Source organism: Streptomyces sp. MST-110588, assembly GCF_022695595.1.
GTDB lineage: Bacteria > Actinomycetota > Actinomycetes > Streptomycetales > Streptomycetaceae > Streptomyces.
Map to the genome: position 1 here is coordinate 7,008,529 of NZ_CP074380.1, position 230,686 is coordinate 7,239,214.

General features: G+C 72.5%; 176 protein-coding genes, 2 tRNA genes, 17 pseudogenes and 1 CRISPR repeat array (2 of these 196 running past the window's edge). Of the genes and pseudogenes, 119 read left to right on the plus strand and 76 right to left on the minus strand.

What is annotated here, in order from left to right; translation table 11 throughout:
• Together KGS77_RS30640 and KGS77_RS30645 are read left to right on the plus strand one after the other, a co-directional pair.
• Positions 1-695, plus strand: the final stretch of a protein-coding gene (locus KGS77_RS30640) for a sensor histidine kinase (protein WP_242586360.1). Its footprint begins 745 nt before the window's first position; 695 of the gene's 1,440 nt are visible here — the last part of the coding sequence; its start codon lies off the left edge, out of view; the stop codon is at positions 693-695.
• Complete coding sequence (locus tag KGS77_RS30645) at positions 683-1,354, plus strand: response regulator transcription factor (protein ID WP_242586361.1); 672 nt, start codon at positions 683-685, stop codon at positions 1,352-1,354. Before KGS77_RS30640 ends, KGS77_RS30645 begins: the two co-directional genes overlap by 13 nt.
• A 70-nt stretch (positions 1,355-1,424) precedes the next feature.
• Here KGS77_RS30645 and KGS77_RS30650 read toward each other — a convergent pair whose 3' ends face one another.
• From KGS77_RS30650 to KGS77_RS30670, 5 genes are all read right to left on the minus strand, one after another.
• Positions 1,425-2,594, minus strand: a complete 1,170-nt coding sequence (locus KGS77_RS30650) for a glycosyltransferase family 4 protein (RefSeq protein WP_242586362.1) — start codon at positions 2,592-2,594, stop codon at positions 1,425-1,427.
• A complete protein-coding gene (locus KGS77_RS30655; protein ID WP_242586363.1) occupies positions 2,591-3,928 on the minus strand; it encodes a glycosyltransferase 87 family protein in 1,338 nt (445 codons plus the stop codon). Before KGS77_RS30655 ends, KGS77_RS30650 begins: the two co-directional genes overlap by 4 nt.
• Positions 3,929-4,138: 210 nt before the next feature.
• Entirely contained in the window at positions 4,139-5,134 is a 996-nt protein-coding gene (meaB, locus tag KGS77_RS30660; protein ID WP_242586364.1) for a methylmalonyl Co-A mutase-associated GTPase MeaB, read from the minus strand.
• 82 nt (positions 5,135-5,216) lie between these two features.
• On the minus strand, positions 5,217-7,442 hold the full coding sequence (gene scpA, locus KGS77_RS30665) for a methylmalonyl-CoA mutase (protein ID WP_242586365.1): 2,226 nt from the start codon (positions 7,440-7,442) through the stop codon (positions 5,217-5,219).
• Positions 7,442-9,349 carry a methylmalonyl-CoA mutase family protein gene (locus tag KGS77_RS30670; protein ID WP_242586366.1) on the minus strand — a complete coding sequence of 636 codons (1,908 nt, stop codon included), beginning with the start codon at positions 9,347-9,349 and terminating at the stop codon, positions 7,442-7,444. Before KGS77_RS30670 ends, scpA begins: the two co-directional genes overlap by 1 nt.
• Before the next feature lie 287 nt (positions 9,350-9,636).
• Here KGS77_RS30670 and KGS77_RS30675 point away from each other — a divergent pair, with 287 nt between their 5' ends.
• Positions 9,637-10,083 (plus strand): nitroreductase family deazaflavin-dependent oxidoreductase, encoded by a 447-nt coding sequence (locus tag KGS77_RS30675; RefSeq protein WP_242587787.1) that lies wholly within the window; start codon positions 9,637-9,639, stop codon positions 10,081-10,083.
• A 274-nt stretch (positions 10,084-10,357) separates the two neighbouring features.
• Positions 10,358-11,616, plus strand: a pseudogene (locus KGS77_RS30680) (DUF4185 domain-containing protein); the annotation flags it as partial.
• 247 nt (positions 11,617-11,863) lie between these two features.
• Here KGS77_RS30680 and KGS77_RS30685 read toward each other — a convergent pair.
• From KGS77_RS30685 to KGS77_RS30705, 5 genes are all read right to left on the minus strand, one after another.
• Complete coding sequence (locus KGS77_RS30685; protein ID WP_242586367.1) at positions 11,864-12,265, minus strand: VOC family protein; 402 nt, start codon at positions 12,263-12,265, stop codon at positions 11,864-11,866.
• 79 nt (positions 12,266-12,344) lie between these two features.
• Positions 12,345-14,060: a CocE/NonD family hydrolase gene (locus tag KGS77_RS30690; protein WP_242586368.1), complete on the minus strand. Its 1,716-nt coding sequence runs from the start codon at positions 14,058-14,060 to the stop codon at positions 12,345-12,347.
• 101 nt (positions 14,061-14,161) lie between these two features.
• Complete coding sequence (locus KGS77_RS30695) at positions 14,162-14,830, minus strand: hypothetical protein (RefSeq protein WP_242586369.1); 669 nt, start codon at positions 14,828-14,830, stop codon at positions 14,162-14,164.
• A gap of 11 nt (positions 14,831-14,841) precedes the next feature.
• Positions 14,842-16,494 carry a sensor histidine kinase gene (locus KGS77_RS30700; protein WP_242587788.1) on the minus strand — a complete coding sequence of 551 codons (1,653 nt, stop codon included), beginning with the start codon at positions 16,492-16,494 and terminating at the stop codon, positions 14,842-14,844.
• Between the two features lie 191 nt (positions 16,495-16,685).
• Positions 16,686-17,390: a response regulator transcription factor gene (locus KGS77_RS30705; RefSeq protein WP_242586370.1), complete on the minus strand. Its 705-nt coding sequence runs from the start codon at positions 17,388-17,390 to the stop codon at positions 16,686-16,688.
• Positions 17,391-17,557: 167 nt separating this feature from the next.
• On the opposite strand from KGS77_RS30705, the gene KGS77_RS30710 reads away from it, so the two are divergent.
• The gene (locus KGS77_RS30710; protein ID WP_242586371.1) at positions 17,558-18,334 is read left to right on the plus strand and encodes a polysaccharide deacetylase family protein; all 777 of its coding nucleotides are present in this window, start codon (positions 17,558-17,560) and stop codon (positions 18,332-18,334) included.
• A gap of 119 nt (positions 18,335-18,453) precedes the next feature.
• On the opposite strand, the gene KGS77_RS30715 is transcribed toward KGS77_RS30710, so the two are convergent.
• From KGS77_RS30715 to KGS77_RS30725, 3 genes are all read right to left on the minus strand, one after another.
• Positions 18,454-18,867, minus strand: coding sequence for an SsgA family sporulation/cell division regulator (locus tag KGS77_RS30715; RefSeq protein WP_242586372.1), 414 nt, complete (start codon positions 18,865-18,867; stop codon positions 18,454-18,456).
• Positions 18,868-19,068: 201 nt separating this feature from the next.
• A complete protein-coding gene (locus KGS77_RS30720) occupies positions 19,069-20,577 on the minus strand; it encodes a PH domain-containing protein (protein WP_242586373.1) in 1,509 nt (502 codons plus the stop codon).
• Positions 20,578-20,618: 41 nt separating this feature from the next.
• Positions 20,619-21,140, minus strand: a complete 522-nt coding sequence (locus tag KGS77_RS30725; RefSeq protein ID WP_242586374.1) for a PH domain-containing protein — start codon at positions 21,138-21,140, stop codon at positions 20,619-20,621.
• A 92-nt stretch (positions 21,141-21,232) separates the two neighbouring features.
• Here KGS77_RS30725 and KGS77_RS30730 point away from each other — a divergent pair, with 92 nt between their 5' ends.
• Entirely contained in the window at positions 21,233-21,886 is a 654-nt protein-coding gene (locus KGS77_RS30730; RefSeq protein WP_242586375.1) for a TetR/AcrR family transcriptional regulator, read from the plus strand.
• Positions 21,887-21,985: 99 nt separating this feature from the next.
• Here the strand turns inward: KGS77_RS30730 and KGS77_RS30735 are convergent.
• The 3 genes and pseudogenes from KGS77_RS30735 to KGS77_RS30745 all read right to left on the minus strand — a co-directional run.
• Positions 21,986-22,207: pseudogene (locus KGS77_RS30735) on the minus strand (helix-turn-helix transcriptional regulator); the annotation flags it as partial.
• Between the two features lie 7 nt (positions 22,208-22,214).
• Positions 22,215-22,727: an SsgA family sporulation/cell division regulator gene (locus KGS77_RS30740; RefSeq protein WP_347404550.1), complete on the minus strand. Its 513-nt coding sequence runs from the start codon at positions 22,725-22,727 to the stop codon at positions 22,215-22,217.
• A gap of 13 nt (positions 22,728-22,740) precedes the next feature.
• A complete protein-coding gene (locus KGS77_RS30745) occupies positions 22,741-22,986 on the minus strand; it encodes a DUF2630 family protein (RefSeq protein ID WP_242586376.1) in 246 nt (81 codons plus the stop codon).
• Positions 22,987-23,185: 199 nt separating this feature from the next.
• On the opposite strand from KGS77_RS30745, the gene KGS77_RS30750 reads away from it, so the two are divergent.
• Positions 23,186-24,259 carry an oxidoreductase gene (locus tag KGS77_RS30750; protein ID WP_242586377.1) on the plus strand — a complete coding sequence of 358 codons (1,074 nt, stop codon included), beginning with the start codon at positions 23,186-23,188 and terminating at the stop codon, positions 24,257-24,259.
• Positions 24,260-24,313: 54 nt separating this feature from the next.
• Here the strand turns inward: KGS77_RS30750 and KGS77_RS30755 are convergent, their stop codons facing one another.
• The 4 genes from KGS77_RS30755 to KGS77_RS30770 form a co-directional block, all read right to left on the minus strand.
• Positions 24,314-24,820: a MarR family transcriptional regulator gene (locus KGS77_RS30755; RefSeq protein WP_242586378.1), complete on the minus strand. Its 507-nt coding sequence runs from the start codon at positions 24,818-24,820 to the stop codon at positions 24,314-24,316.
• Between the two features lie 46 nt (positions 24,821-24,866).
• On the minus strand, positions 24,867-26,861 hold the full coding sequence (locus KGS77_RS34750) for an FUSC family protein (protein WP_277994288.1): 1,995 nt from the start codon (positions 26,859-26,861) through the stop codon (positions 24,867-24,869).
• 102 nt (positions 26,862-26,963) lie between these two features.
• A complete protein-coding gene (locus KGS77_RS30765; RefSeq protein WP_242586379.1) occupies positions 26,964-28,073 on the minus strand; it encodes an acyl-CoA dehydrogenase family protein in 1,110 nt (369 codons plus the stop codon).
• Positions 28,070-29,272, minus strand: coding sequence for an acyl-CoA dehydrogenase family protein (locus KGS77_RS30770; protein WP_242586380.1), 1,203 nt, complete (start codon positions 29,270-29,272; stop codon positions 28,070-28,072). Before KGS77_RS30770 ends, KGS77_RS30765 begins: the two co-directional genes overlap by 4 nt.
• Before the next feature lie 103 nt (positions 29,273-29,375).
• On the opposite strand from KGS77_RS30770, the gene KGS77_RS30775 reads away from it, so the two are divergent.
• From KGS77_RS30775 to KGS77_RS30785, 3 genes are all read left to right on the plus strand, one after another.
• Positions 29,376-30,212 (plus strand): SDR family oxidoreductase, encoded by an 837-nt coding sequence (locus KGS77_RS30775; protein WP_242586381.1) that lies wholly within the window; start codon positions 29,376-29,378, stop codon positions 30,210-30,212.
• 262 nt (positions 30,213-30,474) lie between these two features.
• Positions 30,475-31,029 (plus strand): TetR/AcrR family transcriptional regulator, encoded by a 555-nt coding sequence (locus KGS77_RS30780; RefSeq protein WP_242587790.1) that lies wholly within the window; start codon positions 30,475-30,477, stop codon positions 31,027-31,029.
• A gap of 144 nt (positions 31,030-31,173) precedes the next feature.
• Entirely contained in the window at positions 31,174-32,349 is a 1,176-nt protein-coding gene (locus KGS77_RS30785; RefSeq protein ID WP_242586382.1) for an acetyl-CoA C-acetyltransferase, read from the plus strand.
• Between the two features lie 90 nt (positions 32,350-32,439).
• Here KGS77_RS30785 and KGS77_RS30790 read toward each other — a convergent pair whose 3' ends face one another.
• From KGS77_RS30790 to KGS77_RS30810, 5 genes are all read right to left on the minus strand, one after another.
• Complete coding sequence (locus KGS77_RS30790) at positions 32,440-32,757, minus strand: hypothetical protein (protein WP_242586383.1); 318 nt, start codon at positions 32,755-32,757, stop codon at positions 32,440-32,442.
• A gap of 107 nt (positions 32,758-32,864) precedes the next feature.
• Positions 32,865-34,040, minus strand: a complete 1,176-nt coding sequence (locus KGS77_RS30795; RefSeq protein ID WP_242586384.1) for a nitronate monooxygenase family protein — start codon at positions 34,038-34,040, stop codon at positions 32,865-32,867.
• Entirely contained in the window at positions 34,037-34,801 is a 765-nt protein-coding gene (locus tag KGS77_RS30800) for a CoA-transferase (RefSeq protein WP_242586385.1), read from the minus strand. The genes KGS77_RS30795 and KGS77_RS30800 overlap by 4 nt, the downstream gene beginning before the upstream one ends.
• Positions 34,798-35,676 carry a CoA-transferase gene (locus tag KGS77_RS30805; protein WP_242587791.1) on the minus strand — a complete coding sequence of 293 codons (879 nt, stop codon included), beginning with the start codon at positions 35,674-35,676 and terminating at the stop codon, positions 34,798-34,800. The genes KGS77_RS30800 and KGS77_RS30805 overlap by 4 nt, the downstream gene beginning before the upstream one ends.
• 74 nt (positions 35,677-35,750) lie before the next feature.
• The gene (locus KGS77_RS30810) at positions 35,751-36,527 is read right to left on the minus strand and encodes an enoyl-CoA hydratase family protein (protein ID WP_242586386.1); all 777 of its coding nucleotides are present in this window, start codon (positions 36,525-36,527) and stop codon (positions 35,751-35,753) included.
• Positions 36,528-36,620: 93 nt separating this feature from the next.
• Here KGS77_RS30810 and KGS77_RS30815 point away from each other — a divergent pair, with 93 nt between their 5' ends.
• From KGS77_RS30815 to KGS77_RS30825, 3 genes are all read left to right on the plus strand, one after another.
• A complete protein-coding gene (locus KGS77_RS30815) occupies positions 36,621-37,637 on the plus strand; it encodes an SDR family oxidoreductase (protein WP_242586387.1) in 1,017 nt (338 codons plus the stop codon).
• On the plus strand, positions 37,561-38,649 hold the full coding sequence (locus KGS77_RS30820) for an SDR family oxidoreductase (RefSeq protein ID WP_242586388.1): 1,089 nt from the start codon (positions 37,561-37,563) through the stop codon (positions 38,647-38,649). Before KGS77_RS30815 ends, KGS77_RS30820 begins: the two co-directional genes overlap by 77 nt.
• Positions 38,650-39,326: 677 nt before the next feature.
• On the plus strand, positions 39,327-39,959 hold the full coding sequence (locus tag KGS77_RS30825) for an AAA family ATPase (RefSeq protein ID WP_242586389.1): 633 nt from the start codon (positions 39,327-39,329) through the stop codon (positions 39,957-39,959).
• A 26-nt stretch (positions 39,960-39,985) separates the two neighbouring features.
• Here KGS77_RS30825 and KGS77_RS30830 read toward each other — a convergent pair whose 3' ends face one another.
• The 4 genes from KGS77_RS30830 to KGS77_RS30845 form a co-directional block, all read right to left on the minus strand.
• Complete coding sequence (locus KGS77_RS30830; RefSeq protein WP_242586390.1) at positions 39,986-42,391, minus strand: excinuclease ABC subunit UvrA; 2,406 nt, start codon at positions 42,389-42,391, stop codon at positions 39,986-39,988.
• A 508-nt stretch (positions 42,392-42,899) separates the two neighbouring features.
• The gene (locus tag KGS77_RS30835) at positions 42,900-43,703 is read right to left on the minus strand and encodes a DeoR/GlpR family DNA-binding transcription regulator (protein WP_242586391.1); all 804 of its coding nucleotides are present in this window, start codon (positions 43,701-43,703) and stop codon (positions 42,900-42,902) included.
• Between the two features lie 58 nt (positions 43,704-43,761).
• Positions 43,762-44,643: a class II fructose-bisphosphate aldolase gene (locus KGS77_RS30840; RefSeq protein ID WP_242586392.1), complete on the minus strand. Its 882-nt coding sequence runs from the start codon at positions 44,641-44,643 to the stop codon at positions 43,762-43,764.
• A gap of 82 nt (positions 44,644-44,725) precedes the next feature.
• Entirely contained in the window at positions 44,726-45,631 is a 906-nt protein-coding gene (locus KGS77_RS30845; protein WP_242586393.1) for a sugar isomerase, read from the minus strand.
• Positions 45,632-45,927: 296 nt separating this feature from the next.
• Here KGS77_RS30845 and KGS77_RS30850 point away from each other — a divergent pair, with 296 nt between their 5' ends.
• Positions 45,928-47,370: a sugar porter family MFS transporter gene (locus KGS77_RS30850; RefSeq protein ID WP_242586394.1), complete on the plus strand. Its 1,443-nt coding sequence runs from the start codon at positions 45,928-45,930 to the stop codon at positions 47,368-47,370.
• Positions 47,371-47,432: 62 nt separating this feature from the next.
• Here the strand turns inward: KGS77_RS30850 and KGS77_RS30855 are convergent, their stop codons facing one another.
• Positions 47,433-47,732 carry a YciI family protein gene (locus KGS77_RS30855; RefSeq protein WP_242586395.1) on the minus strand — a complete coding sequence of 100 codons (300 nt, stop codon included), beginning with the start codon at positions 47,730-47,732 and terminating at the stop codon, positions 47,433-47,435.
• A 229-nt stretch (positions 47,733-47,961) separates the two neighbouring features.
• Between KGS77_RS30855 and KGS77_RS30860 the strand changes: the two genes are divergently transcribed.
• Together KGS77_RS30860 and KGS77_RS30865 are read left to right on the plus strand one after the other, a co-directional pair.
• Entirely contained in the window at positions 47,962-48,735 is a 774-nt protein-coding gene (locus KGS77_RS30860; RefSeq protein WP_242586396.1) for a polysaccharide deacetylase family protein, read from the plus strand.
• Between the two features lie 91 nt (positions 48,736-48,826).
• On the plus strand, positions 48,827-49,657 hold the full coding sequence (locus KGS77_RS30865; protein ID WP_242586397.1) for an endonuclease V: 831 nt from the start codon (positions 48,827-48,829) through the stop codon (positions 49,655-49,657).
• A 39-nt stretch (positions 49,658-49,696) separates the two neighbouring features.
• On the opposite strand, the gene KGS77_RS30870 is transcribed toward KGS77_RS30865, so the two are convergent.
• Positions 49,697-50,872, minus strand: coding sequence for a saccharopine dehydrogenase NADP-binding domain-containing protein (locus KGS77_RS30870; protein ID WP_242587792.1), 1,176 nt, complete (start codon positions 50,870-50,872; stop codon positions 49,697-49,699).
• A 362-nt stretch (positions 50,873-51,234) separates the two neighbouring features.
• Here KGS77_RS30870 and KGS77_RS30875 point away from each other — a divergent pair, with 362 nt between their 5' ends.
• Both KGS77_RS30875 and KGS77_RS30880 read left to right on the plus strand, forming a co-directional pair.
• Positions 51,235-52,164 (plus strand): dihydrodipicolinate synthase family protein, encoded by a 930-nt coding sequence (locus KGS77_RS30875; protein ID WP_242586398.1) that lies wholly within the window; start codon positions 51,235-51,237, stop codon positions 52,162-52,164.
• Entirely contained in the window at positions 52,161-53,660 is a 1,500-nt protein-coding gene (locus tag KGS77_RS30880; RefSeq protein WP_277994289.1) for a sialate:H+ symport family MFS transporter, read from the plus strand. Before KGS77_RS30875 ends, KGS77_RS30880 begins: the two co-directional genes overlap by 4 nt.
• A gap of 66 nt (positions 53,661-53,726) precedes the next feature.
• Here KGS77_RS30880 and KGS77_RS30885 read toward each other — a convergent pair whose 3' ends face one another.
• Positions 53,727-54,494 carry an MgtC/SapB family protein gene (locus KGS77_RS30885; RefSeq protein ID WP_242586399.1) on the minus strand — a complete coding sequence of 256 codons (768 nt, stop codon included), beginning with the start codon at positions 54,492-54,494 and terminating at the stop codon, positions 53,727-53,729.
• 384 nt (positions 54,495-54,878) lie between these two features.
• Between KGS77_RS30885 and KGS77_RS30890 the strand changes: the two genes are divergently transcribed.
• The 4 genes from KGS77_RS30890 (at position 54,879) to KGS77_RS30905 (ending at position 61,141) form a co-directional block, all read left to right on the plus strand.
• Positions 54,879-56,177, plus strand: coding sequence for a CaiB/BaiF CoA-transferase family protein (locus KGS77_RS30890; RefSeq protein ID WP_242586400.1), 1,299 nt, complete (start codon positions 54,879-54,881; stop codon positions 56,175-56,177).
• Between the two features lie 20 nt (positions 56,178-56,197).
• Positions 56,198-57,340: an acyl-CoA dehydrogenase family protein gene (locus tag KGS77_RS30895; RefSeq protein ID WP_242587794.1), complete on the plus strand. Its 1,143-nt coding sequence runs from the start codon at positions 56,198-56,200 to the stop codon at positions 57,338-57,340.
• A gap of 96 nt (positions 57,341-57,436) precedes the next feature.
• Positions 57,437-58,651: an acetyl-CoA C-acetyltransferase gene (locus KGS77_RS30900; protein ID WP_242586401.1), complete on the plus strand. Its 1,215-nt coding sequence runs from the start codon at positions 57,437-57,439 to the stop codon at positions 58,649-58,651.
• Between the two features lie 33 nt (positions 58,652-58,684).
• Positions 58,685-61,141, plus strand: a complete 2,457-nt coding sequence (locus KGS77_RS30905) for a 3-hydroxyacyl-CoA dehydrogenase NAD-binding domain-containing protein (protein ID WP_347404551.1) — start codon at positions 58,685-58,687, stop codon at positions 61,139-61,141.
• Between the two features lie 359 nt (positions 61,142-61,500).
• On the opposite strand, the pseudogene KGS77_RS35115 reads toward KGS77_RS30905, so the two are convergent.
• Positions 61,501-61,914 (minus strand): annotated as a pseudogene (locus tag KGS77_RS35115) (MerR family transcriptional regulator); the annotation flags it as partial.
• 137 nt (positions 61,915-62,051) lie between these two features.
• Between KGS77_RS35115 and KGS77_RS30915 the strand changes: the two are divergent.
• Together KGS77_RS30915 and KGS77_RS30920 are read left to right on the plus strand one after the other, a co-directional pair.
• Positions 62,052-63,538, plus strand: a pseudogene (locus KGS77_RS30915) (amino acid permease).
• Between the two features lie 177 nt (positions 63,539-63,715).
• Positions 63,716-64,189 (plus strand): macro domain-containing protein, encoded by a 474-nt coding sequence (locus KGS77_RS30920; RefSeq protein ID WP_242586403.1) that lies wholly within the window; start codon positions 63,716-63,718, stop codon positions 64,187-64,189.
• A 39-nt stretch (positions 64,190-64,228) separates the two neighbouring features.
• Here KGS77_RS30920 and KGS77_RS30925 read toward each other — a convergent pair whose 3' ends face one another.
• The 3 genes and pseudogenes from KGS77_RS30925 to KGS77_RS30935 all read right to left on the minus strand — a co-directional run bounded on the left by KGS77_RS30925 (position 64,229) and on the right by KGS77_RS30935 (position 68,698).
• A complete protein-coding gene (locus KGS77_RS30925) occupies positions 64,229-65,839 on the minus strand; it encodes an MFS transporter (protein WP_242586404.1) in 1,611 nt (536 codons plus the stop codon).
• Between the two features lie 74 nt (positions 65,840-65,913).
• Positions 65,914-66,920, minus strand: a pseudogene (sph, locus tag KGS77_RS30930) (sphingomyelin phosphodiesterase).
• Between the two features lie 278 nt (positions 66,921-67,198).
• Positions 67,199-68,698: a M1 family metallopeptidase gene (locus tag KGS77_RS30935; protein ID WP_242586405.1), complete on the minus strand. Its 1,500-nt coding sequence runs from the start codon at positions 68,696-68,698 to the stop codon at positions 67,199-67,201.
• Positions 68,699-69,020: 322 nt separating this feature from the next.
• Between KGS77_RS30935 and KGS77_RS30940 the strand changes: the two genes are divergently transcribed.
• Complete coding sequence (locus KGS77_RS30940) at positions 69,021-70,421, plus strand: M14 family metallocarboxypeptidase (RefSeq protein ID WP_242586406.1); 1,401 nt, start codon at positions 69,021-69,023, stop codon at positions 70,419-70,421.
• 196 nt (positions 70,422-70,617) lie between these two features.
• Here KGS77_RS30940 and KGS77_RS30945 read toward each other — a convergent pair whose 3' ends face one another.
• Positions 70,618-71,586: an FAD-dependent oxidoreductase gene (locus KGS77_RS30945; protein WP_242586407.1), complete on the minus strand. Its 969-nt coding sequence runs from the start codon at positions 71,584-71,586 to the stop codon at positions 70,618-70,620.
• A 274-nt stretch (positions 71,587-71,860) separates the two neighbouring features.
• Here KGS77_RS30945 and KGS77_RS30950 point away from each other — a divergent pair.
• The 5 genes and pseudogenes from KGS77_RS30950 (at position 71,861) to KGS77_RS30970 (ending at position 78,948) form a co-directional block, all read left to right on the plus strand.
• A pseudogene (locus KGS77_RS30950) lies at positions 71,861-72,957 on the plus strand (oxidoreductase).
• Between the two features lie 333 nt (positions 72,958-73,290).
• The gene (locus KGS77_RS30955) at positions 73,291-75,441 is read left to right on the plus strand and encodes an FUSC family protein (RefSeq protein ID WP_242586408.1); all 2,151 of its coding nucleotides are present in this window, start codon (positions 73,291-73,293) and stop codon (positions 75,439-75,441) included.
• A 481-nt stretch (positions 75,442-75,922) separates the two neighbouring features.
• Complete coding sequence (locus tag KGS77_RS30960) at positions 75,923-76,969, plus strand: histidine kinase (RefSeq protein WP_242586409.1); 1,047 nt, start codon at positions 75,923-75,925, stop codon at positions 76,967-76,969.
• On the plus strand, positions 76,966-77,625 hold the full coding sequence (locus KGS77_RS30965) for a response regulator transcription factor (RefSeq protein ID WP_242586410.1): 660 nt from the start codon (positions 76,966-76,968) through the stop codon (positions 77,623-77,625). The genes KGS77_RS30960 and KGS77_RS30965 overlap by 4 nt, the downstream gene beginning before the upstream one ends.
• 234 nt (positions 77,626-77,859) lie before the next feature.
• Positions 77,860-78,948 carry an MFS transporter gene (locus KGS77_RS30970; RefSeq protein WP_277994336.1) on the plus strand — a complete coding sequence of 363 codons (1,089 nt, stop codon included), beginning with the start codon at positions 77,860-77,862 and terminating at the stop codon, positions 78,946-78,948.
• 29 nt (positions 78,949-78,977) lie between these two features.
• Here KGS77_RS30970 and KGS77_RS30975 read toward each other — a convergent pair whose 3' ends face one another.
• Positions 78,978-79,685 carry a response regulator transcription factor gene (locus KGS77_RS30975; protein WP_242586412.1) on the minus strand — a complete coding sequence of 236 codons (708 nt, stop codon included), beginning with the start codon at positions 79,683-79,685 and terminating at the stop codon, positions 78,978-78,980.
• The gene (locus KGS77_RS30980) at positions 79,682-81,004 is read right to left on the minus strand and encodes a sensor histidine kinase (RefSeq protein ID WP_242586413.1); all 1,323 of its coding nucleotides are present in this window, start codon (positions 81,002-81,004) and stop codon (positions 79,682-79,684) included. The genes KGS77_RS30975 and KGS77_RS30980 overlap by 4 nt, the downstream gene beginning before the upstream one ends.
• Before the next feature lie 167 nt (positions 81,005-81,171).
• Here KGS77_RS30980 and KGS77_RS30985 point away from each other — a divergent pair.
• The 8 genes and pseudogenes from KGS77_RS30985 to KGS77_RS31020 form a co-directional block, all read left to right on the plus strand.
• Positions 81,172-82,068 (plus strand): annotated as a pseudogene (locus tag KGS77_RS30985) (ATP-binding cassette domain-containing protein); the annotation flags it as partial.
• 25 nt (positions 82,069-82,093) lie between these two features.
• The gene (locus KGS77_RS30990) at positions 82,094-82,876 is read left to right on the plus strand and encodes an ABC transporter permease subunit (protein ID WP_242586414.1); all 783 of its coding nucleotides are present in this window, start codon (positions 82,094-82,096) and stop codon (positions 82,874-82,876) included.
• A 212-nt stretch (positions 82,877-83,088) separates the two neighbouring features.
• Positions 83,089-83,217, plus strand: a complete 129-nt coding sequence (locus tag KGS77_RS30995) for a lasso RiPP family leader peptide-containing protein (protein WP_242586415.1) — start codon at positions 83,089-83,091, stop codon at positions 83,215-83,217.
• Between the two features lie 246 nt (positions 83,218-83,463).
• Positions 83,464-85,359: an asparagine synthase-related protein gene (locus tag KGS77_RS31000; RefSeq protein ID WP_242586416.1), complete on the plus strand. Its 1,896-nt coding sequence runs from the start codon at positions 83,464-83,466 to the stop codon at positions 85,357-85,359.
• Positions 85,356-85,616 (plus strand): lasso peptide biosynthesis PqqD family chaperone, encoded by a 261-nt coding sequence (locus KGS77_RS31005; protein ID WP_242586417.1) that lies wholly within the window; start codon positions 85,356-85,358, stop codon positions 85,614-85,616. Before KGS77_RS31000 ends, KGS77_RS31005 begins: the two co-directional genes overlap by 4 nt.
• Positions 85,613-86,107 carry a lasso peptide biosynthesis B2 protein gene (locus KGS77_RS31010; protein WP_242586418.1) on the plus strand — a complete coding sequence of 165 codons (495 nt, stop codon included), beginning with the start codon at positions 85,613-85,615 and terminating at the stop codon, positions 86,105-86,107. The genes KGS77_RS31005 and KGS77_RS31010 overlap by 4 nt, the downstream gene beginning before the upstream one ends.
• Positions 86,104-87,090 carry an ATP-binding cassette domain-containing protein gene (locus tag KGS77_RS31015; protein WP_242586419.1) on the plus strand — a complete coding sequence of 329 codons (987 nt, stop codon included), beginning with the start codon at positions 86,104-86,106 and terminating at the stop codon, positions 87,088-87,090. The genes KGS77_RS31010 and KGS77_RS31015 overlap by 4 nt, the downstream gene beginning before the upstream one ends.
• Before the next feature lie 3 nt (positions 87,091-87,093).
• A complete protein-coding gene (locus KGS77_RS31020) occupies positions 87,094-88,116 on the plus strand; it encodes an ABC transporter permease (protein ID WP_242586420.1) in 1,023 nt (340 codons plus the stop codon).
• A 146-nt stretch (positions 88,117-88,262) separates the two neighbouring features.
• Here KGS77_RS31020 and KGS77_RS31025 read toward each other — a convergent pair whose 3' ends face one another.
• From KGS77_RS31025 to KGS77_RS31035, 3 genes are all read right to left on the minus strand, one after another.
• Positions 88,263-89,114: a hypothetical protein gene (locus tag KGS77_RS31025; RefSeq protein ID WP_242586421.1), complete on the minus strand. Its 852-nt coding sequence runs from the start codon at positions 89,112-89,114 to the stop codon at positions 88,263-88,265.
• Positions 89,115-89,331: 217 nt separating this feature from the next.
• Positions 89,332-91,788, minus strand: coding sequence for a Tex family protein (locus KGS77_RS31030; protein ID WP_242586422.1), 2,457 nt, complete (start codon positions 91,786-91,788; stop codon positions 89,332-89,334).
• Positions 91,789-92,025: 237 nt separating this feature from the next.
• Entirely contained in the window at positions 92,026-92,898 is an 873-nt protein-coding gene (locus KGS77_RS31035) for a hypothetical protein (protein WP_242586423.1), read from the minus strand.
• A gap of 178 nt (positions 92,899-93,076) precedes the next feature.
• Here KGS77_RS31035 and KGS77_RS31040 point away from each other — a divergent pair, with 178 nt between their 5' ends.
• On the plus strand, positions 93,077-94,072 hold the full coding sequence (locus KGS77_RS31040; RefSeq protein ID WP_242586424.1) for a GlxA family transcriptional regulator: 996 nt from the start codon (positions 93,077-93,079) through the stop codon (positions 94,070-94,072).
• A gap of 75 nt (positions 94,073-94,147) precedes the next feature.
• Entirely contained in the window at positions 94,148-94,786 is a 639-nt protein-coding gene (locus KGS77_RS31045; RefSeq protein WP_242586427.1) for a DJ-1/PfpI family protein, read from the plus strand.
• A 4-nt stretch (positions 94,787-94,790) separates the two neighbouring features.
• Here KGS77_RS31045 and KGS77_RS31050 read toward each other — a convergent pair whose 3' ends face one another.
• On the minus strand, positions 94,791-96,980 hold the full coding sequence (locus KGS77_RS31050) for an ATP-binding protein (RefSeq protein ID WP_242586429.1): 2,190 nt from the start codon (positions 96,978-96,980) through the stop codon (positions 94,791-94,793).
• Between the two features lie 240 nt (positions 96,981-97,220).
• On the opposite strand from KGS77_RS31050, the gene KGS77_RS31055 reads away from it, so the two are divergent.
• Entirely contained in the window at positions 97,221-97,619 is a 399-nt protein-coding gene (locus KGS77_RS31055; protein ID WP_242586431.1) for a hypothetical protein, read from the plus strand.
• 86 nt (positions 97,620-97,705) lie between these two features.
• Here KGS77_RS31055 and KGS77_RS31060 read toward each other — a convergent pair whose 3' ends face one another.
• Positions 97,706-98,545 (minus strand): enoyl-CoA hydratase/isomerase family protein, encoded by an 840-nt coding sequence (locus tag KGS77_RS31060; protein ID WP_242586433.1) that lies wholly within the window; start codon positions 98,543-98,545, stop codon positions 97,706-97,708.
• A gap of 209 nt (positions 98,546-98,754) precedes the next feature.
• Here KGS77_RS31060 and KGS77_RS31065 point away from each other — a divergent pair, with 209 nt between their 5' ends.
• From KGS77_RS31065 to KGS77_RS31080, 4 genes are all read left to right on the plus strand, one after another.
• On the plus strand, positions 98,755-100,398 hold the full coding sequence (locus tag KGS77_RS31065; protein WP_242586435.1) for an ABC-F family ATP-binding cassette domain-containing protein: 1,644 nt from the start codon (positions 98,755-98,757) through the stop codon (positions 100,396-100,398).
• 92 nt (positions 100,399-100,490) lie between these two features.
• Positions 100,491-100,564: transfer RNA gene (locus KGS77_RS31070), tRNA-Met, on the plus strand.
• A gap of 163 nt (positions 100,565-100,727) precedes the next feature.
• A complete protein-coding gene (locus KGS77_RS31075; RefSeq protein ID WP_242586437.1) occupies positions 100,728-101,459 on the plus strand; it encodes a DUF308 domain-containing protein in 732 nt (243 codons plus the stop codon).
• Between the two features lie 100 nt (positions 101,460-101,559).
• On the plus strand, positions 101,560-102,051 hold the full coding sequence (locus tag KGS77_RS31080; protein WP_242587795.1) for an ATP-binding protein: 492 nt from the start codon (positions 101,560-101,562) through the stop codon (positions 102,049-102,051).
• Here KGS77_RS31080 and idi read toward each other — a convergent pair.
• Positions 102,026-102,637: an isopentenyl-diphosphate Delta-isomerase gene (idi, locus tag KGS77_RS31085; RefSeq protein ID WP_242586439.1), complete on the minus strand. Its 612-nt coding sequence runs from the start codon at positions 102,635-102,637 to the stop codon at positions 102,026-102,028. The two genes, KGS77_RS31080 and idi, sit on opposite strands and share 26 nt — an antisense overlap.
• 76 nt (positions 102,638-102,713) lie before the next feature.
• Positions 102,714-103,658, minus strand: coding sequence for a cation diffusion facilitator family transporter (locus tag KGS77_RS31090; protein WP_242586441.1), 945 nt, complete (start codon positions 103,656-103,658; stop codon positions 102,714-102,716).
• Positions 103,659-104,243: 585 nt separating this feature from the next.
• Here KGS77_RS31090 and KGS77_RS31095 point away from each other — a divergent pair.
• The 18 genes and pseudogenes from KGS77_RS31095 (at position 104,244) to KGS77_RS31180 (ending at position 125,942) form a co-directional block, all read left to right on the plus strand.
• Positions 104,244-106,040 (plus strand): DUF5941 domain-containing protein, encoded by a 1,797-nt coding sequence (locus tag KGS77_RS31095; RefSeq protein WP_242587796.1) that lies wholly within the window; start codon positions 104,244-104,246, stop codon positions 106,038-106,040.
• Positions 106,037-106,774, plus strand: a complete 738-nt coding sequence (locus KGS77_RS31100) for a phosphocholine cytidylyltransferase family protein (RefSeq protein ID WP_242586442.1) — start codon at positions 106,037-106,039, stop codon at positions 106,772-106,774. Before KGS77_RS31095 ends, KGS77_RS31100 begins: the two co-directional genes overlap by 4 nt.
• Positions 106,762-107,826 (plus strand): iron-containing alcohol dehydrogenase family protein, encoded by a 1,065-nt coding sequence (locus KGS77_RS31105; protein ID WP_242586444.1) that lies wholly within the window; start codon positions 106,762-106,764, stop codon positions 107,824-107,826. Before KGS77_RS31100 ends, KGS77_RS31105 begins: the two co-directional genes overlap by 13 nt.
• Positions 107,804-108,583 (plus strand): CDP-alcohol phosphatidyltransferase family protein, encoded by a 780-nt coding sequence (locus KGS77_RS31110; RefSeq protein ID WP_242586446.1) that lies wholly within the window; start codon positions 107,804-107,806, stop codon positions 108,581-108,583. Before KGS77_RS31105 ends, KGS77_RS31110 begins: the two co-directional genes overlap by 23 nt.
• An 11-nt stretch (positions 108,584-108,594) precedes the next feature.
• Positions 108,595-109,467: a glycosyltransferase gene (locus KGS77_RS31115; RefSeq protein WP_242586448.1), complete on the plus strand. Its 873-nt coding sequence runs from the start codon at positions 108,595-108,597 to the stop codon at positions 109,465-109,467.
• A gap of 78 nt (positions 109,468-109,545) precedes the next feature.
• Positions 109,546-110,475, plus strand: a complete 930-nt coding sequence (locus tag KGS77_RS31120; RefSeq protein WP_242586450.1) for an ABC transporter permease — start codon at positions 109,546-109,548, stop codon at positions 110,473-110,475.
• The gene (locus KGS77_RS31125; protein WP_242586452.1) at positions 110,468-111,277 is read left to right on the plus strand and encodes an ABC transporter ATP-binding protein; all 810 of its coding nucleotides are present in this window, start codon (positions 110,468-110,470) and stop codon (positions 111,275-111,277) included. Before KGS77_RS31120 ends, KGS77_RS31125 begins: the two co-directional genes overlap by 8 nt.
• A gap of 458 nt (positions 111,278-111,735) precedes the next feature.
• Complete coding sequence (gene hpnC / locus KGS77_RS31130) at positions 111,736-112,602, plus strand: squalene synthase HpnC (RefSeq protein ID WP_242587797.1); 867 nt, start codon at positions 111,736-111,738, stop codon at positions 112,600-112,602.
• A gap of 8 nt (positions 112,603-112,610) precedes the next feature.
• A complete protein-coding gene (gene hpnD / locus KGS77_RS31135) occupies positions 112,611-113,564 on the plus strand; it encodes a presqualene diphosphate synthase HpnD (protein ID WP_242586454.1) in 954 nt (317 codons plus the stop codon).
• A gap of 115 nt (positions 113,565-113,679) precedes the next feature.
• A complete protein-coding gene (hpnE, locus tag KGS77_RS31140; RefSeq protein ID WP_242587798.1) occupies positions 113,680-115,125 on the plus strand; it encodes a hydroxysqualene dehydroxylase HpnE in 1,446 nt (481 codons plus the stop codon).
• Between the two features lie 65 nt (positions 115,126-115,190).
• A complete protein-coding gene (locus KGS77_RS31145) occupies positions 115,191-116,255 on the plus strand; it encodes a polyprenyl synthetase family protein (RefSeq protein ID WP_242586456.1) in 1,065 nt (354 codons plus the stop codon).
• A gap of 130 nt (positions 116,256-116,385) precedes the next feature.
• Positions 116,386-118,560, plus strand: a complete 2,175-nt coding sequence (shc, locus tag KGS77_RS31150) for a squalene--hopene cyclase (RefSeq protein WP_242586458.1) — start codon at positions 116,386-116,388, stop codon at positions 118,558-118,560.
• Positions 118,560-119,240 (plus strand): 1-hydroxy-2-methyl-2-butenyl 4-diphosphate reductase, encoded by a 681-nt coding sequence (locus KGS77_RS31155; protein WP_242586460.1) that lies wholly within the window; start codon positions 118,560-118,562, stop codon positions 119,238-119,240. The genes shc and KGS77_RS31155 overlap by 1 nt, the downstream gene beginning before the upstream one ends.
• A gap of 5 nt (positions 119,241-119,245) precedes the next feature.
• Positions 119,246-120,271: an adenosyl-hopene transferase HpnH gene (gene hpnH / locus KGS77_RS31160; RefSeq protein WP_242586462.1), complete on the plus strand. Its 1,026-nt coding sequence runs from the start codon at positions 119,246-119,248 to the stop codon at positions 120,269-120,271.
• A 4-nt stretch (positions 120,272-120,275) separates the two neighbouring features.
• Positions 120,276-120,548, plus strand: a pseudogene (locus KGS77_RS31165) (hypothetical protein); the annotation flags it as partial.
• A 57-nt stretch (positions 120,549-120,605) separates the two neighbouring features.
• Positions 120,606-122,477, plus strand: coding sequence for a 1-deoxy-D-xylulose-5-phosphate synthase (dxs, locus tag KGS77_RS31170; protein ID WP_242586464.1), 1,872 nt, complete (start codon positions 120,606-120,608; stop codon positions 122,475-122,477).
• Between the two features lie 47 nt (positions 122,478-122,524).
• The gene (locus KGS77_RS31175) at positions 122,525-123,907 is read left to right on the plus strand and encodes an aspartate aminotransferase family protein (RefSeq protein WP_242586466.1); all 1,383 of its coding nucleotides are present in this window, start codon (positions 122,525-122,527) and stop codon (positions 123,905-123,907) included.
• Positions 123,908-123,947: 40 nt separating this feature from the next.
• Positions 123,948-124,529: direct repeats of the CRISPR family, unit length 29 nt; unit sequence GGGACCACCCCCGCACGCGCGGGGACCAC.
• A gap of 258 nt (positions 124,530-124,787) precedes the next feature.
• On the plus strand, positions 124,788-125,942 hold the full coding sequence (locus tag KGS77_RS31180) for a serpin family protein (RefSeq protein ID WP_242586468.1): 1,155 nt from the start codon (positions 124,788-124,790) through the stop codon (positions 125,940-125,942).
• A 55-nt stretch (positions 125,943-125,997) separates the two neighbouring features.
• Here KGS77_RS31180 and KGS77_RS31185 read toward each other — a convergent pair whose 3' ends face one another.
• The gene (locus KGS77_RS31185; RefSeq protein WP_242586470.1) at positions 125,998-126,810 is read right to left on the minus strand and encodes a tyrosine-protein phosphatase; all 813 of its coding nucleotides are present in this window, start codon (positions 126,808-126,810) and stop codon (positions 125,998-126,000) included.
• A 294-nt stretch (positions 126,811-127,104) separates the two neighbouring features.
• Here KGS77_RS31185 and KGS77_RS31190 point away from each other — a divergent pair, with 294 nt between their 5' ends.
• Complete coding sequence (locus tag KGS77_RS31190; protein ID WP_242586472.1) at positions 127,105-127,905, plus strand: SGNH/GDSL hydrolase family protein; 801 nt, start codon at positions 127,105-127,107, stop codon at positions 127,903-127,905.
• Between the two features lie 134 nt (positions 127,906-128,039).
• On the opposite strand, the gene KGS77_RS31195 is transcribed toward KGS77_RS31190, so the two are convergent.
• Positions 128,040-128,519 carry an ATP-binding protein gene (locus KGS77_RS31195; protein WP_242586474.1) on the minus strand — a complete coding sequence of 160 codons (480 nt, stop codon included), beginning with the start codon at positions 128,517-128,519 and terminating at the stop codon, positions 128,040-128,042.
• Between the two features lie 139 nt (positions 128,520-128,658).
• On the opposite strand from KGS77_RS31195, the gene KGS77_RS31200 reads away from it, so the two are divergent.
• The 6 genes from KGS77_RS31200 to KGS77_RS31225 all read left to right on the plus strand — a co-directional run bounded on the left by KGS77_RS31200 (position 128,659) and on the right by KGS77_RS31225 (position 134,965).
• Complete coding sequence (locus KGS77_RS31200; RefSeq protein ID WP_242586476.1) at positions 128,659-129,525, plus strand: helix-turn-helix transcriptional regulator; 867 nt, start codon at positions 128,659-128,661, stop codon at positions 129,523-129,525.
• Positions 129,526-129,528: 3 nt separating this feature from the next.
• Positions 129,529-129,807, plus strand: coding sequence for a DUF397 domain-containing protein (locus KGS77_RS31205; RefSeq protein WP_242586477.1), 279 nt, complete (start codon positions 129,529-129,531; stop codon positions 129,805-129,807).
• Between the two features lie 137 nt (positions 129,808-129,944).
• Positions 129,945-130,844, plus strand: coding sequence for an SAM-dependent methyltransferase (locus KGS77_RS31210; RefSeq protein ID WP_277994337.1), 900 nt, complete (start codon positions 129,945-129,947; stop codon positions 130,842-130,844).
• Between the two features lie 84 nt (positions 130,845-130,928).
• Positions 130,929-132,368 carry an FAD-dependent monooxygenase gene (locus KGS77_RS31215; protein ID WP_242586478.1) on the plus strand — a complete coding sequence of 480 codons (1,440 nt, stop codon included), beginning with the start codon at positions 130,929-130,931 and terminating at the stop codon, positions 132,366-132,368.
• 9 nt (positions 132,369-132,377) lie between these two features.
• Positions 132,378-132,896 carry a DUF6196 family protein gene (locus KGS77_RS31220; protein WP_242586479.1) on the plus strand — a complete coding sequence of 173 codons (519 nt, stop codon included), beginning with the start codon at positions 132,378-132,380 and terminating at the stop codon, positions 132,894-132,896.
• An 878-nt stretch (positions 132,897-133,774) separates the two neighbouring features.
• The gene (locus KGS77_RS31225) at positions 133,775-134,965 is read left to right on the plus strand and encodes a Cmx/CmrA family chloramphenicol efflux MFS transporter (RefSeq protein ID WP_242586481.1); all 1,191 of its coding nucleotides are present in this window, start codon (positions 133,775-133,777) and stop codon (positions 134,963-134,965) included.
• A 57-nt stretch (positions 134,966-135,022) separates the two neighbouring features.
• On the opposite strand, the gene KGS77_RS31230 is transcribed toward KGS77_RS31225, so the two are convergent.
• Positions 135,023-136,288 (minus strand): PT domain-containing protein, encoded by a 1,266-nt coding sequence (locus KGS77_RS31230; protein ID WP_242586483.1) that lies wholly within the window; start codon positions 136,286-136,288, stop codon positions 135,023-135,025.
• A 747-nt stretch (positions 136,289-137,035) separates the two neighbouring features.
• Here KGS77_RS31230 and KGS77_RS31235 point away from each other — a divergent pair.
• The 6 genes and pseudogenes from KGS77_RS31235 to KGS77_RS31260 all read left to right on the plus strand — a co-directional run bounded on the left by KGS77_RS31235 (position 137,036) and on the right by KGS77_RS31260 (position 143,243).
• Positions 137,036-138,145 (plus strand): MBL fold metallo-hydrolase, encoded by a 1,110-nt coding sequence (locus KGS77_RS31235; RefSeq protein ID WP_242587800.1) that lies wholly within the window; start codon positions 137,036-137,038, stop codon positions 138,143-138,145.
• A gap of 487 nt (positions 138,146-138,632) precedes the next feature.
• Entirely contained in the window at positions 138,633-141,131 is a 2,499-nt protein-coding gene (locus KGS77_RS31240; protein WP_277994290.1) for an ATP-binding protein, read from the plus strand.
• Between the two features lie 15 nt (positions 141,132-141,146).
• A complete protein-coding gene (locus KGS77_RS31245; protein ID WP_242586485.1) occupies positions 141,147-141,596 on the plus strand; it encodes a roadblock/LC7 domain-containing protein in 450 nt (149 codons plus the stop codon).
• 2 nt (positions 141,597-141,598) lie between these two features.
• Positions 141,599-142,000, plus strand: coding sequence for a DUF742 domain-containing protein (locus tag KGS77_RS31250; RefSeq protein WP_242586486.1), 402 nt, complete (start codon positions 141,599-141,601; stop codon positions 141,998-142,000).
• Positions 141,978-142,636: pseudogene (locus KGS77_RS31255) on the plus strand (ATP/GTP-binding protein). Before KGS77_RS31250 ends, KGS77_RS31255 begins: the two are co-directional and overlap by 23 nt.
• A pseudogene (locus tag KGS77_RS31260) lies at positions 142,633-143,243 on the plus strand (GAF domain-containing protein). Before KGS77_RS31255 ends, KGS77_RS31260 begins: the two co-directional pseudogenes overlap by 4 nt.
• A 102-nt stretch (positions 143,244-143,345) precedes the next feature.
• On the opposite strand, the pseudogene KGS77_RS31265 reads toward KGS77_RS31260, so the two are convergent.
• Positions 143,346-143,797 (minus strand): annotated as a pseudogene (locus KGS77_RS31265) (helix-turn-helix domain-containing protein).
• Between the two features lie 94 nt (positions 143,798-143,891).
• Here KGS77_RS31265 and KGS77_RS31270 point away from each other — a divergent pair.
• Entirely contained in the window at positions 143,892-145,181 is a 1,290-nt protein-coding gene (locus KGS77_RS31270; protein WP_242586490.1) for an MFS transporter, read from the plus strand.
• An 81-nt stretch (positions 145,182-145,262) separates the two neighbouring features.
• Here the strand turns inward: KGS77_RS31270 and KGS77_RS31275 are convergent, their stop codons facing one another.
• Positions 145,263-146,576 carry an acyl-CoA dehydrogenase family protein gene (locus tag KGS77_RS31275; RefSeq protein WP_242586491.1) on the minus strand — a complete coding sequence of 438 codons (1,314 nt, stop codon included), beginning with the start codon at positions 146,574-146,576 and terminating at the stop codon, positions 145,263-145,265.
• 415 nt (positions 146,577-146,991) lie between these two features.
• Between KGS77_RS31275 and KGS77_RS31280 the strand changes: the two genes are divergently transcribed.
• Positions 146,992-148,302, plus strand: a complete 1,311-nt coding sequence (locus tag KGS77_RS31280) for a Gfo/Idh/MocA family oxidoreductase (RefSeq protein ID WP_242586494.1) — start codon at positions 146,992-146,994, stop codon at positions 148,300-148,302.
• Positions 148,303-148,341: 39 nt separating this feature from the next.
• On the opposite strand, the gene KGS77_RS31285 is transcribed toward KGS77_RS31280, so the two are convergent.
• Entirely contained in the window at positions 148,342-151,584 is a 3,243-nt protein-coding gene (locus tag KGS77_RS31285) for an amidohydrolase family protein (RefSeq protein ID WP_242586496.1), read from the minus strand.
• A gap of 215 nt (positions 151,585-151,799) precedes the next feature.
• On the opposite strand from KGS77_RS31285, the gene KGS77_RS31290 reads away from it, so the two are divergent.
• Positions 151,800-152,723, plus strand: a complete 924-nt coding sequence (locus tag KGS77_RS31290) for an alpha/beta hydrolase (protein WP_242586498.1) — start codon at positions 151,800-151,802, stop codon at positions 152,721-152,723.
• A gap of 79 nt (positions 152,724-152,802) precedes the next feature.
• Here KGS77_RS31290 and KGS77_RS31295 read toward each other — a convergent pair whose 3' ends face one another.
• Positions 152,803-153,702 carry a transketolase C-terminal domain-containing protein gene (locus KGS77_RS31295; RefSeq protein WP_242586500.1) on the minus strand — a complete coding sequence of 300 codons (900 nt, stop codon included), beginning with the start codon at positions 153,700-153,702 and terminating at the stop codon, positions 152,803-152,805.
• Positions 153,703-153,870: 168 nt separating this feature from the next.
• Complete coding sequence (locus KGS77_RS31300) at positions 153,871-154,521, minus strand: transketolase (protein WP_242587802.1); 651 nt, start codon at positions 154,519-154,521, stop codon at positions 153,871-153,873.
• A gap of 178 nt (positions 154,522-154,699) precedes the next feature.
• On the opposite strand from KGS77_RS31300, the gene soxR reads away from it, so the two are divergent.
• Complete coding sequence (gene soxR, locus KGS77_RS31305) at positions 154,700-155,239, plus strand: redox-sensitive transcriptional activator SoxR (RefSeq protein ID WP_242586502.1); 540 nt, start codon at positions 154,700-154,702, stop codon at positions 155,237-155,239.
• Between the two features lie 4 nt (positions 155,240-155,243).
• Here the strand turns inward: soxR and KGS77_RS31310 are convergent, their stop codons facing one another.
• Positions 155,244-155,537, minus strand: a complete 294-nt coding sequence (locus KGS77_RS31310; protein ID WP_242586504.1) for a YiaA/YiaB family inner membrane protein — start codon at positions 155,535-155,537, stop codon at positions 155,244-155,246.
• 224 nt (positions 155,538-155,761) lie between these two features.
• Here KGS77_RS31310 and KGS77_RS31315 point away from each other — a divergent pair.
• Positions 155,762-155,835 (plus strand) — tRNA-Pro (locus KGS77_RS31315).
• A 162-nt stretch (positions 155,836-155,997) separates the two neighbouring features.
• Here KGS77_RS31315 and ctaD read toward each other — a convergent pair.
• Positions 155,998-157,725, minus strand: coding sequence for a cytochrome c oxidase subunit I (gene ctaD, locus KGS77_RS31320; RefSeq protein ID WP_242586505.1), 1,728 nt, complete (start codon positions 157,723-157,725; stop codon positions 155,998-156,000).
• A gap of 410 nt (positions 157,726-158,135) precedes the next feature.
• Between ctaD and KGS77_RS31325 the strand changes: the two genes are divergently transcribed.
• From KGS77_RS31325 to KGS77_RS31350, 6 genes and pseudogenes are all read left to right on the plus strand, one after another.
• Positions 158,136-158,564 (plus strand): helix-turn-helix transcriptional regulator, encoded by a 429-nt coding sequence (locus tag KGS77_RS31325; RefSeq protein ID WP_242587803.1) that lies wholly within the window; start codon positions 158,136-158,138, stop codon positions 158,562-158,564.
• A gap of 55 nt (positions 158,565-158,619) precedes the next feature.
• Positions 158,620-159,213, plus strand: coding sequence for a hypothetical protein (locus tag KGS77_RS31330; RefSeq protein ID WP_242587804.1), 594 nt, complete (start codon positions 158,620-158,622; stop codon positions 159,211-159,213).
• Positions 159,206-160,425 (plus strand): annotated as a pseudogene (locus KGS77_RS31335) (MAB_1171c family putative transporter). Before KGS77_RS31330 ends, KGS77_RS31335 begins: the two are co-directional and overlap by 8 nt.
• A gap of 268 nt (positions 160,426-160,693) precedes the next feature.
• A complete protein-coding gene (locus KGS77_RS31340; RefSeq protein WP_242586506.1) occupies positions 160,694-161,974 on the plus strand; it encodes a cytochrome P450 in 1,281 nt (426 codons plus the stop codon).
• Between the two features lie 210 nt (positions 161,975-162,184).
• The gene (locus KGS77_RS31345; protein ID WP_242586508.1) at positions 162,185-163,396 is read left to right on the plus strand and encodes a D-alanyl-D-alanine carboxypeptidase; all 1,212 of its coding nucleotides are present in this window, start codon (positions 162,185-162,187) and stop codon (positions 163,394-163,396) included.
• 105 nt (positions 163,397-163,501) lie between these two features.
• Positions 163,502-165,868, plus strand: coding sequence for a tetratricopeptide repeat protein (locus KGS77_RS31350; protein WP_242586509.1), 2,367 nt, complete (start codon positions 163,502-163,504; stop codon positions 165,866-165,868).
• Here KGS77_RS31350 and KGS77_RS31355 read toward each other — a convergent pair.
• The 3 genes and pseudogenes from KGS77_RS31355 to KGS77_RS31365 form a co-directional block, all read right to left on the minus strand.
• Positions 165,857-166,261, minus strand: coding sequence for a hypothetical protein (locus KGS77_RS31355; protein ID WP_242586511.1), 405 nt, complete (start codon positions 166,259-166,261; stop codon positions 165,857-165,859). The genes KGS77_RS31350 and KGS77_RS31355 overlap by 12 nt on opposite strands.
• Complete coding sequence (locus KGS77_RS31360; protein WP_242586514.1) at positions 166,252-167,736, minus strand: translation initiation factor 2; 1,485 nt, start codon at positions 167,734-167,736, stop codon at positions 166,252-166,254. The genes KGS77_RS31355 and KGS77_RS31360 overlap by 10 nt, the downstream gene beginning before the upstream one ends.
• Positions 167,737-167,985: 249 nt before the next feature.
• Positions 167,986-168,524 (minus strand): annotated as a pseudogene (locus tag KGS77_RS31365) (DUF309 domain-containing protein).
• A 481-nt stretch (positions 168,525-169,005) separates the two neighbouring features.
• On the opposite strand from KGS77_RS31365, the gene KGS77_RS31370 reads away from it, so the two are divergent.
• The 4 genes from KGS77_RS31370 to KGS77_RS31385 all read left to right on the plus strand — a co-directional run bounded on the left by KGS77_RS31370 (position 169,006) and on the right by KGS77_RS31385 (position 174,430).
• Positions 169,006-170,094, plus strand: coding sequence for a class I SAM-dependent methyltransferase (locus KGS77_RS31370; RefSeq protein WP_242586515.1), 1,089 nt, complete (start codon positions 169,006-169,008; stop codon positions 170,092-170,094).
• A gap of 109 nt (positions 170,095-170,203) precedes the next feature.
• A complete protein-coding gene (locus tag KGS77_RS31375; RefSeq protein ID WP_242586517.1) occupies positions 170,204-171,697 on the plus strand; it encodes an asparagine synthase-related protein in 1,494 nt (497 codons plus the stop codon).
• Positions 171,698-171,786: 89 nt separating this feature from the next.
• Positions 171,787-173,166 carry an ATP-grasp domain-containing protein gene (locus tag KGS77_RS31380; protein WP_242586519.1) on the plus strand — a complete coding sequence of 460 codons (1,380 nt, stop codon included), beginning with the start codon at positions 171,787-171,789 and terminating at the stop codon, positions 173,164-173,166.
• Positions 173,159-174,430 (plus strand): MFS transporter, encoded by a 1,272-nt coding sequence (locus KGS77_RS31385; protein WP_242586521.1) that lies wholly within the window; start codon positions 173,159-173,161, stop codon positions 174,428-174,430. Before KGS77_RS31380 ends, KGS77_RS31385 begins: the two co-directional genes overlap by 8 nt.
• An 88-nt stretch (positions 174,431-174,518) precedes the next feature.
• Here the strand turns inward: KGS77_RS31385 and KGS77_RS31390 are convergent, their stop codons facing one another.
• A complete protein-coding gene (locus tag KGS77_RS31390) occupies positions 174,519-174,857 on the minus strand; it encodes a DUF427 domain-containing protein (protein WP_242586523.1) in 339 nt (112 codons plus the stop codon).
• Between the two features lie 146 nt (positions 174,858-175,003).
• Between KGS77_RS31390 and KGS77_RS31395 the strand changes: the two genes are divergently transcribed.
• The 4 genes from KGS77_RS31395 to KGS77_RS31410 all read left to right on the plus strand — a co-directional run bounded on the left by KGS77_RS31395 (position 175,004) and on the right by KGS77_RS31410 (position 181,517).
• Positions 175,004-177,127, plus strand: a complete 2,124-nt coding sequence (locus KGS77_RS31395; protein ID WP_242586525.1) for a SpoIIE family protein phosphatase — start codon at positions 175,004-175,006, stop codon at positions 177,125-177,127.
• Positions 177,128-177,411: 284 nt separating this feature from the next.
• The gene (locus KGS77_RS31400) at positions 177,412-178,875 is read left to right on the plus strand and encodes a glutamine synthetase family protein (RefSeq protein WP_242586527.1); all 1,464 of its coding nucleotides are present in this window, start codon (positions 177,412-177,414) and stop codon (positions 178,873-178,875) included.
• Complete coding sequence (locus KGS77_RS31405) at positions 178,875-180,131, plus strand: amidohydrolase family protein (protein WP_242586529.1); 1,257 nt, start codon at positions 178,875-178,877, stop codon at positions 180,129-180,131. Before KGS77_RS31400 ends, KGS77_RS31405 begins: the two co-directional genes overlap by 1 nt.
• Positions 180,132-180,230: 99 nt before the next feature.
• Complete coding sequence (locus KGS77_RS31410; protein ID WP_242586531.1) at positions 180,231-181,517, plus strand: MFS transporter; 1,287 nt, start codon at positions 180,231-180,233, stop codon at positions 181,515-181,517.
• A 43-nt stretch (positions 181,518-181,560) separates the two neighbouring features.
• Here the strand turns inward: KGS77_RS31410 and KGS77_RS31415 are convergent, their stop codons facing one another.
• A complete protein-coding gene (locus KGS77_RS31415) occupies positions 181,561-182,628 on the minus strand; it encodes an alpha/beta fold hydrolase (protein WP_242586533.1) in 1,068 nt (355 codons plus the stop codon).
• Positions 182,629-183,427: 799 nt separating this feature from the next.
• A complete protein-coding gene (locus KGS77_RS31420) occupies positions 183,428-185,896 on the minus strand; it encodes a phosphoketolase family protein (protein WP_242586535.1) in 2,469 nt (822 codons plus the stop codon).
• A gap of 206 nt (positions 185,897-186,102) precedes the next feature.
• Here KGS77_RS31420 and KGS77_RS31425 point away from each other — a divergent pair, with 206 nt between their 5' ends.
• Both KGS77_RS31425 and KGS77_RS31430 read left to right on the plus strand, forming a co-directional pair.
• The gene (locus KGS77_RS31425) at positions 186,103-186,576 is read left to right on the plus strand and encodes a hypothetical protein (protein WP_242586537.1); all 474 of its coding nucleotides are present in this window, start codon (positions 186,103-186,105) and stop codon (positions 186,574-186,576) included.
• Positions 186,577-187,348: 772 nt separating this feature from the next.
• Complete coding sequence (locus KGS77_RS31430; protein WP_242586539.1) at positions 187,349-188,746, plus strand: NADP-dependent succinic semialdehyde dehydrogenase; 1,398 nt, start codon at positions 187,349-187,351, stop codon at positions 188,744-188,746.
• Between the two features lie 79 nt (positions 188,747-188,825).
• Here the strand turns inward: KGS77_RS31430 and KGS77_RS31435 are convergent, their stop codons facing one another.
• From KGS77_RS31435 to KGS77_RS31460, 6 genes and pseudogenes are all read right to left on the minus strand, one after another.
• Entirely contained in the window at positions 188,826-190,955 is a 2,130-nt protein-coding gene (locus KGS77_RS31435; RefSeq protein WP_242586540.1) for a SpoIIE family protein phosphatase, read from the minus strand.
• Positions 190,956-191,313: 358 nt separating this feature from the next.
• Complete coding sequence (locus KGS77_RS31440; RefSeq protein WP_242586542.1) at positions 191,314-192,591, minus strand: metallophosphoesterase; 1,278 nt, start codon at positions 192,589-192,591, stop codon at positions 191,314-191,316.
• Between the two features lie 140 nt (positions 192,592-192,731).
• Complete coding sequence (locus KGS77_RS31445; RefSeq protein WP_242586544.1) at positions 192,732-193,256, minus strand: DUF1990 domain-containing protein; 525 nt, start codon at positions 193,254-193,256, stop codon at positions 192,732-192,734.
• A complete protein-coding gene (locus tag KGS77_RS31450; protein WP_242586545.1) occupies positions 193,253-194,182 on the minus strand; it encodes a YndJ family protein in 930 nt (309 codons plus the stop codon). The genes KGS77_RS31445 and KGS77_RS31450 overlap by 4 nt, the downstream gene beginning before the upstream one ends.
• Before the next feature lie 274 nt (positions 194,183-194,456).
• Positions 194,457-195,218: a crotonase/enoyl-CoA hydratase family protein gene (locus tag KGS77_RS31455; protein WP_242586547.1), complete on the minus strand. Its 762-nt coding sequence runs from the start codon at positions 195,216-195,218 to the stop codon at positions 194,457-194,459.
• 251 nt (positions 195,219-195,469) lie between these two features.
• Positions 195,470-197,121, minus strand: a pseudogene (locus KGS77_RS31460) (acyl-CoA dehydrogenase family protein).
• Positions 197,122-197,283: 162 nt separating this feature from the next.
• On the opposite strand from KGS77_RS31460, the gene KGS77_RS31465 reads away from it, so the two are divergent.
• From KGS77_RS31465 to KGS77_RS31485, 5 genes and pseudogenes are all read left to right on the plus strand, one after another.
• On the plus strand, positions 197,284-198,048 hold the full coding sequence (locus KGS77_RS31465) for a PaaX family transcriptional regulator C-terminal domain-containing protein (protein ID WP_242586556.1): 765 nt from the start codon (positions 197,284-197,286) through the stop codon (positions 198,046-198,048).
• A gap of 210 nt (positions 198,049-198,258) precedes the next feature.
• On the plus strand, positions 198,259-198,654 hold the full coding sequence (locus KGS77_RS31470) for a helix-turn-helix transcriptional regulator (RefSeq protein ID WP_242586558.1): 396 nt from the start codon (positions 198,259-198,261) through the stop codon (positions 198,652-198,654).
• A 136-nt stretch (positions 198,655-198,790) separates the two neighbouring features.
• A complete protein-coding gene (gene modA / locus KGS77_RS31475; RefSeq protein ID WP_242586559.1) occupies positions 198,791-199,633 on the plus strand; it encodes a molybdate ABC transporter substrate-binding protein in 843 nt (280 codons plus the stop codon).
• Positions 199,634-199,866: 233 nt separating this feature from the next.
• Positions 199,867-202,025, plus strand: a pseudogene (locus KGS77_RS31480) (ABC transporter permease).
• Positions 202,026-202,532: 507 nt separating this feature from the next.
• Positions 202,533-203,282, plus strand: coding sequence for a transglycosylase family protein (locus tag KGS77_RS31485; protein ID WP_242586560.1), 750 nt, complete (start codon positions 202,533-202,535; stop codon positions 203,280-203,282).
• Between the two features lie 317 nt (positions 203,283-203,599).
• On the opposite strand, the gene KGS77_RS31490 is transcribed toward KGS77_RS31485, so the two are convergent.
• Complete coding sequence (locus tag KGS77_RS31490) at positions 203,600-204,841, minus strand: lactonase family protein (RefSeq protein ID WP_242586561.1); 1,242 nt, start codon at positions 204,839-204,841, stop codon at positions 203,600-203,602.
• Between the two features lie 387 nt (positions 204,842-205,228).
• On the opposite strand from KGS77_RS31490, the gene KGS77_RS31495 reads away from it, so the two are divergent.
• Entirely contained in the window at positions 205,229-206,314 is a 1,086-nt protein-coding gene (locus tag KGS77_RS31495; protein ID WP_242587805.1) for a tetratricopeptide repeat protein, read from the plus strand.
• Here the strand turns inward: KGS77_RS31495 and KGS77_RS31500 are convergent.
• Complete coding sequence (locus KGS77_RS31500; RefSeq protein WP_242586562.1) at positions 206,211-207,650, minus strand: lipase maturation factor family protein; 1,440 nt, start codon at positions 207,648-207,650, stop codon at positions 206,211-206,213. The two genes, KGS77_RS31495 and KGS77_RS31500, sit on opposite strands and share 104 nt — an antisense overlap.
• A gap of 189 nt (positions 207,651-207,839) precedes the next feature.
• Here KGS77_RS31500 and KGS77_RS31505 point away from each other — a divergent pair.
• Positions 207,840-208,771, plus strand: a pseudogene (locus KGS77_RS31505) (DNA-formamidopyrimidine glycosylase family protein).
• Between the two features lie 339 nt (positions 208,772-209,110).
• A complete protein-coding gene (locus KGS77_RS31510; RefSeq protein WP_242587853.1) occupies positions 209,111-209,281 on the plus strand; it encodes a hypothetical protein in 171 nt (56 codons plus the stop codon).
• Positions 209,282-209,464: 183 nt separating this feature from the next.
• On the opposite strand, the gene KGS77_RS31515 is transcribed toward KGS77_RS31510, so the two are convergent.
• Positions 209,465-210,109: a TIGR03086 family metal-binding protein gene (locus tag KGS77_RS31515; protein WP_242586563.1), complete on the minus strand. Its 645-nt coding sequence runs from the start codon at positions 210,107-210,109 to the stop codon at positions 209,465-209,467.
• A gap of 304 nt (positions 210,110-210,413) precedes the next feature.
• On the opposite strand from KGS77_RS31515, the gene KGS77_RS31520 reads away from it, so the two are divergent.
• The 3 genes from KGS77_RS31520 to KGS77_RS31530 all read left to right on the plus strand — a co-directional run bounded on the left by KGS77_RS31520 (position 210,414) and on the right by KGS77_RS31530 (position 214,713).
• On the plus strand, positions 210,414-211,085 hold the full coding sequence (locus tag KGS77_RS31520; protein ID WP_242586564.1) for an ABC transporter ATP-binding protein: 672 nt from the start codon (positions 210,414-210,416) through the stop codon (positions 211,083-211,085).
• A 330-nt stretch (positions 211,086-211,415) separates the two neighbouring features.
• Positions 211,416-212,801, plus strand: coding sequence for a hypothetical protein (locus tag KGS77_RS31525; RefSeq protein ID WP_242586565.1), 1,386 nt, complete (start codon positions 211,416-211,418; stop codon positions 212,799-212,801).
• Between the two features lie 361 nt (positions 212,802-213,162).
• Positions 213,163-214,713, plus strand: coding sequence for an AMP-binding protein (locus KGS77_RS31530; protein ID WP_242586566.1), 1,551 nt, complete (start codon positions 213,163-213,165; stop codon positions 214,711-214,713).
• 201 nt (positions 214,714-214,914) lie between these two features.
• On the opposite strand, the gene KGS77_RS31535 is transcribed toward KGS77_RS31530, so the two are convergent.
• From KGS77_RS31535 to KGS77_RS31550, 4 genes are all read right to left on the minus strand, one after another.
• Positions 214,915-215,364 carry an SRPBCC family protein gene (locus KGS77_RS31535; RefSeq protein ID WP_242586568.1) on the minus strand — a complete coding sequence of 150 codons (450 nt, stop codon included), beginning with the start codon at positions 215,362-215,364 and terminating at the stop codon, positions 214,915-214,917.
• A gap of 289 nt (positions 215,365-215,653) precedes the next feature.
• Entirely contained in the window at positions 215,654-216,760 is a 1,107-nt protein-coding gene (locus KGS77_RS31540; RefSeq protein WP_242586570.1) for a hypothetical protein, read from the minus strand.
• A 303-nt stretch (positions 216,761-217,063) separates the two neighbouring features.
• Positions 217,064-217,870, minus strand: coding sequence for an alpha/beta hydrolase (locus KGS77_RS31545; RefSeq protein ID WP_242586572.1), 807 nt, complete (start codon positions 217,868-217,870; stop codon positions 217,064-217,066).
• A gap of 252 nt (positions 217,871-218,122) precedes the next feature.
• Positions 218,123-219,106 carry an aminoglycoside phosphotransferase family protein gene (locus KGS77_RS31550; RefSeq protein ID WP_242586574.1) on the minus strand — a complete coding sequence of 328 codons (984 nt, stop codon included), beginning with the start codon at positions 219,104-219,106 and terminating at the stop codon, positions 218,123-218,125.
• 113 nt (positions 219,107-219,219) lie between these two features.
• Here KGS77_RS31550 and KGS77_RS31555 point away from each other — a divergent pair, with 113 nt between their 5' ends.
• The 6 genes and pseudogenes from KGS77_RS31555 (at position 219,220) to KGS77_RS31580 (ending at position 226,097) form a co-directional block, all read left to right on the plus strand.
• On the plus strand, positions 219,220-220,461 hold the full coding sequence (locus KGS77_RS31555) for a CapA family protein (RefSeq protein ID WP_242586576.1): 1,242 nt from the start codon (positions 219,220-219,222) through the stop codon (positions 220,459-220,461).
• A gap of 224 nt (positions 220,462-220,685) precedes the next feature.
• Positions 220,686-220,952, plus strand: a pseudogene (locus KGS77_RS31560) (helix-turn-helix domain-containing protein); the annotation flags it as partial.
• A gap of 172 nt (positions 220,953-221,124) precedes the next feature.
• Positions 221,125-221,463, plus strand: a complete 339-nt coding sequence (locus KGS77_RS31565) for a TetR-like C-terminal domain-containing protein (protein ID WP_242586577.1) — start codon at positions 221,125-221,127, stop codon at positions 221,461-221,463.
• A 238-nt stretch (positions 221,464-221,701) separates the two neighbouring features.
• Complete coding sequence (locus KGS77_RS31570) at positions 221,702-223,771, plus strand: TetM/TetW/TetO/TetS family tetracycline resistance ribosomal protection protein (RefSeq protein ID WP_242586578.1); 2,070 nt, start codon at positions 221,702-221,704, stop codon at positions 223,769-223,771.
• 119 nt (positions 223,772-223,890) lie between these two features.
• Positions 223,891-224,811: a virginiamycin B lyase gene (locus KGS77_RS31575; protein ID WP_242586580.1), complete on the plus strand. Its 921-nt coding sequence runs from the start codon at positions 223,891-223,893 to the stop codon at positions 224,809-224,811.
• Positions 224,812-225,683: 872 nt separating this feature from the next.
• A complete protein-coding gene (locus KGS77_RS31580) occupies positions 225,684-226,097 on the plus strand; it encodes a hypothetical protein (protein WP_242586581.1) in 414 nt (137 codons plus the stop codon).
• 9 nt (positions 226,098-226,106) lie between these two features.
• On the opposite strand, the gene KGS77_RS31585 is transcribed toward KGS77_RS31580, so the two are convergent.
• Positions 226,107-226,727 (minus strand): class I SAM-dependent methyltransferase, encoded by a 621-nt coding sequence (locus KGS77_RS31585; RefSeq protein ID WP_242586583.1) that lies wholly within the window; start codon positions 226,725-226,727, stop codon positions 226,107-226,109.
• A 384-nt stretch (positions 226,728-227,111) separates the two neighbouring features.
• Between KGS77_RS31585 and KGS77_RS31590 the strand changes: the two genes are divergently transcribed.
• The 5 genes from KGS77_RS31590 to KGS77_RS31610 all read left to right on the plus strand — a co-directional run.
• Positions 227,112-227,282: an ATP-binding protein gene (locus KGS77_RS31590; protein ID WP_242586584.1), complete on the plus strand. Its 171-nt coding sequence runs from the start codon at positions 227,112-227,114 to the stop codon at positions 227,280-227,282.
• A gap of 382 nt (positions 227,283-227,664) precedes the next feature.
• Positions 227,665-228,945: a cytochrome P450 gene (locus tag KGS77_RS31595; RefSeq protein ID WP_242586585.1), complete on the plus strand. Its 1,281-nt coding sequence runs from the start codon at positions 227,665-227,667 to the stop codon at positions 228,943-228,945.
• An 81-nt stretch (positions 228,946-229,026) separates the two neighbouring features.
• Positions 229,027-229,221, plus strand: a complete 195-nt coding sequence (locus KGS77_RS31600; RefSeq protein WP_242586586.1) for a ferredoxin — start codon at positions 229,027-229,029, stop codon at positions 229,219-229,221.
• Positions 229,218-230,420 (plus strand): FAD/NAD(P)-binding oxidoreductase, encoded by a 1,203-nt coding sequence (locus tag KGS77_RS31605; protein ID WP_242586587.1) that lies wholly within the window; start codon positions 229,218-229,220, stop codon positions 230,418-230,420. Before KGS77_RS31600 ends, KGS77_RS31605 begins: the two co-directional genes overlap by 4 nt.
• Before the next feature lie 184 nt (positions 230,421-230,604).
• Positions 230,605-230,686: the start of an excinuclease ABC subunit UvrA gene (locus tag KGS77_RS31610; protein ID WP_242586588.1), read on the plus strand. It continues 2,582 nt past the right edge of the window; the window shows 82 of its 2,664 coding nt (coding positions 1-82); its start codon is at positions 230,605-230,607; its stop codon lies beyond the right edge, outside the window.

Here is a 230,686-nt window from a genome sequence, read left to right on the forward strand (position 1 = left end):
TCACCGGCACGCAGGTGTGGACGGCGCGGCTGCTGCTGGCGGCCCGGGACCAGGACCTGGACCGCCGGGTCATCGAGCTCACGCGTTCCCGGGCCCGGCTGGCGGACGCCTTCGAGGCCGAGCGCCGCCGCATCGAACGCGATCTGCACGACGGCGCGCAACAGCAACTGGTCGCCCTGACCATGACGCTGGGGCTCGCCGAGATGGAACTGCGCGGCCAGGACTCGCCGGCCGTGGAACTGATCTCCAGGGCCCGCGGTGAGGCCCGCCGCGCCCTGGACCAGTTGCGTGATCTCGTACGCGGCATCCACCCCCAAGTGCTGACCGATCACGGGCTGGCCGCGGCGGTGACGGAGGTGGCGCTGCGCAACCCGGTCCCGGTGAAGGTGGACATCGACCTGCCGCACCGGCTGCCCGGCCCCGTGGAGACCATGGCGTATTTCGTGGTCACCGAGGCGCTGACCAATGCCTCCAAGCACAGCGGGTGTTCCCGGGTGAGCGTCGTGGGCCGGTACGCGGCCGGCCTGCTCACCGTGGTGATCACGGACGACGGGCGGGGCGGCGCGGACCCCGCGGCCGGGGCGGGCCTGCAAGGGCTGGCGGACCGGGTGGCGATAGTGAAAGGCAGGCTGACCGTGAAGAGTCCCGTGGGCGGACCGACCGAGCTGCGGCTGGAGGTGCCGTGCTCCGCGTAGTCCTGGCCGAGGACGCCGTACTGCTGCGTGCCGGACTCGTCGAACTCCTCACCCGGGGCGGGCACGAGGTCATCGCCGCGGTCGGCGACGCCGAGGCGCTGGCCCGCGCGGTGGACGAGGACCGCCCCGACGTCGTGATCACCGATGTCCGGATGCCGCCCGGCTTCCGCGACGAGGGACTGCGGGCCGCGCTGGCGCTGCGCGCCCGCCACGACCGGCTCCCGGTCCTGGTGCTGTCCCAGTACGTGGCCACCGCGTACGCGACCCAACTGCTCAGCGGTGGCGGCCCGGGCGGCCCGGGAACGGGCGGCCTCGGCTACCTCCTGAAGGACCGGGTCGGTGAGGTCGGAGAGTTCCTGGACGCGCTGAGCCGGGTCGCGGACGGGCAGACCGTCATCGATCCGGAGGTCGTACGGGTCCTGCTGCACCAGCAGTCGGCCGAACAGCCGCTGCGCCGGCTCACGCCCAGGGAGCGCGAGGTGCTGGCGCTGATGGCCGAGGGGCTGAACAACCAGTCGCTCGCCCAGCGGCTGGGCATCACCGAGGCGTCGGTGGTCAAGCACTGCGGCAACATCTTCATGAAACTGGACCTGGACCCCACCGAGGGCAACCGGCGGGTGCTCGCCGTCCTGGCGCATCTGCGCAACGGGAGCACGTGATCCGCGCGACGGGAGCACGTGATCCGGGCGGTGGGGGCGGCGCGCCGCGCGACCATGCAGCCGCCTACGGTCAGCTCCGGCTGCCGGATTCGGTGAGCCGGTCGGCCCCGGGAGTCAGGAGCGAGGCCAGGCGGTGGGCGGAGGCGTCCCACGACCACTCCTTCTCGACCCATCGCCGCCCGGCCGCCCCCATGGCGGCGCGGTCCGGCGACAGCAGTGTCCGCGTGATCGCCGCCGCCACGGCCCGGGTGTCCTGACCGTCGACGACGCTGCCGGTCACCCCGTCCAGTACGGCGTCGGGCGCGCCGCCGGAATTCCCGGCCACCACGGGCAGTCCACTGGCCGCGGCCTCCAGGAACACGATGCCCAGCCCCTCGGCCTCCAGTCCCGCTTTGCGTGTACGGCACGGCATGGCGAAGACGTCCGCCGCCGCGTAGTAGTCGGCCGTCGCGGCATGGTCCCGGCCACCGGCGAAGACGACCGAGCCGTCGGCGTACCTGCGGGCGAGGGCCCGCAGCCTGGGCTCGTCGGGGCCCTGGCCCACCAGCAGCAGCACCGCGTCCGGTACGGCCTGCCGGATCACCGGCAGGGCGCGGATCAAGGTGTCCTGCCCCTTCCTGGCGATCAGGCGTGACACGCACAGGACGGTCTGCTTGCCGCGGATCCCGAGGCGTTCTTGAAGAGCGCGTATCCGGGCGGCATCGCCGGAGCCGTCGTCACGGGGCCGGAACACCCGGGTGTCCACGCCCGGGACCAGACGGCTCAGGTGCGCCCGCGGCCCCAGCGCGGGGGCGATCCGGGAACGGGTGTACGCGCCGAGGTAGGTGACGGTGTCCACGCTCTCGCCCACCCGCCGCAGGAGCCGGCGGGCCCCGGGCGTACGCGCCCACCAGATCTCGTGGCCGTGCGTGGTGGCCACGATCCGTCGTACGCCGGCGCCGCGCAGGGCGGGCGCCATGGCCGCCAGGGGAGCCGCCGCACCGAACCAGACGCGGTCGCATCCGTACTCCCGCGCGAGCCCGGCCGCCCGCCGGGCGACCCGGCGGGTCGGCAGCAGGGTCCGTGAGGGATCGCGGATCACGGGGAAGGGCAGGGTGGCGTCGAACGCCTCCCCGCCGGGCTCGCTCGATGTGTACAGGACGACGTCCCCCGGCATACGGGTCGCCATGGCGTGCACGAAGGTCTCGATGCCGCCCTGCCGGGGCGGGAAGTCGTTGGTGATGACGAGGGTCGCGCTCATGAGGTCGTCGCTGCTTTCGGTTGCGAAACGGAACGGGACAGGGGAAGGGGACGGGGAAGGCGGCCGTGGCCGGTGGTGCGGGGCAGGTCCACGGGTCCGCTCCCCGGCGTACGGCGGCCGGCGGTGGCCAGGCGGGCCCACAGCGCCAGTACGACCGGCAGTGCGAGATAGCCGAAGCGTCCGGCGGGCGCCAGCGCGAAGCCCGCGCTCAGGCCGAGAGCGAGCCGGTCGGCCGCGGCCACGAGACCGGCCGGCGGCCGAAGGACGAGCCAGGCGGCGACCGCCAGCGCCGCCAGGGCCAGTGCGCCGACCGCCACGTACCAGCCCAAGGCGCCCTGCCCGGCCAGGAGCCGGCCCGGCAGCAGGCTGTCCGCCGGGGTCGGCACGGCGCCCCGGCCCGTGGGGAAGGCCAGTACCTGCTGGACCATCGCGCCGGGCGAGAGCAGCACGCCGGGCAGGACGAGTACGAGCGTTCCCGCCACCGTGACGCCCGCGCAGCGCAGCGCCGCCCGTACGCCGTGGGCGTGGCCGAGCAGGGCCACCGCCACCGCGAGCGCCGGCCAGGCGGTCCATTTCAGGGAGCAGGCCGCGGCGAGGACGAACCCGGCCGGCCCGGGGCGCCCGCACGCCGCGAGGGCGAGCGCGAGCACGCACAGCCCGGTCAGCGGAAGGTCCACCCCGCTGACGCACAGGGGCAGCGCCACCACGGGAGAGGCGACCAGGGCGGCCACGGCCGTTCCGTACGGCAGCCGCCCCCGGCCCGCATGCCCCGTGGGGTCCGGGCGGCGCAGCACCCTTCGGCCGTGGTGCAGGCAGAGGAGAAACACCGACGCGCACCAGATACGGGCGTCACCGACGAGCCGCGCCACCCAGCCGTCCTCGCCGAGCAGCGCCCGCGGTATGCCCAGCAGCGCCATGCCCGGCAGGTACGGCGTGTAGTCGTCCACCGTGCGGGGATCGGCCAGGTACGGGGTGACCTGATGCAGCGTCAGCAGTCCGGAGCGTTCGATCACCGTGACCTCGCTCTGCGCCCGGCCGGTCAGGACCAGGAACAGCAGCGGCAGGACGACGGCGCCGGCCAGGGCCAGGACCACCGAGGCAGTACGGGACCGCGCTGACGGCCGGCAGCGGGCGGCGATCGCGGCGCACCCGTATCCGGCCATGGCGCACAGTCCCCACACACGGTGCGTCTCCAGGGCGGAGAAGAAGAACATCCCCGCCGCCCACACCGCGGCCAGCAGCCAGCCGGCGGCCTGGAGCGGGCCTGGGCCCCACCGGCGGACGGCGGTGGCCATCAGGGAGGTGAGGGGCTTTTCGGCTCGTCGAATCAGCACCCTGCCATTGCAGCCGGGGCGGCCGGCAAGGTCATCACGGTCAGGTCGAGACCTGCCGTACCGGTTTTCCCTACCGGGCCGGCGCGCGCGGGCCCGCCGCGGGGCGACCGAAGACGTACATCAGGCCGCCCGCCTCACGTCACATCAGGCAACTGCCTCACGCCACATCAGGCGCCCGCCTCACGTCACATCAGGACATCAGGCGCCGTGTCACGCCGGGTCGGATCCGCCGAAAGCCGCCAGGAGCTGTTCGGCGGCCAGGGTGGCGGTGAGGGTGCCGGCGCGCAGACGGCGTTCCACCTCAGGGGTCAGGCGGCGGACCTCCTCGTGGTTCCGCAGGCGCGTCAGGAGCTGTTCGCGGACCATGGACCAGGTCCAGTCGACCTGCTGGTCGCGGCGTTTGCCGGCCAGGGCGCCGGTGGACTCCAGGAGCTTGCGGTGCTGTTCGATCCGTTCCCAGAGCGTTTCCAGGCCGGTGCCCTCGCGGGCGCTGCACGTCAGGACGGGCGGGGTCCAGACGGCGTCCGGGGGCTGGAGGAGGCGCAGGGCGCCGGAGAGTTCGCGGGCGGCGGAGCGGGCGTCCCGTTCGTGGGGGCCGTCCGCCTTGTTGACGGCGACCAGGTCGGCCAGTTCCAGTACGCCCTTCTTGATGCCCTGGAGCTGGTCGCCGGTGCGGGCCAGGGTGAGCAGCAGGAAGGTGTCGACCATGTTGGCCACGGCGGTCTCGGACTGGCCGACGCCCACGGTCTCGACGAGCACGACGTCGTACCCGGCGGCCTCCATGACGATGACGGACTCGCGGGTGGCCCGTGCCACCCCGCCCAGCGTCCCGGAGGTGGGGGAGGGGCGCACGAAGGCGGCCGGGTCGGTGGCCAGGCGTTCCATACGGGTCTTGTCGCCCAGGATGCTGCCGCCCGTACGGCTGGAGGACGGGTCCACGGCGAGTACCGCGACCCGGTGTCCGGCGCCGGTCAGCAGCGAGCCGAGCGCGTCGATGAAAGTCGACTTGCCGACTCCCGGCACGCCGCTGATGCCCACCCGGCGGGCCGTCCCGGAGTGCGGCAGCAGCTCGACCAGCAGCCGCTGGGCCGCCGCCCGGTGGTCGGCCCGGGTGGACTCCACCAGCGTGATGGCGCGCGCGATCCAGGAGCGGGAGCCCTCGCGCACGCCCGCGGCGTACCGGTCGATGTCGATCGTAGGAGGCATCAGGAGATCTCGGCTCTCGGTTCTCGCTCTCGGTGTCCCGGTTCCCGGCGTTCCGGTGCCCGGCGTTCCGGTCCTCCCCGGCTCACAGTTCGTGGCCGAGGGCCCGGGCGAGGTCCCTGACCAGGTCGTGGGCGGCGTCCGGGATGACCGTGCCGGGCGGGAAGACCGCGGCGGCCCCGGCGTCGCGCAGCGCCTGGACGTCCTGCGGCGGGATCACCCCGCCCACCACGATCGTGATGTCCTCCCGGCCCTCCTTGGCCAGTTCCTCACGCAGCGCCGGGACCAGCGTCAGATGGCCGGCCGCCAGCGAGGACACCCCGACGATGTGCACATCGGCCTCCACCGCCTGCCGGGCCACCTCCGCCGGGGTCTGGAACAGCGGGCCGACGTCCACGTCGAAGCCCAGGTCGGCGAAGGCGGTCGCGATGACCTTCTGCCCGCGGTCGTGGCCGTCCTGCCCCATCTTGGCCACCAGGATGCGCGGCCGGCGCCCCTCGGCGCGCTCGAACTCCTCCACCAGCGCGCGGGTGCGTTCGACCCCGGAGGAGGGGCCCGCTTCGTCTCGGTACACACCGGAGATCGTACGGATCTGCCCGGAGTGCCGCCCGTACACCGACTCCAGGGCGTCGGAGATCTCGCCCACGGTCGCCTTGGCGCGCGCCGCGTCCACGGCCAGCGCGAGCAGGTTGCCCGCCATGCCCCGGCCGGGGCCCGCCTCGGCCGCGGCGGTGAGCGCCCGCAGCGCGTCCCGGCAGGCCGCCTCGTCGCGCTCCGCGCGCAGCCGCCGCAGCTTGTCGATCTGCTGGGCGCGCACCGCGGAGTTGTCGACCTTCAGGACGTCGATCTCCTCGTCGCTGTCCACCCGGTACTTGTTCACGCCGATCAGCGCCTGCCGCCCGGAGTCGATCCGCGCCTGCGTACGGGCCGCGGCCTCCTCCACCCGCAGCTTGGGGATGCCCGCGTCGATGGCCTTGGCCATGCCGCCGGCCGCCTCGACCTCCTCGATGTGCTGCCAGGCCCGCCGCGCCAGGTCGTGGGTGAGCCGCTCGACGTACGCGCTGCCGCCCCACGGGTCGATGACCCGGCAGGTGCCCGACTCCTGCTGGAGGAAGAGCTGGGTGTTGCGGGCGATCCGGGCGGAGAAGTCGGTGGGCAGCGCCAGCGCCTCGTCCAGGGCGTTGGTGTGCAGCGACTGGGTGTGCCCCTGGGTCGCGGCCATCGCCTCCACACACGTACGCGTGACGTTGTTGAAGACGTCCTGCGCGGTCAGCGACCAGCCGGAGGTCTGCGAATGGGTGCGCAGGGACAGCGACTTGGGGTTCTTGGGGTCGAAGCGCTGCACCAGCCGGGCCCACAGCAGCCGGGCCGCCCGCAGCTTGGCGATCTCCATGAAGAAGTTCATGCCGATCGCCCAGAAGAAGGACAGCCGGGGCGCGAAGGCGTCCACGTCCATGCCCGCCGCCAGGCCCGCGCGCAGATACTCCACACCGTCCGCCAGCGTGTACGCCAGCTCCAGGTCGGCCGTCGCGCCGGCCTCCTGGATGTGGTAGCCGGAGATCGAGATGGAGTTGTAGCGGGGCATCTTCTTCGAGGTGTACTCGAAGATGTCGGAGATGATCCGCATGGAGGGCTGCGGCGGGTAGATGTAGGTGTTGCGGACCATGAACTCCTTGAGGATGTCGTTCTGGATGGTCCCGGCCAGCTTCTCGGGCGGTACGCCCTGCTCCTCCGCGGCGACGATGTACAGGGCGAGGACGGGCAGCACGGCGCCGTTCATCGTCATCGACACGGTCATCTTGTCCAGCGGGATGCCCTCGAAGAGCTGCCGCATGTCGTAGATGGAGTCGATGGCCACGCCCGCCATGCCCACATCACCCGTCACCCGCGGATGGTCGCTGTCGTAGCCGCGGTGGGTGGGCAGGTCGAAGGCGACCGACAGGCCCTTCTGCCCGGCCGCCAGGTTGCGCCGGTAGAAGGCGTTGGACTCCTCGGCGGTGGAGAAGCCCGCGTACTGCCGGATCGTCCAGGGCTGGTTGACGTACATCGTCGGGTACGGGCCGCGCAGGTACGGCGCGATACCCGGGTACGTCCCCAGGAAGTCCAGCCCCGCCAGGTCCTCCTGGGTGTAGAGCGGCTTGACGGCGATGCCCTCCGGCGTCTCCCAGGTCAGGTCCGCGACGCCCTTGCCGGTGGCCTGCTCGACGGCGGCCGTCCACTGCTCGGCGGACGCCTTGTTCCCCGGCGCCGGGCCCAGCTCGACGGTGCCGAAGTCGGGGATGGCGCCCGCTCCTCGCGTCGTGTCTCCCATCACGCCACCTCCATGACGTCCAGGGCCGAGGTGAGGACCTCGACCGCGTCGCACCCCGCGAAGACGAAACCGTCCACGCCGGCTCGTAGGTATTCCTCTTCGCGATCGCCCGGCCGGCCCGCGAGGTGGACCCGGAGCGCGCCGGCCTCCTTCAGCGCCGCCGCCACGGCCGCGGCCTGCTCGCCGTACACCGCGTCGGACGAGCACAGGCAGGCGATCCGCGCACCGCTGCGCGCGAACGCCCCGGCCACCGACTCCGCGTCCACCGGGGCGCCTTCGTGGACCGTCTCGATACCGCCCGCCTGGAAGAGGTTGGCGGCGAAGGCCAGACGCGCGGTGTGCGCGGACACCGGTCCCAGCGCGGCCAGGAACGCCTTGGGCCGGGCGCCGGTGTTCGCCAGGTACGCGTCCGAGCGGGCCCGCAGCGCCTCGAACGCCTCGTCCCGGCGCACCCGCGGCAGCCCGCCGCGCGGCCCGGCGGGCGCCGGGTCACGGTGTACGGGCGCCTCGGCCAGGTTCGGGAACTCGCTGACGCCGGTGACCGGCTCCCGGCGGTGCGCCAGGTCCCGGGAGCGCTTCTCCCAGGTGGCGGCCAGCCGTCCGGCGATCATTCCGGAGCGCAGTGCCGCGAGGTGCCCACCCGCCCGCTCGATCTCCTGGAACCACGCCCAGCCCGCGCGGGCCAGCTCGTCGGTGAGCCGCTCCACGTACCAGGAGCCGCCCGCCGGGTCGATCACCTTGGACAGGTGCGACTCCTCCAGCAGGACGGACTGGGTGTTGCGGGCGATCCGGCGGGCGAAGGCGTCCGGCAGGCCCAGCGCCGCGTCGAAGGGCAGGACCGTTACGGCGTCCGCGCCGCCCACGCCCGCCGACAGCCCGGCCACGGTCGTGCGCAGCATGTTCACCCACGGGTCGCGGCGGCTCATCATCACCGGGGACGTCACCGCGTGCTGGCGCTGCGCCGCGGCGGCGGCCGAGGCCCCGCACACCTCGGCGACCCGCGCCCACAGCCGCCGGGCCGCGCGCAGCTTGGCGATGGTCAGGAACTGGTCGGCGGTGGCCGCGTAACGGAACTCCAGTTGTCCGCAGGCCGCGTCGATGTCAAGGCCGGCCGTCGTCAGTTCCCGCAGATAGGTGACGCCGGTGGCCAGCGAGCACCCCAGCTCCTCGGCGGCCGAACCGCCCGCCTCGTGGTAGGGCAGCGCGTCCACGGCCAGCGCCCGCAGCCGGGGCGCGCCGGCGGCACAGCGCGCGGCCAGGCCGGCCGCCGTGGCGAGCTGCCCGCGCAGCTTGCTGTCGTCTCCCGTACGGGCCAGCAGGCCGACGGGGTCCGCGCCCAGACCGCCGGCGGCGTCGGACAGCACCACCCCCTGCTCGGCGAACAGCCGCAGCAGCTCCTCCGCGGCCTCGGCGAACCGGTCCCCGGCGTCCAGGACCACGCCCGCCAGGTCCAGGTACACCCCATCGAGTGCCTTGGCCAGCCCCTCGACGGGCACCCCGCCGTCACCGACGGCCAGCCACAAGGACGTGACGCCGTTCTCCAGGTCCGCCAGCACCGCCTCGTTGACGCGCCGGGGATCGGGGTCGGCGTGGCGCTGGCGTACGTCCCATCCGGAGACGGCGGTGCCCTCGGCGCGGCCGGCCCGTACGAACGGCGGGAAGCCGGGGAAACCGCCGTCGGCGGGCTGCTCCCCGGGCCGGTCCTGGGCCAGGTCCTCGGCCGTATAGAGCGGGCGGACGCGGATGCCGTCCTGGAGCGTGGTGGCGAGCGCGTCCTCGGCGGCGGCACCCGTGACGTCCGTTGCGCCCGACTTGCGCAGTACGCCTTCGACGAGGCGCTGCCACTGTTCGCGGTCCGCGGCCGGGAACGCGGCGGCCAGGGGAAGTTCGGAGGGCTGGGCGGTCATGGCAGCAGGCTAGGCGAACGGTCGTTAGCAGCAGCAGGGGCTACGGCTGTGACCTTGCCCTCTTTGACGCCCCCGGCGCGGCGACGGCTCCGCGCGGCGGGCCTCGGTACGTCCCGGGAGGTCTCGGTACGTCTCGGAGGTCTCGGGAAATCCGGGCGGTCGGCGGAACCCGCCGTCCGGATCGGCCGGACGAGTCGCCGATGGGGCGGGAACGGAGGTCTCGCCTCCGTGCAGGACTTGTGCTGGACTGCGCAGCACCATCCGTGAGCGACGACGAGGGGACCGCGATGCCTCTTGAGGGCGTGTACGAGCCGAGTCCGGCGCAGTGGGTGCGGGAACAGGTCGAGCTGTATGAGAGTTCGGGCGGCACGCGGGGGACGACGCTCTGGGACACGGGCCTGCCCGTCGTCATCCTCACGACGCGCGGTGCCAAGAGCGGCAGGCTCCGCAAGATCCCGCTGATGCGCGTGGAGCACGGGGGGCGGTACGCGGCCGTGGCCTCGAAGGGCGGCTTCCCGCGGCACCCGGTCTGGTACTTCAACCTCAAGTCCGACCCGCACGTGGAGCTCCAGGACGGCCCGGTGCGCCAGGACATGACGGCCCGTGAGGTGACCGGGGAGGAGAAGGCCGAGTGGTGGGAGCGTGCGGTCGCCGCGTTTCCGCCGTACGCCGAGTACCAGGGGAAGACCGATCGCGTGATCCCCGTCTTCGTGCTGGAACCGGGCACGTCGTAGGGACGGACCGGTCTCACGGGACCGTGTCCCCGCAAAGCGTGCTGAAGAAGGCCGGGTGAGACGGAGCGGCGCCCTCCGCACGGCCGTCGCCGGCCGCTTGCCCGGCCGCACCGCCACCGCGTCCGCACCCCGGCGTGTCACGGCTCCCGCGCTCCGGCGTGTCACGGCTCCCGCGCCCGGCGTGTCACGGCCCCCACGCCCGGCGTGCTGCGGGCGCGCCCCGCAGGTCCGGTTCTGTACGGTGGGCGCGCCGCCACCGTTGTCGAGGAGGGCCATGACCCAGCCCCGTACGAGGCGCATCGCCCTCGGGGCGGCGCTGCTGGCCCTGCTCGCCGGTGCGGTCGTGCTCCTGGTGCGCCCGGAGCCGGAGCCGGCGCGGTGCGCTGCCCGTACGGTCGCCTCCTGGTCCCCGGACACCCGCTTGACCGGCGAGTTCACCCGGTACGGCAACGACAACTCCCGCGTGGACGACTGGACCGGCGGGGACGGCACGCACTCGGTGCGGCTGCCGGACGGCCGTACGCTGTGGCTCTTCTCCGACACCTTCCTGGACCGCATCCAGCCGCCACCCAACCCGCAGGGCCGCCCCACCCCCTGGCGCACCGCGGACGCCGGCCACACCCCCGCCCTGATCCACAACTCGGCGGTCGTCATGAGCCCTTCGGGCACACTGGAACGCACCCTGACCGGTCCGGGCGCGGCCGGCCGCCCCGGGCCGCTCTTCCCCGACACGGCGGCCGGCTGGCGCTGGCCCGTACGCGCGAGCGTCGAACCGCGCCGCCCCGGCTCCCCGGAGCAGGTGGTGCGGGTCCTGCTGTGGAACCGCGCCCCCGGTCAGGGCCCCTGGGTCTTCGGCGTGCCGAGGATGACCGAGGTCGCCACGCTCTCCCTGCCGGACCTGCGGCTGGAGGGCATCGCGCCGGTGGTGGACCAGACAGCGGTGACGGACGCCGGCAAACGGGTCCTGTACGGCACCGCGGCCGTACAGGACGGCGGCTGGACGTACGTCTTCGGTGGCGACGACGGACCCGAGCGGGACGCCTCCAACGCCTTCGTGGCACGCGTACCCGCCGGAGAACTGGACGATCCGGGGGCGTGGCGGTTCTGGGGCGACGGCGCCTGGCACGAGGAACCGGCCCGGGCCACGCCCGTGCTGCGCGACGGCCAGGGACGCGGCGTCGGCAGCTCCTTCACCGTCGTACGCGACCACGGCACCTGGGTGCTGCTGACCATGGACGCCGCCGAGCCGGGCGGCGGGCTGTCCACCGTCACCGCCTACTGGGGTGCTCCGCGCGCGGTCCCTGGCACGGGCCGTCCGGCCGCATCACCCCGCCCCGGCCGGCCGGTCCCCCCGGGCAGCAGCGCGTCGCCCTGTACAACCCGCAGGCCCACCCGGAGTTCACCGACGACCGGGGCCTGCTGCTCAGCTACGACGTCAACTGGCTCGGCCCGCCGGGCACCCCGGCGGGCAACGAGGTCAACACCGACGTCGAGCTCTACCGTCCGCGCTTCCTGCGGCTGCGGCTGGGCCCCGCGGAACCGGCGCGCGAGGGCGCGTCGGCACCGGGCGCCCTGGGTATGCCGGGACACGGTGCCGTGGGCGCGCCGGTCCACGCCGCCGCGGGCGTGCCGGCCCGGCCGCGGGTCGTGCGCCGGTCCTCGCCCCGGGCGCCGCGGACCCGGATGCCCCGTACGCCGCGGACCCGGTCGCCCGGCCGGTCCCCGGCCCTGCCGCGCCCCCTCGCCGTGCCGCGCACCCTCGCCGTACCGCCGGCCGCCCTCAGCCCGTCTTCGGCCCGGACGCCAGCGAGCAGCGCAGCGAGAAGGTGTGCCCGGCCGGGTCGGCGTACAGCCGGACCTCACGCGGGCCGGTGTCGTCCTTGGTGTCCATCGGACGCGCCCCCAGGCCGACCACCTTCCGCTCCAGGGCGTCCATGTCCTCCTCGGTGACCAGCAGGTCCAGGTGGATCTGCTGCGAGCTGTCGGGGCGCGGCCAGCTCGGCGGGGTGGCGTTCAGATCGCGCCGGAAGGCCATGTGGATACCCGTACGGCCCACGACCTCCACCCGGTCGGCGCCCGCGCCGGGCCGCTCCTCGCCGTCGAGCAGCTCCCGGTAGAAGTCCGCCAGCTTCTCCGGTGCGGAGCAATCCAGCACGACCACCGCCGCTTTGACCAGTCCCATGACCTCTCCCCAGAGTCGCAGAGCCCCGCCGCCGCCCCCGTGGGGGCGGCACCGGAGCGCCTACCCGGACGGCCCGGGATCAGTCTCCTTCCGGGTTCCACAGCGGGAGTGTGAGGGCGGACGCGCGCCCCGGCTCATGGAAGACCTCGAAGCGCACACGGCGGCCGGCCACGGCCTCCCCGGCGGGTGCGCCGGTGCCGTGGTGACGCGCGAAGCGCGGGAAGGCGCCGCCCGCCACCTGGACCCGCAGGCGGTGCCCGGGCGCGAAACGGTAGCCGGTGGGATGCAGTTCCACCCGGGCCGCGGCCACGTTGTCGCCATCCGCCGCCGGGTGGCCGGGGCGCAGCCGCAGGATGCCGTCGGTGACGTTGCGGGACACCCCGGCACGGTCCACGTCACACAGCCGTACGAAGACATCGCCGTGCCCGGTGTCCGTACGGAGGTGGATCCGCGCCGACACCGGGCCGATCAGATCCAGGTGCCGGGGCAGCGGCCGGCTGGTGAAGACCAGCACGTCCGGGCGCCGTTCGACCGCCGTGTTGTCCTGCTGACCGCGTTCGGCGCATGCCGAGGCCAGCAGCGGGCCACCGGGCGAGGGCGTGGGGGAGGCGGGGTCGTAGCAGAAGGTGCCGGGCGAACAGGCGGGCGGCCGGGACCGGTCCAGCGCCCCGCCCGGGTGCAGATACAGCGCCGTGGGGACGGACCGGGCCGGCGGCCACCGGTCGAAGTCCAGCCAGCGGCCCGCCCGTTGCAGGTACAGGCGTACGGGCGGGCGCTGGAGCTGCGCCCGGTCGCCGTGCAACTGGGCGCTCAGCCAGGACACCTGGTCGGTGATCAGCGTGCGCAGGGCGCCGGCGTCGTGACCCCACGGGCCGATGGTGATCCGGGGACCGTGCCCGGCGTCCGCGAGCGCCGAGAAATCACGCAACTGCCCCGGGAGGAGCAGGTCCCACCAGCCGGTCACCATGCTGACCGGGGCGGTCAGCGACGCGGCGGCGGCACTGTGCCGGATCGGCGCCCAGAAACCGTCACCGGCTCCGGCGTGCGCGGTGACCGCACGCCAGAAGGGCTCGGGCCGCCCGATCGCGGTCAGGTCGGCGTCCCTCAGGGGCAGTCGGCGCAGTGCGCGCCGCAGCGTCCGGTCGTGCAGCGGCCGGGGCAGCAGCCCGCCGAGCGGGGCGCCGGCCTGCGTACCGATCAGCGCCGACCACACCAGCATGTCGTGCAGGGCCGGCGCGCCGCCCGGGTAGAAGGCGGCGGTGAAGTCGGAGGTGGTGGCGCCCAGGCACATCGCCGCCGGCGGCGGGTCGAGGTAGGGGCCGGCCGACCACTGGGTGTGCCCGAGGTAGCTGGCGCCCGCCATCGCCAGTCCGCCGTCGCACCACGGCTGGGCGCGCAGCCACGCCGCGCTCGCCAGACCGTCGTCCTTCTCCTGCCGGAAGGCGTGGAAGCCGCCGCCGGAGCCGAAGACACCGCGTACGTTCTGCACCACGACCTGGAAGCCGCGCCGGGCCAGGACGCCGGCGAACAGCCGTACGTCGGGCCGGTGCTTCCCGTACGGCGTGCGCATCAGGACCACCGGCAGCGGGCCGGCGCCGCGCGGACGGTGCCGGTCGGCGAGCTGCACCGTACCGTCCGGCATGGGAATGCGCAGGTCAAGGGTGTGCTCAAGGGTACGGAACAGGGGCTCGGGAAGGTCGAGCCAGCGGTCGATGAGGCGGCCGGGTACGCGGCCGGCCGCCATCCGGCCGATGGCCGCAGGTATGGTGCCGACCGGTGGGACCGTGCTGGACATGCCCTCCGCCATCGAGCCGTCCCTTCCTCGGCGGACGCGCGCGGACCTCAAGTCTGCGGTGGGAGCGCCCGCGCCGCATCACCGGCGGGGCGCCGCTCGCGCTATTCCTGCGAAGAGCCCGAACCCGGGTCCTCACCGGAAGCCGAGCCCGTGCCCGAACCCGACTCCGACCCCGGGTCCGGGGCCGCGGACGGGGAGTGGGTGGGTTTGAGCTGGATGACCGGGAAGGCGTTGTTGCCGCCGCACACCATGGGACCGGTGCTCGACCCCCCGCCCGTCACGGTCACGCTGACCTCCGCGGCCGGCTTGCCGCCCGGTACGTGCGCGTTGGCCGCCGTGCACACCAACTGGCTCAGCGCGGGGGTGCTGAGCATCTTCGCGTTCATGGGGACCCGGATCACGATCCGGCCGGCGTCGGCCTCCACGGTGACCTCCCCGGGGAACCTGGGCAGGACGTTGGAGAGCCCGCGCTGCCGCTCGGCGTCGTTGGGGCCGTCCATGAGCAACTGGACCGCCTCCTCCGCGTCGACCGGTGCCTTCGCGGGCCGGCTGGCGGGCCGCAGACCCGCCGGGCCCAGGAAGTACAACTGGACGTCGGGCGCGGGCTTGCCCGGCGCCTTGATCCCCTTGGCGGGCTCACCGGCGTCGATGACACCGGTCGGGGCGACGCCGCAGCCGGTGAGCGTGCCGACGAGCAGCCCGCCCGTCGCGAGCAGCCCCGCGGTGACCAGGCCGCCGCTCGCCGGCCGCCGCACCCGTGCGGAATTCACGCCGGCCTTTCTCATACCGTGCCCACTTCCTGTGCCGCCGCCCGCGACGGCTCGTCCGTGGACGGCACCCCGTCCGCCGCCGTACCGTCCCCCGCCGTACCGTCCGCCGCCCTGCCCCGGGCGCCGGCCGCGGTCCCGGCCCGCTTCGCGCTCCGCGCCGCCGTTGCCTCCCGTGCCGTCCGCGGTGCCCCCTCCGCGTCCCGCCCCGGGGCCTCGTACGCGTACGTGTCCTCCTCCATCGGCAGTTCCACCGTGAACCTCGCTCCGCCCTGCGGGCAGTTGGCCGCGCGTATCGTCCCGCCGTGCAGCCGTACGTTCTCCATGGCGATCGCCAGCCCCAGGCCGCTGCCCTCGGAACGGGCCCGCGCGGAGTCCGCCTTGTAGAAGCGGTCGAAGACGTGCGGGAGGACCTCGGGGTCGATGCCCGGCCCGTGGTCGGTGATCTCGATCAGCAGCCGTCCAGCGCCCGGCGCGGGGGTGTGCAGCACCACCCGTACCGGCTCGCCGCCGTGGTGCAGGGCGTTGCCCACGAGGTTGGCCACCACCACGTCCAGGCGGCGCGGATCGAGCCGGGCCCGTACACCCGGGGGCAGATCCGTCTCCACCCGGCCCTGCCACGCCCTGGCCTGAAGCGTCTTGCGGATGGTCTCGGCGACGTCCACCTCGTCCAGGTGGAGCGCCGCGGCGCCCGCGTCGAAGCGCGAGACCTCCATCAGGTCCTCGACCATGCGGGCCAGCTTGCCCGTCTCCTGACTGATCAGGCGTACGGCCGAGGCGGTGTCGGGGTCCAGGGAGTCGGCGTCCTCGTCCAGCACGTCCGTGACGGCGGTCATCGCGGCGAGCGGGGTCCGCAGTTCGTGCGAGACGTCGGCGGCGAAGCGCCGGGCGTTGGCCTCCATGCGGCGCAGGTCCGCCACGCTCTCCTCCAGCTTCGCCGCCATGTCGTTGAAGGTGCACGAGAGGTCGGCCAGCTCGTCGGAGCCCTTGACCTCCAGGCGGGTGTCCAGCTTGCCCTCGGCGATCCGCCCCGCGGCCTGCCGCAGACCCCGTACGGGCCGCAGCACCCCGCGGGCCGCGAGCAGTGCCGGGATCACCGACAGCGCCAGCACCGGGAGGGCGCCGCCCTGCGCGGCCCTGACCAGCGCCTCGACGTTGGCCTCCTCGGCGCGCAGCGGAAGCTGGGCGTAGACCGACAGGTCGGACGCCTTGCCGTCCTGCCCCTGGAGGACCGGCATACCGATCAGCAGCCAGGGGTCGCCGTGGCGGTCCACCCGCTGGAAGGCCGGTACGTGCCGCTTCTCGACCGACTCCTTCAGGGCCGCGGGCACCACGACCTCCCCGCGCAGCCAGCTCTCGCCGCTCTCCGGAATGCCCTTGTACTGCACGCGTACGTCCCAGTCCTGCGCCTTGCCTGACCGGTCGAGCTGGCGGGTGAACTCGTCCAGGTCCGCACGGGTGGGCGGCACGGCGAGATCGGGCGCGAGCGAGTTCACCTGCCCGCGCAGATCCTTGATCGCCGCGTCCTGGGACCGCTGGAGGATGGCGTTGCGGGCCTCGCGGTAGGTGAGGGCGGCGGTGGTCAGCGCGCTGACGGCGGAGACCAGCAGAAAGGCGACGACGAGCCGGGCCCGCAGGCCGCGCGGGAACCAGCGGGACAGGGCCAGGCGCCGGCCGCCCTTGGTGGAGTGCCGGGAGTCCTTTGTGGAGCCCCGGTCGGCCCGCTCCGCAGGACTGTCCTGATCCGCAGGACTGTCCTGATGCGTGGCATCGGCATGGTCCCCACGGTCGGTCCGGTCCGTAGGACTGGTCCGGTCCGCAGGGCCGGTGTGATCCGCCAGGGCGGTCCGGTGGCGCTTCACAGAGGTCCGAAGCGGTAGCCGAAACCGCGCACCGTCTGCACGTACCGGGGTGCGCGCGGGGTGTCCTCGATCTTCGTACGCAGCCGCATCACGCACGCGTCGACCAGCCGCGCGTCACCGTGATAGCTGTGCTCCCATACGTGTTCCAGCAACTGCTGGCGGCTGAACACCTGCCCGGGGGTGGCGGACAGGAACAGCAGCAGTTTCATCTCCGAGGGGGCCAGCGGCAGGTCCTCGCCCTTCTTGGTGACGACGAGTCCGGCGCGGTCTATGGCCAGTTGTCCGTACGTCTCCACCGGGGCCGGCCCGTGTTCGGCGGCGGGCTGGCCGTCGGCGGGCAGCGCCGTACGCCGCAGCACGGCCCGTATCCGCGCCTCCAGTACCTCGCCGCGGGCGGGTTTGACGATGTAGTCGTCCGCCCCGGCCTCCAGGCCGAGCACCACGTCGAGGTCGTCACCGCGGGCGGTGAGCATGATGATCGGGAGCTGGCGGTCGGCGCGGATGCGCCGGCAGACCTCGAAGCCGTCCTTGCCCGGGAGCATCAGGTCCAGCAGGACGATGTCGGGGCGGAAGACCGGCAGGGTCTCCAGGCCCTCCTCGCCGCTGGCGGCAGCCGCCACTTCGTGGCCGCGCCGCCGGAGCGCAAGACTGACTCCGTCCCGTACGGCGGCGTCGTCCTCGATGAGAAGTACTCGTGGCATGGGTTCAGTATCAATAAGTTTCATGATGGATCGGTAACAGGCGCATCCCGACCGGAATTCTTCGCATCTGTCGTAGTGCAAGACACTAAGCGTGTGAGCGTGAGCAGTGAAGCTCGCACGGCAGGGGCGGGCGCATGTGCTCGCACAGTAGTAGGGACGGGATGCAGATGGCACGGCGTGGCGGTATCGAGGGCGGCATCATCGGGGTGACCGCGGTGGCGGTGGTGTCGATGGCGGTGGCCGGGATACTGGCCTTCACCCAGTCCGACACCCCGGCCGACGCCGATGCCGGGAACGGGCACAAGCCCGAGCACGCACAGCGCCGGGCGCCGCAGGTCAAGGTCGACCCGGAGATCGAGCACGCCTCCGACCGGCCCGGCAAGAGCCTCAACATCACGATAGACGACGGCCCGGACCCGATCTGGACGCCGAAGGTCCTCCACGTGCTGGAGAAGAACGGCGTCAAGGCCACGTTCTGCATGATCGGTCCGCAGGCCCAGGCCAACCCCGACATGGTCAAGAAGGTCGTGGCCGCCGGCCACAAGCTCTGTGACCACACCATGGACCACAACACCGGCATGGACCACCGGCCGGAGAGCTACCAGGCCAAGCAGATCATCGACGCCCAGAAGATGATCGAGGCCGCGGCGGGCGGCGCGAAGGTCGAGTACTACCGGGCGCCCGGCGGCGCCTTCACGCCGTACAGCCGGCGGATCGCCGCGGACCGCGGCATGCGGCCCCTGGGCTGGAACGTGGACAGCAAGGACTTCGAGCGCGGCGGCGTCGAGTCGATCGTCAACACCGTGCAGCGTGAGATAACTCTCGGGCCGACCGTCCTCTTCCACGACGGCGGCGGCAACCGCGTGCAGACGGTCGAGGCGATGGAGCGGCTCCTGCCGTGGATGAAGCAGCAGGGGTACGGCTTCGGCTTCCCCCGGCGCTGAACCGGGCCGGGCCGACCCGGGGAGCCTGACGGGGGAAAGGCGGGGAGGGGCGCAGCGCCGGAGCGGGTGACCGGCCGCGCGTCCGCTCGGGCCGGAAGTCCGAGCGGACGCGCGGCCGGTCACGCCGCGCCGAAGAGCTGCGCCAGACCGCCGTCGACGTCCAGGTGCTGCTGCTCCCGGCCCTCGGGCACCGCGTCGTAGGACCGCTCCAGGAAGCGCTCGATGTCCGAGGTGCGCATCTGGACCATCGCCACGCCGTCCTCGACGTGGAACTCCAGGACCGTACGCCCCGATCCGAACGGCCGCACCCGTACATCGCCGCTCCCGCACGGCGCCCGCAGCCCCTCGGAGAGCAGCTCGCGGGCGAAGGCCCAGTCCACCGCGACGCCGTCCAGCGATATCTCCGGGGGGAAGGTGATACGGACGGCGAGCGGGTCGGCGGGGGCATAGCGCAGCACCGCGGGAACGGCATGCGGGCCGGGTGCGGTCGCGATCAGTCGGACCTGGACGGCTTGGTCGATGACACCCTGCATCGCGGCTGCTCCCTTGCGCTGTGGGTTGTGGGCACGCTCGTTCTGTAAGACGGTGTGCCCGCGCCGACCGTGCACGCGACAAGGGTGTGATCTATGTCATGCCGATGACCCATGAGGTTTCAGTGGCCGAAGAGGCCCATGAGCCGGTAAGAGATGCCGCCTCCGCCGCTCCTCCGCAGTGAAGTCCCTTGCGTCGAACCCCTACGCGAGGAACTCCTCCAGCATCCCGGGCGTCGCCGCGCAGGCCAGGGACGCCGCGTCGCCCACGGCCACATCCGGGACGCGGTAGCCCTCCTCGCCCGCCGCCACCGCCGCGGTGAGCGTGACCAGACCCGCCCGCCGGCCGAACGGCGAGCTGGAGAACGTCCAGGCCGCGATCGCCTCCCGCCGCAGCACGAGGGTGTCCCGGCTGAACGTGCCCGAGCGCACGAGCAGATACGGCCCCTCGATCGTGTGTCCCAGATTGCGGTACGCGTCCCGGGCCAGCCACAGGACGGCGAGCGTGGACAGCACGCCGTAGATCCAGGCGGCGTGCAGCAGTACGGGAGTCACGGCGGAACCGGGGCCCAGGGCGGCACCGAGAACAAGACCGAGCGCGAGGAGCGGTACACAGATCGGCACAACGGCGAAGAGCAGCCCGCGCATCCGGCGCCGGCGCAGCGCTACCCGGGGGTGTTTCCGTAGCCGCGGCGTGGGGAAGGGGGAGCGCAGCACCCCGGAGGCGACCCGCAGTGCCTCCGTACGCGGCGCGGGCGGCAGCAGCGCGCTGCGGCTGCGGTTCTCCTCGCGATCGCCCAGTCCGCCCGCCACGGCCTGTACGGTCGCTCCGCCGCCGGCCCGCAGCAGCAGCGGCTCGCGCAGCACCACCCCGCGCAGCCGGGCCCGTTCGACGGTGACGGAGCGGGTGGTGAACAGTCCGCGGCGCACCCGCAGCGTACGGTGATCGGTCCACTCCAGGCGGAAGTTCCACCAGTTCTCGACGTACAGGACGAGCGCCCCGGCCGAGCCGAGGGCGAGGACGGCCAGCAGCGCCGCCGGGACCGTCAGCCACAGCATGCTGTTGCCGAACTCGGTGAACGCGCGCTGCACGAAAGGCAGTTTCCACACCTCTACGCCCATGCCGTCCAGCACCCGGTAGAGCGACCCGGCCGCGACCAGGACGCCGCCCATGACCCAGAAGGTCAGCGGCGCGTACCGCAGCCAGCGCCAGTTGACGCGGGCCAGCACCGGGTCCTGGTCCGTGGCCCGGGCGCCGGCCCGGGCCAGCAGTTCGGCGCGCAGCCGCTCGGCGTCGGCGGCGGCCAGCGCCTCCAGGGACAGCTCGCCGCCACCGCCGCCCGCCGAGCCCGCGGTGCCGGCCCGCAGGACGGCGACGCCCAGCAGCCGGTGCAGCGGGGAGGCCGTCAGGTCGACCGTACGGATGCGGTGCAGGGGTACGCTGCGCACCCGCCGGGTCAGCAGCCCGGACCGTACGTCGAAGGAGTCGTGGGTGAGCCGGTAGGACGTACGGGACCAGCGCACCCACCCGATCCCGGTGACCACGGCGAAGGCGCCCGCCAGGCACGCCAGGGTGATCCAGGCCCCGGTGCCGATCCGGCCGCCGGTGGCCAGTGCGGTCAGGGCCAGCGACCCCAGCGGCGCCCCCATCCACCCGCAGTGCACCAGCAGCGTCCGCGCGTCCAGTCGCCGCCACTCCGCCCGACCGGGCACGTCCCCACTCCTCACGTCTGCGCCCCTCGCTTCCCCGCCGATCACGCGGCATCCCCCGGCACGGCCTGCGCGGCCTGTCCGACCCGCCGCGCCAGCTCCTCGGCGTCGGCGTCGGACAGCCCGGCGATCTTGATGTCACCGGCGGTGGACGCGGTGGTGACGGTGACCGTCGCCAGCCCGTACCGCCGCTGCAAAGGACCGCGCACGGTGTCCACCGTCTGCACCCGGGACAGCGGCGCGATCCGCCGCTTGTGCCAGAACCAGCCGCTCGCCGCGTACACTGCGCCGCTGCCCAGTTCCCAGGCGTGTACGGAGTACCGCCGGCGCGGCATGACGAAGAGGTACCCGAGCCCCGGCAGTACCAGCGTGACCATCAGCAACGGCCCGAGCCACGGCAGCGCGCCGGGGAAGAACAGCACGCTGAGCAGCGCCAGGACGACGGCGGTCAGCAGCATCGGCCCGCTGAGGGTCCAGAACGCCTGGGCGGTCCACCAGCGGCGGGCGCGGGGATCGACCCGGTGGCGGGGCGGTCGCAGGAGCGGCGGCGCGGCGTGCGCGGGCATGGTCGTCACCCGTTTTCAAGTCAAATGTATTGGGACGGCTGTAAGCTATAACAGTACGAGCGACTTGTAAAAACTGAGAGGCAGGAACGCCGGTGCCCAAGAAGGTGGACCACGAAGCCAGACGGCAGGAGATCGTCGACGCGCTGTGGCGCATCGCCGGCGCCCGTGGCCTGGACGGAGTGAGCCTGCGCGACGTCGCGGCCGAGGCGGACATCTCGCTCGGCCGGCTCCAGCACTACTTCCGCACCAAGGACGACATGCTGACCTTCGCCTGCCGGCGGGTCAGCCACCTCGCCGAAGAGCGCATCCGCCGGCACCTGGAGGGCCTGGCCGAAGCCCCCACCCCGTACACCATCCTGCGCACCTGCCTGACCGGGATGCTCCCCCTGGACGACAACAGCCGCACCGGCGCGCTCATCGGCGTCGCCCACTTCTCCCGCGCCGTCCACGACGAACGCCTCAGCGCCGAGGCCCGCGAGGGCATCCCCAATCTGGCCGCCTTCTTCGCCGACCAGCTCCGCATGGCCGCGACCCACGGCGACCTCACCCCCGGCCGCGACCCCGCCACCGAAGCCGAACTCCTGATCAGCCTGGTCGACGGCCTGGGCACCTACACCCTCCTGGGCGTCCACAGCCCCGAACGGGCCGTGGACCTTCTCGACGCGTATCTGGAGGGACTTTTCGAAAAGACGGAGAGCGACGGCGGGAAGGCCACGGAGGAGGCCAGGGAGCCCGTCGCCGGGTGAGCCGGACCACGAACCGCCCGGTCGGCCGGACGCGCCGGGGCCTCCCGGCGTTCGGGCGCCCCGGCCTCCGGGTGCTCCGGCCTCCCCGTCCCCGGGCTCTCAGCCCCGGAGGAAGGCGAGCACCGCCAGCACCCGGCGGTGGTCGTCCGGCGCCGGCGGCAGATCGAGCTTGTGCAGGATGTTCGCGATGTGCTTGGCCACCGCGGCCTCCGTGACGACCAGCGCGCGGGCCACGGCCACGTTCGAGCGGCCTTCCGCCATCAGCGCCGGCACCTCGCGCTCCCGCGGGGTCAGCCGGCCCAGCGGGTCACGGCGTTGCCGGGTGGGGTCAGGCCTGGCGGAGGAGGGCGGCGAGGTCGGCGTCGACGTCGAGGTGGTGGGGTTCGTGGCCGCGGGCGACCAGGGTGTAGGAGCGGGTCAGGAAGCGGTGCAGGTCGCGGCGGGTGAACTGGACCATGGCCAGTCCGCCTTCGGTGTGGAGTTCCATGACCGTGCGGTTCGGGCCGCACGGCCAGATTCGTACGTCACCGGCGCCCGACGGTGCGAGCAGCCCGTCCGCCAGCAGTTCGCGGCCGAAGGTCCAGGTCACTTCGGCGCCGTCCAGTGAGGCGACGGCCGGGAAGAGGATCTGTACGGCGAAGGGGTCGGTGCGTTCGTAGCGCAGGCGGGCCGGGATCGCCCGCGACCGGGGACGGTCGCGATCAGGCGTGCCTGGACGGCATGGTCGATGGCGTGGGGCATCGCCGGCTCCTTGCGTTCGGTGCGGATCCTGGCCTCTTCGTCCACTAGGACGGGGGACCCCGGGCGGCCGTGCACAGGAATGATGTGTGACGTGCGTCACTCGGGAAGTGGTTTCAGTTGCGGTAGTTCTCGACCTGGGTGGCGGGGCGCGGGGTGGCCTCGTCGGGGTTCTCGCCGAACTCCGCCTTCGCCCGGCGCTGGCGCAACAGGTCCCAGCAGCGGTCCAGTTCGCGTTCCAGCGCGGTGAGCCGCTCGCGTTCGGCCGTGCCGTCGGTCGCGCCGTCCGTGATCCGGGCGCGCAGTGCCTTCTCGTCCTCGACCATCGCCGTGATGCGGGAGAGGATCTCTTGCTGGTCCATGGGTGCCTCGGTGCTTTCGGTGCCCCGTACGGGCTCTCATCAGCACTGTAGGGAGGGCGGCGGGTCGCTGCCAGGCGGCGGGTGGCCTACCCGTCCCTGGACGGGGCCGGGCGGCTGGACTAGCTTCCAGCGGCATGAGGGGTGTGAGGAGCGCGAGGGGTGCGAGGGGTATGGGGAGTTTGACGAAGGTGGTGCGGGGGTGTCGGCGGCCTTGTGTGTGATGGCGGTCGGGGTCGGGACCGTGTCGCCGGCGGCGGCGGCGCGGCCGGGGGCGGTGGACGGGAGGGCGCCGGGCGCCGTCAAGGGCGGGTGGCGGCTCACCGACAGCGGGAGCGACGCGCGGCTGCGTGGACTGGCCGCCGTCAGCCGTTCGACCGCCTGGGTGGCGGGGACCAAGGGGACCGTGCTGCGTACGCGTGATGGCGGCCGGAGCTGGCGCGATGTCTCTCCGCCTGGTGCGCAGGGGCTGGAATTCCGTGACGTCGAGGCGTTCGACGCCCGGCACGCCGTCGTCCTGGCCATCGGGGAGGGTGAGGCGTCCCGTGTCTTCCGTACGCAGGACGCGGGCGCGACCTGGAGCGAGAGCTTCCGCAACACCGACCCGCGGGCGTTCTACGACTGCATGACCTTCTTCGACCGGCGGCACGGCATCGCGCTGAGCGATCCCGTCGAGGGGAGGTATCGCATCGTGTCCACCGCCGACGGCGGCCGTACCTGGCGCCTCCTGCCCGGCCGCGGCATGCCGGCCGCCCAGCCGGGTGAGGCGTCCTTCGCCGCCAGTGGTCAGTGCCTGGTCAGCTCCGGGCCGCGGGACGCCTGGATCGCCACCGGCGGCGCAGCCGCCTCCCGCGTCCTGCACTCCTCCGACCGCGGCCGTACGTGGACCGTCGCCGCCACCCCGGTCCCGGCGGGCGACCCGGCGCGCGGCGTCTTCGGCCTCGCCTTCCGCGACACCGCGCACGGCATCGCCGTCGGCGGCGACTACCGCCCCGGGCAGCCCTCGCCCCGGGCGGCGGCGGTCAGCGGGGACGGCGGCACTTCCTGGGCCGCGGCCACGGCGCCGCCGAAGGAATACCGCTCCGGGGTGGCCTGGCTGCCGCACTCGCGCCGGCTCGCCCTCGCCGTGGGACCCACCGGCAGCGACCTGACCTTCGACGGCGGGCGTACCTGGCACACCTTCGACACCGGCTCGTACGACACCGTCGACTGTGCCCCGGACCTCGGATGCTGGGCCGCGGGGGAGAAGGGGCGCATCGCCCGGCTGGGAGGATGAGGGAAGGCGAGGGATGCTGTGGCAGGCCGGGAGGCAGGTCGGTCCGGGGGCCGGTCAGTCCAGGAGGCTGCCGAGGCGGCCCTCCAGGACGACCAGCAACTCGCCCAGGTCTTCGGAGAGTTGGTCCCGCCGCTGGGTGTCGATGCCGCTCAGCAGCGTGGCCTCGTAACGCAACTGCTCGGGCAGCAGCCGGTCGATGATCTCGCGGCCCTCCTCGGTGAGGGAGAGGTGGGAGACGCGGCGGTCCCGCTCGTCGGGCCGCCGCGCCACCAGTCCGCGGGTCTCCAACTGCCGTACGCGCTTGGTGACCGCCGCTCCGGACGCGAAGGTCTCGCGGGCGATCCGGCCGGGCGTCAGCTCGCGGTCCATCCTCCGCAGCGTCCCGAGGATGTCGAATTCGGGGCGGGTCAGCCCCACGCGCCGCAGCGGGGCGTCGGCGGCCTGCTGCAGCAGCGCGGAGCAGCGGTTGAGCCGCCCGATCACCGCCATCGGGCCGGTGTCCAGCCCGGGATGGACCTGCTGCCACTGGCGCAGCACCCCGGCGACGATGTCCTCGGCCACGCGCACCTTCTTCCTTGGAATTCCTCGCGAAAACCGCCGTACGGGGCTAATTCTGCCCCGTGCCCGATACGGCGACCGGACGGGGCGGACCGGAATGCGGACCGGAGTCCGGTGACGGCGGGAGCGGCGGGCCGGCGGGGACGGCGGACAGGTGGCGGACGAGGCGGGCCAGGGTGCGGTGCCCCTCCTGCTCGGCGAGGGCGACGCGCTCCTCGGGGAGGGCGCGCTGCCACCACTCGCCGGCGGCCACCTCGACGGCTTCACGGAGTTCGAGGAGGCGGGCACAGAGGCGGTCGCGGGCCCAGTCCGTCTCCAGGGCGTCCGGGCGCGGGCCGCCGGGGGCGTGGCCCGCCTCCAGCAGCCGCAGCGCCGCGGCCTGTGCGACGGCGAGCCGCGTGAGCGCCGCTTCGACGCGGTCGCCGGCCCGGCGGTTGGTGACCAGAACGCAGCAGGCCAGGCCCACGGCCGCGCCCAGAACCGTATCCGTCCAGCGGTCGGTGATCAGGGTGCGGGCCGGCAGGTGACTGCCGAACTCGGTCAGCAGCAGCGCCATCGGAGTGACCCACACCGTGCCGAGCCAGTAGTTGCGGGTGATGCACGCCTCCGCGCCGAGCTGGCAGACCAGCGCCAGCAGGATCATCGCGAGCGGACCGGTGTGGATCAGCGGCAGCAGCGCGGTGAAGACCAGCAGGCCCAGGAAGTTGCCGAGGGTGCGCTGGAGCGCCCGCTGCCAGGAGAGGGTGGTGTTGGCCTGGTGGACCGAGGCGGCGGTGACCACGGCCCAGTACGGATGGCCGACACCGGCCGCCATCGAGCACCAGCCCGCCAGTACGCAGCTCACGGCGACACGTGCGCCGATGGGCAGCAGGGGGGATCCGGGGGCGAGCCGGGTGAGAACGGCGCGCAGGCCGCGGGGGTGGTCGGGAGCGGGGCGGCGAGGGGCTGCGTGCGCCGGGTCCGCGCCGGGTGCCGTGCTCGCGCCGTACGCAGCGTCCGCGCCGTACGTCTCGTCCATGCCGTACGCCGTGTCCGTGCCGTACGCGTCGGAGTGCCGAGCGGCGTGCTCGGCCGCGATGCCGGTGAGCTCGTCGGCCTGTGCCGCGGTCAGGGGCGCGGCCGGCATGCCGGGCAGCGGCCGGTTCCGTCGCAGGTCCCGGGCCCATGCCGCACAGCGGTCGGCGCGGCCCGCGTCCTCGGGGCCGGGGGCGTGCCGGACCGCGAGGGCCGATTCGGCGTGCAGGAGGAGACGGTCGAGGGCCGGGCGGACGGCGGGCCGGGCCGGCGCGGACGAGATGGCCGAGGCCGGGGACACGGCTCGGGCCGGGGTCAGGAAGAGCGTGTGCCAGGCGGCGTTGACGGCGGCGGCGGTCGCGTGCCGGGCGGGTGCCGCCTCGGAGGGATCCGTACGCAGCAGGGTGGCGGCGGCCTCCAGCGCGCGGGCGACCGCGATCCGCTGCGGACCGTGGGGCCTGATGAGCGCCGGGGCCATGCACACCAGCCAGGCGAACGCCCCGGCGGCGAGGGCGAGGGACAGATGGCAGGGGACCTGCCCGATCCGCTGCGGCACGAAGAAGGCCGAGGCGGCGATGAAGGTGAGGATCAGATTCCCCGGCGGCCCGATGCGGGTCGCGTCGCACATGACCTTGTGTACGGCGGCGGTCAAGGAGGCGAGGGCGACCAGGAACGCGGTGGAGGCCACGAGGGAGGCGGCGGTCAGCGCGACGCCCAGGCTCGCGACCATGCCGAGGATCACCCAGAGCAGGACGCGGGCCCGCGCGGCGTACGGGAGGCCGTGCGCGTACAGGGCACACATCGCCCCGGCGGACGTGTAGAGGATCAGGTCGAGGCGGCCGAGGGCGAGCAGGGTGAAGTCGGGGACGGCGAGGGCGGCCACCGCGCTGAGGGCAGGCTTGTGCCAGATGTCGACGGGTCGGCGCAGGCGGACGGTGCTTTTGACGGGCAGCGGCCGGACGCGCACACCGCGCGTGCGGGCGGTGGCCGGTGTGGCGTCCTTGGCGGCGGGTGTGGCGTGCTTCCCCATGGGCAAGATGTTAACAGGTGTTTTACTTGTGAAATGAATGTGAAGGGCTGGGCGCAGGTGCTCGGCTCGTCGCGGGGCCGGGTGGTGATCAGGGGACGGTGATCACAGGGCGGCGGGCGTGCCGAGTACGCGGGCCCGGCACTCGGACGGTGTGCCCCAGGCGGTGCGCAGGGCCCGCGCCTTCAGCAGCCACAGCGAGAGGTCCAGTTCCTGCGTGTAGCCGATCGCGCCGTGCAACTGGAGGGCGGCCCGCGCCGCCCCGTACGCCGCCTCGCCCGCCGCCACCTTCGCCGCCGCGATCTCACGGCCCGCCCCCGCCTCGTCGCCGGCCAGCGCCACGGCGGCGCCGTACACCAGCGGGCGGGCGAACTCCAGGGCCAGCAGGACGTCGGCGAGCCGGTGCCGCACCGCCTGGAACGAGCCGATGGGGACGCCGAACTGCGTGCGCCGCTTGACGTACGTCACCGTCTCGGCGAGCAGCCGGCGGCCGGCGCCGAGCGCCTGGGCGGCGGTCAGGAACGCCGCCGTGTCCGCGGCGTGCGCGGCGGCGCGCACGACGGCCGGGCCGCTCGCCACGTATGCGCCGGCCGTGACCGCTTCCCTTGCCGCTGCCGCTGCCGCTGCCGCTGCGCCCGCGCCGTCCGTGTGCGGGCGGGCGAGCCGCCGGGCCGGGTCGAGCGAGGGCTGTACGGGGCCGCTCGCGGTCGACGTCCACAGCGTGTCCCCGTCGCGGACGAAGGTCACGTCGGCCGTGTCCGCGTCCAGTGCGTACGGTCCGCGTGCCCGGTCCGCGTACGAGACGATCGCCTCGGCCGTCGCGATTCGCGGCAGCCACCGCGCGCCCGGACCCGACCCCGCCTCCGGGCGCGGTACCGGCCCCGTACCCGAATCCTGACCCCTTGCCGCGTCACCGAGCCGTGCCAGCAGCACGGCCGAGGCGGCGCACTCCACCACCGGCCCGGGAACCGCGTGCCACCCCAACTCCTCGTACGCGACGGCGAGTTCGACGGGCCGCAGGCCCACCCCTTGATACTCCTCCGGCACCGCGAGGGCGAACACCCCGGCCTCCGCGAGCCGCCGCCACACCCTCCGCCCCGGCTCGGAATCTCCCGCCGCCCACGCCCGTACGGCACCCGGCGTGTCCGCCGCGGCCAGCATCCGGCCGAGCACCCGCCCGAACTCCGCCTGCTCGGCCTCCAGGACGAACTTCACCGGCGACGCTCCTTGGGCAGGCCGAGCAGGCGTTCGGCGATGATGTCGCGCTGGATCTCGTTGGTGCCGGCGTAGAGCGTGCCGGCCAGCGCGAAGGTCCACCCCTCGGCCCAGCGGCCGTGGTCCGGCACCTCCCCGGCGGCATCGGCGAGTTCGCCCGCGGGGCCCAGCAGATCAAGGGCGGTCTCGTGGAGCCTGATGTCCAGTTCGGACCAGAAGACCTTGCCGAGGCTGGCGGCGGCAGCGCCGTCACCCCCGTGGCCGGTGCCGGGACGGTCCGGGCCGGCCGCCGCGGGGCGCGAGACCTGTGCGTAGGTGAAGAGCTGATAGGCGCGGGCGGCGATGACCGCGTCGGCGACCCGATCGCGTACGGCGCTGTCGCGGGGATCTGCCGCGGCGCGCCACAGGGCGGCGAGCCGGTCCGCGGCGGCCAGGAAGCGGCCGGGGGCGCGCAGGGTGGTCCCGCGCTCGTCCGCAGCCGTACTCATCGCGATCCGCCAGCCCTGACCCGGCTCCCCGATCACGTCCCGGTCCGGCACGAAGACGCCGTCGAGGAAGATCTCGGCGAAGGCCGGCCTGCCGTCGAGCCGGCCGATGGGACGTACGGTCACGCCCGGCGCGCGCAGATCGAACATCAGGTAGGTCAGGCCGTGGTGCGGCCGGTCCGCGGCCGGACCGCCGCGGAAGAGGCCGAAGGCCCGGTCGGCGAACGCGGCCCGCGAGGACCACGTCTTGTGCCCGTGCAGCAGCCAGCCGCCCCCGGTCCGTACGGCGGTGGAGCGCAGCGAGGCGAGGTCGGAGCCGGACTCGGGCTCCGACCAGGCCTGCGCCCAGACCGTCTCCCCGCTCGCCATCGGCGGCAGCAGCCGGGCGAGTTGCTCCTCGGTGCCGTGTGCGAAGAGGGTGGGGGCGAGCAGGCTGATGCCGTTCTGGCCGACCCGGCCGGGGGCACTCGCGGCGTGGTACTCCTCCTCGAAGATCAGCCGGCGGACAGGGGAGGCGCCCCGGCCCCCGTACTCCTCGGGCCAGGAGACGACCGACCAGCGGTCGGCGTACATCTCGCGCTCCCACTCCCGGTGGGCCGCGAAGCCCTCCTCGGTCTCCAGGGAGGGGAGGGGGACGGCGGGGACGTGGGCGGCGAGCCAGGCGCGGACCTGCGACCTGAAGTCCTCGTCCTGCGGGGTGTGTTCGAGGTCCATCGGTGCGCGTCCCCTTCCCGGGGCCCGGGTCGCGGGTCCCGTACTCCGGGCAGGTGAGTCCTCCAGGTTCCCTAACAAGTGTTTGGTAGGTTAGCGTACGGCCATGACGAGCGAGAAGCCCGCGCACGTCCCCGCGTCCGCCTCCGGGCGCGACCCCGGCCGCGTCCCCTCGTACGTCCCGGGGCACGGCCTCCTCAGCGGCCGGACCGCCGTCGTCACCGCCGCCGCGGGCGCCGGCATCGGCGCGGCGACCGCCCGCAGGCTGCTGGAAGAGGGCGCCCGTGTCGTCCTTTCCGACGCCCACACCCGCCGTCTGAAGGAGTACCAGGAGCGGCTGGCCGCGGAGTTCGGCGCCCGTGCCGTTGCCGCGCTGCCCTGCGACGTCACGGACGAGACGCAGATCGGCGCCCTCTTCGACCTCGCCGAGCGGCGGTACGGCCGGCTGGACGTCGTCGTGAACAACGCGGGACTGGGCGGTACCGCCGACCTGGTGGAGATGACCGACGAGCAGTGGACGAAGGTCCTGGACGTCACGCTGAACGGAACCTTCCGCTGCACCCGTGCCGCCCTGCGCCGCATGCGCGCCTCGGGCGGGGGCGGGGCCGTCGTCAACAACGCCTCCGTCGTGGGCTGGCGGGCCCAGCGCGGCCAGGCGCACTACGCCGCCGCCAAGGCCGGGGTGATGGCCCTGACCCGCTGCGCCGCCGTGGAGGCCGCCGCGTACGGGATCCGGGTCAACGCCGTGGCGCCGAGCCTGGCCGCGCACCTGCACCTGGCGAAGGTGACGAGCCGGGAACTGCTGACGGAGCTGACGGCGCGGGAGGCGTTCGGCCGGGCCGCCGAGCCGTGGGAGGTCGCCAACGTCATCGTCTTCCTGGCCAGCGACTACGCGTCGTACATGACCGGCGAGGTCGTCGCGGTCAGCAGTCAGCATGCGTAAGGACGCGGCGTGCCGCACGCCCGGGGACGCGCCCGGAGGGCGGGCGGGTGCGGGCGGCGACAATGGGCGGGTGCCAACCGAAAAGCCAGCCAAGAACCACCGGACCGGCGCCGACCGGACTTCCCGGACCCCCCGGACTTCCCAGTCCTCCCCGGCTCCTCAGACTTCCCGGGCTTCTCAAACTTCCCGGACCTCCCGGACGTCCAAGGCCGGCGGCGGGAAGAGCGCCGTCAATTCCTCACCGGAACGCCGGCGCGAACTCCTGGACACCGCGGCCGAGGTCTTCGCCGCCCAGGGCTACAACGCCACCACCGTCCGCCGGATCGCCGACGAGGCGGGCATGCTCGCGGGCAGCCTCTACTACCACTTCGACTCCAAGGAGTCGATCCTCGATGAAATCCTGAGCACTTTCCTGGACGAGCTGTGGGCCGGTTACGACGCGGTGCTCGCCGCCGGTCTCGGCCCCCGGCGCACCATCGAGGCCCTGGTCACCGAGTCCTTCCGGGAGATCGACCGGCACCGTGCCGCCGTCGCGATCTACCAGAAGGAGTCCCGGCACCTGTCCGCCCGGCCCCGCTTCGGCTATCTCGCCGACTCGCAGCGCAAGTTCGAGGCGGCGTGGCTGGGGACGCTGGAGCGGGGGGTGGCCGAGGGCGCCTTCCGCGCGGACCTGGACGTCCGGCTCACCTACCGCTTCGTACGCGACACCGTCTGGGTCGCCGCGAGCTGGTACCGGCCGGGCGGGCAGCACAGCCCGGAGGAGATCGCCCGCCAGTACCTGTCGATGGTGCTGGACGGGATCGCCGTACGGGAATGAGCCGGACGGGCTGAGCCGTACGGCAGCGAACCGTACGGGCCCGGGATATGCGGGCCCAGGACGTGCGGGCCCACCCAGGACGTGCGGGCCCGCGCGAGCGACAACAGAACAGCCCGGGGCAAGCCAGACAGGGAGGAGCGATCCATGTCCGTCGTGCCGGTCTCACCCGAGGCGTACATCGTCGAGGCGGTGCGTACGCCCGTCGGCAAGCGCAACGGCGGTCTGGCCGCCGTGCACCCGGCGGACCTCGGCGCGCATGTCCTCAAGGCGCTGATGGACCGTACGGGAGTGGACCCGGCGGCCGTCGAGGACGTGGTGATGGGCTGCGTGGACACGGTCGGGCCGCAGGCCGGGGACATCGCCCGGACCTGCTGGCTGGCGGCCGGGCTCCCCGAAGAGGTGCCGGGCGTCACCGTCGACCGGCAGTGCGGCTCCTCGCAGCAGGCGCTCCACTTCGCGGCGCAGGCGGTGCTGTCCGGGACGCAGGATCTGGTCGTCGCGGGCGGCACCCAGAACATGTCGATGGTCCCGATCGGCTTCGCCGCCCGCCGGGCCGCCGAACCGCTCGGCCTGACCGAAGGGCCCTTCGCGGGCAGCGCGGGCTGGCGGGCCCGCTACGGCGACCAGCCCGTCGACCAGTTCCGCGGTGCCGAACTGATCGCCGACAAATGGGGTATATCGCGCGAAGACATGGAAGCCTACGCGCTGACCTCGCACCGGCGGGCCGTGCGCGCCGTCGACGAGGGGCGTTTCACGCGGGAAGTGGTGCCCTACGGGGCGGTGACGGTGGACGAGGGCCCGCGGCGGGACACCTCCGCACGGAAAATGGCGGCCCTGGACCCGGTCCTGCCGGGCGGAGCGCTGACGGCCGCCGTCTCCTCCCAGGTCTCCGACGGCGCCTGCGCCCTGCTGCTGGCGAGCGCGCGCGCCGTACGGGACCACGGGCTGACACCGCGCGCCCGGGTCCACCACCTGTCCGTGCGCGGCGAGGACCCGATCCGGATGCTGACCGCGCCGATCCCCGCCACGGCGTACGCGCTGAAGAAGGCCGGGCTGACCATCGGCGCGATCGACCTGGTCGAGATCAACGAGGCGTTCGCGCCGGTGGTGCTGGCCTGGCTGAAGGAGACCGGCGCCGACCCGGAGCGGGTCAACGTCAACGGCGGCGCCATCGCCCTGGGGCATCCGCTCGGCGCGACCGGCGGCAGGCTGATGACGACGCTGCTGCACGAGCTGGAGCGTACGGGCGGGCGCTACGGGCTCCAGACGATGTGCGAGGGCGGCGGCCAGGCGAACGTCACCGTCATCGAGCGGCTGTGAGGGCGCGCGCCCGCCGGGGGCGCGGGCGCGTCACAACGACTCGCCAGGGGCAGGGGGGGAGACCGGGGCGGGCCCGGCGGATTCCGGGCCTCAGCAGGCCGTGTTCTTGACGTACAGCGCACGGGGGCCGCGGTCCGTCCCGTAGCCGACGGCCTTCGTCACACCCTGGTCGAGCCGTCCGTGCGGATCGGGCCGCCCGGGAACGACGATGACATAGCACGCCTTGCGCTGTGTGCACAGGTTCTTGAGCTGTACGTACCTTTTGTGATCCTTGGTGTAGTACTTCATCACCTTGACGCACTGCGGCGGCCGACTGGCAGCGGCTGCTTCGGCGGCCGTCACCAGCCCCAGCGAACCGCTGAGCGCCACCGCCGTGCCGACTATCGCAAGGCTCTTACGTATACGCATGTGATCTCCCCCGGCTGGAACCGTCCGTCACGTCCATGGGCCATTGTCCATCCCCGCAGGGCGGAAGCGGGCATCGGGTACCGGCCGAGGTGTCTCGTACGGCATATTCAGCCCACCGCCGGCCTGGCAGCCGGTAACCGGGCGAGTGTCCGGCACGCCTCCGCCATGATCCGGTCGACCAGCTCGGCACAGGTCGGCAGGTCCTCGATGACCCCCGCCACCTGCCCCGCCGCCATCACCCCCAGATCCGTACGCCCCTCCACCATCGCGGCCCGCAGCAGCATCGGCGCATTGGCGGCCATCAGCACCTGCCCCCACTTCATGCCCCGGCCACGCCGCATGGCCAGACCGTCACGGAGCATGCGCGGCCAGCTCATGCCGGTCCGCTTCCGGAAGGCGGCGGCATGGCGTACGGATCCCAGCAGCGCGCCCGGGCGGCCCGCGTGTTCCAAGGCGTCGACGAGATCGCTGCGCAGCATCCGGTGCGGCATGCCGTCGACCTTCTTGGTCACCACCACATCACGCACCGACGCCCGCAGGTAACACGCCTTGACCGCGTCCGGGACGGTGCTGTCGGAGGTGAGCAGGAAGCGGGTGCCCATGGCCACGCCCGCCGCGCCGTAGGCCAGGGCGGCCACCAGTCCGCGGCCGTCGTGGAAGCCGCCCGCCGCGACGACGGGGAGGTCCACCGCGTCCACGACCTGCGGCAGCAGGACCGTGGTGGCCACCTCACCGGTGTGCCCGCCGCCCTCGCCGCCCTGGACGAGGACCGCGTCGGCGCCCAGGGCCGCGACCTTCTCCGCGTGCCGGCGCGCGCCGACGGAGGGGAGCACCACCACGCCCGCGTCCTTGAGGCGGGCGATCAGTTCCCGGGAGGGCGCCAGGGCGAAGGAGGCCACCCGTACGCCTTCCTCGATGATCACGGCCACCCGCTCCGCGGCGTCCCCGGCGTCCGCGCGCAGATTCACCCCGAACGGCTCGGACGTACGGGACCTGACCTCGCGGACGGCGGCACGCAACTGGTCCACGGTCATGGTGGCGGAGGCCAGGATGCCCAGGGCGCCCGCGTTCGCCGAGGCCGAGACCAGGCGGGGGCCCGCCACCCAGCCCATGCCGGTCTGGACGAGGGGGTGGCGGACGCCGACCAGTTCGGTGAACGGCGTCGTGAGGCATGGGGTGGACGAGACGGATGTGGCGGGAGATATGGATGGGGCGGACGTGGGGGACGAGACGGACGGGGTGGGCGGCTGCCCGGACTCCGCGGACCCCGCGTGCCCGCTCATGTACGGACCTCGCGGTCGCGCAGGCCACCGGGGTCGATGGTCTCGCGGATCAGCCGGAGTTCGTCGGGGGTCGGCTCACGGGTGCGGGGAACCTCCGGCGGTACGCGCAGCGGGAACCCGGTGGCCTCACGCACCTGCCCGACCTCCACGCCCGGGTGCAGCGACCGCAGCCGCATCGTACGGTCGGGCGTCCGGAAGTCGAACACGCCGAGATCGCTGATGACCCGGTGGAGGTGGTGATAGCGGCTCGCGGCCCCGCCGGCCTGGGCCGCACGGTCGTAGCCGACACCGCAGACCATGTCGACACGGGCGACGAACGTCCTGGGGGAGTGCCGGGGGACCCAGTAACTCGTCGGGTTGTTGAGGGTGTTGACCGGTGCGCCGCGTACGCCGAGGAGCTGCCGCGCGGGTCGGCCCCAGTCCCCGATGCAGGAGATGTTCTGGTTGCCGTACCGGTCGATCTGGCTCGCACCCATCATGACGTGGCGGCGGCCGGTGGCCACCAGCGTCAGATGCTGCCGGTAGGGGAGCCAGCCCTCGGTCACCGACGCCCGGCCGCCCAGCGCCGGGACGTCACCGGCGAGCAGTGCCTCGCCGTCCGTCAGCAGCAGGTCGGGGGAGAAGGTGAGCCGGGCCAGCCGCGCTCCGATGGTGGGTACGGTGCCCATGGGGGCGGCGAGCACCTCGCCTGCCCCGCGCCACGCCTCGGCGCAGGCCACCACACAGACCTCCGCCCGGGTGGCGGCGCGCGCGGCGCTCATGCTCCCTCCCCGTGGGCCGCTGCTGGACGTACCTCGCGTGTGCGGAAGGCCGTGACCGCGGCCTGGTAGTCCCGCTCGTCGCCGGACAGGAAGCGCTCGGTGAAGCCCGCCCACGCCTCCGGGTCGCCGGCGGCCTGTGCGTACGCCTTCTGGAACGCCTCGTCCCGGCCGTAGTCCGGTACGCAGGAGGTGAAGTGCGCGCCGTTCGGCGCCTCGATGACGCCGCTGACGAACGGCCGCTTGACCAGCAGCGACTGAGGAGGGGCCGCCCGGGTCAGCGCCGCGCTGTCCACGATCCGCTCGCAGGAGAGATACGCCGCGTCCGCCGCCTCGCAGAACAGATCGTCGAAGTACGGGTCGGGGCCCAGGTACTGGCCGTTGCCCCGGGCGTCGGCGCGGTTGAGGTGGACCAGCGCGGCATCCAGGCGCAGCGCCGGGACGGCGGCCAGCTCCTCCCCGTCCGCGTACGGCGAGACCACCGTACGGATGTGGGGGTTGACCCGCATGACGTCCGATCCCAGGCCGGCCCGTACCGGCATGAAGGGGAGCCGCTGGGCCGCCGCGGTCAGGCCCCACAGGAACATCGCCTCGTCCAGCTCGGTCAGTTCCAGGGCGCCGCGCTGGCGGGCGGCGCGGAAGTGCGGCTCCAGGGGGATGGAGTCCAGCGTGACGAACGCGGTGACGAGCCGGCGGATCTTGCCGGCCGCCGCCAGCAGCCCGACGTCCGGGCCGCCGTAGGAGACGACGGTCAGGCCGGTGAGGTCCGAGCGGAGCAGGGCCCTGACGAGCGCCATCGGCTTGCGGCGGGAGCCCCAGCCGCCGATGCCGATGGTCATGCCGCTCGCCAGCCGGCCGACGGCCTCGTCGGCGGTCATGATCTTCCCGGACGTGTCCGTGGTGTTCGTGGTGTCAGTGGTGCCCGTGGTGCCCGTGTCGGTGGGACCGCCGCTCACTTGGGCTCCTTCGTCCGGTGGCGGGACAGGAAGGCGTCGCGGTGGCCGTCGGAGATGCCGCCGAGACCGGCCTCGTAGGTGAAACCCTGCTCGAAGCGGTAGCTGCGGCGTACGTCGACGGGATCGATGCCGTTGATGGCCTCCTTGGCCAGGCGCAGCAGCCGGCCGTCCTTGGCGGCGATCTCCCGGGCCAGCGCGCGGGCCGCGTCCAGGACCTCCGCGCGGGGCACCACCTTCCACACCGAGCCGTGCCGGTGGAGTTCGTGGGCGGTGACGGTGCGGGCCGTGTAGTACAGCGTGCGCATCAGGTGCACAGGGACGAGCCGGGCCAGGTGGGTGGCCGCGCCGAGTGCGCCACGGTCCAGCTCCGGCAGCCCGAACGTGGCGTCCTCGCTCGCCACGATCGCGTCCGCGTTGCCGACCAGGCCGATACCGCCGCCGAGGCAGAACCCGTGGACGGCGGCGACGACGGGCACCTCGCACTCGTACACGGCCGCGAACGCCTCGTGACACCCGCGATTGGCTCCTATGAGCGCGGAGTTGTCCGCCGCCCGCCGGATCTCCTTGATGTCCACCCCCGCGTTGAAGCCGCGGCCGGCGGCGGCGAGCACCACACAGCGGGTCGCGGGGTCGCGCCCGGCGGTACGGACGGCCTCGGCCAGGTCGTACCAGCCCTGTACCGGGAGCGCGTTGACGGGCGGGAAGTCGACGGTGACCAGCGCGATGCCGGCGTCGGGGGAGGGCGGGTCACGGCGCGAGGTGGAGACACCCATGAGCGGATCAGCTACCTTTCCACCAAACGTTTGTTAGGTGCTTCTCGTCGAGAAGGTAGCAGCGCGCGGTGCGCTGCGGGAGGTGGGGCGGCCTTGGCACTCACCATCGATCTGGCGGGGCGCGTCGCGCTGGTCACCGGCGGCACGCGCGGGGTCGGTGCGGGGATCGCGGGGGCGCTGCTGGCGGCGGGCGCGGAGGTCGTCATCTGCGCCCGCAGGCCACCGGAGCGGCCGGTGAGGGCGATAGGGGCGACGGGGGCGATAGGGGCGGCGGCATGGGGTGATCCGAGTGCCGGTGGTGTCAGTGGTTCCAGTCCTGCCGGTGGTGCTGGTGGGCGGACGGCGCGATTCGAGGCGGTGGATCTGCGGGATGCGGACGCGGTCGGCGCGCTCCTACGGCGCGTACGCGAGCAGTACGGCCGCCTGGACGTCCTCGTCAACAACGCGGGCGGTACCCCGTACCGGCTGCTCGCCGACTCCACGCCCCGACAGGCGGCGCGCGCCGTGGAGCTGAACCTCCTGACACCGCTCACCGCGTCCCTGGCCGCCCGCGAGATCATGGTCACCCAGCCGACCGGCGGCTCGATCATCATGATCGGCAGCGTGAGCGGGACCCGGCCCTCGCCCGGCACCGCCGCCTACGGGGCGGCGAAGGCGGGCCTGGAGAACCTGGCCCGCTCCATGGCTGTCGAGTGGGCCCCGGCCGTCCGGGTCAACACACTCGTCGTCGGCATGGTACGTACGGAGCAGGCGCATCTGCACTACGGCGACGCGGCGGGCATCGCGGCGGTCGCCCGCACCGTTCCGCTCGGGCGGCTCGCCGTCCCTGCCGACGTCGGGGCGGCCTGTGTCTTCCTCGCCGGGGACCTGTCGGGGTACGTGACCGGCGCCAGCCTGCTCGTCCACGGGGGCGGCGAACGCCCCGCCTTCCTCGGCGCCTCGACGGCCACCGCACGCGGGCCCGACCACGCGGCCGGACCGCGGACGGGGAGAAGCCGGGCGGACGACGGGCGGACGACAGGGAGGAGTGGAAATGACCGCGAGCGGAATCGGGCCGGGGAGCGGGAACGGGCCGGGAAGAGGGAACGGGCGGGAGAGCGGGATCTGTGACGGGAGGGTGGTTGTCGTCACCGGAGCGGGCCGTGGCCTGGGACGCGCCCATGCCTTCGCCTTCGCCGCCGAGGGTGCCGAGGTCGTCGTCAACGACCTCGGGGTGAACTCGGATGGCAGCGGCGGGAGCGCCGGACCCGTCGGCGCCGGCGGTCCGGCGGAGGAAGTGGCGGCCGGAATTCGTGCGGCAGGTGGTGCGGCGGTGGCGCACACCGGTGACATCGCGACGGAACAGGGCGCGGCCTCCCTGGTCGCCACGGCACTCCGTACGTACGGACGTCTGGACACCCTGGTCAACAACGCGGGATTCCTGCGCGACCGGATGCTGGTCAACATGGCGGAGGAGGAGTGGGACGCGGTGCTCCGCGTCCACCTCAAAGGGCATTTCCTGCCACTCAAACACGCCGCCGCGCACTGGCGGGCGGAGGCGAAGAGCGGGCGGATGCCGCGGGCCCGTGTCATCAACACCAGTTCCGGCGCGGGGCTGTCGGGCAGCGTCGGGCAGGGGAACTACTCCGCGGCCAAGGCGGGTGTCCTCGGGCTGACGCTGGTCGCCGCGGCCGAGCTGGGCCGCTACGGCGTGCAGGTCAATGCCATCGCCCCGGCCGCCCGCACCCGTATGACCGAACAGACCTTCGCCGAGGCGATGGCAGCGCCCGAGGACGGGACCTTCGACGCGATGGCCCCCGAGAACGTCTCCCCACTGGTCGTCTGGCTCGGCTCGGCCGGCTCCGAAGGGGTCACCGGCCGGGTCTTCGAGGCCGAGGGGGGCCGTATCACGGTGATGGAGGGCTGGCGGCCGGGGCCGACGGCGGACAAGGGTGCCCGCCGGACCGCGGCCGAGGCCGGTGAGACCGTACGCGAACTCCTCGCCGGCGCCGCGCCGCCGCAGCCGGTCCACGGAGTGCGGCCGGTCCACGGAGTGCGGCCGGCTACCGAGGGCCGGGCGCGGGAGCCGCTCACCCCGGTTCTCGCGCCGCGCAGCGACACCCCGCCCGGCAGCCAGAGGTGAGTACGGGCGTGAGCCGGTCCTCCTTCGTCCGTGCGGGGTCGGTGACCGCGTCGACCACGAACCGGAACACGCCGGAACACGCCGGAACACGCCGGAGCACGTCGGAACACGTCAGCGAAGGAGCCGGCCATCTCCCGTACCTGTCCCGTCACCGGAGCGGACCTGGCCACTCCTGAAGGGCGTACGGAACTGGTCGAGCGCCCCACGGAGTTGACCGGCGGCCAACTGGACGCCGTGATCGCCGCGCCGACGCCGCCGCGCGGGGCCAGCGGTACGGCGACCGGCTCGGTCCGGGCATGGCCGTGCGGCGGCATCGGCACGCCTGAGCCGAAGATCTCACGTGTCGCGGCATCGGCGAGCGGTCCCTCGGTCATGGGCGTCAGGACGATGCCGGGGGCGATGTCGTTGAGCGGGATGCCGACCGCGGCCCAGGCGTCGGTGACCGCGGTACGGCGTACCCTGGCTCGTCTCCGCCGGGAACACACACGTCACCGGGCAGATCACCTTCATCGACGGTGGCGCCGACGCCATGCTGCGCGGCGACGGCACATGGTGAGCCGACGTGACCCCGGGTGGATCAGGGCGGATCAGGGTGGACCCGGGGAATTCGGGGAATCCGGAGAATCCGGAGAATCCGGAGAATCCGGAGAATCCGGGTGACCCCATAGGCTCTGCCTATGCTTCTGTGGATCAACGGCCCCTTCGGCGGCGGCAAGACGCAGACCGCCTACGAACTCGGGCGGCGACTGCCCGGCAGCCTCATATGCGACCCCGAACACGTCGGCTTCGGCCTGCACCGCATGACCCCGCGGCCCCTACGGGGAGACTTCCAGGATCTCCCGGCCTGGCGGCAAGGCGTGTACGAGGTTCTGGACCTGACCCTCACCCGGCACGACGGCCCGGTCATCGCCCCGATGACCGTCGTGGAACCCTCCTACTTCCAGGAGACCGTCGGCCGGCTGCGCGAACGCGGCCATGACGTCCGGCACTTCACCCTGCTCGCCGACCGCCGAACCGTACTGCGGCGGCTGCGCGAGCGCGGCTTCGGGCGCGCCGTACAGCTCGTCGCGGGCAAGGACGCCCCGCTGCGCCGGGAGAGCTTCGCCGTGGCGAAACTCGACCTGTGCCTGGAGCGGCTGCGCCACCCGCGGTTCGCCGAGCACCTGGTGACCGATCACCTCACGATTCCGCAGGTCGCCGACCGCATCGCCGCCTCGGCCGGACTCACCCTCACCCCGGACACCGACACTCCTTTGCGGGGCCGCCTCCGCCGGGCCTGGACGGGGGTCAAACACATCCGCTTCGACTGACCCGCTCAGGCACCGGCGCGGGCTGCTCAGGCGCCGACGTACGCCGCGAGGTGCTCGCCGGTGAGGGTGGAGCGGGCGGCGACGAGGTCGGCGGGTGTGCCCTCGAAGACGATCCGGCCGCCGTCGTGGCCCGCGCCGGGCCCGAGGTCGATGATCCAGTCGGCGTGCGCCATGACCGCCTGGTGGTGTTCGACGACGATGACCGATTTGCCGGAGTCCACCAGCCGGTCGAGCAGACCGAGCAACTGCTCGACGTCGGCGAGGTGGAGGCCGGCGGTGGGCTCGTCCAGGATGTAGACGCCGCCCTTGTTGCCCATGTGGGTGGCCAGCTTGAGCCGCTGCCGCTCGCCGCCGGACAGTGTGGTGAGCGGCTGGCCCAGGGTGAGATAGCCGAGCCCGACGTCCATGAGCCTGCCCAGGACGCGGTGCGCGGCCGGGGTGCGCGCTTCACCGGCGCCGAAGAACTCCTCGGCCTCGGTCACCGACATCGCCAGCACCTCGCTGATGTCGCGCCCGCCGAGGCGGTACTCCAGCACCGCTGCCTGGTACCGCTTGCCTTCGCACTCCTCGCAGGTGGTGGCGACGCCGGCCATCATCGCCAGGTCGGTGTAGATGACACCGGCGCCGTTGCATTCGGGGCAGGCGCCCTCGGAGTTGGCGCTGAACAGGGCCGGCTTGACACCGTTGGCCTTCGCGAACGCCTTGCGGATCGGGTCCAGCAGCCCGGTGTACGTCGCCGGGTTGCTCCGTCGCGAGCCCTTGATCGGGGACTGGTCGACCGACACCACGCCCTTGTCGCAGGCTCCCGGCTGCTGGGGCAGCGACCCGTGCACGAGCGAACTCTTGCCGGAGCCGGCGACGCCGGTGACCACGACCAGCACCCCGAGCGGGATGTCGACGTCGACGTCGCGCAGGTTGTGCTCCTTCGCGCCACGGATCTCCAGGGTGCCGGCGGGGGTGCGTACGTTCTCCTTGAGCGACGCCCGGTCATCCAGATGGCGGCCGGTGATGGTCTCGCCGGCCCGCAGCCCCTCGACGGTGCCCTCGAAGCAGACGGTGCCGCCGGCCGTACCGGCGCCGGGTCCGAGGTCGACGACGTGATCGGCGATCGCGATCGTCTCCGGCTTGTGCTCCACGACCAGCACGGTGTTGCCCTTGTCCCGCAGCCGCAGCAGCAGGTTGTTCATCCGCTGGATGTCGTGGGGGTGCAGGCCGATGGTCGGCTCGTCGAAGACGTAGGTGGTGTCGGTGAGCGAGGAGCCGAGGTGGCGGATCATCTTGACGCGCTGCGCCTCGCCGCCGGACAGGGTGCCCGAGGGCCGGTCGAGCGAGAGATAGCCCAGGCCGATCTCCGTGAAGGAGTCGAGGGTCTGCTGGAGCGCCGTGAGCAGCGGTGCCACCGAGGGCTCGTCGAGGCCACGGACCCATGCGGCCAGGTCGCTGATCTGCATGGCGCACGCGTCGGCGATGCTGATCCCCTCGATCTTGGAGGACCGGGCCGCCTCGCTGAGCCGGGTGCCCGCGCACTCGGGGCAGGTGGTGAAGGTGACCGCCCGGTCCACGAACTCCCGGATGTGGGGCTGCAGCGCCTCCCGGTCCTTGGACAGGAACGACTTGTGGATCTTGGGAATCAGCCCCTCATAGGTCAGGTTCACCCCCTGGACCTTCACCTTGGTGGGCTCCCGGTGGAGGAAGTCCTGCATCTCCTTCTTGGTGTACTCGCGGATCGGCTTGTCCGGGTCCAAGAAGCCCGACTCGGCGTAGACCCGCACCGTCCAGAAGCTGTCCGACTTCCAGCCGGGAATGGTGAACGCGCCCTCGGCCAGCGACTTGGAGTCGTCGTAGAGCTGGGTGAGGTCGATGTCGGAGACCACGCCCCGGCCTTCGCAGCGCGTGCACATGCCGCCGGTGCGGTTGAAGGTCGCCTTGACCGCCTTCTTGTTGCCGCGCTCGACGGTGATCGCACCGCTCGCCCGGACGGAGGGGACGTTGAAGGCGAACGCGGCAGGTGAGCCGATGTGCGGAGTCCCGAGCCGGCTGAAGAGGATGCGCAGCATCGCGTTGGCGTCGGTGACGGTGCCGACCGTGGAGCGGGGATCGGCCCCCAGCCGCTGCTGGTCCACGATGATCGCGGTCGTCAGCCCGTCGAGTACGTCGACCTCGGGCCGCGCCGGCGTCGGCATGAAGCCCTGCACGAAGGCGCTGTAGGTCTCGTTGACCATCCGCTGCGACTCGGCGGCGATCGTGTTGAACACCAGCGAGCTCTTGCCCGAGCCGGAGACACCGGTGAACACCGTCAGTCGGCGCTTGGGAATCTCGACACTGACGTCCTTGAGGTTGTTCACGCGCGCGCCGTGCACCCGGATCATGTCGTGGCTGTCGGCGGCGTGCAGCGCGGGTGACTGCGTATCCGTCCTCGGGACCATGCTCATCGTGTCTCCATCTGCGGGGCGGGTCCGCCCCTGATCCAGCGCCTCCCGCCGTACGCGGCACCGTCGCGGTCCTGGAAGGCGGTCGCGGTGCCACGCTGCCGCGAGGCCAGGTCACGACACGTCCCGTACGTCCGGAGGGGGGTAGGTCGAGTGAATGGCGTGTTCAGCGCGGCAACTCTAGCCATGGCTCGATGCCCGATGCTTCTCCATTCCTGATCGGTTCCGACCACCTGCTGCCCCACACAGATCGGCGCCCCCGCCGGCGCGCTCCCGCCGACACCTCAGCCGCGCCCCCGCGGGCCGGCCCGCCGGTTTCCCGCGACCCGCCCGGCCCGCCTGCGCCCCCGCCGGTGCCCCCGCGTCACGGCCCGGATTCCCGGCGCTGCCCGGCTTCCGGCACGGCGGACGGTCCCGTTCCGGCACCGCCGGTTCCCGACACGGCCGCTTCCCGACACGGCCGCTTCCCGACACGGCCGCTTCCCGGCACGGCCGGTCCCGGCGAGGAGCGTCAGGCGTGGGGAAGCGAACGGGCGGCTATCACCCGCAGTCCGTGGTCGGCGAATTCCTGGCGGATCGCCTCCTCTGCCCGGTTGTCGGTGATGAAGGTGTCGAAGACATCCGCGCCCCCCACTCTTGCGAAGCAGCGCCGGCCGATCTTCGAGGAGTCCGCGACGACGACCGCGCGCCGGGACCGCTCGGCCATGAGGCGGTTGACGCGGGCCTCCGCCTCGTCGTGGACCGTGGCGCCCATCACCGGTTCGATGCCGTTGGCTCCGATGAAGGCGATGTCGACGGAGATCTGCTGGAGCACCAGCTCGCTGAACGGGCCGACCAGCTCGAACGACCGGGAGTGCGCCACCCCACCGGTCAGCACGATCTTGATCTGCGGACGGACCGCGAGCTCATTGGCGATGTTGAGGGAGTTGGTGACGATCGTCAGATGCGGCTGCGGGCCCTCCTCGGCGAAGTCCGGGCGGGTGGCCAGCACCCGCGCGATCTCCGTGGTGGTCGTGCCCCCGCTCAGCCCGACCACGTCCCCGCGCCCCACCAGCTTCGCCGCCTCCTGGGCCACCTCCTCCTTCTCCACCGCACGGTGGGAGTGCTTGTACCGGATGGGCAGGTCGTACGCCACCGAACTGAGCACCGCGCCGCCGCGGGTCCGCTTGAGCAACTGCTGCCCGGCCAGGGCGTCCATGTCGCGCCGCATCGTGGCGGCCGATACCTCAAGCTGGGTCGCTGCCTCCTCGACATCCACCCGGCCGCGTTCACCGAGCAGCTCAAGCAGGGCATTCAACCGTTCGTGGCGCTTCATGGCGCGAGCCTAATTCGTTTCCAGCGGTGCCGGTGACGCCCCCGAAACCAGGGGTGGCTCACCCGCGAGCGGGTGCCTGCGGGGCGTACTGGCCCGGCACGGTCGCCGGTGCCCCGAGCACGCCCAGCAACCGCGCCGCCTCCTGGGCCACCGCTTCCCGGGCGGGTTTGACGTACTTCCGGGAGTCGATGAGCTCGGGGTCCGCCCCCAGGGCGTCCCGTATGGAGCGGGTGAAGACGGAGACCAGGTGCGTCGAGATGTTGATCTTCGTCATACCGGCGGCGATGGCCCGGCACAGCTCCTCGTCGGGGACTCCGGAGGAACCGTGCAGCACCAGAGGCACCGGCAGTTTCTCGTGCAGAGCCGTGATCAGCTTCTTGTCCAGTACGGTCGTGCGCTCCCGCATCGCGTGCGAGGAGCCCACGGCCACGGCGAGGGCGTCCACGCCCGTGGCCCGTACGAATGCCAGCGCCTGGTCCGGGTCGGTCCGGGCGCCCGGCGCGTGGACGCCGTCCTTGCCGCCCACCTCGCCGAGTTCCGCCTCGACATACACCCCGCGCTCATGGCACCAGGAGGCCAGCTCCGCCGTGGCCGCGACATTTTCTTCGTACGCAAGCGCGGACGCGTCCACCATGACCGAGCTCACCCCGGCCCCGACGCCTTCGTGCACCAGATTCGCGTCGGTGATGTGGTCCAGGTGAACGGCCACCCGGGCGGTGGATGCCTCGGCGAGTGCCAGGGTGGCACGGGTGAGGGGCAGCAGGCTGCCGTGGTAGCGGACGCAGTTCTCGCTGATCTGCACGATGAGTGGGACGCCGCTGCGCTCGGCGGCGGTGACCAGCGCCTCGGCGGTTTCCAGGTGGATGACGTTGAACGCCACGGCACCGGCCCGCGCCTCGCGGGCGGCGTCGACGATCGACGAGGTGGGAACGAGGGGCATGGGGACCTGACTCCCTTGCGTACGGCGTGACGGTCGGTGGGGGAGGACGGGGGGACGGGGGAGTGCGCGGGCGCGGGGCCCGTTATCGGGCGGCCGGTGTATCGAGCAGGACCGAGCGGGTCAGGCTGCGGGGGTTGTCCGGGTCCAGGCCACGGGCGCGTGCGCGCTCCAGGGCGACACGCTGCACCAGGACCAGATCGGCCAGCGGGTCCCGGTCGTGGTGCACGAACTGCGCGCCCGTACGGGCCACATCGGCCTCCAGACCCTCCGGAGCCTGCCCGAACAGCCAGGTGACACGGCCGGGCGCGGCTATGGAGATCGGGCCGTGGCGGTACTCCATCGCAGGGTAGGACTCCGTCCAACTCTGCGACGCCTCCCGCATTTTCAGGGCCGCCTCGCTGGCCAGGCCCACGGTCCAGCCCGTACCGAGGAAGGAGAACTGCTCGGCGTCCACCCACTGCGGCTCGACGGGGACGGACAGCGCCTGACGTGCGTCACGCACCGCTCCGGTCACGTCCTCGCCGAGGTGGGCGCGCAGCAGCGTGAGCGCCGTGGTCGCGAATCTGGTCTGCACCACGGACCTCTCGTCGGCGAAGGGCAGCGTGACCGTGTCGTCGGAGAGCTCCGTGGCCGGTGTGTCCGGATCACCGAGGACCGTCACGGTCGGTATGCGCCCCTTGACGTCGCTCAGCAGGCGCAGCACCTCGGTCGTGGTGCCCGAGCGCGTGATCGCCAGGACGACGTCGTACCCCCGGTCGCCGCCGAGGAACGCCTCGGACGCGGCGAACGCGTCCGTCACCCCCTGCCCGGCGGCCTCGCGCAGCGCGGCGTAGGACTGCGCCATGAACCAGGAGGTGCCGCAGCCGACGACGGCGACGCGCTGCCCCGGCTCGGGCAGCGGGCTCCTCCCGGCGCCGATCCGTGCCGCCTCCAGCCAGGTCTCCGGCTGACTGCTCAGCTCCTGCTCCATGTACGACATCCCGCTCATGGCCGGCCCTCCCGCGCTGATAGTCCTTCTGATTGTTTGTGCAATGTCTGTCCCGTCTGCGAGCAACACTACGCAACAAGCCGCCGCCGATCCATCGCTCGGAAGAGTGAATCCGGGGCAGGCGAGAGCTGGGAAGTCGCGACACCTTGCGCCTTTTCTCAGGTATCTGTGGCCTGTTGTGCAAGGAAACGGATCCACGAGAGGGGAAGACGACTGTTGACACCTGATTGAAAAGCGCCGAATACTCGCATGATCAGTCATGCAGCAAGGCCGCACCGCCGCACGAAGGACTCGTCATGTCCACTGCAACGCTCTCCTCGCAGCATCCCCCGCTCCCTCCCCGTCCCCGCGCGGCCCCGCACCGTACGGGCCGGCTCTTCGCCCTCACCGGCGCGGTCGTGGGCGTCATCTACGGCTACGACACCGGCAGCATCTCCGGCGCCCTGGTGTTCCTGAGCAAGGACTTCCAGCTCACCGAAGCGGAAAAAGGGCTGGTCAACAGCATCCTGGTGGGCGGCTCGATTCTGGGCGCGCTGATCGGCGGAAAGCTGGCCGACGCCCTCGGCCGCAAGGCCGCGATGCTGATCGTCGCCGGCTCGTACACGGTCTTCGTCGCCCTCTCGGCGTGCGCGCCCAACGTCGTCGTGCTCGACGCGGTCCGCTTCCTGCTCGGCGTCGCCATCGGCATCTCGATCGTCGCGGCCCCGCTCTACATCGCCGAGTCGACCCCGGCACGCACCCGCGGGGCCTGCGTGGCCGCGTACCAGGTCGCCACGGTCGCGGGCATCGCCCTGACGTACTTCGTCAACTGGGGCCTGTCCGACGGCGGACACTGGCGCTGGATGCTGGGACTGTCCGCGATCCCCGCCGCTCTCGTACTGATCCCGCTCTTCCGGCTGCCCGACACCCCGCGCTGGTACGTCCTCAAGGGCCGTACCGACAAAGCCGTCGAGGTCATGGCGATGACGGACCCCGACGCGGACCCGCGGGCGGAGACCGAAGCGGTACGCGCGGCGCTCGCGCGGGAGAGCGGCGGGACGGTGCGCTCACTGCTGGGCAAGCCGTACGGCCGCGCCGCGCTCTTCGTCGTCGGCCTCGGGTTCTTCTGCCAGATCACCGGCATCAACGCCGTGACGTACTACAGTCCGCAGATCTTCGAGGAGATGGGCTTCACCGGAGACGGGCAGAACTTCCTGCTGCCGTCCTTCGTCCAACTGGCCTCATTGGCGGCCACGGTCGCGGCCATCCTCATCATCGACCGGCTCGGCCGCCGCGTGGTGCTCCTGTCGGGCATCGCCACCATGGTCGCGATGCTCGCCGTCCTGACCGCCGTCTTCGCCTCCGGTGAGCTGCGCGGCGCCACGACCTGGATCGGGTTCGGCGCGGTCCTGCTGTTCACCGCGGCCTTCAACTTCGGCTTCGGCTCCTTGATCTGGGTCTACGCGAGCGAGGCCTTCCCCGCCCGGCTGCGCTCCACCGGCGCGTCGGTGATGCTCACCGCGGACCTCGTCGCCAATCTCCTGGTCGCCCAGTTCTTCCCCTCTTTGATGGCCCGGGCCGGCGCGGCATGGACCTTCGGCGGGCTCGGGGTGCTGGCGCTGGGCGCGCTCGTCTTCGCCGCGCTCACCGCCCCGGAGACCAAGGGGCGCCAGCTCGAAGAAATACAGGGCTACTGGCGCAACGGCGGCCGGTGGCCCGCCACCACGCCCTCGGGGGCGGAGGCGGCGGCGGACGTCTGAGCCGTACGCGCCGGTGGGAGGCCCCGTGGGGGCGCGGGGCTCCCGGCGCGGCCGGCCGGACGTTATGCGGGCAGTTCCTCCCGGTAGCCGTCGAGCGCCGGTGCCGTGGTGGTCGCCACGAACTCGGTGATCCGGTACTCGCACACCCCCTCGATCACGAAGGGGTCCTCGGCCACGATCTTCTCCGCCGTCGCGCGGTCGCGGACCGAGGCGATGATGACGCCGCCGTCACGCGGCACCTTACGGCCCGCGGCCAGGAAGTCACCCGCGGCGTAGTGCTCTTTCAGCCAGACCGCATGGCGCGGCAGCAGCGCGTCGATGCGCTCAAGGGGGGCGGTGTAGGCCAATTCTAGTACGAACATGCGTGCCATGTTATGCCGCGTTACGGCCGTGTCCGGAGTGCCCCCTGTGGTGACACGCCGCCCTCTATACATCCCATCTATACGATGTGTGTATAGTTGGTGGAGTTGTCGGTCGTTCTCCGAAGGCGGTGGATGACGCGGGGGAGCCGGGTCGTTCGACTTGGGAGAACAGCGCGCGCATGCAGACCTGCCGGACAACAGCGCGCTCCCATCCAAGAGAAAGATGCTCATGCTGAAACCAACGGGAACCAGGCGGAAGAGGGTGCTGGCCGCACTGGTGGCCGCCGTCTTCCTGACGCTGTCCGCCGGCGGCTGCGCCTCGTTCGACGTGACGTCGCCGCACGACGCCAGAGAAGAGGCGTCCGCCGATGCCAAGGGCGGCACCGGTCCCGTCGACTGTGCCAAGGCCAAATGTGTCGCGCTGACCTTCGACGCCGGTCCCAGTGAGAACACCCCCCGGCTGCTGGACATACTGAAGAAGGAGAAGGCGCACGCGACCTTCTTCATGCTCGGCGAGAACCACGTCGTCAAGCGTCCGGCCGATGTCCGCCGCATCGCGGCCGAGGGCCACGAACTGGCCAATCACACCTGGTCGCACGAGATCCTGACCGACCTGGAGCCGGATCAGATCCGCAAGGAACTGGTCCGCACCCAGGACGCCATCGCCAAGATCACCGGCAAGAAGCCCACGCTGATGCGCCCGCCGCAGGGCAAGACGGACAGGACCGTGTCGGACGTGAGCCGCGACCTGGGCCTCTCGCAGGTCCTGTGGAGCGTCACCGCCAAGGACTACGAGACCAACGACTCCGCGCTCATCCAGAAGCGGGTGCTGGAGCAGACCGAGCGGGACGGCATCATCCTGCTGCACGACATCTACAAGGGGACGGTGCCCGCCGTACCGGGAATCCTCAAGGAGCTGAAGAAGCGCGGCTACACCATCGTGACCGTGTCCCAGTTGATGGCGCCGGCCAAGCTCCAGCCAGGCATGGTGTACCGGCCCTGACGGGTCGGCCTCCCCGGCCTCTCGCCGGCTTCGCGCCGTGCCGAGAGGCCGGTTCATGACCGTGACACGTGTTCGATAACGTGACCCCACCATGGATGACTCCGGAACGATCTCCCGCGACGACGAGCTGAGCCACTGGCCCACCGACGAGTCCGGGGCCCGCGCGGTCCAGGACCGGCTGCGCCCGCATGTACGACTGGACGAGGCCGGCCCGGAACCGGGCTTCGACGGCACGGTCGTCGGAGTGGACGTCGCCTATGACGACGCGCGTGACGTGGTGGCCGCCGCGGCCGTCGCCCTGGACGCCCGTACGCTCGCGGTCCTCGACCAGGCCACCGCCGTGGGAAGGATCTCCTTCCCGTACGTCCCCGGTCTGCTCGCCTTCCGGGAGATCCCCACCGTGCTCGCCGCCCTGGACCGGCTGACCCGCACACCGGATCTGGTGGTCTGCGACGGCTACGGACAGGCCCACCCCCGCCGCTTCGGACTGGCCAGCCACCTCGGTGTGCTCACCGGCCTGCCGACGATCGGGGTCGCCAAGAACCCCTTCACCTTCACGTACGAGCCTCCCGGCGAGGAACGCGGTGCCACCTCGCCGCTCCTGGACCGTACCGTTGCCGACTCCCTCCCGGCCGACGGCTCTCACCCGGCCGACGGCTCCCTCCCGTCCGACGGCTCCCTCCCGTCCGACGGCGCCGGGCCCCTGCCGGACCGGGGCGCGGACCCCCGTCCGCAGGAGCAGGAGGTCGGGCGGGCCCTGCGCACCCAAAGGGGCGTCAAACCCGTCTTCGTCTCCGTAGGACACCGTGTCAGCCTGGACCGGGCCTGTGCGCACACGCTCCGGCTCACGCCCAAGTACCGGCTCCCGGAGACCACCAGGGCCGCCGACGCGCTGTGCCGCCGGGCGCTGGAGAGCGCCTGAGGGTAGGGCAGGGCAGCGCAGCGCGGCAGCGGCCCGCTCTCAGCTCTCCTCCACCACCCGGAACCCCACCCCCGCCTGCCGCAGCCGCGCCGTCAGCGCCTCCCCCATGGCCACCGCCGGCGTCACCTGCCCCGAGGTCGCGGGAAGGTCGTCGAAGGCCAGGCACAGCGCCGACTCCGCGAGCATCTTGGCCGTCTCGTCGTATCCCGGGTCGCCGCCGCGCACCTCGGTGACCACCTGCCGGCCGCCGCCCCGGCCGACGAAGCGCACGGCGAACCAGCTTCTGGCCCGCCGCTGCGGGCCCGGCCCCTGCCCGGGAGCGAGCCGGGAGGACAGCAGGCGCCGCGCGGGCGGCACCTGGGCGAGGGCGAACGCCGTGCCCGCCCCGAGCACCGCCCCCACGGCCACCGGCAGCCGCTTGACCCCCGCGTAATGGCGATAACGGAAGTCGGGCCCGTAGCGTTCCAGGGCAGCCGCCGAGCGCGCGACCATCTGTGGGTCCAGGGTCGGCAGCGGCACGCCCCACACTCCCGTGGCACCGCTTCTGACGGGGACGCCCAGCGAGGCCCGTACGGTACGGCCGTCCGGCCGCGGTTCCGTACGCCGTCGCTCGCGGGCCGCCCGCACCATCCCCAGCGGGCGTGCGGCGCTGGTCAGCGCCGACGCCAGGGTGCCACCGGAGATCGCCCCGTGGGACCGTACGAATCCGTCGACGCGCAGCGGTACGCCCTGGGGCAGGTGCTCCACCGTGAACCGCACCCCCAGGTCGTGCGGGACGACGTCGAAGCCGCAGGCGTGCATGAGACGCGCTCCTGAACGGCGGGCCGTCGCGTCGTACCGCAGATACATCCGGTCGACGAATTCGGGTTCGCCGCTGATGTCGGCGTAGTCCGTGCCGGCCTCGGCGCAGGCGGCCACCAGTGGCTCCCCATAGGTGAGATACGGGCCCACGGTCGTGGCCACGACCCGGGCATCCGCGGCCAGAGCCCGGACAGCGGCGTGGTCGGTGATGTCGGCCTGCAACAGAGGCAGGGCGGCGCAGCCCGGAGCGATCTCCGTCAGGCGTTCGCGCAGGCGCTCCAGTTTCGCCGTGCTGCGTCCGGCGAGTGCCCAGCGGCAGTCCTCGGGCGCGTGCGCGGCCAGGTACTCGGCGGCAAGTGCCCCGGCGAAGCCGGTCGCGCCGAAGAGGACGAGGTCATAAGGGCGTTCCGCCATGTCCTGCCGTACTGTCATGCGCTGCGCACATCCTCTCGCATCGTCATCAGGACGGTCGTCACGGATGTGTCTATCACCGATGTGGCTGCCGCCGACATGCGGCCGATGGCTCCTGACCGGCCGTCAATCACCGTCCCGCCCGGCGTGATCTCTTGACACTCTTTCGTCGCTGGGCCAAATTCACGGCGTACGCAGGACGTCCCATGTCCGGGTTGTGCATGTGATGTCCTCTATGTCACTCACTCGTGCCCCTTGCGCCACAGAGGTGACCGAGGCCGCTCATGTCACGGCCATTGCGGCAAAGGCATCCCGTCACGGCTGTTCCGGCGGACCCGGCCCGTACGGCAGAAAGCTGGTCCTCGATGCCCCTCCCCGCACCCCTGACCGGCGTCGTCCCGCCGCTGTGCACCCCCCTCACCGCCGACGGGCAGGTCGACACCCGCTCCCTGGCGGCACTGGCCGAGCGGCTCATCGGCGCCGGGGCGCGCGGCCTGTTCGTCCTGGGCTCCAGTGGTGAGGCCGCCTACCTCTCCGACGCCCAGCGCCGTACCGTCATCGAGACGGCCGTCGGCGCCGCGGCGGGGCGGCTGCCCGTACTGGCCGGAGTCATCGACATGACGACCGCCCGCGTCCTGGACCACGCCCGCACGGCCCGGGAACTGGGCGCCGACGGGATCGTGGCGACCGCGCCCTTCTACACGCGCACCCACCCCACAGAGATCGCCGGCCACTTCACCCGGCTGCGGGAGGGAGCCGGCCTGCCCCTCTTCGCGTACGACATCCCGATGGCCGTGCACACCAAGCTGCCCGCCTCCACGGTGCTCGACCTGGCCGCGAGCGGCGTATTGTCCGGCCTGAAGGACAGCAGCGGTGACGACGGCACCCTGCGCCGTCTGCTCGTCCGCGTCCGCGCCCGGCACCCGCGGTTCTCCGTGCTCACCGGTTCGGAGCTCTCCGGGGACGGCGCCCTGCTGGCCGGTGCGCGCGGCATCGTGCCCGGCCTGGGCAACGTCGATCCGCACGGCTACGTACGGCTCTACGAGCACGCGCGGGCCGGCCGCTGGCGCGAGGCCGCCGCCGAGCAGGACCGCCTCGCCGCCCTCTTCGCCATTACGGAGGCCGGTGACGCAGCCTCGATGGGCCGCAGCTCCTGCGCACTCGGCGCCTTCAAGGCAGCCCTCCACCTCATGGGTGTCATCGACTGTCCGGCCACCGCGCCCCCGCAACTGCCGCTCGGCACGCCCGCCGTACGGACCGTCCGCACGCTTCTGAAGGAGGCGGGGCTTCTATGAGTACGCGGGGCCCCAGGGGCAGCCCGGATGTCCCGCGTGACCCGCGTGATGTGACGCCCCGGAAGGCCCGCTGGTACCGCGAGGTGACGGCCCGGCAGTGGAAGGCGATGTTCGCCGCGTGGATCGGCTACCTCCTGGACGGCTTCGACTTCGTCCTCATCACCCTCGTACTGACCGAGATCGCCGACGACTTCGGTCTGAGCACGGTCACCGCCGCCTCCCTGGTGTCCGGCGCGTTCATCACGCGGTGGCTGGGCGGCGCCGTCCTGGGCGCGCTGGGCGACCGGTACGGCCGCAAGGCCGCCATGATCACCAGCATCCTCCTGTACTCGCTCGGCACCTTCGCCTGCGGATTCGCCTGGGGGTACACCAGCCTGTTCGTGGCCCGCCTGGTGATCGGCACGGGGATGGCCGGGGAGTACAGCGCCGGCGCCACGTACGTGCTGGAGAGCTGGCCACCCCGTATGCGCAACCGGGCCTCCGGCTTCCTGATATCCGGGTACGCGGGCGGCACGGTCCTGGCGGCCGAGCTGTACAAGTGGGTGGTGCCGCACTGGGGCTGGCGCTGGATGTTCTGGATCGGGGGGCTGCCGGTCTTCGTCGCCCTATGGGTGCGCCGCTCCCTGCCGGAAGCCGGCGACTGGGAAGCCGAGACGGCAGGCACCGCCGAGCGGCCCCACCCCTTGCGGCCACTGCTGGCCACACGCCTGCGCCGCAGGCTCAACACGGCCCTGGCCCTCCTCGCCCTCGCCGCTCTCTTCTGCGTCTTCACGCCCGTCGGCGCGGGAGCCGTCCCGTGGCTGTCCGTCCTGGCCGCCCTGTGCCTGACCGCGTTCGCCGTACAGCTCGGCGGCCGGCGCCGATGGGTGCTGTACGTGTCCTTGATGGCGACCGTCTTTTGCGCCTTCCTCTATAGCTGGCCCATCCAGGCGCTGCTGCCGACGTATCTGAAGACGGAGCTGGGATACACGCCCTCTCAAGTGACGGACGTGATGTTCTACGCGGGCTTCGGCACCATGGCGGGCTGCTGGCTCGCGGGCTTCGCGGGAGACCGGCTGGGGACCCGCCGTGCGTACGCCTGCACCCTGCTGGCCTCCCTGGCCTTCGTCTTCCCGGTCTTCGCCGTCCGGCACAGCCTGCTGTGGCTCGGTGTGCTGATCTTCGTGCTGCTCGCCCTCAGTCAGGGCATCTCCGGCATCCTGCCCAAGTACATCGCCGGTCACTTCTCCACCACGGACCGCGCGGCGTCACTCGGGTTCGTCTACAACGTCGGGGCGCTGGGCGGGGCGGTGGCGCCCGTCCTCGGCGCCCGCCTCGCCGAGGGCATGCCGCTGGGCCGGGCGCTGGCCGTCCTCACCTTCGTGCTGACCCTGGTCGTGGTCGTCCTGGTCGGCGGGGACGTTCCGCGGCGGCTGGCCCGTCTGCTGGACCGCGACACGCCGGGGGACCAGCTCGTACCCGTTACCGGCGACGCCTGTGGCGACGTGCGTACGTGACGCCTCGGGGCACGCGCACAAGTGACGGCGCGTCAGTACGGGCGCACCCCGGCCGGTGACCGGGCCTTACTCCGTACGGTCCGCCTGCCGCCCCAGGACCACCCCGCGTACGCCGTCCAGTTCGGAGAGCTCCTCCACCAGCGGATGCGCAGATCCCGGGCCTTCCAGAGCGAGCAGGACCTCGGCCGGCACCCGCCCCCGGTCCCCGTCGTCGTATCCGGATCCGTCCCCGGACCCGGGCTCCACCTGGACGTCGGTCACCCGGAAGCCGCTGCGGGTGCACGTCTCCAGCATTCGGCCGAGGAGACCGCTGTGGCTTCGATAGGTCAGACGCAGTTCGATCCGTCCCTCGGCCGGTGCGGGCAGGACCCGTTCGGTGAGCTTGGGGAAGCCGCGCACGATCAGGAAGTGGACCGCCGTCGCGCCGAGGGCCAGCAGGGGCAGGCCGCCCCCGCAGGCCATGCCGATGGCGCAGGTCAGCCAGATCGTGGCAGCCGTCGTCAGCCCGCGGACCGCGTCCTTCTTGACGAAGATCAGTCCGCCGCCGATGAAGCCGATGCCGGAGACGATCTGCGCGGCGACGCGGGAGGGGTCCAGGGCGACGCCGTCCGTACCCAGGAGCGCGCCGAAGCCGTGTACGGACACCTCCATGAACAGCGCGCTGCCCACACCCACCAGAGTGTGCGTCCGCAACCCGGCGCTCTTCTGCTGTACCTCCCGCTCCAGCCCGATGAGCGAGGAGAGCAGCAGCGCGATGGCCAGCTCGGCGAACTGACGCATCCCCTGGCCGTTGTGGAAGTCGAACAAGGGGGCAGTGAGGTACGTGTGCGACATGCGCCTATTGTCCCTCCGCTCCGGCCCGCCCGGGCGGCGCGGCACCCGCGTCGGGGCCGTTGTCAGTGGTCGCCGCTAACGTCGTTGCGGCAGGGGGAAATGGGTCGCGCGAGCGGTGCGGCGCGCGGGAAACGGAGGAGGGGCGATGGCGGCGGGGGACCGGGTGATCGCGAGGTGTGCGCGGCGCGGCGCGTACGGGACTGCGGCGGACGGGCTCATGGCGTACGGGCTCGGGGTCATGGCGTACGGGCGAGCAGCCGTCGTCCGTACGGGTCTTGGGCCGTCCGCCACTTGCCCCGGGGGGCTTGTGGAAAGTGGAACGCGTTCTTAACATCGCGAGTGTTACATCAGTTGTGTCACAGCGGCCGGAGCACAGGGGGCTCGATGGCAGGGACAGGGCACGGTCCGCTGAGCGGGGTGCGGGTGGTCGAGCTCGCCGGCATCGGGCCCGGCCCGTTCGCAGCGATGCTCCTGGCCGACCTCGGAGCCGATGTCGTACGGGTGGACCGGCCCGGCGGGGCGGGGCTGCGCATCGACCCGGCGCACGACGTCACCAACCGCAACAAGCGTTCCGTCCTGGTGGACCTGAAGTCCAAGGAGGGGCCCGGCCGCGTACTGGAGCTCGTCGAGCGCGCCGACGTGCTGATCGAGGGCTACCGCCCCGGCGTCGCCGAACGTCTCGGTGTCGGCCCCGAGGAATGCCTGGCCCGTAACCCCCGGCTCGTCTACGGGCGGATGACGGGGTGGGGGCAGGAAGGCCCGCTCGCCGACACCGCGGGACACGACATCGGCTACATCGCCGTCACCGGCGCACTGGGGATGATCGGTTCCCCGGACGGCCCGCCCGCCTTCCCCGCCAACCTCCTCGGGGACTACGCGGGCGGCTCCCTCTACCTCGTCGTCGGCATCCTCGCGGCCCTCCAGTACGCCCGCGCGGAAGGCGGCAGCGGCCAGGTGGTGGACGCCGCGATCGTCGACGGCACGGCCCATCTGACCGCGATGATCCACGGCATGCTGGCGGCCGGCGGCTGGCAGGACCGGCGCGGCGCCAACCTCCTGGACGGCGGTGCGCCCTTCTACGGTACGTACGAGACCGCCGACGGCGGCCACATGACGGTGGGCGCGCTGGAGAAGCGGTTCTACACCGAGTTCGTCCGGCTGCTGGGCATCCAGGACACGGCGCCCGACCGGGAGGACCCGGCCGCCTGGGGGGAGCTGCGCGAAGCCGTGGCCGCGGCGTTCAGGACCCGTACGCGCCAGGAGTGGACAGCCGTCTTCGAGGGGTCCGACGCCTGCGTCGCCCCGGTGCTCTCCCTCCGGGAGGCGCCCGGGCATCCGCATCTCGCCGCCCGGGGCACCTTCGTCGAGCACGCGGGCGTCCTGCAGCCCGCGCCCGCGCCGCGCTTCTCCCGCACCCCGGGCGCGGTACGGCGTCCGCCCGCCCTCCCCGGCGCGGACGCCGAGGAGGTGGCCCGCGACTGGCAGCTCACCGACGGCGCCACGAGTAGGGCCGGCCTCAAGACCCCGCCGCCGGGGGCGTCCACGCCACCACGACCGTCTTCGTCGTCCGCCGCGTCCCCTTCCCCGTCGTCCGCTCCGTCCCCGTCGTCCGTGCCGTCGCGCCCGTCGCCGTCGCGCCCGGCCACGCCGCAGGGAACCGGTCCCAGGAGGCCCCGCACATGACCGCGCCATCGATCGCGCAGATGAAGCGCCGGATCTTCACCGAGGACCACGAAGCCTTCCGCGGGACCGTGCGCGCCTTCCTGGCCAAAGAGGTGACGCCGCACTACGAGCAGTGGGAGAAGGACGGCATCGTCAGCCGGGACGCCTGGCGGGCGGCCGGCAGACAGGGGCTGCTGGGCCTGGCCGTGCCGCAGGAGTACGGGGGCGGGGGCGAGGCGGACTTCCGCTACAGCGCCGTACTGGCCGAGGAGTTCACCCGGGCCGGCGCCGCCGGGCTCGCCGTCGGCCTGCACAACGACGTCATCGGCCCGTATCTGACCGAGCTGGCGACCGAGGAGCAAAAGCGCCGCTGGCTGCCCGGATTCTGCAGCGGTGAGATCATCACGGCCATCGCGATGACCGAACCGGGCGCCGGCTCCGACCTCCAGGGCATCCGCACCACCGCCGAGGACCGCGGTGACCACTGGCTCCTGAACGGTTCCAAGACCTTCATCTCCAACGGCATCCTCGCCGACCTCGTCATCGTCGTCGCCAGGACGACCCCGGAAGGCGGCGCGCACGGCCTGAGCCTGCTCGTCGTCGAGCGCGGTATGGAGGGCTTCGAACGGGGCCGCAACCTGGACAAGATCGGCCAGAAGGCCCAGGACACCGCCGAACTGTTCTTCCACGACGTCCGCGTGCCCAAGGAGAACCTCCTCGGCGAGCTGAACGGCGCCTTCGTCCACCTGATGACCAACCTCGCGCAGGAGCGGATGGGCATCGCCGTGGCCGGGATCGCCGCCGCCGAGTACCTGCTGGAGATCACCACCCGGTACGTCAAAGAGCGTGAGGCGTTCGGACGGCCGCTGGCCAAGCTCCAGCACATCCGCTTCGAAATGGCCGAGATGGCCACCGAATGCGCCGTCACCCGCGCGTTCCTGGACCGCTGCATCCTGGACCACTCCCGCGGCGAGCTGGAAGCGGTACACGCCTCGATGGCCAAGTGGTGGGCCACCGAGCTGCAAAAACGCGTGGCCGACCGCTGTCTGCAACTCCACGGCGGCTATGGCTACATGACCGAGTACCGCGTCGCCAGGGCATTCACCGACGGCCGCATACAGACCATCTACGGAGGCACGACCGAGATCATGAAGGAGATCATCGGCCGCTCCCTCCTCGCCTGACCGGGCGCCCCGGCCCACCGCCCGCCGACGGCCCGGCCCCGCCGGGACCCCTGACGGCCCCCGCCCGACCCGTAGCCATGTGAAAGGCAGCCTGTCTTGAGTACCGAAGCGTATGTGTACGACGCGATCCGCACCCCTCGTGGCCGCGGCAAAGCCAACGGCGCGCTGCACGGCACCAAGCCCGTCGACCTCGTCGTCGGCCTCATCCACGAGCTGCGCCGGCGCTTCCCGGACCTGGACCCGGCCGCCGTCGACGACATCGTGCTCGGCGTGGTGAGCCCCGTCGGCGACCAGGGATCGGACATCGCCAAGGTCGCGGCCATCGCGGCCGGGCTGCCCGACACGGTCGCCGGCGTCCAGGAGAACCGCTTTTGTGCCTCCGGCCTGGAGGCCGTGAACCTTGCCGCCGCCAAGGTCCGTTCCGGGTGGGAGGACCTGGTCCTGGCGGGCGGCGTCGAGTCGATGTCCCGCGTCCCGATGGCCTCCGACGGCGGTGCCTGGGCGATGGACCCGATGACCAACTTCGCGACGAACTTCGTCCCCCAGGGCATCGGCGCCGACCTCATCGCCACCATAGAGGGATTCAGCCGGCACGACGTGGACTCCTACGCCGCCCTCTCCCAGGAACGGGCCGCCCAGGCGTGGAAGGAGGGCCGCTTCGACCGCTCCGTGGTGCCCGTACGCGACCGCAACGGCCTGGTCGTCCTGGACCGCGACGAACACATCCGGCCCGGTACCACCCCCGAGACCCTCGCCGCGCTCAAGCCGTCCTTCGCCACGATCGGCGAGGCCGGCGGGTTCGACGCCGTCGCGCTGCAGAAGTACCACTGGGTCGAGAAGATCGACCACGTCCACCACGCGGGCAACTCCTCCGGGATCGTGGACGGCTCGGCGCTGGTGGCCATCGGCAACGCCGCGGTCGGCGAGCGCTACGGCCTCACCCCCAGGGCCCGCATCCTGGCGGCGGCCGTCTCCGGAGCCGACCCCACCATCATGCTCACCGGCCCCGCCCCCGCCTGCCGCAAGGCGCTCGCCAAGGCGGGACTGGGTATCGAGGACATCGACCTGGTGGAGATGAACGAGGCGTTCGCGGCCGTCGTGCTGCGCTTCGCCAAGGACATGGGCCTGCCGCTGGAGAAGGTCAACGTCAACGGCGGCGCCATCGCCATGGGCCACCCCCTCGGCGCCACCGGCGCGATGCTGCTGGGCACCCTCGTCGACGAACTGGAGCGCCAGGACAAGCGGTACGGCCTGGTCACCCTGTGCGTCGGCGGCGGCATGGGCATCGCCACCGTCATCGAACGCCTCTGACCGCCCGTCCCACCCCCTTACGGAGAAGCCACAGTGAGCCAGTCCACCACCATCCGCTGGGAACAGGACGAGACCGGCGTCGTCACCCTCGTCCTGGACGACCCGGGCCAGTCGGCCAACACCATGAACCAGGCGTTCAAGACCTCCCTGACGGCGGTCGCCGACCGGCTGGAGGCCGAGCGGGACAGCGTGCGGGGCGTCGTCTTCACCTCCGCCAAGACATCCTTCTTCGCCGGGGGCGACCTGCGCGAGCTGATCGCCGTCACCCCCGAGAACGCCCAGCAGGTGTTCGAGACGGGCATGGGCATCAAACGCGACCTGCGGCGCATCGAGACCTTCGGCAAGCCCGTCGTGGCCGCCATCAACGGCGCGGCGCTGGGCGGCGGTTACGAGATCGCGCTCGCCTGCCACCACCGCGTCGCCCTGGACGCCCCGGCCACCAGGATCGGCCTGCCCGAGGTGACGCTGGGCCTGCTTCCCGCGGCCGGCGGCGTCGCCCGTACGGTCCGGCTGCTGGGCATCACCGACGCGCTGCTGAAGGTGCTCCTCCAGGGCACCCAGTACAGCGCCGTCCGCGCGCAGGAGGCGGGCCTGATCCACGAGGTCGCGGCCACCCCCGAGGACCTGCTCGCCAAGGCCCGCGCGTTCATCGACGCCCACCCCGAATCTCGGCAGCCCTGGGACGACAAGGGCTACCGCATCCCTGGCGGCACCCCCGCCCAGCCGAAGTTCGCGGCCAACCTCCCGGCCTTCCCCGCCAACTTGAAGAAGCAGCTCAACGGCGCCCCGTACCCGGCCCCGCGCAACATCCTGGCCGCCGCCGTCGAGGGCTCCCAGGTGGACTTCGAGACCGCGCAGACCATCGAGGCGCGCTACTTCGTGGAGCTGGTCACCGGCCAGACCTCCAAGAACATGATCCAGGCGTTCTTCTTCGACCTCCAGGCCGTCAACTCCGGCGCCAGCCGGCCCAAGGACATCGCGCCACGCCAGGTCCGCAAGGCCGTCGTCCTGGGCGCGGGCATGATGGGCGCGGGCATCGCCTACGCCTGTGCCAAGGCGGGCATCGACGTCGTCCTGAAGGACGTGTCCCTGGAAGCCGCCCAGAGGGGCAAGGCGTATTCCGAGGGGCTGCTCGACAAGGCCCTGGCCAAGGGGCGTACGACACAGCGCAAGCGGGACGAACTGCTCGCCCGTATCACCCCCACCGCCGACCCGCGGGACGCCGCGGGCTGTGACGCCGTCATCGAGGCGGTCTTCGAGGACACCGCCCTCAAGCACAAGGTCTTCCAGGAGATCCAGGACATCGTCGCCCCCGACGCCCTCCTGTGCTCCAACACCTCCACCCTCCCCATCACGGGTCTGGCCGAAGGCGTCGAGCGCGAGCGGGACTTCATCGGCCTGCACTTCTTCTCGCCCGTCGACAAGATGCCGCTGGTGGAGATCATCAAGGGGGAGAAGACCGGCGCCGAGGCCCTGGCCCGGGCCTTCGACCTGGTACGGCAGATCCGTAAGACCCCCATAGTCGTCAACGACTCACGCGGCTTCTTCACCTCCCGCGTCATCGGCCACTTCATCAACGAGGGCGTGGCGATGGTCGCGGAGGGCGTCGAGCCGGCCTCCGTCGAGCAGGCCGCCGCCCAGGCCGGCTACCCGGCCAAGGTCCTGTCCCTGATGGACGAGCTGACCCTCACCCTCCCGCGCAAGATCCGCCAGGAGACCCGGCGGGCCGTCGAGGCGGCCGGCGGCACCTGGCAGGAGCACCCGGCCGACGCGGTCATCGACCGCATGGTGGACGAATTCGGGCGCCCCGGCCGCAGCGGGGGCGCGGGCTTCTACGAGTACGGGCCGGACGGCAAACGGGCCGGACTGTGGCCCGGCCTGCGGGAGCACTTCACCAAGGAGGACGTCTCGGTCCCCTTCCGGGACATGCAGGAGCGGATGCTCTTCGCGGAGGCGCTGGACACCGTCCGCTGCTTCGAGGAAGGCGTGCTGACCTCGGTCGCCGACGCCAACATCGGCTCGGTCCTCGGCATCGGCTTCCCGGGCTGGACCGGCGGCGTCATCCAGTACATCAACGGTTACGACGGTGGTCTGCCCGGATTCGTGTCCCGCGCGCGGGAACTCCAGGCGGCGTACGGAGACCGCTTCGCGCCCCCGGCGCTGCTCGTGGAGAAGGCCGAGCGGGGGAGAGGTTCACGGACGCCTGACCAAGGAGCCGAGGAACGGCCGGAGCGGGAGAGGCGCGGCGTGGAAGGGAGAAGCGGAAAACCGCCCTACTTGCCGTCCTTCCCGCCCGCGCCGTCCTTCCCGCCTGCCTCATCCGTCCCGTCCGTGCCGCCCCGGCCGCCCGTGCCCAGCCACTCCCGCAGTTCCTCCTTCATCGACCGCTGGAACGCCGTGACCAGTGCCTGGACCACCATCGGCTGCATGTGCGCGGACAGCGACCGCATCCGCGCCACCTCCTGCGCATCCGGCGCGACGTCCTGGTAGGGCTCCCACACCTCGTCCTTGAAGAGCCGGCTCAGTTCCCGTGCCGCCGAGCGGGTGTGCTCGATGACGACCGTACGGGCGGCCAGGATCGTCTCCAGGGCGATCGGGACGTCCAGCAGCCGGGTCCCCAGATGCAGCAGGCCCGGGTCCACCTGGAAGACGTCCGGGTCCGGGGTCCGTACGAGCACGTTCATCGCGGCGAGACGGTCCAGGTCCTCCTCGGTCAGCTCCCGGCCGACCCGCCGCCGGAGCTGCTCGCGCGTCGCGTCCTGCGCGTCGTCCGGTATCCAGCCGGCCACCAGTGCCCGGTGGATGGCCAGGTCCTGGGCGCTGAGGTCCGGCGGGAGCCGGTCCAGGTAGCGCTCGATGGCGGCCAGCGTCATGCCCTGGTGCTGAAGCTCCTCGATCAGCGCGAGGCGGGAGAGGTGGCCGGGCCCGTAGAGACCGACCCGCCGTGGGCCGATCTCGGGCGGCGGCAGCAGTCCGCGCGTGCTGTAGAAGCGGATCGTACGGACGGTGACACCGGCCCGGGCGGCCAGTTCGTCCACGGTCAGGTGCGGATCTCCGGTGGGGCCGGCGGGGCCTGTGGCGTCGGCGGCGGGCTCGCTCATGTTCAACAGTATTGCTGTCTCACCACTGGTGTGAAACCCGTGTGAGGCGCTTCGGTGCCACGCGTACCGCTGTGAGCAGGGGTAATACCCGTGGCTGGAAAGCGACCATGATGCGGTGCAGGTTACACCTATGTATCTTTCCGGCGAATCCGGACAGAACATCAGAAGTGATCATGGTTTGTGATCCAGCACACAGACGGCCGGGCGCTTCTCGGGGAAGGTGTGCCGTCGGCCGGCCTGCGGGACCCGCGAGGTTCGGCCACGGCTCCATCGCCTGCGGAAAGCGAGTTGAACAAGCTGTGAGCACGGAAACCGTCCAGGAAGACGCCTACAGGCCGCCGGGCGGGGGGAAGGCGCCGGCCGCGCAGGACGCGGGTGACGCCGGATACAGCAAGGGCCTCAAGGGCCGGCACGTCAACATGATCGCGATCGGCGGGGCGATCGGTACCGGTCTGTTCCTCGGGGCGGGTGGCCGCCTCCACTCCGCCGGACCCGCCCTCGCCATCGCCTACGCGGTCTGCGGACTCTTCGCGTTCTTCGTCGTACGGGCCCTGGGCGAGCTCGTACTGCACCGCCCGTCCTCGGGCTCCTTCGTCTCCTACGCCCGTGAGTTCCTGGGCGAGAAGGGCGCGTACGTCGCCGGCTGGATGTACGTCGTGAACTGGTCCACGACCGGTATCGCCGACATCACGGCCATCGCGATGTACACGCACTACTGGAGCCTGTTCACCAGCATCCCGCAGTGGGTGATGGCGCTCGTCGCGCTCGCGGTCGTACTGACCGTCAACCTGATCTCGGTGAAGATCTTCGGTGAGCTGGAGTTCTGGTTCGCGATCATCAAGGTCGCGGCGCTGGTCGTCTTCATGTTCATCGGCATCTTCCTGCTGGCCACGCACCACCCGGTCGGCGGCCACACACCAGGGCTGAACCTGCTCACCGACAGCGGGGCATCTTCCCGCAGGGCCTGCTGCCGGTCGTGATCGTGCTCCAGGGCGTGGTCTTCGCCTACTCCGCCGTCGAGCTGGTGGGTGTGACCGCGGGTGAGACCAGCGAGCCGGAGAAGGTCGTGCCCAAGGCCGTCAACTCCATCATGTGGCGGGTGGGCGTCTTCTACGTCGGGTCGGTCATCCTGCTCGCGATGCTGCTGCCGTGGAACAAGTACGACGCCGGCGAGAGCCCCTTCGTCACCGTGCTCTCCCACGTCGGTGTGCCGGCCGCCGGTGACGTGATGAACCTGGTCGTGCTGACCGCGGCCATGTCCAGCCTGAACTCCGGCCTCTACTCGACCGGCCGCATCCTGCGCTCGATGTCGATGGCGGGATCGGCGCCGAAGTTCGCCGGGCTGATGAACCGCAACCAGGTACCGTACGGCGGCATCATGCTCACCTCCGCGGTGTGCGTGCTGGGTGTGGGACTCAACGCGGTCCTGCCCGACGACGCGTTCGAGATCGTGCTGAACATCGCGGCGCTGGGCATCATCAGCACCTGGTGCACGATCATGGTCTGCCACATGGTGTTCGTGCGGCGGACGAAGGAAGGGGCGCTGACGCGGCCACGGTTCCGGCTGCCGGGCACCCCCGTCACCGACATCGCCACCATCGTCTTCCTGCTCGGCGTGATCGTCCTGATGTGGTTCGACAAGGGCGTGGGCCGGCACACCGTGATGCTGGTGCCGGTCCTCGGTGCCGCCCTGGTCGCCGGCTGGTTCGCGGTACGTGGCCGGGTGAACCGGATCGCGAAGGAGCGCGAGGCCGCACGGGCGGCTGCGGGACCGTCCGCCGAATAGGCGGCGCACCGCCGCGAGGGGCGGCGTATCCTCCGGCGACCGCCGGATCGTGAGCAGCGGCCGTACACGCAGTCAGGCGCGTGTACGGCCGCTTTGCGCATGGCGCGGGCAGGTGGCGGGGAGCGCCGGGAGGGGCTGCCCGGCCGATTGTCAGTGCCTGGCGCTAGCGTGACTGTCATGACTGAGATCACGTACGTCAAGGGGGACGCCACCGCGCCGCGGGGCAAGGGCGTCAAGGTGATCGCCCATGTCTGCAACGACCTGGGCGGCTGGGGCAAGGGCTTCGTGCTGGCCCTCTCGCGTCGCTGGCCGGAGCCGGAGGCCGCCTACCGCCGCTGGTACCGCGAGCGCGCGCACAACGACTTCGGGCTGGGCGCCGTCCAGTTCGTCCAGGTGGGCCTCCATCTGTGGATCGCCAACATCATCGGGCAGCGGGGGATACGTACGGGGAGCAAGGGCGTGCCGGTGCGCTACGAGGCGATCGACGCCGGGCTCGCCCGGGTGGCGGACCGGGCCGCCGAGTTGGGGGCCTCGGTCCATATGCCGCGCATAGGCTGCGGGCTGGCGGGCGGCACATGGACCCGGGTGGAGCCGCTGATATCCGAGCGGCTCGTACGGCGCGGCATACCGGTGACGGTCTACGACGTGTGAGCCAAGGCGCGTCCACAAGGCCCAGGACGCGGGCGGCGGCTACCGCTTCCCCGCTCCGCCCGCCTTCCCCGCGTCTCCCGTCACCATCGGCTCGCCCTTCTTCCCGGTCTCTCCTGCCCCTTCCGTTTTCCCCGGCCGCTGACCGGCGGCCGGGGAAAACGCCGGGCCGCCCGGCGCGCCGGTCCCCGCCTCGGCCGCGCGGCGGATGAAGCCCGTCAACACCGTGACCAGGCAGGTGAGCCCGACCGAGACCACGGTCGCCCACATCGTGGCGCGGGCGTAATCGGCGGTACCGGACGCGGTACCGGCCACACCGAAGAAGACCGCGCCGATCACCGCGACCCCGGCGGCGCCGCCGAACTGCTGGGAGGTGGTCAGCACACCGGCTCCCAGGCCGGCCTGCCGGGGGCGGACCTTGACGAGCGAGGCACCGATGAGCTGCGGCAGGGTCAGTCCGTTGCCCACCCCCGCCACGGCCATGGCCAGGGCGATCCACGGCAGCGCGGCCCGGTCCGGCTGGAAGTGGAGCAAAAGCGTCAGGGCGGTGAGACCACAGACCGTGATGGCGGAGCCGACTTGGAGGACACGTAGACCGAAGCGGTTCACCAGACCGCGACTGAGCAGCGAGGCGGCGGCGAAGAGCGCGCCGGTCGGCGCGAAGGCCAGCCCGGCCTGGAAGGGAGCCAGTCCGAACCCGCCCTGGAGCAGCAGCGTCAGGGTGAACATCACGCCCGCCCAGTAGGCCATGAACGTCCCGCCGGTCAACGCCCCGGCCAGGAAGGAGCCTTCACGGAACAGCGTCAGATCCAGTACGGGGTCGCCGCCGCGGGCGGCCAGCCTGCGCTGCCACCACAAGGTGGCTGCCCCCACCGGCAGGGCGGCGGCCAGGCAGACCCAGGTCCAGGCGGGCCAGCCCTCGGTACGGCCCATGGCGAGCGGCACCAGCACCAGACCGAGCGCCGTGGCGATACCGGCGGCGCCGAGCAGGTCCAGCCGGGCCCGGTGTCCGGGACGCACGGCGGGCAGGAACCGCAGGGAGAGGAGGGCCGCGACGGCGGCGACCGGCACATTGATCAGGAAGATGACGCGCCAGCCGAGCCCGAGGATGTTCGCGTCGAGCATCAGCCCGCCCAGGACCTGTCCGCAGATGGAGGCCAGGCCACCGGTCACGCCGTACCACGCCATCGCGCGGCCCCGGCTGTGCACGGGAACCGTAGCGGTGATCACGGCTAGTACCTGCGGCACCATCACGGCGCCGGCGAAGCCCTGGAGCAGGCGGGCACCGACAAGCTGCCCCGGATTCTGGGCGAGGCCGCAAAGGAGGGAGGCGAGTGCGAAGGACAGCAGGCCGAGGATGAAGGTGCGCCGGTAACCGAAGAGGTCGCCGAGCCGACCGCCGGTGATCATGCCGCTCGCGTAGGCGAAGGCATAACCACCGACGATCAGTTCCAGTGCCGAGGGGCCGGCGTGCAGCTCATGGACGAAGGAAGGGGCGGCGACGTTCACCACGAAGAAGTCGAACTGCGCCATGAACCACGCGGACAGCAGCACGGCGAGCAGCGGTCCGAGTCGGGTGGGGGTGATGCGGGCGCGGCGGGCGCCCGACGGTCGGCGGGTATATCGCTCACCCCAGCATCCTGGACCAGCCACGTCCGGGAATGCAAGTGGTGATTGTCGCTGTCACCCCTTACAAGCCTGCCCTTGGGGGTAGGGCGGGGGCGGGGTCAGCCGGCCGTCACCGGGTAGTGGTCGGAGAGGTTGGTGTAGGTGTAGTCCTTGCCCCAACTGGACACCGTCCAGGGCGCGGACTGCTCCTTGACCACGTGGTTGTTCCAGGAGGCGGGGCGGGCGTGACCCCGGCGGTGCAGGATGTAATCCAAATCCTCGCGAGGGTCGGAGGGGTACCGGTCCCTGGCTATGGAGTTGTCCTGGGTGTCGAAGGAGTACGGGTGCCCCGTACGGGAGTCGGCGGGCGCGAGGTCGGCGTCGGCGAGCATCGCGGCGTACTCCGTGCTGCGGGAGTCGATGTTGAAGTCGCCGGCCACCATGACCTCTTCGCCTGCCGGGATGTTCTTGGCGTCCAGGAAGGCGTCCATCTCCTTGAGCTGCTTGGCGCGGATCGCCGCTGCCTGTCCCGTACCGCAGCCCGAGTCGGTGGACTGGGTGTGGGTCCCCACGACATGCACCTTCGTCCCGTCGACGTTCAGCACCGCGTAGACGAAGCCCTTGTTGGAGTAGGAGTCCGAACCGCAGGCGTCCTTGTAGACGTACTGCTCCTTGCGGAGGATCGGCCACTTGCTCAGGACCGTGACGCCGCCGTCCTCCGGCGTCATGGCGGAGTACGCGCCCCCGGTGGCGTCCCAGCCGCCCTTGCCGCGCCCCATCACCGGGGTCTGGTACGGATACTGCGCCGAGGCGTTGGACATCAGCGTCTGCGAGGCGGAGTTGTCGAACGCCTTCTGGAGGACGACGACGTCCTGGCCCCGGAAGAAGTCCGCGGCGGCGATGGCCTTGGCGCGGTGCTCCTGGCCCCAGTTCGGGTAGAGGGCCTTGTTGAAGAGGAAGGTGTTGTACGTGAGCACCTTCAGGGCAGGCGCGGTGGCCGTCCTCGCGGCGGCCGTCGCGGGGCGGAGCCCGTACGGGACGCGGCCGGTGCGGCGGGCGCCGCGGCGACCAGCGTGGCGGCGGCGAGTGCGGTGACGAGCGCGGCCGTCTGGGCGCGGCGCGGCATGGAGTGCGGCACTGAAACTCCCGGTGAGGATGTGCTGAGGGGAATGATCACCGCACATCAAAGCAGCCGGGGTTACTTATGAACATCCTTTGCGCGTCCGGAAGATGGACGGCAAACAGCGCTTCTCCGCTGTTCCGCCATGCCCGCCGCACCGCCGCACCGCCGCACCGCCGCACCATCGCGCCTTTGGGCCGTTGCGGTTCTTCCGGGGAAACGCGCAGGCCCGTCGCACCGCCCTGGGGGAGGCGGTGCGACGGGCCTCGGTGTGATCGCCCGGATCAGTGCTCGTGGATGTGGTTCGTGGCCTGGATCTGCTTCCAGGACCTGGGCTGTACGGGCTTGCCGGCCGGGGCAGATCCTGTGCGGATCGACGCCTTCTTCGCCGCCGGCGCCGCGGGCTTGGACGGCTGGAACAGCCAGGTGTCGAAGAGCTCGGCCAGCGGCTTGCCCGACACCCGCTCCGCGAACTTCACGAAGTCGTTCACCGAGGCGTTGCCGTACTTCTTCTCCGTAGGCCAGGACTTGAGGATCTGGAAGAACTTCGTGTCACCGACCTTGTTGCGCAGCGCCTGGAGGGCCAGCGCGCCACGGTCGTACACCGCGATGTCGAACTGGTTGTCCGGACCCGGGTCGCCCGGCTTGACCTTCCAGAACGGGTCGTCGGCCGGGTGCTGGGCGTACACGTAGTCGGCCAGCTCCTGGCCCGTGCCCTCGCCCTCCTTCTCCGACCACAGCCACTGGCTGTAGCGGGCGAAGCCCTCGTTGACCCAGATGTCCTTCCAGTCCTTGACGGACACGCTGTCGCCGTACCACTGGTGTGCCAGCTCGTGCACCACCACGGAGACGTTCGCTCCGTTGTCGAACGCCTTCTTCCCGTAGAACGGACGGGTCTGGGTCTCCAGAGCGTATCCGGCCGGCACGTTCGGGACGTACCCGCCCACCGAGTTGAAGGGGTAGGGGCCGAAGACGGTCTGCAGCCACTCGGTGATCTCGGTGGTGCGCTCCAGGCTCGCCCGCGCCGAGCCCTCGTTCGCGCCGAGGTCCTTGCTGTAGGCGGTGATGACCGGCAGACCGTCGGCGGTGGTGTCCTTGACGACGTCGAACTTGCCGACGGCCAGGGTCGTCAGGTACGGCGCCTGCGGCTTGTCCGAACGCCAGTTGTAGCGCGTCCAGCCCAGCTTGGAGGACTGCCCGAGCAGCACGCCGTTGCTCAGCGCCTGGTTGCCGTCCGGCACCGAGACGGAGATGTCGTACGTGGCCTTGTCGGTGGGGTGGTCGTTGCTGGGGAACCACCACACCGCGGAGTCCGGCTCCTGCGCCACCACACCGCCGTCGGGCGTACGGGCCCAGGCGGTGTAGCCGTCTATCTTCACCTCGGAGGGCTTGCCCGCGTAGCGCACGACGACGCTGATCTGCCTGCCCTTCTCCAGCGGCGCGGCGGGAGTGACCTCCAGCTCGTGCTTGCCGGAGGTGGCGAACGACGCCTTCTTGCCGTTGACCCGGATCTCGCTGACCTTCAGCGCGAAGTCGAGGTTGAAGCGGGAGAGGTCCTGGGTGGTCCTGGCGAGCAGCGTCGCCGTGCCCTCCAGGAGGTCCGTCTTCGGCTGGTACTTGAGCCGCAGGTCGTAGTGGGAAACGTCGTATCCGCCGTTTCCGCTCTCGGGGTAGTAGGTGTCGCCCACACCCGGAGCGCCGGGTGTGCCGTCGGCCGCGGATGCCGGGATCGCCAGCAGCAGACTGAGCGCGGCGGCGCCCGGGACGAGGAGTCTGTGACGCACGGGTCCTCCAACTCGAAGGGAAAGTCGATCTCTTCAGACCCTATGTACTCGTCCGTGGCCCGTCATGTCCATGGCTGCACCTGACACATGACCGTCATCCGGCCGACACGCGTGGCCCGGCACCGCCCGGACCGTCCGTATATGAGGTTGGTTGTGCGTTCCACCGGCACCGCCGGGTGCGTCCGAGCTCATCCGGCCCCGCCTCACGCATCACGCGCGCGCTCATACGTACACTCACGTCCCCTTACGCACGGGAGTGCGACCGCGCTACCGTCCGCCCCGTGAGGACACCTGTGCGAGTCATCAAGGAGGAAGCCCCCTCGTGACACTCCGCCCCCGTCGTCTCGCCCTCGTGGCTGTCGCCGCCGCGCTGGCCGTCACGCTGCCGGTCCCGCCCGCCGGAGCGACCGGCCCGAACGCTGCCCGCACCGCGTCCGCCGACGCCTCCCGCACCGCTTCCACCCACGCCTCCCGCACCGGCCCCTCCGGCGTTCCGCGGACCGGCTTCGAGACCAGCCACGGTGCCCGCTGGACCACCCAGGACCAGGAGCGGGACTTCCTCGCGGCCGTCGACCGGGCGAGCGATCGCGTACGGACCGAGCGCATCGGGACGACCGTACGGGGCCGCCCGTTACGGCTCGTACGGATCGGCGCCCCGGCCCCCAAAAGTGTCCCCGAGGTGCGGCGCGGCAACTCCGTCCTGCTGATCTGCTCACAGCACGGCGATGAGCCGTCGGGGCGCGAAGCCTGTCTGTCCACCGTCCGTGACCTCGCCTTCGCCGAGGACCCGGCGACCCGCCGCTTCCTGGAGCGGACGAGCGTGCTGGTCGTGCCGACCGCCAACCCGGACGGACGGGCCGCCGGCACCCGCGGCAACGCCGACGGCGTGGACGTCAACCGCGACCACCTCGCGCTGAAGACCGCCGAGGGCCGGGCGATGGCCGCCGTCATCCGCGACCACCGCCCCGATGTCATCTACGACCTGCACGAATACGGTGCCACGACCCCGTACTACATGAAGGACGTACTCGCGCTGTGGCCACGGAACCTGAACACGGCGGGCCCGGTGCACCACGAGTCCGCCGTACTCTCCGAGGACTACGTGCGGGCCACCGCGCGCCGGGCGGGGTTCAGCACCGGCGTGTACGGCATATGGACCGACCCGGTGACCGGCGATCCCATGAAGCAGGTGGCGGGTGACGGGCAGGAGCGGATCCTGCGGAACACCGCGGGGGTGAAGAACTCCCTCGGCGTCCTCGTCGAGACCCGCGTCGACGCGCTCACGGACGCGGAGAAGGCCGATCCGGCGCTGAACAACCGCCGCCGTGTCGGCTCACAACTCGCGGGGCTCAAGGGCCTGTTTTCCTTTGCCGAGCGGCACCGGGCCCGCGTGGAGATCGCGACGACGGCCGCACGGCTGGCCGGGTTCGCCGACCGCGGGCCGGTCTACCTCGGCGGCGCGGACAACGAACCGCCCGCCGCTGAGAAGGTCCTCAAGAACCCGCCGTGCGCCTACCGCCTGGACGCCGCGCAGTTGGCGCAGGTCGGGGACGAGTTGCGGCTGCACGGGGTGACCTGGCGCCAGGACGGAGCGGGCGCCGTGGTCCCGCTGCGCCAGTCGATGCGCGCTCTGGTGCCGCTGCTGCTGGACGGGCGGGCGCAGTCCCCGCTGACGGCGGCGGCCCCGGTGGAACACTGCCGGGCGCCGGGCGCCGGCCGGTGAGCCGTGGGCGCCGTGGACGATGTGGGGCCCGTGTCGCGCACGCCGTCCACGGCGCCCACAGCGTCCATGGCGCCCGGTCATGTCCGCTCCGCGCCCCGTTGCGCGACCGTGGCTCCGCCCCGTCCTTCGCCCCCGTTTCCGTACCTGCCTATGACTCCTTCCCTGCGCCGGCCTGAGGCTCCGCCCCCGTACCCGCCTAAGACTCCGCCCCCGTCTCCCGCAGGATGCGCGCGACCTCCTCGGCGCAGCCCCACGACACCGTCACACCCGCGCCGCCGTGCCCGTAGTTGTGCACGCACAGCGCCCCGTTCGGCAGCCGCTCCGCCTCCAGCCGTACGGCGGAGCGCGCCGGACGCAGTCCCACCCGGTGCTCCAGGACCCGGGCGTGCGCCAGTTTGGGATGGATGCGCGCACAGCGTTCGACGATCGCCTCCGCGACCGCGGGGGAGGGCTCGCGGGACCAGGCGTGCTCCTGCGCCGTGCCGCCGAGCACCACCCCGTACGGCTGCGGCAGGATGTACGTCGTGGCGCTCGCGCCGGAGTGCGCGGCCACGAACCACTCCTCGACGCCCGGGTTCTCCACGATCACCAACTGCCCTTGTACGGGGTGTACGCGCACGTCGGGGACGAGTTCGCGGGCGCCCAGCCCGGAGCAGTTCACGACCGTGCCGGCCATCCGGCCCGCCTCTTCCAGCGAGCTGACCGGCCGGCGCTCGACCGTCCCGCCCGCAGCGGCCAGCCGCCGTTCCAGGTAAGCCAGGTGGACGGGCATGGTCACCAGCGGCGTACGCGCCCGCCAGCCCGAGCCGTACCCCTCGGGCAGTTCGTCGGTGCGGGCCCGCCGCAGCCCCGGAACCGCCGCGCGCCATGCGTCCGGGTTCCAGCCACCGGCGTCCGTCATGATCCCGGAGGCCAGGCGCACGCCGGTCTCCGCCGACCGCCGCGCCAGCTCCCCGAAGACGTGGAAGGAACGCACGGACCACTCCACCGCTCGCTCCTCGGGCTGGATGCGGTAGGGCCAGCACAGCCCGCCGGCCACTGCCGATGTCGTCCCGCCGGCCGGATCGCGGGTCAGGACCCGCACCCGTCGTCCGCTCTCCGCCAGCGTGACGGCGGCCGTCAGTCCGATCACGCCGCCACCGACCACAATCACATCGCTCGTCATGTCTGGACGCTATCCCGTACCTCACGCGCAGGCGAGAGCCGTGAACGGGAGCTACGGGCGGCAGCCGGGAACGGGCGCCGCGGGGGTGGCCGGGCGCGGTGCCGCGGGGGCGCGGTGACCGAGCGGCCGGTCAACCACATCGGGGCGTACGCCCGTTGGGGTCAAGAGCGCGGAGCGGCGGGACGGTGGCGAGCAGGGTGGGACGCCGGGGAACGGCGGGAGGCGATGTCCGCCGGCGGGCGCATATCGGCTTCCGCGTGGGGATACTCAGGACATGTCTGAGGAATACGCGACGTTCGGGCTGGCGCCGGCCATGCGCGCCGGTGGCGTGCTCTCCGGCGGCGCGTACCAAGTCCACCGGGACTTCCTGGACTTCATCATCGACGGCAGACCGCTGCTGCTGCGCCTGGCCGACCTGGACGCGGTCTCGCCGCTCGCCTCCGACCTCGGCCCTTCCCTGTTCACCGCCCATGTGCGACGGCTGCTGCTGGAGTCCCGTGCGCCGCTTCCCGGGGGCGTTATGTGATCTACGGGTGCCCGGAGTGCACGGGGCTGGAATGCGGCGCGGTCACCGCCGTCATCGAGCGGAGCGGCGGGGGTGGTGCGCAGGGCGAAGGCGGCGAAGACGGAGAAGACGGAGAAGACGGCGAAGTGATCGTGTGGCGGGACTTCGCCTGGCAGACGGACGAGACGGTGGACCTCGGGCTCAACGGCTACACCGGGATCGGCCCCTTCCGCTTCCGCGGCGCGCAGTACCGGGCCGCGCTGGAACGGCTGCTGTCCGCCGACGGCGAGCACGCCGCGGCGGCCACCACCCGCCGGGTGCTGCTGATCGGACGGCGGGTCGCGGTACCGGCCAGGCTGGCCGCCGCGCTGCGCGGGATCGGCATCGGCGCGGAGATCGTCCGCGACGCCGACGGCGTATCCCCCGAGGAGCTGCGGTCCTACGGAGCGGTGGCTTTCGCACGCGAGATAGGGGAAGGGGAACGGGCCGCCGTACGGGACACCTTCCTGGCCGCCGGGTCGGGAGCCGTCTTCGTGGACGGCCTGGCGCCGGTCGTCCCGCTGCTCCTCGCCCAGATCGAGCAGGCGCTGGACCGCTCTCCCGAGGACCAGCGACGGCTGCTGCGGCTGACGGCCGTCCCCGGGGAGGCCGTGGTCGCGGTCGCCGCACCCTGCCGGGTCCGGCTCATGGTGTACCGCACCGACCGGCTCCTGCGGTCCCGGTCGAAGGGCATCGAGCTGTTCGACGGCCGGCTGGAGCCCGGGGCGCACCGGCTGGTGGTGGACGAGCGGGCGACGGGAGGCCGGGCGTTCCTGGTGGCTCGTACGAACGGGGGAGTGCTGGTCACGGCGGTGTCCGGGGGCTGAGGGCCATGGGCGGGGGCGCAGGCCCAGACGGTAGGGGTCCCGAGGGGTACGGGTCCGAGACGTACGGGTCCCAGAGGTACGGGTCCGGCCCGGCCCATGGCCGGACGCGCTGCCGGCATTCCTGACCCGATCTTGATGTCCGGGTAACCCTCCCGCAAGGATCAGGACAAAACCGGACCGTAGGCTGGTGGCAGCACCGTAGGCCGATGACGCTCCGCGGGTACCTCTGTCCCTTCTGTCACTTCTCTCGCTTTTGTTATTCCCGCTGTCGTTTCCGCCGCTTCCGTCATCCCGGTCGCATACGTCCTCGGTTGCCTGTTCCTAAGGAGGCCCATGCCCCGCGCCCTGCGCGCCGTGCCCGCCTGGCTCGCCCACCCGCTCCGCTGGCAGCGGCTGCCCGTCCCCTGGGTGGCGGTGGCCCGCGGCGCGCTGTGTGCCGGGCCGCTGCTGGCGGCGGGCATCGCCCTGGACCGCCCGGCCGCCGGTGTGCTGGCCGGGCTGGGCTCCATGCTCGCGGGCGTCAACGACCGGCCCGGCACCCGCAGGACCGGTGTGGTGCACATCGGGCTGCCCGCCCTCGCCTCCGCGCTGGGCATGCTGACGGGCGCCTCGCTGCGGGCGGCGGGTGTGCAGTGGGGCCTGCTCCCGGCGCTGTTCGTGGTCGGGTTCCTCTCCGGTGCGGGCAGCGTCGCCGGGCCCGTACGGTCCAACGCGGGCGTGCAGATGCTGGCCGCCACCATCCTGGGCGCGGGCATGCCGCTGTCCGGCGCGCCCTGGACCAAGGCTCTGTGTCTGCTCGCCGGGTGCCTGTGGCTCCTGCTGCTGCGGCTGGTGCTGCACCCGCCCCGCCCGGCCGGCGGGCCGCTGAGCGGGGAGCGGGCCGCCGTCGCCACCGTCTTCGACGCCCTCGCGGACGCGCTGGAAGCCGTCGGCGGGCCCGGCGCGGAGCCCGCCCGGCGCCGCCTCACCGCCGCCTTGGACCGCGCCGACGAGGCCCTGCGGCTGCGCCGGCTGCTGCGCCGGACGCCCCGTACGGAGGAGCGCCTGCTCAGGGAGCGGCTGGCCGCCGCCACGGCGCTGTGCGAGGCCGGCATCGCCCTGCTGTGGGAGGCCCGGCCGCTGCCCGCGCGGACCGCCGAGGGCCCGCGGGCCCTGGCCCGGTCCCTGCGTACCGGCGAGCCGCCGGGCCGGCTGCCGTCCCCGAGGGCCACCTCGGCCGCCCGCGAAGCCTTCGACCGTGCCCTCCTGGACGCCGCGGTCGTCTTCGCCCGCACCGGGCCCGCCGCCGGGGCGACCGCCACGGCAACGGGCCCGGCCCCCTCGAACGGCTCCGCACCCGCTCCCGCCGGTACTGCCACCGGCACTCCCACCGGCACCCCCGCCGACACCGCCACCGACGAGGCAGCACGGTCCGGCCGTACCGGACAGGCGGCTGCGACCGGACGGTCCGACCGTACCGGGCACACCACCAGCGCCGTACGGAACGCCATACGGAACGCCATGCGCCTGATGAGGGCGGTGGTCAGCCCCCGCACCCGCCCCGGCCGGCAGGTGTTCGGGCCCGCCGGCCGCGAATACGGCCTGCGGGTCGCCGTCTGCGTCGCCGCCAGCACGGCCGTGGCCCTCCTGCTGCGCCCCGACCACTGGTACTGGCTCCCCGCCACCGCCACCTTCCTCGTCAAACCGGACCTGGGTCCCCTTTTCTCCCGTACGGTCAACCGCTTCGCCGGCACCGCCGCCGGGGTCCTGGTCTTCGCCGGGGCGGGCGCGCTGCTGGGCGGGGCCTGGTGGTGGCCCGCGCTGGCGGCCGGGGCGGGCGGCGCGCTGCTGCCGTTCGCCACCCGTCACTTCGCGCTCCAGACCGTCGCGATCACGGTCATGGTGCTGTCGTTCGTCCATGTCAGCGGTGACCCGCAGGCCGCGTTCGAGCGGATCGTGGACACGTCCATCGCCTGCGGCATCGTGCTCGTCGTCGGCCATCTGCCCAGGCTGGCCGACCCGCGCCGCCGTGTGGGCCAGCGGGTCACGGCCGCGCTGCGCCGCACCGAGAGCTATCTGCGTACGGTGCTCGAAACCGGGCCGGGGCAGGACCCCGCGGCGCGGCTGCCGCTGCGCCGGGCCGCCTACCGGGCGCTGGGGGAGGCCCGGGCGGCGGCCGAGACCGCGGCGGCCGAGCTGCTCGCCGTCCGCGACCGCAACCCCGACTGGACGGCCGTCGTCACCGCCGCGGAACGCATCGTCGACGCGGCGACCGCGTGCGCCGTACGCCTGGAGCACGGTGCGCGCCGCCCGAGCCCCGAGGACGCCCGCCGGCTGTGCCGGGCGCTGTCCTCGATGGCCGACGCGCTGGAGGACCCCCGCCGGCGCGGCGCCGGCGCGGCGTCCGGGCCCGCCCCCGCACTGCGCCCCGTACCGGACTGCGCCACTCTCACCGACGTGGCGGCGGAACTGGAGCGCCTGCGGGGGTACGCGGGCGCGGCCTGAGCGTTCGGTGGTGGCGCATTCCGTTCCGTCCGGACCGATTGATCCGGCCATGTCCGGGCAAAGACCGGACGCGATCGGACAGGGTCGGTCACGATCCCGTCGTACGACAGAAAATGACAGCTCTGTGGAGCTGTTTGTCGCTTACCGCACGTCGCAAGCACACACAGGAACCGAGCCCGCCCCCCTCGCCGCACCGGGAGCACTCCTGCGCCCCTCGGCCCCCGAACGTACCTGTGCTCACCTGCGCCTCGACCGGCTCACCGCCCCCGCCCGTCCACGGCGTACCAGGACATGATGACGCGAATTGCCACTCCCGGGGGAGCGCGGCGCGCATACGCTCGCGGCAAGAGAACTCGCACGCAGTGGACCAAGAGAACGCGCACGACAGTGGACAACGGGGGCAAGCGTGGGGTGCTTCGCGTGGTTGCGATCGTCGGGAGGGGACGGAGAGGACAGGAGAGACCGGCGAAGCGCCGGTGAGGTGCTGCACCGCGCGGGCGCGTACCGATTACCACCGACCTGGCGGGACCTGGCCGTCACGGTCGTGCTGCTCTACGGCGTGTTCACGGTCTTCCCCGCGGGTACCGGACTCCTCGGCCGGCAGACCGCCCTGGACGACGGCTCGCCCGTGGTCGGCCCGGTCGACGTCCTCCTCCAGCTCCTCGTCTCCGCGATGGCCCTGCCGGTCTACATGGGCCTGGCCGCACGCTGCCGGGAGTCCCGCTCGCCCGCCTGGCGCAGACGCTGCGCGCTGCTGGCCGGCGCCGGGTTGCTGCTGCTCACCGCGGCCGTACCGGTGGTGGGAGTGGCCGCACTGTGTTTCCTGGGCGGTGGTGTGCTGCGGGAGCGCAGGGCGCTGGGGCGCCCCCGGCCGGCCGCGCCGCCGCCCGCCGAACCGGGCTTGGTGACCGAGGCCCGGCAGGAGGAGCGCAGCCGGCTCCGGCGCGACCTGCACGACGGCCTGGGCCCGGCACTGGCTGGAATCCGGCTTCAACTGGAGACCGCCCAGGCCCGGTTGCAGCGGGAACCGGACGCGCGGCGGCTGGTGGCCGCCGCCGCGGCACAGACCGCGCAGGCCGTACAGGAGGTCCACCGGGTGATCGACGGGCTGCGCCCCGCCGACCTGGAGGAGGACGAACTCCCCGGCGCCCTGCGCAGACTGGCGCGCCGGATGCGCAACACCTCGGTGGCCATCGCCGTCCGTACCCCCGAGCGGCCCGCCCGGATCGCGCCGGTGACCGAGGTGGCCGCGTACCGCATCGCCGCCGAGGCCGTGACCAACGCCATCCGGCACGCCGACGCCGACCGGATCGAGATGCGGCTCACCACGGGTGAGGAAACCGTGGTGCTGGATGTCATCGACGACGGCGTGGGACTGCACCCGGGCAGCCCGCGCCACTACGCGGTGGGCGTGACGTCCATGGCCCGGCGCGCCGCGGACGTCGGCGGACGGTGTGTGGTGGCCTCCCGCCGGGGCCCGAGTCCGGGGACCGTCGTCCACGCCGAACTGCCCCGGAGCCCGCGGTGACCATACGGGCGTTCCTTGTCGACGACCATCCGCTCTTCCTGACAGGGGTGCGGGTCGCGCTCCAGGACGCGGGCGTGGCCGTGGCCGGTGAGGCACACAGCGGCGAGGAGGCGCTGAAGCAGTTGCGTGCGACCGGTGCGCGCATCGACGTGGTCCTGGTGGACGTCCAGCTCCCCGGCTGTTCGGGCATCGAGGTGGCCCGCGCCATCACCTCCGGCGGCGCGCCGGAGGGCCACCGTCCGCGGGTGCTGATGGTCTCCATGTCCCAGGACGACGACGTGGTCGTGGCGGCGCTGCGGGCCGGGGCGCACGGCTACACCCTCAAGAGCGCCCCGAGGGAGGAACTGCTGCGGGCCGTACGGATCGTGGCCGACGGCGGCGCGGTGTTCAGCCCGTCGGTGGCCGGCCGGCTGGCCACGTACGTCTCCATGGGGCGCGACCTGCCGGGCCGCGCGGCCTTCCCCGAACTGACCGACCGGCAGCGCCAGATCCTCGATCTGCTCGCCCGGGGGTATGACAACCGGCGCATCGCCCGGGAACTGGTGCTGTCGGAGAAGACGGTCCGCAACCACCTCTCCCACGTGTTCACCCGGCTGCGGGTCAACGACCGTACGCTGGCGGCGGTACGGGCCCGCGACGCCGGACTGGGAACCTGAACGGCGCAGCGTACCCCCGGCGCCGAACCGGGCGGGTATGGCGAGGTCTTCATCGGACCGTACCGCGTCGGGAGCGTGCCGCGAGCGCCGCACGGCCGCCGTTCCGGCCCCGGAGAACGACAGGAACACGACCGGCCGGTCACGGCATGATGCCGCGGATGAACACGATGGGCGAGGTGCCGGACCACGGTCCCCAAAAAGCGCCGGAGCGTCTTCGGCCGCCCCGATTTCCGCCTGCTCTGGTGCGGCGAGACCGTGAGCGGGCTGGGCAACGGCATCACCGTGGTGGGCCTGCCGCTGATCGCGGTCCAGGTGCTGGACGCCGGCTCCACCGCCGTCGGCCTGATCTCCGCGGCGGTGTGGCTGCCCTGGCTGCTGGTCGGACTGCCGGTGGGCGCATGGGTGGACCGGATGCGCAAACGGCCACTGATGATCGCGTGCGATCTGGTGGCCGCCACGGCGCTGCTCAGCATTCCCCTGGCCACGTGGCGCGGCGCGCTCGCCCTCCCGCAGGTGATCGTCGTCGCACTGGTCTGTGGTACCTCGGCGGTGTGCTTCAACACCGCTTACCACGCCTACATCCGGATCGTGCTCGACGGCCGCGACCTGCTGGAGGGCAACGCCGAACTGCAGGGCGGCGAGGCCGCCACGCAGGTCGCCGGGCCGGGGGTGGCCGGAGCGCTCACCCAGGCGCTCGGCGCGGTCGCCGGGCTCGTGGCCGACGCGGTGACGTTCCTGGTCTCCGCGGTCTGCCTCCGGCGGATCCGGGCGGTCGAGCCGGACCCCGCTCCCGACGGGGAACGCGACCTCCTGCGGCGGCAGATCCTCCAAGGGCTCCGCTTCGTGGGCCGGGACCGGTACCTGCGGTGGATGGTCACCTGGGGTGCCGTGATCAACATGGCGCTGATGGGCTGCCAGGCGGGCCAGGTCGTGTTCCTGGTACGTACCGTCGGGCTGGACCCGGCCACGGTCGGGCTGCTGCTGTTCGTGACGGGCGCCCTCGTCGTCGGGACCGGCGTTTCCGTGGCCGATGTGGTGGTCGGCACCTTCCGGCAGACCTACTGCCCGCCGCACATGCTCGGGCGGGTGGTGGCGACGGCCATGACTGCCAACCACAGCACCATCCCGCTCGGGTCCCTGCTCGGCGGCGTGCTCGGTGACGCGGTCGGGTGCCGCAGGACCATGTGGATCATGACGGGTGTCATCGCGCTCTCCTGGCTCGTCCTGGCCGTGGGCCCGCTGCGTCACGAGCGTGACCTGCCGCGGACCCGCGCACCGGAACAGGTGCGGCGCAGACGGGAAGGGGAGCGGAGCGCCGCCTGAGCGGGCTGCCCGGCCGGGCCGGGGCCGGGTCAGTCCCCGGGGCCTTCGGGCCGCATTCCGGAGCGTGGACGGGCCGCGGTGACCAGGCCCGTCTCGTAGGCGGCGATGACGAGTTGGGCCCGGTCCCGGGCGCCGAGCTTGCCCAGCAGATGCCCCACGTGTGTCTTGACCGTCGCGGGGCTGACGTGCAGATGGCCGGCGATCTCGGCGTTGGACAGGCCGCGGGCGATGAGCGTGAGCACCTCGCGTTCGCGGTCGGTGGTGCCCGCCAGTTCCCGGGACGGCCGCTGGGCCGGCTCGGGCCGGCCGGCGAACTCCGCGATCAGCCGGCGGGTCACGCTCGGCGCCAGCAGCCCCTCGCCGGAGGCGACCACCCGGACCGCGGTGAGCAGGTCGGCGGGCGGGGTGTCCTTGAGCAGGAAGCCGCTGGCCCCGGCGCGCAGCGCCCCGTACACATACGCGTCCAGGTCGAACATCGTCAGGATGAGCACGCGGGTGGCGGCCGTGGCGGGCGACCCGCAGATCGCCCGGGTCGCCTCGATGCCGTTCATCTCCGGCATCCGGACGTCCATCAGCACCACGTCCGGGCGCTCGCGGGCGGCCAGTTCGGCGGCCTGCGCGCCGGTCGCCGCCTCACCGACGACGGTCAGCCCGGGCTCGGCCTCCAGCAGGACGCGGAAACTGCCGCGCAGCAGCGCCTGGTCGTCGGCGACGAGCACGCGGATCTGGTCGCTCACACTGCTTCCTTGTCGGATCGCCGGTCCCCTTCGCCGGATGCCCCGCCGCTTTCCCCATCGGCTTCCCCATCGGTGTGGCCGTCGGTTCTCCCGGCGGGCCGGACGGTGGATTCGTAGGGTATACGGGCCCGTACGCGGTAGCCGCCGTCGGACAGGGGCCCGGCGGTGAAGCTCCCGCCGTACACCGCGACCCGCTCCCGCATGCCGATCAGGCCGTGGCCGCCGCAGAGTTGGCCCTCGCCCGCCTCGCCGTCCCCCAAGGGCGCGGCACGCCTCTCGGCGGGCACGGCGCGTCCCTCGTCGCGCACCTCGATCCGTACGTCGCGGCCGTCGGCCGTCACGGCCACCCGGCAGTGCGTCGGAGCGGCGTGCCTGACCACGTTCGTCAGGGCCTCCTGCACTATCCGGTAGACGGTCAGCGCCACCCCGTCCGGCAGCGAGGCGACGCCGCGCACCTCCCGCCGGACGGTGATGCCCGCCAGTCGGGCCCGGTCGATGAGCCGGTCCAGGTCGGTGGCCCCGGGTGCCGGGGCCAGGCCCGCGTCCGCGTCGCCCTCCTCCGTACGCCAGGCGTCCAGCAGATACCGCATCTCGCGCAGCGCGCCGCGGCCGATGTCCTCGATGACCCGCAGCGCGTCGTACGCCTCCTGCGGGCGGGCCCGCCCGACATGGTTGGCCACCGCGGCCTTGACCGTGATCAGCCCCATGCTGTGGGTGACGATGTCGTGCATCTCGCGGGCGATGCGCAGGCGCTCCTCGGCCACCGCCAGCTCGGCGAACTCCCGTGCCGCGCGCTGCGCGTAGGCACGCCGGTCCCGCACCGCCCGCCCCACGGTCCACGCCCCGCCCAGCACGGCACAGCCCACCAGCGCGGTGCCCGGGGCCTGGTTCCACATGCCGCGGGTGCCCGCGAGGGTGCACAGGAGGAGCAGGGCCGTGCTCAGGCCCCCGATGACCCGGGTCGGCACGGACCGGGGCCGGGACCCGGTGAGCGCGACGGTGTAGAGCGCGAACGCCGCGGCGGTGAAGGGGTCACGTACGGCGCCCAGGGCCAGGCCCAGGACGGACAGCGTCAGGACGAGGGCGAAGACGGGCAGCGGCCACAGCCGGCGCACCGCGCACGGCAGGCCGGTCCCCGCGGCGATCAGGCACACCGCCCACAAAGGCAGGTCCGGCGCGGCGTCGGCGGGGCTCCCCCGCCCGTACAGAAGCATCAGTGGAACGGTCGCGAAGAGCAGCGCCGCCAGCCCGTCGAGCACGACCAGTTGGCCGCGGCCCAGCGGCTGGACCAGCACCGGGCGCGGGGCGGGTTCGGACATGCCCCGAGCGTATCCGGCCCGGCCCGCGCCCGCGTCCGCCCACGGGTGGTCATCCGAGGGGCTGATCCCGTACGCCGCGGGCGGCCGTCCGTCAGCCCGGGGGCCGAGGCCGGAACTCGCCGGACGCTCCGACGCGCCGCGGTGCCCGGCGGCGGGAGCCTTGCGGGGTGATCGATGTCAAGAACCTCACCAAACGCTACGGGCGGACCGTGGCCGTGGACGGGCTGTCCTTCCAGGTGCTGCCGGGCCGGGTAACCGGCTTCCTGGGGCCCAATGGCGCGGGCAAGTCCACCACCATGCGCGTCATGCTGGGTCTGGACCGGCCGGATCAGGGGCAGGTCCTGATCGACGGCCGGCGTTACGACGGGCTGCGGGAGCCGCTGCGGCACATCGGCGCGCTGCTGGAGGCCAAGTCCGTGCACGGCGGCCGGAGCGCCTACCACCACCTGCTGTGGCTCGCCCGTACCAACCGGATCCCCCGGCGGCGCATCGCCGAGGTCATCGAGCTGGTCGGGCTGGAGAGCGCGGCCGGCAAGCGCGCCGGAGGCTTCTCGCTGGGCATGAGCCAGCGGCTGGGCATCGCCGCGGCCCTCCTGGGGGACCCGCGGATCCTGCTGCTGGACGAGCCGGTCAACGGACTGGACCCCGAAGGCATCCTGTGGATACGGAACCTGATGAAGCAACTGGCGGGGGAGGGGCGCACCGTCTTCGTCTCCAGCCACCTCATGAGTGAGATGGCGATCACCGCCGACCACCTCATCGTCATCGGGCAGGGCCGGCTGCTGGCCGACACCAGCATGAGTTCCTTCATCGAGCGCAACTCCCGTACGAGCGTCCGGGTCCGTACCCCCGACCCCGAGCGGATGCACAAGGTGCTCACCGCGCGGGGCATCGACGTCGAGCGGGCGGCGGACGGCACGCTGGAAGCGGTGGGGGCCGCTCCCTCGGAGGTCGGCGAACTGGCCGCCGCCAACGGGCTGACCGTCCACGAGGTCAGCGCGCGGACCGCCTCGCTGGAGGAGGCGTTCATGCGGCTGACGGCACCGGCCGTGGAGTACCACGCCGGGCCCGCCCGGGAGGGGAAAGCACATGAGCACGGCAGCCGCCAGGGCGGTCCTCTCCGCCGAACTGATCAAGATCCGTACGGTGCGCTCCACCCTGTGGACGCCCCTGCTGACGTTCGTCATCAGCGTGGGCATCAGCCTGGTCTTCGCCATGGCCTTCCACGACCGCTTCTCCGCCATGCCACCGGACCAGCAGCGCTCCTTCGACCCGGTCATGGCCGGGTTCTACGGCCTGACCTTCGGCCAGCTCATGCTGGTGGCGTTCGGCGTGCTGACCGTCAGCTCCGAGTACACCACCGGAATGATCCGCGCCTCGCTGGCCGCGGTACCCCGCCGGGGAGCGTTCTACGCCGCCAAGACACTGGCCGGCACGCTCGTGGCCGCCGCGGTATCCGTCCTGACCACCGTCGTCACGTTCTTCACCGCACAGAGCACCCTCGGCCCGCACGGCGTCTCCCTCGGGGACCCCGGGGTGCTGCGCGCGACGCTCGGCACCTGCCTCTACATGACGCTGATCTGTGCCTTCTCCATAGGCGTGGCCACCATGCTGCGCAGCTCCGTCCTCTCCCTGGGCATATTGATCCCCCTGTTCTTCATCGTCTCCCCGGTCCTGGCCAACATCCCGGCCCTGAGAGCGGTCGCCCAGTACCTGCCCGACCAGGCGGGACTGCAGATCATGCGGGTGGTCCCGAGGACCACCGACCTCGGCCATGACATGGGCCCGCTGGCCGGACTGTTGGTCCTGGTGGGCTGGACCGCCGCGTCCCTCCTCGGCGGATACCTCCTGCTGCGCCGCCGCGACGCCTGACCCCTGAGCCCCCGGGTCCCGGTCTCCCCCTCCGGGACCCGGGATCGGGGCATGTGGCCCGGGACCGGGGACGGGACCCGGACGGGACGGGACGCTCATGTGCCCGGGGCGACGGGCCGCTTACCTTCGAGGAGTTCACGGCGCACGGACCGCTGCCGGACCTCGCGGCGGCGGTCCGTGCCCACAACCCATATCAAGGGATGGTGAGCACCATGGCGGAATTCGAGACGGTATATGAGCCCCCCACGCTGGTCGAGATCGGCGACTTCGCCGACCTGACCCTCGGCATCTGGGGCTGCCCGCACGACTGGTTCGGTCTCAGCACGCCGTTCGCCTGCTGATACCCGGGTGCGGGGGCCGATGCCACGCGGCCCCCGCACCGCCCGGGCATCCGCCTCCCCGACCTCACAGGGCAGTACAGCCGGCGCGCAGCATCTCCGCTGAGGCGCGGCACCCTTCGGTGCGGGCTGTGTAACGGGGGCCCGCGTCCGTCACGTGCGACGGGCGCGCGAGAACGTACGGAAGATCCACCACGCCCCGCCGGCCGAAGCCGAAGAGCCCTGAGCCCCGAGCCCGAAGAAGGAGCCATGGAATTTCTGGTGCTCCCGGACAGCCCGGCGGCCGACGGCATCGCCGAGGCGGCCCGGCAGGCCGCGGGCCGTGATGCCGCGCGGTCTCCGGCCCGGACTCCGTCCCCGGCCCGGACCCCGTCCCTGACCCGGACCCTCACCCATGCCTCCGGGCGGCCCTGGCTGCTGGGTGACTGGACGGATGAGGAACTGACGCTGGTCACCGCGGGCCCCCGCCGGCTGGCGCTGCTCGGCACCACCCGCCTGGACGCCGGCACCGCGCGGCGTGCCCTTGCCGCCGCGCGGACCCCGCACGACCTGGACGCCGTGGCCCGCACCCTGCCGGGCGTCTTCCACCTGGCGGCCTCGATGGACGGCCGGACCCGTACGCAGGGCACCCTGTCCACCTACCGGCAGGTCTTCCACACGCGGGTCGCGGGCGTCACGGTGGCCGCCGCCTCCCCGGCGCCCCTGACCGCCCTCACCGGGGCGCGTACCGACGACGCCACCCTCGCGGTACGGCTGCTGGCCCCGCTGATCCCCTGGCCGCTGAGCATGCGCTCCGTCTGGACCGGGATCGATCAGCTCCCGCTGGGCAGTTGGCTGCACACCGACGCGGACGGGCGCTCGCGCACCGTGCGCTGGTGGCAGCCGCCCGAGCCGGACGCGACACCGAGGCAGGCGGCGCAGGCGGTGCGCGCGGCGCTGCTGGACGCCCTGTCGGTACGGGCCGGCCGGCACGGCACCCTCAGCGCCGACCTGTCCGGCGGCATGGACTCCACCAGCCTGTGCTTCCTGGCCGACACCTGCGGTGCCGACCTGATCACCCACCACTGGAAGCCGCTGGACCCGGCCAACGACGACGCGCACTGGGCCGCACAGGCCGCCGCGCACCTGCCGCGTGCCCGCCACCACGTCGTACCGGCGCGCTCCGGCCCGACCTGGTACGAGGCCCCGCCGCGCCCCGACGAGGCCCGCGCCGCCACCGAGGGCCCCTTCACCTGGAACCGCAACCGGCTGCACATGGAACAGGTCGCCCGTACCGTCGCGGCCGACGGCTCCGGCCTGCATCTGATCGGCGTCGGCGGCGACGAGCTGTTCATCACGCTGCCCACCTACCTGTGGTCGCTGGCGCGCGCCCACCCGCTGCGCAGCCTGCCCGTCGTCCACCGCTGCCGGGCCGCCAACCGCTGGCCGCTGCGCGCCACCGTCAAAGAACTCCTGCACTCCGGCACCTTCGCCCGCTCGCTGGCCGTCACCGCGGACACCCTGGCCGACCCGCTGCGCCGCCCCACCGACGTACGCCTGCGCTGGGGAGCCGAACCGCGGATGCCGGCCTGGGCCACCCGCGACGCCGTCGAGGCGGTGCGCTCGCTGCTGTACGAGGGCGCCGCAGCCGGGCAGCCGCCGCTGGCACCGGGCCGCGCCCAGCACCAGATCCTGGAGAACGTGCTGTTCGGCGGCGCCAACGTGCGGCAGATGGACGCGGCCATGGCCCGGTTCGGTGTGCGCTGGCAGGCGCCGTTCCTGGACGACCGGGTGGTCGAGGCGGCGCTGACCATCCGGATCGAGGACCGCTTCCGGCGCGGCAGCTACAAGCCGGTGCTGGCCGCGGCCATGCGCGGCATCGTCCCGCAGCCGGTGCTGGACCGCCGCACCAAAGGGGACTTCGGTGCCGAGGCGTACGAAGGGCTGCAGCGCAACCAGCGGGCGCTGCTGGAGTGGTGCCAGGACCTGCGGCTGGCCGCGCGGGGGCTGGTCGACGCCCCCGCGCTGCGCGCCGCGCTGCTGCGGCCCGGCCAGGAGACCTACCAGCTCGCCCCGTACGAGCACACCCTCGCCTGCGAGAGCTGGCTGCGTTCGCCCGCCGGGGCGCCCGCCCCGGCCGTCCTCGCGACAGGAGACCCACGATGACCCTCACCCTGCCCTCCCACGTCAGCGCCACCGACGTGGAGGACGAACTGGTCCTGCTCAACGAGCGGGACGGCCGCTACTGGCACCTGAACCGGACCGGCGCGAAGATCCTGCGGCTGCTGCTGGCCGGCCACTCGCCCGAAGAGAGCGCCCGCCTGCTGACCCGCGACTGCCCGGACGCCGCCGAGCGCGCCCTGGCCGACGTACGGGCCCTGCTGGAGTCGCTGCGCGCCTCGCGTCTGGTCAAGCCGTCATGACCGTCCCGGTCGTCTCCGAACTGCCCGTACGGCTGAGCCGGCGGCGGCAGATCACCGCCCGGTGCGCCGTGGCAGCGGCCCGTGCCCTGATCCTGCTCCCGCCGCACCGCCTGGGACAGGTGCTGCGCGCCCTGCGCCACGGCGCCCGCCCGGCCCGCGCGGACCGGACGCTGAGCGCCCGGCAGGCCGTGGTCTCGGTCAGCGCCCGCTGCGCCGGACAGGGCTGTCTGCAGCGGTCGGTGGCCACGGCGCTGCTGTGCCGGCTGCGCGGCACCTGGCCCGACTGGTGCACGGGCGTGCGGACCCGGCCCTTCCGCGCCCACGCGTGGGTGGAGGCGCAGGGCGCGGCGGTCGGCGAGAGCGAGGACATGGCCCTCTACCACGTCACCATGAGCGTGCGGCACCCGCGTACGGGCCCGCGGCAGCCTCGTACGGGCACGTCACAGCCCCGTACGGACCCATCGCAGCCGCGTCAGGAGCACCGCCCATGAGCGCCGGCACCGCGAGCGCCCCGGCCGTCCGCACCGAGGAACTGACCAAGTTCTACGGTACCCACGAAGCCGTCACCGCACTGGACCTGACCGTGCCCGCGGGCATCACCTTCGGCTTCCTCGGCCCCAACGGCGCGGGCAAGAGCACCACCATCGGCATGCTGACGACGGTGCTGCGCCCCACCTACGGCCGGGCCGAGGTGGCCGGGTACGACGTGGCGCGCGCACCCGACCGGGTGCGCCGCCGGATCGGGCTGGTCTTCCAGGAGTCCACCCTGGACGCGGACCTGACCGCCGAGGAGAACCTGCGCTTCCAGGCCGACCTGTACGGCGTCCCCAGGGACCGGGCCCGCCGGGCCGTCGGCGAACTGCTGGAACTCGTCGACCTGGCGCCGCGCAAGGACACCCCGGTCCGTACGTTCTCCGGCGGCATGCGACGGCGGCTGGAGATCGCCCGCGGCCTGCTGCACACCCCGCGCGTGCTGTTCCTGGACGAACCCACCACCGGCCTGGACCCGCAGACCCGTACGGCGATCTGGGAGCATCTGCACCGGCTGCGCCGCGAGCAGGAGACCACCCTGTTCCTGACGACGCATCAGCTCGAAGAGGCCGAGAACTGCGACCGGATCGCCGTCATCGACCACGGCGAACTCGTCGTCCAGGGCTCCCCGGCGGAGCTGAAGGCGGTGATCGGCGCCGATCTGGTCACCCTGCGCACCGGCGACGACCGGGCGGCGGCACAGGCGGTGGGCGACCGCTTCGGCCTGGACGCCACCACCGGCCCGCACGGGGTCGAACTGCGTACGGCGGACGGGGCGGCCTTCGTCCCGCGACTGTGCGCCGAACTCGCCGTACCCGTCCACTCGGTGACCGTGACGCCGCCCACGCTGGACGACGTCTTCCTGCACTACACCGGCCGCACGATCCGGGAGGCCGAGGGCGGCGGGCCGATGCTGCTCCCGGGCCCGGTGATGAGGAGGTAGAGCATGGCCCGCACCCGAACGCCGGCCGGGACCGGGGAGGGACGGCCGGGCGGCGGCACGGCCGTGACCCCGGCGGACCCGGCGGACCCGACGGACCCGATGAGCGCGGTGAATCCGACGAACCCGACGGACCCGGTGAACCTGACGAAAACGCCGGACGGGCCGAACGCCCCGCCCCCGGTCCGCGAGCGCGGCGCGGAGGAAAGCCGGGAGCGTCCGGCCGCCGCCCTCGCCCGGGACCTGCGGACCGTACGTGTCCTGTGGCGGCGGGAGATGATCAGGTTCGGGCGGAACCGGCTGCGGATCGCCATGGGACTGCTGACCCCGCTGATGTTCCTGTTCATCCTGGGCACCGGGCTGAACGCGGCGCTGGGCAGCGGCGGTACGGCCTTCCAGGACTACCGCGCCTACCTCTTCCCCGGCGTCCTGGTGATGTCCGTACAGGCCCCCGCCCTGGCCGTCGGGTCCTCGATCGTCTGGGACCGCCAGGCGGGATTCCTGCGCCAGATGCTGGTGGCGCCCGTGCGCCGCAGTGCGCTGCTGGCCGGAACGTCCCTGGGCGGCGCCACCTCGGGCGCCTGCTACGGCGCGCTGGTCCTGGCGCTGGCCGGCTCCGTCGGCATCCCCTACCACCCGCGTCTGCTGCTGGCCCTGCTCGAACTCGCGCTGATCGCCTTCGCATTCACCGCCCTGGGCGTGGTCGCGGCGGTGTGCATCAAGCGGATCGAGACCTTCCAGATCGCGGTGAGCCTGGCCATGGGACCGTTGCTGTTCCTGTCCGGCGCGATGTTCGCGGTCGGCGGGCTGCCCGGCTGGCTGGGCATCGTGGTCCGGCTCAACCCGGTCACGTACGGGGTGGACGCGCTGCGCCGTACGCTGCCGGGCAACCTGGACCTGGGCGGTACGGCGAAGGGGCCGCAGTGGGGCGAGTGGACCCCGCCGGTCCTGCTGGAGGCGGGCGGGGTGCTGCTGCTGGCCCTGTTCGCCCTGGCGGTGGCGACCCGCCGCTTCTCGCGCGCCGACTGACCGGGCCGCCGGCCGGCCGGGCCATCGACCGACCCGGCCGCCGACCGACCGGCCCGCCGGGGCCGGGGCACGGAAAGCGCGGGGAGCCGGCGGCCGTCGGGCGGTGACGCCGGCTCCCCGCGTGAACTACAGGTCCCTACAGGCCCCTACAGGTCCCTGGGATAGGGCAGCGACTGGAAGTCCTGGTCGAGCTGCCGGGTGCCGCGGGGCAGCCGGCGTACGGCCTGCTCGGCCACCATCCGCCGGGGCAGCGGCGGATTGACCCGCCCCTCGGCGGGTTTGGCCAGCGACTGCAGGGCCCACGCGAAGGCGATCAGCGGCGCGATCCGCGCCCAGCGTTCCCGCGCGATGCCCAGGAACATCATCGACCGCAGGTACACGTACCAGACGTGGTAGCCGATGGGCGGCTCGCCGTTGGGGCCGTAGCCCATGGTGTGTACGGGGGTGGCCGGGTCCTCGCTGCGCGGGTCGTAGAGCACGCCCTCGCCGAAGTACCCGAACGCCGCCGTCAGACGCGGGTCGCCCGGGCCGTAGACCGTCTCCTCGTAGACGTGCAACTGGACCCGCGAGAGCACCTCCATGGGCTGCTTGACCGGTGTCACGAACGCGGTGAAGTTGCGCGGGTACTCAGGCGTCCGCACCATCTCCAGCCACCTGTCGCGCAGCGGCAGTTCGATGCCGCCGCCCAGGTAGCTGCCGATCGCGTTGTAGGCGTCCCGAACTTCCTGGGAGGGGTGGTAGAAGGTCAACTGGTCGAGCAGGTACCACATCTCGTTGGCTCTGCGGTCGCCGTGCATGCCCGGGACCGGTGGCAGGTCCGGGCCGCTGCCACGGCCGGCGGCTGTTGCGGCACCGGCGCCCGTGCCGGCCCCCGTACCGGCGCCGGAGGCGGGGCCGGCTGCCGCGGTGGCGGCCCAGCCCGTCTGTCCGGCGCCCACGGCCGCCGTGGCGGCGAGCGCGGTACGCAGTACGTGCCGTCGGCCCCATTCTCGCGGCATGGTTCTTCCCCTTACGTCGGGAACATCACCACGGGCCCCGTGGCCCCGGTCGCCAACACCGTAGGAGGTCCCGTGTCCCGGGCGCTTGGGCGTACGGTCACGCCCTTGTCCCGGCCCGTGTCCCGGCCGCACCCGGGGCGAGGGGCCGGTGGAGGGGAGCCGCGAGGCGGGGTACACGAAGGGGCGGCCCGCCGTCCGGCCGGCCGCCCCTTCGCCGTCAGCGCCCGTCGCGCTCCTTGCCCAAAAGGCCCGCCCGGCGCAGCGCGTCGGCCATCGCGCCGTTGGCCGGCGCGGCGTCCCGGCCGCCCCGGCGGTCCCCGCCCCGCTGCCGGTCACCGCCCTGCCGGCCGTCGCCCGCCCGGCCGCCGCCCTGGCGCTGCCGGGGCGCACCGCCCCGCCGCTCGCCGCGCTCGCCGGACCTGCCCCGCTCGCCCCTCTCCTTGCGCTCGCCGCCGTCGCCCGGCTCGTCCTCCAGCCGCAGCGTCAGCGAGATCCGCTTGCGCGGGATGTCGACGTCCATGACCTTGACCCGTACGACGTCCCCGGACTTCACCACGTCCCGCGGGTCCTTGACGAAGTTCTTGGACATCGCGGAGACATGGACCAGGCCGTCCTGGTGGACCCCGATGTCCACGAACGCCCCGAAGGCGGCGACATTGGTCACCACACCCTCCAGCATCATCCCCGGCCGCAGGTCACCGATCTTCTCCACGCCCTCCTTGAAGGTGGCCGTCCTGAACTCCGGCCGCGGGTCGCGCCCCGGCTTCTCCAGCTCCTGGAGGATGTCGGTGACCGTCGGCAGTCCGAAGGAGTCGTCGACGAAGTCGGCGGGCTTCAGGGCGCGCAGCACCGTCGTGTTGCCGATCAGCGAGGCGACCTCGGTACCGGCCGCCTTCACCATCCGGCGCACCACCGGGTACGCCTCCGGGTGCACGCTGGAGGCGTCCAGCGGGTCCTCACCGTCGCGGATGCGCAGGAAGCCCGCGCACTGCTCGTACGCCTTGGGGCCCAGCCGCGGCACGTCCTTGAGGGCCTTGCGGGCGCGGAAGGGGCCGTTGGCGTCCCGGTGGGCGACGATGTTCTCGGCCAGCCCGGAGCTGATCCCCGACACCCGCGACAGAAGCGGCGCGGAGGCGGTGTTGACGTCCACCCCGACCCCGTTGACGCAGTCCTCGACCACGGCGTCCAGGGACCGCGAGAGCTTCACCTCGGACAGGTCGTGCTGGTATTGGCCCACCCCGATCGACTTGGGGTCGATCTTGACGAGTTCGGCCAGCGGATCCTGGAGCCGGCGCGCGATGGACACCGCGCCCCGCAGCGACACGTCCAGCTCCGGCAGCTCCTGGGAGGCGAAGGCGGAGGCGGAGTACACCGAGGCGCCCGCCTCGGAGACCATCACCTTCGTCAGCTTCAGCTCCGGGTGCGCCGCGATCAGGTCGGCCGCCAGCTTGTCGGTCTCCCGGGACGCCGTACCGTTCCCGATCGCGATCAGCTCGACGCCGTGCTCGCGCGCGAGACGGGCCAGCGTCGCCAGGGACGCGTCCCACTTCTGCTGCGGCACATGCGGGTAGATCGTCTCGGTGGCGGCCACCTTGCCGGTCGCGTCCACCACGGCGACCTTGACGCCCGTACGGAAACCGGGGTCCAGGCCCATCGTCGCGCGGGTGCCGGCCGGCGCCGCCAGCAGCAGGTCGCGCAGGTTGGACGCGAAGACGCGTACGGCCTCGTCCTCGGCGGCCTGCCGGATGCGCAGCCGCACATCGATGCCGAGGTGGACCAGTACGCGGGTACGCCAGGCCCAGCGCACGGTGTCCAGCAGCCACCGGTCGCCCGGCCGGCCGCGGTCGGTGATCCCGAAGCGGTGGGCGATGGCCCGCTCGTACGCGCTGGGGCCCTCGACGGCCTCCGACGGCGCCTGCGGCTCCATCGAGAGGTCCAGGACCTCCTCCTTCTCGCCGCGCAGCATCGCCAGCACCCGGTGCGAGGGCAGCTCGGTGAACGGCTCGGCGAAGTCGAAGTAGTCCGCGAACTTCGCGCCCGCCTCCTCCTTGCCCTCGCGCACCTTGGCCACGACCTGCCCGTGCGTCCACATGCGCTCGCGCAGCTCACCGATCAGGTCCGCGTCCTCGCTGAACTTCTCGGTGAGGATCGCCCGCGCGCCTTCCAGGGCGGCGGCCGGGTCGGCGACGCCCTTGTCCGCGTCCACGAACGCCGCCGCCGCGGCGGCCGGCTCCACGGACGGGTCGCTCAGCAGGCCCTCGGCCAACGGCTCCAGGCCCGCCTCCCGCGCGATCTGCGCCTTCGTCCGCCGCTTGGGCTTGTAGGGCAGGTAGATGTCCTCCAGCCGGGCCTTGGAGTCCGCCTCGCGCAGCCGCGCCTCCAGGGCGGCGTCCAGCTTCCCCTGGGACCGTACGGACTCCAGGATCGCGGTGCGCCGCTCCTCCAGCTCCCGCAGATAGCGCAGCCGCTCCTCAAGGGCGCGCAACTGCGCGTCGTCGAGCATCTCGGTCGCTTCCTTGCGGTAGCGGGCGATGAACGGCACGGTCGAGCCGCCGTCGAGCAGTTCGACGGCGGCCTTCACCTGCCGTTCTCTGACGCCGAGCTCCTCGGCGATCCTCGCTTCGATGGATCCGGTGGTTCCTGTGGACCCGATGGACTCGGTGGATGCCGTCACGTTGATCCTGACCCGCCTTCCAGCGCTTGCTTGAGCCTGCATTGTGCAGGTTGGCGGGCCGGGCTGTCGCGTGCCGCCGTCCGGAGCGGCGAGGTGTGAGAAGCGGCACTCGCCCGCGGCCGGCGGGCCCACTCCGGGACGCCGCGCCGGACAGGCGGGCCGGAGAGGCGGGCCGGCAGCTCCCGGGGCGGCCGGGGCCAAACCTTCCGGGACCGGCGCGCCCGGCCGCACAGGCGCTCAGCCCTTGCCGAACATTTCCGCCGGGAAGGCCCCCGCCGCGAGCGCGGCCGTGGTGAAGGCGGTCGCCAGCTCGGTGAGCCGGGCCACGCCCTCGGCGCCCAGGTACTCGTACGGGCCCCGGTCCAGCCGGTCCGTGGTCTCCTCCAGGCTCCGGCGCAGCTCGGTCCCCGCCGCCGTCAACTCGCCCTCCTCGTCCAGCAGACCGCGCAGCAGCAGCCGGTCCTTGGCCGCCTCCCACTGCGTCGCGGACCAGCCACGGGTCCGCTGTACGGCCTTCGGGCTCATGCCGCGGCCGGTGGCGGTGTGGGTCACCAGCGCCTCCAGCCCGTCCAGTTCCGCGTCCAGCAGCGCCATCAGGTGCCCGTCGCCGCGGTGTTCGCGCAGCAGCGTGGCCGCGTGCCAGAACGCGAGATGCGGGGCATCGGGCACCGGCAGGTCGGCGTGGGCCGCATACAGCGGCCGGGCGGGCCGGGAGCAGCCCTGCGCCGCGCGCAGCGCCAGTTCGGCCGCCTCGGCCATTTCCGGGCTTTCCACGACGGCGTCCCCGAGCAGCCGGCGCAAGGTGGCGTCGGCGGCCCGCAGCCGTGCGGCCAGCACGTCCTGGGGCGTGACCACCGACCAGGTATGGGGCAGGTGGCGGGCTATCAGGTCGTGGCTGAAGTTGTAGAAGGTGGCGGTGACGGTGCCCGGGCCCACCGCGCCCATGGCCGCGGCCCGGCCGACGAAGTAGGCGGCACTGGGGTCCTGGACGCCGAGCCCGGCCAGCTCGGCCGGGAACTCCGGCGCGAAGTAGACCGACGAGTGAAGGGGATTGATCACGTTGTGACAGCGGCGGCCGGCGCGCTCGGGAAGCGTGGTCGTGAAGGTCATGCCCGGCAGGTTACCGACCCGTCGGTATGGCCGTGAGAGCAGGTCCGGCCCACTCTGCGTACGATCCGGCCGCGCACGGTCGCCCGGGGTCACGGTCGCATGCCCATGGCCGTAAAGGTGGGGTTTTCGTCATTGCTGTCAATTGCCGCCGGGACTGAGCGCCGACCAGGATGACGGCATGGAACAGCGCGACGTGCTGGTCGTCCTCTTCGAGGGCGTCCAGAGTCTTGATGTGACCGGCCCGGTCGAGGTGTTCACGGGGGCCTCGCGGTGCGTCCCCGGCTCCTACCGGGTCCGTACCGCCACCCTTGACGGCGGCCCGGTCCGTACCTCCAGCGACCTGACCCTGGCCCCGGACCTCTCGCTGGCGGACGCCGGGGCGCCGGACATCCTCCTGATGCCGGGCGGGCGCGGCACCCGCGCCCCGGACCCGCGGCTGGTCGCCTGGCTGCGCGAGCACGCGCCGCACGCCCGGCGCAAGGTGTCGGTGTGCACCGGGGCGTTCCTGTTCGCCGCGGCCGGACTGCTGGACGGACGGCGCGCTACGACCCACTGGACGCGCTGTGCGGCCCTGGCCGAGAACTTCCCCGCCGTGCGCGTCGACCCGGACCCGATCTACGTACGGGACGGCGACGTGGCCACCTCCGCGGGCGTCACGGCCGGCATCGACCTGGCCCTGGCCCTGGTGGAGGAGGACCTGGGCCGGGACACGGCCCTGGCCGTCGCCCGTCACCTCGTGGTCTTCCTGCGCCGGCCCGGCAACCAGCGGCAGTTCTCCGTCCAGCTCGCCGCGCAGACCGCCGAACGCCGCCCGCTGCGCGACGTACAGCAGTGGATCACCGAGAACCCGGCCGCCGACCTGTCCGTCGAGGCCCTGGCACAGCGCGCGAGCCTCTCGCCGCGCCACTTCGCCCGTGCCTTTCGCGCGGAGGTCGGCATGACGCCGGGCCGCTACGTCGACCGGGTACGTATCGAGGCCGCCCGCCGCCTCCTGGAGGACACCGCCGACGGCGTCGAGGAGATCTCCCGCCGCTGCGGCTACGGCACGCCGGAATCGATGCGCCGGGCGTTCGTACGGACCCTGGGCGCGGCGCCCGCCGAGTACCGCCGGCGCTTCCGGACCGTACCGGTGGGGCTGCCGTCCGCTCCGCTCGCCTCCACGTACCGGCGCTGACCGCTTTCCCGACCGTACCTTCCGTCCCTTCCGTCTCTTCCGTTTCTCTCGTCCCTCTGATCGACAGGAGTTACCGTGCAGATCGCGATCCTGCTCTTCGACCGCTTCACGACTCTGGACGCCGTGGGCCCGTACGAAACCCTCGCCCGCATCCCCGGCGCCGAGGTGGTCCTGGTGGGCGAGCGCACCGGACCGTACCGCAACGAACTGGGCACGCTGGGGCTGGTCGCCGACGCCGAGCTGTCCGAGGTGAGCGCCCCGGACATCCTCGTCGTGCCCGGCGGCCCCGGGCAGAACGAGCAGATGGAGGACGGCCCGCTGCACGAGTGGATCCGCGCCGTGGACGCCGGCACCACCTGGACCACCTCCGTGTGCACCGGCTCGCTGATCCTGGCCGCCACGGGCCTGCTCAAGGGCCGCCGCGCCACCTCCCACTGGATGGCGCTGGACCTGCTGGCCACCTACGGCGCCGAGCCGACCGGCGAACGCGTCGTCTTCGACGGCAAGTACGTCACCGCGGCCGGTATCTCCTCCGGCATCGACATGGGTCTGGCCCTGGTGGGGCGGGTGGCCGGCGACTTCCGCGCCCAGTGCGTCCAGCTCGGCATCGAGTACGACCCGCAGCCGCCGTACAACGCGGGCTCGCCGCGGACCGCTCCCCCCGAGGTGACGGCGGCGCTGCGGGAGCACAGCCGCTTCTTCCTGAAGGACTGACACCTCAGTCCGAAGGGCCGCCCCCGCCGGCCCCGCTGCCTCCGCCGGACCCGCCGCCCCCACCGGCCCCGCTGCCTCCGCCGCTCCCGGGCGCGCCCTCGCTGTTCCCGGGCGCGCCCTCGCCCGGCGCGTCCAGCTCCTCCTGCCACAACAGCTCCGTCAGCCGCCCGATCCCGGCGGCCAGATGGCGCCGGTAGGTCGTCATCGGCAGCCGCAGCAGCTCGGCGGCGCGCGCCTGCGTACCGGCCGGCCGCAGATAGGTGTGGTGCAGCGCCCGGAAGCCGCGCCGGTCCTGCGGGGACGCCTCCAGCGCGGCGGCTGCCGCCCGTACCGCCTCCCGCAGGGCCGTGGCCCGCTCCCGCGGCCCGGCCCGCCGCGCACACCGCGCCGTGACCAGCCGGGTCCCCAGCAGCGGCGAGTCCCGCAGCCCGTCCGCCCGGGCCAGCCCGCGCAGCGCCTCCCGTACGGCGTGTGCGAACGCCTCCCGGTCCAGGACGCGCAGCGGCTCCGGGGCGGGTGGGGGCGGCACGGCGAGCGGGTCCTGGGCCCGTTCGCGTTCGATGAGCATCGTCAGCCACGCCGGACCCGGCACCCGCCGCCAGTCGTGGACGAACATCCCGAACCGGCGCCCGCCCGAGGTGAAGTCGGCCGCGGGCAGCCGTGCGAAGTCGACATAGGCACAGCCCGCCTCCCAGAACTCCGGGTCGGCGAACGGCAGCAGCGTCAGCGCGGGCCGGTGCCCGGTCAGGTAGTGGTGGGTCAGCCGCAGTGTGATCAGGGTCTGAACGGGCGAGACCGCCTGGTACTCGTCGCGGCTCATCCAGAACCGCACCAGCAGCGCCGTCTCGCCCTCCCGCAGCTCCCCGTGGCGCGCCAGCCAGTCGCAGGCCGTGCGGACCGCCGGGTCCGCCGGCGCCCCCGGCGGCTCGGTGCCGGTCAGCTCGATCAGCGTGTAGAACCCCGCGGCCACCCCGTCGGGGCCCCGTACGGTGTGGGTGCGCGCCTGGGGGAGCACCGACCAGTCCTGTACCAGCCGCGCCGCCGCGCTCCCCTCGTGGATCGCGGCGATCGCACACGCCTGGATCAGCTCGCCGCCGCTCACCGGCAGCGGCGAGACGCTCAGCCGGTCCAGGTGGGCCGCGCCCGCCGCGCCGCGCGTCACCGGGTCCAGCAGCGGCCCGACCACCGGGCTGTCCCGGTGCAGATAGGCGAAGTCCGCCAGGACCGCGCGCTGCCGGGCCCGGTCGTCGTCCTCGGTGAACAGCCGCTGGTAGTACGCGCCGGCCCGGCGGTGCAGCAGCGCCCGCCGCTCGGGGTGACGCCACCTCAGCTCCGCGTCCAGCACATCCCGTACCAGGTCATGGGGGTGGATGCCGCGCGGCCCGCACTCCATGGCGGACAGCGCGCGCAGCCAGTCGAAGTACGGCCGGGCGTCACCGGTCTCCAGGAGGGCGGCGAGCAGCGGCTCGGTGGTCTCCAGCACCTGCGCGCAGGATTCCAGCGCGGCCCGGTGCAGCGGTGTGGGCACCGCCTCCAGCAGCCCGGCCAGCAGCGCCTGGACGATCTGCGGCGAGCGGTCGGGCGGCACCGGCTCGCCGCCGTGCGCGGTGACGTCCGCGACCAGCGCGAGCGCCAGCGGATGGCCGCGGGTGAAGGCCAGGCCCGCGTCCCGGGCGTGCTCCGGCACCCCGCGGCGGGCCAGCAGCTCACGGCTGTCCGCCTCGTCCAGCGGGCCGACCGGCACCGGGTGCAGCAGGCCCCGCCAGGCCGGGTCCAGCCGCCAGGACAGCGGGGGCGCCACCCGCCCGGCCAGCGCGACCAGGGCGCGTCCGGGCAGGTGGGCCAGCAGTTCGCGGTGGAAGGTGCGCAGGGCGTCGGTGGCGCCGGGCGCGCCGTCCAGGCCGTCTATGAGCAGCACCGGGTCGGGACGGTCGGGTATGCGGGCGGTCATCTCCGGCTCGTCGGGGCGCAGTTCGCTCGCATGCAGATGTACGGGGGGCCGCCCGGCGCGGCCGGCGAGCTGCGCGAAGTGGTGCAGCAGCGCCGTCTTGCCGATGCCGCCCGGCCCGTACACGTACACCACCGCGCCCCGTCCGGCGGCCAGCAGGGCCGAGAAGTCCGCGGACTCCCGGCGGCGGCCGACGAATCCCTGTTCGCGCGCCGTCGCGAGCCGGTCACCCAACCGGTCGCCCACCGTCCAAGTATCGCGCCGGGGCGGCCGGAACGGATCCCGATCGGATACGGAACGGGCCAAGAACGGTCTGCGTTGCGGACAGTCGCCGCCCCTACCTTCAGGGGGTGCCGACCACGTACGGCCACTTCCGACCAGTTATCACCTGAATATCACCAAGTTACGACCAATGCCGTGACCGAGGTATGCCCGAGGGGGACGAGAAAGATGAACCGTAGGAACCATATGAATCATAGGAACCGGATGAATCGCGGGAAGATCACCGTGCCGGGTGCCGTGTTCGCCGCGGCGTCGGCCGCCGGGCTCGCCGTGCTGTGCGCCGCGGGCCCGGCGTCCGCCTCGCAGTTCTACGGGGGCACCCTGCACCCCGGAGAGCAGCGCTGCGTCCAGCAGCACGCCGACCACAAGGTGCGCGTCGACGGCCGGGCGACCGGCCAGGGAGCGAAATTCAAGGTCCAGTACCAGAACGTCACCGTGCCCGGCACCGGCAGCCCCGGGCTGGTCACCTCCTACGCCGTCGAACTGCGCGACACCTGGGGCAACTTCCCGGGGGCCGGTGACTACGTCGCCTGTGCCACCAACAACGGCACCGCCGACACCAATGTGCGCCTGACCCTCCAGACGGACGGGGAGTTCACCTGACGGGGGTGGTGAACTCCACCGACGGAGGGGCGGTCCGCCCGCCGTACGGGACGAGGTGACGGTTCGCGCCGGCCGCCCGGCTTCCTTCAGGAGCCGGCCGACCAGGAGAACCGTGGCGTCCTGCGCTCCAGGAAAGCGGCGACACCCTCGGCGGTGTCGCCGCTGCGGCGCGCCTGCGCCTCCCAGTACGCGACCCGGGCCGCGTCCGCCCTGCCGTCCCCGTCCGCCACGCTGTCCGCCGTACCGTCGCCCGCCCCCGCACCGTCTGCCGCCTCCGTGCCGTCCCCCTCCGCCATGCCGTTCACGAACTCCTTGGCCGCCGCCTGCGTGAGCTGCGACCGGCTCGCCAGGACGGCCGCCAGCCGCGCCACCCGCCCGGCCAGCCCGCCCTCCGGCAGCACCTCGTCCACCAGGCCCGTCCGCAGCGCCCGGGTGCAGTCGATCAACTCGCCCGTGAACAGCAGGTACTTGGCGGCCGACGGCCCCACGAGCCGGGCCAGCCGCCGGGTGGCCGTGGGCGGGTAGACGATGCCCAGCTTCGCCGGCGTCACCCCGAACAGCGCTCCCTCCTCCGCGAGCCGCAGGTCACAGGCGACCGCGAGCTGGCAGCCGCCGCCCACGCAGGTCCCCTGGACCGCCGCCACCGTCGGCTTGGGGAACGCGGCCAGCGCCTCCTCGGCCGCCGTCGCGAGCCCCTTGGACTCCTGCGCCGACCCCCGCAGCGACCCGATGTCCGCGCCCGCGCAGAAGGTCTTGTCCGCGCCGGTCAGCACCAGGACCCGTACGGAACGGTCGGCCGCCAGGCGCTCCAGCAGCGGCGGCAGCTCGCGCCACATCCCGTTCGTCATCGCGTTCCGCTTGGCGGGGTTGCTGATCGTGACGGTCGCTGTCCCGTCGCTGACATGCGTCCAAAGGCCCGGTTCCATGCCCGGATCGTTCCATGCCCGGATCGTGGAGCGGTACGCGCGAGCGGCCGTGCTCCGGGCGGCGGCCGGGCGACCGCGCCTTGTACGGCAGAGCGACGGCACCCCGTACGGTGCGGCCACCACGTCCCAGACGGCGGGACGACCGCGCCCCGGGCACGGGGATATCCACGCGACCGCCTCCCGGGCCGCCGGATACGATCGGTGGCCTGATGTCTGCCACCCTCGTCGCCAAAGACCTCGCCGCCGGCCACGGCGAGCGCGTCCTGTTCTCCGGCCTCGATCTCGTCGTCGCTCCCGGGGACGTCATCGGCCTCGTCGGGGCCAACGGCGCGGGCAAGTCCACGCTGCTGCGCCTGCTGGCCGGCCTGGACACGCCGGAGGGCGGCAAGCTCGCCCTCAGCCCGCCCACCGCCACCGTCGGCCACCTCCCGCAGGAGCCCGACCGCCGCCCGGGGGAGTCCGTACGGGCCTTCCTCGCCCGCCGCACCGGCGTGAGCGCCGCCCAGCTCGCCCTGGACGAGGCCACCCGGGCGCTGGTCGAGGAGGAGCCGGGCGCCGATGACGCCTACGCGCTCGCCCTGGAGCGCTGGCTCGCCCTGGGCGCCGCCGACCTGGACGAACGCGCCGAGGAGACCGCCGGTCAACTCGGCCTGGCCGTCGGCCTCGACCAGCCGATGACCTCACTGTCCGGCGGCCAGGCCGCCCGTGCCTCGCTCGCCTCGCTGCTGCTCTCCCGCTACGACGTCTTCCTCCTGGACGAGCCCACCAACGACCTCGACCTGGACGGCCTGGACCGGCTGGAGGCGTTCGTGAGGGGCCTGCGCGCCGGGACCGTCCTGGTCAGCCACGACCGCGAGTTCCTGACCCGTACGGTCAACCGCGTCCTGGAACTGGACCTGGCCCAGCAGCAGGTCAACACCTACGGCGGCGGCTACGCGTCCTACCTGGAGGAGCGCGAGCGGGCCCGGCGGCACGCCCGCGAGGAGTACGAGGAGTACGCCGACACCAGGGCCGCCCTGGAACGGCGCGCCCACACCCAGCGCAACTGGATGGAGAAGGGCGTCAAGAACGCCCGCCGCAAGGCCACCGACCACGACAAGGTGGGCCGCAACGCGCGGGTGGAGGCCACCGAGAAGCAGGCCGCCAAGGCCCGGCAGACCCAGCGTCTGATCGAGCGCCTGGAGGTCGTCGAGGAGCCGCGCAAGGAGTGGGAGCTGCGGATGGAGATCGCCGCCGCGCCCCGTTCGGGCGCGGTCGTGGCCACCTTGAGCGGCGCCGAGGCCCGGCGCGGGGACTTCCGCCTCGGCCCGGTGGACCTCCAGATCGACTGGGCGGACCGGGTCGCCGTCACCGGCCCCAACGGCTCGGGCAAGTCCACGCTGCTGGCCGCCCTCCTGGGCCGGCTCCCGCTGGACGCGGGCCGGGCGTATCTGGGGTCCGGTGTGGTGGTCGGCGAGGTCGACCAGGCCAGGGGGCTGTTCGTCGGTGACGAACCGCTGCTGGACGCCTTCCGCCGGTCGGTCCCGGACCTGGCTCCGGCCGACGTACGGACCCTCCTGGCCAAGTTCGGACTCAAGGCGGCCCATGTGCTGCGCCCGGCCGGCACCCTCTCGCCGGGGGAGCGCACCCGCGCCGCGCTCGCCCTCCTCCAGGGCCGCGGGGTCAACCTGCTGGTCCTGGACGAGCCGACCAACCACCTCGACCTGCCCGCGATCGAGCAGCTCGAATCGGCGCTGGCCTCGTACGAGGGGACGCTGCTGCTGGTCACCCACGACCGGCGGATGCTGGAGGCGGTCCACCTCACGCGGCGCTTCGAGGTCGAGGCGGGCCGGGTGACCGAGCGGACCGCGTGAGCGGGAAGGGCCGGGTGAGCGGGCGGGCCGGGCGGTCGCCGGGGAAGCGATTTGTCTTCGGAGCCGCGGACCCCGTACGGTGGACGTACCGACGCGGGGTGGAGCAGCTCGGTAGCTCGCTGGGCTCATAACCCAGAGGTCGCAGGTTCAAATCCTGTCCCCGCTACTCATACAGCAGGGCCCGGTGCCAAGGCACCGGGCCCTGCTGGCGTGTGACACCGGCACCGCGCCTTGATTGTCGCGGGACGCCCGGTCCGCTCCGCTCGCCCTGCTGACACCCCGGAACAGGGGTATACCGGGACAACAGGGACCGAGCGAGGAGGTGCCGGATGTTCGGTGGAGACAGCCGCCGCAAGGACCGCGGGGCCCCGTCCCCGCAGGAGTCGGCGAACCGGCTGGGCCGCGGCTTCTCCGGGCTCGCGGCGCTCGGTGTGATCCTGGTGCTGGCCGGACTGGTCGGCCTGGTGTACGTCTGGGCGGCGACGCTCACCACGATGCTGCTCTTCGGCTGGCTGCTGCTGGTCGGCGGCCTGGTCGGGCTGCTGCACGCCGTCCAGTCGCGCGGCTCGAACTTCCTGTGGCTCGCGGTGATCGTGGCGGCCGTGAACATCGCGGCGGGCGTGGTCGTGCTGCGCCGGCCGGACGTCACCGCCGAGGCCCTGACGATGTTCGCCGCCCTGCTCTTCCTGACCGGCGGCATCTTCCGGCTCGTGGGCGGTGCGATCGTAGGGGGTCCGCAGGCCGGCTGGACGCTGGTGCAGGGCGCCTTCGGCATCCTGCTGGGTGTCCTGGTGCTCGCCGACTGGCCGCACAGCAGTCTGTACGTCATCGGGTGCTTCTTCTCCCTGGCGCTGCTCTTCGACGGCCTGGGGCTGCTCGCGCTGGGGATCGGCGGACGCCGGGTGGTGGGCATGGTGGCCGGGGCGGCGGCACCGCCCCCGTCGGCACCGTCCGCCGCACGGGCGTCCCCCGATGCGTATCCGTCCGGCAGGCCCGGTTCCGTCACGCGAGGACAGTCCTTGCACAAGAAACAAAAAGACCAGAACCAGTCACAGGGCTGATGCCCGGCGAGAGAAACAGATCAGAAGACGTCGATAGGCGGCGACTTGTTATCAGTATGCCGGTCCGGACCAGCCCGTTCCCAACACTCGACGTGTGAGGATGCCCCCTGGACCCCCGGCCGAGCCCCCCGAAGACCTGGCTTCTCCGCTCGCGCACGAAGGTGTCCGGCGGTTCACCGTCCCGGCACTGGAGTCGTCGGTGCCGCGCGCCCGGCACGCGGTCCGGGACCTCCTGAAGCGCCGGCGCGTCCCGGCTGCCGACAGCATCAAGGACAGCCTGCTGCTGATCGTCTCCGAACTGGTCACCAACGCCGTACAGCACGCCGCGCTGCTCTCCCCGGAGATCGTCCTGGAGATCACCGTCGGGGCGAACTGGGTGCGTGTGGCGGTCGAGGACAACCACCCCTACCGGCCCAAGGCACTCCAAGCGAACGAGGAGGACATAGGCGGCCGGGGGCTGTGGCTGGTGAAGATGCTCACCGTCGAGGCGGGCGGCAAGTGCGACGTGGAGCACACGGTGAGCGGCGGCAAGGCGGTATGGGCCGAACTGCCGCTCACCCCGGTCCCTACCAGCCCGCCGCCTCACCTGTGAGCTCGCGGACCGCCGGCCGCGCCGCGTCCAGCACCGTCATGAACCACGCCGAGAACGGCGCCAGGGCGTGTCGCTCCGCCAGCTCACCAGGGGTCACGAACGCGATCTCCCCGACCTCCCGCGGGTCGGGCGCGGGCTCCTGCCGTACGAGCCCCACGAACAGGTGGTTGTACTCCTGCTCGACCAGCCCGGACACCGGGTCCGGGTGGTTGTAGCGCACCGTCCCCGCCTCACCGAGCAGCGCGGGCGCGATCCCCAGCTCCTCCGCGGTCCGCCGGGCGGCGGCCACGAACGGCGGCTCGCCGGGGTAGGGATGACCGCAGCAGGTGTTGGACCAGACGCCGGGGGAGTGGTACTTCTCCGCCGCCCGGCGCTGGAGCAGCAGCCGCCCCTTCCCGTCGAAGAGGAAGACCGAGAACGCCCGGTGCAACTGCCCCGGTGGCTGGTGGGCCGCCAGCTTCTCCGCGGTGCCGATCGTCGCGCCGTCCTCGTCGACCAGCTCCAGCAAGATCGGCTCGGCGGTGCCGTCCGGTGTGCTCGCCGCCGCGCTCCCGGCGGTCTGTCCGTTGGCAGGTGTGATCGGCATGCCCATCCTTGTCGTCGGTCTTCGGCGTCAAGTCTGCCTCAGCTTTCACCGCATCAGTGGCAGAGCTCGTCTCTCGTCAGTGGCACAGCTGTGCCTCGTGCGCCGCATGGCCGTGCGGTTCGAGCTGGAAGGTGCAGTGTGCGACGTCGAAGTGGTCGCCCAGGCAGCTTTGGAGGTCGTGCAGCAGCTTCTCGTGGGCGGCAAAGTCCCAGACGTCCCGGCCGACCACCACGTGCGCGGAGAGCACCGGCATGCCGGAGGTGATCGTCCAGGCGTGCAGGTCGTGCAGGCCCACGACGCCGGGCAGGGCCAGGATGTGCGCCCTGACCTCCGCCATGTCCACGTCCTTCGGTGCGGCCTCCAGCAGGACGTCCAGGGACTCCCGGAACATCTTCCAGGTCCGCGGCACGATCATCAGGCCGATGACGACGGAGGCGACCGGGTCGGCCGCCGTCCAGCCCGTCAGCGCGATGACCAGCGCCGCGACGATCACCGCGACCGAACCCAGCGCGTCCGCCGTGACCTCCAGGAACGCGCCCCGCACGTTGAGGCTGTCGTGCTGCCCGCGCATCAGCAGCGCCAGCGAGGCGAGGTTCGCGGCCAGACCGAGGCCACCGAAGAGCAGCGTCGGACCGCCCGGCACCTCGACCGGCTCGAAGAACCGCGGAACCGCCGTGATCAGGACATAGCCGCCCACACCGAACAGCAGCAGCGCATTGGCCACCGCCGCGACGATCTCCGCCCGCGCCAGACCGAAGGTGCGCCGCTGGGAGGGCGGGCGGGCGGCGAAGCGGACGGCCACCAGCGCCATCGTCAGGCCAACCACGTCCGTGGCCATGTGGCCGGCGTCCGCGAGCAGCGCCAGCGACCCGGTCAGCAGGCTCCCGAGCAGCTCGGCGACCATCACCGTCGCGGTCAGTGCCAGCGCGCCCCGCAGCCGCCCCCGGTGGGCGGCGGTCGCGGTGCCTCGCGCACCGGGCCGTGCGCCGGGGGAGTGTCCGTGGTCGTGCCCTGGGCCCATGCCGTACGCCTTCCACGTCGCCGTACCGGCCACCGCCCACCGGCCGCCGGTGCCTGGCGGGAGGCCGGACGGATCAGCCGTCCCCTAGCAGTGAACTACGGGCCGGGGGTGTGCGCAATGCGGTGGTGAACCCCGTTATTGCCGCCCTGACCTGCGGAAACGCCGGTCCGTACAAACGTCGGAGAAGGGCGGTCCGGCTCCGGTCGGGTGCGGAACGTCCGCCTCCGGGGCTCTCGTACGGGCCGCCGGAGCCTGTCCCGTCTCATGCGGACATGGCTGGATCCCCCACCCTGCTCGAATCGGTACGGGACGCTGCCTACCGCGACATAACCGGCATCCCACTCGGAGGCCAGTTGTTCCGGAGCCTCCCGATCCACCATGATGATCGCGGCAGGCGCAGCCGCCGGTCACCCGATCGGGCGGTGAATGCGCGGTGAACGGCCGCATCCGGCGATCCGATAGCCTCTGCCGACGTGCCACCCCTCCATACGGGAGCAGAGGTGTGCTACGCCCGCTGCCCGGGTAGTCCGTTCCGAATGCGGACCGGCCGACGCGGCTTTGCCAGCTTCCAAGGAGTGAGTTCGTCTGTCGACCGCCATCCTCACCGGTCCGCCGGTCGCCGGGTCGCCACTCGAAGGCGACCTGCGCGCGCTGGGCTTCGACGTCCGGCACGCCGACGGGCCCGACGCCACCGCCGACGTCCTGGCCACGGTCCCCGCCCACGAGCGCGTGGCCCTGGTCGACCCCCGCTTCGTGGGCCACGTCCACGCGCTGCGGCTGGCGCTGACCGACCCCCGCTTCCCCGCCGCCGCGGTCACCGGCGCCCTCACGGCGCAGCCCGAGGCGCGCCCCGCGCTCGCCCGCGCCGCCGCGTCCGTCCCGGCCGGCCCGGGCAGCGCCGCGTACACCGACGTGCTGCCCGACACCCTCGCCGACGCCCTGGAGGCCGAGGGCGGTGCCCCGCACCGCGTGGAGCTGGGCACGCTGGTGGCCGCGGTCCCCACCACGCCCGCCGAACGGGAGCGGGCCCAGGAGGCCGTCGCCGCCGTCGACGAGGAGGCCGTACGGCTGCGTACGGCCGTGAAGTCCCGGGACGGCTTCTTCACCACCTTCTTCATCAGCCCCTACTCCCGCTACCTCGCCCGCTGGTGCGCGCGCCGCGGCCTGACCCCCAACCAGGTCACCACCGCCTCCCTGCTCACCGCGCTGATCGCGGCGGGCTGCGCGGCCACCGGCAGCCGCGGCGGCTTCGTCGCGGCCGGCGTGCTGCTGCTCCTGTCCTTCGTCCTGGACTGCACCGACGGGCAGCTCGCCCGCTACTCCCTGCAGTACTCCACGCTGGGCGCCTGGCTGGACGCGACCTTCGACCGCGCCAAGGAGTACGCGTACTACGCGGGCCTGGCGCTGGGCGCCGCGCGCGGCGGGGACGACGTATGGGCGCTGGCCCTGGGCGCGATGGTCCTCCAGACCTGCCGCCACGTCGTGGACTTCGCCTTCAACGAGGCCAACCACGACGCCACCGCCAACACCAGCCCCACCGCCGCCCTCTCGGGGCGCCTGGACAGCGTCGGATGGACCGTCTGGGTCCGCCGGATGATCGTGCTGCCCATCGGCGAGCGCTGGGCGATGATCGCCGTCCTGACTGCCCTGACCACCCCGCGCGTCGTCTTCTGCGCCCTGCTCATCGGCTGCGCCCTGGCCGCCTGCTACACCACCGCCGGACGGGTGCTGCGCTCCGTGACACGCCGCGCCCGCCGCACCGACCGGGCCGCCCGCGCGCTGGCCGACCTCGCCGACTCCGGCCCGGCGGCCGAACTGGTCGCCGAGGGCCCCGCGGCGCGCGGAACGATGACCGCGCCCCTGATGGCCTTCGCGGGCCTGGCCTTCTTGATGGTCCAGCTCTTCTGGCGGCCCACCCCCGGCACCTGGTGGCCCGTCCTGGGCGCGGCCGTGTACGCGCTCTTCGCAGGCGTCGCCGTCGCCCGCCCCCTCAAGGGCCCCCTGGACTGGCTGGTGCCGCCGCTGTTCCGCGTCGCCGAATACGTCACGATTCTGGTCCTGGCCGCCCGCTCGGAGGTGCCCGGAGCGCTGCCCGCGGCGTTCGGGCTGGTCGCGGCGGTCGCCTACCATCACTACGACACGGTCTACCGCATCCGTGGCGGCAGCGGTGCGCCCCCGCGGTGGCTGGTGAGGGCGACCGGCGGACACGAGGGACGGACCCTGGTGGTCGCGGTCCTCGCCGCCCTGCTGCACTCCACAGATTTCACAATCGCGCTGACGGTCCTCGCGGGGGCCCTGGCGCTGCTGGTGCTCATCGAGAGCATCCGCTTCTGGGTGTCCTCCGGAGCACCCGCCGTACACGATGAAGGAGAACCCGCATGATCGGCCTCGTGCTGGCAGCCGGCGCCGGACGGCGTCTGCGCCCCTACACCGACACCCTGCCCAAGGCACTGGTGCCGGTCGACGGCGACACGACCATCCTGGACCTGACGCTCGGCAACTTCGCCGAGATCGGCCTGACCGAGGTCGCGATCATCGTCGGCTACCGCAAGGAGGCCGTGTACGAGCGCAAGGCCGCGCTGGAGGCGAAGTACGGCCTCAAGCTCACCCTCATCGACAACGACAAGGCCGAGGAGTGGAACAACGCCTACTCCCTGTGGTGCGGCCGTGACGCCCTCAAGCACGACGTGATCCTCGCCAATGGCGACACCGTGCACCCGGTCTCCGTCGAGAAGACCCTGCTCGCCGCCCGCGGCGACGGCAAGAAGATCATCCTCGCGCTCGACACGGTCAAGACCCTGGCCGAGGAGGAGATGAAGGTCGTCGTGGACCCCGACAAGGGCGTCCAGAAGATCACCAAGCTCATGGACCCGGCCGAGGCCACCGGTGAGTACATCGGCGTCACCCTCATCGAGGGCGAGGCCGCCGAGGAGCTGGCCGACGCCCTGAAGACCACCTTCGAGCGCGACCCCGACCTGTACTACGAGGACGGCTACCAGGAGCTGGTCAACCGCGGCTTCAAGGTCGACGTGGCGCCGATCGGCGACGTCAAGTGGGTCGAGATCGACAACCACGACGACCTCGCCAAGGGCCGGGAGATCGCGTGCCAGTACTGACGAGGCTCATCCCCTCGCCGGTCGTCGTCGACATCCGGGCCGGGGCGCTGGAGGATCTGGGCACCATCCTGTCCGATCAGCGCATCGCTCCGACCGGACGGCTCGCCTTCGCCATCAGCGGCGGCTCGGGCGTCGCGCTGCGCGACCGGTTCGCCCCCGCCCTGCCCGGCGCGGACTGGTTCACGGGCGCGGACGGCACCATCGACGGCGCGGTCCGCCTCGCCGACTCGATCAAGAAGGGTGGCCGCTACGACGCGGTGGTCGCCCTCGGCGGCGGCAAGATCGTCGACTGCGCGAAGTACGCCGCCGCGCGGGTCGGGCTGCCACTGGTCGCGGTCGCCACCAACCTCGCCAACGACGGCCTGTGCTCGCCGGTCGCCACGCTGGACAACGACGCGGGCCGCGGCTCGTACGGCGTGCCGAACCCGATCGGGATCGTCATCGACCTCGATGTGATCCGCCAGGCGCCGCCGGAGTACGTCCGGGCCGGCATCGGCGACGTGGTCTGCAAGATCTCGGCGGTCGCGGACTGGGAGCTGTCCAACCGCGAGACCGGCGAGAAGATCGACGGCCTCGCCGCCGCCATGGCCCGCCAGGCCGCCGAGGCGGTCCTGCGCCACCCCGGGACCATCGCCGACGACGCCTTCCTGACCACCCTCGCCGAGGCGCTGGTCCTGTGCGGCATCTCGATGTCGGTCGCGGGCGACAGCCGCCCCGCGTCGGGCGCCTGCCACGAGATCAGCCACGCCTTCGACCTGCTCTTCCCCAAGCGCAACGCGCCGCACGGGGACCAGTGCGGATTCGGCGGCATCTTCGCCACGTTCCTGCGCGGCGACGTGGAGACGGCCGGGATCATGGCGGACACCCTGCGCCGCCATGCCTGCCCGGTGCTCCCGGGGGAGATGGGCTTCAGCCGGCAGGACCTCTACGAGGCCGTCGCGTTCGCCCCGCAGACCCGCCCGGGCCGCTACACGATCCTTGAACATCTCAACCTGTCCACCGACCAGATCAGGGACGCATACGCCGACTATGCAAAAGCCATCGGTAGCTGAGCTCCGCCCGGTTGTTCACCCCCCGGGGGTGAAGGACCGGCGCAGCGGCGAACACTGGGCCGGCCGGCTCTACATGCGCGAGGTCTCCCTGCGCATCGACCGGTACCTGGTGAACACCAGGATCACTCCCAACCAGCTCACCTACCTGATGACCGTCTTCGGCGTCCTTGCGACCCCGGCCCTGCTGGTGCCGGGGATCTGGGGGGCCGCGCTCGGTGTGCTGATGGTCCAGCTCTACCTGCTGCTGGACTGTGTCGACGGCGAGGTGGCCCGCTGGAAGAAGCAGTTCTCGCTCGGCGGGGTGTACCTGGACCGGGTCGGTGCCTACCTGACCGACGCCGCCGTGCTGGTCGGCTTCGGCCTGCGCGCCGCCGACCTGTGGGGCTCCGGGCGGATCGACTGGCTGTGGGCCTTCCTGGGCACCCTCGCCGCCCTCGGCGCGATCCTGATCAAGGCCGAGACCGACCTGGTCGGCGTGGCCCGGCACCAGGGCGGACTGCCGCCGGTAAAGGAAGCGGCGTCCGAGCCGCGCTCGTCCGGCATGGCGCTGGCCCGCAGGGCCGCCGCGGCGCTGAAGTTCCACCGGCTGATCCTCGGGATCGAGGCGTCACTGCTGATCCTGGTCCTGGCCGTGGTCGACACCGTACGGGGGGACCTGTTCTTCTCCCGGCTCGGTGTCGCCGTCCTGGCGGGCATCGCGCTCCTCCAGACGCTGCTCCACCTCGTGTCCATCCTCGCCTCCAGCAGGCTCAAGTGACGGAGGTCCCCATGAAGCTCGGCGCGGTCGTCCTGACCATGGGCAACCGCCCGGAGGAGCTGCGTGCCCTGCTGGACTCGGTCGCCAAGCAGGACGGCGATCCGATCGAGGTCGTGGTCGTGGGCAACGGTTCACCGCTGCCGCCGCTGCCCGAGGGCGTACGGACCGTGGAGCTCCCGGAGAACGTCGGGATCCCGGCCGGACGCAACGTCGGCATCGAAGCCTTCGGGCCCGGTGGCCGCGAGGTGGACGCCCTGCTCTTCCTGGACGACGACGGGCTGCTGTCCCGGACGGACACCGCCGAACTGTGCCGGCAGGCGTTCACCCGCGACAAGAAGCTGGGCATCATCAGCTTCCGCATCGCGGACCCGGAGACGGGGCAGACGCAGCGCCGGCACGTGCCGCGGCTGCGCGCCTCGGACCCGCTGCGCTCCTCCCGCGTCACGACCTTCCTCGGCGGTGCCAACGCGGTCCGTACGGCGGTCTTCCAGGAGGTCGGCGGGCTGCCCGGCGACTTCTTCTACGCCCATGAGGAGACCGATCTGGCCTGGCGTGCCCTGGACGCCGGCTGGATGATCGACTACCGGTCCGACATGGTGCTGCTGCACCCCACGCACGCCCCCAGCCGGCACGCGGTCTACCACCGCATGGTGGCCCGCAACCGTGTCTGGCTGGCCCGCCGCAATCTCCCGGCCCTTCTTGTTCCGGTCTATCTCGGTGTCTGGTTCCTGCTCACCCTCGCCCGGCGTCCCTCGCGGCCCGCGCTGCGTGCCTGGCTGGGCGGCTTCAGGGAAGGCTGGGCGGCTCCCTGCGGCCCCAGGCGTCCCATGAAGTGGCGTACCGTTTGGCGCCTGACCCGACTGGGCCGCCCTCCCGTCATCTGACAAGCTCGTATCTGAGAGCATCAGGCGCGATCCGGGGCACGGCCCCGGCAGCGCACCTTGAGGACGAAAGTGTCAACTGTGAGCGAGACTACGCACGACAGTGCGGTCGCCATGAGTGCCCCGCCATCACCCGACGACGGGCTGTCGCCGGCCCAGCTTGCCCAGAAGTACGGCCTGTCGCAGAGCGGGGCCCGCCCCAGCCTGCCGCAGTACATCGGGCAGCTCTGGGAGCGCCGGCACTTCATCTCCGCCTTCTCCAGCGCCAAGCTGACGGCTCAGTACAGCCAGGCGAAGCTGGGCCAGGTCTGGCAGGTGGTGACGCCGCTGCTGAACGCGCTCATCTACTACCTCATCTTCGGACTGCTGATCGGTACCCGCAACGGGGTCCCGGACTTCGTGCCCTTCCTGGTCACCGGCGTCTTCATCTTCACCTTCACCCAGAGTTCGGTGATGGCCGGCACGAGGGCGATCTCGGGCAACCTGGGCCTGGTGCGCGCGCTGCACTTCCCGCGCGCCTGCCTGCCCATCTCTTTCTGCCTGATGCAGCTCAAGCAACTGCTGTTCTCGATGGTCGTGCTGATCGCCATCCTGCTGGGCTTCGGTCAGCTCCCGACCTGGTCCTGGCTGCTGGCGATCCCGGCCCTGCTGCTGCAGTTCGTCTTCAACACCGGCCTGGCGATGGTCATGGCGCGCCTGGGCAGCAAGACGCCGGACCTGGCGCAGCTCATGCCGTTCATCATGCGGACGTGGATGTACGCGTCCGGCGTGATGTTCAGCATCGACAAGATCACCGAGGGCAAGGACATCCCCGGGTTCGTCACCGTCCTCCTGGACTGGAACCCGGCCGCGGTCTTCATCGACCTGATGCGCTTCGCGCTCATCGACAGCTTCAAGGCGAGCCAGCTCCCGACGCACGCCTGGGCGCTCGCCCTGGGCTGGGCGGCCGTGGTCGGCATCGCGGGCTTCGTGTATTTCTGGAAGGCTGAGGAGCGCTACGGCCGTGGCTGAGCAGCAGGACAACGTCAAGGCTCCGGGCGGCGCGCCGGCGGACGCCCGGGTCCCGACCGTGATCGCGGATGATCTGCACATCGTGTACCGGGTGTACGGGGCGGGTGCGGGCAAGGGCGGGGCGACCGCGGCGCTGCGGCGGATCATCCGGCGCAAGCCGGCGGCGGGGGTGCGGGAGGTGCACGCGGTGCGCGGGGTGTCCTTCACCGCCTACCGGGGGCAGTCGATCGGGCTGATCGGATCCAACGGGTCGGGGAAGTCCACGCTGCTCAAGGCGGTGGCGGGGCTGCTGCCGGCCGAGCGCGGCCGGGTCTACACCCATGGGCAGCCGTCGCTGCTGGGGGTCAACGCGGCGCTGATGAACGACCTGACGGGGGAGAAGAACGTGATCCTGGGCGGGCTGGCGATGGGCATGTCCCGCGACCAGGTCCGGGAGCGGTTCCAGGGGATCGTGGACTTCTCCGGCATCAACGAGAAGGGCGACTTCATCTCGCTGCCGATGCGCACCTACTCCTCCGGGATGGCGGCCCGGCTGCGGTTTTCCATCGCGGCGGCCAAGGACCACGACGTGCTGATGATCGACGAGGCGCTGGCCACCGGTGACCGGGCCTTCCAGAAGCGCTCCGAGGCACGCATCCGCGAGCTGCGCAAGGAGGCGGGCACGGTCTTCCTGGTCAGCCACAACAACAAGTCGATCAGGGACACCTGCGACCGGGTGCTGTGGCTGGAGAAGGGCGAACTCCTCATGGACGGCCCGACCGACGAAGTGATCAAGGCGTACGAGAAGGAAACGGGCAAGTAGTCCCCGCCGAGCGCCCCACGGCCCCCACGAGTCCGCTCGTGGGGGCCGTTGATCGTTAACAAATGGTCAACTCCTTCATCATGCGGAACAGTTAGGGGAGGGTTGGATGTTGACCGGATCGTTGCTTCACGGTTCGGCACCCCCTCGGTCGCTGATGAGATGTACGGCGTAAGCTGTACGGGTACTGAACAGCACAAGTGGCACAAGTCGGGCAATACTCATCCGCGTGGACGGCGAGGGGCCCGGCCGGACAGGTCGGGGCCTGCGGCGTGTCCGAAATGGGATGTTTTAGCTTGGCGGTGTAGAACGGGAGTCGTGACGGCAATGGCTACTGGACCTATCCGGCTCCCCCATGCGCCGGGCAGCCTCCGGTGAGCCGGAAAACGGAGCAGGCGCGCGGCGCCGTCATCCGGAGGGCGGTGGCAGTGAAGGGGCGGGCGGACGCGCAGTCGCGTACCGTGCTGGACAAGGCCGCGCACGAGAACTTCCCGGTGGCCCCCTTCTTCCTGCCCCGCGCCTGGCGCACCGACCTGATGGCCGTCTACGGCTTCGCCCGGCTCGTGGACGACATCGGTGACGGGGACCTGGCGCCCGGCGGCGGCGACGCCGTGCTCCTGGGGCTGGACCGGGCACAGGCGGATGACCGCCTCGCGCTGCTCGACGCGCTGGAGGCCGACCTCCACCGGGTCTTCAGCGACCGCGCCCCCGGCCCCGGCCACCCGCTCATGCGCCGTCTGGGCCCCACCGTCCGCCGCTGCGGCCTGACCCCCGAGCCCTTCCTCGGCCTGATCGAGGCCAACCGGCAGGACCAGCGCGTACGTCGGTACGCCACCTACGCCGAGCTGCTCGCGTACTGTGAACTGTCCGCCAACCCCGTCGGCCGCCTCGTGCTGGGCGTCACCGGCACCACGACGCCCGAGCGCGTACGGCACTCCGACGCCATCTGCACCGCGCTCCAGATCATCGAACACCTCCAGGACGTCGCCGAGGACCTCGGCCGGGACCGGGTCTACCTCCCCGCCGAGGACCTCAAGCGCTTCGACGTCACCGAGGCCGACCTGGCTGCTCCCAGCGGCAGCGCCGAGGTACGCGCACTGATCGCGTACGAGGCGGAACGCGCCCACGAGCTGCTGAATGAAGGCACACCGCTGGTGGGTAGCGTCCACGGCAGGCTCAGGCTCCTGCTCGCCGGATTCGTGGCCGGCGGACGCGCCGCACTCCAGGCGGTCGCCGCCGCCGACCACGACGTACTCCCTGGACCGCCCAAGGCGACCAAGCTCGCACTGCTGCGCGAGGTCGGGGCGACACTGCGAAGAGAGGGGTGAGTAGGACGGTGGAGGCTACCGCACACGCGTCCGCGCCGGTGCTCGCTGCGTACCGCTACTGCGAGGCCGTGACCGGGCAGCAGGCCCGTAACTTCGCCTATGGCATCCGGCTGCTGCCGACCGAGAAGCGGCAGGCCATGTCGGCGCTCTACGCCTTTTCGCGCCGGGTCGACGACATCGGCGACGGGACGCTGGACCCCGCCGCCAAGCAGCGGCGGCTGGAGGACAACCGGGCCCTGCTCGCCCGCATCCGGGGCGGCGAGGTCCAGGAGGACGACACCGATCCCGTGGCGGTCGCGCTGGCCGACGCGGCCCGGCGCTTCCCGCTGCCGCTCGGTGGCCTGGACGAACTCATCGACGGCGTCCTGATGGACGTACGCGGCCAGACGTATGAGACCTGGGAGGACCTGAAGGTCTACTGCCGCTGTGTGGCCGGGGCCATCGGACGGCTCTCCCTGGGCGTCTTCGGCACCGTACCCGGCGCACGCGACACACAACGCGCCTCCGAGTACGCCGATACGCTGGGGCTCGCTCTCCAACTCACCAATATCCTCAGAGATGTTCGCGAGGACGCGGGCAACGGCCGTACCTACCTCCCCACCGACGACCTCGCCAAGTTCGGCTGCTCGGCCGGCTTCAACGGTCCCCTCCCGCCGCCCGGGTCGGACTTCACCGGCCTGGTCCACTTCGAAGTCCGCCGCGCCCGCGCCCTGTTCGCCGAGGGCTTCCGGCTGCTGCCCATGCTGGACCGGCGCAGCGGCGCCTGCGTGGCCGCCATGGCCGGCATCTACCACCGGCTGCTGGCGCGGATCGCCGCCGATCCGCAGGCCGTACTGCGCGGCCGGGTCTCGCTGCCCGGCCGCGAGAAGGCGTTCGTCGCCGTACGCGGCCTGTCGGGACTGGACGCACGGGCCGTCGGCCGCCGGTGCGGCGGCGGCCCGTCCATCAGGAGGCGCGGATGACGAGCCGGGAAGCGGACGGCGGCGAGGAGCCCGCTTCATGGCGGCGGGCAACCGTCCGCCAGGGTGTTGCGTCCCTGACAGCAGTAATCAGGGAGGGCGAATGACATCGGAGAAGATGCGGCCCGACCGGCACGATGCACAGCGAGCAGGCCGTCCCCAAGGGGCGGCTGCGGTGGTCATTGGGGGCGGTCTCGCGGGCATCACGGCAGCGCTGGCGCTGGCCGACGCGGGAGCACGGGTCACCCTCGTCGAGGGCCGGCCGCGCCTGGGCGGGCTGGTCTTCTCCTTCCGCCGGCAGTGCACGGCGGGAGAACTGAGCATCGACAACGGCCAGCACGTCTACCTGCGGTGCTGTACCGCCTACTCCTGGTTCCTGGACCGGGTCCAGGGCCGCCACCTGGTCCCCCTCCAGGACCGCATGGACGTACCGGTGCTGGACGCGGACCGGATGAAGCTGGGGCGGCTGCGGCGCACCGCGCTGCCCGTACCGCTGCACCTGGCCAGGAGCCTGGCGACCTACCCCCATCTGTCCCTCGCCGAGCGGGCCGGCGTGGGCCGCGCGGCGCTGGCCCTGAAGTCCCTGGACCCGGCCGACCCCGCCCTGGACGGCGTGGACTTCGCGACCTGGCTGCGCCGGCACGGCCAGTCGCCCCGTACGATCGAGGCCCTGTGGGACCTGGTCGGCGTCGCCACCCTCAACGCCACGGCTCCCAACGCCTCGATGGGCCTGGCCGCCAAGGTCTTCAAGACCGGACTGCTCAGCGACCCGGGCGCCGCCGACATCGGCTGGTCACGGGCCCCCCTCGGCGAGGTGCACGACACCCTCGCCCGCACCGCCCTGGACAAAGCGGGCGTTCGGACCGAACTGCGTACCCGCGCCACCGCCGTCTCCCCTGCCCAGGACGGCACCTGGCGGGTGACGGTGAGCAACGGGCCGCACGGCCGGGCCGAACTGGACGCGGACACCGTCGTCCTCGCGCTGCCCCAGCGCGAGACCCATGCCCTGCTGCCCGACGGCAGCCTGGACCACCAGGACCGGCTGCTGGACATCGGCACCGCGCCGATCCTCAACCTCCACATCATCTACGACCGCAAGGTGCTGCGCCGCCCCTTCTTCGCGGCCCTCGGCTCGCCGGTCCAGTGGGTCTTCGACCGCACCGACGCCTCCGGCCTGGCCGGCCTGCCCGGCGGCAAGGGCTGCCAGTACCTGGCCGTCTCCCAGTCCGCGGCCCAGGACGAGATCGACCGGCCCGTCGCCGCACTGCGCGAGCGCTACCTGCCCGAACTGGCGCGGCTGCTGCCCGCCGCCCGCGGCGCCGAGGTCCGCGACTTCTTCGTCACCCGTGAACGCACCGCCACGTTCGCGCCCGCCCCGGGCGTCGGCAGGCTCCGCCCCGCCGCCCGCACCAAGAACCCCGGCCTGTACCTGGCCGGTGCGTGGACCGCCACCGGGTGGCCCGCGACCATGGAAAGCGCCGTGCGCAGCGGTCTGGCCGCCGCCCGCGAGGCGCTCACCGGACTCGGCTTCCCCCAGGGCCAGTTGCCCCAGGAGGTGGCATGACCACGAGCACGACCACGAGCACGACCGCTCGCACGAGCACGAGCATCGGAAACAGAGGAGAAACCGTGACCCCGGCTTCCCCAGCTATCGACACCGAGAGCGTTGCCGCGCTGCTGGAGCGCGGGCGCACGCTCGCCACTCCCGTGCTGCGTGCCGCCGTGAACCGGCTCGCTCCTCCCATGGACACCGTCGCCGCCTACCACTTCGGCTGGATCGACGCCGAGGGCCGCCCGGCCGCGGGCGACGGAGGCAAGGCCGTACGCCCCGCACTGGCGCTGCTGTCGGCGCAGGCCGCTGGAGCGCCCCCCGAGGTGGGCATCCCCGGCGCCGTCGCCGTGGAACTGGTGCACAACTTCTCGCTGCTGCACGACGACCTGATGGACGGCGACGAGCAGCGCCGGCACCGCGACACGGTGTGGAAGGTGCACGGGCCCGCGCAGGCCATCCTCGTCGGCGACGCGCTCTTCGCGCTCGCCGGCGAAATACTGCTGGAACTGGGAACGGTCGAGGCGGGCCGGGCCACCCGCCGGCTCACCCGCGCCACCCGCAAGCTGATCGACGGCCAGGCCCAGGACATCTCCTACGAGCACCGCGAGCGGGTCACCGTCGAGGAGTGCCTGGAGATGGAGGGCAACAAGACGGGCGCGCTGCTGGCCTGCGCGGTCTCCATCGGCGCCGTCCTGGGCGGCGCCGACGACCACACCGCCGACACCCTGGAGAAGTACGGCTACCACCTCGGTCTCGCCTTCCAGGCCGTCGATGACCTCCTGGGCATCTGGGGCGACCCGGACGCCACCGGCAAGCAGACCTGGAGCGATCTGCGCCAGCGCAAGAAGTCACTGCCGGTCGTCGCGGCGCTGGCCGCCTCCGGCCCCGCCTCCGAGCGGCTCGCCGCCATCCTCGCCGCCGACGCCGGCAAGAGCGAGACGGAGATCGCCGACTTCACCGAGGAGGAGTTCGCCTCCCGCGCGGCCCTCATCGAGGAGGCCGGCGGCCGGAAGTGGACCTCCCAGGAGGCCCGCCGCCAGCACGCCACGGCCATCGCCGCGCTGGACGAGGTCGACATGCCCGAACAGGTCCGCGCGCAGCTCGTCGCGCTCGCGGACTTCGTCGTCGTACGAGAGAGATGATCGCCATCGACCCCATCTAGTGCGCAGTCGCCGGCCGGTGCCCGGCCCCCGGTCGCGGGCCGGGGTGCCCAGGGCACCGGCCGACGGAGACCCCATGCACGCTTGACAGTTCACTGCAGAAGGGGAAGCCATGACAGCGACGACCGACGGAAGCACCGGGGCGCTGCCGCCCCGGGCCCCTTCGGCCAGCGATGCCACCGCTGAGACAACTGAACACCTCACCGACGCGGCGGACGCGGCAGAGGCGACGAAGACGGTGACGGCGGCCGACGCGGCGCAAGCCGACAAGTCCGAGAAGCCTAAGAAGCCTGAAAAGGCTGAGGAGTCCCAGAAGCCCGCAAAGGACGGGAACGCCGCGAGCGCCGAGGACACCGCCACCACCGGGCCCCAGGACACGATGGCCGCCGCCCGGCACGCCACCGCCCGGGCCACCGACTTCCTGCTGTCGATCCAGGACACCGCCGGCTGGTGGAAGGGCGACCTGGAGACCAACGTCACCATGGACGCCGAGGACCTGATGCTACGTCAGTTCCTGGGCATCCAGGACGCCCGCACCACCGAGGCCGCGGCCCGCTACATCCGCGGCCAGCAGGGCACGGACGGCACCTGGGCCACCTTCTACGGCGGGCCCGGCGAGCTGTCCACCACCATCGAGGCGTACGTCGCCCTGCGGCTGGCCGGGGACCGCCCCGAGGACCCGCACATGGCCCGGGCCTCGGCCTGGATCCGCGAGCAGGGCGGCATCGCCGCCTCCCGCGTCTTCACCCGCATCTGGCTGGCCCTGTTCGGCTGGTGGAAGTGGGAGCACCTGCCCGAACTGCCGCCGGAACTGATCTACTTCCCCAAGTGGTTCCCGCTGAACATCTACGACTTCGGGTGCTGGGCGCGGCAGACCATCGTGCCGCTGACGATCGTCTCGGCCAAGCGGCCCGTACGGCCCGCGCCGTTCGCCCTGGAGGAGCTGCACACCGACCCGCGTCACCCCAACCCCTCCCGCCCGCTCGCCCCGGCCACCACCTGGGACGGCGTCTTCCAGCGGCTGGACAAGGCGCTGCACCTCTACCACAAGGTCGCGCTGCGCAGGCCGCGCCGTGCGGCCATGCGCGCGGCGGCCCGCTGGATCATCGAGCGCCAGGAGAACGACGGCTGCTGGGGCGGCATCCAGCCACCGGCCGTCTACTCGGTCATCGCACTCCACCTGCTCGGGTACGACCTGGACCACCCCGTGCTGCGGGCCGGCCTGGAGTCGCTGGACCGTTTCGCCGTATGGCGCAAGGACGGCCCGGACGGCGCCCCCGTCCGCATGATCGAGGCGTGCCAGTCCCCGGTGTGGGACACCTGCCTGGCCACCATCGCGCTGGCCGACGCCGGACTGCCCGCCGACCACCCGCAGTTGGTCAAGGCGGCCGACTGGATGCTCGCCGAGGAGATCGCCCGCCCCGGCGACTGGGCGGTCCGCAGGCCGCAGCTCGCCGCCGGCGGCTGGGCGTTCGAGTTCGAGAACGACAACTACCCGGACATCGACGACACCGCCGAGGTCATCCTGGCCCTGCGGCGCGTCAAACACCCCGATCCACGGCGGATGGAGGACGCCGTACGGCGCGCCGCGCGCTGGAGCGTGGGCATGCAGTCCAAGAACGGCGCCTGGGCGGCCTTCGACGCCGACAACACCAGCCCGTTCCCCAACCGGCTGCCGTTCTGCGACTTCGGCGAGGTCATCGACCCGCCCTCCGCCGACGTCACCGCCCACATGGTGGAGATGCTCGCCGACCTCGGCCGGGCCCACGACCCCGTCACCCGCCGCGGCATCCGGTGGCTGCTGGCCGAACAGGAGCCGGACGGCTCGTGGTTCGGACGCTGGGGCACCAACTACCTCTACGGCACGGGATCGGTGCTGCCCGCGCTGGCCGCCGCCGGCATCCCCGCCTCGCACCCCGCCGTACGCCGCGCCGTCGACTGGCTGAAAAAGGTCCAGAACCAGGACGGCGGCTGGGGCGAGGACCAGCGCTCCTACAAGGACAGGGCGTGGGCGGGCCGCGGCGCCTCCACCGCCTCGCAGACCGCGTGGGCCCTGATGGCGCTGCTCGCGGCCGGCGAGCGGGACAGCGAGGCCGTACGGCGCGGAGTGCGCTGGCTGGCCACAACCCAGCGCGCGGACGGATCCTGGGACGAGCCGTACTTCACCGGCACCGGTTTCCCCTGGGACTTCTCCATCAACTACCACCTCTACCGACAGGTCTTCCCGCTCACAGCCTTGGGCCGCTACGTCAACGGCGGGCCCGCCGCCGCTCCCGTGGGGGCCTGATGAAGCCCCTGCACGCGGACGACACCGGCCGGACGCCCCCCGAGGGCGCTCCGGTCCCGCTGCTGGTCGCCTGCGCGCTGGGGATCGAGAAGTTCGCGCTGCGCGGCGCCGACCGGGACGCCGTCGGCACTCCCGTCGTCACCCTGCGTACGGGCATGGGACCGCACGCCGCCGAGCGCGCCCTGACCAGGGCGCTGCGCGCCGGTTTCGGCACCGAACGGTCCCCGGTGATCGCCACCGGCTTCTGCGCCGGCCTCGTCCCCGGGATGCGCCCCGGGGACCTGGTCGTCGCCGATGCCACCCGCGACCACCGGCCGGACACCACGGACGTCGTCTGCCGGGACAACGGCCCGCTGCTACGGGCCCTGGCGGCACGCGGCGCGCGGGTGCACACCGGTCTGCTGCGCGGCAGCGACCACGTCGTACGCGGCGCCGAGCGCGCCGCACTGCACGCCCAGGGAGCCGTCGCGGTGGACATGGAATCCGCCGCGACCCTCCGCGCCGCGACCCTGGCCGAAGATCGTCCGGTTGCGGCCGTACGCGTCGTGGTGGACGCTCCCGAACATGAGCTGGTCAGGATCGGAACGCTGCGCGGGGGCATATCGGCTTTCCGTGTGCTGCGCTCCGTCCTCCCCGTCTTTTTCGAATGGCACCGTTCTTTGTCGCTCCCCAGGAGGTGAGCCAGATGGCCATGCCCATCCGACAGTCCATCAGGGTCGGTACTTATCTCTTTGAACAGAAAATGCTCCGCAGGCGCGAGAAGTTCCCGCTCATCGTCGAACTCGAACCGCTTTTCGCCTGCAACCTCAAGTGCGAAGGATGCGGTAAGATCCAGCATCCCGCCGGGGTGCTCAAACAGCGCATGCCGGTCGCGCAGGCGGTCGGCGCGGTGCTGGAGTCCGGCGCGCCGATGGTCTCCATCGCGGGCGGCGAGCCCCTGATGCACCCGCAGATCGACGAGATCGTGCGGCAACTGGTCGCCCGGCGCAAATACGTCTTCCTGTGCACCAACGCCATGTTGCTGCGCAAGAAGATGGACAAGTTCCGGCCGTCGCCGTACTTCGCCTTCGCCGTGCACATCGACGGGATGCGCGAACGCCACGACGAGTCCGTCGCCAAGGAAGGCGTCTTCGACGAGGCGGTGGCGGCCATCAGAGAAGCCAAGCGGCGCGGCTTCCGGGTGACCACCAACTCCACCTTCTTCAACACCGACACCCCGCAGACCATCATCGAGGTGCTGAACTTCCTCAACGACGACCTCAAGGTCGACGAGATGATGCTCTCGCCCGCCTACGCCTACGAGAAGGCGCCCGACCAGGAGCACTTCCTGGGCGTCGAGCAGACCCGCGAGCTGTTCAGGAAGGCGTTCGCCGGCGGCAACCGGCGCCGCTGGCGGCTCAACCACAGCCCGCTCTTCCTGGACTTCCTGGAAGGCAAGGCGGACTTCCCGTGCACCGCCTGGGCGATCCCCAACTACTCGCTCTTCGGCTGGCAGCGCCCCTGCTACCTGATGAGCGACGGGTACGTCCCCACGTACCGGCAGCTCATCGAGGAGACCGACTGGGAGAAGTACGGCCGCGGCAAGGACCCGCGCTGCGCCAACTGCATGGCGCACTGCGGCTACGAGCCCACCGCCGTCCTGGCCACCATGGGCTCCCTGAAGGAGTCGCTGCGGGCCGCCCGGGAAACCGTCGCGGGAAACCGCGGGTGACGTGATGAACGGTGGTGAGCCTCCCGGAGCGGCCAGGACACGTCCCACGGCACGCCCCGGGAGAAGCACAGCACCGGGACTGCCCCAGGACCCGGCCCGGACCGCCACGCCGCGACGCGCGTCGCGGCCGATCCGGGTCGGGCCGGTGGCGGTCGGCGCAGACGCGCCGGTGCCGGCGCGGTCGATGACGACGACGCGGACCTCGGACATTGATTTCCAGCCGGAGTACGTCTTCGCGGCGATCGACGCGGGCCGTGCGGCGGTGCGGGTGAATCCAACGGCGGCAGGCGCCCCCGACGCCACCGTCGGCTGAACCACAGAAGGGGGACCGAGCATGGCGATGCTGGAACACATCCGGGAACCGGGCGACCTCAAGGCGCTCCCCGAAGAGGCTCTCGGCGAACTGGCCGGGGAAATCAGGCAGTTCCTGGTGAACGCCGTGGCCCGCACCGGCGGTCACCTCGGCCCCAACCTGGGCGTGGTCGAACTGACCATCGCCCTGCACCGGGTCTTCGACTCACCCGCCGACCGCATCCTGTGGGACACCGGACACCAGGCCTACGTCCACAAGCTGCTCACCGGCCGCCAGGACTTCTCCAAACTCCGCGGCAAGGGCGGCCTGTCCGGCTATCCCTCCCGCGCCGAGTCCGAACACGACGTCATCGAGAACTCCCACGCCTCCACCGTCCTGGGCTGGGCCGACGGCCTGGCCAAGGCCAACCGGATACGCGGCAGCGCCGACCATGTCGTCGCCGTCATCGGTGACGGCGCGCTGACCGGCGGCATGGCCTGGGAGGCCCTGAACAACATCGCCGCCGCCAAGGACCGCCCGCTGATCATCGTCGTCAACGACAACGAGCGCTCCTACGCGCCCACCATCGGCGGCCTGGCCAACCACCTCGCCACCCTCCGTACCACCGACGGCTACGAACGCTTCCTGGCCTGGGGCAAGGACCTGCTGCAACGTACCCCCGTGGTCGGACAACCACTGTACGAGTCGCTGCACGGCGCCAAGAAAGGCTTCAAGGACGCCTTCGCACCCCAGGGCATGTTCGAGGACCTGGGCCTGAAGTACGTCGGCCCCATCGACGGCCACGACATCGCGGCCGTCGAATCCGCGCTGCGCCGCGCCGCCCGCTTCCACGGCCCCGTACTGGTCCACTGCCTCACCGAGAAGGGCCGCGGCTACCGGCCGGCCCTGGAGGACGAGGCAGACCGCTTCCACACCGTCGGCGCCATGGACCCGCTGACCTGCGAGCCCGCCGCCCCGCCCGGCCCACCCTCCTGGACTGCCGTCTTCGGCGAGGAAATGGTCCGGATCGGCGCCGAGCGCCCGGACGTCGTCGCCGTCACCGCCGCGATGCTGCGGCCCGTGGGACTGGGCCCCTTCGCCGACGCCTTCCCCGACCGGATCTGGGACGTGGGCATCGCCGAACAGCACGCCGCGGTCTGCGCGGCGGGCCTTGCCACCGGCGGCCTCCACCCGGTCGTCGCCGTGTACGCCACCTTCCTCAACCGCGCCTTCGACCAGGTCCTGATGGACGTCGCACTGCACAAGTGCGGCGTCACCTTCGTTCTGGACCGGGCCGGTGTCACCGGCACGGACGGGCCCAGCCACAACGGCATGTGGGACCTGTCGGTCCTCGGTGTCGTCCCCGGCCTGCGCATCGCCGCACCACGCGACGCCGAGCAACTGCGGGCCCAGTTGCGCGAGGCGGTCGGCATCGACGACGCGCCGACCGTACTGCGCTTCCCCAAGGAGTCGGTGGGCCCGCCGATCCCCGCCCTGGAACGAGTCGGCGGCGTGGACGTACTGGCACGGGCCGCCGGCGAAGACGTCCTGCTGATCGCGGTCGGGGCGATGGCACCGGTCTGCCTGGAGGCCGCCGACCTCCTGACCTCACGCGGCATCGGTACGACGGTCATCGACCCCCGCTGGGTCAAGCCGGTCGACGCCGCAATACCCGAACTCGCCGCCCGGCACACCACGGTGGCCGTGGTCGAGGACAACAGCCGCACCGGCGGCGTGGGCTGGGCGGTGGGCCAGGCCCTGCGCGACGCCGGAGTGGATCTTCCGCTGCGCACCTTCGGCATCCCCGAACAGTTCCTCGCCCACGCCAAGCGCGGCGAGGTACTGGCCGACATAGGACTCACCCCGGCCGAGATCGCCGGCCGGATCAGCGCCACGCTCGCCCGTCGCCCGTAACCCCTCGTCCGTGACCCGCCGCCCGTAACCCGTGAGGAGAACACCCCGTGACCGCATTCAACCTGCGCAAGCTGCTGGCCGAGCGGGGGGAGGAGCGCTACGACCTGCACGCCCGGTACGTCAACCACCAGCTCCCACGGATGCTGCACACCATCGGCTTCGACAAGACCTACGTACGGGCCGAAGGCGCCTACTTCTGGGACGACCGGGGACAGGACTACCTGGACATGCTCGCGGGCTTCGGCGTCATGGGCCTGGGCCGCCACGACCCGGTCGTACGACAGGCCCTCCACGACGTCCTGGACGCCGACCTCCCCGACCTGACCCGCTTCGACTGCCAGCCCCTACCGGGCCTCCTGGCCGAGAAACTTTTGTCCTACACCCCCCACCTGGATCGCGTCTTCTTCGGCAACAGCGGCACCGAAGCCGTGGAGACCGCCTTGAAGTTCGCCCGCTACGCCACCGGCAAACCACGCGTCCTGTACTGCACCCACGCCTTCCACGGCCTGACCACCGGCTCCCTGTCGGTCAACGGCGAAAGCGGCTTCCGCGACGGCTTCGCCCCCCTCCTGCCCGACACCGCCATCCAGATGGGCGACCTGGCCGCACTGGAACGCGAACTCAAGCGCGGCGACGTGGCCGGCTTCGTCGTCGAACCCATCCAGGGCAAGGGCGTCCACCCCACCCCGCCCGGCTTCCTGCGCGCCGCCCAGGAACTGCTCCACAAACACAAGGCGCTCCTGATCGCCGACGAGGTACAGACCGGCCTCGGCCGCACCGGCGACTTCTTCGCCTACCAGCACGAGGGCGGCGTCGAACCGGACCTGGTGTGCGTGGCCAAGTCCCTCTCCGGCGGCTACATCCCGGTAGGCGCAACCCTCGGCAAAGACTGGATCTTCAAAAAGGTCTACTCCTCCATGGACCGCGTCCTGGTCCACTCCGCCAGCTTCGGCTCCAACGCCCAGGCCATGGCGGCCGGCCTGGCCGTCCTGTCCGTCATGGAAGACGAAGAGATCACCGCCCGCGCCCGCCACACCGGCGACCTCCTGCGCACCCGGCTCGCCGCCCTCATCGACAAGTACGAGCTGCTGCACGACGTACGCGGCCGGGGCCTGATGATCGGCATCGAGTTCGGCAAACCCAAGTCCCTGGGCCTGCGCAGCCGCTGGACCATGCTCCAGGCCGCCCGCAAGGGCCTCTTCGCCCAAATGGTCGTCGTCCCCCTCCTCCAGCGCCACCACATCCTCACCCAGGTCTCCGGCGACCACCTGGAAGTCATCAAACTGATCCCCCCCTTGATCATCGGCGAAAAGGAAGTCGACCGCTTCGTCAACGCCTTCACCGCAGTCATGGACGACGCCCACGGAGGCGGCGGCCTGATGTGGGACTTCGGCCGGACTCTCCTGAAGTCGCTGCCGGCGAGGTCTTGAGGCTGAGGTGTGGGTGTATGCGGGGTGCGGGGGCGACCGAGGGATTAGCCCCGCATGCGCGGGGACCACCGGCCGAGCTTGACGCCGACTTCCCAGACTCGGGGGCCACCCCCGCACGCGCGGGGACCACCAGCTCGACACCGCCGCCGTCTTCGCCGCCGTGGGACCACCCCCGCACGCGTGGGGACCACGCAAGGTTGCTCAGTCCGCCGCCCGCCAGGGTGGGACCACCCCCGCACGCGCGGGGACCACGACGCCCGTGTCTACCGCATCCGGAGACAGGCGGGACCACCCCCGCACGCGCGGGGACCACTACGACAGCTGGGACGCCTACTGCAACGCCGAGGGACCACCCCCGCACGCGCGGGGACCACACGGGGTCGCCGTAGGTGGTGTGGACGGCGCCGGGACCACCCCCGCACGCGCGGGGACCACTCGTGCTGGGGCTTGGTGACGGTCAGAGAACCGGGACCACCCCCGCACGCGCGGGGACCACGGCACATGTGTATAGGCGTTCCTGAACGTCTCGGGACCACCCCCGCACGCGCGGGGACCACGGAGGTCCAGGTCCTGCAGGCCGCCGCCCGCCGCAAGGGACCACCCCCGCACGCGCGGGGACCACAGGCCGTGAGCAGCGGCTTTGTCAGGTGGGGCGGTGGATTTTGCTTACTTCTTGCGACTCCGGCAAAACGGGCGTTCGTTCTGGCGTCGGGTAGGTGCGCTGTACTTGGAAGGCCATGCTGATCCGTTATCGTCGGTCGGACTCCCGCTGTTGTGCGGGGTGTTCGGCGCGACCGGTCGACGCCGATCGAGACCGGTTGGATTGATGTTTGATGGGGGAAGTGTGGTTGCGGCGGTGACGGTGCGGGCGGTCAATGGTATGACCGCGCGGTGGGTGCGGGACATAAAGGGGGAGCGGGGGACGGTTCTTACCGCGGCCGGGGTCTGGCCGTTGCTGGCGTTGCTTGCGGGGCCGGCGGGCGGGGCGGCCCGGGAGGAGTTGCAAGGGGCTCTGGGGATCGGCGCGGACGGCGCGGTGGCGGCCGGGCGTGAGTTGTTGGAGAGTCTGCGGGCGCAGCCGGGAATTGATGCGGCCGTGGGGGTGTGGAGCCGGCGGGATCTGCCGCTGCGTCCGCTGTGGCGTATGGCGCTGCCGGTGGGGGCTCATGAAGTGTTCAGCGGGGAGCGGGAGGGTGATCAGCGGGCACTGGATGCCTGGGCCGCCCGGAACACCGACGGGCTGATCGAGAGGATGCCGGTCGTTGTCGACGACGACACCCGGATGCTGTTGGCCAGTGCTCTGCTGGTGCGGACGACTTGGCGTGAGCCGTTTGACGAAACGTTTCTCGAAGCCGCCGCCGGGCCGTGGGCCGGGCAGACGGCCGCCGGGCTCGTGCGTTATCAGGACCTCGGGGAAGAACTGGCCGTGCTGCACACACCGGACGGTCCGGTGACCTCGTTGCGGGTCGACGGGGACAACGGGATCGACGTCCGGCTGGTGTTGGGCCCGGAGGGCTGTGCGCCCGGTGCGGTACTCGCGGCGGGGGTGGCGGACGTCGAGGGCGTGGCTGAGCGGACGCCGGGACAGGCGCTGCCGGACGGTCCGTACGCTCCGGGAGTCACCGTACGGACCGTACCGAGCTGGAGCACCACGCCCCGACTGGCCACCTGCGTCCCGTCGTTCACGGTGAGCGCGGAGCACGATCTGCTGGAGCGGGCGGAACTGTTCGGGCTCAAGACGGCACAGGACGAGCGGACGGGTCATTTCCCGGGCATCAGCGACGAGCCGCTGGCGGTCTCGCAGGCGCGGCAGAGCGCCACCGCCACCTTCGGCCCGCTGGGCTTCCGTGCCGCGGCGGTCACCGCCATCCCTGCGACGGCGGGCGCGGCTCCCATGGAGCCGCCGTACCAGGCGAAAATTCACCAGGTCGTCTTCGACCGGCCGTTCGGCTTCCTGGCGGTGCACCGTGCGTCCGGGCTCGTACTGGCGGCGGGGTGGGTCGCCGAACCGGAAGTACGGGTCGGCATGTGGTGACCCGCCGCCGAGCGGAGGCAAGATCGGCGGCGTCAGGGAGCGCCGGCGCCGGCGGTCACTGCGAGGTCAGGAGCTGATCGCGCAGCCGCTCACGGGTCTCGGGCGTCAGCTTCAGGCCCCGGGAGAGGTACGCCTCGACCGATCCCCAGGTCGTGGTGATGGCGTCGAACGCGGCGGCCAGGTACTCGGCGCGGGCGTCGAAGAGCGGCGCGAGCAGTTCCATGACCTCCGGCGACATGCCGACGGCGGAGCTGTCGGAGCGGCGCACCTTGTAGCGGCGGTGGGCGGCGTTGGACTCCAGGTAGTCGGCCTCGATGGCCTCCCGTTCGACGCCGACCGCCAGCAGGGTCACGGCGATGGACAGGCCCGCGCGGTCCTTGCCGGCCGCGCAGTGCATCAGCGCGGGGACGCTGTCCTGCGCGAGTGCGTGGAGTACACGGCTGTGGTCGGCGGTACGGGTGGTGATGATGTGGCGGTACGTTTCCGCCATACGGCGCGCGGCCTTGCCGTCACCCAGCGCCGTACGCAGATGCCCCAGCTCGCCGTCGCGCACCATCGCCCAGAACTCGGCGCCGTCGGCCGGGTCCGTGAGCGGGATGTTGACATTGCGTACACCGGGAAGAGTGACGTCGGGGCCCTCCAGCTTGATGTCCGCGAGGTTGCGGAAGTCAAAGACGGTGTGGAGTCCCAGCCGGGAGAGGAACTCGGCGTCCGCCTCGGTGGCGTGCGCGAGGTGACCGCTGCGGAAGAGCCGGCCGTGACGTACCCGTCGTCCGTCCACGGTCGGCAGCCCGCCCACATCCCGGAAGTTGCGCACCTCGGCGAGATCGGAGTCGGTGAACGGGATCGAGGGCGTCTGCTGCGTCACGGACTCTCCTTGGTGTCTCCTGGCCGACGCTGCTCGTCGGCGAGGCGGGGCACCTCTGACGATACGACATGTGACCAATGCGTCATCGGCTCCTTGCGTGGGGATACGTCGCAGGTCCGATGCCCGCAGACGGCTGCATGACGGAGGGCGGCCGGATGCCGGTTGATCAACGGGCATCCTTGATCGATTGTTATTCCGACTTGAGAAGAATTTGACCAGGTGGCATTAATCACCTCCCGTCAACCCCTGGTTACGGTGGCGTAAGTCACTTCTGGGGGTGAAGTATGTCCTCACGTGGCAGACGATTCGAAGAACATGCGCAACGGCGCGAACGGCGCCATCGGGTCGTACGCAGCCGTCGGGGACAGCTTCACCGAGGGGGTCGGGGATCCCGGCCGTGACGGGGCGTACATCGGTTGGGCGGACCGGCTGGCGGTTCTCCTGTCGGACCAGCGGGCGGAGGGCGACTTCCGTTACGCGAACCTCGCGGTCCGCGGGCGGCTGCTGGACCAGATCGTCGAGGAGCAGGTGCCCCGGGCCAAGGAGCTCGGCCCGGACCTGGTGACGTTCTGTGCCGGCGGCAACGACATCCTGCGGCCCGGCTCGGACCCCGACGCCGTCGCCGAGCGGTACGAGGCGGCCGTCGCCGACCTGCGCGAGTCGGTGGACACGGTGCTGGTGTGCACCGGCTTCGACACCCGTGACGTGCCGCTGCTCAAGCACCTGCGGGGCAAGATCGCGACGTACACCGCACACGTCCGGGCCATCGCCGACCGGCACGGCTGCCCGGTGCTGGACCTGTGGTCCTTGAAGTCCGTACAGGACCGGCGGGCCTGGAGCGAGGACCGGCTGCACCTGTCGCCCGACGGCCACACCCGGGTCGCGCTGCGCGCCGGGCAGGTGCTGGGCCTCCAGGTTCCCGCGGACCCGGACCAGGCGTGGCCGCCGGAGGCGGAGCGTTCGGCGGCGGCTGCCCGCCGGGAGACCATCCACTGGGCGCGGGAGCACCTCGTGCCGTGGATCGGGCGGCGGCTGCGCGGCGAGTCCTCGGGGGACCACGTGGAGCCCAAGCGGCCCGACCTGCTGCCTCTGTAGGCGCCCGGTCGCTCCCGTCCCCCCTGGAGGGGAACGACGCCCTCTGTAGGGGAGAAGCGCTCGTCAGCCGCTGCACCGGTCCCGGCCGGAATCGGTGCAGCGGCTTTCGGCTGTCCGGGGCCGGTCACCCGCGATCAGAGGTGGTCGTTCCTCCCGCTCGCCCCGCTCCCTCCGTACGCCATATCGGCCCAGACGACGAAGCCGCGGCCGGCGCCGTCGGCCCGTACGCCCCAGTTCTCGGACAGCGCGCCCACGAGGAACAGCCCCCGGCCACACTCCTTGTCCACGCTGCCGGGCTGGATGTGCGGGGTGGACGTGCCCCGCCCCTGATCGGTGATCTCCACCCGCAGCCGGGCCCCGTTGAGCGTCAGCTCGCAGCCGACGCTCTGACTTTCGGTGTGGCGCACGGCGTTGGTGAACAGCTCCGATACCACCAACTCGACGTCGTCGCGGACCTGTTGGGCCGCACCCCACTCCTTCAGTACCGCCAGCACGCGTCTGCGTGCCTCGGGGACGGAGGTGCGTCGCGCCGGCAAGTGGAACGCGTCCTGAAGGCGCTCGGCGACGAAGCCGCCACAGCGCTCTAACGAGGGAGCGTTGTTGGAGGAAGCCACTCCGCAACTATGTGCGATGTTGGTCACCATTGGCAAGGATCAATCTGCAATTTGCAGAAACGTAAGCACACTCTGTTCGTGTTGCGGCTGTCGTGTCACACTGCTGATCAAGCAAGCCGGTTGGAGGGGAGGAGGGGCAGTGGCGGATGCACGCGCGGGTGGCGCTCCGACCGTCCTGCGGGTGGTGCTCGGCAAGCGGCTCCAGGACCTGCGCGAAAAAGCGGGACTGTCCTACGCACAGGCCGCCGCCGCCCTCGATGTCACCCATGCCACGGTCCGGCGCATGGAGAAGGCCGAGGTCGGCCTGAAGATCCCGTACGTCGAGAAACTGCTGGCGACGTACGGTGTCCAGGACCGGCAGGAGATCGACGGCTTCCTCTCGCTCGCCCGCGAAGCCAACCGGCCCGGCTGGTGGCACCACTTCCGGGACGTCCTGCCGGAGTGGTTCAGCGCGTTCGTCAGCCTGGAGAGCGAGGCCAGCCTCATCCGGGCCTACCAACCCCACTACGTGCCGGGCCTGTTGCAGACCGAGGCGTACGCCCGTGCCGTGCTGCGGGCCGGCATGCCGCACGCCCCGCAGGAGGACATCGACCGCGGCGTCGCGCTGCGCATGGAACGGCAGGCGCTGCTCACCCGTGACAACGCGCCGATGCTGTGGGTCGTCATGGACGAAACGGTCTTCCGGCGCCCCATAGGAGGGCCCGCGGTCATGCGCGAACAGATCGCGCGGCTGGCCGAGGCCACGGCCATGCCCAACGTACGGTTGCAGATCATCCCCTTCGCCGCCGGCCCGCACCCCGCGATGTACGGACCCTTCCACATCTTCCGGTTCCCCATTCCGGAGCTGCCGGACATCGCGTACTCGGAAAGCCTCGTCGGCGCCGTGTACTTCGACCAGCGCGAGGACGTCTCACAGTTCCTGGAAGCCCTGGACCGTATGTGCGCGCAGGCCGCGCCGGCACAGACCACCGAAGCCCTTCTGAGCGGCTTTCGCAAGGAGATCTGAACCATGGATCGCAGGAGCATCTACAACGGCATGCCCGCCGGGGAGCTGGGCAGCGAAGGCTGGCACAAGCCCTGGAGCGGCGGGAACGGCGGCGAGTGCGTGGAGGCCATGAAACTGGGGGACGGACGGGTGGCGCTGCGCCAGTCCACCGACCCCGAGGGCCCGGCCCTGATCTACACCCACCGCGAGATCAAGAGCTTCATCGAGGGCGCGAAGGCCGGCGAGGCCGACTTCCTGATCACCGCGGCACCGTGCAGGTGCGGCGAACGCAGGACGGCGTGAGAGGCGCGGGCGGGGGAGGGGACGGGGTGAGAGACGACGAGGTGAGGAGGGATGGCGGCATGGAGGACGGCGGCGTGCGCGACGGCGGCGTGAGGGAGGACGGCGGTGTGAAGGGCGACGGCATCAGAGGTGGCGGCATGAAGGAAGAAGACTTCTCGGACTTCTCGCAGGGCGCGGTCAGCTCCTGGAACGAGGACGGCGCGCGGCAGCCGCAGGGCTTCACGGCCGACGAGATAGACACCGCCACACCGCACCCCGCGCGGATGTACGACTACTACCTCGGCGGCTGGGACAACTACGAGGTCGACCGCCAGGCCGCGGAGCGCGTCATCCAAGTGCACCCGCAGGTGCGCGTCAGTGCCCGCGCCAACCGCGCCTTCCTGCGCCGGGCCGTGCGCGAGCTGGTCAAGGACGGCATCGAGCAGATCATCGACATCGGTACCGGCATCCCGACCTCGCCCAACACCCACGAGGTCGCCCACGAGACCAACCCGGACGTACGGGTCGTCTACGTCGACAACGACCCGATCGTCGCCACCCACGCGGGCGCGCGGCTGACCAATACGGAACACACCGGATTCATTCTCGGCGATGTACGCGACCCGAAGGCCGTTCTTGACCACCCGACGGTCCGGGAACTGATCGACTTCGACCGTCCGGTCGCGCTGCTGCTGGTGGCCGTACTGCACTTCGTCCGTGACGAGGAGGACCCGGCCGGGATCGTCGCCACCCTGGCGGAGGCGCTGCCCACGGGCAGCCGGCTGGTGCTCTCGCACGCCACCGGTGAGCCGTACGAGGCGTACGAGCAGGGCCGTACGGACGAGGAGGCGCGCGACGGCGTCCTGGACGTCTACAAGAACGCCACCGCCACCCTCAACCTGCGCACCAAAGCGGAGATCGAGCCGCTGTTCGGGCCGTTCACGCTGATGGAACCCGGGGTCGTACGAGTGCCGCTGTGGCGCCCGGACGAGCCGGTGCCCACCGCCGAGGAACTCAACAACATCATCTTCTACGGCGGCGTGGGCACGAAGAACTGAGCACCGGCACGAAGAACCACGAAGAACTGAGCCCCGGCCCGGAGAACCGAGGCCGGTACCGAGGACCGGACCGAGGGAGGCGCGGTGGGGGAGCCGTCGGCCAGGGGACGGCAGGACGCGGTGGTGATCGGCGGCGGGCTCGCCGGGATGCTCGCCCTGACCGCGCTGCTCGGCCACGTGGACAGCGTCACCGTCGTCGAACGCGACCGTTACCCCACGGGGCACACCTTCCGTAAAGGCGTCCCGCAGGCGCGTCACCTGCACATCCTCCTCAGCGGTGGCCAGCAGGCGCTGGACCGCCTGCTCCCCGGCACGGTCCAGGCACTGACCGCGGCCGGGGCGCGGCGGCTGTACCTGCCGCGTGACCTGCTCACCCGTATGCCCACGGGCTGGCAGCGCCGGTTCGACGAACGCCGTCACACCTGCGTGAGCGTCACCAGGCCCGTGCTGGACGGCGTCGTACGGGACCGCGCGCTACGGGCCGCCGCCGGGTCGCCGACCCGCGTCGAGGTGCTGGAAGCCACCGAAGCCATCGGCCTGACCGGTGACGCACGTCAGGTCACCGGCGTCCGCGTACGGTCCCGCGGCTCCGTGGCGGCCGGTGCCCCGGCGGAGCGCGAACTGCCGGCCACGCTCGTCGTGGACGCCTCCGGACGCGGCTCCCGGGCACCTCAGTGGTACGCGGCCCTGGGCCTGCCCGCCCCACGAGAAGTGACCGTGGACTCCGGAATCGCCTACGCCACCCGGATGTTCCGCCCGCGCGACCCCGCCGCCGCGCCGGACGCGGGCGTCAACGTCCCCGGCCGCCCCGACTGCCCGCGCGGCGCCGCGTACCTCCCCGTCGAGGACGGCACCTGGCTGCTCACCCTCTCCGGCGTACGCGGTCACCACCCGCCGACCGACGAGGACGCCTTCGCACGCTTCACCACCACGCTCGGCGACCCGTATGTCCACCGGCTGCTGGCGGACGCCGAACCCGTCTCGCCCGTCCACGGCTTCCGCGACACCAGCAACCGCCGCCGTCACTTCGAGCGTCCCGGCGCCCTCCCCGAGGGACTGGTCGTGCTCGGCGACGCACACTGCACCTTCAACCCCGTCTACGGGCAGGGCATGTCGGTCGCCGCACTCGGCGCGTACGCCCTGCGCACCGCCCTGGAAGCCGCCGGCGGTCCGTATCCGGGCTTCGCCGGGAACGCGCAACGTGCCGTGGCCCGCGCCACGGACCCGGCCTGGCTCGCGGCCGTCGGCGCCGACCGCCCGTACGTGGACGCCGACCGGACCAAAGCGGGCCTCGGCGAGCGGCTGAGCACGTGGTACGTGGACCGGCTCACCGCCCGTGCGGCCATCGACCCGGTCGTCGGCGCGGCGTTCCGCGACGTCTTCTGCCTCACCGCCCCGCCCGCGCGCCTGGCGGCCCCGCGGATCGCCCTGCGCACGCTGCTGCTGCCACGAAAACCGGCGCTGCCGTCCCCGCCGCTGACCGTTGAACCCGTACGGGGCGACACCGCTGATCTTGTGTCCTAGAGTCGGCCCATGGTGGATGTGAGCAAAGAGACCCCGGATGTGACCGAACAGCGGCTGCGCCAGGTCCTGGCCATCGCAGAACTCAAGGTGCACGACGGCACCTGGTGTTACGAGGAAACGCCCCTGCACGCCCCGCCGACCCTGACGCCACGGACACTCGCGGTGGTGCGGGACGAGGACTCCTGGAGCGCCCTGGTTCCCTACACAGACGACGGTCCGGCGGACAGGGAACGCTTCGGCCTGTTCTCCTTCCACTTCCCCTCCGGCGTGGACAACAGCGGCTTCGTCGGGTGGCTGGCCACCCACCTCAAACACCGGCTGGGAACCGGGGTCTTCGTGGTCTGCGGCAGCAACCGGGACCGCGGCGGCATCTACGACTACTGGGGCTGCCCGGCCCACCTCCTCCCCGACGCCGTAGCCACCGTCAAATCCCTGCGCGCCAACGCCCCCGCCGACATCGGCCTCGACGCCGGTATCGACGTCGGCATCAACGCCGAGGCGGACGTCACAGCCAACGCCACCGGCTGAACGCCGCGTCCCGGACTGGCCCGACCTGCTCCCGGCTTCTCCCTTCCGGCCGGGAGCAGCTCGCCCTCCTCCCTGACCGCTTCCTCCCTGACCGCCTCCGCCCATACCGCGCTATTCCGTTGAGCGAACTCGCCGTCACCTGTTAACGTGCTGATCGTGTCCAGCCCTGAATCCGACAGAAGCTGACCGCCGGTCGTCCGGTGGTCTTCTCGCTGATCTGTTGACCCACCGACCCCGCGACGCCTCTGTGCCGCCGCGATACTGGGTACCCATCACCACGGCGTGACGACGACCGCCTTCCTTCCCGTCGGGGCATAACGCGAGCGGGCACCTACCTGCCGCCCATGGGCATCTCTCCCACCACAGACCTGTTTCCACCACGGACACCATTTCCGTCACGGATACGGCTTCTGTCTCACGGACCAGCTCCCATGCGCCGGCCCAGCCGTGCCCCGTACGCCGACGACCGCGCGTACCCCATCACCGCAGGCCACTTGCCACCTTCCGCGTGCCGACGTACCTCCTGACCGACGCGCCCGGCCCCGGACGATCAACTCGCCCCCCTCCCGGTTTCCTTCCCCCCGCCCCCGCCCCCCTCCCCGCCCCCACCTCACCCCGCACTACCTCACTCCGTCCCGCCCCCTCCCCTCCCCGCCTCCGCCCCACCACCTCACCCCCGCACTACCTCGCTCCGTTCCGCCTCTCCCCGCCCCGCCACCGCCCTGACTCGCCCCCGCCCCACCCCGCCCCGCCACTAATCCGCCCCGCTACCACCCCGTTCCGGTGCCTCTTCGGCTTTCTCGATGGGGTGCGGTGCGGCCTCTTCTTCTTTTTCCTCTTCTCTTTCTCTTCGTCTCTCTTCCTGGAGCGTTCGTCTCATGCCATTCGCCGTTTACATGCTCGGGCTGGCGGTGTTCGCCCAGAGCACCTCGGAGTTCATGCTTTCCGGCCTGGTGCCTGCCATCGCCGGCGACCTACACGTCTCGATCGGCGATGCCGGGTTGCTGACCTCGGCGTTTGCCGTCGGGATGGTCATAGGCGGGCCGCTGCTGGCGGTCCTGACGCTGCGCTGGTCCCGGCGGCGGGCGCTGGTGGCGTTTCTGCTGGTGTTCGTCCTGGTCCATGTCCTCGGGGCTCTCACCTCCAACTACGGCGTACTGCTGGTCACACGGGTGGTCGGGGCGCTCGCCAACGCCGGTTTCTGGGCGGTGGCCGCGGGGGCGGCCGTCGGTATGGTCCCGGCCGACGCCAGGGCGCGTGCGATGTCGATCGTGGTCGGCGGAACCACGCTGGCCTGTGTGGCGGGCGTCCCCGGCGGCGCGTTGCTGGGGCAGCAGTACGGGTGGCGGTCGGCGTTCTGGGCGGTCGCGGTACTGGCCGCCGCCTCCGTCGTCGCCGTCCTCCTGTCCCTCCCGGACGATCGGCCCGAGACCTCCGGTACGAGCGTCCGTAGCGAGCTGCGGGCGCTGGCGAACCGGGAGCTGTTCGTCGCGTACGCCATGAACGCGCTGGTGCAGGGCGGTACTTTCTGCACCTTCACCTTCCTGGCACCGCTGCTGACCGACGTCACCGGATTCGGCGCGGGCCGGGTGCCGGTGATGCTGGTGCTCTTCGGCGTGGGCGCCTTCACCGGTATCACCATCGGAGGCCGGGTCGCCGACGCCCGCCCGTTCACGGTCCTGTTCTGCGGTATGACGGCACTCACCCTCGGCTGGTCCCTACTGGCCCTGACGGCCGGCAATCCCGTCATGGTCGTCCTCCTCGTCTTCATCCAGGGCTTCCTCGCCTTCGGTGCCGCCCCTGCGCTCACCTCCCGTACCTTCTCTCTGGCCGGCAACGCCCCCACTCTCGCGGGCGGGTTCATGACGGCCGCCTTCAACATCGGCAACATCGCAGGCCCCTGGTTCGGAGCCGTGGTCATCGAGGCCGGGCTCGGTTTCCGCGCTCCGGCATGGGTCAGCGCCGTGATGACGGCCGGAGCGCTGGCCACGGTCGTCCTGGCGTTCACCCTCCACCGGCGCAAGGCTGAGAAGAATCACCACGCCCCGGTTCCGGTGCGTACCCCGTAACGGTGGTGAGCGAGGTCCCCTCCGTTCGTTGGTTGTTCGGGTGAAGTCCTGCTCGGCTCATCGGCCGCTGCCGGGCAGGAACAGGCTCAGCGCGCCGGTCACCAGGGGCGCCAGGATGCCGAGTGCCGGTTTCAGCACCTTCATCAGGGACAGGTCCAGATGGAGGAAGGTCATCAGCCGGCCGCGCCGCGCCAGCCACTCGTCGTTCAGACCGTCCGGCTCGGGAATGCCTACCGCCGCTGCCAGCAGCCGCGCGGCGACCGACCGCCACAGGAGCACCACCGGCAGAAAGACCAGGGCGAACATCACGCTGAAGAACGCGCCGTAGAGCAGGACGGAGGAGGCGGGAAACCGCTGCTCGGGTATGCCGTAGGCGAGCAGGGCGTTGCGCAGCGCACCCACGTCCACCACCGCGGTCGAGATGATCAGGCTGCCGCCCGTCAGGAAGCGCATGGCGTCCCGCCATGCCCGGTCCAGTTCCCGCAGGGCGTCCGGCGGTGGCGGCGTCCCGGGCTCCTTCGGTATCCGGGCGCTCAGGCGCAGCAGCTTCGCCTGTATGTCCCACAGCCCGACCGCCCCGGGCAGCGCCGCCAGCATGCCCAGGCCCAGCAGCAGCGGCATCCGCCATCGCACCCCGTCCAGCGGCACAGGCGTACTCCCGGACCGGGTGAAGAAGCGCAGGATCGTGAAGACCGCCACTGCCAGTATGGCCGTGCCTGTCAGAAGGATGGCCAGTGCCGTGGGGCGCGGGCGGTCGGCCGGGTGGCGCCAGCGTTCCCGTATGGCGTACGTCATGGCCCAGGCGACCGCGGCGTACAGCGCGATGGAGGCGCCGACCAGGGCACTCCACAGGTCGAATTCCAGCAGCGAGGTGAAGGCGCGGGCCCGCGGGGACTCGGCGGACCGGAAACGCCCCACGAATCCCGTGCCGAGCGCGCCGATGGCCAGCAGGCCGAGCGTGACCCCGGGAGGCGCGAGCACCAGCCAACCCCGGGGCCGCGCTCCGCGCGTCGCCGCCCCGTCAATGGGCGCTGTGGTCGTGCTCGCGTCCGAGGCGTCCCGGTCCGTGGCGGTGACCGCCGTGCCTATGTCCGTGCCGTGCCGGGCGGACGGGCCGCCAGGGGATTTGGGGGCCGTACGGATCGGCTGCCCGGCCGGCCCGCCGGGCGACCGCCCGCTGATCGGCTGGGAGTCCGGCTCCAGGGCCGACTTGTCCACCGGCCCCGCGGACGACTTCCCGATCTGCTCCTCGAACGGTTTTCCCGCCGGTTTTCCCGTCGGCTGCGCGACCGGCTGTGCGACCGGTCGTGTGGCCGTCGTCACCGGATTCCTGAAGCGCCACATCCCCCAACACCCCCGATAGTTCTTGCATCCCCCGACCCCGCTGACTCAACTCTTCCGCTGGCCCGCCACCCCGAACCCCGCCGGAACCCCGAGACGTCCCTGAGGCTTCCCTGACCTTCGGTCGGGGTCGATCGAACGTGCCCAGCCCCAGCCCCCAGCCCCGGCGCCCGGCCGCCCAGCGGCCCGGCCGGGGCCACGGTCCGTGCGTGCGGCGTCTGGCACGAAGGTAGGGGCGTTCGCGGACCGTGGACAGGGCCGGCGCGCCCCTGGCGGCGTGCGGGGGAACGCTGTGGCGGGTCGCGCGGTCCGGGGCTGAGGGTGAGGGTGAAGGTGTGTTGTGTCCGGGTGTCGCGGCTTCGGCAGGCGGCGCCGCGTCCCGGGCGCGAGACCGCCGGGCCGGCCGGTCCCACCGGCCCCCCGGAACCCGCCGTCACCGCGGTCCGTTCAACTCGCGACTGCCCCGACCTTGGAGGTGCCGTGACCGGTTCCCGACCCCGACCTGCGCGTTCGGCCGCGCCACATCTCACACCGGGCTCCACACCGGACTCCACACCGGGCTTTGCACCGGATTCCGCGCCGGGCTCCTCGCCACGCCCCGCCACGGCCCCGGCGGCGCGCTCCTCGTCGCGCTACATCCCGCGCCTCCCGGCCCGTCTGCCCTCCGGTCTTTCCTCGCTCGCCGCCCTGCGGCCCGCGACCTTCGGCGCGCTGCCCACGGGCGAGCGGATGGCGAGGATAAGGCGCTCACCACAATTCGTGGACGGGCAGTTCCGCAACCCCGTGCCGACCCGGCAGCTTCTGCCCGGGGCAGCGGTGCCGGTCATCCGTACGCAGCTCAATCGCGAGGGCCGCCGGCGCAGGGCACCGGTCGGCAAGATTCCCGTACACCGGCCGACCGAGGCCGACTGGGGCCGGCCGCCCGCCTCCGGGCTGCGGCTCACCTGGATGGGCCATGCGAGCGTACTCGCCGAGATCGACGGGCGACGGGTGCTCTTCGACCCGGTCTGGGGCGAACGCTGCTCGCCGTTCACCTGGGCCGGGCCCAAGCGTATGCACCCGGTGCCCATCGGGCTTCATGAGCTGGCGCCGGTGGATGTCGTGGTGATTTCCCACGACCATTACGACCACCTGGACATGCCGACCGTCCAGCGGCTGATCCCCACCGGAGCGGCCTTCGTCGTGCCGCTCGGCATCGGCGCCGACTTGGAGTTCTGGGGCGTACCCGCCGAGCGGATCACGGAACTGGACTGGAACGAGTCCACCCGCGTGAGCGGACTGGCGCTGACCGCCACGCCTGCGCAGCACTTCTGCGGGCGCGGGCTGCGCGGCCCGCAGCACACCCTGTGGGCCTCCTGGGTGGTGGCCGGCCCCGAGCACCGGATCTACCACAGCGGCGACACCGGTTACTTCGCCGGGTTCGCCGAGATCGGTGCCGAACACGGGCCGTTCGACGCGACGATGATCCAGATCGGTGCGTACAGCGAGGAGTTCTGGCCGGACGTCCACATGACGCCGGAGCAGGGGCTGCGGACGCACATCGACCTGTCGGGCGGCAGCCCTGCAGGGACGCTGCTGCCGATCCACTGGGGGACGTTCGATCTGGCGCCGCACCCGTGGGTCGAGCCCATCGAGCGAACGGTCGTGGCGGCCCGCGCGGAGGGCGCGAAGGTGGCCACGCCGCCGCCCGGCCGGCCTTTCGAGCCCGCCGACGAGCAGGTCGTGGAGCCCTGGTGGCGGGCGATCGCCCTGCCGCCCGTCCACGGCTGGCCGAGCTGGCCGCCCGCGGGCACCGCCGCACCGGATTCCTCCCGCCAGGCACCGACCCCCTCGGCGTAGAGGCGAGCCGGCCGGCCCGTTCGGTGCGCGTACGCCGTCCTGCACGCGCACGCGCCCGCGGTCCTGCACGCGCCCGCGGTCCGGGCAGCCACGTGAGCCACATGAGCCACATGAGCAACGTGGTCCTCCGGTACGCGGACGCGGTCCGGCGTCCATGCGCGGTGCGGCATCCAAGCGCGGTCCGGCACACATACGCGGCTGGGTACGCATACATGGTCCCGTGAGCGGGTATCCACTCGCACCTGTAGAGGGTGCCCACCCGCGTCCTACGAGCGGGCACCCCGCGCGTCCTGTGGTCAGGCACGGACTCGCGCCTCGTAAAGCGGGTTCCGTATAGGGATTCGGATAGATACGCACGGCCGTACGAGGGAGGCACCCCAAGAAGGTGGCGCGGGGTAGCGAAACCTGAAGTGAGCCCGAACCACCCCCCGGCAACAACTAGCGTGCGTGCTCCGCGAACTGCCGACGGCCGATCCGGAGAGCGCCGATGCCTGCTGCATTCCCCCAGGGGGCCAAGACGTCCCAGGAGTACCAGAGGCCCCAGGAGGCCCTGGACTCACAGGGGGTGGCCCCCGTATCCACGTCGTCCGCCAGGCGGCGGGACCGTGAGGGCGGGCGGCACGGCCGGGCCCCCTTCCCCGAGTCGGCCGCCGATTCGGCGATACGGACCCGCCTGGTGCGGCTCGCCGCCGTCCCGTCGCTACTGGTCGCCGTGACCTGCTCGGCCGCCACCGCCTTCGTCACCCGGGCCGGCGGCGTGGAGGTGGCGGCCCGCGAATGGGCGGTGCTGCTCGTCGCCGGCGCGCTGGTCTGCGGCATCGTGATGGTGGCCGGCGCCGCCGCCAACGCCGAGGCCCGCGCCGCCGTCACCCGCTACGCCCGACTGCGCCAGGTCTGTGCCCGCAGTCAGTCCGACCTCTACGACCTGCTGCACCGGGTACGGCAGGGCGAATGGCTCCAGCACCGCGACCCCGTACCCCCTCAGACTCAGACGTCCTCCGGCGACGGCGACACCCTGGACCTGCTCGCCGATGAAGTGGCCGCCGCCGGCCGGGCCGCCGAGGTCGCCGTCATCGACGCGGTGGCCATCGCGCGCAGCAACGCCAGCGGCAGTGAGCAGAAGGTCGAGGTCTTCGTCAACCTCGCCCGGCGCCTCCAGTCCCTCGTGCACCGCGAGATCGAGCTGCTGGACGAACTGGAGAACCAGGTCGAGGACCCCGACCTGCTCAAGGGCCTCTTCCACGTCGACCACCTGGCCACCCGCATCCGCCGGCACGCCGAGAACCTCGCCGTCCTCGGCGGCGCCATCTCGCGCCGCCAGTGGAGCCGTCCGGTGACCATGACCGAGGTGCTGCGCTCCTCCATCGCCGAGGTCGAGCAGTACCCGCGCGTCAAGCTCGTACCGCCGATCGAGGGAACGCTGCGCGGCCACGCCGTCGCCGACGTCATCCACCTCCTGGCCGAACTCGTCGAGAACGCCTCGGTCTATTCCGCCCCGCACACCCACGTCCTGCTGCGCGCGCAGCTCGTGACGGCCGGCCTCGCCGTGGAGGTCGAGGACCGCGGGCTGGGCATGTCCATGGAGGATCAGGCGCGGATGAACGCGCTGCTCGCCGACCCCGAACACGTCGACGTGGCAGAGCTGCTGAGCGACGGCCGGATCGGGCTCTTCGTGGTCTCCTCGCTCGCCCGGCGGCACGGCATCGTGGTCCGTCTGCAGAGCAACATCTACGGCGGCGTCCAAGCCGTCCTGGTCCTGCCGACGGGGCTGCTCGGCGCGGAGGGGGAGGAAACGGGAGAGTTCGAGGAGGACGGGGCCGGTGCCGCCGAACCGGCGGACGCCGGGCCGCGGCCGGTCTCCGTGGAGGAGTACCGCGCCGCACAGGCGGGCCGGACAGCCCTCGGCGCCGCCACCACCACCGCCTCCGCCCCGGCCGCCCCCGCCGTCTTCCCGGCGGACCCGTCGCACCGACGGCCCGTACGCGGGTCTCAGGGGGCCGAACCCCTCGACGCGGGTACGGGCCTGCCGTCGCCGTCCCTGCCGACGTCCCCCATGGTCACCCGAGCTCCGGCCGGTTCCGCTCCGACGGGTCCCGGCCCGGCCGGTTCCCCTTCAGCCGGTTCCGCTTCGGCCGGTTCTGCCGGAGCCACCGATTCCGCCGTGTCCGCCGGCCCTGTCCCGTACGGCTCACGCGGCGAGGGAGGTCTACGCGGCGAGGACGGTTTGCCGGGAGCAGACGGCTATGTCCCCGCGGCCGGCGCCCAGCCGGGCGGCCCGCACCTGTCCGGCACGTACCCGGGCGGACTGTACGAGGCCGCGGGACAGCCGGGTGACGCACGGGTGGCCGGCCAGCGTCCGGCGGACTCCCCTCCCGCCGAGCGGCCCGGATCCCGGCGGCACGCCGCCGGCAGCCGCCCGCCCGCCCGAGTGCCCGAGGCACGGCCGGCCCCGTCCGCCGAAGCCCGTGACCTCCCGTCCGACCCGGCGATGCGTACACCGTCCGACCCCGCGATGCGTACACCGTCCGACGACTCCTTGACGCGTACGCCGTCCGCCCCCACCCAGCACGACCCGGGGCCGGTCCTGCTGCCGCCCCCGCCGCCCGCCGCCCCGGACGACGGCGCCCGCCCGCGCCTGCCGCGCCGCCGTAAGCAGGAACACCTCGTCCCGCAGTTGCGCGGCGACCCGATCCTGCCGTCCGCGCGCCGCGATCCGGGTGCCGGCCCCGAGCCCGAGCACGACCCCAATCTGATGGCCGCGTTCCGGCGCGGCATCAGCCTCGCCGACGACAGCTACGACCCCGCTCTCTCCGCCGCCACCGCTGCGACCTCCGGAACCACCGGAACCACCGGAACCACCGGCCACGGTGACGGCGCGAGCACCGCCCCGCACACGACCGGCCCCGGCGGCATCCGGCCCCCTATGACCCCGCGTACGACATCGAATACGGCAGCGGCTACGACACCGACGCGCCGCGCCCTCTAGGAGACGACCACAACCATGGTGAGTGATGTGCACGCCAAGGCCCGCCCGCCGCTCAAGACAGGTTCCTCGACGGACCTCTCCTGGCTGCTGACCGGACTCGTCCAGCGGGTTCCGCACGCCACCAGCGCGCTCCTGCTGTCCTGCGACGGCCTGGTCAAGGCCGCCCACGGCTTCGACCCGGACAGCGCCGACCACATGGCCGCCCTCTCCTCCGGCCTGTACTCCCTGGCCCGCAGCGCAGGGGTGCGCTTCGGTGACGGGGACGAGGTCCTCCAGGTCGTCGTGGAACTGGAGTCCACCTTCCTGTTCGTCTCCACGGCGGGATCGGGTGCCTGCCTGGCCGTACTGGCCGGCCGGGAGGCCGATGTGGCGGTCCTGGGTTACGAAATGGGCATGCTGGTCAAGAGCGTACGGCCGTATCTGGGGACCCCGGCACGAAAACAGACACCGGCGGGCGGGCGCTGACCATGGTGGGCGCACGCCGCCGGCGGCAGGGCCGGGACGCCCTGTGGCTCGACGACGAGGCGGGCCGCCTGGTCCGCCCGTACACCGTCAGCAACGGCCGTACCCGTCCGACGGCCCACTTCGACCTGCTGACCATGGTGATGGCCACCGGCAAGCGGCCCGTGACCTGTCAGGGGCCGGACTACGCCAAGGTGCTGGGGCTGTGCGGAGGCCCGGTCTCGGTCGCGGAGATCGCCGCGCACATACATCTGCCCGCCGTGATCACCAAGGTGCTCCTCGCCGACCTCGTGGAGTGCGGGGCGCTCACCGCGCAGGCGCCCGTACCGGCCTCGACAAGCCCCGCGGCACGTACCGACCGAGCTCTCTTGGAAGCGGTGCTGGATGGACTTCGCAAACGGTTGTGACCCCCTCTCACCAGGCTTCCGGCCGAGCTCCGGGCGGGGCTCGCGGCCGGAGCCGGTGCCGTGTGGCGCCCCCTTTCCCCTCGCACTGAAGATCCTGGTCGCCGGGGGTTCGGGGTCGGCAAGACGACCTTCGTCGGGGCGGTGAGCGAGATCGAGCCGCTCAGTACGGAAGAACTGCTCACCCAGATCAGCGTCGGTACGGACGACCTGGCGGGCATCGAGGACAAGAGCACCACCACCGTCGCCATGGACTTCGGCCGCATCACCCTCGGCCGGGAGCACGTCCTCTACCTCTTCGGCACGCCGGGCCAGCAGCGCTTCTGGTTCATGTGGGACGAACTGTCCAGCGGCGCGCTCGGCGCCGTCGTCCTCGCCGACACCCGCCGCCTGGACCAGTGCTTCGCCGCCGTCGACTTCTTCGAACGCCGGGGCATCGGCTTCGTCGTCGCCGTCAACGAGTTCGACGGCTCCTACCGGTACGAACCCGCCGAGGTGCGCACCGCCATAGACCTGCCGGCCCATGTCCCGGTCGTGCTCTGCGACGCCCGGCAGTGCAGCTCCTCCACCCACGTCCTGGTCAGTCTGGTCCAGCACCTCCTCACGCCCGCCCTCGTCACCACCCCGGAGCTGCCATGAACCGCCCCGTTTCCCGCACGCCATATGTGTCCTACGACCCGACGCGTCATCTCCTGCTCACTCCCCAGGACGACGAGGCCCCGGCGCGGGTCGCCCGGCTGCGTGTCCTGGGCATCGGGGAGGCCCCGCTGCCCGCCTTCGATGCGTTCGCGCGCAAACTGGCCCGTACGACCGAGGCGCCGTACGCCATGGTCAACTTCATCGACGAGCACCGGCAGTACTTCGCCGGGCTCTACACCCCGGCGAGCGACCAGGCGCCCGTGGAACTCGGGCCCGCGCCGCCGAGCGCCCAGCCGGGCGGGTGATGGCCCGCGACCACGGGTACTGCCCGCATGTCATCGTGCGGCGCAAGGCGCTCGTCCTGGAGGACGTCTGCGACTACCCGCGGTTCGCGGGCAATCCGGTCGTCGACGAGATCGGCATCCGCTCCTATCTGGGCGCGCCGCTGATCGACCGTACGGGTACGGCGCTGGGCACCGTATGCGTCGTCGATCTGGAGCCCCGCCCCTGGGGACGGGAAGGGCTGGACACCATCAAGACGATGGCGGCGGAACTGGTCGAACAGATCCACTGCATGGAGCGGCGGCTGACGTCGGAAGAGCCGTGAACCGAAAGACCTGATGTAGGCAGAGCTCTGACGAAGGAAGAGCCCTGGCGACGGAAGAGGACTGAAGACCACTCCTTCGGCCCGTTCCTGTTCCGGCTCGGATCACGGGGTGGAGACCTTGTGGACGGTGGTGTCGTCGGGGTCCAGCCGTCGCCCGTCCTGCGACAGTACTTCCAGTGCGCGCAGGCGGCGTCCCTGCCGGCGGTCGACCAACTGTGAGTGCGGCTCGCCGGGGCGAAGAAGTTCTCCTCGCCCCACTGCCGCAGTGCCACGATCACGGGGAAGAGCGCCTTGCCCTTGGGAGTCAGTACGTACTCGCGGTAGGCGCTGCCGTCCGAGGCGGGGACGGATTCCAGGACACCGCCGGCGACCAGGGTGCGCAGTCGCGCGGTGAGGATGTTCTTCGCCACGCCGAGGCTGCGCTGGAACTCCCCGAAGCGCCGGCTTCCGTCGAAGGCGTCCCGCACGATCAGCAGGGACCACCAGTCGCCGATCGCGTCCACCGACCGGGCGACGGGGCATTCGCTGTCGTTGAAGCGCGTCCTGGTCACCATGGCGTCCCTCACTCTCGCGTGGTTGCAACATGCTACCAGGGAAGCTACCGTCCCGGGTGGTAGCAAGTTGAAACCAGATATTGGAGGAGTGCTGATGCCCGGCAACGGTGAGGCCGTGACACCACAGACCGAGGCCCCGAACGCGGTGGGTTCCGCGTTCGTCCTCTCCCGCGGCGTCGTCATGCTGTTCGCGGTCGCCTGCGGGGCCGCGGTGGCCAACGTCTACTTCTCCCAGCCGCTCCTGGTGACCATGGGCCACGACCTCGCCATGAGCCCGGCACTCGTCGGCAGCGTGGTCACCCTCACGCAGGTCGGATACGGGCTGGGACTCTTCTTCCTCGTGCCGCTGGGCGACGTGGCCGACCGCAGACGGCTCGTCGTGGCCCAGTTGCTGCTCCTGGTGCTGGCGCTGGCCGTGGTGGCCGCCGCCCGCACGGCGGCGGTCCTGCTCGTGGGCATGGCCGCGACAGGACTTCTCGCGGTCGTCACCCAGACGCTGGTGGCCTTCGCCGCATCACTGGCCCCTCCCGCCGAGCGCGGACGGGTCGTCGGCCGGGTGACCGGCGGCGTGGTCATCGGGATCCTGCTCGCCCGTACCGCGTCCGGCCTCATGGCCGATCTCGCGGGCTGGCGCTCGGTCTACCTCGCCTCGGCGTTGCTCACCGCCCTGCTCGCCCTGGTCCTGTACCGGGTGCTGCCACGCCACAGCGCCGCCCCGCCGGCCACCCTGCGCTACGGACAGCTCCTGCGCTCCACGGTCACCCTGTTCGCACGGGAGCGGCTGCTGAGGCTCCGGGCCCTGTTCGGCCTGCTGATCTTCGCCGCCTTCAGCACCCTGTGGAGCAGCGTCGCGCTGCCGCTCAGCCAGGCCCCGTACTTCCTGTCCCACAGCGCGATCGGGGCGCTGGGGCTGATCGGTGCCGCCGGCGCCCTGGCCGCGAACGTGGCGGGCCGCCTGAACGACCGAGGGCTCTCCCGGCGGACCACCGGCACGGCCCTGGCGCTGCTCGCCGTCTCGTGGCTGCCCCTGGCCTTCACCCGCAGCTCGCTCGCGGCGCTGATCGTCGGGGTGATCCTCCTCGACCTCGCCGTGCAGGCGGTCCACGTCACCAATCAGACACTGATCTACGCGCTGCACCCGGAGGCGGGCAGCCGGCTGATCGGCGGGTACATGGTCTTCTACTCGATCGGCAGCGCCACCGGCGCCATCGCCGCGACCTCCCTGTACACGGTGGCCGGCTGGGGTGCCGTGTGCGCGCTGGGCGCCGCGTTCAGTTGCCTCGGGCTCCTGCTGTGGGCGTTGACGCGACACGGCGCCCCGGACCCCGCAGCCAGGGTGACCTCCGGCAGCGAAGTCCGGGCGCTCCCGCCGGACAGCGACTGACGGAGGTGCCGCGGACCCGAGGGGCCGGTCCGGTGGTGGCACGGTTCTCGCCGGGTTCCTGTCGCTGCTCCTTCTCCTAGCTCATCCGGCGGGCGCGAGGCGGATGTGCTCCTTGGGCCGTTCGGCGCGCTGTGCGGGCAGCTCGGGACCCGGTGTGTCCGTACGGGCGCCTTCCTGCACCTCCGCTCCCGCCTCCGCCCGCTCGGCCGGTTCCAGCCGCAGGAGTTTCGACAGGCGGCCGGACCACTGGCCCTTCGCCGTGCCCAGCGCCACCTCCCCCAGCCGCAGCAACTGGATGTCGGAGGTGCCGGCGGGGGCGAAGATGTGGTGGGCGTCCCGCAGATAGCGCTCCACCGGACGGTCGGTGAGCAGCCCGCACGCGGCGTGCACCTCCATGGAGTCCCGGGCCGACTCCAGCGCCATCTCCACATTGATCAGCTTGGCGTTCATCAACTCCGCGTCGCATGTCGCCCCTTGATCGAGGAGGTGCACCGCGTGATAGGCCGCGAGTCGTCCCGTGAGCAGCCGCGACTGGATCCGTCCGAGTTTGAGCTTGATATTGCTCAGGTCGGCCAGCGGCTTGCCGTAGCGCTGCCGTTCCGCGCAGAACCTGGCCGTCTCGTCCAGCACCGCCTGATGGATGCCCAGCGACACCGCGGTCAGGTTGGGCCGCCCGTACAGGACGCTGGAGGAGTACGCCACGGAGAGTCCCTGGCCCTCCTTGCCGAGCAGGTTCGCCGCGGGGACGCGGCAGTCGTCGAAGTACAGCTCGCCGAAACTGAAGCCGTGCAGGCCCATCGCCGCCTGCTGCCGTCCCACGTGCAGGCCCGGACGGCCGGACTCCACGAGGAACGCCGACAGGCCCCTGGACCCCTCGCCGGTCCGTACCACCACGCCGTGCAGATCGCCGACATGGCTGTTGCCGACGTAGACCTTGCGGCCGTTGAGTATGTAGTCCGCACCGTCGCGGACGGCGGTGCTGGTCATGCCCAGGACATGCCCGCCCGACTGCGGTTCGGTGACCGCGATGGTCGGCAGGCACTCGCCCGCGGCGATCGCGGGCAGCCAGGTCTTCTTCTGCTCCTCGCTGCCGAAGTGAATGATCTTGGCGACACCGAGCTGGGACGCCTGCACCATGGCCCCCATCGCGGCGCTCACCCGTGACAGCTCCTCGATGATGACCGTCTTGGCCAGGTGACCGGCCCCCATGCCCCCGTAGGAGCGGTGCACGGTCGCGCCGATCCAGCCCTGAAGGGCGATCAGCCGCGAAAGGTCGTGGCAAACGGAACGGGACGCCTCCATCTCGGCTATACGGGGACGCACTTCGCGTTCGGCGAAAGCCTGGACCCGGCGCCGGAGTGCTTCATGCTGCTGGTCCGTGAAGTAGTGACGCAAGGCGAACCCTCCTCCGTGGATACCGCTGCTCGTCCCCGGCTGTCGGTCGGGCAGCGATCGTTCCGGTCCTGCGGTCGCCGGTCTCACCCTATCCGTACGGTCGTTGTGCGCTTACCCCGTGCAATACCCGTTGGCATACCTGCTGCACGGCGCACAAAACACCAACTCCTCGCATAAACGCTCCCGGACCGGAGCGCGGTCTGATCGTTCACCACTTCTGTCGTCCGGTGCGCGGAGCGGGTGCGATATGAGGTGAGTGAGCGCGGTGCCTGCGGGGGAGGTGGTCCCAAAATGGCCCGGAGCGTACGGACTTGGCGGGACAGCCGCCCGAAGAGGGAGGGTGGCGTGGGGTGGCGCGGCACGGGCCGCCGACCGGCCCGCGGCCCGTGCCCAACCACCGCCCGAGGAGGCGTGGATGACCGTTGACCTGCCCGACCTGCGGCTGGGAGTTCTCGGCTTCGGCCAGCGCGGCCCCCTCGCGCTCACCGCGCACCGCCCCGGTCGCGGCGCCCGCGTCGTGGCCCTGGCCGATCCCGACCCGGACGCACGCGCCCACGCCGCCCGGTGCCTCCCCGGCGCCACGGTCCTGGCCGATCACCGCGCGCTGCTCCGTCGCGCGGACATCGACGCGCTGCTCGTCCTCACCCCCGACCACACCCACGCCGACCTTTCCTGCCAGGCTTTGCGCACCGGGCGACCGGTATTCGTCGAAAAGCCACTGGAAATCTCCACGAACCGGTGCGACACGATCCTGCGCACCGCCCGAGAGACCGGCACCCGGCTCTACGTCGGGCACAACATGCGTCATATGCCCGTCGTACGGCTCATGCGCGCCCTGATCGCGCGCGGCGACATCGGCGCGGTCAAGACCGTGTGGGTACGCCACTTCGTCGCCCACGGAGGCGACTTCTACTTCAAGGACTGGCACGCCGAACGCCGTTGCACCAACGGCCTGCTGCTGCAGAAGGGCGTCCACGACCTCGATGTGCTGCACTGGCTGGCCGGCGGCTACACACAGCAGGTCCAGGCGTTCGGCGACCTGATGGTGTACGGGGAGCAGGGCACCCGGCGCGGGCCCGGCGAGGCCCGGCAGCAGGACCGGCCCGCCGACGAGGGCCGCTGGCCGCCGGCCAGGCAACGCGGGCTGAACCCGGTCATCGACGTCGAGGACGTCTCCCTGGTCAACCTGAGACTGGACAACGGGGTGCTGGCGGCCTATCAGCAGTGCCACTTCAGCCCCGACTACTGGCGCAACTACACCGTCATCGGCGACGCCGGCCGCCTGGAGAACTTCGGTGACGGGCCCGGCGGCGTGGTGAAGGTGTGGAACGCGCGGCGGTCCGGTTACCGGGCGGACGCCGACGCGGTGCACCGGGTGCCGAATCCGTACGCGTACCCGTACCCGTACCCGTACGCCGGAGCGGGAGGAGCGGACGCGCGGCGGGACGCGGAGGCCGGGAGCGGGGAGGACGGAGGCAGGAAGGGCATGGAGGCCGGGAGCGGGGAGGACGGGGAGGACCACGGTGGTGCGGACCCCCTCCTGATGGACGAGTTCCTGCGCTTCGCCCGCGAAGGGGGCCCCACCGACACCTCACCCGTCGCCGCCCGCATGGCCGTGGCCGCCGCCGACCGGGCCACCGCCTCCCTGCGCGACGGCGGGACCCCGCACGAGGTCCCGCCCCTGGATCCCGCTCTCCTCACCTACTTCGAGCGGGGCCAGACCTGAACCGCCACCGCGGGATCGCCACCGAGGCCTTGGAGCGGCTCAGTGCCCGGCGTCGCAGCAGGACTCCCGGCGGTGCTGCCGCCCCACCTCCAGCCAGTCCTCGTCCGCGTGCGCCCGCAGTGCCGGGGAGGAGGGCGCGGGGAAGGAGGCGACCAGGTCCTTCTGCTCGTACAGCCGCCCGCCGCGCAGCACCGCCGCCGTACGGACCAGGGAGGAGAAGTCGCTGAACGGGTCACCGTCGATGATCGTCAGGTCGGCGAGCTTGCCCGTCTCCAGCGTCCCGAGGTCCTCCTGTGCGCCGAAGACCCGCGCGGGCAGCACCGTCGCCGTCCGCAGCGCCTGCGCGGCACTCAGCCCGTACCGGTGCAGGGCCCGCAGGCACAGGTGGAGGTGGAGGCCGACCGGGGTCAGCGGCTGGTCGGTGCCCAGGGCGACGAGCCCGCCGCCGCGCAGCACCCTGCGGTAGACCCCGATCTCCGTCTCCATGTCGGAGAGCTGGGCAGGGGTGGGCCGGTGGCCCGCGTTCTCCCGTACGAGCGCGACGTCCCAGGGCGGCATCAGGGTCCGTACGCGCGGGTCGTCGGCCAGGCCCGGGTCCTCGCCCAGCAGCGCGGCGGCGGAGAAGGGGGTGGCGACGAGGTGGAAGTCGGTGGCGGTGTAGATCTCCTCGACGTCCTGGTAGGCGTGCCCGGAGGCGGAGACGGCGTGCCCGTACTCCAGCCGCTGGGTGGCCTGCAAATGGGTGGTCAGGTCCTGGCCGAGCTGGACGCCGGGGGTCAGGAGATGGCTGCCGGAGCGTACGCCCAGCCGCTGGTGGGCGAAGCGGGCGGCCTCCGCCATGACCCAGCCCGGCGCGCGGACGTAGGTCTTGACGAAGTCCCAGTCCAGGGCGGCCCCGCGGGCCAGCGAGCGGCGCAGCCCCTCAGGGGTGCGGTGGGCGCGGCCCATGCTGTACGCCACCCGCCCGCCGTCCAGCAGTTCGCCGCAGGTCAGCAGCCGTGGGCCGGCCAGCGCACCGTCGGTGACCGCCTCGCGTACCCGGGCCTGCTCATAGGAGAAGCCGCCGAAGGAGACGGTCGTGGTGATGCCGTAGGCGAGCTGGAGCGCGGTCTGCCGGCCACCGTAGGTGACGTGCCAGGGGTGGGTGTGGGAGTCCCACAGCCCGGGGATCACCGTGCGTGTGGCGGCGTCGACGCGCCGGGCGGCGCCCCGCCGGGCGCGGTGCGGCTCGACGGCGGCGATCCGCCCGTCCCGCACGACCACGTCGACGTCCTCGCGGACCTCCTCGCCCGTGCCGTCCCAGAACCGGCCGGCGTGCACGACCGTGTCCTGTGTGCGCGAGCGGCGGTGGTCCAGCGCGACCGGGACCGTACGGGCCGCCGTGCCGTCCACGCCGATCAGACGCAGCCGCCCGTCGGACAGGTAGAGCAGCGAACGGGAGTCGGCGGACCAGGAGGGGTGGTCGGCGCTCTCGTCGGTCAGGCGGCGCGGCGCGCCGTCGGGGGTCCCGTCGGGCCGTACGGGCAGCAGCCACAGCGCGGACTCGGCGATCAGCGCCAGATGGCGGCCGTCCGGGGACCACACCGGGCCGGAGTCGTAGCGGTCGGAGATCGAGACGTGGGGCGCGACGGCGTGCAGACGGGCGGTTCCGGTGCGAGTGTCGAGGACGCGGATGAGGTTGTAGCCCTCACGGAAGCGCCGGTTGAGCCGGTTGCGGTCACAGAACGCCACATAGCGGCCGTCGGGGGACCAGCTCGGGCGGCCCGGCAGCCCGCCGGCGCCCAGGGGCGCGGCCAGGACCGTCTCCTTGCCGTCGGCCAGGGTCCGTACCACGAGATTTCCGGACATGTCGAGTGCGGCCAGTCGCTCACCATCGGGGGAGAGCGCCGGCTGCACCCGCCCCCCGGTCGCCAGCACGGTCTCCTCGCCGGAGGCCACATCCCGGCGGCGTACGGCGAAAAGCCCGTCACGGTCGTCCGCGTACAGCAGGAAACGGCCGTCCCGGGACCAGCTCGGCCCGAGCACATAACGGGTCGGACGGGCCCGGACGATCTGCCGCGGCGCGCCGCCGCCCGAAGTGGGCGCCAGCCACAGGGCGTTGAGGGCGGCGAAGGCCACCTGCCGGCCGTCGGGGGACAGCGCGGGCAGATGCACCCCGCGCACCGGCCGCACCCCGGCCCGTTCGAAACCGTAGTCCTTGACCTCGTAGCGCGGACGGTTCAGCTCCAGCTCCGCGTCGAAGGGGATCGTCTCCGCCTTCTCGGGGGCGCTGGGCCGCAGCACCTGGAAACGGCCGCCGACCGTCAGCAGCAGCTCCTCCGGCGAGATCCAGCGCGGCGGTACGGGCATCACATCGCCCTCGACCGGCACCGCGGCGCCGTCCACGACCAGGGTGCAGGTGGGCCCGGGGAAGTCGGTGATCCGCAGATAGGCCAGCCGGCCGGTGCCGGCGCCCCTGCCAGGAGCGGGCGGCGCCAGGGCCGGGGCCATGACCTGCGCGGCGGCGGTCTCGGTGTGCTCGACGCGCACCTCGCCGCCGCCGTCGGCCTGCACGGAGGCGACCGTACGGGAGAGCAGCGCGGTCCCGGCCACCCGGCCCCGTACGAACACCAGCCGTGCGCCGTCCGGCGACCACGACGGGTCGAAGTCCTCCCAGGCGCCGTCCTGATGGGGCCCCTGCTGTCCGGGAAGGCCCGTGATCCGCGTCAGCTTCCCGGTCCGCAGGTCCAGGACCCAGATGCGGTACGGGCTGCCGGTCACCGGATCGCCCTCGCGCTCCGAGGCGAAGGCCAGCCGGCTGCCGTCGGGGGACCAGGCCGGGCCGCGGTCGTCCCAGGGACCGTCGGTGACCTGCCGCAGGCCGGAGCCGTCGGGGCGCAGCGTCCACAGGTGGAAGTTGCCGCCGCGGTAGGCGCAGACGGCCAGCCGGCTGCCGTCGGGGGAGAAGACGGGGCGGGTGGGCTCCAGGTCGGGCGGGGTCAGCGCGCGGGCGTCACCGCCCTCGCGGGGGAAGGACCACAGCACGTTCTGGACCTCGGCGACCAGCCGGTCACCGGCGGGGGAGAGGGTCGCCGAGCCGTTGGTGGCCTCGGTGAAGGAGAGCGTGGGGTGCGAGGTACGGGCGCGGGTGGCCGCGGGAGCCGTGGCGGCCGTGGCCACCCCTCCCGGCAGGCCCGCCAGCCCCGCAGCGGCGGCGGCCGTGGCCGTGCCCTGCAGGAACCTGCGCCGCGAGAGGGGGCCGGAGTGGGGGGAAGGGAGTTCGGATCTGTCGGTGGTCTCCAACGGTCCTCCTGCGACGGGCGGTTACGTGGATGCAGCAACGAGAGATACGGGAGCAACGGACGAGCCGCCTGATCGTGTCATGAGTCGTGGCCGTGGGGTCAACCCCGTTTTCCGCACGTCTCTTGGCGTCTCATGGGCCACCGGGGAAGAGTGGGCGCCGACCGCGGGCGGATCCGGATCCCGCGCCCCGTCCCCGACCGTCAGGAGGCGACGTCATGCAGGCCACGCGGCAGGAATACCACCAGGCCCCGGACGGCGCACGCATCGCCACGTACACCTGGTTCCCCGCTTCCGGCCGGCCGCGCGCGCTCGTACAGATCGCCCACGGCGCCGCCGAGCACGCCCGCCGCTACGACCGCTTCGCCCGCTTCCTGGCCGGCCACGGCTACGCCGTCCTGGCCTGCGATCACCGCGGCCACGGCCGCACCGCGCCCTCGACGGGCGGTCTGGGCATCGTCGGCGAGGACGCCTGGCGCGCGATCGTCACCGACCTCAAGAGGATCGGTGACCAGGCCGCCGGTGCCCACCCCGGCGTCCCCCTGGTGCTCCTGGGCCACAGCCTGGGCTCCATGCTGGCCCGTGACTACGCCCAGGAGTACGGGGCCGACCTGGCCGGCCTGGTCCTCATCGGCACCTTCCGTACGCTGGTCGGAGCGGAGATCGAAAGCTCCCTCGCCGAACTGGAGGCACAGGTCGCCGAGCGGGGCCGCACCGCGCCCAGCGACTTCCTCCCGCGCCTGTTCGGCTCCTTCAACGACCGCCATCCTTACCGCACCGGTTTCGAATGGCTCTCCCGGGACCCGCGGGAGGTGGACCGCTACGTCGCGGACCGGGAGTGCGGCTTTCCCTTCTGCACGGGGCTGGTGCTGGACTGGGTACGGGCGGTCCGCAAGGTCAACGACCCGCGCAACCTGGCCCGCGTCCCGCGCGGCCTGCCCGTCCACATCGCCGTCGGCGACCAGGACCCCTGCAACCAGCGACTGACACAGGTGCACGAACTCCTGGAGGACTTCCGCTACCTCGGCACCCGCGACCTGACCTGGAAGGCGTACGAGGGCGCCCGCCACGAACTCCTCAACGAGACCAACCGCGACGAAGTCCACGACGATCTCCTGGGATGGCTGCGCGACCACCTGTGAGACGCCGTCGACCGCCCCCACCGTCGCCGTCGGAGGCCCGCACCGCCGTCGTCAGCCGCCGCACCGCCGTCGCCGCGTCCTACCCCAGGAAGGCGGTGATCCGCTCGCGCAGCGACCGCGCGTCCAGGCCCTGCCCGGCCAGGTACTCGTCGATCTGTCCGTAACGGCGCAGCTCGCGCCGTCCGACGCCGATTCCCAGCACCCGGTGCGGCACATCCGCCAGCGCGTCGTTGGCGAAGGAGGTGGACGTCCCCGCCAGGTACGGCTCGACGATCACGATGTCGGTCGTCCCGGCGGCCCCGGTCGCGGCCCGCAGCGTCTCCCCGTCGAAGGGCCGTACGGTCGTCGCGTACAGCACGCTCACATCCAGCCCTTCCGTGGCGGCCAGCACCTCCTCCAGCATCGGCCCGACCGCCACGACGACCGCGTCGCGGCCCTCGCGCAGGGTCAGGAAGCGGGCGCCGTCCACCGGCCGCGGTGCCTGGTTGACCTGCACCGACAGGCGTACGTAGACCTTGTCGTCACCGGCCGCGGCGGCGTGCCGCAGCAGCGTCTCGGCCTCGTCCGGGTGGCCGGGTACATGTACGGTCCAGCCGTCGAGGGTGTCCATCAGCGCCACGTCACCGGGCGCCATATGGGTGAAGCCGCCCGCCGGCCAGTCGTAGGAGCCGCCCGCGCTCACCAGCACCCCGCCCACCCCCTGGTGGCCGAAGTCCAGCTTCACCTGTTCGAAGGGCCGCTCCACCAGGAAACTGGCGAAGGTGTGCAGGATGGGGCGCAGCCCGGTCAGGGCCAGTCCGCCGCCCACCCCGACCAGCAGTTGTTCCCTGATCCCGACGTTCACCACCCTCTCCGGATGCTTTTCCCGGGCCTCGGCGAAGCCGTCCTTGCCGATCTCGGCGAGGACGAGGGCCAGTCGCGGGTCCTCGTCCAGCAGACGGGAGGTGACCGAGGCGAAACGCTCACGCATGGTGTCCATGAGAAGACCTCTCCAACAAGCTGTGTGACTGCGTATCCATGTATGTGTCTGTGGTGTCCTGCGTCCGGATGGCCAAGCGGTGTGCCGGACGGCCGTACGGCCCTCGGCGCTTCCTGGATCTCGGCCGTCCTTGGGCTCGGCCGTCCTCGGCCTCAGCCCTTCCCGGCCTCAGCCGTTCTTGGGCTCCACCCGGGCGACCACCGCGTGCGGCCGGCCTTCGTGCGGCGCGGTGAACGCCTCGTACAGCGCCTGGTGATCACGGCCGTCCACCGTCACCGCGGACCACCCCGCGGCCTCGAAGTGCGAGGCGATGCCGCCGTACCAGCCGTGGGTGGCGGAGGTGTTGTCGATGACCAGCGTGTGCAGCCGGTGCAGGCCCGCGGCGCCTGCGTAGGCGATGGCCTCGTGGTTGCTGCCCTCGTCCAGTTCGGCGTCGCCGATCAGCACCCACACCGCCGGGTCGTCCAGACCCTGCGCGCGCAGCCCCAGCGCGGTCCCCACGGCCAGCGGCAGACCGTGCCCGAGCGAGCCGCTGCCGATCTCCACGCCCGGCACCAGTTGACGGTCGGGGTGGTGCCCCAGAGGGGAGTCGTACGAGCCGAAGCCCGGCAGCCACTCGACGGGGAAGAAGCCCTTGGCGGCGAGCACCGCGTAGTACGCCATCGGGCCGTGCCCCTTGGAGAGCAGAAAGCGGTCCCGCTCCTGGTCCTCGACGGTCGCGGGGGAGACCCGCAGCACCCGGTCGTACAGGACCCACAGGGCGTCGAGGGTGGAGGTGGCCGCCGGGCCGTGCTTCTCGTCACCGGTCATCAGCCCCATGAGCCGGGTCAGTTCGCCGTAACCGGACCCGCCGCCGGGTCCGGTTACGGGTATGGACTCCGCCGCACCCGTGGCCGGTCCCGTCATCGCACTCACTGCCGTGTTCGTGGTCGCGTTTGTCATGGCAGAGAGCCTGCAACTTCAAGTGCACTTGATGTCAAGCGCTAACCTCCAGGGCATGACCTCGCCACGCGACCGCCTTCCGATCGGCGAACTTGCCGCCCGCAGCGGACTGGCCACCTCCGCACTGCGCTACTACGAGGAACTGGGCCTGATCCAAGCCGAACGCACCTCGGGCAGCCGGCGCCGCTTCCCCCGCGCCACCCTCCGCAGGGTCGCCTTCATCCGCGCCGCCCGGACCGTCGGCCTCTCCTTGGAGGAGGCCCGTACGGCGCTGGCCGCCCTCCCGCAGGACCGTGCGCCCAACGCCGCCGAGTGGAACTCCGTGGCCCGGGCCTGGACCGGGCGCATCGACGAGCAGATCGCCGAACTCCAGCAACTGCGGCGCCGGCTGACGGGGTGCATCGGCTGCGGCTGCCTGAGCCTGCGCAAATGCGCCCTCTACAACCCCGGCGACATCGCCTCCGCCAAGGGAGCCGGCGCCCGCTACCTCCTCGGTGACAGCAGCCCTGAGCAGCCGACCGGCACGCCAAGCCCTTCCAAAACAGGCAAGAGCCGTAAAAACGAGCGAAGCGGGCGAACCGGCGACGGGCCGTAGCCGCTCACACCTGCCCCGGCTTGAAGACGTCCTGCTCGATGAGCAGCTTGTCGATGCGTGCCTTGTCCACCCGGTTCGTCACCTCCTGGACCTCCTGACGGTCCCGTATGCACTTGGCCAGCGTGAACGCCGACGACACCACGAAGATCAGCCCCAGCGCGAGAAACCCCCGCTCCCAGGGGCCCACGGGCAGCTTGACGATCCCGGTCAGCAGCGCCGCCAGGGACAGTCCGAACGAGATCGCCGCCTGCGCGAAGAAGGCCGTGGTCGTCGGCCGCTGAATCGATGGAGTGGTCATGCCCGCAGCGTCGCGCCCTCCCGGTGCCCGCGCATGAGTACGCGTACTCATCCCGCCGTGGCCCGCCACGGCCCTCCGCCGCCGCCCTCCCGGCTCCCGTCCGCCGCCCTCCCGGCACCCGCCCCGGCCGGTCCCCGGCCGGAAATGGCGGCAGCCACCCTCTGACATGCGGTATTGTTCTCGTGCACGGCCAGCCGGGGGAAAACCCCGGACCGGACGGGCATCGGGACGTGGCGCAGCTTGGTAGCGCACTTGACTGGGGGTCAAGGGGTCGCAGGTTCAAATCCTGTCGTCCCGACAGTGAATCCGCCCTCTGGGCCGGGAGAAATCCTGGCTCAGAGGGCGGATGTCGTTGTTCCCGGGGGTATGCGCGGATGCGGACGCGGGCGCGGTATGCCCGTCGGCGTGTTTTCCGGCGAGGGCGTCGCGAAGGGGAGCCCGGCGAGCGGGGCGGGGCGGGTCAGGGGTGTTTTGCGGGGGTGGCCAGGTCCTGGTGTTTGTCGGTGATGTCTCGGCGGCCGGTGTTCCGGGACTGGTCCAGGGCGGCGATGTCCGGGTGGTGGAGGTCGAAGGCCGGGGATTCCGAGTGGATGGCGGGGAGGGTGACGAAATTGTGGCGCGGGGGCGGGCAGGAAGTGGCCCATTCCAGGGATCGGGCGTAGCCCCAGGGGTCGTCCACGGAGACCTTCGGGGCGTATTTGGCGGTCTTCCATACGTTGTAGAGGAAGGGCAGGGTGGACGCGCCCAGCAGGAAGGCGCCGATGCTGGAGACGGTGTTGAGGGCGGTGAAATCGTCGGCGGCCAGGTAGTCGGCGTAGCGGCGGGGCATGCCTTGCGCGCCGAGCCAGTGCTGGACGAGGAAGGTGGTGTGGAAGCCGGTGAAGAGGGTCCAGAAGTGGATTTTCCCCAGGCGTTCGTCGAGCATCTTGCCGGTGAACTTGGGCCACCAGAAGTGAAATCCGCCGAACATCGCGAAGACGACGGTGCCGAAGACGACGTAGTGGAAGTGGGCGACGACGAAATAGGTGTCGCTGACGTGGAAGTCCATGGGGGGTGAGGCCAGGACGACGCCGGTCAGGCCGCCGAAGAGGAAGGTGACCAGGAAGCCTACCGACCACAGCATCGGGGTTTCGAAGGAGAGGCTGCCGTTCCACATCGTTCCGATCCAGTTGAAGAATTTCACGCCGGTCGGCACGGCGATGAGGAAGGACATGAAGGAGAAGAAGGGCAGCAGGACCGCGCCGGTGACGAACATGTGGTGTGCCCATACGGTGATGGACAGGCCGGTGATCGCGATGGTGGCGCCGATGAGGCCGACGTAGCCGAAGACCGGCTTGCGGGCGAAGACCGGGATGATCTCGCTGACCACGCCGAAGAACGGCAGCGCGATGATGTAGACCTCGGGATGGCCGAAGAACCAGAAGAGGTGCTGCCACAGGAACGCCCCGCCGTTGGCGGGGTCGAAGACGTGGGCACCGAATTTCCGGTCCGCCTCCAGTGCGAACAAGGTGGCGGCCAGTACCGGGAAGGCCATCAGGACCAGCACACTGGTCAGCAGGATGTTCCAGGTGAAGATCGGCATACGGAACATCGTCATGCCCGGGGCCCGCAGGCAGATGATCGTGGTGATGAAATTGACCGCACCGAGAATCGTGCCGAATCCCGACAGGGCCAGGCCCATTGCCCACATGTCGCCGCCGGTGCCGGGAGTGTGCGTGCCGCCGGACAGTGGCGTGTAGGCGAACCAGCCGAAGCCCGCCGCGCCTTGCGGGGTGAGGAGGGAACCCGCGGCGATCAGCGAGCCGAGGAGATAGAGCCAGTAGGCGAGCATGTTCAGCCGGGGAAAAGCCACGTCCGGCGAACCGATCTGGAGGGGCATGACGGCGTTGGCGAATCCGGCGAACAAGGGCGTGGCGAACATCAGCATCATGATCGTGCCGTGCATCGTGAACGCCTGGTTGTACTGCTCGTTGGAAATGAGCTGAGTTCCCGGCCGGGCCAGTTCCGCCCGCATCGTCAGCGCCAGTACTCCGCCGAGGAGGAAAAAGGCGAAGGAAGTGATCATGTAAAGCGAGCCGATCTTTTTGTGGTCGGTGGTCGTCAGCCACGCCACCACCACCGCGCCCCGCTTTTGGCGGCGCGGTTTTTCCTCCCGTACCACCTGTGGTTCTCGCGTCCGCGCCGTCACGGCGCCACATCCCTTCCCTGCCGGTTCTCCCGTCACCTCCTCTAGCTACTGCCACGGCCCGCCCGGGGCCCGGGTTGCGCCATTGGTGGGCGCGTTGCGGGAGGGACCGGGACGCGGGGCCGATGCGCGGGCCGGTCGGCCGGGGCGAGGACCGGGGCGGTACCAGGTCAACCACTGGTTAAGACCGGGAGGCAGAACTGACGGGCCCTCACGGTCTGTATTGGGGCTGGTGCAGTGCGTTCCCGGCGTGACAGGATGCGTGCTGCGGTTCCGGCGGCCTTAACTGTTCGTTGGGACCGGACAGGTGTCGCCGGGAGCCGGAGGGCAGTAGTGATGAACGTGGGGGCGAGAGCCGTCCGCAGGAGACGCGCAGCGTGCTCGCGGAACGGCTCAACCACCTCTTCGCCAACATGCACCCGCCGGGGGCCCCGTACACCAACGCCCACGTGGCCCAGGAGATCACCCGGGGAACCGAGGAGTACGGCGGGGCCCGCGTCACCGAGCAGTACCTGTCGATGCTGCGCAACGGCCGCCGCACCAATCCCAGCCCCGAACTGCTGCGCGCGCTGGCCAAGTTCTTCGCGGTGCCCGTCGGCTACCTGCTGGGCGACCTGCCGCAGTCGCAGGCCGAGCGGGTGGAGGAGGAGGTCCGCTTCCTCGCCGCCATGCGTGACCAGCGCGTACGGGCCATCGCGCTGCGTTCGGTCGGACTGCCGCCCGAGGTGCAGGACAGCCTGACGACGATCATCTCCCAGTTCCGGCAGCAGATGAACCTGCCGGCCGACCCACCGGCCCCGGGCCGTGGGGAGCACAGGGGAGAGCACCGTGCGGACGAGTGAGGACGGCCGGCTCTTCTTCTCCTGGCGGCACAGCGGCGACAAGGACGGTGCGGACATGCGAGTCGGGCGGATACGCAGACGGTGCAGACAGCTCATCAAGGAGCTCTCGCTGCCCGCCTCGACCGATCTGCGGGGAATGTGCGACGCGGTGGCGGCCCGCGTCGGCTGCCCCGTCCGCATGGTGCCGATGAGCCTGGGCGGCGCGGTCTCCGGGATGACGGCCCGTACGGACGGCGGCTACTGGATCTTCTACGAGCTCAGGACGTCCCCGTGGCACCAGGCCCACATCGTCCTGCACGAACTCGGTCACCTGCTGCTGGGCCACGACCAGGACCCGCGGCTCACCGAAGAGGCGCTGCGGGTGTGGACGCCGTCGGTCGACGTGCCCACGGCGCTGAGCCGGATGGGCCTGACCATGGGATTCGCCCGGCACCACGGCTATGACAACCTCGCCGAGCGGGAGACGGAGGTGCTGGGCACGCTGCTCATGGAGCACCTGGTGCCCTCGGCCGCGGACCGCGAACCGCCTCTGGAGGGGGAGGCGGCGGAGCTGGCCGCCGCGCTGGGGCCCGCGCTGCGGCACGTACGGCCCACGGCGGACGGTGGCGAGGGCGACGGCGGCGAGAGCGGTGGGGGATCGCGTGTTTGACCTGGTGTATCTGTCCTTCGGGGCGGTGGCCTGGGCGATCGTCGCCTACAAGGCCCGCGCCTGGTTCCGCGACCGGGCCAACGCCGACCTCGGGCTGACCTGTGTGATGACCGCCGGCGTCGCGACGGTCTTCCTCTTCTCCGCGCCCAGCCTCTACCGCTGGTTCGACCGCCTGGTGGGTGTGGCGAATCTCGCCATGGTCTTCCTGTACTCCTCCGTCGTGGTCTTCGCCGCGGGCGCCCTGGTCCTGCTGCTGCGCTGGACGGGCGGCGAGGGCGAGGCGGCCCGGGCCCGTACCCGCGTACGGACCCGTACGGTCCTGGCGGCCGTGACCGTCCTGTGGGCGGTGGCGGTCACCGGCTTCGCCGTCGGCCGCCCCGACGCGGTGGAGCACCCCCGGGACTTCAGCACCGCCTATACCGGATCACCCGGCGTCATGACGTTCCTGGTGCTGTATCTGGCCATTTTCGGATCGAGCCTGGCGGGCCTGGGCACCCTGTGCCCCCGGTACGCCACCCGGCTCGGCCCGTCCTGGCTCGCCCGGGGCCTGCGCGTACTGGCGGCCGGCTGCTGGCTGGGCCTGGCGTACTGCGCCTGCAAACTCATCGGGTTCGTCCTGTCCTGGACGGGCCACGAGGCGCTGTGGCTCTCCAACGGCGTGGCCCCGATCAGCGCGTCGGTCGCGGCGATCCTGGTCCTCGCCGGGTTCGCACTGCCCGCCGCCGGCCCCCGGGTGGCAGCCTGGCGCAGACTGCGGCGCCTGAACCCGCTGTGGCGGGCGGTGACCGCCGACGCCCCGAGGTGACGATGGAACGCGCGCCGTGGTCGGGGCGGTGGCCGCTGGCCGACCTCCAGTGGCGGGCCAACCGGCAGATGGCGGAGATCCGGGACGTACAGCGCGGCATCCGGTGTTATGTGGAGTCCGACGCCGTCGACATCGCACGGGAACGCGGACGGGCGGTCGCCCTGGACGAGCGGCAGTTGGCGGCCGTCGCGGAGGCCGCCGCCCTGCGCCGCGGCCTGGAGAACCGTGCGCGCGGGTACGTCCCCGTGCCCGCCGCCGACAGCGTCGTGGTGCCCGCGGGCGCCGAACCGGCAGGTCTGGCCGACGAGTACGAACATCTGACGCTGGTCGCGGACGTCTACCGGTCACCGCTGACCGAGACGGTGCTCGCCGAACTGCGGCAGCGCAGCCGCGCCGGGCGGCGCTGAGGACGCGCCGCGTGGACGGGGTGGCCCGGTACGGGGGTCCGGGCTGCCCGTGGGACGGGGCGGTACCGGTCCGTACGCCGGTGCCGTCCCGCCCCGCCCCGCCCTGCCTCGTACGGTGGTGCCGCTGCTTCGCCTCGTACGCCGGTGCCGCCGCTTCGGCGCGTACGTCGTACCGATCCGTAACCGGTCCTGGCGCCACCCCGCAAGCCCGTCACCCACCCACCCCGCCCGGCAGTTGGAGCGCCCGCCGCGTCTAGAGTCGTGATCCATGCAGAACTCCACCCCGCCCGGCACCGACGCGCCGCTCGCGCCGACCGACACCACCCCCCTCCTGGACGACCCGTACGCCGCCTACGCGGCGCTGCGCGAGGCCGGGCCCGTGCACCGGATCACCGGCCCCGACGGACACCCCGCCTGGCTGGTCACCCGTTACGACGACGTACGCCGGGCGCTGGCCGATCCGCGGCTCTCCCTGGACAAGCGCAACGCCCTCCCGGGCGGCTACCGGGGCTTCTCGCTGCCCCCGGCCCTGGACGCCAACCTGCTCAACATGGACCCGCCGGACCACACCCGGATACGCCGGCTGGTGGCGAAGGCGTTCACGCCGCGGCGGGTCGAGGCGCTGCGTGAGCCCGTACGGCGGCTCGCCGAGGAACTGCTGGACGCGATCGAGCCGAACGGCCGGGCCGATCTGATCTCCGCCTACGCCGCCCCGCTGTCGATCATCGTGATCTGCGACCTCCTGGGTGTCGCCGAGCGTGACCGGGTCGACTTCCGGGCCTGGTCCGACGCGCTGATCACGCCGGATCCCAGTCGGCCGCACCTGATGAAGGAGGCGATCGTGGCCATGATGGGCTACTTCACCGGCCTCATCGCGGCCAAGCGCGCGGAGCCCGGTGACGATCTGCTCTCCGACCTGATCGCGGTCCGCGGCGAGGCGGGGGAGCGCGGTGACGCGTCGGGCGACGGCGGGAGTGCGACCGGCGCGACCGGCGCGACCGGTGCGGACCGGCTGTCCGAGGACGAGCTGACCTCGTTGGCCTTCCTCCTCCTCTTCGCCGGGTACGAGAACACCACCCACCTCATCGGCAACTCCGTCCTCGCCCTGCTGGACCACCCCGACCAGCTCCGCGAGATGCGTGGGAATCCGGCCGAACTCGGCCCGGCCGTCGAGGAGTTCGCCCGTTTCGACGGTCCCTCCGCGCTGGCGATCCGGCGGTTCCCGCTCAAGGACGTGGAGATCGGCGGCGTACGGATTCCGGCAGGGGAGAGCGTGCTGCTCTCGCTGACCTCCGCCAATCACGACCCGGACCGCTTCGACGCCCCGCAGAAGCTGGACCCCGCCCGCGAGGTCTCCGGTCACCTCATGTTCGGGCACGGCATCCACTACTGCCTGGGCGCGCCACTGGCCCGGATGGAGACCGAGACCGCCCTCGCCGCGCTCATCAGCCGGTTCGCGGGGCTGCGGCTGGAGGTGCCGCGCGCGGAACTGCGGCATCGGCGGACGATCCGCGCACGTGGCCTGATCTCGCTCCCCGTGGCCTGGTAATCCAGAAGCGAACAAGTTTTTGAGGCATAACCGTTCCCGCGTGCGGTACAAAAGGTCGTGAGACCCGTCCGGTGTGCATCCCCCGTCGCACCGGGCGGGTCGCTCCGTTCCGGTGCCCCGCGCCCCCTCTTCCTTCCTTCCGCACCCTTCCTCCACCGTCTGGCGTAGGTCCCTGAGCGAGTGGCGCCGGGCGTACCTAGCGTTGAGCGCATGGCATATGACGCCCTGTGGGCCAGGAAAGCCGGTGTGCTGGCGACCGTCGCCGCGGCCGGGCTGATGACGACCGGTACGGCGCTCGCGCCCATACCGGCGGCGGCCCGCCCGCACACCGCGGCGGTGGTGACCGTCCCCGGGGCCCCGGCGCTGCCCGATGCGTCCCTGACGGCCCAGTCGTGGGCCGTGATGGACGTCGAGACGGGACGGACCATGGCGGGCCGGGACATGCACCGGCGGCTCGCGCCGGCCAGCACCCTCAAGACCCTGTTCGCCGTCACCGTGCTGCCGAAGTTCCCGCAGACCACCGTCCACCGGGTGGCCGCCGCGGACCTGGCGGGCATCGGGGCGGGCAGCAGCGTGGTCGGCGTACAGGAAGGCAAGCAGTACAAGGTCGCCGACCTGTGGCGCGGCGTCTTCCTGCGCTCCGGCAACGACGCGGTACGCGTACTGGCGTCGATGAACGGCGGCTGGGCCGCCACCGCCAAGGAGATGCAGGCCAAGGCGCGGGCGCTGGGAGCCGGTGACACCCAGGTGAAGTCCCCGGACGGCTATGACACGCCCGGCCAGGTGTCCTCGGCGTACGACCTGAACCTGTTCGGCCGCGCCGGGCTGGCCAACGCCGACTTCGCGCGCTACTGCGGCACCGCGTCGGCGCAGTTCCCCGGCGACGGCGGGAGCACGACCGAGATCCAGAACACCAACCGGATGCTCAGCGGCACCGACGGGGTGCCGCGCTACCCGGGGATCATCGGGGTGAAGAACGGCTACACCACCAACGCGGGCAACACCCTGGTCGCCGCCGCCCGGCGGAACGGGCACACGATCCTGGTCACCGTGATGAACCCGCGGTCGGGGGTGCCCAACGCCGTCTACAGCGAGGCGCGTTCCCTGCTGGACTGGGGCTTCTCCGCCGTGGGCAGCCCCCAGTCGGGACAGGCCGGCGCGCCGGCCGGCCGCGGCTTTCACGCCGGCCCCGGCGGGGACGGGGCGGCCGGGCTGCCGCCGGTCACCGCCGAGGTGGGGGAGAGCGCTCCGCTGTCGGGCGGCGCGCTGTGGGCGGGCGGCGGTGCCGTACTGTTCACGGCGGGGACGACGCTGGCCTGGCGGCGGCGGTCGCGGGCCCGGCCGCGCGGGCGCGGAGCGGGTTCCGGCGCGGGTTCCGGTGCCGGCGCCGGTGTCGTACGGGGGCCGGGCGGGCCGCGGTAGCACCGAGTAGCATCACTCGACGGGTCACGGTCACGGCCGGCTCGGGCCGCGGGCGGTGAGTCGGGTACCGCGGACAGTCCACAAAACGGCGGGGATGGGGACGGCGTGAGCGAACCGGCGACGACGTGCAACTCGATCGGCGGCGGTGCCCGCGTCGAGACGGCCATCATGACGGGCGTCGTACATCACCTGACGGTCAATCAGTTCCAGGGTGAGGCAGCGGCGTACATCCCCGCCGCGGTACCGCGCCAGGCGCTGCCACCGACCGAAAGCTTCACCAACCGCGGTCCCGAACGGCGTACCGTCGTCCGCGGCACCGAAGCCGGCCCGCGCCGCCACCGGCCGCTGGTCATCAACATCAGCGGTGCCGGCGGCATCGGCAAGACGGAACTCGGCAGGATGTGCGCCCATGACCTCGGGCCGCGGTACCCGGACGGCACCTTATGCGTGGAGTTCGGCCGGTGGCGCAGGGACGGCCTGGTCGAGATCGGTGACGTCCTGGCGTACCTGCTCGAAGGGCTGGGGGTGGACCGCCGGGTGATCCCGGCCACGGCCGCGGGCCGGGCCGCCCTCTACACCTCCCGTACCGCCGGCCGCCGGCTGCTGCTCGTCCTGGACGACGCCCGCGAGGCGGACGACCTGACGTCGCTGATGCCCGCGTCGGCGCAGAGCGTCGTGCTGGTGCTCAGTCATCACCGGCTCACCGAACTGTTCGACGAGGCCGTGATCCCGGTCCCGCTGGGCCCGCTGGGGCCCGAGCACTCCCGGCATCTGCTGTCCGCGCTGGTGTCGGAGGACCGGATGGCCCGGGAACCGGAAGCCGCGGCGGAGCTGGTGCGGCTGTGCGCCGGGATGCCGGGCGCGCTGCGCGCCGCGGGCCGTCGGCTCCGCGAGCGTCCGCACCGGCCGGTCTCCCTCCTGGTGGACGAGTTGCGCGAGGCCGCCAACCGGCTGGACGGGTTCGCCTCGCGGGGCAGGAACGTGATGGAAGCGCTGTGGGACGGGGTGTACGAGGAACTGCCGCCCACGGCGGCGCGGCTGTACCGGCTGCTGGCCGGTCACCCGGGCCCGGACTGCACGGTGGCCTCGGCGGCTGCGCTGCTCGGGCCGGATGCGGGCGACGCGGAGGAGGCGCTGGAGGAACTGGTGCGCGCCGGCCTGCTGGAGTGTGCACGCTCCGCATCCCGCTCCCACTCCGGCTCCCCCTCCCGTTCGCAGGGGTCCTCCTCCCGTTCGTTGGACGATCGTGTCCGTGACCGCTACTTCTTCCTGGAGCTGCTGCGGCTGCACGCCGAGCGGCGAGCGGCGGAAGACGGACCGGACGACGGTCCCGGCGACGGTCCGGGTGACGGCACGGGCGACGGCGCGCAGGACGGGCCGGCCGCCGGTTGGCTGCGGGTGGCCAGGTGGTACGGCCGGCAGGCGGCCCGCGCCGAGCGGGTGATCAAGCCCGACCGGCTGCGGATCGCCGCCCTGCCGCCGGTGCACGCGGCGCCCGGGCCCGACCTCGACTTCCGCGGCGCCGCGGCGGCCACCGACTGGCTGGAGCGGGAGCGGCACGCCCTGTTCGACTGTGCGGAGCGGGCGGCCCAGGACGGCCAGGTGGACCTGGCCTGCTCCCTGGCCGAGTCCCTGGACATCCTGTTCGAGAGCCACCGCCACTACGACGATTCCGCGCGGGTGCTGCGGGCGGTGATCGAGGCGGTCGTGCGGTCCGGGCACCGGGACGCCGAGGCGTGGATGCGCTGCCTTTACGCGCGGGTGCTGTGGGAGCTGGAGCGTTACGACCGGGCGGCGGAACAGATCGAGGGCGCCTTCGCCGCCGTACGGGGCTCGGCCAACCGGCGCCTGGAAGCCGCGGTGTGGGAGCGGGCCGGCAAACTGCACCGGGAGCGCGGCGAGCCGGACCGCGCCGAGGAGCACTTCCGGCGGGCACTGGCCCTCAACGAGGAGATCGGCAACCGGCGCGGCGAGATGATTCAGCTCTACCTCATCGCGGGCCTGCGGACCCGTTCCGGAGCCGCGGCGGAGGCCGTGGTCCTGCTGGACCGGGCGGCTGCCATCGCCCGGGGCGAGAGCACGGGTACGGACGACGCCGGCAGGGACGGGGCCGGCAGGGACGGCACCGGTACCCCGCCCGACGAACGGATGCAGGGCCGGATCGCCCATGCGGCCGGTCTGGCCAGGCTGGCGCTGGGGGAGCGGGAGGCGGCGCGGGAATGCCTTCGTACGGCGCTGGAGGTGGCGCTGCGGCGCGGCGCGGACTTCGATGAGGCGCTGACCCGTGAGGCACTGGCGGAACTGGCACGGGACCCGGCCGAAGCCGCGGAGCACCGGGCCCGGGCCCGGCAGATCTACGCGGCGGCGGCCGGGATGGTCGTGCCGGACCAAGGGCAGGGCGGCCCGGGCGGCACCGGCGAGGCGGGCGGGACGTCGGCCGGGGCGGGCGGGAACGCGGGCTCAGGGGGATGAGGCGGGCTCCGGCCCGGCGGGCAGGACCTGGAGCGTACGGCTGCCGCAGACCACCGCGAACGGCGCCGTGAGGCCGTCGGCGTCCGTCGCGCGCAGCCATTCGTAGAGCGCGGAGGCGACCAGCGCACCGTCCACGGCATCCACCGGACCGCCGTCGGCGCGCCGATCACCGCCGTCGTCGCGAACACCGTCGCTGTCGCGAGCACCGTCGTCATCGCGGTCGAACCGCACCGCGACGGGCGGCCGGTCCCGGCGGAAGAGGGTCAGCCGGCCGCGCTCGTCCCCGCTCGCCACCGCGCGGCAGGACGGGTGGGCGGCGAACAGCCCGGCGGCGCGCCCGGGTTCCGCCTCGGCCCCGGACGCCGGCCACGGCGCGGCGCGGCTCAGCAGCACCGCCGCGTTCTGCGCGGCACGCAGGTCCTCGCCGCCGTCCGCGTCGGCGACCAGATGCGTCCGCGTGCCGCCGCCCCGCCGCCCCCGCCGGGCGGCCAGGACACCGGCGTACCGGACGGCGGTGTATCGGACGGCGGCTCGCAGTCGCGCGGTGCCAACTCCCGTACGGAGACGGGGAAGCGCTCCAGGCGGACGGTGCCGGGCGTGACCCGCGCCCGTACGAGCAGTGCCGAGGCCGTCTCCCGCGCGGGGCGGGGCACGGGCGGCGCCGGCGGCACGGCCTCGCCCGGCGGCTCGCTCAGCTCCAGCATCCCGTACAGCAGCGTACGCAGCGCCCCCGTCGAGCCGCCCACCAGCGAAAAGGCCCGGTCGCAGGCGCGTTGCAGACTGCCCGGCTTGTGGTCGGCGACGACGCCTTCCACCTGGCCGCGCAGGGGGAGCGCCGGGTCGAGCCGGGGCGCCAGGGCCGCGAGGTCGGTGAGCGGGCTGCCCGCCACCACCTCGCCGTCCCCGGTGCCGGTCAGCAGCACCGGCCGGTCCAGGGCGGCGGCGTACAGCGCGAGAGAACCGTGATCGGCCACCACACAGTCGGCGGCGACCAGCGCGGCGCGCCAGCCCTCCTCGGGCGGCAGCAGCACCAGCCCCGCGGCCAGTTCACCGGCGAGCCAGTGGCGTATCTGCCACTCGCCGTGCCGCGCCCAGACGTTGGGGTGCAGCACCAGCGCCACGCGGTGGTCGTCGTACGGCAGCTCCGCGAGCAGCCGGCCCGGAAGATCGGTCAGCACGCCGTACAAGGAGCGCGGGCCCCAGGTGGAGGCGACCACGGTCAGCCGCCGGCCGGGCCGTACGCCGAACGCCGCCCGGTACCGCTCCCGCCACCGCACCCCGGCGAGCATCCGGTCCAGACACGGGTCGCCGATGATCCGCGCCCGGGGGAGCGCCTTGGGGCAGGCGGTGGCGAGCCGCGTCATCTGGTCCGGGTGGGCCAGGCCGATGGCGGCGGCGGTGACCCGGCCCCGGTGCTCCAACTGGCGGGCGGACAGGCCCGAGGCGTCCGGTTCGTCGCCGGAGCCGCGCCGGCCGCCCGCCAGCCGCTTGTTGAAACCGGCGCCGTGCGGGACCAGGACCAGCGGTGCGCGCAGACGGTGCAGGGGGCCGTTGGGGCTGGCGGCCAGGGCCAGGTTGAAACGGGTGCGCACGGCCTGGGACCACGGGAGGTGTACGGTGCCGAGCCGGTCGAGGGCGGCGGGCAGCCGGCCGCCGAAGTCCGAGCCGGGGACGACGGTGAAGGCCAGCTCGACGCGCGGGTCACCGGCGAAGACCGGCAGGACGTCGAGTATGCGGTGCAGTGTCGTCTCGGTGCGGACGGCGACCAGGACGGTGCGGTGGCTGCGTATGGTGGCGGACCGGTCGAGCGGGCGGCCACGGGGCGGTCGCGGACTCACCTCGGGGGCCGGGCCCGCCGCGGCGCGCACGCGTCAGCCGGTGTCCGGTGTCCGGTGTCCGGTGTCCGGTGTCCGGTGTCCGGTGTAACAAGGGTCTGATTGTAGTGGTGCGTGCGTATCGGCCGCGCCGTTATCGCGATTTCGCCCGCACGGCATCCCCGCGCCGACCGAACCCCTGGCAAAACGTACCCTCCCCGACCCTTTCCGGCCGCTTTCCTTGCCTTCCCCTGCCTTCCCGCGCCTTCGCTTCCGACCGCGCGGCGACCGCGCGGCGTGATGCTACCCCTCGCCCGGCGCTCCGCCGCCCACGGGATGCCGGCCGGCGGCCTCGGTGCGCAGGAGCCGGGGAGCATTCCCGGCGGCCGACACCGGGCCGCCCGGTCCCTGCGAACCACCCGGAGCGCCCGAGCCGCCCGGACCGCCCAGCCGTCCCGCCAAGTGCCGCGCCCAGCCCGTCAGCCCCGCGATGTCGATGCCGTACGGACCGGCCTCCCCGTACGGACCGGCCTCCCCATCCGGACCGGCGTCCCCGTACGGAGCGATGGCGTCGGCCCCCCTGAGCAGCAGCGCCGCCCCGCCGGCCGCGTTGCCCGGGCGGCATGCGTCAGGCCCACGGCGAGCTGGGCCAGCCCGCGCCACAGTTGCCGCTCGGGTTCCGAAGCCGCCTTCCAGGCGTCCTCCAGGACTTCGTGCGCATGGAAGGGCATCCCCGCGTCGAGCAGCCGCTGCGCTTCGGCGAGCGACTGTGCCGGGGTGCGCGGCACGCCTTCGGGCTGCCGGGCGACGCCCGGAGCGCCGTACGGCAGCGGACGGCCCAGACCGTCGCGCGGCCGGGCGTTGCGGGCCCGCCCCTGCGGGTCACGGTCCCGCCGACGCCGCGTACCCGCTCCGCCCCCGGACCGTCCTGCCCGTTGTCGCGGTCCGGGCCGTTCTGCCCGTTGTCGCGGCTGCTGTCGCGTTGCGTTGCGTCCACCCCTCGATTGTGCGCCGGGGCGCGGACGCTCAGCACGCCGGCACCGGCGAGGAGCCGCCCGGCACCCGCAGGGACGCGGCACCGGAGCCTCCGGCCCGCACACCGACCGGACCGGCTCGCGGATTCCGTACAGCGCGCCGGTGGACCAACGACGCTGTTCTGTATGGCCCGGCCGTTGACCCGGTTCGGGAAAATGTGAAGTCCCGTCTGCAGCAGGCAGATTTCGATGAGCGGAATAGTACATGCCGGGGGTTGCGAGCGTATCCTGCTTCCCGATGCGTGACTCTGAGCCGCAGCCGTCGGAGGGTGCCGGATCATTCCGCTCCGTGCGCCTCGAGGTAGGGGGAATCTCGATGAATGCGCAATCTCTGTTGCATGAATTACGTGACACCGAATACTTGGACGGAATCGATGTGGGTGCCTATCTCGATCTGACCCGCGAGCAGCACCCACAGCTGTACGCGGAACTCGACTTCGGCCGGGACGGCGCCCGGGAGGCCTTGAAGTCACTGGCCCAGGTGTTCAACGAGTTCGAGACCGACGACCGGGAGAACGGCCGTGGGGATTCCTATCGTCGAGCTCAGAAGCACATCGCCGTCCGGATGACGGGAATCCGTCGGCTTTTCGAGCTGGCCGGTGGGGTGAAGGACGTGCGGGACCTGTCTCCCACATGGCGCACGCTGGACCTGCTCGCGGGCGACGGGCTGCTCACACGCGCCCTGCGGGTGCTGGCGCCGCAGGTGCGCGACGGGGTGATCAGCAGCGACATCGCGCGCACGATGGTGACCGCGGCGCTGAGCGCGGGCCTGCCCGCGATCCGGCAGGACGCCCGGTTCCTCTTCATGCGGGACGCCGCCATGGACGCCGTCATCCTGGCCTACGGAAGCCACCACGTGCCGTCGGACGACCGCACCACGGTGTTCCTGGAGGCCGCGCGGGTGCTGAGGCCGGGCGGGCGGTTCGTCGTCCACGACTTCGAAGAGGGCTCGCCCTCGGCGCGCTGGTTCTCCGAAGCCGTCCACCGGCACTCCGCGGCCGGCCACCCCTATCGGCACTTCACGGCGGAAGAGCTGCGCGAGGGCTTCGGTGCGGCCGGGCTCCGCGACATTCGCGTCCACCGTGTCTACGACCCCTTCATCATGGGGGCGGCCACACGCGAGGACGCCGTCGGGGAACTCGCCGATTACCTGCACGACATGTACGGCCTGTGCGGTCTCGACCACGGCGACGCGACACGGGAATCGGTGCGGGCGCGGGTGTGGCAACTCTGCGAGGAATGTTTCCGCTTCGGCCCCGACGATGGTGGCGCCGACCGCACCGACGCGTGGCTACGAACTCCCGCCGTCCACCGAGTGGGTGGACAGTGGGTCGCGGAGATTCCACGCATCGCGCTCGTCGGAGTGGGCGAGAAATAACCCTCCGATCGCACGCAGGGAAAGCAAAGAAAAGTCTGGACAGGAAAGCAGGGGGACTCGGAAGATGTGTGGAATTGCCGTGGAATTACGGTCACATACGCCGGGAGAAGTGACCGTCGCGCGTATCGAGAAAATGCTCGCGGAGATCGTGCACCGCGGCAATCCGGAGAACTCGGGCGGGGTCCGCGGGCTGCCGGGAGCGGCTCTGGGCTGCAACCGGCTGGCCATCGTGGACCGGGAGTCTGCGGTCCAGCCGATGTGCGACAGCACCGGCAACCTGTGGGTCGCGTTCAACGGGGAGATCTACAACCACGCCGCCCTGCGACGCGAACTGCGCCGCCTCGGCCACACCGTCCGTACCGGCTCGGACACCGAGGTCCTGCTGCACGGATACCGGGAGTGGGGCCATGACCTGCCCGCACGTCTGGACGGCATGTTCGCCTTCGTGGTGTACGACGTCGCCCGACGCCAATTCTTCGCGGCCCGCGACCGGTTCGGGGTCAAGCCGCTCTACCGGGCCACGGACGGCGACGCGGAGTACTTCGCGTCGGAGATGAAGTGCTTCCTCCCCTTCGGACTGACGCCCGAGGTCTTCCCGCCCGGCCACTGGACGGACGGCAGCACCACGGTCCGCTACCACGAGGAGCCCGAACGGCCACCGACCGGGACGGACAGCACGCTGGTCGCGGACTTCGGGCACCTGCTGGACGAGGCCGTTCGTAAACGGGTGAACACGGATCTGCCGATCGGCGTCATCTACAGCGGCGGTCTGGACAGTGCCTCCGTGCTGGCCCTGGCGGCACGGCACCATCCCGACGTCACCGCCATTTCGGTCGGCTTTCCCGGCTCGCCCGATCTCGCGTTCGCCATCAGGTCCTGCGCGGACCTCGGCATCCGCCACGTGGTGCGGTACCTGACCCTCGACGGTCTGGTGCGGGATCTGCCCAAGCGGGTCCGGGAGGCCGAGACGTTCGAAACGGTCGACATCATGGACGCCTCCGTCATGGCACCCGCCTTCGAGGTCGCCGCCGAACTCGGTCTCAGGGTCGCCCTGGTAGGCGATGGGAGCGACGAACTGCTGGCCGGCTACGACCTCTTCCGGGAGCACCCCGACCCGGTGGAACTCATGCGGTACCGGGTCGGGAACCTGCACCGTACCGATCTGCAGCGGGTCGACCGGGTGTCGATGCACCGCACCGTCGAGGCCCGGGTGCCCTTCCTGGACCGCGACCTCGCCGATTTCGCCTGGTGGCTGCCGATGGACGTCAAGTACCGCGACGGCACCGAGAAATGGATCCTGCGGGAAGCCATGGACGGCATCCTCCCGCCGTACCTCGCCCGACGTCCCAAGATCCGGATGCCCGAAGGCACCGGCCTGCTCTACCAGTTGCTGGAGCACGTCAAGGGGCAGTGGCCCGGCCGTGCCCCCGGCCGGGACCCGGAGCTGCGGCGCCGGATCGGCCTGGACCAGCCGGACGCCGCGTACCTCCTGGAGCTGTATCTGGACCAGGGCTATCCGCCGCCCCGCAGCCGTCATAAGCGGCCCGGCTGGGACTTCGCCCCCCACGGCTACTTCACCTTCCCGGGCGCCCGGGGCCGGTGAACCGGTTCCGGCACCTGCCGAGGAAGCCCGCCGAGGAAGCCGGTTGAGGAAGCTGGACGAGGAAGCACGAAGAGGAAAGGGACGACCACATGGGGGATTCAACGGTGCTGCTGGTGTACGCCCGGGGCGGGCCGCCACCGAGCGATGCCATACCGAAGGTCGCGGCCACCACGGACCGCCTTCACCTGCTGCTCCTGGACCCACTGCCGCTCCCGGCGGTCGCCCCGGCGGCCCGGTGCTGCACCTCGGTCACCGACCTCACCGTCGGCCGCCCGGAACCGGGTGAACTGATCGACACGATCGTCGCCCTGGCCCGCCGCACCGCGGCTGACGCGGTGCTGACCTTCTCGGAGTTCGCGCTGCTCGCCGTCGCGGAGGCCGCCGAGCGGCTCGGCCTGCGCGGACCCGGCCCGGGTGCGACCAGGGCCCGCAGCAAGCGCCTCATGCGGCGCGCCTGGGCGGACGCGGGCCTGCCCGTACCCCGCTTCCGCTACGTCGACTCGCTCACCGACCTGGAACGGGCCTGGGCCGAACTGGACCCGCCCGTGCTGCTGAAGTCGGCGTGGGGCGCCGGGTCGATCGGCCAGACCGTACTGGAACGGAGGACTCAACTGGCCGGTGCGTGGAGCCACATGCTCGGGGCGCTGACGGCGGCGAGGGCCCGTGGCATGAGCGAGCTGAAGGCCGGCGAGGCCGGCCACGAACTCATCGTGGAAGAACTCATCCCGGCCACCACCGAGTCCTGGTACGACGGATCCGGCTACGGCGACTACCTCAGCGTCGAGGGAATGGTCGTCGACGGCGTCCACCACCCGGTGTGCGTCACCGGGAGGCTGCCTACGGCGCCGGACTTCACCGAACTGGGGAACATGGCACCCTGCGTGCTTCCCGAGGCACTTCAGCACACGGTGTCCGACCTGTCGCGGCGGGCGGTCGACGCCCTCGGCCTGGGGACCTGCGGTACCCACACCGAGATCAAACTGATGGCGGACCGCCGTCTGTGCCTGCTGGAGACCGCGGCCCGGTTCGGCGGCCTGCTGCTCACCCAGCAGATCGAGGCCATCTACGGTGTGGACCTGGTCGGTGCGCTCACCCGGGCGCACCTCGGACAGGACCCGGGCCTGCCGGACGGCCTGCTGACCGGCCCCGGCCGCTGCGCGGCCGGCTCGGTCAACGTCCTTGCGACCGACGCCCGGGGCCGGCCGTGGACGACCCGGCCGGTCTTCGTCCCCGAGGCGGTGGACTGGGACCGCCTGTTGTCCCCCGGCAGCAGGATCCGGGTGGCACCCGATTTCACGGTCCCCTCCGGTACCCTGCTGCACCATTACCGGACCGGCCACGGTTCCCTGAACCTGGCGGGTGTCCTCCTGCTCACGGCGCCCACCCCCCAGGTTCTGCTGCGCGATGCCTACACGGTCCTCAACGGTCTCGAAAAGGCCCTGGCGGGCGCCGCCCTCGCTCATGACTGACCGGCCCCGGCCGCACACCACGCCGGGCCGCCGTGCCCCCGGTCCTTCGCGCGCCGGGGTCACGACGACCTGGCGCGAGGCCCCGCCCGCGGCCCGCGCCCTGATCGGCGGCATGTTCGTCAGCCGGCTCGGCGGGTTCGTCCAGGTGTTCATCGTCCTCTACCTGACCGGCCTGGGGTTCTCCGCGACGCAGGTGAGCCTGACGCTCGCCGCGTACGGCACGGGCTCGGTGGTGGGAGTCCTCGCGGGCGGCCGGCTGTGCGATCACATCGGCGGGCACGCCACCATCGTCGGGTCCATGGTGGTGTGCTCGGCGCTGCTGCCCGCTGTTCCGTACACGAGCAACTTCACCGTGCTGCTGCTCGTCCTCGCCCTCCAGGCAGCCGCCGGGCAGGCCTACCGCCCGGCCGCGGCCGACCTGCTGAGCCGGATGCTGCCGGCCGACCGGCACGTCATGATCTTCGCGATGTACCGCTTGGCGATCAACCTCGGCGCCGCGGCGGCCCCGCTGCTGGGCGCGGTACTCATCGCCCAATCGTATGAACTCCTGTTCTTCACGGAGGCGGCCGTCGGCCTGGTCTACGCGGCCGTCGTCGCCCGTTGCGTGCCCAGGCAAGGACGCCGGGAACCAGCGGCCCGTGCCCGCCCGGGCCCGCGCGCACGCGGCTACCGTCCGCTCCTCGCCGACCGCCGCTATCTGCTCCTGCTGTTCGCGATGCTCATCAGCACCCTGGTCTACGTCCAGTACCTATCCGCCCTGCCGCTCGCCGTACACGACCAGGGCCTGTCCACCACGGTCTACGCGGTGCTCATCACGGTCAACGGGCTCACCGTCGTCGCCTTCGAACTCCCGGTCACCCGCTTCACCCAGCGGTGCCGCGTGCGGCCGGTGGCCGCCGTGGGAACGGCACTGACCTGCCTGGGGATGACGCTGTACGGACCGTCCTGGGGCATCGCCGGACTGGTGGTCGCGACCCTGATGTGGTCCTTCGGGGAAGCCGTGTCGGCTCCTACCCTGTTCCTGGCCTACCCGGCCAGGGCGGGCCCGCCGGATCTGCGGGGCCGCTATCTGGGCGCGGCGAGTGCGATGTACGGCCTCGGAGCCACCGCGGGCCCGGTTCTCGCGGTCGCCGGCTGGAACCTGCTCGGCCGTTCCCTGTGGTGGTGGTCGGCCGTCGCCGGGCTGATGGCCGTACCCGCCGCATGGGCAGGTGTACGGCCCGGCGCACACGGCGACGGCTCACGTCCGGCCGTCGGCCCCTGAACCGGCCGACCGGAACCGTTCGGCCGAGGCTGCCGCGCAGGGCGTCGGCTTGGCGCCCGGTGCGGAACAGCCCGTGCTTGGTGCGCATTCATTGCGCATCCTCGACCTGGGTGTCGTAGAAGCAGAAGTGGTCCTTGATCCCCGCCACTTCGGGTTTCGGCTCGGGATAGGCCCACGCCACGTCCTCCGGGCCGCCGGGCAGCGACCAGTAGGAGGCGTCGCCCTTGAAGGGGCAGTGGGTGCGGGTCGGTGAGGGGGTCAGCAGCTCGGTGCGTACGTCCTCGGGCGGGAGGTAGTAGCGCACGGGCAGCCCGGTCTCGTGCAGCAGCAGCGGGCGACGGCTCTCGGCCAGCACCTGCCCGTCCCGCTCCACGCGGACATGCGCGCTGCCCTGCTCAACGGTGATGCGGTGTCCCAACGGGGGCATGTCCGTTCCTTTCGTCCTGGCGAAGTGGCGGTCATGATAGGCCGCCGGGCCCCTTCCGGCGACCGGGCGCCGGACCGCTCCGCCTTCACGGCGGTCCTCCGGCCAAGGACAGCCCGAAGTCATGATGAATGTGGCAAAGTGACGATATGGCTGACCGGGGAGCGAAGCCGCCCGCCGCGTCGCCGCCGGACGACTGGCCCGCTCACCCGGACCTGATGCTGGCCCTCAACGGCATGGGCGGCTTCGACTGGGACCTCGACAGCGGGCTCCTGCACATGGACGACTCCGCTCTCAAGGTCTTCGACCTGACGCCGGAGGAGTACGACTCCCGCCCGGCGACCCTGTCCTGCCGTCTGCCGCCGGACGAGGGGGCCCGCCTGGACGCCCTGGTCTCTCGCGCCCTGAAGGACGGCAGCACCTCCTACGGCGGCTCCTTCCGTATCCGGCTGCGGGACGGCACGCCGCGCCGGGTCCACACCCGCGCCAGCATCCGCCGCGACGGCACCGGCCGCCCGCACCGCATCATCGGCGTCATACAGGACGCCGACCAGGAATACGACCAGGAGTATGGCCAAGAATCCGATCATGAGCACGGCCAGGAACACGAGCACGGAGACGACCGGGCCGCGCGTCTCCCGGCGGTCGTCGAGGAGGCCCCGCGCCACACCGGCGTCGTAGAACGCACCACGGCCGCCCTGGCCCATGCCCGCACCGTCCACGACGTCATCGCCGTGCTCGGCGACGCCCAGGGACTGAGCAGGCTGGGCGCGCAGAACGTGATCGTCGGCCTGGTCGAGGCGGGCCGCATCCGCCTGGTCTCCGAAGGCCGGGCGGGCAGCTTCGTCCCTGACCACGAGCTGACCCGCGTCGATGACGAGTTCCCGATGAGCGAAGTGGTACGCACCCTCGCCCCGCGCTTCGTCCGCTCCCGCCAGGAGTTCGCCACCCACTACCCCCGGCTGTGGCCGCACGTCGAGCCCCTGGACATCGGCTCCGCCGCGTATCTGCCGCTGATCGCCCAGGCCCGGCCCATCGGCGTGATCGGCCTCTTCTACCAGGACGAGCACCCCTTCGGCGCCCAGGAACGCAGCCTGCTCATCGCGCTGGGCTCCGGCATCGCGCAGAGTCTGGCCCGCGCCATGCTCTACGACCAGGAGCACGACCTCGCCGAGGGCCTCCAGCAGGCGATGCTGCCCCGCCGTATCCCGGGCGTCCCCGGCGCCCAGATCGCGGTCCGCTACCACTCCGCGCGCCTCGGCCGGGACATCGGCGGCGACTGGTACGACGTGATCCCGCTGCCCGCCGGAAGGGTCGCGGCGGTCATCGGAGACGTACAGGGCCACGACACCCAGGCCGCGGCCGTCATGGGGCAACTGAGAATCGTGCTGCGCGCCTACGCCACCGAGGGCCACGCGCCCGCCACCGTCATGGCCCGCGCCTCCGCCTTCCTGCGTGAACTGGACACCGACCGCTTCGCCACCTGCACCTACGCCGACGCCGACCTGACCACCGGCGCCGTACGGTTCGTACGGGCCGGGCACATCGACCCGCTGCTGCGCCACGCCGAAGGCATCTGCCGCCGGCTGCCGGTGGCCGGCGGACTGCCTCTGGGACTCTCCGCCGAGTTCGCCCATCTGGACTACCCGGTCACCACCGTCCACCTCACGGCCGGTGACACCCTGCTGCTGTTCACCGACGGCCTGGTGGAACAGCCCGGCACCGACCTGGACGACGGGATGCGGCAGCTCGCCAGGGAAGTACGGGAAGGCCCGCAGGACGTCCAGCGGCTGGCCGACCGGCTGTGCGAGTCGGCGGCGCAGCGGTCCGCCGGGGACGACATGGCCCTGCTGCTCCTGCGCCGCAGCGGCACACCCCCGCGGCCGGCCACCGGGCGCTTCCAGCAGCAGGTGGCACCCGCCGACCCCGAGGCGCTCTCCGCCGCCCGCCAGATGGTCCGCACGGCCGTACGGTCCTGGGGCGCCCGGGAACGGTCCGAGGAGATCGAACTGGTCGCCCACGAACTGATCACCAACGCACTGCTGCACACCGACGGGGCGGCCACGGTGGCGGTCAGCATGCCGCCCGGCGCCGAGCGGCGGCTGCGCCTGGAGGTCGAGGACTGCTCCAGCACCCTGCCCCGGCGCCGGGAGCCGGGCGAGGCGGGGGTGTCGGGGCGCGGGATGCTGCTGGTGGACCGGCTGGCCGATGTGTGGGGTGTGGAGCCACGCGGCACCGGAAAGTGCGTATGGTGCGAGTTCGCCTGCCCGTGACGGGGTGACTGGTGCCCGTGACGGGGTGGCTGCCCGGGAGCGGGACGGGCCTGCGTGTACGGGCTCCGAAGAACCGGCCAACTGCCGGTGACCATACCGCCGCTGGTGCGGACGGTGATAGAGGTAGAGGGTGCAGAGGGTGCAACAGCACCACAGCACACCACCGCAACGCACTACTGAGACACACCACCACCGCACCGCACGAGAACGGCATCGGGCGTCGGGGGCCGGGCCGGGCGCACCCCGGCGCCGGCCGCCGGCACGGCGAAGTGAGGACGAGCGCTATGGGATCGGGGCCTGCCGAGCAGGAGGACCACGCCCGCCGGGCGACGGCGCGGCTGGACGCCGAGGGCGTCCGGACCATCGCCCTGACCTGGGTCGACAACGCGGGCATCGTACGCGTCAAGACCGTCCCGACGCCGCGTCTGGCGCAGGTCGTCCACAGCGGCGTCGGCATGTCGCCCATCTTCGATGTGTACACCTCCGACGACATCGTCGCGGCCTCCGCGCACCTGGGCGGCCCCGACGGCGACCTGCGCCTGTTCCCCGACCTGGACCGGCTCACCGTGCTCGCCGCGCAGCCCGGCTGGGCCTGGGCGCCGGTCGACCGCTACGACCAGCTCGGCACCCCGCACCCCGCCTGCCAGCGGCAGTTCGCGCGCCGGATGGCGGACCGGGCCGCCGCCGAGGGCCTGGAGATGCGGATGGGGTTCGAGACCGAGTGGGTGGTCGTGCGCGACCCGGCCGCCGTGGCGCCCGGCGGGTTCGCAGGGGCCGGGGGCGTGGGCGGGCCCGCATGGCCGGACGGCACCGGCGGGGCCGCCGTCCCCGGTTCCTCCGAAGTGCTGCACTACCCCTGCGCCGGTCCCGCGTACGGCATGACCCGCGTGGTGGAACTCTCCGACTACCTCCGCGATGTCGCCGAGGCGCTGGCCGTACAGGGCATCGAAGTGCTCCAGCTCCACCCCGAATACTCCCCTGGCCAGTTCGAGATCTCCACCGCCCCCGCCGACCCCGTACGGGCCGCCGACGACCTGGTCCTGGTGCGCGAGACCATCCGGGCCGTCTCCCAACGCCACGGTCTGCGGGCCTGCTTCGCCCCCACGGCCGTGGCCGGACAGGTCGGCAACGGCTGCCATCTCCACCTGAGCCTGCGGCGCGAGGGCCGCAGCCTGCACCGTGACCCGGACGCGCGGTGGGGACTGGCGCCCGACGCCGTACGGTTCCTCGGCGGCATCCTGGACTCGCTGCCCGCGCTGCTCGCCGTCGGCGCTCCCTCACCCGCCAGTTACCTGCGGCTGGTGCCCTCGCAGTGGGCAGGCGCGTACCGGTGCTGGGGCGTGGAGAACCGGGAGGCCGCCCTGCGCCTGGTCACCGGCTCCCCCGCCGACCCGGAAGGCGGCAACGCCGAGATCAAGTGCTTCGACGCGGCTGCCAATCCCTATCTCCTCATCGGCACGGTCATCGCCGCCGGACTGCACGGCATCACCTCCGGCGGACAGCTCCCGCCTCCGGTCACCGGCGACCCGGGCGCCCTGGGCGTACGGGAGCGTGCCCGGCGCGGCATCACCCGGCTGCCCGTCTCGCTCACCGAGGCCGCCGACCACCTGGAAGGGGCCGCGCCACTTCTCGAGGCGCTGGGGGAGGTGCTGTACGGCGCCGTCATGGCCGTACGAAGGGCGGAGGCCGCGCAGTTCGCCGAGAGCGACCCCGAGGAGATCACCGCCGCGTTCCGCTGGCGGTACTGATGCCCGGACACCCGCCCACTCCCGCCCCGGAATCATCCCTCCTGTCCCTCACGTCTCTCTCGCCCCTCCCGCCCCTGGTGGATCACCACTGCCACGGCGTGCTCCGGGGCGAGCCGGACCGCGCCACGTTCGAGGCGCTGCTCACCGAATCGGATCGCCCGCCCGCCGCCGGAACGTCCTTCTTCGACACCCAGACCGGGTTCGCCGTCCGCCGCTGGTGCCCGCCGCTGCTCGGGCTGCCGGCCCACTGTCCGCCCGAGGACTACCTCGCCCGCCGGCGCGAACTGGGCCCGGCACGCACCCGTGAACTCCTGCTGCGCGCCACCGGCATCGGTACCTACCTCCTGGACACCGGCCTGCCCGGCGACCTCACCGGGGTGGCGGAGACGGCCGAGGCCGGCGGCGCCGCCGGCCACGAGGTCGTCCGCCTGGAATGGCTGGCGGAACGCCTGGGACGGCGCATGGCGGACGGCATGCGGCCAACGGGGGAGGGCCGGGCAGCCCCGGTCACAGCGCCAGCTCCAGTCACAGCGCCAGCCCCGGCATCAGCCCCAGCCACGGCCGCGGCGGAGTTCACGGCCGCCCTCGCCGACGCCGTACGGGACGCGGCGCGCGACGCCGTAGCGTTCAAGTCGGTGGCCGCCTACCGCCACGGGCTGGCCCTGGCCCCCGAACCACCCGCCCCCGACGCCGTCCTGACCGCCGCCCGCACCTGGCTCGCCGCCGGCGCCCCGCGGCTGACCGACCCCGTACTCCTGCGTCACCTCCTGTGGCTGGCCGTCGCCACCGGCCGCCCCCTCCAACTGCACACCGGCTTCGGCGATCCCGACCTGCGTCTGGACCACGCCGACCCGGCGCTGCTCACCGGCTTCGTACGGGCCACCGCCGACACCGGCACCGACCTGGTCCTGCTGCACTGCTACCCGTACCACCGACAGGCCGCCTACCTGGCGAACGTCTTCCCGCACGTCTACGCCGACATCGGCCTGACCCTGACCCACACCGGCCCGCGCGCCGCATCCGTACTCGCCGAGTTCCTCGAACTCGCCCCCTTCGGCAAGCTGCTGTTCTCCACCGACGCCTACGGCCTGCCCGAGCTGTACGTCGTGGGCAGCGCCCTGTTCCGTACGGCCCTGGACGCCGTCCTGACCGGATGGGCCCGCTCCGGCGCCTGGTCCACCGCCGACGCCGGCCGCGTCGCGGCCCTGATCGCCGCCGGCAACTCCCGCCGTGTGTACGACCTGCCGGAACCCTGACCGCCCGGCCCCCTTCACCGACGGCAGCCACCGCACCCCCACCCACCGGGCGCCGGTCCCCGGTAAGGACCACCACGTACTCTTGTGCTTTACTGCCCCGTGCCTCCTGCCATATCCACTCCCCTTCCACACCCACCCACCCGGCCCCCACTGCGGTCCCGCATCTTCGCCGACATCACCCCCCTGCGCAGCTCCGTGCACTACCGGCGCCTGTGGTTCGGCAACACCATCTCCTGGGTGGGGCAGCAGATGACCGCCCTGGCGGTCTCGTTGCAGGTCTACGCCATCACCGGGTCGACCTTCTCCGTCGGGCTGGTCGGCCTGTGCTCGCTGGTCCCGCTGATCGTCTTCGGGCTGTACGGCGGCGCCGTAGCCGACACCGTCGACCGCCGCAAGCTGGGCCTGGCCAGCGCCGCGGGCGCGACCTCGATGTCGGTGGTGCTGGCCGCCGCCGCGCTCGCGGGCTTCCACCAGGTCTGGCTGCTCTACACGGTCGTCGCCCTCCAGGCCGTCTGCTTCGCCATGAACTCGCCGGCCCGCAGTTCGATGATCCCGCGGCTGCTGCCCGCCGAGCAGTTGCCCGCGGCCAACGCCCTCGGCTCCCTCACCAGCAACCTCGGCCTGATGGGCGGCCCCATGCTGGGCGGCGTCATCGTGGGCCTGTGGGGCTACCAGGCCGCGTACCTGATCGACGTCCTCGCCTTCACCGCCTCGCTGTACGCGATGTGGCGGCTGCCGTCCATGCGGCCCGACCAGGAGGAGGGCGCACGCAAGCGGGCCTCCGTCCTGGACGGCCTGCGCTTCCTGGCCACCCGCCCCAACGTACGCATGACCTTCTTCACCGACCTCGCGGCCATGGTGCTGGCCCAGCCGCGGGCCCTGTTCCCCGCGGTCGCCGCACTGTGGTTCGGCGGCGACGCCAAAACGGTGGGTCTGCTCGTCGCGGCCCCGGCCGTCGGCGCCGTACTGGGCGGCCTGTTCTCCGGCTGGCTCGGCGGCATCCGGCGGCACGGCCTGGCCATCCTGCTGTCCGTCGCGGCCTGGGGTGCGGCCGTCGCCGCCTTCGGACTGGCCCACCACCTGTGGCTGGGCCTGTTCTTCCTGGCCGTCGCCGGGTGCGCCGACACCGTCTCGATGGTCTTCCGCAGCACCATGCTCCAGGCCGCGACACCGGACCACATGCGCGGACGCCTCCAGGGCGTCTTCATCGTGGTGGTCGCGGGCGGACCGCGCCTGGGCGACTTCCTCACCGGCTCCGCGGCCGACCTGACCTCCCCCACGACGGCGATCATCGCCGGCGGCCTGGCCTGCGTCCTGACCGTTACCCTCCTGGGTCTGACCTCCCGCGGCTTCCTCCGCTACGACGCCCGCGACCCCCAGCCGTAACGACCGGCCCGGCCGGCACCACAACCGTCGCGGCCGGCCGGCCTCACGGCGAAGGAACGGTTCCTTTCGCGGCGCAGGTGAGGTCCGCGGCGGGCAGCGTTCCTGCGCGCAGGTAGGCGTTGACGGCCCGGTCGGCGCAGGGGACCGCCGTCCTGCCCTCGGCGCCGCGTCCGTACACGCCGTGCGAGCGGATGTCCGCGGTGATCAGGCGCGAGCCCGTGAGCTTGCGGTGCAGTGCCAGGGCACCTTCGTACGGGACGTTGTTGTCCTGCCGGGCCTGGAGCATCAGGACGGGCACCTTGTTGCCGATACGGGTGGCGGGCTCGCGGGGCTCGGTCTCCCAGAACGCGCAGGGCGCCGTCATGTCGTTGACGAGCGGGCCGAACACGGGCTGGCCGGCACGGCTGCGGACGATGTTCTTCCAGTACGTCTCCGGGTCCTTGGGCCAGCCGCCCGCGGGCCAGCCCCGGTCGCCGCACATGAAGACGGCCCCGCCGGTCATCATGTCCCCGAGCTCCGGCGAGTTGAGGAGCTCCAGCATCGCGGCGAGTTCGGGGTTCGGCTCGACCGGCTCGCCCGCCGCCGCGTCGGTCAGGGTGCGTACCGTACGGGCGAGGGCCGGGTCGTTCTCCTGGTGCTGGACGAACTGCCGCAGGAACAGGCGCAGCAGGGGCGCGCCCAGCCGGGTGCCGCCGATGGCGACGGGCCGGCGCCCGGCGCCGTCGAGGAGTGTCTGTACGGTGGCGCGCACCTGGGGGGCGGTGCGGCCGAGTCCGTAGGTGTCCGCGTGCCGGGCGGTCCACGTCGCCCACGCGTCGAGTCCTTCCTCAAGCGGCTTGCCCGCCCGGCGGAAGAGCTCGTACTGGGTGGCGTCGGGGTCGGTGGAGGAGTCGAGGATCACGCGGTCGGCCCGGCGCGGGAACATCTGGGTGTAGAGGGCTCCCAGGTCGGCGCCGTAGGAGACCCCGTAGTACGACAGCTTGTCCTCGCCCAGGGCGGCGCGGATCGCGTCCATGTCACGGGCGACGTTGCGGGAGGAGGCGTGCGGGAGCAGCGCCGCGTTCTCGCCGTGGGCGAAGCAGCGCCGGGCCGTCTCCCGGGCGCGCCGCACCGTGTCCTCGAAGTCCCGGCGGGGGAGGTCACTTGGCGGGGCGGGTCCGGCGGCGTGGCCGGACCGCAGGTGAGGGGGGTGCTTGCGCCCAGGAAGCGCGGGTCGAAGCCGATCAGGTCGTACCGGTCCGCCACGTCCTTCAGCGTCTGCCGCAGCCCCAGGGTGGTGGACAGGCCGGGACCGCCGGGGCCACCGGGGTTGGACAGCAGGATGCCGCGCCGGTGTGCCCGGTCCTTGGCCTTGACGCGGGAGACCGCGAGCCGGATGGTACGGCCGCCGGGGTGGGCGTGATCCAGGGGGACGGTCACCTCGGCGCACTCGGCTCCCGCCTCGTTCAGCTCCTGCTGGGCCGCCGGGCAGGGTCCCCATCGCAGAGTGTCCGACGGGCTGGGCCGGGCCGTCGCGGGGGCCGTGCCCGCGACCAGCCCGGCCAGGGCGAGCCCGGCCGCGAGCAGGGGTTTGACGCGCATGTTTCTCCTGGGGGAAGCAACGACGGTCGTGACCTGACGACATTAGGGGAAACCCGGGAGAGGGGACATGGGGTCAGCGGGACAGTGGATGCGGGGATTGCCCCATGGCGGACGGCCATCCGGCTTCGTACGGTGGGACGTTGGGCATCCGAGGTGGCGGATTGAGCATCCCTGGCGGCGGGTTGAGTACCCCGAGCGGCGGGCGGCCGGTCTCCAGGTACGGCCGGGCTGCTCGCGTACGGGCGACCGCCTGCGTACGACCAACTGCCTGCGTACGGCCAACTGCCCGCTGTCGTCCCTGTACCGGCCGGTCGGCGCCTCCGCCCCCGTCAGCGTCCCTGCCCCGGCCAGTGCCACTCCGCGACCTCCGGAAGGTCGGTGCCGTGCTCGCGGACCCATCGGTGGTGGCGGTGGCGCGCGTCCGCCATGGCCTGGCGGATGCCGGCAGCCTGCACCGCCAGGCCCGGCACCCGGTCGATGACGTCCATGACCAGCCGGTAGCGGTCCAGGTCGTTGCGGACGACCATGTCGAAGGGGGTGGTCGTGGTGCCCATCTCCTTGTAGCCGCGGACGTGCAGGTTCGGGTGGACGGCCCGGCGGTAGGCCAGTCGGTGGATCAGCCACGGATAGCCGTGGTACGCGAAGACGACCGGCGTGTCCGGGGGGAGCAGGGCGTCGAACTCGTGGTCCGCCATCCCGTGCGGATGCTCCTCCCGGGGCAGCAGTCGCGTCATGTCCACGATGTTCACCACCCGTACGGCCAGATCCGGCAGGTGTCTGCGCAGCAGGGACGCGGCGGCCAGCGTCTCCTGGGTCGGTACGTCACCGGCGCAGGCCAGGACGGCCTGCGGCCCGTGCCCGGCCCGTTCGGTGCCCGCCCACTCCCAGATCCCCGCGCCGCGCGCACAGTGGGCCCGTGCCTGGTCGACGGTCAGCCAGTCGAAGCACGGCTGCTTGCCCGCCACCACCACATTGACCACGTCGCGGGTGCGCAGTACGTGGTCGGCCACGCACAGCAGGGTGTTGGCGTCCGGCGGCAGATAGACCCGTACCGCGTCCGGGCTCTTGTTGAGGATGTGGTCGACGAAGCCCGGGTCCTGGTGGGAGAAGCCGTTGTGGTCCTGCCGCCACACGTGCGAGGTGAGCAGGTAGTTCAGTGCCGGAACCGGCGCCCGCCAGGGGATGCGGTGCGCCGTGCGGATCCACTTCACGTGCTGCGCGGCCATACTCGCCACGATGTGCGCGAACGCCTCGTAGGAGGAGAACAGGCCGTGCCGGCCGGTCAGCACATAGCCCTCCAGCCAGCCCTGGCACAGGTGCTCGGAGAGCACTTCCATGACCCGGCCGTGCCGCCCCAGGTGCTCGTCGGTGGGCAGACCGGCCGCCTGCCACGCCTTGTCCGTGGTCTCGTACACGTCCTGGAGGCGGTTGGAGGCGGTCTCGTCCGGCCCGAACAGCCGGAAGTCACGGCGGTCGGCGGTACGGTCCATCAGGTCACGCAGCAGACCGCCCAGCACGCGGGTCGGCTCGTGCGAGGTGGCACCGGGCTCGTCGACGGGCACGGCGTAGTGCACCGGGTCGGGCAGCGGCAGCGTACGGGCCAGCCGGCCGCCGTTGGCGTACGGGGAGGCGCTCAGCCGGCGCTCGCCCCGGGGCACCTGCGCCAGGACGTGCGGCCGTGGGCGCCCGTCCTCGTCGAAGAGTTCCCCGGGCGCGTACGAGCGCAGCCAGCGCTCCAGTTGCCGCCGGTGCCCGGCGTTCTCCCGGACACCGGCCAGCGGCACCTGATGGGCCCGCCAGGTGCCCTCGACCGGTACGCCGTCCACCTCGTCGGGGCCCGTCCAGCCCTTGGGAGTACGCAGCACGATCACCGGCCAGCGGGGGCGGGTGTCCGCGCCGTCCTGGCGGGCGGCCCGCTGCGCGGCGTGGATACGGTCCACGGCGGTGTCCATGGCGGCGGCCATCGCACGGTGCACCCGGGCGGGGTCGTCACCGGTGACGTACAGGGGGTCGTGCCCGTAACCGCGCAGCAGCGCGTCCAGTTCCTCGTCGGTCAGCCGGGCGAGCACCGCCGGATTGGCGATCTTGTAGCCGTTCAGGTGCAGGATCGGCAGGACGGCCCCGTCGTGCACCGGGTCCAGGAACTTGTTGGCGTGCCAGGACGCGGCCAGCGGACCGGTCTCCGCCTCGCCGTCCCCGATCACGCACGCGACCAGCAGATCCGGGTGGTCCAGCGCGGCCCCGTAGGCGTGCGCCAGCGAATAGCCCAGCTCACCGCCCTCGTGGAAGGAGCCGGGCGCGTCGGGCGCGGCGTGGCTGGGCACCCCGCCGGGGAAGGAGAACTGCCGGAACAGCCGCGCCATGCCCGCGCCGTCCCGCGACAGGTCGGGGTCCAGCTCCTGGTACGTACCGTCCAGCCAGGCACCGGCGAAGACGGACGGTCCGCCGTGGCCCGGCCCCCACACGCACACCGCGTCCTGCCCCCGGGTGCTGATCACCCGGTTGAGGTGGGTGTGGACCAGGTTGAGGCCGGGGCAGGTTCCCCAGTGGCCGAGCAGCCGGGGCTTGATGTGCTCGGGGCGCAGCTCCTCGGTGAGCAGGGGATTCCCGGTCAGATAGATCTGTCCGGCGGCGAGGTAGTTCAGCGCCCTCCAGTGCGCGTCGAGAGTGTGCAGGTCACTGTCCGACAGGTCGCTGCCGGTCACGTTGCTGCCGGTCACGTCGCTGTTGGCCAGGTCGTTGTCGGTCAGGTCGCTGTCGGTCAGGTCACGGCTGGTCAGCGGCTCGGGCGACTCCATAGGGCCCTCCGTCGGGAAACGGTGATCAGGGAGCGCCTCTCCACCGTACGGGGCCTCATGCGTACCTGCCTTCCCATGGCTCCCGTCTTCCGCGACCGGCCGCACGGCACCGTGGCGCCTCGCACGGTTCCCTCGCCACAGCACCGGCGTGCGGGCGGGGAATTGGCCGCCGGCGATGTCAGAGGCGGCCGGTAGCCTCGGGCACCATGGGAATCAAGATCGATGTGGTGGTGGACTACCCGGTCGACGATGAGGTGGAGAGGGTGCTCGGGCTGGCCGAGGCGGTCGGCGAGCCCGTCACCGTCACGTTCCGGTGGGAAGGGCGTCAGGCGGCGGAACACGCGGTGCTGGTGCCCGCGGCCACGCTGGCGCTCTGGGAGCACTGGGCCCCCACCGCCTATACGGCGAGTGACGCCGGGGAGGGAGAGCGGGGTGCGGCGGAGGAGCCGGAACTGGCTCACCCGGTGGAATGGGGCGCGTTCACGCTCTTTCGTCGTCGCACAGGAGGGCGCACGGCGGTGGCCCGCGAAGGCGTGGTGGTCGCCGAGCTGCTGAACCCGGACGAGGCGCACTGGCTCCAGGAGAAGGCCCGTGATGTCCGCCAGGGCTTCATGGATCCGAAGCAGAAGGCGGCGTTCGAGGAATTCCTCGCCCGGCAGGCATCCCTTGATGAGCAGTGATGTGAGCAGTGACGCGCAGTGCTGTGATGCGCAGTGCTGTGACGCGCAGTGCAGTGATGCGCCGGCTCATGCTTCGCGGCTTCGTCGTTGATCTCCGGGCTCCGGTCCGGTCACGGCCTGCGGGACGCCGTCGACGTACGAGGGACTTCTTCGGCGTACGGCTGGAGGCGGCGCGGTGCCCGATGCGGCAGGACCGGGGCGGAACCGGCCGGAAAAGGCGGCGGCGCGCAATCCACCGTGCGCGGGTGCCGTAGAGAGGCGAAACTCGGGTACGGGGGCCGGAGGACCATCAGCCACCGACCTTTCTCAGGAGGCACACCGTGGAGCCACAGACGATGACGTGCCGCACGCCCGGACCGGACCGCGACCCCACGCCGCCGGTACCGACCCCGCCGCCGGGACCCGGCGGCCCGGAGCCCGGCCCGGTCCCGGGTCCGACGCCGGGACCCACGCCCCTGCCGCCCGATCCCGTGCCGCCGGACCCCGTGCCGCGTCCTCCGGGCCCGGACCCGGTGCCCGAGCCGTCGCCCGCCCCCGGCCCGCTGACCTGAGCGGACCGCCGCCGGGGCACGGGTCCCGGACGCACGGTTCCGTACGGGCGGACGCCGGTTCCGTACGGCCGGTTCCGCACGGGCGGTTCCGTACGGCGGCGACGGCCGTGTCCCCGGCCGGCCCGGGGGCACGGCCCGGCCGCTCCTGCGTACACCCCCATAACGCGCATTACCTCCCTACCCACCTTCCTGTCCCGCCTCATCGAGGAGGTGTCCCTCCCATGGCCATCGCCACGGTCAACCCGGCCACCGGCGAAACCCTCCAGACCTTCGACCCGATCGACGCGGGCGAGATCGAAGACCGCCTGGTCCGGGCCGAGCAGGCGTTCCAGGAATACCGCGGCACGTCCTTCGCCCGGCGCGCCCAACTGCTGCGCCACGCCGCCGACCTGCTGGAGGCCGAGCAGGACGCCATCGCCCGCACCGTGACCACCGAGATGGGCAAGCCGCTGGCGGCGGCCCGCGCGGAGGCCGCCAAATGCGTCAAGGCGATGCGCTGGTACGCCGGGCACGCCGAGGAACTGCTCGCCGACGAGCACCCGTCGGCCGAGGACGTCAAGGACTCCGGAGCCGCCCGCGCCTATGTGCGCTACCGCCCCCTGGGTCCCGTCCTGGCCGTCATGCCCTGGAACTTCCCCCTGTGGCAGGTCATCCGCTTCGCCGCCCCTGCTCTGATGGCCGGCAACACCGGTCTGCTCAAGCACGCCTCGAACGTCCCGCAGACCGCGCTCTACTTGGAAGACCTCTTCCACCGGGCGGGCTATCCGGGGGGCTGCTTCCAGACCCTGCTGATCGGCTCCGGCGCCATCGAGGGCATCCTGCGCGACCCGCGGGTCGTGGCGGCCACGCTGACCGGCAGTGAGCCCGCGGGCCGGTCGGTGGCCTCCGTCGCCGGGGACGAGGTGAAGAAGACGGTGCTGGAACTGGGCGGCAGCGACCCGTACATCGTGCTGCCCTCCGCCGATCTGGAGCGGGCCGTCGGCACGGCCGTCACCGCGCGCGTACAGAACAACGGCCAGTCCTGCATCGCCGCCAAACGCTTCATCGTCCACCAGGACGTCTACGACGACTTCGCCGCACGGTTCACGGAGCGGATGGCGGCCCTGAAGGTCGGTGACCCGATGGCGGACACCACCGACATCGGGCCGCTCGCCAGCGAGCAGGGCCGCTGTGACCTGGAGGAACTGGTCGAGGACGCGCTCGGGCACGGCGCGACCGCGCTGTGCGGCGGCCGACGGCCGCCGCGGCCGGAACAGGGCTGGTTCTACGAGCCGACCGTGCTGTCCGACGTCACCGCGCAGATGCGCATCCACCGCGAGGAAGCGTTCGGGCCGGTGGCCACCCTCTACCGGGCCACGGACCTCGACGAGGCCGTGGCGATCGCCAACGACACTCCCTTCGGCCTCAGTTCCAACGCCTGGACGCGGGAGGAGTCCGAACAGGAGCGCCTGGTACAGGACCTGGAGGCCGGCGGGGTCTTCTTCAACGGGATGACGGCCTCGCACCCCGCGCTGCCGTTCGGCGGCGTCAAGCGCTCGGGGTACGGGCGCGAACTCGCCGGGCACGGCATCCGCGAATTCTGCAACGCCACGACCGTGTGGTACGGCGCGGACGGCTGAGGGTCCCGGCAGCGGGAGCGGTCCCCGGCCGGCAGCGGGAGCGGTCCCCGTCCGGTGGCGAGCACCTGGCCACCGGCGGTCACTCCGCCCCGGTGGGCTTGCGTTCCTCCTCCGGGGCGTCGAACTCGCACCACAGGGCCTTGCCCGACCCGCGCGGCTCCGCGCCCCAGCGGTCGGAGAGGGCCTCGACGAGCATCAGTCCCCGTCCGGAGGTGGCGGTTTCGCCGGGGTCGCGGCGCCGCGGCATCTGGCTGGACCGGTCCTCCACCTCCAGCCGGATGCGGCGCGGCGGGCCCGGAGACAGTTCCATGCACACCTGGGCGCCGCTGTCGGTGTGGGTGAGCGCGTTGGTGATCAGTTCGGTGGCGGCGATCTCGATGTCGTACGCCAGGGCGCCGGCCCGCCACTGGTCCAGGGCCCGGCGCAGCGCGCAGCGGACCTCCGCCGCACCGCCCGGGTCCGCCTGGTGGACGCGCAGGCGCAGCCGCGGGGTCGTGGTGGTCCCCGGGCACGGCAGCCGGCGCAGCAGCAGGAGCGCCATGTCGTCGTCGGAGCCCGGCTTCGCCCACAGTGTGTCCGAGAGCTGGTCGGCGAGGGATTCCAGGTCCGCCGGTCCCTCCCGTACGGCGGCGCCGAGCGCTTCGATGCCGGCCGAGATGTCCTGGCCCGGCTGTTCGACCAGGCCGTCGGTGCACAGCAGCAGAGTGGAGTCCGGCTCCAGGAAGAGCTGGGTCTCGGGGAAGTGGTCGTGGCCGAAGGCGGTGGCCAGCCCCAGCGGCAGACCGCCGCGGACCGGGGGCCAGTCGACGTGGCCGGCCGCGTCACCGATCAGCGGGCCGAGGTGACCGGCCCGGGCCACGTACAGGGCACCGGACTCCAGGTCCGCCTGGATGTACGTACAGGTCGCGAAGCGGTTCGTCTCCAGGTCGGCCAGGAAACGCGAGGCCCGTACGAGGACGGTCTCGGGGGTGTGTCCCTCGGTGGCGTACGCCCGCAGCGCGATGCGCAACTGGCCCATCACGGCGGCGGCATGGGTGTCATGTCCCTGCACATCGCCCACCACCAGGCCGGTCCTGCCCTGTGGCAGCGGGATCACGTCGTACCAGTCACCGCCGATGTCCCGGCCGGTGCGCGCGGCGTGGTAGCGGACGGCGACCTCGGCCCCGGAGATGTCCGGCACCCGGCGCGGCAGCATCGCCGCCTGGAGGCCCGTGGCGAACTCCCGTTCCTGGTCGAAGAGCATCGCCCGCTGCAAGGACTGGGCCACCACACCGGCCAGCGCCAGCGCGAGGTTGCGGTCCTCCGCCGAGTGCGCCTTGGGCTCGACGTGCAGCAGGGCCAGCGCCCCTATGACCCGGTCCTGTGCCACCAGAGGCAGGATCGCCGCGCTGCCCAGCGGGATCCGGTCCGTGTACGGGCGCAGCCGCGGGTAGCGCGCGATCAGCTCGGCGCGCGAGGCCAGGAAGCAGGGGCGGCGGGTGAGGACGGCGTTGGCCAGCGGCAGCGACGTGTCCAGCCGGGAGTGCATCAGCTCCTCCGGCGCCTCGCCGAGCAGGCCCGTGGCCGCGATGACGTCGAAGCGCCCCTTGTCGACCAGGCCCAGGATCAGCGCGTCCGCGCCGAAGCGCCGGGCGCCGCCGGGGCCGGCCAGCACCCGCGTCACGTCCTCGACCGACAGCGCGCGGGCCAGCGCGGCGGTGGTCTGCTGGACCATGACGGTCTGCCGCTGCCGGTTTTCCTGGAGCGAGCGCAGCAGCGCCGAGTCGGCCAGCTCCGTCGTCGCCTCCCGGACGATCCCGATGATCCGGTAGGACCGGCCGTGTTCGTCGGCGAGGATCCTGCCCTGGGAGTGGGTCCACCGCGGGGTCCCGTCACGGCAGTGGACGCGGAAGTACGCGCCGTAGGTGGCCGCGCCCTCCTGGAGGGCCTGGGTGACGGCCGCGTCCAGCCGGTACGCCTCCTCGGGCGGCATCCGCGCGGCCAGCGACATCGGCGACCCGTCGTACTCCTCCGGCCGCAGGTCGAAGACCTCCAGACCGTTGGGGTCCAGCTCCATGATCCCCCGGTCGAGGTCCCAGTCGAAGGTGCCCGTCCGGTTGAGTGCGAGCCGCTCCCGCAGGCCGATGTGGTCCAGGCCCGCCGCCCCGGGGACGTCCCGTTGCTCGTTCGGGGCGCCCGGTGGCGTGCCGTGCCGTCCGCGCGGCGTCACCTCCCGCACCCCCGGTGTGCCGGGGGGCACGGGCGGGGGCCGGGAGCAGGGCACGGCGGCAGGGCGGCCCCGGCCGGCGGCGGCACCGGGACGGCGCGGGACGCCGTCCTCGGTCGCGGGCCGCCGGCCGGGCACCGCCTCAACCGGGAAACGGCCATGCGCCCACCATAGGCCGGGGCCCCCACCTGCGCATTTTCGCCGGCCGCCGGCTGTTGCCGTTGCCATGGCTGCTGCCCGGCGGCTGGTCCCTCCGCCCGTCTGCCCGCCCGTTCGTCGAACGCTGCTTGTCGTCTGACGTCTGACGTCTGACGTCTGACGTCTGACGCCTGACGACACCTGTCGGCCGTCGGCTGCCGCCCTACGTGAGGGCCCCGGCAGCCGCCGCGACCGGGGTGGTGGTCCGGGTGCGATGGGCCAGGACGGCCTTGCGGGTCGCGATGTCGACCGTATAGGCGTCGATGGTCAGGGCCTGCGGCCCGGCTTTGAGCACCATGAAGCCGTGGCGGGAGAAGTCCTGCCAGGCGGCCGGGTGGCCGAAGTGGGCCCGGCCGTCGCCCGTCTTGGCGGCGGCGCCGCACACGATCTGCCGGGTACCGCCCGTACGGGCCGTGGGCTCAAGGACCTGCAGGGTGTGGTCGTGGCCCGACAGGATCAGGTCGGCGCGTCCGCAGACCACCTCCTCGTACAGCTCCTTGAGGTGGACTCCGCTGGTGTAGTGCCCGATCACGAAGCCGTCGTAGGCCCCCGCGCTGCCGTGCCGGCCGTTGTTCAGGTAGGGGTGGTGGCCCAGCACCACCTTCCAGCGGGCCCGCGAGCCCTTGAGGGCGGCGTCCAGCCAGGCGCGCTGCTCGCGCATGTACGGGCCGTTCCAGCGGTAGTGCGGGTCGGTCTGTACGACGGTGGAGGCGACCGGGTTGGTGTCGAGGGCGAAGAACTCCACGAGCGGCTCCTGCCCGCCCGTACGGCCCGCGCTGCCGGGGCTCGTCGCGGGGAGCGCGAGGTTGTAGTAGCGGGCCGGCATGTACCAGCGGCGGGAGGACGCGGCGTAGGCGACCTCCCGGTCACCGCGCGAGGGATCGCCGCCGCTGCCGGGTATCAGACCCGAACAGTCGTGGTTGCCCAGGACCATCAGCCAGGGGACGTCGATCCCGTCGTTGGGCTTCTCGAACTTCTCCTGGAACTCCGGGTCCCGGTCCGACTCGGGGCCGTTCTCGTAGATGTTGTCGCCGAGGCCGACGGCCAGGGACACCCCTTCGGCGCGGCAGACCTCCCGGGCCGCGGCGGCCACCGCGTACTGCGCCTGGTCTCCCGTCCCGGCGTCCCCGGTGACCAGGACGGCGAACTCCCCCGAAGCGCCGGGCGCGGCGGGGAGCGGGAAGCCGTGGGCGCCGCCCGCGCGGGGAGCGGCGACCGCCGGTGTCCGTGCTCCGTACGGCAGTACGGCCAGCGCCGCGCCCGCCACCGCACCGCCCAGCAGGGTCCGCCGCCCGACCGCGCCCGCGTACGGGGCGCGTGCCGGACCCGGGGTGGCTGCTTCGCGCGCGAAGGCGCCCTCCGGCAGACCCGGTCCGCCGGCCCGCAGCCACTGTTCCTCGGTCATGTCCGCCCGCGGCGGTGTCAGTTCGTCCTCGCACATGGCTGGTTTCTCTCATGATCGGCCAGGCACGTGGTGACGAACTGATGAACGAGCTGTGGACGTATGGCGGCTTCGGGGCGCGGTGGTACGGCCGGGGGAGGGGTGCGGTGCGGCCGGCGGCCCCGTACGTCCGGCGGGTCTCAGCCGGCCAGCCGCCGCAGCGTCCGGCCGCAGTGGCGCGCGTACCAGCGCTGGAGGAAGGGGACCACCGGGCCGGCCAACCGGGTGTACCAGACGGCCGGGCGGCTGAAGGCGGTGACGGTGAACCGGACCGAGCCGTCCGCCCGCAGTTCGACCATGAACGCCTCCTCGCCGCACTCAGGGTGACCCTGCACAGTGCCGTACGCGAAACCCGTGCGCTGCGGTCCGTACGTGGCCGACACGACCCGGCACGGTGCGGCCAGCCGGACGGGCCCGATGCCCAGGGAGACCTCGACCGCCACACCCGGTTCGGCGCGCGGCGCGGAGGCGCTGATCCCCACGCCCGACGCGCGGTGCATCCGGAATGTGGTGACCGCCTCGCCCGCGGCCTCGAAGACCTTCCGGCCGTGGCCGATCAGGACTTCTTCGTGCAGGTGGTGGTAGCCGGGCGGCAGCGGGGAGCGGGCGGTGGCGCCTTCCTCGGGGTAGCTCAGGGGGGTGGCGGTGCGATCGGGGCCGTTCATGCGGCTGTCCTGCCTTTCGGTGCGGAGCCGGGTGTGGGGGCGGTTGCGGAGCCGGGTGCGGGGGCGGTGGGCGGGGTGTGGTCCGGTCCGGCGGACGGCCGGCCGGCGGAGTGCTGGATACGGCCCCAGGCGAGCAGCGCGCACAGCGCGAAGCCGAGGGCGTTGCCCAGTCCATGGGTGGCGGCCATCCACCCCAGGGTGGGGTGTGGCAGGCCGGTGGCCTCGCCGAGCGCCCAGCTCAGGGCGAGCAGCATGGTCGCCACAAGGACGGCCGCGCTGACGCCGAGCAGCGCCCGGGTCGTGCGGTCCGGGACGGTGCCCCGGACATCGCGCCAGGTGAGCAGGCCGACCAGCCACATACCGGCGGTCAGGACGAGAGCCCCGGCCAGTTCGGCCCAGTCGTCGACGAAGTAGCCGAGGAGGACGAGCAGGGTGCCCGCAGGGACGCTGAGCGCGGCGAGCCGGCCGCTGCGCCGTCCGGTGGCGTGGCAGACCAGCCCGGCCGTCAGCGCGGCGGCGAAGCCGGCGAAGTGGAAGTGCGGCACGGTCAGCGACAGGATACGCAGATCGAAGCCGCACAGCCGGTGTCCGGCGCGTTCGGCCACCAGGGCGGTTCCGGCGACGGCCGGGGTCACCAGGGCGGTGAGTACCGCGATCTCCCGGGGCGCCAGGGAACGCGTACGGATCAGGCGGTACGGCGCGTGCAGCGCGAGCAGGAGCGTGGCCGCGGCGTACGCTCCGGCGAGCGTGGCGGCCAGTGGCCCGCGCGGCAGCCACAGGGCGGTGCTTCCGGCGACGGCGGCCAGGGGCCAGATCCGCCGGACGCGGCGCAGCGGGCCGGGGCGTGGGCCGTCGATCAGGGCCAGGCCCATCGGCACCACGGCGAACATTCCCAGCATGACGATGAGATTCACCAGTACGGTCACGGCTTCCCGGCCTTCCCGCCGCTCCGGCGCCCGCCACCGCACGCTTCCCCGACGACCTGTGGCCGGTCGGTCAGGTGGTGCGGCGGGCGTGCTGCCCTGCGGCGTTCTGAACGTGTTCAACTGCCGACACGGACAGTACGCCGTGAATTGAACGCGTTCAACAGTGGGGGTGCGGAAGTGGGGAGAGGGCTGGTGCGGATGCGGATGCGGGTCCGGGCGGCGGGATGGAGTGGCGGAGCGGGGGCGGTGTGGTGGAGTGCGGGCGGGGCGGCGCTCAGAGGTCCATGGACCCGTGGCGGCCGGCGCCCGCCGCGAAGCGGGCCGCGCCGGTGAGCGAGTCGTGCAGGGACTCCGTGCCGTGGCGGTATTCGGCGGCCATCGCCGCCTCCTCCGGCTGTCCCTCCTGATCCAGTACGGAGGCGCGGTCACCGCGCAGACACCTCTGCGGGAAGCGGGCGAGCGCGGCGGCCAGCCGCTGGGCCTCCGCGCGGGCCCGGCCGCGCGGCACCACACGGTTGACCAGGCCCATTCCCAGGGCCTCGGGCGCCGCCACCGGCCGCCCGGTCAGGATCATGTCCATGGCGCGGCCGGTGCCGATGAGCCGGGGCAGCCGCACCGTACCCCCGTCCATCAGCGGCACTCCCCAGCGGCGGCAGAACACCCCGAAGACCGCGTCCTCCTCGGCGACCCGCAGGTCGCACCACAGTGCCAGCTCCAGTCCGCCGGCGACCGCGTGTCCGCTGACCGCGGCGATCACCGGTTTGCTCAGCCGCATCCTGGTCGGACCCATCGGCCCGTCGCCGTCCGCGGCGACCCGGCTGCCGCGCCCGGTGCCGACCGCCTTGAGGTCGGCGCCCGAGCAGAACGTCCCGCCCGCGCCCCACAGGACGGCCGCACTCGCCCCGTCGTCCGCCTCGAACTCCCGGAAGGCATCGGCGAGTTCCTCGGCCGTCGGCCGGTCCACGGCGTTGCGGACGGCGGGCCGGTGGAGGACCACCGTCGTCACCGGCCCCGAGCGTTCGACGCGTACCGTCATCCGCCTATCCCGTTCCGTCGGGGCGCGCCGCCGTTCCGCCGGGCCGTCGCGCGCCGGACCGCCCGCCGTCCGTCGGCACTTCGCGCGTCCCGCCGGACGGCAGCCCGTGGAACATCACCTCAGCAGGCTTCGCGCCCTCCGGCAAGACATCGCGCCGTGCTCCTTGCGCGACGCGCTCCCCCCTGCCGTGCCCGTCCTTGCCCACCGGGGGCCTCCCTCGGCCTCTCCTTGCCGCCCTTGGTCCCCGGGCATCAGCCCTCGGAGGTCTTGGGCCGTGCGCGCTCCAGGATCGACGTCAGGTCGGCGGTGACGGGCAGCGTGCCGTAGGCGTGCCCCCACTCCCCGCCGAGCCGCGTGGCACAGAAGGCGTCGGCGACGGCCGGGGGCTGTGCCGTACGAGCAGGGAGCCCTGGAGCGCCAGCGCCATCCGCTCCGCCAGGGAGCGTGCCGTGAGCTGGGCCCGCTCCGGGTCGGCCGGGGTGCCGGACAGCGTCGCACGCAACCCGGCGACGGCCGCGTCCAGCCGCCGGTCGGCGCCCGCCGCCGCGTCCACCTCGGCGAAGAAGGCGTCCAGCGTGGCCGGTTCCTTGCCCAGTGCGCGCAGCACGTCCAGCGCCGCCACGTTTCCCGAGCCCTCCCAGACGGACAGCAGCGGCGCCTCGCGGTACAGCCGCGGCATCCCCGACTCCTCGATGTAGCCGTTGCCGCCCAGGCATTCCAGTGCCTCGGCGGCATGGCCGCTGCCCCGCTTGCACACCCAGTACTTGCCGGCCGCCAGCGCGATCCTGCGCAGCGCGGCAGCACCCGCGTCCCCGGCCTGCGCCCCGTCCACGACCGCCGCCAGCCGCATGGCCAGCACCGTCGCGGCCTCGGACTCCACCGCGAGGTCGGCCAGGACCGCGCGCATCAGCGGCTGTTCGTCCAGCATTCGCCCGAACGCCCGCCGGTGGGCCGTGTGGTGCAGGGCCTGCCGCAGTCCCGCCCGCATCCCGGCGGCCGTACCGATCACACAGTCCAGCCGGGTCAGGTTCACCATCTCCACGATGGTCGGCACGCCGCGCCCCGGCTCACCCACCGGCCACACCACCGCCCCGTCGTACTCGATCTCCGCGGAGGCGTTCGAGCGGTTCCCCAACTTCTCCTTCAGGCGCATCAGATGCATCCCGTTGCGGCTGCCGTCGGGCAGCACCCGCGGGAGCAGGAAGCAGCTCAGCCCCTCGTCCGTCTGGGCCAGCACCAGGAACACATCGCTCATGGGGGCGGAGGTGAACCACTTGTGGCCGGTGATCCGGTACGTGCCGTCACCGGCCGGTACCGCCCGCGTGGTGTTGGCGTGTACGTCCGAGCCGCCCTGTTTCTCCGTCATCGACATGCCGGCGATCAGACCCGCCTTGGTCAGCGGGGGCCGCAGGCCGTAGTCGTACGTACGGGAGGCGAGCAGCGGCTCGTACTGCGCGGCGAGGGCGGGGGCGGCCCGCAGTGCGGGCACCGCGGCGTACGTCATGGAGACGGGGCAGCCGTGCCCCGGCTCGGCCTGCGACCACACGTAGAACTTCGCGGCGCGGACGAGGTGGGCGCCGGGGCGGGCCTCGGCCCAGGGCGCGGCGTGCAGGCCGTGCTCCACCGCCGCCGTCATCAACTGGTGCCAGGCCGGGTCGAATTCGACCTCGTCGACGCGGTGGCCGAAGCGGTCGTGGGTACGCAGCCGGGGCGGGTGCTCCTCCGCTGCCCTGGCCTGCTCCTGCACCGTGTCCGTACCGGCGAGCGCGCCGAGTTCGCGCACCTCCCGCTCGCCCCATCCGGCGCCGTGGCGGCGCAGTGCCTCCAGCAGGGCCGGGTCGTCCGCCGTGCTGAAACCGGTCAACGGCGGTGCCTGGTTCAGGACTTCATGAGTGGCGGTCATGGCATCGACGTTACAGAGATCCGACGCGCGTGAGAAGACTGTAATGGCGAGATGATGGGCCCGGATAGGATTCCGTGCCGGTGGCAGTTCCGGGGGCGGTTCCGGTTCCGGTCGCGGTTCCGGGGCGGGAGCGGACCTCGACACGGATTCGGAGGGGCGCGGATGCGCGGGAGTGCGGGCGAGGCCGATGCCGGGCGTCTGGTGCTGCGGCCCCTCACGGCCCGTTCGATCGTGCTCAGCACCCTCCTCGGCCACCACCCGCCCCGGCTTCCCGCCCGGGCCCTGGTACGGGTCGGCGAGCTGTTCGGCGTCGCCGAGGGCACCGTACGCGTCGCGCTCTCCCGGATGGTCGCCGCCGGGGACCTGCGGCAGGACGACGGCTCGTACGCGCTGACCGCCCGGCTCCTGGAGCGCCAGGCCCGGCAGGACGAGAGCCGTTTCCCCACGACGCGCCCGTGGACGGGGGAGTGGGAGATCGCCGTGGTCACCGCCGAGCGCCGGGCGGCTGCCGAGCGCACCGCGCTGCGCCGGGCCATGGCGGATCTGCGGCTGGCCGAACTGCGCGAGGGCACCTGGCTGCGGCCCGCCAACCTGCCGCGGACGCGCCCGGGCGTCGTCACCGCGCAGTGCACCTGGCTCACCGGCGCCCCGGACGGCGACCCCGGCGCGCTGGCCCGCGGCCTGTGGGACCTGAAGGGCTGGGCGCGGCGGGCGCGGGCGCTGCTGGCCGCGCTGGAGCGGGCGGGCTCCCTGGCCGAGCGCTTCACGGTCTCGGCGGCGGCGCTGCGCCACCTCCTCGCGGATCCGCTGCTGCCGGAGCTGCTGCTGCCGCCCGGCTGGCCGGGCACCGAACTCCGCTACCGGTACGGGGCGTTCGAGTCGGAGCTGGGGGACGTGCTGCGGCAGTACGTGACGCCTGGGGTGTGACGATGTAACGGCGTTACGGGGTTACGGAGTGCATGGGCCGTTCGGCTCTCCCTCCGGGACCGCGGCCCTCGTATTCCCCGGCCCCTTCCGTTCCGGTTCCGTTCCGGTTCCGCTCCGGACCGGTGGATCCTCCGAGCGGGGGCGCATCTGCCAGGTGCTCACTAAGAGATCAATTGCAGATGAGAGGGCATCTGGCCTACGGTGCCGCACATGCAGTCCTACACCATCGGTCAGGCGGCGCGTCTGCTCGGCGTCAGCCCCGACACGGCCCGCCGCTGGGCGGACGCCGGCAAGGTCCCCACCTACCGGGACGAGGCCGGCCGCCGGCTGATCGACGGCCGCGACCTGGCCGCCTTCTCCACCGAGCTGGCCCGGAGCAGCGGCGGCGAGGAGGACCCCTCCTACACCTCGGCCCGCAACGCCTTCCCCGGCATCGTCACGGCGATCAAGCTCGGCGACGTCGCGGCCCAGGTGGAGATACAGGCCGGGCCGCACCGGCTGGTCTCCCTGCTGACCCGGGAAGCGGTCGAGGAACTGGGCCTGGAGGTCGGGGTGCGGGCCACCGCCCGTGTGAAGTCGACCAATGTCCATGTCGACCGGCTCTGAAGCGTCCGCACCCCGGCGATCCGCCCGCCGTCCCCCACCCGATTCCGTATCCGCCCTGGTACCTGCCCTGTCTGCCCTGCCCACACCGCCTGTCTCACCCGCCCTGCCTGTCCTCCCCGTCCCCCAGGAGCCGACCATGCGCCGCGTCCCCGCCCGTACCTCCGCCGCCTCCCCCCGGTCCGCCGTCCCTTCCTCCGGCCGGCGCCGTGCCGCGGCGGCCGTGCTGGCGGTCGCGCTGATCGTCCCGCTCGCCGCCGCCTGCGGTGGTGAGGACAAGAGCGGCGCACAGGGGAAGGGCGAGAGCGGCGGTACCCGGACCACGATCAAGGTGCTCGCCGCGGCCTCCCTCACCAACGTCTTCGCCAAGGCGGGCGCCGCGTACGAGAAGGACCACCCCGGCACCACCGTGAAGTTCTCCTTCGCCGGCTCACAGCAGCTCGCCGCGCAGGTCAACCAGGATTTCCCCGCGGACGCCCTGGTCACCGCGGACACCAAGACCATGGACGGGCTCAAGGGCAAGACGTCCGCACCGGCCGTCATCGCCAGAAACCGGCTGGTGATCGCCACGGCCGACGGCAACCCGAAGAAGATCAAGGCGCTCAAGGACCTGGCGGACAAGAAGCTCAAGGTGGTGCTCGCCGCACCGGCCGTTCCCGTGGGCCGCTACAGCAAGAAGGTCCTGGACAAGCAAGGCATCGAGGTCCAGCCGGTCTCCCAGGAGCAGGACGTGCGCGGGGTGCTGAGCAAGGTCGAGCTGGGCGAGGCCGACGCGGGCATCGTGTACGCCACCGACGCCATGACCGCCCCCGGCAAGGTCGACGCCGTGGCGATCCCCGACGACCAGAACGCCGTCGCCCAGTACCCGGCGGCCACCTTGAAGGTCTCCCAGCACACCAAGGAGGCCGACGCGTTCGTCAAGTGGCTCAGTGGCGCGCAGGGGCAGCGGATCCTGCGCGACGCCGGGTTCCAGAAGCCCTGATGGCGGGCGCGCGCGCCCCTTGGCGCAGCCACGCGGCCGGCTCCGGGCGGGGCCGGAGCACCGCGCCCGAGGACGGCCGGGAGCCTGGCCGGGAGCCGTCCGCCGGCCACGGCGGTCAGGGCCGGCCGGACCACGGCCCCGGCCACGGAACCGGGCGGGAGCAGGGCGGCCGGCCGCTGTCCGCCCGCCGGCGCAAGGCCGTCCCCGGCCGGCGGGCCCCCCTGACCCTGGCCGTGCCCGCCGCCCTGGCCGTGCTGTTCCTGCTGGTGCCGCTGGCGGGCATCCTGGCCCGTACGTCCTGGGGCGACCTCGGGACGCACCTGACCGCGCCCGAGGTCACCCAGGCGCTGCGGATCTCGCTGGTGGTGTCCCTGTGGGCGCTGGGCCTCTCCCTGGTCCTGGGCGTGCCCCTGGCGTGGCTGCTGGCGCGCGTGGACTTCCCCGGCAAGTCCTTCGTACGCTCCCTGGTCCTGCTGCCCATGGTGCTGCCGCCGACCGTCGGCGGGGTGGCGCTGCTGCTCGGCTTCGGGCGCCGCGGGCTGCTCGGCGGCTGGCTGGAGGACCACTTCGGCGTCCAGTTCCCCTTCCACACCTCCGGCGCGGTGCTCGCCGCGACCTTCGTCTCGATGCCGTTCCTGGTCATCAGCCTGGAAGGCGCGCTGGCCGGGCTGCACTCCCGCTACGAGGAGACCGCCGCTTCGCTGGGAGCCTCGCCGCTGCGGGTCTTCCGTACGGTCACGCTGCCGATGGTCGCCCCCGGCCTGGCCGCCGGAGCGGCGCTCACCTGGGCCCGCGCCCTGGGCGAGTTCGGGGCCACGATCACCTTCGCCGGAAACCTGCCGGGCGTCACCCAGACCCTGCCCCTCCAGGTCTATCTGCTGCTCCAGGACAGCCCCGAGGCTGCCACCTCCCTCTCCCTGCTGCTCCTGGCCATCGCCATGGCGGTGCTCACCGCGCTGCGCGGCCGGTGGTCGGGCGGCGGGGCGGGCGGCGCCACGGCACGGGGGCGCGCCGGTGGCGGCACCCGGCGGACGGTCTTGGGCGCTGTGGGCGGCAGGGGTGGTACGGGCGGTGCGCCGGGCGGGCCGGCCGGAGGGGCACGGGCGGCGCGGGGAGCGGCGCGCCGTACGACGTCGAGGGGGCATCAACACACGACGGACCGGCCGGGACCACGGCAGGCACCCCGGGCGGGCCGGACGGGACCGCGGCCGTCGGGGAGTCCGCCACCGGCCGCGGCCCGAGCGCCGGTTCGTGCGGCCCCGGCCCCCTGCGTCACCCCGGCCCCCGCCACCCCAGCCTCGGCGCGGCCGGCGGTCCGGGACAGGCACCCGGGCCCGGCGATGCGCCCCCGGACGCCCGCTGGCCGCTGCGTGCCCGCATCACCGGCTTCACCCGCCTCACCCTGCACGCCGACCCGGGCACCACCATCGCGGTCGTGGGGCCCAACGGCGCCGGGAAGACCACGCTCCTGCGCGCGCTGCTCGGCCTCACCCCCCGGGCGCACGCCGAACTCACCCTCGGCGACCGGGAGGTCACCGCGCTGCCCCCGCACCGCCGCGGTGTCGCCTGGGTCCCCCAGGACGGCGCGCTCTTCCCCCACCTGACGGCGCTGGGCAACACCGCGTACGGGCTGCGCGCCCACGGCGTGCCCCGGGCCGAGGCCAGGCGGACGGCGGGGGAGTGGCTGGACCGGCTGGGCGTCGGGCATCTCGCGCACCGCAGGCCCGCCCAGCTCTCCGGCGGCCAGGCCGGCCGGGTCGCGCTGGCCCGCGCGCTGGCCGTACGCCCCCGCCTGCTGCTGCTCGACGAGCCGCTGGCGGCGCTCGACCAGAGCACCCGGGCCGAGGTACGCCACACCCTGCGCCGCCACCTCGCCGGGTTCGGCGGCGTCTGCCTGATGGTCACCCACGACCCGGTCGAGGCGGTCTCGCTCGCCGGGCGGGTGCTGGTCCTCGAAGACGGCCGCCGGCTCCAGGACGCGCCGCCCGCCGAGGTCTCCCGGCACCCGCGCTCGCCGTGGGTGGCCCGGATGCTCGGCCGGAACGCCTGGCCCGGCACGGCGACCCGCGAGGGGCTCCAACTCCCGGGCGGGGGGAGGCTGGTGGCTGCCGAGCCGCTGGCCGAGGGAACCGAGGCGCTGGCGGTCATCGGGCCGGAGGCCGTGTCCGTGCACCGCGAGCGGCCCTCGGGCAGTCCGCGCAACGTCTGGCCCGGGCACATCCGGGAGATCGCCGGGCTCGGCAGCCGGCTGCGGCTGCTCATCGGCTCGCGGGAGGTTCCCGACCTCGCCGCGGAGATCACTCCGCAGGCGGCGGCGGAACTCGGGCTGGCCGAGGGCGGCGCCGTATGGATCAGTGTGAAGGCGACCGAGGTCACGCTCGTGCCGGTCTGAGGCGGACCCGCTCCGGCCCCCACAGCATAGGTACCTAGGTACCTATGCTGTGGGGCTGCCGGGACTCAAGAGGCGGACCGGGCCGGGTGGGGCCGCCATCCCGGACCGCTGCGCCGTGGTGTGGGGCCCGTGCGCGGTCCGTGCGCACTCCCGCCGCACCCGGGCCGTGTACGGCCGATGCGCTCGGTGGACATCCCCGCCGACGGCCCGTGATCACCGTACGGCGGCCGGCGCGTGCTCCTTTGCGGGGCCGGTGCGCCCCTGCCGTGCGCACCACCGGCCGACCCGGCGGTATTCCCCACGGATTCGGCGGGCCGGGGGCAGAACGGAAAGGCGAGGCGCTCCCGTGCGCTCTGCCCGGGGAATACGCGGCCGTGGTTGCCTTTTGAGTGTCGGAAATCCACGACACCTTACGGACCGGCACGCCTGAACGGGTGAAAGTCCGCGGGGGTCACGTTTCCTGAATGGCCGCCAGGAAACTGTGCGGCGAGCGACGGGAGCAATTCAATGGGACTTCCTCACGAAACAGAATCAATTGTCCGCGGTGACAACCGGAACAACGGGCTGCGCGCCTTCGCGGCGGCCGTCGTCCTGCTGGCGGCCGGCACCCTGAACGTGGCGGCCGGCGAGCGGGCCGAGGCCCAGGCCGGAGCGGTGTGGGACCGCCTCGCCGCGTGCGAGAGCGGCGGCAACTGGCACATCGACACCGGCAACGGCTTCTCGGGCGGGCTGCAGTTCAGCCACGCCACCTGGCGCGCTTACGGCGGTGCCCGCTACGCGGCGCGTGCGGCCAGGGCCACCAGGGGACAGCAAGTCCGGGTGGCGGAACGGGTGCTGGCCCGTCAGGGGTGGGGGGCGTGGCCCGCCTGCTCGGCCCGGCTGGGCCTGCGCTCGGGCTCCTCCCGCGCCGCTGCGCCGCAGCCGCGCGCACCGCGTGCCCACACGCCGCGCAGGACCGCGCCACGCATCGCCGTGCCGCAGGCCGGCCCGCTCGCGCACCGCGCCGCGCCCCAGCAGCCCCAACAGCCGCTCCGGCAGCCGCGGCACCGGGCACCGCACCCCGCGGCGGGCCCGGCCTGGCACGGCGGCGCCTTCGTCGTCGTACGGTCCGGTGACACGCTCAGCGGCATCGCGTACGCCCACGGCCTGGACTGGGCGGAGTTCTACCGGGTCAACCGCCGGGCGGTCGGGGCCGATCCGGACCTCATCTTCCCCGGCGTACGCCTCTACCTGGTCAGGCATTCCACCGGGAACTGAGCGCATACGGCGCGGCTGCGTACCTTCCGTACGACACGGGAACACGGACACGCAGCCGCGCCGCTCGCATGCCCCGGACGGGGAAGACCCGCCCGGCCGCATGCGGGGGGGGGAAAAGGTGCGGTGGAGATACGGCGGGTGGCTGCGAACCGGTTGCCAGGGCCTGCGAACCGGCCGCGGCGGCTGCGAGCCGACTGCCGGGGCGTGCGAGCCGACTGCCTGGGCCCGCGAACCGGCCGCGAATCCGTCGCGGAATCCGGTGAATTGTCGGCGGGAATCCACGGACCCTATTCGGTGAATACGGCGAATTCCACGGATCAGCAGGGAAGTACGCACACCGGCACCGGAGCGGCGAACGGCTCGCCCACCCGCCGCAGTTCGCCCGAGCCCGTGTTCACCGAGAAGACCGTCACCGTCCCCGACTTCTGATTCGCCGCGAAGAGCAGCCGGCCGTCCGGCGAGAAAGCGATATGGCGCGGGAAGTCACCACCGACCGGCACGGTGTCCAGCAGGCACAGCCGCGCCCCGCCCGCTTCGACGGCGAACCGTGTGAGGCTGTTGTGCCCGCGGTTGGCCAGAAAGGCGAAGGCCCCGTCGGCGGTGACGAGGAACTGCGCCGGATAGCTGGTACCGGGGCCCGTACCGGTGGGCTGCGCGGCACCCGGCGTCAGCCGCCCGGTGAAAGGGTCGTACGCACACACCACGACCGTGTTGTCCACCTCGTTGGCCAGATAGGCGTATCTCCCGCAGGGGTGGAAGGTGAGGTGGCGCGGGCCCGCGCCGGGCCGCAGCGTCGCGTGGGAGACCTCGCGCAGGGTGCCGGCGGCCGGGTCCAGCCGGTAGGTGTAGACCGTGTCGTTGCCCAGGTCGACGGCGAGGACATGACCGCCGTCCGGTGTGGTGAGGATCTGGTGGGCGTGCGGGCCGCTCTGTCCGGGGCCGGGCGGTGGCCGGTGGTGGGTGACCAGGTCCGTACGTTCACCCGGTGCGCCGTCGCCGTACACGGGGTGCACGGCGACGCTGCCGGAGAGGTAGTTGGCGCTCAGCAGCCACCGCCCACCGGGGTGGACGGACAGGTGGCACGGCCCGGCCCCGCCGGTGGAGCGGGAGCCGAGCACCCGGTGCCGGCCGTCCGCGCGCAGCGCGACGGCGGTCACCGTCCCCCGCCGCTGTTCGCCGACCGCGTAGAGCCTGCGGCGGCAGGGGGACAGGGCCAGGTAGGAGGGGTCGGCGAGGCCGGTCACGACGCCGGTGGCGGTGATCTCCCCGCTCTCCGGGTCGTACGCCGCCAGCCCGATGCCCGTACCGCCGCCCGGGGCGGAGGTGTACGTCCCCAGGAACAGCGGGCGTGCGCGGCGCCCGGGAGGCGCGGGGCGCGCGGGTGGGGCCGGACCGAGCCGGTGGGGGCCGGCCCCGGGCTGCCGCCACCGATGTCCCCGGCCGCTGCCGCGCTGCCCACTCCTGACACCCCTGCCGCCCCGGCCACTCCCGCCACGATCGCCGTGACGAAGCGGCGGCGATCCGGCCCGGTCCGTGCTGCTGCGCTGTCCATGCCCCACCTCACGAATGAGCCGGTACCTCGAACGGTGCCCGCGAACGGTGCCCTCGGATGATGCCCGCGAACGGGGCCGAAGAACGAGACCCGCGAACCGCGTCCCCGACAGCGCCCCGGGCCGCCCCCTCGGACGGTGATCCCGCCCCGTCAGCAGGGCGGGGCCCGTCCGCCCGCGTGCGGGCGAAAGACCCGCCCCGGCGCGCGCTTCACCAGGTCACCGGGCGTATACCGAAGGACGGAGTCCCCGTACATCCCGATGATGACCACCCCCCTCACACGTAGCACCGCAGTCGTACGGCACAACCCATACGCGGACTGATTCGCCCGCACCCCGTCCCCTCGTAGCTTGTGGATCAAGCACGTGAACGACGGACCGGGAGGCCGCGAATACATGTACGGCAAGGCATTCGCTCCGGAATACCAGGGCGAGCTCGCGTCCGCGCTGGGTGTGAACTCCTCGTACGAAGAGGTCCTGGCGACGGCCCGCCGGGCCCGCCGGGAGGCGGCCTCGGAACTGGAGCGCGCCCGTGCCGCGCTCGCGGTCGCCGAGGCCGCCCGGCGCCTCGGCCGGGTGAGCGAGGCGGGCACGGCCTGGCGCGAGAGCTACCGGGCCGCGCGCCGCGCCGGTGACCGGGGCGCCATGGCCTGGGCGCTGTGGAGCGGCGGCACCCTCGCCCGCCAGTGCGGCGGCCTCGCCCTCGCCCGCCGGCTGCTGGGCCATGCCGTCACCCTCGCGGACCGGGGCGGCGACCGCCTCGCGCACGGCTACGCCCTGGCGGGCCTGGCCGAGACCGGCCGTATCCAGGGCGACTACGAGGCCGTCGCCGCACTCCACGACCGGCTCCTGGAACAGGCGCGGGCACACGGCGAGACCCGGCACATGGTCTGGGCGATGTCCGGCATCGCCCAGATGCACCGCAACACCGGCGCGTACGACAAGGCCCTCGAACTGTTCGAGGAGTCCGCGCGGATCGCGGCCGACGGGGACGACGCCCGTGGACGCGCCTGGTCGCTGCGCGGCATAGCCGACATCCTCTCCCTCCAGGGACACGTGGACCGGGCGCTGTCCCTCTTGAGCGAGGCCGAGGCCATATGCCGCCGGATGGACCTGGCCGGCGCCCTGGCCTACAACCACAAGATGCGGGGCAACGTCCTGCACCGCGCCGGCCGCCACGAGGAGGCCCTGCGCACCTACGCCGGGGCGCTGGCGGAGTTCGAGGCGATGCAGGAGCCGCGCGGCAGCGCCCTGTCCCGCCTGGGCCTGGTCAAATGCCGCTCCAGGCTGGGCCGCCCGCACCACGAGACGCTCGCCGAACTCGACGCCCTGGAGCGCGACTTCCGGCGCATCGGGCTGCGCCAGGCCCAGGACGCCGTCATCGCCTTCCGTGCGGAACTCGGGCGGTCGGCGGCAGGAACTCACGTACCTCGGTGCGATGCCACCACGCCCCGGTCTCCCGCAGTTCCCGCCACGTCGTGAAGCGGTAGAGGAAGACCCGGGCCCGCACCTGGGCGGGCGGCACGTCGGGGAAGGGGTTGTGGCGCAGCAGCCGCAGCGTCGCCGGGTCGTTCTCCAGCAGCCGCTCCACGAACGGGCCGAACCAGGTCCGGGCGTAGGCCGGTGAGAGCGCCGCGAACCACATCATCCAGTCCAGGCGCAGATGGTACGGGGCGTACTGGCGCGGCAGCCGCCGTACGTCCCCCGGCTTGCCCCGGAACCCGTACTCGTGCCAGACCGTCGCCGGCGTCACCACGGCGTCCTCCGTGCCCTCCACCACGATCTCCCGGCGGCTGCGGGTGACGCTGCCGAACGCGCCGTAGGAGTTGACCAGGCGCAGCGGGTCAAAGGAGGTGTTCATGCGCTGCTGACGGGACAGGAGGTTCAGGGCCGGACGGTAGCTGAGGACGGCGACCAGGACGGTGACGGCCACGACCAGCACCTCGAACCACACCGGGGGCCCGGCGACCGAGGAGGGACGTACCGGGTCCGAGAAGCCCAGCAGGCCCGGCAGGTCCACGGCCGAGGCCGCCAGGACGATCGTCAGCCAGTTCAGCCAGGCGAAGTTGCCCGACAGGACCAGCCAGAGCTGGGTGACGACGACGGCCAGCGCGGCCCAGCCCGCCACCGGCTGCGGGGTGAACAGCAGCAGGGGGAAGACGAGTTGGGCCACGTGGTTGGCGGCCACCTCCACGCGGTGCAGAGGTTTGGGCAGATGGTGGAAGAACCAGCTCAGCGGCCCGGGCATCGGCTGGGTCTCGTGGTGGTAGTACAGACAGGTCAGATCCCGCCAGCAGCGGTCGCCGCGCATCTTGATCAGGCCCGCGCCGAACTCCACCCGGAACAGCAGCCAGCGCAGCAGCCACATCACCAGCACCGGCGGCCCGGTGTCCGCGTTGCCGAGGAACACCGCCAGGAAACCGGTCTCCAGCAGCAGCGACTCCCAGCCGAAGCCGTACCACGTCTGCCCGACGTTGACGACCGACAGATACATCACCCACAGGGCCGCCCACATCACCATCGCGGCCCACAGCGGTACGGCGTCGGCCGCGCCCCCGGCGACGGCCGCCGCCAGCAGGGCCCCCGCCCACGACCACGCGCCGAAGAGGCGGTCGCTGTAGCGCAGGTGGAAGACGCTGGGGGCCTTGCGGAACGGCACCCGGCGTACGAAAAGGGGCACCGGCAGCATCCCCCGTTCGCCGATCAGCGCGCGGAACTGCCGCGCTGCCGCCACGAACGCGACGACGTAGACCACGGCCAGCGCCCTTTGGAAGACCAGCCGGCTCAGCCAGTAATCGGAATTCGTGAACCACTCCACCTGCCCATCCCTAACACCGACAGCGTCTGCGCGCCGCCCGGGCACGCGGCACGGGGCCGTACGGCGGGGGCCGTGAGGCCGTACGGCGGGCCGCGGGGACCGCGAGGCGGCGGTACGGCGCGGGCCGTGGAGAGCCACGGGAACCGCGCCGAAGATGTCCCGGGCGCGCGCTACGGGCAGGCTGGAAGCATGCCCGAGCTGCCCGAAGTCCAAGCCCTGCGGGAATTCCTGGCCGAGCACGCCGTGGGCCGGGTACTGGTGCGTGCCTACCCGGTGGCCGTCAGCGTCCTTAAGACCTACGATCCGCCGCTGACCGCGCTGGAGGGGGAAACCGTCACCGCGGCCGGCCGGCACGGCAAGTTCCTCGACCTGACGGTCGGCGGCGCGCATCTGGTGATCCATCTGGGCCGGGCCGGCTGGCTGCGCTGGCAGGACATGCTGCCCGAGGCGCCGCCCCGGCCCGGCAAGGGGCCGCTGGCCCTGCGCGTCCGATTGGGGGACGACTCCGGTACGGATGCGGGTATGGGTACGGGGGGTACGGATTCAGGTACGGGCACAGGGGATGCGGGTGGCCGGCCCGGCTTCGACCTCACCGAAGCCGGTACGCAAAAGCGGCTGGCCGTCTACTGCGTCCGCAGCCCCACCGAGGTCCCCGGCATCGCCCGCCTGGGCCCCGATCCGCTCGCCGCGGACTTCACCGAGGAGTCCTTCGCAGCGCTCCTTGAGGGGGACCGGCGCCGGATCAAGGGCGTGCTGCGCGACCAGAGCGTGCTGGCCGGCATCGGCAACGCCTACTCCGACGAGATCCTGCACGCGGCCCGTATGTCCCCTTCAAACCGGCCGCCGGACTGAGCCGTGCGGAGACGGCGCGGCTGTATACGGCCGTACGGGACACCCTCGGGGCGGCGGTGGAGCGCTCGCGCGGACTCGCGGCGGGTCGGCTGAAGCAGGAGAAGAAGAGCGGGCTGCGGGTGCACGGGCGTACGGGGCAGCCGTGCCCGGTGTGCGGCGATGTGATCCGGGAGGTCTCCTTCAGCGACTCCTCCCTCCAGTACTGCCCCACCTGCCAGACCGGCAGCAGGCTCCTGGCCGACCGCCGGATGTCCCGTCTGCTGAAGTAGCCGGAGCGGGTGCGGCGGACGCAGGCCGGGACGACCGGCCCCGTCACCCACAAGGCCGGGTACGGCCCCGGTCGTGGCGGCTCGGGCCGTACGGACGGCGGACGCCCCTGGTGGGCGGAATCTGTGGTTCTTCGCAAGTTGGTTACAGTCGCCACTCCCGCCGGTAAACGCCGAGCGGGGGACGAGGGGTGTCGTTAGTCTGGTGGGCGACGGACACCTGTCTGGGAGATGCCAACACCCTTGGCCCGTCGCGGGAAACGCCGCAAACCCTGGCTGACATCCCGGTTTGTGAAGATGGCGCCACCGCGTCGGAAATGTCCCTTGGTGAAGGAGTGCGTGGTGGCATTGGAGAAGGCGCAGCACAAACAGCCCCGGCTGAAGAGAGCCGAGCGGCCCGGCCGGATCAAGGAAGTCCGCAACCTGGAGGTCCTGGGGCGCTGTGTCCCGGTCCGCCTCGCCGGATGCGAGGAGGAGCCGGGGGAGCCGCACATCTTCCGCGGCGTCGACTGACCGGGCACGCCGGCCGAGGCGGTCCGCCGCACGGCCGAGGCGCTTTGCCGCAGGGCGGTGACCGTGCGCCGGCCGGGCCCGCAGCGGCCACCGGCGCACGCCCGCGGTCCGCCGCACCTCGCGGTGCCGCACGCGCCGCACCTCACCACGCCGTGCGACCGGGCCCGGACTCCGGCAGTGCTCTCAGGGCCGGCGCCCCAGCAGGCACAGCAGCCGGGTGAGGTCGTCGGCGCCGGGCGGCGGCTCGACGGGAGCGGCGAACAGTCCGGACTTCTCCAGCCCGTCCGCGTACGGTTCCACCTCGCGCAGCGCCGCCGTCGCCAGCTCGGGCGGCAGCTCCTCCTCGGCCCCGATCGCGCGGGACAGGTCCCAGGCGTGCACGACCGCGTCGGACATCATCTGCGAGCAGTACGGACCCGCCGGCCCGGGGCCTGAGGACAGGTGCACCGTCCGGTCCAGCGCGCCGGGTTCACGGAAGGCCACCACGGCTTCCGCCGCCGCGCGGTCCCAGGCGCCGACCGGATCGTCACCCAGGTGGTCGCCGTCGAACGCGTCACCCACCTCCTCTATGGTGGCGCCGTCCCGGACCAGCCGCGGCACCCACAACTGCTCGACGGTGAGGTGGTTCACCAGGTCGCGCACCGACCACTCGGAGCAGGGCGTCGGGGCGTCCCACTGGTCGGGCCGTACGGCGTGCACCCGCGCCCCGAACAGGGAGATCGCCTCGCCGTGCGCGCTGAGAATTTCCTCATGACCGCGGATCCGGCCGGCCCGGTCCCCACTGTTGTGACGGCCGTCGGCCCCGTGGCTGTTCGTGTCATCGCTCATGTCTCCCGAGGATAGGAGCGGGCACCGACAACGCCACCGCGACGCACGGAGCCACGGCCCCGGCCGTCGTCACCGGGAGGGGAGCCCGGAAGGAGAGCCCGGAAGGGGAGCGAACCGCCAGGAGGCGGGCGAACCGAAGGCGGCAGCCGCGCGCTCACGCTCCGCACGGGGGAGCGCGCACCGGCGCCGTGTCCATTCGGCTCATCCTGCCCACGAAAGAGGGAAAGCGACGGCTCCGGGGCCGGAATGTGGCCATACCTCCCGCTTTTCTGGACTGTCAGTGACAGCGGGTAATCTGCTGATCATGTTGAGAATGGTGGGGGCCGGGCGCAGCTTCGGTGAGCGTGCGGCACTGTGTCCGGTTGATCTCGAGGTTCCCGCGGGGACGTGTGTCGCGCTGCTGGGCCGCAACGGCTCCGGCAAGTCGACGCTGCTGCGCCTGGCCTGCGGCCGTGACCGGCCCACCACCGGGACCGTCGAATGGGACGGGTCCCCGATGACGGAGGACGACCCGCGGTTGCGCCGCCGGATCGCCGTCGTCGGCGACACCCTGTCCTGCTACCCGGACCTGACCGTCCGCCAGCACCTCGAACTGGTCGCGATCGGACACGGCGTGCCCGACGCCGACGCCCGCGTCCAAGAGGCGCTGGAGCGGCAGCGGCTCACCGGCCGTCAGGACGCCCGCCCCGGCGCCCTGTCCTCCGGCCAGCTCCAGTCCATGCTGCTCGCCGCCGCCCTGCTGCGCCCGCGCGACCTGCTGATCCTGGACGAGCCGGAGCAGCGGCTGGACCCCGCGGCCCGGCGGCGGCTGCGGGATGTGCTCCGTGCCGAGACCGAGCGCGGCACGACCGTCCTGTTCGCCACCCATCACCAGGAACTGGCGCGCGAGGCCGCCGACCGGGTGCTGGTGCTGGAGGACGGCGTGGTGATCGCCGACGGCAGTCCCGAACAGGCCCTGGCGAGGGTCGAGCTGTGAACGGCCCGGGAGTACGTAAGGAACAGACCGTGCCACCGGCCGCGGAAGGCGCCGCCGGGGCAGTTGCCACCGCGCCTTCTGCCGCCACGCCTTCTGCCAACGTATCTGCCGCCACCGCACCTGCCGCCGCCGTGAGCACCCGGGACACCCTGGCGTGGCTGCGGCGGCAGCGAGGTGACGGCCGGGCCGCCAAGGCCCTGTACGCCGTCTACCTCTGCGTGATCTTCATCGCGGGCTGGTACGGCCTGTTCGCCTTCGGCCTGTCCATGAAGCTCCGCGAAGGCCGCCCGCTCGCCGGGCACGCCGAGCGCATCCTGCACGCCTTCCCCTGTGCCGCGGTCCTCCTGGGCGTGGCCGCGTTCCTCCTGGCAGCCCGGGACGCCCTGTGGCGCGGGCCGGTCACCCCGCCCCGCGGACACCGACTGGCTGCTCGCCCTGCCCATACGGCGCGGGCCGCTGGTCCTGCCGTGGTTCGCACTCTCCCTCGGGGCGGCGCTGCTGGCGGCGCTCATGGCCGGGTTCCTGGGCGCGCTGCTGCTGACGGCGGCCGGGCTCGGCGAACTGGGACCGCTGGCCGCGGCCTGCTGCGTCCCGGCCGGCTGCCTGGCGGTGATCGCCACGGTCGGCGCCGCCGTCGTCGTACGGTCCGGGCGGGCCGCCCGCAGGGTCCGCCGCGCCACCCCGCTCGTACTCATACTCCTGACGGCGCTGGCCGCACAGGGGGGTCTGGCGGCCACCGGACGGCGGCTGCCGTGGCTGGAGAGCGCCGAACTGTGGCTGGGGCCCTGGGGCTGGGCCGCGCAGCCGGCGCTCGCCGCGGCCGGCGGCCCGGCACCGTACTGGCCGCTCGCCCTGGCCCTGCTGGCCGTCGCGACCCTGGCCGCCGCACTGTCCGCCGTCCGTGTGGTGACCACGATTCCGGCCGCCGAACTGCGGGCGCGGTCCCGGGCGTCGGGCGGGGTGGCCACCGGCCTGATGATGATGAACGCCCGCGCGGCCCGGCTGACGGCGGCCGGGGCGGCGCGGTCCGGCGAGCCGGGGATCACCGCCCGCTGGTGCGCCCGGCTGCGCCCGCCCCGTACGCCCGCTCTGCTGATTCCCTGGCGGGACGCCCTCGCCCTGCTCGCCGAGCCCAAACGGCCGGGCCTGGCCCTGCTGCTGACGGTGACGACGGGCGGCATCGCGGCCCTCGGCACGGCCGTGCGGGGCGGCGCGACGTACGGGCTGACCGCGCTGGGCGCGGCCCTCGGCTGCATGGCGGCTGCCCAGCTCCTGGAGCCCGCACGGCTGGACGCCGACGACCGGCACCGCGCGTCCTGGTCCCCGAGGCCGCCGGAGCGCAACGCCTTGGCGCACGCCATCACCCCCACCCTGGTCCTGCTGTTCCTGGGCACCCTGATATCCCTGCCCGCCGTGGCCGGGCACGGGCCGCGGGTGCTGCTGTACGGCGCCGCGACCGCACCCGTACTGGTCGCGAGCGGGCTGCTGAGCGCCTATCGCGCCCCGGTACCGCTGTGGGTGCTGGCCAGCGGCGCGGAGGTGGCGCCGCTGGTGGTGGCGGTCTGGTACGGCGCGGGCCCGGTGCTGGCCGTGCTGGGCGTGACCGGGATGCTCGGGGGAGGGCCGGGCTGGGGCAGCCTCGCCGGGTGCTGGGTGCTGGCCGCGCTGATGCTGGGACTGCTGTGGCTGCGCGTCCGCCGCTCGGCGCGCCGCTGACGGCCGCCCGCCTGCCTCGGCCCGTACGGATACGGAGGCGCGGTGACGTCGCTTCCGTATCCGTACGGGCGTGGATGCCGGCGCTCCGGGCACGGGTTGTGGGTGACGGCGCTCCGGTCACGGTGCCATGAGTGTCGGTGCTTCCGTCACACCGTTCCGCCACCGTGGTCCGGTTGCGTGGCCCGCTCACGGCGGGCCGGTGTGATCCGGGGCGGTCCGGAGCGGTCCGGGGCGGTTCCGGTGTGATCCGGCGCGGTCGGCTGACGGCGGCTCTCTGGAAATCGGACGGATGCGCCTGTTCAATGGGGCCCGAGCCGTAATCGCGCCGTAATCGTGCTGTGCGCACGCGCTTGGAGGCCGCATGGACGTCGCCCCCGTACCCGCCGCGATCCGTTCGGCCGGGTTCGAGCGCTCGTACCCAGACTTCTTCGAACGCGCCGCGCGCATCGCGACCGGCCTGCGCGACCTGGGGGTGGAGCCCGGCGACCGGATCGCGGTCGTGCTGCGCAACGAGCCCGCCTACCTGGAGATCACCGCCGCCGCGGCCCTGATCGGAGCCTCGGCGGTCCCCGTCAACTGGCACTTCAAGAACGACGATCTGCGCCATGTGCTCGCCGACAGCGCGAGCAGGGTGGTCTTCGCCCACACCGACCTGCTGCCCGGCGTGGCCGCCGTACTGCCGGAAGGCGCCCGGCTGATCGAGGCCCCGGTCCCCGCCGAGATCGCCGATGCCTGCGGCTTCCCGCCCCCGTCGCCCACCGGCGGCCACCCGCTCCTGGACACCTGGCTCGCCGGCCACGCTCCGCTGGCCGAGGCCGCCGCCGAGCGCCCGCCGACCATCATCTACAGCTCCGGAACCACCGGCCGCCCCAAAGGAGTGCTGCGCGAACCGGTCAGCGCCGAGCAACTGGCCGCGGCGGTGGAGAAGTTCCTCGAACACTTCGCGATCCGTCCCGGCGGCAGCACCCTGATCCCGGCGCCGCTCTACCACGCCTCGCCCAGCCAGCACGCCGTACTGGCCCTGGCCGCCGGACTCGACATCACCCTCATGCCGCGCTTCGACGCGCAGGAGTTCCTGCGGCTCATCGAGCGCCACCGCATCGAGCAGGCGCAGGTCGTGCCCACCATGTTCGTCCGCCTGCTGCGGCTGCCCAAGGAGGTGCGCGAAGGGTATGACATCTCCTCCCTCACCTCGGTCGTGCACGCTGCCGCCCCCTGCCCGCCCCACATCAAGCACGCCATGATCGACTGGCTGGGCCCCATCCTGCGCGAGTACTACGGAGGCAGCGAGACAGGCCCGGTGACCTGGTGCGACAGCCGGCAGTGGCTGGAGCACCCGGGAACCGTCGGCCGCGCCGAAGGGACGTGCGGGGTGGCGGTCCTGGGCCCGGATGGCACCGTACTGCCGCCCGGGGAGACCGGCGACATCTACCTCAAGCCCTCCGACGACTGGCCGGGGTTCAGCTACCTCGGCGACCCGGCCAAGCGGACCGCGATGGAATCCGCGCACCTGCCCGGATACGTCACGGTCGGGGACGTCGGCCATCTCGACGCGGACGGCTACCTCTACCTCAGCGACCGCCGCGACGACATGGTGATCTCCGGTGGGGTCAACATCTACCCGGCGGAGATCGAAGGCTGTCTGCTGTCCCTGACGGGGGTGCGGGACGCGGCCGTCTTCGGCATCCCCGACCAGGAGTTCGGCGAGTCGCTGGCCGCGCACATCCAGCCGGAGAACGGCGCGGCGCTGACCGCCGAGGACGTACGTGCCCATGTCGCGGGGCGGCTGGCGTCGTACAAGGTACCCAGGACGGTGGTCTTCGAGGAGAGCCTGCCGCGTGACGACTCCGGCAAGCTCTTCCGGCGGCGGCTGCGCGACCCGTACTGGGTGGGCCACGGCAGCAACATCTGACCGGATCGCGCCCAGGAACGGGGCAGCCCAGGAGCGGGGACCGGACGGGGACGGGGACCGGCCGGGACGGGCCTGCACGGTGACGGGCGCGACCGACCGGCCGGCCGCGCCCGTCTGCCCGGTGTCCACCTGCGTCGGCCGGTGCCTGGCCGTGTCCACCGGGTTCGTCCGGCACGTGTCACATGCGCGTACGAGCGGGTGTCAGACCTCGCCGCGCCAGGCGCCGGTCTCCGTGCCGTAGGACTCGATGTACTCCTTGAAGCGTTCGAGGTCGCCCTTGACCTGCCGGCGGACGAATCCGAGCTTGTCGCCGACGGTCTCGGCGAGCCCCTCGGGGACGAACTCCATCTGGAGCATCACCTTGGTCCTGGCCTCGTCCAGGCGGTGGAAGGTGACCACACCGGACTGCTCGGCCTCGCCGGCGACGGTGGTCCAGGCGATCCGTTCGTCGGGGAGCTGCTCGGTGATCCGCGCGTCGAACTCCCGGGTCACACCGTCGACCTTGGTGACCCAGTGCGTCAGCGTGTCGGAGCGCTGCTCGATCCGCTCGACCCCCTCCATGAAGTGCGGGAACTCCTCGAACTGCGTCCACTGGTTGTAAGCCGTCCGCACCGGCACGGCGACCTCGACGGACTCTTCCACCTGCGACATCTGCGGGACACTCCTTCGCGTGGGCGCGCTGCCCGGCGGTCGCCGGACAACGGGAACAGGCGTTCCCGGTCGGCCGGATACCCGCGCCGCGTTCGGTCATGGCCCCCGCCCGGCCGCCGACGTCTGCCGGAACACTTCCGGCCAGGCAGGGCGACGCATCCCCGGGCGGGCTCCCCGGCGGGCTCCCGGTCGTCCACTTGGACCGCCCATCGGACCCCCTCCTCGGAGGGCCTGCTCCTCGGACCCATGCCTCGGACCCATGCTTGGACCCATGCCTCGGACCTGCTCCTCAGACCGCCGTGAAACGAGCCTTGTACAGGCTGGACCCGGGCAGCGTCTCCGTGCCGCCGGGGGCGGCCAGGCTGATCGTGGAGCTGCACCACGTACAGACGTGGCCCGCCTGCGGACTCACGGTCAGGATGCGCCCCGTATAGGGGTCGTCGCTGACACTTTTGACCTGGGGGCGGTCCACCTCCGGTGCCTGGTCGTACGGTACGAAGGCGCCCCGGCCGGCTGAGAACTGGTGGACGTGCTTGCCGGTGGTCACCCACATGCGGTCCTTGTCCCGTATGACGGTGGCCAGGTCGTGGCCGCCGGGGTCGGGCAGCGGCACGGCGAAGACCTCGGTGAGCGTGGGGAGGCCGGCGGCGGTGCCGACGGACAGGGCGACCAGTCGGTCCCGGCCCAGGGCCCAGAGCCGGCCGCCTGCCGCGTCCTGCCAGCGGAGCCCGTGCGCGCCGGGGAGCCGGTACTCGGCGTGCTCCGTACGGCGCGGACCGGCGGAGGCGGCGTAGACCCGTACGAACCCCGCCGTGCTGCCGGCCACCGCGACATCGCCGTTGGGCAGCAGCTCCGCGGAGTGGAGGTTGGCACGCGGGACGGCGGCGGCCCAGTGGACGGCGCCGCCCGGATGGGCGACGACGGCGGCGAAACCCTCCGAGGCGCACATCACCACGTGGTCCTGGCCGCGCAGTACCCGGAACTTCGCCTCCGACACATTGCGCCAGGTGAGGTCGGGACGCAGCGGCGCCAGGGCGGCGTCCGCGCCGGGCGCCCAGGTCCATACGGGGGAGAGGGTGGCGAGCGCGGCCAGGAGGGAGGTGCCCTCCTTGTGCCGTGCGGCGCGGGTGGCCGGGTCCAGGAGCAGCACCCTGCTGGTGGCCTGGTCGGCGGCGATGATCAGGCTGCGTTTGGCGGGGGAGACGGCCGCGGGATCCGGCGGTACGGGCACGGAAGGCGCGGCGCGGGCGGTGGCGGACGCGGCGGGTGTGGCGGATGCGGGCAGTGCAGCGGATGCGGCGGATGTGGCGGGGGCGGCGGCGACGGTCAGGAGCGCGGATGCCGCCGTACGCAGGGCGGTGCGGCGGGTGGGCGGGCCGCAAGAACTGACGGGCACGGTCGGGGTCCTTCACGGGGGGGCGGGGCGAGGCGGGAGACGGCTGCGGCGCCGTTCCGGGCCGGAGCGGACGGGCCGTTCGACGGGCCGATTCTCGACGCCGCGGCCCGGACACGCCGGTGTGACACGCCCGCCCGTCACACCCCGCCCGTTACGCCCATCCCGCACTGCGGGATGCGCAACCCGGTACCGGCCCGTGCCGGTGCCCGCCCGCGTCGGCCCCGCCGGGGTGCGGCACCCCGGCGCCCCCGCGTCGGTCGCCCCGGGATACGGCCCCGGCGCCCGCCCGCAACGGATCCCGCGTCAGTTCTGCCACAACCGCCTGAGCACGTCGTTCACCACGTCCGGGCGCTCCTGGTGCGGCAGGTGGCCGGCACCCTCGACACGTACGTGCCGGGCGCCGATCAGCTCCGCGACGGTCTCCCCGCACGCGGCCAGCGCCTCCCCGACGAACTCTCTGTAGGCGGGGTGCGCGCGCTCCCACGTCCCGTTGACCACGACCTTGGGCCACTCGGCCGAGGCGATCGGACCGAGCGGAACCTCCGCGTCCCACGAGGGCCGTTCGGCCATCGCGGACCGCACCGCGCGCAGCACGCGCGGGGTCGGTTCCGGTACCGGCAGGCCGAACGGCTCGGCGGATGCCCGCAGGTACTCCTCGGGATCGGTCCGCGCCGCCGGCCCGTTCCCGGCCGCCGCGCGCAGCCGGTCCAGCGCCGCCGCCACGACCGGGTTCCCGGCCGCCACGCGCAGCGCGGACGGCTCGATCAGGGTCAGGGAGTGCACGGCCCGCGGCCGGTCCGCCGCGGCGAGCAGCGCCACCACTCCTCCGTAGGAGTGGCCCACCAAGTGGGCGCCGTTCCCCAGGAGTTCGACGACGTCCTGTGCGTCGACCGCGTAGTCGCCGCGTTCCGTGTCGGGGCTGTCGCCGAAGCCGCGCCGGTCGGCCACCTCCAGCCGGAACTGGTCGGCCAGCGGGCGCTGGGCCGCGAAGCACTCCGTTCCCCAGGTCATCGTGCCGTGCACCAGCACCGCCCGCGGGGCACCGGGCGTCGACTCGTCCCAGACCGTCACATGAATCGGCTGAATCGGCCGACTCGGCTCTCGGTTCATGACGTCACTCTAGAGGCCGGTGGCCCCTCAGGCCCCGAAGTCCCGCGCACGCACCGCCCTTTGCGCCTGTCATGGTCTGCGCGCGCCCCGTCGTGCGCGGGCGTGAGGGGCGCGATACGGCGCACCGCCCGCCGCTTGCGGTCCACGGTCCGGGGCGGCCCTGGGCGTTCCTGGGCGTTCCTGGGCGGCGCGGGTCAGCGCGGGTCGGCGCGCGGGCCGGAATCCGGCGAGGTGCTGCTCACCGCTCACCGCTCACAGCCCGGCGAGGTCCGCCAGTATGCGCGCCCGCGCCAACTCCTCCTCGCCGCCCGGTACGTCATCGTGGTCGGCACACCACAAGGCGTTCTCCACGACGCGCGCCACCGCCCAGGACAGCAGCCGCGCGGGATCCTCGCCCACCGCCTCGGCCAGCAGCCCGAACCGCTCGCGGAGCACGGGGCGCGGACGCTCGTACCCGAACGGCTCGTCGACCTGCTCCAGCAGCGGCCACGGGTCGTAACCCGGGTCGCCGACCATGGGTTTGGGGTCGATGGCCAGCCAGGGGCGACGCCGCGCCGACAGGATGTTGCCGGGGTTGAAGTCGCCGTGCACCACCACCTCGCGGCCGGCCGTGCCCGGCAGCTTGCGCAGGAGGTCCGCGCCCAGCGCGACCAGTCCGGGGTCGTAGCCGGGCCGCAGGCGCAGCATCCGCTCCTGGAGGGCATCGGCCCACTCGGCACACACATCGGCCACCCGTTCCAGTTCGCCGTCGGCCGGTACCGGCGCGGCCCACAGCTCGCGCAGCAGCCCGGCGGCCGACAGCAGCAGCCCGGCGGGTTCCGCGCAGGTGCCTTCCGGAGCGTCCTTCGATGAGCCGTCCAGTACGTCTTCCAGTGAGACGCCCGGGTCACAGCGCTCCATCAGCAGCGCGTACCGCTCGCGGTCGGCGCGGAGCAGCCGTACCGCGCCCCGCCCGTCCCACGCGCGCAGCCCGGTGGCCTCCCCGGCGGCCTCACGGTGCGGCCAGGTCACCTTCAGTACGGCCGGGCCGCCGCCGGGCAGTTCGGCGGGCGCCACCCAGGAGCAACTGCCGCCGTACAGGGGCGCGCCGAGCCGTAGATCCCACTCCTGCCGCACGTCCCGGACGATCCCCGGCAGCCGGTCCAGCCACGCGCGACCGGGGGCGTGCCGCCCCATCTCCTGGAAGACCGGCAGGTCGGGCGGAAAGAGGGCGTCGTCCTTCTCCCGAGGTGTCATCCGAGCAGCCTAACCGGGCACGCGAAGCCGCCCCCGGGGCTGTCCGGGCGATATCAGGGGCCTGATCCCTCTTCATGTGATTATCGTGGGATTGCGGGTGTTATGCCTCGCTCATGAACGTGCACAGACGGTACGGGGCGGCTGCCCTGCTCGTCGCGCTGGCCGTGGGCTGCGGCTTCTTGGACGACGCCCCGTACGGCGGCGGCCGGGGCACCGGGGCGGACCGCCACCTCGCCGGCCCGGCGACACCCCGGCCCGCCGCACGCCCTGAATCCCCTCCGGCACACTCCGCACACCCCGCACACCCTGCGCACACTGAATCCCCTCCGGCGCACCCCGGCGCGAAGCCGTTCACCCTCGTCGCCTCGGGTGACGTCATCGCCTCCTACCCCTCCGTACTGGACACCGCACGCCAGGACGCGGGCGGCTCCGGTTACGAGTACCGGCGGATCCTGGCCGGTGTGCGGCCCGTCATCGAACACGCCGGCCTGGCGGTCTGTCACCTGGAGACGCCCCTGGGCCCGCCCGGCGGCCCTTTCACCGGATATCCCGTCTTCAAGGCCCCGCCGCAGGTCGCCGACGCGCTGCGGGCCACCGGCTACGACTCCTGCTCCACCGCCTCCAACCACACCCTGGACGACGGTGAGGAAGGCGTCCGGCGCACCCTGGACGTCCTGGACCAGGCGGGTCTGCGGCACGTGGGCTCGGCCCGCGACGCCGCCGAGGCGGCCCGGCCCGCGATGCTCACGGCGCCCGGCGGCGCGCGGGTCGCCCAGCTCTCGTACACCTATGGGACCAACGGTGTCCCGCTGCCCGACGGCAAGCCCTGGACCGTCAATCCGATCGACGCGCGGCGGATCGTCGCGGACGCGCGGGCCGCCCGCCGGGCCGGCGCCGACATCGTCCTGGTCAGCCCCCACTGGGGGACGGAGTACCAGACGGCGCCCGACGAGCAGCAGCTCTCGGTCGCCCGGGCGATCACCGCCGCGCGCACCGCCGGCCGGCCCGACATCGACCTGGTCATCGGCACCCACGCGCACACTCCGCAGCCGTACGAGAAGGTCAACGGCACCTGGGTCGTCTACGGCATGGGCGACCAGATCGCCGGGATCATGGAGAGCGAGCGCGGCAACTGGGGCACCATCGCCCGCTTCCGCTTCGCGCCGCCCGAAGGGGAGGGACGGCGCTGGCGGGTGACCAGCGCCGAGTACATCCCGCAGCTCTCCGACCACGGGCCGCCGCTGCGGATGGTCGACCTCACCGCCACTCGTCGTTTCCCGGACGTGCGCGAGGAGATCCGCGAGGCCGTCCTGAGCCGTGGCGCGGCCCGTGACGGGCTCACCGAGGGCCGCTGACCGCGAGCCGCACGCCCGGTGAGTCGCCGAGCACGCCCCGGTGAGTCGCCGAGTGCACCCCGGCGCGCCATCGGGCGCGCCCCGCCTGCCGCGTGCCGGGGCGGCGTACCCGTACGGCGGTCCGCCCGATGTGAAACCCTGGTCGGAGCCTGGACGGGCGGCGACAGTGACACAGCGGCAGAGCGACAAAGCGACAGAGGAACACAGGAGAGGGCGGTACGGCGGTGAGTGAGAATGCGGCTGTACGGCCCCGTAATCCGCGCGGACAGGGGGAGCGCCTGCGGGAGGAGCTGCTGAGGGCCACCGAACGCCTCCTGGAGGAGGTCGGCAGCGAGGACGCCCTGTCGCTGCGGGCCGTGGCGCGCGAGGCGGGCGTCGCCGCCCCCAGCATCTACCGTCATTTTTCCGACAAGACCGAGCTGGTCTGGGCCACGCTGGAGGTCAGCTACGAGCGGCTGGCGCGGGCCATGGCGGAGGCGGACGCCGAGGCCGCCGCGCAGACGGCCGCCGGGACCGGTAGCGCTGACAGCAGCCCCGGGCAGCCCCGGCAGCCCCGGCAGCCCCGGCAGCCCCGGCAGCCCCGGCAGCCCCGAGAGCCCCGGCAGCCCCGGCAGCTCCACGAGCGGCCAGGACAGCGGTACGGGCACGGGCGGCGGCGACCCGGTGGCACGGCTGCGGGCACAACTGCGCGCCTACTGCCGGTACGCCGTCGGCCACCCCGCCAAGTACCGCCTGCTGTACGAGACCCGGCAGACCCCGGTCGGGCCCGAGCGACTGGCCGGCCACCCGGCCGGGCTGCTGGTGCGGAGCCTGCACGACGCCCTGACGGCGTGCGAGGAGGCAGGCTGGACGGTGCGCGGATCCCGTACGGAGGCGCCGTACGTCCTGTGGTCGGCGGTGCATGGCCGGGTCATGCTCTGGCAGGTCATGCCCAGCCGCAAGGACACCAGCCGGCTGGACCGCTTCGTGGACGAGCTGCTGAACCTCCTCCTCGACCGCTGAGCCGCTCACCCGGCCCTCCGGACGCCCCCCGGGCTCCCGGCCACCCCGCCCCCTCGCCGTACCCCTCCCCACACCGATCGTCCCGATCACTGCGTACGCGCGGGAAATCGGTTGCCCGACACGGCGGACGGCTGCTGTACTCCCGGGCAACAGCCGATCGACCAAGGAGCCCGTATGCGCACGACGTTCATGTCCCACCGGGAAGGATTCGCCCCCTATTCAGAGGACATGACGCTTCGTGCGAACGCTCAACCTGGGAATTCTGGCCCATGTCGACGCAGGTAAGACGAGCCTGACCGAGCGGCTGCTGTACGCCGCCGGTGTCATCGACGAGATCGGCCGGGTCGACCACGGAAACACCCGTACCGATTTCCTCGCGCTGGAACGGCAGCGCGGGATCACCATCAAATCCGCCGTCGTCTCATTCGTCGTCGACGACGTCACGGTCAATCTCCTGGACACGCCAGGCCACCCCGATTTCATCGCCGAGGTGGAACGGGTGCTCAGCGTGCTGGACGGCGCCGTCCTGGTCGTCTCCGCCGTGGAAGGCGTACAGGCGCAGACCCGCGTACTGATGCGGACGCTGCGGCGGCTGCGCATTCCCACCCTCGTTTTCGTCAACAAGGTCGACCGGGGCGGCGCACGGCCGGAGAACGTGCTGCGCGCGATATCGGAGAAGCTGACCCCGGCGATCGTCCCCATGGGAACGGTCGCTGCCGCGGGTACGCCGGAAGCGGTCTGTACGCCGCGCACCGCCGCCGACGCCGGCTTCGTCTCACGGCTGGCCGATCTGCTCACCGAGCACAACGACGAGCTGCTGGCCGCGTATGTGGAGGACGAGACGGCGGTCTCCTACGGGCGGCTCCGCGGCGAACTGGCCGCCCAGACCCGGCGGGCGTGGGTGCATCCGGTGTACTTCGGGTCGGCCATGACGGGCGCCGGCGTGGACGCGCTGGTCGCCGGCATCACGGAGCTGCTGCCGGCGGCGGAGGGCGATGCGGACGGACCGGTGTCGGGCACCGTCTTCAAGGTGGAACGCGGCCCGGCCGGGGAGAAGATCGCCTACGTACGGATGCACTCCGGGACGGTACGGACGCGCGACCGACTGCGCATCCACCGGGACGGCACGAACGGCGTGAATGCCGTGAACAGCGCATACAGCACGGACACCACGGACACCACGGACGATACGGGCAAAGTCACCGCGATCAGCGTCTTCGACCGCGGCTCGGACGTGCGCGGTCCCTCGGTCACCGCGGGGCGGATCGGCAAGCTCTGGGGGCTGGGCGGTATCCGGATCGGCGACGCGGTCGGCGACGCGCCGACGGTTCCCGTACGCCGCCATTTCTCCCCGCCGACCCTGGAAACGGTCGTCGTCCCCTGCCGTACGGCCGACAAAGGCGCCCTGCACACCGCGCTCACCCAACTCGCCGAACAGGACCCGCTGATCAACCTGCGGCAGGACCCGGCGCGTCAGGAAATCGCCGTCTCGCTTTACGGGGAGGTGCAGAAGGAAGTCATCCAGGCCACACTCGCGGACGAATTCGGAATCGACGTCACTTTCCGGGGGACGACGACCATCTGCATCGAGCGGCCGGCCGGCAGGGGAGCGGCGGTCGAGTTCATCGACAAGGACCCCAATCCGTTCCTCGCCACGGTGGGACTGCGTATCGAACCGGCGCCGGCCGGCGGAGGAGTGGAATTCAAGCTGGGTGTGGAACTGGGAGCGATGCCGTTCTCGTTCTTCAAGGCGGTGGAGGAGACGGTGCGCGCGACGCTGACGCAAGGACTGCGCGGCTGGCAGGTCACCGACTGCGTGGTCACCATGACGCACTGCGGCTACTGGCCCCGGCAGAGCCATTCCCACGCCGTCTTCGACAAAAGCATGTCGAGTACGGCCGGGGACTTCCGCAACCTGACGCCGCTGGTGCTGATGAGCGCGCTGCGACAGGCCGACACCCAGGTGTACGAGCCGCTGCACCGCTTCCGCATCGACCTGCCCGCCGACACGCTCGGGCCGGTCCTGCCCGTACTGGCACGGCTGCGCGGCGTACCCCGTACCCCGGAACTGCGGGGTGCGGCAGGTGTGATCGAGGGCGAGATCCCGGCGGCGCGGGTGCGTGAACTGGAGCAGCGGCTCCCCGGACTGACCCGGGGCGAGGGCGTGCTGGAATCCGCCTTCGACCGCTACCGGCCAGTCGTCGGCGCCGTCCCCGACCGGCCGCGCTCCGACGACAACCCGCTCGACCGCGAGGAGTACCTGCTGCGCGTGGCCCGGCGGGTCGCCGTGGGCCAGGGGGGCGTGTAAGGGCTTACGCGCGCCGTTACGCGCGCCCAGTAATGCTACAGAAGTTGCCTTTGGCGGCCGGCGGGTGCAGACTGGAGCAAGCAGATGCGAGAGAGACCGATTGGTTCACGGGGGGCGTCATGCAGTGCACACAAAACAATCATTCCCATGGTTCCTGTCTGCCGGTGATCCGGGAGTTCACCGTCGCGGACGAGCGGTCCGGTCCGTACGGCATCACGGCCGGCGGTGACGGCGCGCTGTGGATCACTCTGGTCCACGGCGGCGGGATCGCGCGGCTCACCGTCGACGGCGAGGTCACCACGTACGACCTGGGCGCACCCGAATCCGGACCGTCGGTCATCACGCCGGGCCCCGACGGGGCGCTGTGGTTCACCCGCACCGCGGACCACCGGATCGGGAGGATCACCACCGGGGGCACGTGCGCGGAATTCGCGGTGCCGACGCCAGGGGCCGGCCCCTTCGGGATAGCGGCCGGTGGTGACGGCGCGCTGTGGTTCACCGAACTGAACGCCGACCGGATCGGCCGGATCAGCACCGACGGGGAAGTCACGGAGTTCCCGCTGCCCGTCGAGGGAGCCTTCCCCTCGATGATCGCGGAGGGTCCCGACGGGGCGCTGTGGTTCACCCTCAACCAGGCCGACGCGATCGGCCGGATAAGCCTCGACGGCGAGATCGCCCTCCATGAACTGCCCACCGCCGGCGCCGCACCGGTGGGTATCACCCGGGGCGCCGATGACGCACTGTGGTTCGTCGAGATCGGGGCAGGGCAGATAGGCCGGATAACCATGGACGGCCGGGTCCGGGAATTCCCGTTGCCCGACCGTGCGGCCAGGCCCCATGCGATCGTGTCCGGCCCTGACGAGGGCTGCTGGTTCACCGAGTGGGGAGCCAACCGCATCGGGCACATCACACCGTCGGGCGAGATCACCGGGTACGACCTGCCGGTGCCCTCCTCCGAGCCGCACGGCATCACGGTGGGCCCGGACGGCGCGACCTGGGCCGCACTGGAAACGGGCAGCGCCGTACGCCTGGCCGCCTGACCCTGTCGGCGCACGACCCGTACGGCGGGCGCGACCCGTACGGTCTGTGCGGTCCATACGGCCCCTCGGCCGCCGAAGGTCACGAAAGGACGTGAGCAACGAGCAGGGCAGGGGCGGATTCACGGATCGGCTGCACGAATCGGATGTTTGGACGCGTCAATCTGTGCGTCGTTGGTCACGGTCGTGCCGGGAGTCCGTGGGTGTACAGGTCGCGTGAGTGGGTCTTGGAGCGGACCCGCCGGGATCGTCGGCTGGATCCGACGTGTCGGGGCGGACGCCGGCTCAGCGGTCCAAGATGTCGCGGAACACGGTGGCAAAGGCGCTCGCGTCTCCCGTTCCGTTGAAGCGGAAGAAGCCTCCTGACGTGCCTCAACTGCTGGGACGCCAAGACCCCGGACCGCGATGGCGCCACCAGTGCAGCACCGTGCGGTCATCGGGCCATGGGGCGTCCCTTTCGCCCCGGCGCTCGAAGACGTCACGCTTGAGGTCGATGGGTCACCAGTGCGGATCCAAAGGCTCGTCGTCCCGAGGCGGCCGGACCTTGGCCACGAATCGTTCCTCAGATGCGCCGAATTGCTTGAAGTTCGCTTGGGCCTCGGCCAAGGAGGGCCTGTTGGCTCCGTCGGTCCAGTCGGGCCCCGGAGATTTTCCTCGATGACCGGCTCGACTCGCTCGACCGGTGGTGCCGGAAGTACTTCGCCTTCCTGGCCCCGGACACCCGGGCGGAACTGGACACGTGGATCGGGCTCCTGCGGCACGGCACTTCCCGCCGCAGGCCACGGGCCCGCTCCACGGTCGTCACCCTGCTCAGGCTCGTCCTGCCGTTCCTCGCCGAGTACGGCGCAAAGTACACAACCCCCCTGCGGCAGGGCATGCGAGATGACCTCGCCACCTGGCTGCCCAACCGGCCGCACCGGGCCTATGAAGCCAGTGTCCTGCGGTCGCTGTTCGGAACACTCAATGCCGAGCGGCTGATCTTCAGCAACCCGATGCGCGGCATCAAACGCGGCCGTTGGCCCAACAGCACCAACCCGCACCTGCTGAGCAGCCGGAACACGGCCACCACCACGACAGCCGTCGCGACCTTCTGGGTGGACAAGCTCGTCCGGCCGCTGCCCGTGGGCCTCGACCGGCTGAGGCAGGGCCGCATCCTGGAAGAAGCCCTCGCCGGCGGCGCGGACCCCCTCCACCTCGCACATGTCTTCTGCCTCGGCGCCAAGACCAGCCTCCGCTACACGACCGCAGTCGCCGCCGCGGCTGCCGAAAAGGAACCGCGCGCCTGCTGAGCTGGAACTTTATGGGCGGCGTGCCCAGAACAGGGCATGCCCGCTGTCGCCCTCAGGGACGAAGTCCTCCCGTTCAACCGTCATGCCGGTCTGTTCGATCCACTCGCGGTTGGTGGCAGCATCCGCATGGCTCCACCACATAGGGGCGCCGCCCCCGAGCCAGTTCTCCTCGGTTCCGGTCCACTCGCCGTGTCCCGTGGTGGCCACGAAACAGCCTCCCGGGCGGAGCCACCCAGCAATCTTCCGCAGCAGGGGCGGCTGCTCAGCCAGTGGAATATGGATCAGCGCGAAGAAGGAGACGATGGCGTCGAAGGACGCGGCGCCGAAGGAGACAGCTGTGGCATCGGCATGGATGAACTCTGCCTGAGGCACCCGCTCGCGGGCCCGGCGGATCTGCACCTCGCTGATGTCTATGCCGGTGACCCGGTAGCCGGCGGCGGCCAGAGCGCGTGCGACCGGCACCCCGCTGCCGCAGCCCAGGTCCAGCACCGTCCCACCGGCCGGGATCCGCTGGCAGAGGTCACCAAGCAGTGACCGGTACTTCGTCTCGGCGCCGTACGCCTCGTCGTAACGCAAGGAGACGGCGTCGTACCCACGTCGGACCAGGTCCTTCGGATCTGTGATGTCCACGGTCGAGACGCTAGCCAGTGCTCCCAGTCGAGGCGAACGAATATCTCGGCACAAGCTGAACCGGAGTGCCCATACAGGCAGCCTGCCAGCCTGGACCCGTGGGTTCGCCACGAAGACCTCTCAGAATCGCGAACCCGCGGAGGTTCTCGTTTTCGCCGTTCTACTGCACCCCTGGCGAGGAAGGGTGCGGCTTCGAGCGGCAACGGCCGTTGCTGCGGCCGTTGCCGGACGAGCCCGGCGGGGAGAGGGGGCGAAGGTCATCTCGCTGCTCACCCGGCGACTGCCGCCGGACCTGCGGGCCGGGTGGCCGGACATGAGTAAGTACGACCGGTTGCTGACGCCGGTGAGGAACCCCACGACAGCCGCGCAGAAGGGCGCGAGTGCGTGTTCGTCGGCAGTCTCAGATCCCCGTCCGGGGCGGAAGAAGGCCGCCCGCTGGTGCTGATCGGTGACTCCGGCGCCGGCGAATCCCGTCTGCTGACCGGGATCGGTACGGCGGTCGCCGAGGCCGGGCTCAGCATCCGCCACACCACCATGTCCGCGCTGGTCAACTAGCTCGCCGAGGCGGACGCGGCCCGTCGGCTGTCCTCAGTCATCGCTCGCTACAGCAAAGTCGACCTTCTCTGTCTGGATGAATTCGGCTCTTCTCGGTGCCGGGCCGTGCCGGGCTGTCTCATGGTTTCGGCGCTGCCGCTGTGCCTGGAGGTGGCGGGCCCGTGGGGGCGGGGCGGCGGGGGCTGGTGAGCGGTCGTCAGCTTGTTGTGTGGGGGACATTTGTGGCTGCGTCGGGGCGCTTTGGGGCAGCGGTGGCGGCTTGGGGGTTCGTGTGGGTGACCCCCCTTATTCGGCGGGGGGTAACGCATGTAAGTTTACGAGCGTTAGGCGAGCGTCCGACTCATGGCCGCACGCTCCTGCCCGCGTGCTCGCAAGGAACGACATGACACTCACACCTACCTCCACCCCCACCTCCGCTCCCGCGCCGCTGCCCGTCCAGCCGCCCAGCGGCTGTCCTTTCGACCCGCCCGCCGAGTTCGGCCGGCTGCGTACCGAGGAACCGCTCTCGAAGATCTCGCTGCCGGACGGGAGCTGGGCCTGGCTCGCGACCCGCTACGCCGACATCCGCGCGATCCTGGGTGACACCCGCTTCAGCTCCGACACCACCCGCGCCGGATACCCGCTCAGCGGTATGACCGGCGGCGCGTCCACCGAGCACCGTGGCTTCATCCGCATGGACCCGCCCGAGCACACCCGGCTGCGGCGCATGGTCACCCGGGAGTTCATGGTCAAGCGCGTCGAGGCGCTGCGCCCGCAGATCCAGCGACTGACCGACGAGCTGTGTGACGCGATGGAGAAGCGCGTCGCGGACAGCGGGGCGGCGGACAGCGGGGCGGCGGACGGCGCGGCGGCGGGCGGCCGGGAGGTGGATCTGATCGAGGCGCTGGCCCTGCCGGTGCCCTCGCTCGTCATCAGTCTGCTGCTCGGCGTCCCCTATGACGACCACGAGCTGTTCCAGCGGCTCACCGGAACCCTGCTCTCCCGTACGGTCGCCGACGACGAGCGTGAGAGCGCCCGCGGCGAACTGCGCGAGTACCTCCACCGGTTGGTGTATGCCAAGGAAGCCGCGCCCGGTGACGACATCCTCAGCCGTCTGATCACCGAGCAGCAGCACGCGGGCGAGATCACCCACGACGACGTGGTCGCCTTCGCGGCGCTGCTGCTCATCGCCGGTCACGAGACCACCGCCAACATGATCGGGCTGAGCGCGCTCACCCTGATGCGCGACAAGGAGACGGCCGAGCGGCTGCGTCAGGACCCGGGTCTGATCCGTGGCGCCGTGGAGGAACTGCTGCGTTTCCACAGCATCATCCGCAACGGGCCGCGCCGCGCCGCGACCGAGGACGTCGAGATCGGCGGGCAGCTCATCCGGGCGGGCGAAGGCGTCGTGGTGGCCGTGCCGTCCGCCAACCGTGACGAGAGCGTCTTCCCCGACGCCGGCCGCCTGGACGTCTGCCGGCCCAACGCCCAGCACCACGTCGCCTTCGGTTACGGCATCCACCAGTGCCTGGGCCAGGCCCTGGCCCGGGTGGAACTCCAGGTCGTCATCGCCACGCTGCTGCGCCGCTTCCCGGACATGCGGCCCGCCGTGCCGGTCGAGGAGATCCCCTTCCGTACCGACATGGCGATCTATGGTTGCCACGCACTGCCCGTCACCTGGTGATCAACGGCCTCACACGCCGCACCCACCACAAAGACCACGCCCACCACACCCCCCGATCCCACCCCACCGGAGCTTGCTGCCATGAAGATCACCCTTGACGCCGACAAGTGCTGCGCCGCGGGCCAGTGCGTACTGATCGCCCCCGACGTCTTCGACCAGCGTGACGAGGACGGCGTCGTGGTCCTGCTGGACGCGGCGCCGCCCGCCGACCAGCACGACGCGGTCCGCGAGGCCGCCGCCATCTGCCCCGCGGCCGTCATCGAGGTCCACGAGTGACCCCGCAGCGCATAGCCGTCGTAGGTGCCTCGGCGGCGGGACTGGCCACCGCCGAGGCCCTGCGCCGGCTCGGCTGGACCGGCGCGCTGACCCTGATCGGCGAGGAGCCGCACCCGCCGTACGACCGGCCGCCGCTGTCCAAGCAGTTGCTCGGCGGCGACTGGGAGGCCGACCGCCTCACCCTGCGCGCCCCCGACGCGCTGGCAGGGCTCGGCCTGGACCTGCGGCTGGGCGAACGGGCCACCGCCGTGGACACCGCCGCCCGGTACGTCGAGCTGGCCGGCGGCGCCCGCGTGGACTACGACGCCCTCGTGGTGGCCACCGGCGCCCGCGCCCGGCGGCTGCCGGGCAGCGAGGGCATCGCCGGGGTGCATGTGCTGCGCACCCTGGAGGACGCCCTCGCGCTGCGCGCCGAACTGGCGGCCACCCCGCACCTCCTCGTGGTCGGCGGCGGCTTCATCGGTGCCGAGGCCGCCGCCGTCGCCCGCCGGCTGGGCTGCCGGGTGACTTTGGTGACCGGCTCCCCGTATCCGATGGCCGATGTCCTCGGTCCCCGCCTGGGCGCGCTGCTCGCCCAGGTCCACGCCGGGCACGGCGTACGGATCGAGGCGGGCGCCCGTGCCGAACGCGTCCTGACCCACGGTGGCCGGGCCACCGGCGTCGCGCTGAGCGACGGCCGCACCCTGGAGGCCGACGCCGTGCTGGTGGGCATCGGTGCCCGGCCCAACACCGAATGGCTGGCCGGCAGTGGCCTGCCGCTCGGCGACGGGATCGAGTGCGACGCGACCCTCCACGCCGGTCACGGTGTCTGGGCCGCGGGTGATGTGGCGTCCTGGCCGGATCCGGCGAGCGGCGCCCGGCTCCGGGTCGAACACCGCACCAACTCCGCGGAACAGGGCCTGGCCGTCGCCCGCAACATCCTCGCCGGGCCGGGCGAGGCCAAGCCCTTCACCACCGTGCCGTACGTCTGGTCCGACCAGTACGACCTGAAGATCCAGATCTACGGGCTCACCCGCGGTGCCGACCAGGTACGGATCGTCGACGGCGACCCGGAACAGCGGGAGTTCACCGCGCTGTACGGCAGGAACGGGCAGGTGTGCGGCGCCGTCGGCGTCAACATGGTCCGTCCGCTGCGCGCCCTGCGCGCCCTCGTCGCCGCCCGCGCCCCGTGGGCCCAGGCCACCGCGGGGGCCCGGTGACGGAGGGCTCACGGCCCCTGCCCCTCGGATCCTGACCCGCCGGCCCGGTCCGCAAGGCCCTGGTCCGCCAGGCTCCGGACCGCAAGGTCCCGAGCCGGAAGGTCCTGAGCCGCAAGGCCCGCCCGGCGCCCGAGCCGGCGCCCGGCCCGGCGGACCGGTCCGCCCGTGCCCGATCATGGGGGGTATGACCGACTCGTACGTACGGGTGCGCGGCGCCCGTGAGCACAACCTCCGCAGTGTCGACGTGGACATCCCGAGGGACGCGC

Coding starts and splice junctions, on each gene's coding strand:
- KGS77_RS30650 (WP_242586362.1), bottom strand. CDS start 2,594: ATGAGCGCGACCCTCGTCATCACCAACGACTTCCCGCCCCGGCAGGGC.
- meaB (WP_242586364.1), bottom strand. CDS start 5,134: ATGCCTCCTACGATCGACATCGACCGGTACGCCGCGGGCGTGCGCGAG.
- scpA (WP_242586365.1), bottom strand. CDS start 7,442: ATGGGAGACACGACGCGAGGAGCGGGCGCCATCCCCGACTTCGGCACC.
- KGS77_RS30670 (WP_242586366.1), bottom strand. CDS start 9,349: ATGACCGCCCAGCCCTCCGAACTTCCCCTGGCCGCCGCGTTCCCGGCC.
- KGS77_RS30675 (WP_242587787.1), top strand. CDS start 9,637: ATGCCTCTTGAGGGCGTGTACGAGCCGAGTCCGGCGCAGTGGGTGCGG.
- KGS77_RS30685 (WP_242586367.1), bottom strand. CDS start 12,265: ATGGGACTGGTCAAAGCGGCGGTGGTCGTGCTGGATTGCTCCGCACCG.
- KGS77_RS30690 (WP_242586368.1), bottom strand. CDS start 14,060: ATGTCCAGCACGGTCCCACCGGTCGGCACCATACCTGCGGCCATCGGC.
- KGS77_RS30705 (WP_242586370.1), bottom strand. CDS start 17,390: ATGCCACGAGTACTTCTCATCGAGGACGACGCCGCCGTACGGGACGGA.
- KGS77_RS30710 (WP_242586371.1), top strand. CDS start 17,558: ATGGCACGGCGTGGCGGTATCGAGGGCGGCATCATCGGGGTGACCGCG.
- KGS77_RS30715 (WP_242586372.1), bottom strand. CDS start 18,867: ATGCAGGGTGTCATCGACCAAGCCGTCCAGGTCCGACTGATCGCGACC.
- KGS77_RS30725 (WP_242586374.1), bottom strand. CDS start 21,140: ATGCCCGCGCACGCCGCGCCGCCGCTCCTGCGACCGCCCCGCCACCGG.
- KGS77_RS30745 (WP_242586376.1), bottom strand. CDS start 22,986: ATGGACCAGCAAGAGATCCTCTCCCGCATCACGGCGATGGTCGAGGAC.
- KGS77_RS34750 (WP_277994288.1), bottom strand. CDS start 26,861: ATGGGGAAGCACGCCACACCCGCCGCCAAGGACGCCACACCGGCCACC.
- KGS77_RS30770 (WP_242586380.1), bottom strand. CDS start 29,272: ATGGACCTCGAACACACCCCGCAGGACGAGGACTTCAGGTCGCAGGTC.
- KGS77_RS30775 (WP_242586381.1), top strand. CDS start 29,376: ATGACGAGCGAGAAGCCCGCGCACGTCCCCGCGTCCGCCTCCGGGCGC.
- KGS77_RS30785 (WP_242586382.1), top strand. CDS start 31,174: ATGTCCGTCGTGCCGGTCTCACCCGAGGCGTACATCGTCGAGGCGGTG.
- KGS77_RS30790 (WP_242586383.1), bottom strand. CDS start 32,757: ATGCGTATACGTAAGAGCCTTGCGATAGTCGGCACGGCGGTGGCGCTC.
- KGS77_RS30795 (WP_242586384.1), bottom strand. CDS start 34,040: ATGAGCGGGCACGCGGGGTCCGCGGAGTCCGGGCAGCCGCCCACCCCG.
- KGS77_RS30800 (WP_242586385.1), bottom strand. CDS start 34,801: ATGAGCGCCGCGCGCGCCGCCACCCGGGCGGAGGTCTGTGTGGTGGCC.
- KGS77_RS30805 (WP_242587791.1), bottom strand. CDS start 35,676: ATGACCGCCGACGAGGCCGTCGGCCGGCTGGCGAGCGGCATGACCATC.
- KGS77_RS30810 (WP_242586386.1), bottom strand. CDS start 36,527: ATGGGTGTCTCCACCTCGCGCCGTGACCCGCCCTCCCCCGACGCCGGC.
- KGS77_RS30820 (WP_242586388.1), top strand. CDS start 37,561: ATGACCGCGAGCGGAATCGGGCCGGGGAGCGGGAACGGGCCGGGAAGA.
- KGS77_RS30825 (WP_242586389.1), top strand. CDS start 39,327: ATGCTTCTGTGGATCAACGGCCCCTTCGGCGGCGGCAAGACGCAGACC.
- KGS77_RS30830 (WP_242586390.1), bottom strand. CDS start 42,391: ATGAGCATGGTCCCGAGGACGGATACGCAGTCACCCGCGCTGCACGCC.
- KGS77_RS30835 (WP_242586391.1), bottom strand. CDS start 43,703: ATGAAGCGCCACGAACGGTTGAATGCCCTGCTTGAGCTGCTCGGTGAA.
- KGS77_RS30840 (WP_242586392.1), bottom strand. CDS start 44,643: ATGCCCCTCGTTCCCACCTCGTCGATCGTCGACGCCGCCCGCGAGGCG.
- KGS77_RS30845 (WP_242586393.1), bottom strand. CDS start 45,631: ATGAGCGGGATGTCGTACATGGAGCAGGAGCTGAGCAGTCAGCCGGAG.
- KGS77_RS30850 (WP_242586394.1), top strand. CDS start 45,928: ATGTCCACTGCAACGCTCTCCTCGCAGCATCCCCCGCTCCCTCCCCGT.
- KGS77_RS30855 (WP_242586395.1), bottom strand. CDS start 47,732: ATGTTCGTACTAGAATTGGCCTACACCGCCCCCCTTGAGCGCATCGAC.
- KGS77_RS30860 (WP_242586396.1), top strand. CDS start 47,962: ATGCTGAAACCAACGGGAACCAGGCGGAAGAGGGTGCTGGCCGCACTG.
- KGS77_RS30865 (WP_242586397.1), top strand. CDS start 48,827: ATGGATGACTCCGGAACGATCTCCCGCGACGACGAGCTGAGCCACTGG.
- KGS77_RS30870 (WP_242587792.1), bottom strand. CDS start 50,872: ATGGCGGAACGCCCTTATGACCTCGTCCTCTTCGGCGCGACCGGCTTC.
- KGS77_RS30875 (WP_242586398.1), top strand. CDS start 51,235: ATGCCCCTCCCCGCACCCCTGACCGGCGTCGTCCCGCCGCTGTGCACC.
- KGS77_RS30880 (WP_277994289.1), top strand. CDS start 52,161: ATGAGTACGCGGGGCCCCAGGGGCAGCCCGGATGTCCCGCGTGACCCG.
- KGS77_RS30885 (WP_242586399.1), bottom strand. CDS start 54,494: ATGTCGCACACGTACCTCACTGCCCCCTTGTTCGACTTCCACAACGGC.
- KGS77_RS30890 (WP_242586400.1), top strand. CDS start 54,879: ATGGCAGGGACAGGGCACGGTCCGCTGAGCGGGGTGCGGGTGGTCGAG.
- KGS77_RS30895 (WP_242587794.1), top strand. CDS start 56,198: ATGAAGCGCCGGATCTTCACCGAGGACCACGAAGCCTTCCGCGGGACC.
- KGS77_RS30920 (WP_242586403.1), top strand. CDS start 63,716: ATGACTGAGATCACGTACGTCAAGGGGGACGCCACCGCGCCGCGGGGC.
- KGS77_RS30945 (WP_242586407.1), bottom strand. CDS start 71,586: ATGACGAGCGATGTGATTGTGGTCGGTGGCGGCGTGATCGGACTGACG.
- KGS77_RS30955 (WP_242586408.1), top strand. CDS start 73,291: ATGCCCCGCGCCCTGCGCGCCGTGCCCGCCTGGCTCGCCCACCCGCTC.
- KGS77_RS30980 (WP_242586413.1), bottom strand. CDS start 81,004: ATGTCCGAACCCGCCCCGCGCCCGGTGCTGGTCCAGCCGCTGGGCCGC.
- KGS77_RS30990 (WP_242586414.1), top strand. CDS start 82,094: ATGAGCACGGCAGCCGCCAGGGCGGTCCTCTCCGCCGAACTGATCAAG.
- KGS77_RS30995 (WP_242586415.1), top strand. CDS start 83,089: ATGGCGGAATTCGAGACGGTATATGAGCCCCCCACGCTGGTCGAGATC.
- KGS77_RS31000 (WP_242586416.1), top strand. CDS start 83,464: ATGGAATTTCTGGTGCTCCCGGACAGCCCGGCGGCCGACGGCATCGCC.
- KGS77_RS31005 (WP_242586417.1), top strand. CDS start 85,356: ATGACCCTCACCCTGCCCTCCCACGTCAGCGCCACCGACGTGGAGGAC.
- KGS77_RS31010 (WP_242586418.1), top strand. CDS start 85,613: ATGACCGTCCCGGTCGTCTCCGAACTGCCCGTACGGCTGAGCCGGCGG.
- KGS77_RS31015 (WP_242586419.1), top strand. CDS start 86,104: ATGAGCGCCGGCACCGCGAGCGCCCCGGCCGTCCGCACCGAGGAACTG.
- KGS77_RS31020 (WP_242586420.1), top strand. CDS start 87,094: ATGGCCCGCACCCGAACGCCGGCCGGGACCGGGGAGGGACGGCCGGGC.
- KGS77_RS31025 (WP_242586421.1), bottom strand. CDS start 89,114: ATGCCGCGAGAATGGGGCCGACGGCACGTACTGCGTACCGCGCTCGCC.
- KGS77_RS31035 (WP_242586423.1), bottom strand. CDS start 92,898: ATGACCTTCACGACCACGCTTCCCGAGCGCGCCGGCCGCCGCTGTCAC.
- KGS77_RS31040 (WP_242586424.1), top strand. CDS start 93,077: ATGGAACAGCGCGACGTGCTGGTCGTCCTCTTCGAGGGCGTCCAGAGT.
- KGS77_RS31055 (WP_242586431.1), top strand. CDS start 97,221: ATGAATCGCGGGAAGATCACCGTGCCGGGTGCCGTGTTCGCCGCGGCG.
- KGS77_RS31060 (WP_242586433.1), bottom strand. CDS start 98,545: ATGGAACCGGGCCTTTGGACGCATGTCAGCGACGGGACAGCGACCGTC.
- KGS77_RS31065 (WP_242586435.1), top strand. CDS start 98,755: ATGTCTGCCACCCTCGTCGCCAAAGACCTCGCCGCCGGCCACGGCGAG.
- KGS77_RS31075 (WP_242586437.1), top strand. CDS start 100,728: ATGTTCGGTGGAGACAGCCGCCGCAAGGACCGCGGGGCCCCGTCCCCG.
- KGS77_RS31080 (WP_242587795.1), top strand. CDS start 101,560: ATGCCCCCTGGACCCCCGGCCGAGCCCCCCGAAGACCTGGCTTCTCCG.
- idi (WP_242586439.1), bottom strand. CDS start 102,637: ATGCCGATCACACCTGCCAACGGACAGACCGCCGGGAGCGCGGCGGCG.
- KGS77_RS31090 (WP_242586441.1), bottom strand. CDS start 103,658: ATGGGCCCAGGGCACGACCACGGACACTCCCCCGGCGCACGGCCCGGT.
- KGS77_RS31100 (WP_242586442.1), top strand. CDS start 106,037: ATGATCGGCCTCGTGCTGGCAGCCGGCGCCGGACGGCGTCTGCGCCCC.
- KGS77_RS31110 (WP_242586446.1), top strand. CDS start 107,804: ATGCAAAAGCCATCGGTAGCTGAGCTCCGCCCGGTTGTTCACCCCCCG.
- KGS77_RS31115 (WP_242586448.1), top strand. CDS start 108,595: ATGAAGCTCGGCGCGGTCGTCCTGACCATGGGCAACCGCCCGGAGGAG.
- hpnE (WP_242587798.1), top strand. CDS start 113,680: ATGCGGCCCGACCGGCACGATGCACAGCGAGCAGGCCGTCCCCAAGGG.
- shc (WP_242586458.1), top strand. CDS start 116,386: ATGACAGCGACGACCGACGGAAGCACCGGGGCGCTGCCGCCCCGGGCC.
- KGS77_RS31155 (WP_242586460.1), top strand. CDS start 118,560: ATGAAGCCCCTGCACGCGGACGACACCGGCCGGACGCCCCCCGAGGGC.
- hpnH (WP_242586462.1), top strand. CDS start 119,246: ATGGCCATGCCCATCCGACAGTCCATCAGGGTCGGTACTTATCTCTTT.
- dxs (WP_242586464.1), top strand. CDS start 120,606: ATGGCGATGCTGGAACACATCCGGGAACCGGGCGACCTCAAGGCGCTC.
- KGS77_RS31180 (WP_242586468.1), top strand. CDS start 124,788: ATGACCGCGCGGTGGGTGCGGGACATAAAGGGGGAGCGGGGGACGGTT.
- KGS77_RS31205 (WP_242586477.1), top strand. CDS start 129,529: ATGGATCGCAGGAGCATCTACAACGGCATGCCCGCCGGGGAGCTGGGC.
- KGS77_RS31210 (WP_277994337.1), top strand. CDS start 129,945: ATGAAGGAAGAAGACTTCTCGGACTTCTCGCAGGGCGCGGTCAGCTCC.
- KGS77_RS31220 (WP_242586479.1), top strand. CDS start 132,378: ATGGTGGATGTGAGCAAAGAGACCCCGGATGTGACCGAACAGCGGCTG.
- KGS77_RS31225 (WP_242586481.1), top strand. CDS start 133,775: ATGCCATTCGCCGTTTACATGCTCGGGCTGGCGGTGTTCGCCCAGAGC.
- KGS77_RS31235 (WP_242587800.1), top strand. CDS start 137,036: ATGGCGAGGATAAGGCGCTCACCACAATTCGTGGACGGGCAGTTCCGC.
- KGS77_RS31240 (WP_277994290.1), top strand. CDS start 138,633: ATGCCTGCTGCATTCCCCCAGGGGGCCAAGACGTCCCAGGAGTACCAG.
- KGS77_RS31245 (WP_242586485.1), top strand. CDS start 141,147: ATGGTGAGTGATGTGCACGCCAAGGCCCGCCCGCCGCTCAAGACAGGT.
- KGS77_RS31250 (WP_242586486.1), top strand. CDS start 141,599: ATGGTGGGCGCACGCCGCCGGCGGCAGGGCCGGGACGCCCTGTGGCTC.
- KGS77_RS31270 (WP_242586490.1), top strand. CDS start 143,892: ATGCCCGGCAACGGTGAGGCCGTGACACCACAGACCGAGGCCCCGAAC.
- KGS77_RS31280 (WP_242586494.1), top strand. CDS start 146,992: ATGACCGTTGACCTGCCCGACCTGCGGCTGGGAGTTCTCGGCTTCGGC.
- KGS77_RS31290 (WP_242586498.1), top strand. CDS start 151,800: ATGCAGGCCACGCGGCAGGAATACCACCAGGCCCCGGACGGCGCACGC.
- KGS77_RS31295 (WP_242586500.1), bottom strand. CDS start 153,702: ATGGACACCATGCGTGAGCGTTTCGCCTCGGTCACCTCCCGTCTGCTG.
- KGS77_RS31300 (WP_242587802.1), bottom strand. CDS start 154,521: ATGGGGCTGATGACCGGTGACGAGAAGCACGGCCCGGCGGCCACCTCC.
- soxR (WP_242586502.1), top strand. CDS start 154,700: ATGACCTCGCCACGCGACCGCCTTCCGATCGGCGAACTTGCCGCCCGC.
- KGS77_RS31310 (WP_242586504.1), bottom strand. CDS start 155,537: ATGACCACTCCATCGATTCAGCGGCCGACGACCACGGCCTTCTTCGCG.
- KGS77_RS31325 (WP_242587803.1), top strand. CDS start 158,136: ATGCACCCGCCGGGGGCCCCGTACACCAACGCCCACGTGGCCCAGGAG.
- KGS77_RS31330 (WP_242587804.1), top strand. CDS start 158,620: ATGCGAGTCGGGCGGATACGCAGACGGTGCAGACAGCTCATCAAGGAG.
- KGS77_RS31340 (WP_242586506.1), top strand. CDS start 160,694: ATGCAGAACTCCACCCCGCCCGGCACCGACGCGCCGCTCGCGCCGACC.
- KGS77_RS31345 (WP_242586508.1), top strand. CDS start 162,185: ATGGCATATGACGCCCTGTGGGCCAGGAAAGCCGGTGTGCTGGCGACC.
- KGS77_RS31380 (WP_242586519.1), top strand. CDS start 171,787: ATGGGGGATTCAACGGTGCTGCTGGTGTACGCCCGGGGCGGGCCGCCA.
- KGS77_RS31385 (WP_242586521.1), top strand. CDS start 173,159: ATGACTGACCGGCCCCGGCCGCACACCACGCCGGGCCGCCGTGCCCCC.
- KGS77_RS31390 (WP_242586523.1), bottom strand. CDS start 174,857: ATGCCCCCGTTGGGACACCGCATCACCGTTGAGCAGGGCAGCGCGCAT.
- KGS77_RS31395 (WP_242586525.1), top strand. CDS start 175,004: ATGGCTGACCGGGGAGCGAAGCCGCCCGCCGCGTCGCCGCCGGACGAC.
- KGS77_RS31400 (WP_242586527.1), top strand. CDS start 177,412: ATGGGATCGGGGCCTGCCGAGCAGGAGGACCACGCCCGCCGGGCGACG.
- KGS77_RS31405 (WP_242586529.1), top strand. CDS start 178,875: ATGCCCGGACACCCGCCCACTCCCGCCCCGGAATCATCCCTCCTGTCC.
- KGS77_RS31420 (WP_242586535.1), bottom strand. CDS start 185,896: ATGGAGTCGCCCGAGCCGCTGACCAGCCGTGACCTGACCGACAGCGAC.
- KGS77_RS31425 (WP_242586537.1), top strand. CDS start 186,103: ATGGGAATCAAGATCGATGTGGTGGTGGACTACCCGGTCGACGATGAG.
- KGS77_RS31430 (WP_242586539.1), top strand. CDS start 187,349: ATGGCCATCGCCACGGTCAACCCGGCCACCGGCGAAACCCTCCAGACC.
- KGS77_RS31440 (WP_242586542.1), bottom strand. CDS start 192,591: ATGTGCGAGGACGAACTGACACCGCCGCGGGCGGACATGACCGAGGAA.
- KGS77_RS31445 (WP_242586544.1), bottom strand. CDS start 193,256: ATGAACGGCCCCGATCGCACCGCCACCCCCCTGAGCTACCCCGAGGAA.
- KGS77_RS31455 (WP_242586547.1), bottom strand. CDS start 195,218: ATGACGGTACGCGTCGAACGCTCGGGGCCGGTGACGACGGTGGTCCTC.
- KGS77_RS31465 (WP_242586556.1), top strand. CDS start 197,284: ATGCGCGGGAGTGCGGGCGAGGCCGATGCCGGGCGTCTGGTGCTGCGG.
- KGS77_RS31470 (WP_242586558.1), top strand. CDS start 198,259: ATGCAGTCCTACACCATCGGTCAGGCGGCGCGTCTGCTCGGCGTCAGC.
- modA (WP_242586559.1), top strand. CDS start 198,791: ATGCGCCGCGTCCCCGCCCGTACCTCCGCCGCCTCCCCCCGGTCCGCC.
- KGS77_RS31485 (WP_242586560.1), top strand. CDS start 202,533: ATGGGACTTCCTCACGAAACAGAATCAATTGTCCGCGGTGACAACCGG.
- KGS77_RS31495 (WP_242587805.1), top strand. CDS start 205,229: ATGTACGGCAAGGCATTCGCTCCGGAATACCAGGGCGAGCTCGCGTCC.
- KGS77_RS31515 (WP_242586563.1), bottom strand. CDS start 210,109: ATGAGCGATGACACGAACAGCCACGGGGCCGACGGCCGTCACAACAGT.
- KGS77_RS31520 (WP_242586564.1), top strand. CDS start 210,414: ATGTTGAGAATGGTGGGGGCCGGGCGCAGCTTCGGTGAGCGTGCGGCA.
- KGS77_RS31530 (WP_242586566.1), top strand. CDS start 213,163: ATGGACGTCGCCCCCGTACCCGCCGCGATCCGTTCGGCCGGGTTCGAG.
- KGS77_RS31535 (WP_242586568.1), bottom strand. CDS start 215,364: ATGTCGCAGGTGGAAGAGTCCGTCGAGGTCGCCGTGCCGGTGCGGACG.
- KGS77_RS31545 (WP_242586572.1), bottom strand. CDS start 217,870: ATGAACCGAGAGCCGAGTCGGCCGATTCAGCCGATTCATGTGACGGTC.
- KGS77_RS31550 (WP_242586574.1), bottom strand. CDS start 219,106: ATGACACCTCGGGAGAAGGACGACGCCCTCTTTCCGCCCGACCTGCCG.
- KGS77_RS31555 (WP_242586576.1), top strand. CDS start 219,220: ATGAACGTGCACAGACGGTACGGGGCGGCTGCCCTGCTCGTCGCGCTG.
- KGS77_RS31575 (WP_242586580.1), top strand. CDS start 223,891: ATGCAGTGCACACAAAACAATCATTCCCATGGTTCCTGTCTGCCGGTG.
- KGS77_RS31580 (WP_242586581.1), top strand. CDS start 225,684: ATGCGAGATGACCTCGCCACCTGGCTGCCCAACCGGCCGCACCGGGCC.
- KGS77_RS31595 (WP_242586585.1), top strand. CDS start 227,665: ATGACACTCACACCTACCTCCACCCCCACCTCCGCTCCCGCGCCGCTG.
- KGS77_RS31600 (WP_242586586.1), top strand. CDS start 229,027: ATGAAGATCACCCTTGACGCCGACAAGTGCTGCGCCGCGGGCCAGTGC.